Raw genomic sequence first — 227,302 nt, 5'->3', positions numbered from 1 at the left:
ACCGCGAGCGCATCCTCGAAGCGGCCCGCGAGGTGTTCGCGACCGAGGGGCTGAACGTGCCGATGCGGGAGATCGCCCGGCGCGCCGGAGTCGGCCCCGCCACCCTCTACCGCCGCTTCCCGACCAAGGAGACGCTGGTCACCGAGGCGTTCACCGGTCAGTTGCGGGCCTGCCACGACATCGTGGACGAAGGGCTCGCCGACCCGGATCCCTGGCGCGGCCTCTGCCTGGTGATCGAGAGGATCTGCGAGCTGCACGCCCGCGACCGCGGCTTCACCGCGGCCTTCATGTCGACGTTCCCGCACGCCGTCGACTTCGACGCGGGCCGCGAGTACGCGCTGAAGGCGGTCGCGGAACTGGCCGCCCGCGCCAAGTCCACCGGCCGCCTGCGCCCCGACTTCGTGCTGGACGACCTGATCCTCGTCCTCATGGCCAACAGCGGCATCCACGCGCCGTCACCCGCGGCCCGCGTCGCGGCCTCCCGGCGCTTCGCCGCCTTCGCGATCCAGGCGTTCCGGGCGTCCCCGCAGCACGCGCCGCTCCCGCCCGCGGCGCGGCTGTCACCCGTACCGCCGGTCATCCCCGTGGCGCCCGCCCGTACGCCGACCGCCGCGCCCCGCCGCTAGAAGGTCCGTCCCGCCAGAAGCTCCGGCCCGCGTACGTCAGCCGGTAGCTGTCAGTCGGTCGCGGTCGGCCGGTGTACGCGGTGGCGGCCGATCGGGAGGATCAGCGGGGTCCGCGAGACCTCGTCGGTGACGATGCGGCACTCCATGCCGAAGATGTCGCGGACGGTGTCCTCGGTGACGACCTCCAAGGGCGGGCCCTCGGCGGCGATCCGGCCGTCCTTCATCGCGATGAGGTGATCGCCGTACCGGCAGGCGAGGTTGAGGTCGTGGAGGACCGTGACGACGGTGGCGCCGCGCTGCCGGTTGAGGTCGGTGACCAGGTCGAGGACCTCGACCTGGTGGGGGAGGTCGAGGTACGTGGTCGGCTCGTCGAGGAGCAGGACGCCCGTGCGCTGGGCGAGGGCGACGGCGATCCACACGCGCTGCCGCTGGCCGCCGGACAGTTCGTCCACCGAGCGCTCGGCCAGGTCGAGGGTGTCGGTGGCGGTCAGGGCCTCGGCGACGGCCTCGTCGTCGGTGGCCGTCCAGCGCCGGAACCAGCCCTGGTGCGGATAGCGTCCGCGCCCGACCAGGTCGATGACGCGGATGCCGTCCGGCGCGACCGGGGTCTGCGGAAGGATGCCGAGCCGGGCGGCGACCTGACGGGTGGGCAGGCGGTGGATGTCCTGTCCGTCGAGCAGGACCTCGCCCGAGGTCGGCGCGAGCAGCCGGGCGAGGCCGCGCAGCAGGGTGGACTTGCCGCAGGCGTTGGGGCCGACGATCATCGTCACCCGCCCGGCGGGGATGTCGGCGGTGATGCCGGTGACCACGGGCCGCTGGTCGTAGCCGAGTCGCAGGCCACGGGCGGCGAGCGTGCTGGGCGCGTCCACCGCGCCCTTTCCGTACGTCTCGGCCCGCGTGTCGACTGCCCTCTTCCCGTTCGTCTCGGCCTCCCGCTTCCCGTAGGTGTCGCCCCCGCTGCCGTACGCCTCCGCCGCGCCGGATACGCCGTCCGTCGCGGCGGCCGGCCGCGCGGGCGCGCCCTGCTCTGTCGTGTCCGTCATCGCGGTGTCCTCATCCTCCCTGCCCGACCCGGTTGGCCCGGGCCAGCAGCCACAGCAGACCCGGGGCGCCGAGCACCCCGGTGATCACACCGACCGGGAATTCGGTCGGGCCCAGCAGGTGCTGCCCGGCGAAGTCGCAGCCGAGCATGATGACCGCGCCGGTCAGCGCGGACAGTGTCAGCGCGGGACCCCGGCCGTGCACCAGACGGCGGGCGACGGGACCGGAGAGAAAGGCGACGAAGGCGACCGGCCCGGTCGCCGCCGTGGCGACCGCGGCCAGACAGACCGCGAGGCCGATCAGCACCAGGCGGCTGCGCTCGACGCGTACCCCGAGGCCGGTCGCGCTGTCGTCGCCGAGCCCGAGCACCGGCAGCGAACGCACCGCCAGACAGACCGCGGGCAGCAGCGGCAGCAGGCACAGCAACAGGGCGCGGGCGAGCGGCCAGTCCGCGCCGTTGAGGCTGCCGGTGAGCCAGAGCAGGGCCTGCTGCGCGGTGTAGATGTCGGCCCTGGTCAGCAGGAAGGACACGATGCTGGAGAGCCCCGCGGCCACACCGATGCCGACCAGCACGAGCCGGTAGCCGGTCACCCCGCGCCGCCAGGCCAGCAGATAGATCGCCAGCGCGGTGGCCAGCGCGCCCGCCACGGCGAGTCCCGACACCGTCGCGCCGCCGAGTCCGAACACGACGATCGCCACCACGGCCGCCGCGCTCGCCCCGGAGGTGATCCCGATGACGTCGGGGCTGGCCAGCGGATTGCGGATCAGCGTCTGGAACACCGCGCCCGACAGGCCGAACGCGGCGCCCGCCGCGACGGCGGTGACGGCCCGCGGCAGCCGCACCTTCAGCACGATGAAGTCGGTGGCCGCGTCGCCCCGCCCGGCCAGCGAGCGCAGCACGTCGGACAGCGGGACGGAGTAGCTGCCGACGCACAGCGAGGCGCACAGCAGAGCGACGGCGCACAGCACGAGGACGAGTGCGACGGCGCTGGTACGCGCCCTCGGCCGACGCCGCGCGGCCCGTATCGCGCGCAGGGTGTCGGCAGGCACCGTCGTCCGGATCGCACTGTCCGAAGCGGCGGTGTCCCAAACGGCGCTGTCCGCAACGGCGCCGTCCGAAGCGGCGCTGTCCGATCCGGCGCGGCCGGTCGGCGGTTCGGGGGTCCGCGGTCCGGGCGGCACGGACGTCTGCGGGTGGGAGGTCGGTCTCACTAGAGCCCCGCCTGCCTTCCGCGCCGGACCAGCACGATGAGCACCGGCGCACCGAGCACCGCGGTGACGATGCCGACCTGGATCTCGCCGGGCCTGGCCACGATGCGGCCGAGGACGTCGGAGACCAGCAGCAGAGCCGGGGCGATGAACAGCGAGTACGGCAGGATCCAGCGGTGGTCGGGGCCGGTGAAGGAGCGGACGACGTGCGGAACGGTCAGTCCGACGAAGCCGATGGGACCGGCGAGCGCGGTCGCGGCGCCGCACAGCAGCACCACGGACACCGCGCAGAAGATCCGGGCGGCGGCGATGTTCGCGCCGAGCCCGCGGGCGGTGTCGTCGCCGAGGCTCAGGGTGTTGAGCAGCCGTCCCGATCCCAGCGCGCACACCGCGCCGACCAGGAGGAACGGTCCCGCCTGGTAGGCCACCGGGAGATCGCGCCCGGCCAGCGAGCCGACCTCCCAGAACCGGAACCGGTCGAACGTCGCGGTGTCGGTGAGCAGGACGGCGGTGGTGAGGGAGGTCAGCCCCGCGCTGACGGCGGCGCCCGACAACGCCAGCTTGACCGGTGTCGCGCCCTCCCGGCCGAGCGAGCCGACCGAGTAGACCAGCAGGGCCGCCGCCGCGGCGCCCACGAAGCCGAACCACACGTAGCCGGTGAAGGAGGTGATCCCGAAGACGCTGATCGCGGTGACGACAGCGAGCGAGGCCCCGGCGTTGACGCCCAGCAGGCCGGGATCGGCCAGCGGGTTGCGGGTCAGACCCTGCATCACCGTCCCCGCCAGGCCCAGCGCCGCACCGGCCATCAGACCGACGACCGTACGCGGCAGCCGCAGCGAGGTGACGATGGTCTGGTCGTCGTTGCCGGAGTCGTGGTGGAAGACGGTGTCCAGGACCGTGCCCAGGGGGACGGACTTGGCGCCGATCGCCAGGCTCGCGCCGACCGCGAGGGCGAGCACGACCGCGGCGACGATCAGCCCGGCGCCGAGCGCGGCCGTACGATCACGGCGGGGTGAACCGTGCGCGTTCGCGGGGGAGCCGGTCGCGGCCGGGACGGGAGGAGTCCCGTCGGCCGGTACCGGGGCGGGCCCGCTGCGGGCTCGCAAGACGTTCATGGGCCAACTCCTCGGCGGACTCACCCGGGCGGAAAGTAAGGGCAGGCTAACTTAAGCCGTGCGGTCGTTCTGCCGCCCCTTGGGGGGAATCGAGCCGCCCGGCGGCGGCGGACAGGCCGTAGGAAGACATCTTGTGTCGCCGAACGGACACTCCTGAGCGGTCCTGCCCGATCGGGCCGATGCTCCGTGCGGCCGTTCCGTCGTCGCACCGGAGTGCGGAATTCCGTGCCGCGCGGGGGAGTTGGCGAGATCGCGTCCGTACGGCGGCGGGAGCGGCCGGAGGCCGCGGGTGACCTTCTGCCGACACCGACTGGCCGAGGCCAGAATCCACCCCGGAAAGCCGCGCTTAGGGTAACCAAAGTTAGGTAAACCTAAGTTCTGCTCGGAGGTCCTCATGTCGTCCCTGCCGCCCGGCCCCTCCTCGTCGCGCCTCGCGCGTCCGACCCGCCGCACCCTGCTCGGCGCGGGCGCGGCGGGCGCCGCGCTCCTCGGCCTCGCCGCCTGCGGATCCGGCGGATCCGGCTCCTCGGACAGCGCTTCGGCCGGAACCAAGGGCGGCGGCAAGAGCGGCGGAAAGGCGACCCGTACCGTCGACTCCGCCAAGGGCCCGCTGGAGATCCCGGACAAGCCCCAGCGCGTCGTCGCGATCAACGACTTCCCGATGTCCGCGATCTTCGACCTCGGCCTGACCCCCGCGGGCCTGTTCAACGCGGGGGAGGAGTACGTCCCGCAGCGCGACCTGGAGCGCTGGAGAAAGATCCCCAAGGTCTCCAACGGCGTCGGCGGCGCCATCGAGGTGGAGAAGGTCGCAGCCCTGCGCCCCGACCTGATCATCGGCATCGACGTCCAGGCCAACCTGCCGTACAGCCAGCTCAGCGAGCTCGCGCCGACCGTCCTGCTGCCCTTCTCCAAGTCCAAGGCGCCCTGGCGGGACATGTCCGACCAGACGGCGGCGGTCCTCGGCGTACCGACCGCTCTCGACAAGCTCAAGGGCCGCTACACCCAGCGCGTCGCCGAGATCAAGCAGAAGCACGCGGACGTCCTCGGCCGCGTCCACTGGGATCTGCTCCAGGGCGGATTCGACGAGGGCCAGTGGTGGCTGTACGGCGCGGGGTCGCCGATCGGCGGCATCCTCAAGGAGGCGGGCGCGCAGTTCGCCACCGCCACCCAGCGGCTGGCCGAACAGCAGCCCGTCTCCTACGAGTTGATCACCGCCAAGCTCTCCGACGCGGACGCGATCTTCTACTACACGACCAACGACGGGAAGCCCGCCAACCTCGGTCCCAAGCTCTTCGCCCAGAAGTCCTTCAAGCAGCTCGCCGCCGCCAAGGCCCACCACCTCTACGGCAGCGACTACTTCCTGCCCGGCGGCTACGAGGACGCGCTCGGCGTGCTCGACGACTTCGAGAAGGCGCTGACCTCGCTGTGACGGCGCTGCCGCGGGACCGGTCTCAGCGGGGCGAAGCGGAGAAGTACGCGCCCGGTGTGCGGCCGGTCTCCTGGCGGAAGGCCGCGATGAACGAACTGGGCGTGGAGTACCCGACCTGGAGCGCCACCGCCGCCAGCGGCCGGTTGCCCGCCATGTGCTCCAGCCCGGCGCGCAGCCGCGCCCTGGTGCGCCAGCGGCCGAACGACATCCCGGTCTCGGAGCTGAACAGCCGCGCGAGCGTACGGGCGCTGGCCCCGACCTCGCGCCCCCAGTCCTCCAGCGGCCGGTGGTCGGCGGGCAGCGCCAGCAGCGCCTCGGCCACCTTGCGGGCCCGGCCGTCCACCGGCATCGGGAGGTCGATCGTCGTCACCCCCACCGGCCGCAGCAGGTCGAACATCACCGCCTCCGCCCGCGCCCTCGGCTCCGGCTCCAGATCCGGGTCCGCCAGGTGCGTGATCAGCTCGCGCAGCAGCGGCCCCACCGCCACCACCGTCGGCTGCGACCACGCCAGCGGGCAGCTCTCGGGATGCACGTACACACTGCGCATCCGGGCGGTGCGGCTCGCGCTCGTCGTGTGCGGCACCCACGCCGGTATCCACAGCGCCAAGGTCGGCGGCAGCACCCACGAGTGCGCGCCGATGTCCACGGCCAGGACACCGGTCGGCGCCCACACGAGCTGGTGCACGTCGTGCTCGTGCTCGCCGAAGCGCTGGCCGCGCGCCATGTCGAAGTTCACGACGCGCAGCGCCTCGGCGCGGGCGGGCGGCGTCGAACCCTCGGCGACGGCATGGCTGTTCAGCGACATAAGTCAGCAGCGTAGCTCATTTACGACAGTCCGGACCGACCCGTAACCTCGCGGTGGCCGCCGCACGTACCACCGTCCGGCGGCCGTACGCACAACGCACCACCCACCGGCCAAGGTCCCCGCGGGCCTGGAAAGAGCGCACACCTCCCCATGCCCCAGACACCGCCCACCGCCGTCCTCACCCCCGCCGCCGACCCCGGCCCGCTGCGCGCCGCGGCGCTCCACGTACGCGGCAGCCTCACCGCCGCGGTGCTGCTGCGCAGCGGACATCTGGCCGGTGAGGCGCTGGTGCCGGTGGTGGTCGGCGTCGTGATCGACCGGGCGGTGGACGGCGGCTCCGGCCGGGAGCTGGCGGCCTGGCTCGCCGTGCTCGCCGCCGACTTCCTCGCGCTGTCGCTGTGCTTCCGCTTCGGCTCCCGCGCCACCGTCGCCGCCGCCGAACGCTCCGCGCACGCCGTCCGCGTACGGCTCACCGACCGGATGCTCGCGCCGGAGGGGACGGCCGTACGGGACCGGATGCCCGGCGACCTGATGTCGGTCGCCGTCTCGGACGCGCAGAACGTCGGCAGATTCACCACGTCCGTCGTCCAGGCGATCGCGTGCGTGGTCGCGCTCGTCCTCGGCGCGGCCCTGCTGCTGCGCATGTCCGTCACGCTCGGCCTGCTGGTGCTGCTCGGCACGCCCGCCGTCCTCGTCGCGGTGCATCTGCTCGGCCGCCCCCTGGAGCGCCGCGGCGCGGCGGAACAGGCCGCCGCCGCCCGCGCGTCGGGCACCGCGGTCGACTTCGTCGCGGGACTGCGGGTCCTCAAGGGCCTGCGCGCGGAGGGCCCCGCGTACGCCCGCTACGTCGAGGCCAACCGGACCAGCCTGCGCGCCACGATCTCCGCCGCCCGCTTCGAGGCGCTGATGGACGCCGCCGCCGTGCTGCTCGGCGGAGTCCTGGTCACCGCGGTCGCCCTGGTCGGCGGGCGGCTCGCCCTCCAGGGCCGGATCAGCCTCGGCGACCTCATCGCCTGCACCGGCCTGTGCCAGTTCCTGCTCGGACCGACCCAGGGCCTCATCGCCGTCGGCCCCGACCTCGCCCGCGCCCGCGCCTCCGCAGGACGCGTCACGGCGGTGCTCGACACGGCGGGCGCGCCCGGCGCTCCCGCCGCGGCCAAGGACGCCCCGGAGGCCGACTCCCCGGCGAACCCGAGTGGCGCGCTCGAACTGCGCGCCCTCACCTACGGGCGGCTGCGCGGGGTCGAACTGAGCGTCGCGGCCGGGGAGCACGTGGGGCTGGTCGTGCCGGACCCAGCCGCCGTCGCCGACCTGATGGCGTGCCTGCGCGGACAGGCGGAGCCCGAGAGCGGCGCCGTCCTGCTGGACGGCACGGCGGCCACCGACCTCACCGGGGCCGCGATACGCGAACGCGTCCTCGTCGCACCGCACCACCCGTTCCTCTTCGACGGCACGATCCTCGACAACCTCGGCTCCGGGCCCGAGGGAACCCTTCCCCGGCCCGCCCCCGACGGCCTGCTGCCCGCCGCGGGGGACACCCGCGTCGGCGAGCGCGGCGCCTTCCTCTCCGGCGGCCAGCGCCAACGCGTCGCCCTCGCAAGGGCGTTGGCGGCCGACCCGCCGATCCTCGTGCTCGACGACCCGACCACCGCGATCGACTCGGTCACCGAGGCCAGGATCGCCCGCACGGTCACCGACGAGCGGGCGGGCCGTACGACACTGATCGTGACCACGTCCCCCGCGCTGCTCGCGGCCTGCGCGCGTACCGTCCTGATCACCGAAGGCGCGGTGGTGGCCAGCGCGCGGCACGCCGACCTCACGGCGGCCGAACCGGCCTACCGGGCGGCGGTGTTCGCATGAGCGCGCAGACCGAGCGGACCGGGGAAGCGACCACCGTCGCCGACCTGCTGCCCGTCGCGACCCCGGCGCGAACCGGCCGCGCGGTGCTCGAACTCGTCCGCCCGCAAAGGGCGTTCGCCCTCCTGACCGCCGCGGTCTTCGTCGCCGAGGCACTGGTCGGCCTGGTCGGGCCGCTGGCGCTCGGCCGGATCGTGGACGTGGTGCAGCAGCGGCGCGGCGAGGGACCGGTCTACGTGGCCGCGGGTGTGCTGCTGGCCGCGGTGCTGGCCCAGGCCGTACTGACCGCGATGGGACTGCGGCTGACCGCGCGGGTCGGCGAGACCGCCCTGGCCCGGCTGCGCGAACGCGTCATCGAGAGCGCCTTCGCCCTGCCCGCGCAGCGCGTCGAACAGGTCGGCGCGGGCGACCTCGCCGCGCGGATCGGCGACGACGCCTCCCTGGTGGCGGGCGCGCTGCGCGGCGTGCTGGCCAGTGTCGCGGGCGCCGCGCTGACCATCGGCTTCACCGTCATCGGACTGACCGCCCTCGACTGGCGGTTCGCCCTGGCGGGGCTGTGCGCCATGCCGATCCAGACAGCCACCATGCGCTGGTACTTGCGCCACTCGGGTCCCCTCTACGCGGCCCAGCGCGTCGCGGGCGGCGAGCGGACCCGGCAGATCCTCGAATCGGTGTCGGGCGTCGAGACCGTACGGGCCTTCCGGCTCACCGAACGGCACACCAAGCGCGTCGCGGACCGCTCGGCCGCCGCGATGGGCTACGCCCTGCGCGCGGTCACCCTGCGCTCGCGCTTCTACGGCCGCCTCAACGCGGCCGAGTTCACCGGCCTCGGGCTGATCCTGTGCACCGGCTACTGGCTGGTGCACACCGGCCACGCGGGCGTCGGCGAGGCCACCGCCGCCGCGCTGCTGTTCGTCCGGCTCTTCGACCCCGTCAATGTGCTGCTGGGGCTCGCGGCGACCGCGCAGGAGGCGGCGGCGGGACTCGCCCGGCTGGTCGGAGCGGCCGACCTCGCACCGGAGCCCGCCGCCGAGCCGGGCGGGACGGCCGTACCCGCGCCGCGGGAGCCCGACGCCGACGCCGCACAGGGCCCGGCGTATCTCCTCGACGCGCGGGACATCCACCACGCCTACCTGCCGGGACGGCCCGTGCTGCACGGCGTCTCGCTGCGGCTGGCCCCCGGCGAGCAGGTGACGCTGGTCGGCACGACCGGCGCGGGCAAGAGCACCCTGGCGAGGATCGTCGCGGGCGTCCATCCGCCGACGTCGGGTCACGTGTCGGTCGGGGCCACCGGGCGGGCGGGGCGGCCCGCCGTGCTGCTGCTCGACCAGGACACCCACGTCTTCGCCGGTACGGTCGCCGACAATCTGCTGCTGGCCCGGCCGGACGCGGACGAGGCGGCGCTGACAGCGGCTCTCGACGTGGCGGGCGCCCTGGCGTGGGTCCGCGCGCTGCCCCAGGAGACGGCGACGCGGGTCGGGTCGGGCGGCATGGCGCTCACCGCCGTGCAGTCCCAGCAACTGGCGCTGGCCCGGCTGGCGTTGGCCGATCCGCCGATCGCCGTGCTGGACGAGTCGGCGGCCGAGGCGGGCAGCGAGGGCGCCCGCACGCTGGAGGCCGCCGCGCGCGAAGTGCTCGCCGGACGCACGGCGTTGGTGGTGGCGCACCGGCTCACGCAGGCCGCCACCGCGGACCGGGTCGTGGTGATGGACGACGGCCGCATCGTCGAGGAGGGCCCGCACGACGAACTGGTCGCCGCGGGCGACCGGTACGCCGAGCTGTGGTCGGCCTGGTCGTCGCGGGCGACCGCGCCCGCCACGCCTCCGGTGTCCTGAGCCGCGACACCCGGAGTCCGGCACCAGCCATGAGGCACAAAGCATGAGGTATCAGCCATGAGGTATCAGCCATCAGGCATGAGGCATCGGGCACTCGGCGTCCGCCGCGCGGTCAGCCGGAGCCGCGTACGTCCCGTCCCGCGGCGGCCCAGTTCGAGCTCAACTGGTCGAGATAGGACTGGGCTTGTGACCCGGGGGTGACGCCTCGGGCGAAGGCCAGCATGTTGCCCGCGCCGGTGTTGTAGCCGAGCGCGATCAGCTGATTCACCGTCAGTGAGGTGGAGCGGTGGGCGGGGAGCTGGGCGGCCAGGTCGTGCAGATACCAGGCCGCCGACTCGATGGCCAAGCCGGTGTCGTCGGGCAGCTCGTCCCAGTCGCGGCCGGCGAAGTCGCGGCCCCGCCTGGTCTCGTCGAAGGTGGCCTTGTGCATGTTCGCGATGCCGAAGGCGGCGTCCGGCTTGAGCTTCTGCCAGGCCCGTTGGAAGGCCGGGTCGTGCGGCTTGTAGTCCTCGTTGTAGAGGATCGCCATCAGCACCTGCGGGTCGACCCCGGCGCGGGCCGCGTACCGCTTGACCTGCGGCGCGTACCGCCCGAGACCGTCGCTCGCGGAGACCGAGGGTTCGGCGGACGCGCTCGGCGCGCTGCTGCTCGGCCGGGCGGAGCCGCCGGCCGCCGACCGGTCGGCGGCGTCGGGACTGTGCCCGCGGCCGCCCGCGGCCCATCCGGCGACCACCAGGGTCGCCAGGACGACCCAGGGCCACCGCTTCCGGGGCTTGTCGACCGCCACTGTCCCGCCGCCTTCCGTCACCGCACGGTGCCACCGTACGGACTCGCCCCGCGACACGCGCGTCCGCCGCGTCGCGAGGGGGTACCGACCTCCGCCGCAGGTCCGGGCCTGGACCTGTGAGCACTTCAAAGATTGCGCAATCAAGGAACCGCGTCGCGCGGATCCTCGTTCTTCTCAGTAGAGGACGCGAAAACAAGCGGGAAGGTGGAGAGAGCTCGTGGGTGTGACTCTGTCCAAGGGCGGCAATGTCTCTCTGAGCAAGGAAGCCCCCGGACTGACGGCCGTCACGGTCGGCCTGGGGTGGGACGTACGGACCACGACGGGTTCCGACTACGACCTAGACGCGTCCGCGCTGCTGTGCGACGCGGGCGGGAAGGTGCTGAGCGACCGGCACTTCGTGTTCTTCAACAATCTGGAGAGCCCGGACGGCTCCGTCACGCACAGCGGCGACAATCTGACCGGCGGCGGTGACGGGGACGACGAGCAGATCAGGGTGAGCCTCGCGACGGTCCCGCTCCAGGTCGACAAGGTGGTCTTTCCCGTGTCGATCTACGAGGCCGAGAAGCGCGGCCAGAGCTTCGGCCAGGTCCGCAACGCGTTCATCCGTATCGTCAATCAGGCCGACGGGCGCGAGCTCGCCCGCTACGACCTGACCGAGGACGCCTCCACCGAGACGGCGATGGTCTTCGGCGAGCTGTACCGCAACGGAGCGGAGTGGAAATTCCGCGCCATCGGCCAGGGGTACGCCTCGGGCCTGGCGGGCATCGCCACCGACTTCGGCGTCAACGTCTGAGGTCCACCGAGCCGGGGCCGCCCCTTCCACCCCCCTGGGGGCGGTCCCACCCCCCGTCGCCTGAATCCCGCCACGTCCGCACCCGCGACAGTTCCCCAATTGCGTAATCGATAAAGTGTCGCGCATGGAGAGAGCAGGGAACGGCGCCGACGGCTGGGAAGCCGCGGTCCTTGACGGCGGTCCGGCGGACGGCGTGCGGATACGGGTGGCCGGACGGCCGCGAGTGGTGCAGGTGAGCTGTCCGTGCCCCCTCGACGACGAAGCGGGCACGACGGGCGTACGGGTGGACGCGCTGCACATCTATCGACGCACGTCCCGCGCCGGGGACACCCCGTTGCGCTACGGCTTCGACGCCGCCAGTCCCTGACGGGCGGCGGTCCGCGCCTCGTACCGCGTCTTCGCCATCACCAGCGCCGTCCCGTACGACATGAGGACCGCGGCGAGCAGCGCGTAATAGAAGAGCGGGAGCGCGGTGAAGCCGAGGGCGGGGGCGAGGGGGGAGAGGGGGACGAGGATGCCGATGGCCGCCAGCGCGCTGGTGGTCAGCCGGATCGGGCCGGGCGCGCGGCCCTCCGCGGCGGTGCGGCCGGTGCGCAGCAGCAGCATCACCAGGGCCTGCGTGAGCAGATTCTCGGTGAACCAGCCCGACTGGAACGCCTCTTGGCTGGCGCTGGTGCCGAATCCCCTGATGGACAGGGCGAGGATGCCGAAGGTCGCCACGTCGGCGATGGCGTTGAGGATGCCGAAACCGGTGACGAAGCGCAGGATGGCGCGGGGTTCGAGGGCCGAGGGCCGCGCCATGTCGGCGGCCGGCGGCCGGTCGTAGGCGAAGGCGAGCTGCGCGCCGTCGAAGCAGAGATTCTGCACGAGGACCTGCATCGGCAGCATCGGCAGGAAGGGCAGCAGCAGCCCGGCGGTGAGCATCGCGATGACGTTGCCCAGATTCGAGGACAGCGCGATCCGCAGATAGGTGGCGATGTTGCCGCTGCTGCGGCGCCCGGCGACGATCGCGTGGCAGATCGCGGTGAGGTCCTTCGCCGCGAGCACCACGTCGGCCGCCTCGCGCGCCACGGCGGTGGCGTCACGCGGGCTGATCCCCACGTCGGCGGCGTGCAGCGCGGGCAGGTCGTTGACACCGTCGCCGAGGAAACCGGTGACGTGGCCGCCCGCGCGCAGCGCCCGCACCACGCGGGCCTTATGCGCGGGGGTGCAGCGGGCGAAGACCGTGGTGGTCTCGGCGAGTTCGGCCAGAGCGTCGTCGTCCAGGCCGTCGATCGTGTCGCCGGTGACCACCCGGCCGGGGTCGAGTCCGATCTCGTCGCAGGCCCGCGCGGCGGTGCCCGGATGGTCGCCGGTGAGCACCTTCACGGTGACACCGCGCCCGCTGAGCGCCGTCAGGGCGTCGGCCGCGGTGTCCGCCGCCGCGTCCCGCAGCCCGACGACGCCCAGGAACGTCAGCCCGTACTCGTCCGACGCCGTGACGGACGAGGCGCCGGACTTCGCGGGCCGCTCCGCCGCGGCCACGGCGAGCACCCGCAGACCTCCCTCGGCCCGCTGCGCGCACATGGACAGCAGTCGCGCGCGGGCCTCGTCGTCCAGGTCGGTGTCCCGGCCGTCCACGCGCTGCCGCACGCACCGGGCGATCACCGCCTCCGCCGCGCCCTTCACGACCAGCGCGTGCGTGCCGGGACTGCCCGGTGTCCGCAGCACCACCGTGGCCAGGCGGCGTACGGGATCGAAGGGGAGCGCCGCCACCGCGTCGTGGTCGAGGTCGTCGCCGCGCTCCTCCGCCGCGTCCAGCAGCGCCTCGTCGAGCGCGTCGGGCGAGGGCAGCTCGGCGAGTTGGAGGGTCCACAGACTGTTGACGGCCGCCCAGTGCAGGACGTCGGGACTGTCGTGCCCCTCGCCGTCGACATGGCAGGCGACGACGGGCCGGTCCTGGGTCAGGGTGCCCGTCTTGTCCGTGCACAGGACGTCCATCGCGCCCAGGTCGTGCAGCGCGGGCAGCCGCTTGACGATCACGTCGCTGCCACGGGCGAGCAGGGACGCCCCCCTGGCCAGCGTCGTGGTCACCACGACCGGCAGCATCTCCGGCGTCAGGCCGACCGCCACCGCGACCGCGAACGGCAGCGTCTCCAGACCGCGCCCGCGCAGACCCGCGTCGGCCATGAGCACCAGCGGCGGCGTCAGCAGCATGAACCGGATGAGCGACCAGGAGATGCCGTGCACGGAACGGTCGAAGGCGCTCTCCCGCCGCCGCGTCGACATACCGCGAAAGCCCCGCGCGAACCGGGTGTGCTCGCCGGTCGCCGTCACGACCCCCGTCGCGCTGCCCGAGGCGACGCTGCTGCCCTGGAGGCACAGGTGCGGCGCCTCCTGCGCGGACGACGAACCGTGCCGGTGCCGGCGGTCGCCGGTCGCCCCGTCCCCCGGCTCCTGGTCGGAGGCGGGCGACGCGTCGCCCGTCGGGGCGGGACTCTCCACCGGATACTTGGCGACGGGCGCGGACTCCCCGGTCAGCGCGGCCTGGTGCACGGTGAGCCCGGTGGCGCGCAGCAGCCGCAGATCGGCCGGGACCAGATCCCCCGGGCCGAGCAGGACGACATCCCCGGGCACCAGTTGGTCGACGGGGATCTCGCGGGTCTCCGGCGCGCTGTTCGCGTCCGCTCGACGGCGTACGGTCGCGGTCGCGGCGACCAGTTCCCGCAGCGCCGACGCCGACTGGTCGGCGCGGTACTCGCCGCTGGAGCGCAGCACACAGCTGACCGTGACCAGTGCCATGATCACGCACGCGGTGTTCCAGGCGGCGACGGCGGCGGACACCAGGGCGAGGCAGAACAGCACGGTGGTGAAGGGATCGCGCAGGCTGCGCAGGAAGCGGCGCGGCCAGGAGACGGAGCGCAGCGCGGGAAGGACGTTCTCGCCGTACCGGGCGAGCCGGTCGTCGGCCTGCGACTCCAGCAGCCCGCGCGGACCGCTGCCGACCACGCGCAGGAACTCCAGCGTGGGCAGATCCGCCGTGTCGGGGGCGGTGAGGTGACCGGGCGGCGCGCCCTGCTCCAGGCCGTCGACCGGCTCGGGCGCCGCCCAGGCGGTGGGACGTGGTCCGCTGTCAGGCGCCCAGGTCACGGACGCGCCCAGGCGTTGTCGTGTACCCACCGCGTTCCGCGAGCTGCCGCAGCATCCACCGCACCATGGTCTCCACGTCCGGGTCGTCCACCAGGTACACCACGTGCCGTCCCTCACGGCGCGACCGCACCAGGCCGGCGAGCTTGAGCTTCGTCAGGTGCTGGCTGACCGCGGGCAGCGCGCCGCCGACCCGCTCGGCGAGCGCGGTCACATCGCTCTCGCCCTGCATCAGCGTCCACACCAGGTGGAGCCGCGCGGGCGAGGCCAGCAGGCCGAAGGCCGCGGCGGCCTGTGTCAGCACCTCAGCGGGCAACTCCTCGAAGTCGCCCCCGCCCCTCGCCACCACCGCTCTCCCTCCGGACCGCGCCTGCGCGCCGACCGCGCGAGCGCTCAGTCTAGAGCGTGTCCGTGAACGCCGGACCTCTCCCGTGACCTGCGCTTCACGGGCGCCGGACACCGACCCTCCGGCGCGGCCGGGCACCGGCGCGTGAGGCCGCGGGGTAGGGCAACAGCCGTCGGCTCAGAGGGACGTGACCCACTCGTCGGTGGTCATGACCTGGGCCTGCTTGGGGAAGACCTTCTCGATGAGGATGCGGTGGACGTCGGGCTCGTTGTCGGCGCAGGCGTCGGACAGGACGGTCAGGCGGTAGTCGAGGTCGGCCGCCTGGCGGATGGTGGACAGGACGACGCCGCTGGTGGACAGGCCGGTGAGGACGAGCGAGTCCGCACCGGCGCCGCGCAGCAGGACCTCCAGGTCGCTGCCGGTGAAGGCGCTGACCCGGCGCTTGACGGCCACCGGCTCGTCGGCGCGCGGGGCGAGCGCGTCGACCACCTGGGTGGCCGGGTTGTCCTGGGTGAAGGCGTCCCCTGCCTGGCTGAGGGCGCTGAAGGAGAGGTTCGAGGCGGCGGTCTCCGGATAGCCGGGCCGGAAGGCGACCCGTACGAAGATCACCGGAATCTCGGCGGCGCGGGCGGCCTCGACCGCGCGGGCCGCCGCGGCCACGACGGAGTCGTCGGCGATGCGCTGCACGATGCCGTTCTGGAAGTCCATGACCAGCAGGGCGGTACGGGATGCGGACATGAGGGGCGGGTCCTCTCGGCGGAAAGTAGACAGTCTTAACTGAACAGTGAGAATTAAACAGTGTAGACTGACGATATGCAAAGTGAAGCGAAGCCGGTCGCTCCCGGCATGCTCCAGGCGTCCCTGGACGTCCGCGTGGTGGTGGGCAGACTGCGCCGCCGCATCCTCCAGGTGACGGACGGGGAGGATCTGACCCCGTCGCAGTCGTCCGTGCTGATGCGCGTCAGCCGGGGCGACGCCGTCACCGCCGCCGCGCTGGCCGACGCCGAGCACGTACGGCAGCAGTCAATGGCCGCGACGCTGTCCTCACTCGAGCGGCTGGGACTGATCCACCGCACCCCCGACCCCGCCGACGGCCGCCGCCAGATCGTCGAGCTGACCCCCGCGGGCCGCGAGCGCGCGGAGGGCGCTCGGCAGGCGGGCGTGGAGTGGCTGGCGCGCGCCTTGGAGGAGCAGTACGACGACGCGGAGCGGCACACGATCAGTGAGGCGATGCGCCTGTTGGGCAGGCTGACGAACTGATGGCCGCGATACCGCAGGGACAGCCCGGGCAGTCGGGGCCGTCCGGGCCGTCTGAGCAGCCCGAGGCGTCCGCCGTGGCCGCCGTACGAACGGAGCAGGCCGCCGTACGGCCGGAACGGACCGCCGCGTCGGGTGCGCCAGCCGCCGTACAACCTGCCGTACAACCCGCCGCGCAGGACGCCGGACCGGCCGCTCCAGGCCGGCCCGAGCGGCCCCAGCGGTCCGAGCGGTCGGAACCCTCCTCCGCACCGGCCGAAGGCGCCTTCGACCGGCGGCTGCTCGCGCCGATGATGATCGGCTCGATCCTCAACCCCATCAACTCCTCCATCATCGCCGTCGCCCTGGCGCCGATCGGCGCCGCCCTCGGCGCCGACGCCGCCCGGACGGCCTGGCTCATCTCCGCGCTCTACCTGGCCACCTCCATCGGGCAACCGCTCGTCGGACGGCTGGTCGACACGTACGGCCCCAAGCGGCTGTTCCTCGCCGGGGCCGCGCTGACCGGCGTCGCCGGGGTGATCGGCACCCTCGCCCCGAACCTCACCGTCCTCGTCGCCGCGCGCGTCATCCTCGGCTTCGGCACCTGCGCCGGTTATCCGGCCGCCATGTACCTGATCCGCAGCGAGGCCGAACGCACCGGGATGAAGAGCCCCGCGGGCGTGCTCACCACGCTCGCCGTGACCGGCCAGACCGTCGCCGTCATCGGCCCGACCCTCGGCGGCCTGCTCATCGGACTCGGCGGCTGGCGGAGCACCTTCGCCATCAACATCCCGCTCGCGATCGCCTGCCTCGTCCTCGGTTGGATCCACCTGCCGGGCAGGACCGCGATCGCGCCGTCGGGCGCCGCCGACGGCGCCCCGCTCCCCGACGGCGCCCCGCTCCCCGTCGGCGGGCCGCGCCCGCGCAACCGCCTCGACTGGGCGGGCGTCCTGCTCTTCGCCGCCACCCTCGTGTCGCTGCTGCTGTTCCTCATGGACGCCCGCACCGACCGGGCCTGGCTCATCGCGCTCACCCTGCTCGCGGGCACCGGATTCGCCCTGCGCGAGCGGCGCGCCGCCGACCCGTTCATCGACGTCGGCGTCTTCGCGGGCAACATCCCGCTGCTGGCGACCTACGCCCGCACCTTCGTCGCGTACACCGTCTCGTACTCCTTCATCTACGGCTTCACGCAGTGGCTGGAGGACGGCAGGGGGCTGAGCGCCTCCGCGGCCGGGCTGCTCCTGCTGCCCACCTTCGCGGTCGGCATCGTCGTGTCCACCCTCACCGGGCGCAAGGCCGTCGTGCGCGGCAAGCTGGTCGTCGGCGCCGTGGCCCAACTCGTCGCCTGCGCCATGCTGTTGGCCGTGGGCGACCACGCCGCGGTGTGGCTGCTGGTCGCGGTCGCCGTCGTCCTCGGACTGCCGCAGGGCCTGGTCAGCCTCGCCAACCAGAACGCGCTCTACTTCCAGGCCGACCCCGCGCGCATGGGCGCGTCGTCCGGGCTGCTGCGGACGTTCATGTATCTGGGCGCCATGGTCGCCTCCTCCGCGACCGGCGCCTTCTTCGGCCGCCGCGCGACCACCTCGGGACTGCACGGCCTCGCCCTGTTCATGCTCGCCGCCGCGGCCGTCTTCCTCGTCCTCACCCTCGTCGACCGCTCGCTCGGCCGGATCGCCGCGCCGCAGGAGACGAAGCAGGCCGCGCCCGCGCGGTGAGGGGCACGGTGGTCAGCCGTGTCCCGTCGCCCCCAGCAGGCGTGACACCGCCGGCAGCCGCAGAATCCTCGGCAGGAGCAGGCCGAAGAGATACGCGAGGGCCACGCCCGCGACCGTGGCCCACAGACGCTCGTCGGCCCGGGCGCGGGCCTGGTCGGGCTCCGCGTGCAGCAGCAGGAGCAGCACGAGGACCGTCGAGTAGGCGGGGGTCAGATACCAGCGGCTGCCCTGGGTCGCCGCGGCGAGCGCGAGCGTGGCCGCGGCGGTCACCGCGTACGCCCAGTCCGGCGCGTCGTTACGGAGCAGCAGGAGCGCGACCGCGCCACCGGCCAGCACCGACAGCACCCGGCCGAAGGACCGCAGCCGTTGCATCTGGGGCCGCGGACGCATGACCATCAGCGCGGCCACCACCGGCCAGCCCGGATGCGTCGGCGCCAGCGCCAGACCGCAGCCCGCCGCGGCGGCCCCGGCCGCGCCGAGCCGCAGACCGTACATCCTGGCCTGCTCGGCGGAGTGCGGCGGGCCCGGCGGCCTGGGGGGCGGCGCGGTCGACGGCCACAGCAGCGACACCAGCCAGGCGTACGCGGAGCCCGCGACGATCAGCCCGGTGATGCCGAGCGCCTGGGACACGTCGTCATAGCTCAGCCCTGCGCCCACCATGGGCAGGCTGAGCACGAGCAGCACCATCCCTGCCGGGCGCCGTGCGGCGACGACGGCGGACGCGTATGCCAGCAGGAACACGCCGGGCACCGCGACCCACCGCACCTGCACCAGCAGCGACCCCAGCACCATCGGCAGGCCGGTGCACAGGCCGACCACGACGGTCATGAACCGGGCCCGCCGCCGGGCGGGCATGCGCATGACGGCGGCGGGGAGCACGCCCACCGCCAGCGCCATGCCCGCGCCCGGATCGTGCAGCGCCACCGCGGCGCCCGGCAGCGCGTACAGCAGACCGCGCGCGAAGCCGGGCCACGCCCAGGCGACCCGCGGCGGCGACCCGGCGGCCGGTGTCGCGGTGTCCTCCTCGCTCACGGCCGGTGTCGCGGTGTCCTCCCCGGTCACGACCGGTGTACGTCCGCCGGTACGGAGCGGGCGGGCGACGGGTGCAGGGACCGCATGTGCGCAAACCTCCGGTACGGAGCCCCCGCCCGGCGCGGCGCCCTGAACCTCCCACCCTTCGCCGTAACACCCGGCCGCGCACGTCACGGCACGCATCGGGGTGACGGTATGTCACGGGACCCGCCGCCCGTTCCCGCCGTCGGGCGGGTGCGCGGGCCGCGCGGAGGCGGGTGGCGTCCCGGCCGGAACGGCTGCGTCGAGCGTCACGATCCCCGCCGCTGCCACCCCGTCCGTCCGATCCCGGATGTGGCAGGTGTGAAAAGGGTGTCGACCGTATGCTGTTGGCCGCTGGTGGTGCGCCGGCCGGGGCGAACAAGGGCAGTTCGGCGCATCGCGCGGCTCCCGCACATCGCAAGAGGGGAAGCGCTCACGTGACCGATCCGACCGAGCAGGAACTTCCGGACAACTGGGGCCGCTGGGGTTCCGACGACGAACTCGGCACGCTCAATCTGATCACCGACGCCGTACGCGCACAGGCCGCCGCCGAGGTGCGGACCGGCCGGTGGGTGTCGTTGGCGCAGCCGATCACGCCGACCCCCATCGTCAGCAGCCCGTTCGCGCCGACGACGGTGGACGTCTCCCCGGTCCAGCAGATGATGTCCTACACCGGCGTTCCCGTGGCGGCCGATCTGACGCTGACGCAGAACCACCACGCGGGCTCGACCCACATCGACGCGCTGGCGCACTGGTCGACCGACGGTCAGGTCTACCCCGGACGTCCGAGGGACCAGGTCGTGACCGCCGCGGGCGTGACCTTCGCTTCGACGGGGGCCTTCGCCGCGGGCATCGTCACACGCGGGGTGCTGCTCGACCTGGCCGTGGACGGCCCGCTGGCGCCCGGTCACGCGGTGACCTCGCACGACCTGGAGGAGGCCGAGAAGCGGCAGAACGTCGAGGTGCGCTCGGGCGACGCCCTCGCGATCCGGCTCGGCTGGCCCGCCACGCCCGTCCCCGGCACACCGACACCGGGCATCAGCCTCGACGCGGTGCGCTGGATACACCACCGCCAGGTCGCCGTCTACACCGGTGACCGGGGCGACGCCTTCCCACCGCTCGATCCGAACGCGCCGTCGCCGCTGCACGGCGTGGCACTCGGCCGGATGGCCATGCCCCTGATCGACGCCTCACAGCTCGACGATCTCGCCGCGCTGTGCGCGGAGTTGGGGCGCTACAGCTTCCTGCTCTCCGTCGCGCCGCCGCGTATCCACGGCATGACCGGTGTCCCGGTCAACCCGATCGCCCTCTTCTGAGCGGCCGGTTCCGCACCGTGGGGACCGGCTCGCGGGCGTCAACCGGCCAGCAGCAGGGTGCCTGTCGTGATCAGGGCCGCGACCTTGGCGGCTTCCAGGCCGATGTAGGCGTAGTGGGCGTGGGAGCGCGGCGGGTCCTGCCCGGCCAGGACCGCGTTCGAACGGCGGGTCAGGCGGGGCCGTACCACGGCTAGTTGGAGGACGAGCAGAGCCACGGCGGCGGTCAGCGCGACCGTCGCGCGGGCGGAAAGGGGCCCGCTGGCCGCGACGGTCAGCAGGGTCACCGCGAAGACCCCTTCGACGGAGTTGAGCGCGCGGAACACCAGGCGGCCGATGCCGAGACCGATACGGACGGTGACGTCCGGGGCGCGGAATTTCAGCGGCGTCTCCAGGAAGGAGATGGCGAGGACCATCCCGAGCCAGGTGAACACCAGGGCCACCGAGGCCGCCGCCGACGCGCTCAACGCCCCTTCCCTTCCACGGGGCGTGCCGCCCGGCCGAGGTGGACCACGCAGAGGTCGGGTTCCACGAACGGCTCCAGCCGCTCGGCGGTCAGCGGCGCCTCCATCGCGGCCAACGCGCCCTGGATCAGGCCCAGATGGATCGGGCAGACGATCTTCGACCGCTCCTGCGCCAGGTCGAGGAAGGGGCAGTGCCGCAAGCCGATCCGGTCGACGGCGCCGCGCGGCGGGCGCTCCGGGGCGAAGCCGAGGTCGTCGAGCAGGCGGATGAGACCTTCGACCGCGCGCGCCTCGGTGACCGTCGTGCGCGCCTCGGTGACCGTGCCCGACGGGGCCGCCGCGTCCGGTGCCTCGGTCAACTCCCCGCCCCAGGCGCGCCCGGCCGCCACCGCCGCCTGCGTGGGACGGGGCCTGTGCGACAGCTCCTCGACGAGGATCGACGCGAGCAGCCGGTAATTGCGCGGCCCCGTCCGGTCCATGCCAGGGCTGGCGCGGAACAGCAGCGGCGGCCTTCCGGGCCCGGTGCGCGCGGCCGTGACCTGCTCCGCCTGCCCGTGCCCCACCAATGTGTCGAGGTGGAACCGGGCCGTGTTCGGGTGCACTTCGAGGCGGCGGGCGATGTCGGCGATGCTCAGCGGCGCCGCCGATCGCCGGAGCAGGTCGAGGACGGCCCGCCGACGGCCGGCGGGCGCGTCGGTCACGGCGTCGGCGGGATCGGAGGGAGGCGTCATGCGCTAGAGTTTACACAATTGCCACTTGTAGAAATAGAGGGAGGCGCGGCCCGTGCCAGGACCCGAACTCGACGTACGTCCGCTGCCCAAGCCCGGCAGGCACCCCGCCGTCTTCGCCGCGTACGACGCCCTCGCAGTAGGGGATTCGCTGGTCCTGGTCAACGACCACGACCCCCGCCACCTGCGCGAGGAGTTCGACACGGAGCACCCGGGCGGCCACGACTGGCAGTACGAGGACAAGGCGCCGGGGGAGTGGCGGATCCGCATCCGCAAACTCGCGTCGACCTCGCTGCCCCGCGTCCTGACTGGCGCGCGGCCACCGGACTCCCCGGTGGTTTCGGACTCCCTGGTGGTTTCGGACTCCCTGGTGGTTTCGGACTCCGCGGTGGTTTCGGCGGCCCCGGCCTTCCCGGATTCCGCGGACGGTCCGGGCGCCCCGGCCGTCGCATCGCCGGGCGTGCCCGACGCCTCCGGCGCGGTGTGGAAACTGCGCATGCGTGACCGCGACTTGGACTCCAACATCATCCAACTCCCGCCGCACGCGGGCATCGCACCGCACCTCGGTCCCGACCTCGACGTGCTCGTCCACATCCTCGACGGCGACGGCCGCCTCACCACCGAACTCGACCAAGTCCCCCTCGTCCCCGGCGATCTGGTGTGGCTCCCGCGCCGCTCGCTGCGCGCGTTCACCGCGGGTCCGCACGGGCTGCGCTACCTGACCGTCCATCAGCGCCGCCAGGCCCTCGTCCTCGCGCCGCCGAGCCCCCGCGTCTGAGGGACCGCGTGTGAGCGGCCGCATGGCGCGCGGCCGGCGGTGATTCCCGTTGCCGTCGAGGTCTGCCCGGACCGGGCGGTGCGGAGGACACCGGGCGCGGACCGGACCGCGACAGGAGGGCAGCGGGCACGGCATGGCGTGTCGTCGTCCATAAAACGCTGTAGTAGCATGCTGGTCCGAGATCGACTCCTTTGCGCTGACGCACGCCTAAATGGGGCCAGTTCCCACGGCCGGCCCGTCTCCCGTCTCTCTGCCGTGAACGGAGATCCACCCCATGGCCACTGATGCCGCGCAGCCGTCCTTGCCCCTGCCCGAGGTCGGAGGGCGACTGCTGGCCGCCCTGGACATCGGCGGGACGAAGATCGCCGGAGCGCTGGTGGACGCCGAGGGCCGCGTACGCCACCGGGCCCGGCGTCCGACGCCCGCGGGCGCCGACTCGGCGGTTCTCGGCGCCGTCCTCGAGGTGCTGGCCGAGCTGACCGAGCATCAGGACTGGCGCGCGGTCACGGCGTTGGGCATCGGCAGCGCGGGTCCTGTCGACATCGCGGCGGGCACGGTGAGCCCGGTGAACATCCCCGCCTGGCGCGGCTTCCCGATCGTCGAGCGCGTACGGGCGCACCCCGCCGTGGCGGGAAAGCCGGTGGTGCTGTGCGGCGACGCCGTGGCGATGACGGCGGCGGAGCACTGGATCGGCGCCGCGCGCGGATACCGGAACGCGCTGTGCATGGTGGTCTCGACCGGTGTCGGCGCCGGACTCATTCTTGACAACGCTGTCCGCAGCGGGCCGACCGGCAACGCCGGGCATCTGGGGCACATCACCGTCGACCTGCTCGGCGAGCCGTGCGTCTGCGGATCGCGGGGCTGCGTCGAGCAGTTGGCGAGCGGCACGTCCATCACGCGCCGCGCGCTGGAGCAGGGCTGGCGGCCCGAGGAGGGACCGGCCGACGCGGCGGCGGTGGCCGTCGGTGCCCGGCGGGGCCACCCGGTCGCGCTGGCGGCCTTCGACTCCGCCGCGCGGGCCCTGGCCGCGGGCATCGCGGCGGTCGCCACCCTGGTGGAGATCGAGGCGGCCGTCATCGGCGGGGGCGTCGCCGAGGCCGCCGACGTGCTGTTCCCGCCGCTGCGCCGCCACTTGGAGTCGTACGCCGCGCTGCCGTTCGCAGCCGGGGTACTCGTGGAGCGGGCCGCGCTGCGGGGGGACGCCGGACTGGTCGGTGCGGCGGCCATCGCGGGAGCGGCCACGGCCGGAGCGCGCTGAGCCACGGGCCCGCGTCGCGGCGTACGGCCGGGGCGTGGGCCTGTCGACCGGCTCCGGGGCTCCCTGGGCCGCTGACCGTCGCCGACCGGCGCCGACCGGCGCATATGCAACGTTTGAGTGTACGCTGAGCCGACGAGGCGGCTCGCACGGTCCACCCCTCGGCCGGGACTCCCCGCGACCCGCGACTTCCGGCCCCGGTGCGGCGCGTCTCGGCACGGCCCGACCACGAGACGAAGGCGGACATCCGGGTGAGCCAGACGGCAGCAGCGGGCGGCGGGCGCAAGGCCACGATCAAGGACGTCGCCCGGCGTGCGGGAGTCTCGCCGTCCGCTGTGACCATCGCCGTGCACAACAAGCCGGGCGTGTCGTCCAGTACGAAGGAACGCATCCTCCAGGCCGCCCGTGACCTGGGCTGGAGCCCGAACCAGGCGGCGCAGTCGCTGTCCGGCCGGGCGCTGCACACCGTGGGACTCGCCATCGCCAGACCCGCGCGGATGCTCGGCCTCGAACCGTTCTACATGGAGTTCATCTCCGGTATCGAGAGCGTGCTCGGCCGCCACTCCTGCTCGCTCCTGCTGCGGCTGGTCGAGGCCGACGACGAGATCGAGGTCCACCGCGAGTGGTGGCAGGGCAACCGGGTCAACGGCAGCATCCTGGTCGACCTGAGGGTGGACGACCCGCGCATCCCGGCGCTGTCCGCGATCGGCCTGCCCGCCGTGGCCGTCGGACACCCCTCGCTCGCCGGTCCGTTCACCTCCGTGTGGACCGACGACGCCGCCGCGACCGTCGAGGCGGTCCGCTACCTGGCGGCGCTCGGGCACCGCAGGGTGGCCCGGGTGAGCGGACCCGCCGAGCTGGGGCACAGCGCCATCAGGACCCGCGCGTTCACCGAGACGGCGGCCGAGTTGGGCCTGTCGGCGCAGACCGTCGTCGCCGACTTCTCCGCCGACCAGGGCAGCCGCGCCTGCCGTACGCTCCTGCTCTCCGCCGAGCGCCCCACGGCGATCGTCTTCGACAACGACATCATGGCCGTCACCGCGCTGGGCGTGGCCGCCGAATTCGGCCTGTCCGTACCGCAGGACCTGTCCTTGCTCGCCTGGGACGACTCGCAGTTGTGCCAGCTCACCCGGCCCATGCTCTCGGCGATGCGGCACGACATCTTCTCCTTCGGCGCCGACGTCACCGAGACGCTCTTCGATGTGATGACGCATCAGAAGCCCGCGTCCCACGCGGCCCAGATCCCCGGCCTCGTCCCGAGGGGTTCGACGGCGCCGCCGCCCAGGCCGTAACACCGCGCTGTCGTCGGGCTGTTGAGGTCGGATCGCCGGTGACGGCGCGCCGCGCCACCGCTGTCGGCCCCGTGTTCCTCGTCCGTACGAGTACGTCTCCCCGCGCTGTGGGCCGCCCGCGCTCTCTCGCGTGCCCGGCCGTGCCCCGTAATCCATCCCTGGTTACTGATGAGTCACTGGCACGTTTTAGAACCTGTGCCGGACTCATTGACATGGCCTAGACCAGAGTTCTAGCTTCCAGGCGTTGGTCTTTCCGCTGTTTTCCCGTGGCCGCGATGACGCGACATCTCGCTGCCACGGACGCGCGGCATGCAACGTTCCACCCCCATGGGATACATGAGAGGGTCCGATGAGAGCGAAGATCTTCACCCGCAGGCGGGCCGCCTTGCTCGCCGCGCTGCCGCTGGTGGCCGGGGCGTGGCTGGCGACCTCGCCGCCGCAGGCGTCGGCGACCGGTGCCTCGACGCCCGACGCGGTGATCGGCTACCTGCACCAGATCAGCGGGAACCATGTGATCAGTGGCGTCCACAACAAGGAACCGCTCAGCCAGCCCTCGGCCTACACGGCCCAGGCCCACTCGATCACCGGGAAGTGGGCCGGGCTGTGGGGCGGGGAGTTCGGCTTCCGGCCGGACGACATCGCCAATCGTCAGACGATGATCGACCAGGCGAAGACCGAGTGGGCCAACGGCTCACTGGTCAACCTGACCTGGCACATGTGCCGGCCCGACGTGGCGACCTGCGACTTCGACACCGGCCCCAACCCCATCAAGGGCAGCCACCTGTCGGACCCGGAGTGGAGCCAACTCGTCACGGACGGCTCGACGCTGAACACCGACTACAAGCGCAAGCTCGACCAAGTGGTGCCGTACGTCCAGCAGTTGAAGGACGCGGGCATCCCCGTGCTGTTCCGTCCGCTGCACGAGATGAACGAGGGCTGGGCCTGGTGGGGCGGCAAGACCGGCGCGGCCGGGAGCGCCCGGCTGTTCCAGATCACCCACGACTACCTGGAGTCCAAGGGCCTGGACAACATCATCTGGGTCTGGAACGTCAAGGACATCGACGGCGGAGCGGCCCACGTGGCCGACTACTACCCGGGTGACGCGTACGTGGACGTCGCCAGCCTCGACCCGTGGGTGCACGGCTCGGCCAGCACCGAGTGGTACCAGGCGATCGTCAACCAGGCCCACGGCAAGCCGGTTTCGCTCGCCGAGGTCGGCACGGTCCCCACGCCCGCGCAGTTGGCGGCCCAGCCGCTGTGGACCTGGTTCATGATCTGGTCCGACTACCTCACCTCGGCCAACACCACCGCCGGTCTCCAGACCACCTTCACCACCTCCCGTGTCCTCAGCCAGGGCCAGTTCACCGTCCCCACCGGCACCCCGCCCACCTCTCCTCCGACCTCGCCGTCCGCTCGTACGGGACCCATCACGGGTGTCGGCGGCAAGTGTGTGGATGTGGCGTCGGCGAGCAGCGCGGACGGCACTCCCGTGCAGCTTTACGACTGCAATGGCACCAACGCGCAGTCGTGGACGGTCGGTTCGGACGGTACGGTCCGGGCGCTGGGCAAGTGCCTGGACGTGACGGGCCAGGGGACGGCGAACGGGACGAAGATCCAGCTCTGGACGTGCAACGGTTCGGGTGCGCAGCAGTGGCAGGCCCAGGCGTCGGGCCAGCTCAGGAATCCTCAGTCGGGCCGTTTCCTCGATGATCCGGGCGGCAGCACGGCCAACGGCACCCAGTTGCAGATCTGGGACTCCAACGCCAACGCCTGGCAGAAGTGGAACCTCCCCGGCGGGGGAGGGACGGCGCCGGATCAGTGCGTGCCCGCGCTTGGCAGCGGGCAGTACAACACGCCGGTGTCGTTCGGCGGCGCGACCTACCAGGTCCTCGTCCATATCCCGGCTCGCGCCCAAGGCGCGCTGCTGCCTCTGGTGCTGGATCTGCACGGCAGCCAGGGCACGGGCGCCGGGCAGCTCGCGTACAGCGACATGGCGCCGACCGCCGACGCGAACGGCTTCGTCGTCGCCGCGCCCACCGGGGTGGTGCCCAGCGGCGGCGGCTTCATCTGGAACGTTCCCTCCGTCACCCCGCAGGGCACCCGCGACGACGTCGGATTCCTGCGCCAGGTGATCGACACGGTCACGGCCTCCGCCTGCGTTGACCCGGCGCGGGTGTACGCGACCGGCTACTCCGGCGGCGGCCGGATGACCTCCGCGCTGGCGTGCGCGCTGGCCGACAAGGTCGCCGCGATCGCCCCGGTGGCGGGCATCCGCGCCGGGCGCCCCGACCCCGCCGACGGCAGCCGGCCCGATGCCGCGTCCTGCGCGCCCGGCAGAGCCGTACCGGTGATCGCCTTCCACGGGCAGCAGGACAACACCAACCCGTACTACGGCGGCGGCGACAGCGCCGCCTGGCACTACTCGGTACCCGTCGCCCAGCAGCGCTGGGCCTCCCTCAACGGCTGCACGACGGGACCGGCCACCACCCAGACCACCGCACACGTCCAGCGGACCGTCTACGGAGGCTGCCGCGACGGCGGGGACGTCGAGCTGTACTCGGTGTCGGACGGCGGTCACACCTGGCCGGGATCACCTCAGGACTCCGCGGGCAACGGTACGACGACGCGGGAGATCAGCGCCGACGCCCTGATGTGGCAGTTCTTCCGCCGGCACCCCATGCCCCTCACGCCGTCAGTTCTCTGACGAGCGCGGCCACTTGATCCGTCTCGATGAGGAATCCGTCGTGCCCGTACGGCGATTCGACGATCCGCAGCCGGTCGGAGTGCGGGATGCCCGCCGCCAACTCGGCCTGCTGGGGGAGGGGGTAGAGGCGGTCGGAGTCGACTCCGGCGACCAGGGTCGTGGCGGTCACGCGGCGCAGGGCCGCCGCCGTACCGCCGCGGGATCTGCCGATGTCGTGCGCGTTCATCGCCTCGGTGAGCACGACGTAGCTGGCCGCGTCGAACCGCCGCACCAGCTTGGCGGCGTGGTGGTCGAGATACGACTCGACGGCGTACCGTCCGCCGCGCCAGGGCTCCTCGCCGTCCTGCGCGGAGCGGCCGAAGCGGGACCGCAGTTCGCCCTCGCTGCGGTAGGTGATGTGGGCCAGCCGCCGCGCGAGGCCGAGCCCCGCGTGCGGTCCTCGGCCCGGACCCGCGTCGTGGTAGTCGCCGCCGCGCCAGTGCGGGTCCGAGCGGATGGCGTGCGACTGGACGGCGGCCCAGGCGATCTGCTCGGCGCTCGCCGCGGCGGGGGAGGCGAGCAGCAGCAGGGCGCGGGTGCGGTCGGGGCGACCGACCGCCCACTCCAGGGCGCGCATCCCGCCCATCGACCCGCCGACCACCAGCGCCCAGCTCCCGATGCCCAGCGCGTCGGCCAACTCCGCCTCGGCGGCGACCTGGTCACGCTGCGTCAGAAACGGGAAGGTGCCGCCCCAGCGACGACCGTCGGGACCGTACGAGGACGGACCCGTACTGCCCTGGCAGCCGCCGAGGACGTTCGGCGCGACCACGAACCACCGGTCGGTGTCCAGCGCGCGGCCCGGTCCGATCAGGGCGTCCCACCACCCGGCGGTCGGATGCCCGGGACCCGCCGGGCCCGCCGCATGGCTGTCGCCGGTCAGGGCGTGCAGCACCAGGACCGCGTTGGACGCGTCCGGCGCGAGCCGCCCCCAGGTCTCGAACGCCAGCCGCACGCCGGGCAGTTCGCCGCCCGCCTCCAGGGCCAGCGGCCGGTCGAGGGCGTGCCAGTTCCGGCGCCCCGGCGGGTCCCCCGGCTGCCAGGCGCCCGTGGCGGGCAGCAGGGGGACCCCGGTGGTGGCAGCGGTGTTCAGGACGCGCCCTTCGCCGCGCGGAAGCCCGCCTCCAGGTCGGCCTTGAGGTCGTCGATGTGCTCGATGCCGACCGACAGCCGCACCAGGCCCGGCGAGGTGCCGGTGGCGGCGAGCTGCTCCTCGTCCAACTGGCTGTGCGTGGTGGACGCCGGGTGGATGATCAGGCTCCGCACGTCACCGATGTTGGCGAGGTGGCTGAAGAGCGACACCGCGTCCACGAACCGCTTTCCGGCCTCCGCGCCGTCCCGCAGCTCGAAGGCGAGCACCGCGCCCGCCCCGCGCGGCAGATAGCGCTGGGCCGCGTCGTGCCAGCGGCTGGACGGCAGTCCCGGATAGTGGACGACCGCGACCTCGTCACGCGCCTCCAGCCACTCCGCGAGCGCCTGCGCGTTGGTCGAGTGCCGCTCCAGCCGCAGCGACAGCGTCTCGACGCCCTGGAGCAGCAGGAAGGACGAGTGCGGCGACAGCGCCGGGCCGAGGTCGCGCAGGAGCTGCACGCGCAGCTTCGCCGCGAAGGCGCCGGGGCCGAGCGCGGGCCAGTACTGGAGACCGTGGTAGCTGGGGTCGGGCTCGGTGAAGTCGGGGAACCGCTCGGCGTGCGCCCCGAAGTCGAAGGTCCCGCCGTCCACGACCACGCCCGCGATCGTCGTGCCGTGCCCGCCGAGGAACTTGGTCGCCGAGTGCACCACGATGTCCGCGCCGTGCTCGATCGGCCGCAGCAGGAACGGCGTCGGCACCGTGTTGTCCACGATCAGCGGCAGACCCGCCGCGTGCGCGACGTCGGCGACCGCCCGCACGTCCAGCACATTGCCGCGCGGATTGCCCAGCGTCTCGGCGAACAGCGCCTTCGTCTCCGGCCGGATCGCCGCCCGCCACGCGTCCGCGTCGTCGGGGTCCTCCACGAAGGACACCTCGATGCCGAACTTCGGCAGTGTGTGACGGAAGAGGTTGTACGTGCCGCCGTACAGCGACGCGCTGGAGACGATGTGGTCACCGGAGCGCGCCAGCGTGAGGATCGCCAGCGTCTCCGCGGCCTGCCCCGACGCCAGCGCCACCGCCGCGACACCGCCCTCCAGCGCGGCGACCCGCTGCTCGAAGGCGTCCTGCGTCGGATTGTGGATGCGCGTGTAGATGTTGCCAGGCTCCGCCAGCGAGAACAGGTCGGCGGCGTGCTGCGTGTCGCGGAACACGAACGACGTCGTCTGGTAGATCGGCACCGCCCGCGCGCCGGTCGTCGGGTCGGGCGCGGTGCCCGCGTGCACCTGCTGGGTCTCGAACGACCACCCCGGCAGGTCCCGCGCCGCGGTGTCCTCCGCGGTGGTGCCCGCGGTCACGGAGTCGATGGGCTGGGTCATGGCTCTCCCCTGGGAAATGGCGTACGGCCCTCGGCTCGCGCGGAGCGCGCCGTACGGATGTGCGGATGTGTCCGGCGCGCGGACCGCCGCCGCGACGACCCGTACGGCGGGCGGCGAGGACGGCACCCGGCGGTGGCACGGCGCGGCACGGGAACGCGCCTTGCGTGGTGAAAGGGGCTGATCAGCGGCCGTTGCGGGCGGCAGGACGTCGAGAGCGCGACGTCAGCGCACGGCGGGACAGGCCATGTTCGTGACACGCCCGTAGTCCACGTGGCGGCGCATCACGAGCAGCGGGGTCATGACGCCAGGGAACCACAGCGGCGGCCGGTGTGTCAGCGGACCGGCGCCCTCGACCGGCCGGTGTGACACGTTGTTCATCTTTCTGTCCGCGTTCACCTCTCTGTCCGCCTTTCGACCCGTCCTCCCGAGCCCCTCCGGGACCGTGTCCGTCCGCTTCCGCGCCACCGCCGCGACCGACGGCGTACCGGCCGGGTCCCCAGAGGCGGGCCGGGGCGTCGCGGGAGATGATGGGCGGGTCAGGAGGTCCCATATGGATTACCCGGAGATCTACGAGCTGGTGTTCCAGGCCCCCGCGGTGGAGGACGACGTCGTCGTCGTACGCAGGACCGAGAAATCCGGCGCGGGCGGCTACCCGGTCTACGAGGACGAGACGGGGATCGTCCGCGCCGAGATCAGCGCGGACGGCGAGGTGCGGATGATCGCCAGCGGCGGCCACCAGGCCCCCGGCGTCCCCCGCGCGGTCCGCTCCCTCCACCCCTGAGACCCCGGAGCGCGCGAGCCCCCGCGGACGCGGCGGCGTAGGCCCCGTCCAGGGGTCCCCTACGCCTCCGCCCCGCCCTGCTCCACCAGCGCCCGCTCACGCGCCGAGATCACCGCCGCGGACAGGCTGTCGATGTCGTACGCGCCATGGTGGCGGCGGCCGTTGATGAAGAAGGTCGGGGTGCCCGACACCCCGCTCAGGTCGGCGGACTCCACGTCCTTCGCGATCCGCCGCGCGCCGTGCCGCTTGTGCAGCGACTCCTTGAACAGCGCCACGTCGAGTCCGATCTCCCGCGCGTGGTCCAGCAGATCGCGCACCTTGAGCGCGTCCTGCCGCTCGAAGAGCAGGTCCCGCATCTCCCAGAAGCGGCCCTGCTCGGCGGCGGCCTCCGACGCCTCCGCGGCGAGCTGGGCGTGCGGGTGCACGTCGTTGAGCGGCAGGTGCCGCCACACGTAGCGGACGCTGTCGCCGAAGTCGGCGAGCAGCTCGCGTACGACGGTCTCCGCCTGGCCGCAGAAGGGGCACTCGAAGTCGCCGTACTCCACGATCGTCACCGGCGCGTCCACCGGCCCGCGGACATGGTCGCGGGCCGGGTCGACGGGCTCGACGAGGTCCACGACGGACTCCGCGGTGCCCAGCAGGGCACGCGCCCTGCGCGTCTCCGGCAGCCGCCCGGCGACCAGCGCGACCACCGTCGTGCTGAGCATGGCGAAGACGACCGCGCTGAGCACGCCGATCTTCGCCTGCGCGAGCTGGTCCCCGTCGAAGGCCAGCGTCGCGATCAGCAGCGACACCGTGAAGCCGATACCCGCGATGGAACCGCCGCCCAGCACCGCCGCCCAGCCGACCGACGGCCGCATCCGGCCCCGGCTCAGCTTGGTGGCCAGCGCGGACGCGCCCACGATGCCGATCGGCTTGCCGAGCCCGTACGCCAGCAGGATGCCGAGCGTGATCGGCGAGGTGAAGGCGTCGGCCAGCAGCGAGCCGTTGATCTCGATCCCCGCGTTGGCCAGCGCGAACAGCGGCACGATCACGTAGCTGCTCCACGGGTGCCACAGCCGCTGGAGCCGGTCGTTGGGGGAGACCGCGGAGGCCAGGCCCAGCCGCGCCTCGCGCTCCAGCTCCGCGGTCGGCTGCTCGCGGAAGGACCGGAACAGGCCCGTCGCCCGCTCCAGCGCGTCCCGCGACGCCGGGTAGGCGAAGGAGAGCAGGCCCATGATCAGACCGACGACCAGCGGGTCCACCCCGGAATGCAGGAACGCCACCCAGGCGATCACCCCCAGCACCCCGTAGACCGCGCCGCGCCGCACACCGGCGCTGCGGACCGCGTACACCACCAGCAGGACGCCGATCCCGACGATCAGCGGCGTCCACGAGATGTGGTCGCTGTACGCCACCGCGATCACGCCGAGCGCCAGGAAGTCGTCCACGACGGCGACGGTCAGGATGAAGGTGTGCAGCCGTTCGGGGAACCGCGAGCCGAGCAGCGCCAGCATGCCCAGCGCGAAAGCCGTGTCGGTGGACATCGCGGTGCCCCAGCCGTGCACCGAGGACCGGCCCGCGTTCACCATGAGGTAGATCGCGATCGGTACGGCCATGCCGCTGATCCCGGCCAGCATGGGCAGCGGGATACGGCGCCGGTCGCGCAGCTCGCCCATGTCGAACTCGCGCCGCGCCTCCAGGCCGACGACCAGGAAGAACAGCGTCATCAGCCCGCTGTTCACCCATTCCCGCAGGTCCAGGTCGAGCCCGTGGTCCCCGAAGCGGAAGGACAGGTGCGTCGCCCACGCCGACTCGTAGCCGCCGGGCGCGACATTCGCCCAGACCAGCGCCACCAGGGTGGCCGCGAGCAGCACGGCCGCGCTACCCGTCTCGGTACGGATGTACGCCAACGCGGAGGCGGCCGTCGTACGGTCGCGCTCGGTCCTGCCTGACAAGGGCGCGGTGAAGCCCCGGAACATCCAGCCTCCCAGCAGAGGAACGGTCTTCCCACACCCTGGCACGAGCGGGACCCCGGTGGCGCGTCCAATCGCCATCCACGGATGAGCGGTACGGTGCGGCGTTCCGTATTTGGTACGGACCGGTGACGGACCGGAAGAGGCCGCTGGTGGGAGGATGAATGAGACGGAGATTCCAGGACCGGAACGGACACGAGAAGTGAGGGGCGGCCGGGAATGGCGCAGGACGAAGCCGTGATCGGTTGTACGGGGGAGCTGCTCATCGGCACGCGCGGCCTCGCCGGACCCGGTGAGGTCTACGTGCGGGTCAGAGGAGGCAGCGAGACCTTCCTCGCCTGGTCCGAGGAACCCCTGCCTAAGGGGGCGACCGTGCTGGTGGTGGACTCGCGTGGCACACGCCAGGTGGACGTCATCGAGTGGGCCGACCCGTTGGACGCGCTGGCCGACTGAGCCGGCGCACATGAAGGAGACAAAGGATGTTCGGTTACCGCGTTCCCGCGCCGGACGAGGCGATGTTGATCTCGGGCGGTCGGCGTGGACTGGGGGGTGCGCCGTTCCGTGTGGTCACCGGCCACGGAAAGTTCGTTCTGCCGGTCTTCCGCAAGACCCGGTTCATCACGCTCGCGATGTGCGAGGCGGAAGTCGCCGAGACCTGTGTGACCCGGCAGGGCATCGCGCTGACGGTGAAGGCCGTCATCGCGTTCAAGGTCGGCAACGACCACGAGAGCATTGTCAACGCCGGACAGCGTTTCCTGTCCGACCAGGACCAGATGTCGATTCTGACCGGCCGGATCTTCGCCGGTCACCTGCGGTCGATCATCGGCTCGATGACGGTCGAGGAGATCGTCACCGAGCGGCAGAAGCTGGCCTCCGAGGTGCTGGAGACCTCCAAGACGGAGATGGCGAAGATCGGCCTGAGCGTCGACTCGTTGCAGATCCAGTCCATCGACGACGGCGAGACCGGCTACATCGACGCCATGTCGGCGCCGCACAAGGCCGCCATCCAGCGGCAGGCGCAGATCGCGCAGGCCCAGGCCACGCAGGCGTCGGTGGAGGCGCAGCAGATCGCCGCCAGGAACCAGGCGGAGTACGCCCGGCAGACCGCCGTCGTTCAGGCCGAGTACTCCGCGCAGGTCGACCGCGCGCAGGCCGAGGCCGCGCAGGCGGGCCCGCTCGCCCAGGCGCACGCGCAGCAGGAAGTGCTCGCCGCGCAGACCGAGCTGGCGCTGCGCGCGGCCGAGTTGCGCCAGCAGCAGCTCGTGGCGGAGATCGTCAAGCCCGCTGAGGCGGAGGCCGAGCGGATCAGGGTGCTCGCCGTCGCCGACGCCGAGCGGATGCGCATCCAGGCCGCCGCGGCGGCCTCGCACGACCGGGTGGCGCTCGACCGCATGCTGATCGACCAGCTCCCGCTGATCGTGAAGGAGGCGGCCGGCGGTCTGGCCGGAGCCAATGTCAACGTGCTCAACGGCGCCGACGGGCTCAGCGAGATCGCGGCGGGCCTGGTCAGCCAGGGGCTGACGATCCTCGACTCGGTCCGCAACAACCTCAACGGCGGCGAGGGCGGCTCCGGTTCGGACTCGGACAGCTCGGACCACCTGCCCGCGCTGCGCGGTCTGACGCACCCGGGCGACGGCCGCAACGGCAAGGGGAAGGGCGGCAAGGGCACGTCGTCCGACGGCCCGATCGACATCGAGTAGGACGCGTACGGCCGCTCCGCCGGGGCGGCCGTACGGCGTGTGCGCACAGCACAGACGGGCGGACCTCCCGTACGGAGGTCCGCCCGCCGCTTTTACGGGTGCGGCGCGGGCCGGGGCTGGGGCTGGGGCCCGCACCCTCAACCGTTCGTCCTCAGCCCTTCGTACACAGTCCTTCGTCCGCAGCCCTTCGCGCTCGGCCCTTCGCCCTCATTCTTTCGCCCGCAGGTCCTTGACCCGCTGGATCTTGCCGACCGAGCGCTCCAGCGTCTCCGGGTCCACGACCCGCACCTCGACGCTCACGCCCACACCGTCCTTGACGCCCTGCGCGATGGCCGCCGCGCCCGCGTCCCGCAGCTCCGTACCGGCCTCGGCCCTGGCCTCGGCGTAGACGGTCATGTGGTCCATCCTGCCGCGCCGGGTCAGCTCGATCCTGAAGTGCGGCGCGACACCGGGCGTCCGCAGCACGATCTCCTCGATCTGGCTCGGGAAGACATTCACCCCGCGCAGGATGATCATGTCGTCGCTGCGGCCGGTGACCTTCTCCATCCGGCGGAAGGCGGGCAGCGCGGTACCGGGCAGCAGCCGCGTCAGGTCGCGGGTGCGGTACCGGATCACCGGCAGCGCCTCCTTGGTGAGCGAGGTGAAGACCAGCTCACCGCTCTCGCCCTGCGGCATGACGTCGTCGGTCAGCGGGTCGACCACCTCCGGATAGAAGTGGTCCTCCCAGATGTGCAGACCGTCCTTGGTCTCCACGCACTCCTGCGCCACGCCGGGGCCGATCACCTCCGACAGACCGTAGATGTCGACGGCGTCGATGGCGAAGCGCTCCTCGATCTCGCGGCGCATCTGCTCCGTCCACGGCTCCGCGCCGAAGATCCCCACCCGCAGCGAGGTGCCGCGCGGGTCGACGCCCTGCCGCTCGAACTCGTCGAGCAGCGTGAGCATGTACGACGGGGTGACCATGATGATCTCGGGCTCGAAGTCCTGGATGATCTGCACCTGACGGGCCGTCATGCCGCCCGACGCGGGGATGACCGTACAGCCCGCACGCTCCGCGCCGTAGTGCGCGCCCAGGCCCCCGGTGAACAGGCCGTATCCGTAGGCGACATGGACCTTGTCGCCGGGACGGCCGCCCGCCGCGCGGATCGAACGGGCCACCACGTCGGCCCACATCGACAGATCGCCCTCGGTGTAACCGACCACCGTGGGACGACCGGTGGTGCCGCTCGACGCGTGCACCCGGCGCACCTCGGACATCGGCACGGCGAACATCCCGAAGGGGTACGTGTCGCGCAGATCGGCCTTGGTGGTGAAGGGGAAGCGCGCCAGATCCTCCAGCGTCCGGCAGTCGGCGGGTACGACACCCGCCTCGTCGAACTTCCGCCGGTACAGCTCCACATGGGCATACGCGTGACGCAACGTCGCCTGAAGTCGCGTGAGCTGAAGGTCCGTCAGCTCCGCGCGGGTCATCCGCTCCGCCGCGTCCGGGGTCTCCCGCGGGGTCGTCCCGCCCAGGTGGCTCACGAGGTCTCCTTCGCGTCGGCGCCGCGCAGCGTACGGCTCCGGCCGCGGAATTCGGCGATCAGCTCGTCGCCGCGCCGCACCTGTACGTCGTAGATCCCGCTGCGGCCGAACCGCGCCCGCTCGCGGGCGGTGGCCAGCAGCGCGTCGCCCTCATGGGCCGGGGCGACGAAGTCGATGTCCGCCGCCGCGGCGACGGTCGCCGCCCCGTCGGTGTTGCAGGCACAGGCGAAGGCGGTGTCGGCCAGCAGGAAGAGATAGCCGCCGTGGGCGGTGCCGTGCCCGTTGACCATCGCGGCGGTGACGACCATCCGCACGACGGCGACGCCCTCACCGAGGTGCAGCAGCTCGATGCCGAGCCCCTTCGACGCCCGGTCGGCCGAGAACATCGCCTGCGCCGCCGCGATCCCGGCCCCGTTTTCGGCCCCGTCCGTGGTCCCTCGCGCGGCCGCTCGCACCGCGTCCGGGGGCGGACCCGGTGCCGGTCCCGTGTCGAGCCTGGCGTCGCTGCCCTGAGTCACCGCTGCCCACCACCTTGTGGATGCACCGACCGACCATTCGGTTCGGGCGTATGACAGCTAAAAAATCAGCATCGGGAGTGCCTGTCAAGCACAAGGCGGGACGAGCGGCCGGCCGCGGGGGAGAGGCGGCACCGGACGGCCGGGCGCCCGGTCCGCCCGGCCGCCGCGGTCGTCGCGATCACCACGGCCGCCACGGTTCGCCGGGAAAACCGGTACGCCGATCGCCGACCGGCTGCCTACGATCCGGGGATGAGTACACGCACCTTCCGGATCACCGTCCGCGGCGCCTTCGACGCGCTCACCGCGGACCAGCGGACCGCACTCCTCGCGCGGGCGGCGGAGCACGACATCCTGCATGCCGCCTTCACCGCCGAGGGCACCCTGACCTACGACCTCGCGGCCCGCCCCTTCTTCACCTTCCGCTACCTGGACTCGGGCGAGGCGGAGGAGGACATCCTGGAGGCCACGGAGCGCGCCGAGGCCGCCGCCCGCGGCTGGCTGACCGAGCGCGGCTACGGCTGGAAGAACCTCACCTCGAACGCCGAGGACCTGTCGCAGGCCGCCCTCGGCAAGCGCCGCCGCCAGGCCGCGGCCCGCGGCGAGGGCTGACCGCCCGGGCGGGGTCGGCACCGCGACTGCGGGGACTCACCGCGCGGCGACGGACGGGCGGCGCCGGTCGCCCAGGGCCGGTACGAGCGCGACGAGCATCAGGCCCGCGGTGAGCGCGAAGGCGAGCGGATAGCCCGTGGCGGCGGCCAGCGCGCCGTATCCGAGGGCGCCGAAACCCATCCCGGCGTCGTACGCGGAGTTCCACAGCGCGCTGACCGTGCCGTAGCCGGACTCCGGGACGCGCGCGTACATCAGGGCCAGCGTCGCGTTCTGGGCCATGCCGAAGCCGACGCCGAAGAGGGCGACCCCGGTGAGGACCGCGACCGCGCTGCCGGTGAGAGCGGTGAGCAGCAGCCCGGAAGCCGACAGCAGCAGGGCGGGCAGCACGAGGCGCTGCGAGCCGTGCCGGTCGCCGCTGCGTCCGGCGAACCAGTTGGCCGCGGTGGACGCGGCGGGCTGTACGAAGAGGGCCGCGGCGACCAGGCCGGTCGCGTCGGAGGGCACGGCGAGCGGCAGGAAGGTCACGATGATCCCCACGCCGAGCGCGGTGGTCGCGAAGACCGCGGTGGGCCTGGCCAGCGCGCCGGTACGGAATCCGGCCAGCACACCCACCGACGCCTTGTGCCCGTCCCCGGCCGGCGCGTGTCCCGGCAGGGCGGGAACGACCGCGACGGCGGCGAGCGCCAGCAGCCCACCGGCCACGCAGACGGCGGTGTATCCGACGTGCGCGGCGAACCACACTCCGAGCGGCAGCGCGATGAACGAGGGCACCCCCTCCATGGCGCCCGCGAGCGCGAGGCCCTCGCCCCGCCGCTCGGCGGGGATGAGCGTCGCGGTCAGCGCGCCGCCCGCGACGATGGTCAGGGCGAAGCCCACGCCCCGGACGAAGCAGACCGCCGCGATCCACGCCATGCCGTCCGACGCGGTCAGCACCAGGGCGGGCGCGCCGAGCAGCACGAGACCGGCCGCCAGCGCCCGCCGGTACCCGTACCGGGCGACGAGCCGAGGCGTGGCCAGCTCGCCGCAGACAGTGGCCAGCATCAGCGTCCCCGACGCCAGCCCCGCCCCGCCACTCGCGCCGGACCGCTCCGCGTACAGCGGCACCACCGACAACAGCAGAAAGAAGCTCGCCGACGCGCCGACGATCGTGGCGCAGCGCAACAGCAACTCCCGCGTCACCAGCGTCGGCCGCACGCCGCCCGCCCCGGCCCCTGCCCCCGAGCCGGTCGCCGCCGGACCGCGAGCGGCCGACGAGCAGTCCCGAGCCTGCCCCGAGCCGCCCCCCTGGGCGGGACCCGAGTCCGCCCCTGCCTCCCGGCCTGAAGCGGGCTCCTGGGCGGAGCCCGAAGCCGGATTCGCCTCATTGCCGGAGCCGGGCTCCGGTCCTTGGCCCGTGGCGAGAGCCGTCTCCTCGCCCGAGCCGGGCCTCTCGGCGGGAGCCGAGGTCAGGCCCGGATCCCGGCCCGAGCCGGGCCCCTGGGCAGGACCCGAGTCCAGGCGCGGATCTCGGTCCGAGGCCGAGGCGGGTTCCGGGGCCGGGGTCGGCTCACGGCAGGTGGCGGGCTCCGAGGGGTCGTCGGCATCTGGTTGCGCGGCGGGGTCGGCGGCGTCGGAGGCGCGCGTCGTGGTCGTCATGGCATTGACGCTAGGGGTGCGGCCGGTACCCGGGTAAGCTCCATTTTCATGCCGCTGGAGTGGTCCGGTTTGTCGCCGGAGCTGTTGCTTGTGATCGACCGGGACAGTACGGAACCGCTGCGGTCGCAGCTCGAACGCGGGGTGCGGGACACGATCAGATCCGGCCGGCTCCAGGTCGGCGAGCGACTGCCCTCCTCCCGGGAACTGGCCTCGGCCCTGGGCGTCTCGCGCGGCCTCGTCCAGGACTGCTACGCCCAGCTCCAGTCCGAGGGCTATCTGGTCACGCGGGTCGGCTCCGCGACCCGCGTCGCCGCCGGGGCCTGCGCGCCGCCCGCGCCGCAGCCGAGGAGGCCGCCCGCACCGCGCCTGCTCGCCGACTTCCAGGCGGGCGTCCCCGACCTGGCCGCGTTCCCCGTCGCCGACTGGCTGTGGGCGATGCGCGAGGCGGTCCGCGCCATGCCCGCCTCGGCCCTCGACTACGGCGACCCGCGCGGCCACGCGCTGCTGCGCGAGGTGGTGGCCGGATATCTGCGCCGGGTACGGGCCGCCGCGGCCGACCCGGAGCGGACCGTGATCTGCTCCGGGTACGCCCAGGGCCTCGCCCTGACCCTGCGCGCGCTCGCCCGGTCCGGCGTCCGCACCGTGGCGTACGAGGACCCCGGCTCCCACGCCGTGATCGGGCCGGCGGCCGCGGCGGCGGGCCTGACCGCCGTCCCCGTACCCGTCGACGAGCACGGCGTCGACGTGACCGCGCTGGAAGCGACCGGCGCCCGCGCGGTCGTCGTGACCCCGGCCCACCAGTGGCCGACCGGCGTGGTGCTGGCGCCCGAGCGGCGCCTGGCGCTGATCGAGTGGGCGGTGCGCAGGGACGCCGTGGTCGTCGAGGACGACTACGACGCCGAGTTCCGCTACGACCGCGAGCCGGTCGGCGCGCTCCAGGGCCTGGCCGCCGACCGGGTCGTCGCCATCGGCACCGTCAGCAAATCCCTGGTGCCCGCGCTGCGGATCGGCTGGCTGCTCTGCCCGCCCGCGCTCGTCGACGCGATCGTGGCCGACAAGCATCTCAGCGACCGCGGCTCACCCACCCTCGACCAACTGGCCCTGGCCCGGCTGATCGAATCGGGCCGCTTCGACCGCCATCTGCGGCGGATGCGCGGGATCTACGGGGCCCGGTGCGAAGCACTCAAGGCGGCGCTCGCCGCGCACGCGCCCGCCATCCGGCTCAGCGGCCTGGCCGCCGGTTTCCACGCCGTGGCGCACCTCGACGCCGCTGCGCGGCCCGGCGTCACCGAACACTCCGTCATCGCCGCCGCCCGTGGCCGCGCGGTCGGCCTCTACGGCATGAGCGCGTTCCGTTCGACGGGCGCGCAGTCCCCGGCCCAACTCGTCCTGGGATTCGGCAATGTGAACGAGCGCGCCGTCACGGAAGGGATCGCCGCGGTCGCCGACCTGCTCGCATGAGCCGGTGCCGGGCCGGTCGGCCGGGCCGAAGTCCGCGACGGCGTCACGTACCTGAATCCCGGTCAGGTCAAGGTCCGCGCGCGACCCCTTGACGCGCCGCGTCCGGAGCAACACTCTTACTCCTCAAGCAGGTTAGGAACCTTTCCTAACTATCGCGACGACCCTCTCCTGCCCGGTGCGCGCTCCCGTGCCCGGCGCCGTACCCCACAACCGACGAGGAGTTGGAAGATGCCACGACCCGTGAAGACGAGGACGAGGAGGCTGGCGGCCTGTACGGTCGCCGCCTGCGCGTCCTTCGGCCTGCTGGCGACCGCGGGCGGCGGAACGGCCGACGCCGCCACCGCCCCGGCGCACCCGTTCCCCGCGCACACCGCGTACAAGGTGGGCGTGCTGCCCTCCGCGACGCAGACCACCCGCGACGCGGCGGTGAAGAAGGCGTACGACTCCTGGAAGAGCGCCTACCTGGTCAAGGGCTGCGCCTCCAACGAGTACTACGTCTCGACCAAGGGCGACGACGACGCCCCGCACAACGGCACGGTCTCCGAGGCCCAGGGCTACGGCATGAACATCGTGCCCCTGATGGCCGGTTACGACAGCGACGCCAAGGCCGAGTTCGACGGCCTGTGGCAGCTCGTCAAGGACCACAAGGACGCCGACGGTCTCATGCAGTGGCAACTCGACGGCAAGACCTGCGAGTACACCGACAGCGGCACCCCGGACTCGGCCACCGACGGCGACCTCGACATCGGCTACGGCCTGATCCTCGCCGACAAGCAGTGGGGCGGCTACACAGCGGACGCCAAGGCGTGGCTCGCCTCCTTCTACGCCCACGACGTCGCGCCCGACGGCCACCTCAAGTGCGAGGACGACGGCCCCACCACGGACACCCGTCCGTCCGACATGATGCTCGACCACCTGCGCGCCTTCGCCGCCTACGACACCGCGCACGACTGGAACAAGGTCGTCACCCGCACCGAGGCCGTGATCAGCGAGTTCACCGCGGGCTACTCCTCGTCCGCCGGACTGCTCTCCGACTTCGTCGTCAACGCCAACACCACCAGCCCCAAGCCCGCCCCCGCCGACTACCAGGAGGACCAGCCGGACAACATCGTCGGCTACAACTCCCTGCGCGTGCCCTGGCACTTGGGCACCGACGCCCTGGTCAACGGCTCCTCGACCGCCGCCGTGGCCTACGGCGCGGCGAAGAAGGAGTCCGCCTGCCTGAAGTCGCTGTCCGGCGGCAACCCGGCCAAGGTCCAGCCGCACATCAAGCTCAACTGCGCCAACGGCAACGTCTCGGGCGACACCGAGGCGGAGGAGGCCGGGGACTCGGCCGGTCCCGCCGCCATGGCCTCCGGCGACCAGGCGTGGACCGACGCGATCTGGAAGCAGCTCGCCTCCAACCCCTTCGAGGACGCCTACTACGGCGAGACCATCAAGATGCTCGTGTACATCGTGATGGCGGGCGACTACTGGAGCCCGGCCGCATGAGCCGCCTGCGTACCCCGCGCGGCGCGGCCGTCCTGTGCGCCCTCGTCCTGGCCGTCATGGCCGCGCTCGTCGGCGCGACCCCGTACGCCTCGGCCGCCTCGAAGTCCCCCGCGGCGGCGGCCGCCACCGACCGGCAGGCGTTCCTCACCTTCTACGGCTGGTACGACAACACCCCGCCCGGCGGCGACATCTCCTACCCCGGCCTGCACGACACGGCCGGCGGCACCGGGACCTACGCCGACCCGATCACCTTCGCCTCGTCCACCAAGGAGATACCGGCGGGCACGCGGATCTGGGTGCCAAGGGTCGGCAAGTACTTCGTGATGGAGGACTCCTGCGAGGAGTGCGGCGCCGACTGGAGCGGCCACGGCCCCAACGGCGGCCCGAATCTGTACCACTTCGACCTCTGGCTCGGCGGCCAGGGCGGCAACGCCTTCGACGCCATCGACTGCGAGGACGCGCTGACCCACTACAACGACGACAGCACTCCGGTGCTCGAATCCGTCGTCGTGGACCCGCCATCCAACGAGCCGTACGACGCCACGCCCGTCTTCAACACCAAGACCGGCGCCTGTTACGGCGGAGCCCGGCCGACCACCACCGTCGGCCAGTACAAGAACGTCTCCACCGGGCAGTGCCTGGACAATCCGGGGAACAGCTCGGCCAGCGGCACCAAGCTGGACACGGCGGCCTGCACCGGCTCCGCAGCGCAGGCGTTCACCTTCCACGGCGCCTTCCTGATCAGCAACAATCTCTGCGCGACCCTGTCCGGCTCGTCGATCACACTCAGAGCCTGCGACGGCGGCCCGAACCAGCAGTGGTCGGTCAACCCGAATCTCACCGTCTCCGACATCCAGACCGGGCAGAAGTGCTTCCGGGCGAGCGGCTCGACGCTCACCGCCGGAAGCTGCTCCGGGGCCGCGAGCCAGTGGAACTTCACCCCCTCCGGCGGCACGGGACCGCCACCGGGCGGCGGTGACACCCTGCTCTCGCAGGGCAGGTCCGCCACCGCCTCCTCCACCGAATCCACCGCCTACCCCGCGAGCAAGGCGGTCGACGGCGACCTCACCTCCACCCGCTGGGCCAGCAAGGAAGGCTCCGACCCGCAGTGGATCCGGGTCGACCTGGGCACGAGCGCGCACATCAGCCGGGTGAAGCTGAGCTGGGAGGCCGCCTACGCCAAGAGCTACACCGTCCAGACCTCCCCGGACGGCGCCGCCTGGACCACGGTCTACTCCACCACCGCGGGCAAGGGCGGCACCGAGGACCTGACGGGCCTCACCGGCACCGGCCGCTACGTCCGCGTCAACGGCACGGCGCGCGGTACGGCGTACGGCTACTCGCTCTACGAGGTCCAGGTGTACGGCGCCACGCCCTGACCCCCGGTCACGGCGCCACCTCCTGATCCTGCTCGTCTCGACGGCCCCGCCGGCGGCCGGCGGCCATCGCGCCGTCGGCCGCTGCCGTGTCCGCCACCTCCTCGCCGACCGCCGTGTCTGCCGTCCCTGCCGTGTCCTCAGCGTTCCTGGTGTCCTCCGGGCGCTCGTCCTGGTCGATCGAGCGGATGCCGGGCACCGGCGACGGCAGTAGCCACAGCACGGACAGCGCCCCGCCGACCGCCGCGACCAGCAGGGTCGTACGCAGCCCGAGGAAGGTCGCGAGCACGCCGCCGACGACTGCGCCGAGCGGACGGATGCCGTAGTTGACCGTGGCGTACGCGCCGGAGACCCGGCTGCGCATCCCGTCGGGGATCACGGACGCCTGAAGGGAGTTGAGGTTGACGTCGAAGAGCATGACACCGAGGCCGGAAAGGAACTCGGTGCCGGTCAGCGCCACGGCGCCGACCCACGGCGGCCCGTCGGCGACCGCCACCAGCGCGATCGGCGCGGGGAAGAGCACCGCGCCGATCGCGATGCTGCGCCCCATCCCGATCCACCGCGAGATCCGCGGCGCCAGGACCGCGCCGAGCAGCGCGCCCGTGGAACCGATGCCGAAGGCCAGGCCGATGAAGCCCGCCGACAGACCGAGGCTCCTGGTGGCGAAGAGCACCATCAGACCGCTGCCGGAGACGAAGGTGAAGAAGTTGACGGTGGTCGAGGTGCCGAGCCCGGCCCGCAGCACCGGGTGCCGTACGACGAACGCCAGCCCCTCCTTCGCCCGCCGCAGCAGCGGCGCGTCCCGCGCGCCCGCGGCGACCGGCGGCTCGTCGATCCTGATCCGCCCGATCAGCACGGCCGAGGCGAGGAAGGACAGCGCGTCGACCACGACGGCCACCGGCGCGGTCAGCGCCTGCACGAGCGCGCCGCCCACGGCAGGACCCGCGACATACGACGCGGACCGGCTCGCGCTGAGCTTGCTGTTCGCGTCCACATACGACGAGCGCGGCACGAGGTGCGCGAAGAACGGGGGATAGGAGGTGTTGAACAGCACCTCGGCGGCGCCGATCAGCAGCGCCACCGCGTAGAGCTGACCGAGCGTCACCGCCCCCGCCAGGTACGCGACGGGCAGCGACAGCAGCACCCCGGCGCGGATCAGATCCGCGGCCACCATCAGGCCGCGCTTGCGGGCCTGGTGGTCGACCCACGCGCCCAGGACGATCGCCAGCAGATTCGGTGTCCAGATCAGCGCGGTCAGCCACGCCACCTGGTTGGCGGAGGCGTGCAGCGCGCTCACCGCGATCAGCGGCAGGGCCAGTTCGCTGATCCGGTCGCCGAACTGCGAGACGCTCTGGCCGGCCCAGAAGCGGACGAAGCGGCGGTCGCGTGCCACGGATATCGGGGGCGGCCGCGTCGCTGCGGCGGTCACCGGGTGCCGCCGCCGTCGCCGCCGTCGCCGTCGTCGTCCTTACGCGCGGCCGTACGCGTACCGGTATCCGTATACGAGTCCGGGCCCGGTGCGCGGCCCTGTGCCTCAACCTCAGCCGGAACTTCACCCTCACCTTGAGGTTCACCTTCAGGGAGCGTGTAGCGCAGCAGGCGTACGGAGCGGGCGGCGGCCGGGCGGTCCGCCGCGTCCCGCGTCACATAGGGCGCGAGCACGCGCTCGATCCCGTCCTCGATGGCGGCGGCCTCCTCGGGCGTCACCATGACGCGCGTGTTGGCGAGTCCCGAGAGCCGCCGCCACGCGGGATCGAGGCCGGGCTCCACGGTGGCCGCCCAGCGGGCCGGCAGATCGGCGGAGCGCAGGAACATCTCACGCGAGAGCAGCCGCGCCGCCGAGCGGCCCTCCTCGTCCCCGTCGTCCTCCGGCACCTCGAAGCGGAAGCCGCGCGCGACCGCCTGCCACCGCCGCTCACGCCGGTCCCGTCGCCCGTCGCCCCCGGCGTCCGGATCGGGGTCCGCGTCCCGGACGAGCCCGAAGCCCGCGAGATGCCGCAGATGCCAGCTCGTCACCGAAGGCGTCGCCCCGACGCGGGGTGCGAGCACGGTGGCCGTCGCGGGCCCGTTGCGTTGCAGGTGCTCCAGGATCGCCAACCGCACCGGATGCGCGAGCGCGCGCATCGCCTTGGGGTCGGTGATCTCGATGTCTCCCAAACGGTTACCCAGTTCCATGGCGTGAGAGTGTCCTCTCACAATGTATGAGAGTCAACTCTCACGCTTTTCGCGCTGCTTGTGGCGGCGCGCGGCGAGGTCCGCCGCGCGAGGAGACATGCCGGGTCAGGGGGATGCCGAATCAGGGCACCGCCGGGGCGTCGCGTACGGCGGTGGCGACCGTGCTCGTCGCCGTATCGGTCGGACCGGTCGCCCGACCCCGGGCTCAGCCGCCGCCCTTGACCGCCCAGGCGGGGTGCCCTTCCGTGGCCGCGTCGGTGCTGAGCCGCCGTTCGCCGGTGCCGTCGGCGCGGACCGCCCAGATCTCGGGAGTGGCGAGCGGGCCGCGGACGAAGGCCACCCACGCGCCGTCGGGAGACCAGTCGGGGTCCATCTCGTGGGCCGGGGTGGCGGCCAGCGGCCGGTCGCCGGTGCCGTCGGTGCCGACGAGGCGGATGTCGCCCTGCGTGCCCTTGCCGTAGTCGCCCGAGGTGTAGGCGAAGACCTTGCCGTCGGGGGACCAGACCGGGTCGAGGGCGGGCCGGGGCAGGTCGGTGATCCGCTGCGGGGCGGCGCCCGGCGTCGTCGGATCGACCATGTTGATCTGCCAGTTGCCCGGCCCCTTCTCGACGCAGATCGCGATACGGGTGCCGTCCGGTGACCAGGAAGGGTCCTCGATACGCGTGCTGCCGGTGGTCATCTGCTGGGCGGAGCCGTCCGCGACGTCCACGACGTAGAGCTGCTGGACGCCGCCGGTCTTGCGCAGCACGGCCAGTTTGCCGCCGTCGGGAGACCAGGAGACCCGGCCGCCCGAGGTCTCGGCGATTCGCTTGGTGCCGGTGCCGTCGGCGCCGACCGTCCACACCGAGGTGTCCTGGGCGGTCCTGCGGGTGAAGGCGACGGTCTTGCGGTCGGGCGACCACTTGGGGAGGAAGTCGCACGGGCTGCCCGACGCGAGCCGCTTGAGGCGGTCGGTCGTGCTGTCGCGCAGCGCGATGTAGGAGTGGCAGGTGGCGGGCCAGCCGGGGGCGGTGTCCACCCGGACCAGCAGCGGCACATCGGGGAACGGCGCCGGGGTCGGCGGCGCCGACGAGGCGGTCGTGGTGTGCCCGCCCGAGGGAGCGCCCGCGTTGTCGTCCTTCGCGGAGCCGGACGTCCACGGATGCCAGACCAGCGCCCCCGCGACGGCGGCGGCCACCACGACAAGACCCACGGCCGCGGTCCCCTTGCGCCGGTCGCGCGGCGGCCCCGACGGCGGACCGAAACCGGGCGTCGGGGTGGGCGTCGGCGGGCCGCCGTACCCCTGCCCCGGACCGTACGGGGACGCGAGCGGCGACGGCGAATTCCCCGCCGGGGGACCCGCGTAGGAGGCGGTCGGCTCGGACGCGGCGGCGGGCCCGGTGGCGTGGGGCGGGGGCGGGGGCGTCGAGACCGCGGGCGGTACGGCCTGCGGCACCACCTGCGTCAGCAGCGCCGTCGCCTCGGCGGGCAGCCAGTCGCCGTCCTCCGGGTGACGTACCGTCAGCCTGCTCAGGAACTCCGAAGGGGTGGGCCGCGCGGCGGCCTCCTTCGACAGACACGCCGCCACCAGCGCGCGCAGTTCGTCAGGTACCGCCCTGAGGTCCGGCGCCTCGTGAACGACCCGGTAGTGCCGGGCCGCTGACGGACCGTCACCGAAGGGCGCGCCTCCCGCCGCCTGGCTGAGCACCACGCCCATCGCGAACATGTCGACCGCCGCGGTGACCTGACCGCCGGTCAGCTGCTCGGGCGCGAGAAAGCCGGGGGTGCCGATCTGGAGCCCGGTCTGGGTGAGCGCCGTGCCGTCGAGGGCGCGGGCGATGCCGAAGTCGATGACGCGCGGGCCGTCCTCGGCCACGATGATGTTCGCGGGCTTGAAGTCGCGGTGGATCACCCCCGCCCGGTGGATCGCCTCCAGCGCCTCCGCCAGCCCGGCCGCCAGCACCGTGAGGGTGTCCGTCGGCAGCGCGCCGACATCGGCGAGCACGTCCGCCAGCGTGGGCCCCGGCACGAACGCTGTGACCAGCCAGGCCGGTTCGCCGTGCGGATCGGCGTCCACCACGGGCGCGGTGTGGAAGCCGCCGACCCGGCGCGCCGCCGCCACCTCGTCGGCGAAGCGGCGCCGGAATCCCGGCTCGGTGCTCAACTCGGGGCGTACGACCTTGACCGCCACCGCCCGGCCGGACCGCGACCGGCCGAAGTACACCACACCCATACCGCCTTGGCCGAGCCGGCCGGCCAGCCGGTATCTGCCGTCGCCCACGGAAGTGGGATCACCCGCTTCGAGCGGCTTCATGGTTCCCCCCATTCGCACCGTCCGCGCGGTGACGGGATCTCCCTACCGCCCCGCACGGGACCAGTCAAGCACCGCCCGGCGCGGGTCCGCCCACTCCTTCACTCCGGTCCTTCACCCGCCCTTCCCCGTGCGTACGCCGGGGGCTGCTTCCCTGGGCACATGGACCACATCACATTCCTTGTGGCACTGGTCATCGTCACGGCCCTGGCCTTCGACTTCACCAACGGTTTCCACGACACCGCCAACGCGATGGCCACGTCCATCGCCACGGGAGCGCTGCGGCCGAAGGTCGCCGTCCTGCTCAGCGGCGCGCTGAACCTGGCGGGCGCCTTCCTGTCGACGGAAGTCGCGAAGACGATCTCCGGCGGCATCGTCGACGACGCGCTGGTGACCCCCGGCATGATCTTCGCGGGCCTGGTGGGCGCCGTCCTCTGGAATCTCATGACCTGGCTGCTCGGACTGCCGTCCAGTTCCTCGCACGCGCTCTTCGGCGGCCTGATCGGCGCCGTGTGGGTCGGTGCGGGCCGGCACGGCGTCCACTTCGGCAAGGTCGTCGAGAAGATCCTCATCCCCGCCGTGGCCTCGCCTGTCGTGGCCGGGCTCGCGGCGCTCGCCGCGACGTACCTCGCCTACCGGCTCACCGGCCGGGCCCGTAAGGACACCGTCTCCAAGGGCTTCAGGATCGGCCAGATCGCCTCCGCCTCGCTGGTCTCGCTGGCGCACGGCACCAACGACGCGCAGAAGACGATGGGCGTCATCACCCTCGCGCTGATCTCCTGCGGAGCGCTCGGCCACGACGCCGGTCCGCCGGTCTGGGTGATCCTCGCCGCCGGCCTTGCCATCGCGCTCGGCACGTACCTGGGCGGCTGGCGGATCATCCGCACCATGGGCAAGGGCCTGGTCGACATCGAGTCGCCGCAGGGCTTCGCCGCGGAGTCGGCGTCCACCGCGGTCATCCTGTCCTCCGCGAATCTGGGCTTCGCCCTGTCCACCACGCAGGTCTGCTCCGGCGGCATCCTCGGCGCGGGCATGGGACGCAAGCTCGCCGAGGTCCGCTGGGGCACCGCGGGCCGGATGGCGCTCGCCTGGCTGGTGACGCTGCCCTCGGCCGCGGCGGTCGGCGCGGTGGCCGCGAGCGTCGTCGTGCACGGCGGCACGCCGGGCGTCGTGGTGATCGCGCTGATCGCCGTCGCGGTGGCGGGCGGCATCGTCGTCCTCTCGCGCCGCAACCCGGTCCACGCCGACAATGTGAACCACGGCCACACCACCTCCGTCCGTCCCCCCGCGCCCGCCGGCGCGGGCGTCTGAGCGGCGACGCCACCGGAATCACCGGCATCATCGGGGAAAAGGGGAACAGCAGTATGAGTGTGGACTGGAACGCGCTGGGCGAGGTGGCCGCGGTGAGCTTCGGCGTCACCGTCGGCGTGGTCGTGGTCTTCGCGGTCGGGGTGCTCGCGCTCTCCGCCCGCGACACCGTACGGGCGTCGGGCGGCAGCGGCACGGGACAGTTCGCGGGCGCAGGGGCGTGTTTCCTGGCGTGCGCGTGCGCGGTGCTCTACGGGCTGTATCTGATCATTCCGCAGTTCCACTGAGGCCACCCGCGGTGGCTGAGGACCACCGGGTCCACTGACGGTTCCACCGGCGAAGGGCGGGCGAGCGATGAGCGCAGGCACCGACGGCTCCGCACTCCTTGCGGGCATGCATGTCGACTACACCGACCAGGACGACCCGGTCCTGGTCAGGGCGGACGGCAGCGTCGTCGACACCTGGCGGGAGAACTACCCGTACGACACGCGGATGGAGCGGCCCGAGTACGAACTGCACAAGCGGCTCCAGCAGATCGAACTGCTGAAACTCCAGAGCTGGGTGAAGGAGACCGGCCAGCGGCTGGTCATCGTCTTCGAGGGCCGGGACGCCGCGGGCAAGGGCGGCACCATCAAACGGTTCATCGAGCACCTGAACCCGCGCGGCGCACGGGTGATAGCCCTGGAGAAGCCGACCGAGCGCGAGAGCGGGCAGTGGTACTTCCAGCGGTACGTCGCCCACCTGCCGACCGCGGGCGAGATCGTGATGTTCGACCGCTCCTGGTACAACCGGGCGGGCGTCGAGCGGGTCATGGGTTTCTGCTCGGACGACGAGTACCACCGCTTCATGCGGCAGGCCCCGGCCTTCGAACGGATGCTGGTGGACGACGGCATCCACCTGGTGAAGTTCTGGTTCTCGGTCTCGCGCGACGAGCAGCGCACCCGGTTCACCATCCGGCAGGTCGACCCGGTGCGGCAGTGGAAGCTCAGCCCGATGGACCTCGCCTCACTCGACCGCTGGGACGACTACACCGCCGCCAAGGTGGCGATGTTCCGTGAGACGGACACCGCCTACGCGCCGTGGACGGTGGTCAAGAGCAACGACAAGAAGCGGGCGCGCGTCGAGGCCATGCGCAGCGTCCTCGCCCGCTTCGACTACGCGGACAGGGACGACGAGGTGGTCGGTACGCCCGACCCGCGCATCGTCGGCTCCGCGGCCACGCTGCTGGAGCGCGGTGAGGACACGCTCTGAAGCGCGGTGAGGAGACCGTCTGGATGACGGAGCTGGCCGCGACCCGGGAGGAGCGGCTGGGGCTGCTCAAGCGGACGGCGGAGGCCGGTCCGCGGGGTGAAGCGGGCGCGGGTGCGGGTCCGGGGGCGGGCACGGACGCACGTACTGGCACTGGCACCGGCACGGCTGCGGACGCGGGTCCGGAGCCCGGCGGTTCCTGACCGGAATCCCGTGCCCGCCCCGGCGCGTCACTCTCCGGTGAAGTGGCGACAGGCTCCTACGATGTGACGAAATGTCAGATTTCACCCCGTAGGAGCCTTCATGCTTCGCTTCTCGCGAGCCTGTGCCACCGGTCTCACCGCCCTCACGCTGTTGACCGCCCCCGTGGCCCAGGCCGTCGCGGCGGACAGCGTCGCCATGGCGCCCGCCGTCGCCCGACCCGCCATCACCGCCAAGGCGACGGTCAGCGCGATCAACGCATGGCAGCAGTTCCGGATCTACGGCGCGACCAAGAACATCAAGGTCGGCACGCGGGTGACGCTCCAGCAGATGCAGGGCAAGCGCTGGGTCTCGCTGCCCGCCTCGATGAACACCAACCACGACGCCACGTACAACCTGCGGGTCAAGCTGGGCATCAAGGGCCTCAACAACCTGCGCATCGTCGGCGGTGGCGGGATCTCCAACGTCGTCAAGGTCACGATCCGCTGACGCGGCGAACAGCGCGAACAGCGCGCAAGCCGCTCACGGCGCTCACGGCGTCAACAGCGCGAGCACCGCGTCAGCCGCGAGGACCGCGACAGCCGTAAGGCGTCGCGAGGCGTTCGGCCGCGGGTACGGAAGATGCGCTCCGGGCCCGCGGCCGTGCTCCCGCCGATCCCGCCGTTCCCGTCGCACGCGCCGCTCTCCTCACCGAGGTCACGCGGCGGTCGGCGGCAGCGACACCAGCGGTTCGTGGGCGATCACGGTCGCCTCGACGGGTGTCGGCAGCAAGGTCACCATCCGCACACGGGGGTTGTGGGCGGGGGAGGAGACCAGGGTGCGTACGCGGTACGGGGCACGGCCGCCCGGCGGGATCAGCAGCCGGACCTGACCGTCGTTGTGCAGCGCCATCCGTCCGCCCCGGCCGACCGTCTGCCACAACACGCCCAGCTCCGGATCGAGTTGCAGCTCCGCGACGATACGCCGCAGCTCCGGCTCTTCGCTGATCCCCGCCTCCAGCCTGAGCTGCCGCAGGTACGGCACCGCCCAACTCGCCTGCCAGTCCCCGCACAGGCGGCGCGCGTAGGGCGAGAAGAGGATGAAGCGCAGCAGATTCGCCGGTGGCCGCTGGCCCTCGGGCTCGAACAGGCCGCGCCAGGCCGCGTTGTCCTCGTGGATCCGCCACGTGCTGTCGAGAACGAGCGCGGGCACCTGGAGCGCGCGCAGGTACAGCCGCCAGCCGCTCATCGCCTCCAGGTCCGGCTGGGCCGGGCCGGTCGGCGCGAAGCCGCCGGTCACGATGAACCACAACTCGTCGCGCTGGTACGGGTCGAGGCCGAGGGTGCTCGCGAGGCTGTCCAGCCGGTGGACCGGCACCGGCCGGCCGCCGCCCTCCCAGTCCTGGTACAGCCGCGGCGAGATGTCCATCCGGTGCGCCACCGCCTGCTGGCTCAGCCCGGCGGGGCGGTGTCCCGTGTGCCCGCTGCCCGGCTCCGGCGGCCCCGCGTAATCCTTGCGGGCCTGCCGCAGAAACCCGCGGATGAGCGGGGTGGTGCTGTTCGAGCCGCGCGTCATGACCGTTCCCCCCGGATGCTCGGCCCGCGCCCGGACTGACCAGTGGCGTGCCCAGCCGCAGAATGCGCTTACCAGTCGATCGTGTTCGCTGGACGCATGGGGTGTCAACCGACTTGGCCGGCCCCCACCACCTGCGCAAACCCGTCCTCAGCGGTCGAATCCCGCCCTGCGTCAGTGGTCGGTCGCCGTCCGTGGCAACGCCGTTGACCTGCGACGACGTACCGACCAGTGGCAGTCGGCAAGCGCGCTCGCTACGCCGCCGCCACCATTGTCCAGTTGGGTCGCTGTCTCCTTTTGGACACCTCAGGTGGCCTGCGCGAAGCCGTTCACCGGGCATTACGTACTCGGGGGTTCGTAGCCAGCGGTTGTCGGGTGGGTAAAGATCGAGGTGTGGTCGGGTACGGCGCCGAAGGTGACTTCGGCCGGTGCGCGGCCTCGGGGGGAACGGCATGCCGTCGGCTCCGGGAGGGCTCGTGAACGTTCAGGCGTAGCGAGGGAGTTGTCGGCAGGCCGATCACCATCACGCGGAGGTCCCGCGTGCGCACCACCCGCCGCGGGCGACGGCCGGACCGCCGCGGCGACACGACTTCCGGCCCGTGGATCCCCCGAATGTCCGCGGGCCGGGGCTGCCGGAGGCGCACTCCACCTGGTGTGGAGGCCGCCGACGGCAGTCGGCGGGGGCACCACCTGGGCCTGGTGGCGCCCCCGCTGGTACGTCACGGCCGTCAGCGGGTCACCCCGGCCGGTCAGTTCAGCGGGTAGACCTTCATCAGGGCCGGGTCGCGGGCGAGTTTGAGACCCGCCTCGAAGCGGCTTGAGGCATTGAGGCGGTCCATCAGTTTGGCGACCGCGCGCTGGACCGTGCGGCGGTGCACGCCCATCTTCCGGGCGATCTGGTCGTCGCTCAGCCCGCTCGCCATCAGCCGGATGACCGTGCGCTCCTGGTCGTTGACCTCCGGGCCCTCGGCGGGTGCGGGCGGCGCGGCGAGGACGACGGGGGAGGCGCGCAGCCAGTAGTCCTCGTACAGCGCGGTGTAGCCCTTCAGGAGGGCGGAGCCGCGGATCAACAGCATGGACTCGCCCGGCCGTTCGGGGTCGCCGGGCACGCACGCGGTGTGCCGGTCGAAGAGCAGGATGTCGAAGGGGGAGTGCTCCAGGAGCCGCACCTCGACGCCGATGTCGAGCAACCGGTGCAGATACCAGGTGTACTTGGGGGAGCGCAGCAGCGACTCGGGGTAGATCACCCGGACCCGGATGCCGCGCGCGGTCAGCTTCGCGTCCTCGTCGAGCGACGCCTCCAGCGCCTCGGCCGGGGGCATCGGACCGGGGTGCATCGAGTCGCAGGCGTCCAGGACGGCGGCGTTGAGGTCCCGCACCGTACGCGTCCTGCGCTTGCGGTCGCCGAGCCGCTCCACCGCGACATCGGCCGAGTCACGGGCCACGGCCGGGCGGAAGACGGTCATCAGGGACTCGGTGACCCGGCGCAACGAGTGCGCGTCCCGCAGTTGCCTGGCGGTGTTCTCGTTGTAGGTGTCCATCGCGTGCGCCATGGCCGCGTCCGGGTCGACCGGTTCGACGACCGCGCCCACGATCCGGATCAGGCCCAGCTCGTCCAGCCGCCGCCAGCCGCCCGCGGATTCCGCGGCGTCCAGACCGGCCGCCTCCGCGACCTCCGCGATCCGTCCCTCGCCCATGTCGCGCAGGGTCCGGTAGAGCGTGAGCGCCGCCGCCTCGTCGCGCTGGAGGTGCGCCGCGGACACGGCCGGGTGGTCCGGCGGGACCGGTCCGCCTCTGGACGCGCGCAGCGTCACCGGGATCTCCTCCAACCGCGATCGGCAAACGGTGCGTGCCTCCGCCCGCGTGTACGGCTCGACACTCTATGACGCGACACCGGTGTTCGCAGGGGTGTTCGGGTGGGGCCGGTCGCTCATTGCGGACAACCCGTCACGGACCGCACGGCGAGGCATCCGCACATTGCGAACCCTTTACCCGCGCCGGTGCCGTCCGGGCCTTCAGGCGCCGTCGAAGGCGGCGAACGCCGGTCCGGGGTCGCGGAAGCGCAGCAGCAGCATCGCCGCGTCGTCGTGCAGCGGCCCCTCCGTGTGCTGCACCAGATCGGTCCGCAGCGCCTCCAACGCGGCTTCCGGATCCGGGTCCTTGAGGAAGTGCGCGCGCTGCCCCAGCGGATAGAAGGCGCCGGTGTGGTCGCGGGCCTCGGTGACACCGTCGGTGTAGAGCAGCATCTGGTCGCCGGGTCCGAAGGGGACGGCGAACGGCTCGGGAGCGTCACCGCCGTGCACGCCGAGCCCCAGCGGCATCGCGTACTGCGGCGGCTCGGGGAAGCACGCGCCGCCGTCCTGGCGCAGCACCATCGGCGCGGGATGGCCGAAGTTGAGGAGGGTCGCGCCGCGCTCCTCGCTGATCTCGGCGATGATCGCGGTGACGAATTTCTCGCCGCTCAGCGCCCGGTCGGCGGCCCGCTGCACCCGCTCGCCGACGCCCGTCAGGTCCCGTTCGTCGTGCGCGGCCTCACGGAAGGCGCCGAGCACCACGGCGGCGGTCTCCACCGCTTCGAGGCCCTTGCCCTGCACATCGCCGATGATCACTCGCACGCCGACCGGCGACGCGACGACCTCGTACAGATCGCCGCCTATGCGCGCCTCGGCGACGGCGGAGGTGTACGACACGGCCGTGCGCAGATGGCCCGCGCTGCGCGGTACGGGGCGCAGCAGGACGCGCTGGGCGACCTCCGCGATCGACCGTACGTTGGCGAATTCGGTCTCGCGGCGCTGGCGCATCACGGCGGCGATCACTCCGGCGACCGTCACGCCGATCACCGAGGCGAGGGCGCTGAAACCGCGCCGCTCCTCGAACAGGCCGTCGTAGACGCCCAGGGCGCACACGAGCGCGACGGCCAGGGCCCCGACCAGGGCGGTCCGCCGCCAGCCGCCGACCAGACCGGAGAAGGCGGGGCCGAGCGAGACCAGCGGCAGCAGGCCGACACTGGTCCCGACGCTCACGTCCACCACGGCGACCACGGCCATGAACACGTACGGCAGCGCGGTGAGCACCGGCGGTGTCCGCCCGGCGACCGACACCTGCGGCGAGAGGTCGGGGTGGGGCGTCGGGAGGCGGCGGCCGAAGGATATTCGTCGTGTCACGGCCACCTCCCTCTCCCCGGCTCAGGCTAGGCAGATGATCCGGGGCCGGAGGAACACACCCTACTCATTGTCACCTGTTCAGGGGACAACTCGCACCTGTGAACACCCTGAGATCTCCCGTCCCTCCCTTCCGGCGCGTCGCAGGTCTGTGCGGGTCCGGGGCGGCACCCACGGGCTGAGCGGAGGGCTCCCCGGCTCAGGCGGAGGTCTCCAGCAGCCGCCGCAGATCCTCGGCCATCCGCAGCGCCGCCGCGCGCCCGTCACCGCCGAGCGAGCCGCTGTCGGCGGGCCGCGCGCGGTCCACGACCACCCGCAGCGCCGCCGCCGCGTGCCGGGCGAAGAGCGCCAGCAGATCCAGTTCGTCCAGGCTCGACCTGGACTGCGGCACGGGATCGAGGACTTCCAGCACCCCCAGCACCCGGTCACCGTGCGTCAGCGGCGCGGCCATCAGCGAATCGGGCACGTACTCCGTGGACTCCGCGAAGTCCCGGTCGAAGGACGCGCTGTGCGACAGGTCGTCCACCACCATCGGCTCACCCGAGGAGACCACCCATCCCGCGATCCCGCTCTCGGCCGGGAAACGCCGCCCCACCAGGAAGCTCTCGCCCTGGCCCGAGACGGCCTGGAAGACCAGCTCGTGGCTCGACTCGTCCAGCAGGAACACCGAACTGGCCTGGGCGCCGAAGATGGCCCGTGCCGTGTCGACCACCGACTGCATCAACTCCTGCGACAGCGGATCCGTCGCTGTGTTGCTCTGTGTCACGAAGCACCCCTGATGCCCAGTTGGACGTTGGCCGCGGAAAGGTAGAGCGCGTTCTTGAGCTGGAAGGTCGTCATCCGGCGGTGCCGGGACAGAATGCGGGCGCAGAGCCCGGCGATGTACGGCGTGGCGAAGCTGTTGCCCGTCGTCCTGATCGTCGCCCCGCCGAGCCAGGCCACCTGGACGTTCTGGCCCGGTGCGAAGAACTCGACCGGCGGGCTCGGGTTGTACAGGTGCAGATCGGGATCGTCCTCCTGGTGGCTGCCCACCGAGATCACCGAGGCGAAGCGCCACGGGTAGCTCTCCACCGGAGTGTTGTGCGCGGAGGCGACGATCGCCGTCCCCCGGAAGTACGCCTCGTCGGCGAGGACCCGCAACTCCTCGGCGAACTGCGGCCTCGTCGTGGACAGGCTGAGATTGATCACGTCGAAGCCCTGCCGGATCGCCCAGCGCAGTCCCGCGAGCAGGACGTCGCCGGTCCCGCCGAACCCCTTGCCGAGCACCTGCACGCTGTACAGCTCGCAATCCGGCGCGGTCCTGCGGATGATGCCCGCGCAGGCCGTGCCGTGCCCGCAGGTGTCGGTCGCCGTCGTCTCGACCACGCTGGTGCCCGTCTCGTCCTTGCGCACCGTCCACGCGCCGTCGACCGGGCCGATCAGCGGATGGCCGTCCTCGACACCCGAGTCCACCACGCACACCCGCACCCCGGCGCCGCGCGCGTCGTCCCAGCTCCGGTCGAGCGCGGGCAGCTCGCCGTCGGCGGTGATCAGCACGTCCTCGGGGCGCTTGCCGCGCAGCGTCCAGGTGAGTCCGGGGCCGGCGCCGTGTTCGGCGGTTTTCATCAGCAGCCTTTCGCGTTCTGGCGTTGTCGCCTTCCGATGCGGTGGTGGCCCGAGAGGCCGGGGCGGGAGCGGACGGGCGCCGGTCGGCGCCCGCGGCTCCGGTGCCCCTGGTCCTGGCGCCTCACGGCGGACCCTCCCGCCATCGCACGGCGCGGCGCGCCCCCGGCACATGACCTTTGGCGCCGAAGTGCCGGGCGGCCTGCGCGGCGGCGCTCGCGGACTCCTCGGTACGGCCCGCCAGGCGCAGCACGTCGGCCCGGTCGAGCCAGGCCACCGCCAGGACGACGGGCGAGTCGGTGCCGGACGCGGTCCGCACCGCCCGCTCCGCCAGCGGTGCGGCCTCCTCGGCCGCGCCGCGCGCCGCGGCGATCCTGGCCAGCAGCCCGTCGAGGTCGGCGGCGTCCGAGGCGGCGAGTGCCGTGTGTCCGGGGTCCGGCGCGGTGGCCAGCCTGGCCGCGGCCTCGTCGTGACGGCCCGCGTCCACCAGCAGTCGCGCCGCGTCCCTGGCCACCGCGTCCCGCAGGGCCTCGGCCTGCAACTCCCGTGCTGCGCCGTCCGCTTCGTCCAGCAGACCGAGCGCCCGGCTCCCGTCGCCCGCCAGCGTCGCCACCGCCGCGGCGAACAGCGGCAGCACCACCCGGCCCTCGGCGTAACCGAGTTCACCGGCCAGCCGCTCCGCCCCGGCGAGACAGGCGTGCGCGTCGTCCCAGCGCTCCTGGAGCGCGAACAGCACGGCCAGCGGGCAGTTGAGGGTCAGCCGTACGGTGGGGCGACGGTCGCCGTGCTCCGCCAGCAGGCGGCGACTGCGCGAGACCGCCGAGGGCACCGGCTCGGGCCCGCGCCACAGCGAGACGCCGATCGCGCCCAGCGCCAGGGCCCGTTCGGGCTCGGCGCCCGAGCGGCGCGCGTGGTCCAGAGCGCGGGAGAGCAGGACATCGGCCTCGCCGTGCCTGCCGTGCAACTGCCGCTCCTGCGCCAGCCGGATGCACGCCCGTGCCTGCCCGAGGTCGTCGCCCGCACTCTCGAAGACCGGCAGCGTCCGCTGGGCGACGCTCCCCGCGCTGCTCCCGTCGGGGGCCGCCGACACCGCGGCCAGGGCGAGGTCGGCGTGCGCGGCCTCCACCGGCCGCACCGCGTCCCCCGGCGTGGCGTCCGCGGCGGCGAGCACGCGCAGCAGCAGCGCCCGGCCCTCGTCCGTCCGCCCGGTCGCCAGCAGCACGTCACCGAACCGCCGGGCCGCCGCGGCCCACTCCGGCTCGCCCTCGACGGTCAGCTCCACCGCCCGCTCCAGCAGCCCGCCCGCCCATGCCAGATCCGAGCGCGCGAGCGCCCTGGAACCGCCCTCGATCAGCAACGCGGCGGCCCGCAGGCGCAGTTCGTCCGTCTGCGGACCGAGCGTGCCCAACTCGGCGCGGTAGCGGTAGGCGCGCTCCAGGTGACCCGCCACGGCGGCGGCATCCTCGGCGCCGCGCGTACCGGGAGCCCCACCGCCGAACAGGACACCGCCGTACGGGGCGGCGCCTTCCCCCGCGCTCCCCGCCGCCGTGCCGCCGCCCGCCAGCCGCGCGGACAGCGCCGCCGCGGCCCGCTCGTGCCGCTCCGCCCTCGTCCGCTTGGCCATCGACTGATATGTGACCTCGTGCACGAGACCGCTGCTGAAGCGCAGCCGGTACGGGGAAGGCCCCTGCCGGTCCGCGGGCCGCAGCAGGCGGTGACTGCTGAGCATGCCGAGTGCCGCGCCGACCGCGCCGTCCAGCGCCGGGACGCCGGACCCGGTCTCCGCCGAGGGCGGGTCCGCGTCGTGCAGCGCGCCGCCGGGCGCGCCTTCCCGGTCCCCGCCCACCAGTTCGGCCACCTCGTCGGCGCTGAACTCCCGTCCCACCACGGCCGCGATGTCCAGCGCCGCGCGCTCCGCCCGGCCGAGCGCCCCGATCCGGGCGCCGAGCAGCGCCTGCAAGGTGGTCGGCACATCGCCTCCGCCGTCGGGGCGGTAGCCGGACTCGGGCTGCGCGAGAGCGGCGATGAGCTGTTCCAGATAGAACGGATTGCCGCCCGCGGACTCCAGCACCTGCGGCGGCACGCCCGTACCCCCCTCTTGGGACGGCGCCCCGCCGTCCCAGTGCGCCCCGACCTCGGTCAGCGCCTCGGCCACCGCCTCGGCCTCCGTCGCCGTCAGACCGGGCAGCGTCAAGGAGAGCGAGCGCGGGCCGCCCTCGCCCCAGCCTGCGCCGCGGTCGAGCAGATCGGGGCGGGCCGCGCAGACGAACAGCACAGCGGACGCGGTGAGTTCGGCGCTGAGCGCGCTGACCATCGTCAGCAGCGGGTCGCTCGCCCACTGGAGGTCGTCCAGCACCAGCACGACCGGCCGCCTGCGCGCGAGCGCGGCCAGCAGACCGGTCAGCGCCGCGCAGGTGTCGTCGGTCGACGGATTCGGTGTGCCGTCCTCCAGCAGCCCGGCCGACAGTACGGCCAGCGCCGCGTCGATCTCCTGGCGCTCGGGCGAGGGCTCTCCCGCGCGCGCCGGGGACTGGGCGATCTCCGGGAAGGCGTCCAGGAGTTGGCTCACGGCGTCGGCCAGCGGCGCCAGGCTGCCGCGTTCACCGTACGTGCGGCAGCGGCCCGAGCCGTAGCGGAAGGCGCGGCCCGACCGTTTGCGCCACTCGTGGATCAGCCGGGTCTTGCCCATGCCGGCCTCGCCGAGGACCGTCACCAGATTCGGGCCGCGCCCGGCGCGGTCCGCGACGGCGCGGAACGTCGCCCACAGAGCGTCCAGTTCACGGTCCCGGCCGACGAAGGGAACATCGAAGCGGCGGGTCAGCTCCGGCTCCTCCTCGACCACGTCCAGCAGCCGATAGGCGGTGACCGCGTCCTCCTTGCCCTTCAACCGCAAAGGGCCGACGCGCTCGGTGACCGCTGTCGCCCCCGCGGCCCTGCGGCTCTCGGGACCGATCAGGACCTCGCCCTCACCGGCGTTCTGCTCCAGCCGGGCCGCGACGTTCACCGTCTCGCCCGACACCAGCGCCTGACGGGACGACACATCCGAGGCCGTGACCACCGGGCCGGTGTTGATGCCGATCCGGACACCGATCCGAATGCCGAGCGTCGGCTCCAACTCCGTTTCGTTGAGCCGCTGTATGGCGTCGAGCATCGCCAGGCCCGCGGCCAGCGCCCGCGCCGCGTCGTCCTCGTGCGTCACCGGCACGCCGAAGACGGCCATCACCGCGTCGCCGATGAACTTCTCGACCGTGCCGCCGAACTGCTCCAGGCACTCGCGCATCAGGTCGAAATAGCGCAGCACCACCGTGCGCAGCGTCTCAGGGTCGAGCACACCGGACAGCGCCGTCGATCCGACGAGGTCGCAGAAGACGACGGAGACGACCTTGCGCTCCTCGACCGCCGTCACGGGTGCGGGGGAGTCGGCCGGTGTGCCGCAGGACGGGCAGAAGCGCGCGTCCTGCGGCAGGTCGCCGTCGCACGAGGCGCAGCGCGTGGTCATCTCGTCTCCCCGTCCCTTCCCCGTGTCTTCCCGATGGTGTGGACCCCGGTCTCTTCCCGATGGTGTGGACCCCGGTCGCGGGGAGATGTCAGAAGAGCGCCCCGCCGGCGATCTCGCTGTGGGCCTGCACCTCGGGACCCACCTCGTCCAGCCGGGCCTTGATGTCGAGCATCATCGACAGCTCCTGACTGCTCAGCCCGCGCAGCACCTCGCGCTGTTCGTCGGTGAGTTCGCCGACGCCGAAGCCGTGCGACTCCAGCACCACCAGCGCGTCGTCGGCTCCGTCGCCTGCCCGCTCCGCGCTCTCCCCGCCCCGCGCCGCCGTGTCACTCATGAGGTGTACGTCCCTTCCCTGAGGTGTTCCGGCTCCGCTGTCCGGCCGATGCGCGCGAAAAGCTCCACAAGTCCGTCCACGGTGTGCAGCGCGCTCATCACGACCGCGCGTACCTGGGCCTGGTCCAACGGCAGCGCGTCGAGCAGCGCGAAGAGCGCGGCGGTGTGCCCGGTGTCCAGTTCGGCGTGGCCGCGTACCGTGCGCAGCGCCGCCTCCGGCACGCCCGCGGCGGCGATCCGGTCCGCCAGCCAGGGCGCGGGCGCGTTGCTCTCCAGCACCGCGATGTAGCCGAGCAGCGCTACCGGATGGTGGTGCTCGATCCAGTAGTACTGCGCGCCCGCCAGGCGCGCGACGGCGGATATGGGCTGCTCGGCGAGGACCGCCGCTGGTTCCCCGCCCAGCGCGGTGATGTCACCGAGCAGCCAGTCGTCGTGGCCGCGCTCCTCCTCGATGTGCTCCCGCAGATAGTCCGTGAGCGGCTCGCACAACGGGTCGCGCGGGCCGAATTCCGCCAGCCGCGCCACCGCCCGTTCCATCAGCGGCACCGAGGCGCGGACGACTCCGTGCATCACCGTCAGATACGTGGCGTAGCGCGCGGCGAGTCCGGGCGGTCGCCACACGGCCGCGGTCGTCGCCCGCACGGCGGGGGCCGTCAGCAGCAGCCGGACCCGCAGCGCGGCGCCCGCGCCCGCCGTACCGACCGTGGTCATCGCCGCGCTCCGGGCAGGTCGACCAGGTCCGCGTAGGGCGCGCAGCCGTGCCGCCGCACCAGCGTGGCCGCGCCCGCCTCGACCTGGCCGCGGGCCGCGTACCGGTCGAGCAGCGCCCCCACGGGCCCGCTGGCCGCCGCACTCGCCGCGGCCAGCGCCTCCGGATGGTCACCGAGCGCCCGGCAGCCCGCGCAGTAGTCGGGGCGCGCGGCCGCCTGCTCCGCGCTGCCGTACCGGTGCAGGAGGTGGGCCGGGCCGACCGTCCTGATCATCCGCAGGACCGGAGAGGTACGGGCCCGTACGGCGACCGACTGCCAGTCGTCGGTGGCGATGTGACCGAGCGTCAGGTGACGCGGGGCGGGCCTGCGGTCGACGACCCGCTGATTGCAGCAGGCGACCACCGTGCCGTCGGCGGCCACCACCGGCCACGCGGCCATCGAGCACGGCAGCGCCCGCTCGGGGTCGGGTGCCGCGGCACCGGGCAGCGCCGTGTTCGCGGCGGCCCAGGACGCGGCGCGTCCCACCCGGCGCAGGGAGTTGACGAGCATCGGGACGCGGTCGCCGAAGGTACGGCGGATGTCGGTGGTGACGTCCGCGAGGTAGGGGTCGTCGGGGCCGGCGCCGACCAGGTGGAAACTGGTGGCCACTCCGGCGTCCAACACCCGCCGGATCAGGCCGAACACGGACCTGCGGTCGACCTCGCGCTCATGGAAGGCGTCGAGGCTCACCGAGAAGTGGTCGACGGAGGTGACGGCCCGCCAGATCCGCTCGGGAACAGGCACGGACTCGGGTACGGGAGCGGGCAGCGGGCCGGCGCCGGAGGTGAGGTGTCCCGCGCCGTGGTCCGCCCGGCCGACGAAGAAGGCGCCGGTCAGCAGCGCCGTCCTGGTGCCCGCCGCGCGCGCCGTGGCGGCGAGGTCGGTGACCAACTCGGGCCGCAGCAAGGGCTCGCCGCCGGTCATCATCAGCACCGAAGGGTGCTCGGCCGGGGTGAAGGTGGAGACGAAGGCGCGCAGCCGGTCCGCGTCCGGCTCGTCCGCGGCCATCGTGGCGGCGGTCGAGCAGTGCGCGCAGTGCAGGGGGCAGCGGCCGGTGACGGTCAGGAGCAGCCCCGCGCCGGGTTCGGGGCGCAGCGTCATGAGTTCGGCGAGTTCCATCGCGTGCTCCCTTCCTCGTCCACCGAAGTCTCGGCGGGGCCGGTTCGAGGTCGGGGTCATGGACGGTTGGGAAACGGTAAATCCGCAGCTCACCGGCGTGCCTGGTGGCGCGTTCCGTCGCGTGTGCCCTGCGCCGAAGGCCCCTCAGGCGGTGGCCCGGGGGAGTGGCCGCATCCCCAGGAGGGATTGTTCACGCGCGTAGACTCTTGTCAGGCGCGGGAGTTCGTACCGCGCGGCGTGCGCGGTGACCTCGCTGTCCGGGGCGAGCAGCGCGCCCGCGTCGAGCAGGGACTCCAGCCGGCGCAGCGCGTCGTCCTGACCGCAGGTGAGCGCCGCCGCGGCCTGCCGCAGCGTGAAGGGCCCCTCCGGCAGGTGCCCCAGCAGGCACAGCGTGGTCCGGTCCGCCGCCGACAGGTCCCGCCACCCGCTCGCCAGCCGCGGCCGTACATCCGTGTCGCCCGCGACCAGTTCGTCCAGTACGGTCCTGCCGTCGGCCAGCCGCGCCGCGTACTCGCCGAGCGGCAGATGGCGTCGTACCGCGAGCTTCAGACCGCTGACCCGGACCGCGAGCGGCAGCATGCCGGTCGCGGTGACGATGCGCCGGGCCGCCTCCGGACAGGCCCGCAGCCGCTCGTGGCCCACGATCCGGCCGAGCAGTTCGAGGCTCTCGCCGAGATCGAAGGGCGCCAGTTCCAGCCGGTCGGCGGAGACCAGTCCGGCCAACTGCGCGCGGGAGGTCACCAGTACGGCGCTGCCGCCGGAGTGCGGCACGAGCGGCCGTACGGACGCCTCGTCGGCCGCGTCGTCCAGCACCAGCAGGATCCGGCGCGGCCCGAGCCAGTCGCGCCACGCGGCGGCGGCCTCCTCGGCGTCCTCCGACCCGTCGTCGACGGCCGCCGCCCGCTGCCCGGGGAGGTCCGCCATCCGGGCCAGCTCGGCGACCACCGAGGCGGCCGAGCGCGGACGCCCGGCCGCGTCGCGCATCCGGATCAGTACGCGGCCGTCGGGGAACTCCGCGGCGAGCCGGTGCGCGGTGTGCACCGCCAGCGCGGTCTTACCGGTGCCGACCGGCCCGGTGACGACCGCAAGATGCCGATTACTGCCCAACAGCTTGAGCAGAAAGCGCAGTTGGCGTTCACGGCCGGTGAAGTCGGCCAGGTCCTGGGGGAGCAGGGCGCCGAGGACTCCGCAGGAGCGCCGCGCCGCGGCCCGCGCGCCGGACGGAGCGAAGGGGCCGCCGGGCTCCTGCGGGCCGCCGTCGAGCATCGAGCGGTACAGCGTCTCCAGCGCGGGGCTCGGCTGGAGCCCGTACTCGACGGCGAGCAGCCGGCGCAGCCCCTCGTACGCCGCCAGGGCCTCCGTCTGCCGCCCCTGGTCGAACAGCGCGTTCATCTGGACGGCCCTGAGCCGTTCGCGCTCGGGGTGACGCTCCACCAGATCGGCGACGGTGTCGGCGACTTCGGTGGCCCGGCCCAGCCGCAACTCGGCCTCGGCCCAGTCCTCGTAGACCTGGAGGTAGCGGCTGTCGAGCCGCTCCGCCTCGGATCTGACGGTGGGTGAGAATCTCAGGTCGTGCAGCGGCGGTCCCTGCCGCAGTCCCATCGCCTCGCGCAGCATCCGGGACGCCGGGCCGAACGCGCCCTGCCCGGCGGCCTCGCGGGCTGATCTGGCCAGGCCCTGGAAGCGCAGCGAGTCCAACTCGTCGTCGCGCACCCGCAGCAGGTAGCCGCCCGGGTGGTGCTCGAGCCGGTCGCCCGCTCCCGCGCGGTCGAGGAGTTTGCGCAGCGCGGAGACGTACACCTGGATGTTCTTGCGCGCGGTGCGCGGCGGATTGCCGTCCCACAAGGTGTCCGTCAACAAGGCCAGCGAGACCGGGGTGTTGGGGCGGCACAGCAGCATGGCCAGGAGCAGCCGCTGTTTGAGCGGGCCGAGCGGGAAGGGGCCTTCGGCCGTGCCGACGGACAGCGGGCCGAGGACGGAGAGCCGCAGACTGACGTGCGCTGGTTCGGCCATATCCGGTTTCACCTTTCCCGCCCGTTGATCCGGAGATGGGATCGTGAGCTGAGATGAATGACATCAGGCAGACGACTTATATCAGATGATGTGCCTGTGGCGAACCGGCAATGCGGGGACTGCTGGTGAGAGTTCGGACCAACCCCGCATCACCTGGGACGATACCGCGCTTATACCGCGGCTTCACCGGTTCCGAAACGGCCGGTCCTAGCTTCTGAGGTGTTCCCACCACCTGCTCGTACCCCGCCCAGAAGAGGAGACGATCATGGCTGATTCCGTCGAGCCCACCAACGAGGACATCGCGGAGACCCCCGAGAACGAGGTCGAGGCGCACGCCGAATCCCCCCTGGACCTCCAGGAGATGGGCGTGAGCAAGCCCGACCAGGGCGAGGGTGTGCTGGGCGGCCTCCAGGCCCCGGGCAGCACGGTCAGCCTGGCCGCCTGCGCCTGACCGAGCTGGGTGGGTGGCGCGTCCCCGTGGACGCGCCACCCACACGTCTTTCCCGCTCGCGTTGTCCTCCGGGGCGGCCCTTCCGACACCTGAGAACCGACAGGAGACGACCATGAGTGATTCCGCCGAATCCGCCGCCGAGGAGAACGCGCCCGAAGGCGCGGACGCCGGCGAGGGCGAATTCGAGGTGGAGGCGCACGCCGAATCCCCCCTGAGCCTCCAGGAGATGGACCCCACGACGTCGGTGATCAGCAGCCCCGTCGCGTCGATGAGCGCGACCAGCGTCGTCGTCTGCTGCTGAGCCGCCGCCCCCTCGCGTCCCACATCGGAGAGGCCCATGATCCCCTTCCCGTTCGTCGTGGCGGACAGAGAGTTCTACGCGCCGCTGGAGACCACCCGTGACCGCGGTGAGATCTACCGGCCCGGGCCGGTACCGGACGGGTGGACCGAGACCCCGTCGGGGATCTGGACCATGTGGCACCGGGGCAAGCAGCTCCGCGGTGTCGAGGACGGCTGGAAGGTGCACGTGTCCGCGCGGCCCGACCGCCTGCCGTACGTCCTCGACACCGTCGCGGCCGTCTGCTTCGAGCAGGACGTCGCCTTCAAACACCTCGCCGGCAGGCTCTTCTACTGGTGGACCCACCACAAGCAGGCCGCCAGGCAGCAGAGCGGGAAGTTCATCGCCGCGTATCCCACCAGCGTCGCCGCGGCCCGTGACCTCATGGAACGGCTGCGCACCGAACTGGCCGACGAGGAAGGCCCGTTCATCCTCACCGACAGGCGGTACCGGGACTCGCGCACGGTCCACTACCGCTACGGGGCCTTCGCCCCGCGCGAGCGCGTCAACGCCGACGGCACCCACACCCTGCTCGTCCGCGGCACCGACGGCGAGTTGGAGGAGGACCGCAGGGGCTTCTCCTTCTACCTCCCGGCGGGCATGACCGACCCCTTCGTCGAGACGCGCCCGGCGCCGAAGTCCTCGGCCGAGCCCGCCGCCGCGTCCGCCGACAGAGCCGTCGCGAAGGCCGGGGCGGAGGCGGGCGCCGATGCCGCCGCCGATCCCGTGGACGAGCCCGCCGCCGGTGGGGGCGGGCCGATCGTCTTCCACGGATTCGCCTTCGAAGACGCGCTCCAGTTCACCAACTCCGGCGGCGCCTACCTGGGACGGGAGACGGCCACCGGCCGCAAGGTCTTCATCAAGGAGGCGCGCGCACACACCGGCGTGGCGATGGGCGACACCACCGCACCCGACCAACTCCGCTCCGAATGGCAGACGTTGACCGCGCTGCACGAGACGGCGCCCGGCCTCGCCCCGGAGCCGCTCGCCTACTTCCGCGAGTGGGAGCACGACTTCCTCGTCACCGAGTTCATCGAGGGCACGACGCTCCAGCGCTGGATGGTCGCCAACCAGGTCATGCTCGGCGTCGACCGCGGACCCGAAGCGGCCGGGGACTACTACGGCCGGTGCGAGAAGCTGTTCGCGGCGATCGAGAGCACGCTGCACCGGCTGCACACGGCCGGCTACCTCTTCGTCGACGTCAGCCCCGGCAATGTGATGGTCACCGAGGACGACGGCATCCGACTGGTCGACTTCGAGGCCGCCCAGCGCCTGGACAGTGACGACACTCCGGTGATGGGCACGCCCGGCTACACCCCGCCCGCCGAACTCGTCGGCGACGATCCGCTGATCCACGACAAGTACGGCCTGGCCGGCCTCGCCCTGCTGCTCATCGGGCCCTTCCACCAGGTGGCGCAGCGCAATCCCGACACCCTCGCGCACCTGCGCCGCGAACTGCTGGAGCGGGCGCCGCTGCCGGAGCCGCTGTGGGAGCGGGCCGTCGCGTATCACCGGCCGCGGCCCGCGGCGCAGGGCGTCACCCCCATCCCGACGCCCGAGGAAGTCGCCGCGGACCCGCTGCGGCACCTGGCCGACCTGCGCGACCGTACCGCCGACGCCATGGTGGCCATGGCCGACCCGGCCCACCCCGACCGGGTGTTCCCCACCATCGCCGAGGGCTACCAGAGCAACACCCAGTGCCTGGCCTTCGGCACCGCGGGCGTCGTGCACGCCCTGACCCGGGCGGGCCGCGCACTGCCGGACGGCGTGCTGGAGCGGCTGCGGCACGACGCGCTCGGCGGCGTCGGGAAACTGCCCCCGGGGCTGTTCGCGGGCACCGCGGGCATCGCATGGGTGCTCGCCGACCAGGGGATGCTGGACGAGGCGAGGGATCTGCTCACCGCCGCCGACCGCCACCCCATCATCGCCTCCGGCGCGTCGGCGACCCTCTACGGCGGCACCTCGGGGGTCGCGCTCACCCACCTGGCCATGTACGGCCACACCCGCGACGAGCACCACATCGACCGGGCCCTGGAGCTGACGGCGGCGCTGCCGGCCGACGCCGACCTCACCCCGTACCTCGGCGCCAACGACGCCACCGGCCTCGTGCACGGCCGCACCGGGATCGCGCTGCTGCTCCAGCAGCTCGCCGCCGTGACCGGCGCGGACGACGAACTCGCGCGCGGCGTCCGGCTGTTGCACGCCGAGCTGGACCGTGCCACCGAGCCGGACTCGCCGGGTCTCGCCTTTCCCATCTCGGCCACCGACAACCGCAGCCTGCCCTACCTCTACTGCGGTTCCGCCTCGATGGCGCACACCGTCACCCGCTACACGCGGTCGGTGGACGACGAACGGCTCGCCGACGCGCTGCCCCGGCTGCTGACCTCGACGCGCACCACCTACACCGTGATGTCGGGGCTGTGGCAGGGACTGTCCGGCCTCGGCCTCGGTCTCGCGGAGTACGGGCGGCTGACCGGTGACGACCGGGGCCGGGACGACGCGATCCGTGCGGCGTGCGGGCTGTTCAAATTCGCGGTGCCGCACGAGACCGGTATCCGTTTCCTCGGCGACCAGCTCATGCGGTTCAGCGCCGATCTGTGGAGCGGTTCGGCCGGGGTGCTGCTGTTCCTGTCGCAACTCCTCGCCCCCGCGCCCGACCCGCTGTTCACCGTGGACGCACTCGCCGGCGCGTACTCCCGTTCCGTCGCGGCCCGTTGAGGTGAACTGATGAGCCACCAGGAAATCGCCGAGCCGGCGCAGGCGCCCGAGAGCGCCGGCCCGGGGGACCCGGGCAACGCCGTCGGACGTGACGTCAGTCTCTACTGGTGCGGGCAGACGGCCTCCGCCTTCGGCTCGACCTTCACCGCCATCGCGCTGCCCGTCGTGGCCGTCGTGCACCTCCACGCCTCGCCCGGCGCCATCGGCCTGATCAGCGCCGCCACGACCGCGCCGATCCTGCTGCTCGGCTTCCCCGCGGGCGCGCTCGCCGACCGCATCGCCCATCCTCGCCGCACGCTCGTCCTGCTGGACCTGATCTGCGCGGCGGCCATCGGCGTGGTCGCGCTGGGCCTGGCCGTCGGCGCCATCTCGCTGCTGTGGCTCGGCCTGCTCTGCGTGATCATGGGAGCCTCGTCCACCCTGTCCGCGGCCGTCTACTTCCTGCACCTGCGCCAACTCGTCGGCCCCGAAGGCATCGGCGGTGCGCGCGCCAGACTCCAGGCAGGACAGTACGGCGCCGCGCTCGTCGGACGCCTGCTGGCCGGTCCCGCCATCGCGGTGCTGGGCGCCGCCGCCGCGCTGTCGGTCGACGTGGCGAGCTATCTGCTCAGCGCGACCGCGCTGATGACGATGCGCTCACCCGACATCGTGCCCCGCGGGCCCGCACCGTCGGTCCTCACCATGATGCGCGGCGCCATGGCGGGCATGCGGGTCTTCACCGGTGACGCCTTCCACCGCGCGCTGGGCCTGTTCATCGTGGTGCCCGCCGCGACGATGGCGGGCGTGACCGCCCTCACCGGCCCGTTCCTGCTGCGGGTGATCCATCTGCCGACCGCCGCCTACGGTTCCCTGTTCGCGCTCTCGGGGCTGATGGGCCTGGGCGGTTCCGCCGTCGCCGCACGGCTGCTCGCCCCGGGCCGCGACCCCCGGCGGGTGATGCTGATGTCCTTCACCGGCGCGGTGGTGTGCAGCCTGCTGCTGCCGCTGGCGGCGGGACCGCTGCCCCTCGCCGCCTTCTGCGCCGCGATGGGCATCGGGCTGCCCGTCTTCTTCGGCGCCGTCGCCAATGTGGCCGTCAGTTCCGTGCTCGTCGCCGACATGTCGGAGGACACCCTCGGCCGCGCGATGGCCGCGCTCCAGGTGTGCCTGGCGGGGGCGGGCCTGATCGGGGCGGTGGGATGCGGTCTGCTCGGTGACCTGGTCGGGGTACGCGGCGCGCTGTGGGTCATGGGGCTGACAGCCCTCGGCTGCGTGGCCCTGAGTCTGCCGTCCGCGCTGCGCGCCGCACGGCGGTCCCATGACGCGGCGCAGCCGTCACCGGCCTCCGTTTGACCCAAGACCCCCGTCGCCGTCCGGCGGCGGACCACCGGAAGTCCCATGGACGAGAGACGAGGAAACACCCATGAACGAGGTGCTCAGGCTCCAGGCGCTGGGGAGCGAGAAGGACCAGGGCAAGGCGAATCTCCAGCCGATCAGCGTGGCCGGCAGCACGCTCAGCGTGGTGTGCGGATGGGACTGCGTCTGGGGCAGTTCCCTGCGCATCGCGCAGGAGCCGCAGGGCCCCGGCCTGCTGAACCCGGCCTGACCGACCCGCCCGACCGCACCGGTCGGGCGACAACTCCCTTGCCTCGTAGGCCAATCGGCGGCGGTGTCCGGCACGACGGACACCGCCGCCGCCGTATGGGCGCACGCAAGCGGACCATTCCGGCGGCTGTGTGTACCAGCTAGGATGAAGCCGGACACGGGACGAACCCATACTGGCTGCACCGACGAAGGGGAGGCGGGCGATGGGCGAGAACGAGTCGCGGGCCCCCTCCGCGTCGACGCTGGCCGACAAGATCGACGCGCTGTTCCGGGTCGTGCGACGGCCCAACCGTGAGCCGTACAGCCATGAAGAGGTCGCCCGCGCCTGCCGCGAGGCCACCGGCGAGAGCTTCTCCGCGACCTACCTGTGGCAGTTGCGCACGGGCCGTCGCGACAATCCCACCAAACGTCATCTCGAAGCCCTGGCACAGTTCTTCGACGTGCCGGTCGGATACTTCTTCGACGACGAGCAGGGCGCCGCCATCGCCAAGGAGCTTGAGCTGCTCGGCGCGCTGCGCGACGCGGGCGTCCGCAGCATGGCCCTGCGCGCGGTCAACCTCTCCCCTGAGGGCGCGGCCACGATCAGCGACATGATCGATGTGCTCGCCCGCAGGGAGCGTGGCTCTCCCAGCCGCGAACCCTGACAGCGCCTGAAGTGCACGCAGCGCTTGAAGTGCGCGAACTCTTCGGTGAGATCTCGCGGTTCCACCCGGCGGACAAGGGGACAGCGTGTGAGACGTGTGCGACGTGACCGGAGCCGAGCTCTGTGGCACAGATGTCAGCGGACGGTCGACGGGCTCGACCTGCCCAATCCGTTCGACGCGACGGTCTTCATCGGGATGCTCGCGGTCGCCCGCGGCCGTCCGATCGAACTCGTGCCCGTCTCCTCCCGGCCCCACACACCGTGCGGCCTGCTGGTGACCACCGACCACGGCGACTGCATCCTCTACGCCGCCGACACCAGCGCGCTGCACCAGCAGCACATCCTGCTGCACGAGGCGGCCCACCTGGTCTGCGGCCACCACGAGACCGCGCCCGCGGCGTCGGCCGCCGCCCAGGTCCTGTTACCGCACTTATCGTCGTCCCTGGTCCAGCGGGTACTCGGCCGCAGTGTGTACACCGAACCGCAGGAGCAGGAAGCCGAGTTGGTCGCTTCGCTGATCCTGACCCGTACCGCCCGCCCGTTGGGGAACACCGTCCCCGTGCCGCCGCCGCACCCGCAACGAACGCGTCTGGACAGGTTGTTCGGCATACCGGAGGACCGCGCGTCGGGCCGCCGTGATGGCTGATCTCCTGTCGTTCGTCTCCGCCGCGTTCTTCCTGGTCTTCGGTGTCCACCGGCTGGTGATCACCCGCCGGCCGTGGTCCGATTCCGCGCAGCGCTACGTCTACGGCTTCGCGCTGTGCCTGGGCTCGGGCATGCTGTTCAACACCCCCGCCCTCACGAAGGCGTTGTCCTCCGACACGACCTTCGACAACCTGGTCAACCTGGGCATCCACGACGTGAAGATGGTCGGTTTCGCCTTCCTCGTCCTGGTGGCGTACGCGCTCAAGTCCCCTGCGGCGGCGGCCCCGCGTGCGGTGCGCCTCCAGATGTGGGCGGCCGGTGCGGTACTGGCCGTCTCCACCGCGCTCTATCTGGTGGCCGACCCCGCCATCGCGGGCGACACGCTGACCGTCTCCTCCGGCCACCGGTGGGCCCTGGCGTCGTACAACGCGCTCTTCGCCCTCTACGGTTCGTGGTGTCTGGCCGTCCTGGCCAGGGAACTCGCCGACCACGCCGCTCGGACCGCCCCCGGGCTGCTGCGTACGGGACTGCGGCTGATGCTGCTCGCCGCCGCGGTCGGCGCGGTGTGGACGCTGTGGGTGCTGGACGACGTCATCGCGGACCTGCGCACCGGCAGCCAAGGCGTCGCCGAGGACGTGGTCTCCTCCGTGCTCGGCGCGGTCACCGCGGCGCTCGCCACCGGAGGGGCCACCACCACGCTGTGGGTCGGCGCGCTCGGCGCCCCCATGCGGTGGCTGCGCGCCTACCGCAGCCACCGGGCGCTGGAGCCGCTGTGGTCGGCGCTGCACAGCGAACTGCCCGAGATCGCCCTCGACCCGTCGGCCGCCGACCGCCGACCGGGCCTGCGGCAGGCCGAATTCGCCCTCTACCGCAGGGTGATCGAGATCCGCGACGGCCATCTCGCGCTGCGCCCGTACTTCGAGTCCGGCGTCACGGCCTGGACCGACGGGCGCGGGGGAGACGACGGCAGCGAGGGGACCGGCGGCGGCGACGCGATCGACTGGGCCGACGAGCGCGGCCGTGACCGGCGGGCCGTGCTCGAAGCGGCCACGATCGCGGCGGCGTTGGAGAACAAACGCGCCGGGCGGCTGTGCGAGGGCACCGCCGCTGAGCGGTTCGCGCCCCCCGGCCACACCCCGCCCACGGTCCCCGGCACGGTGGAGGCCGAGGCGGCCTGGCTGCTGGAGGTGACGGCCGCCTTCACCTCGTCCCCCACGGTCGCCGCCGTACGCCACCGCACCCGTACGACCGCCGCAGCCCATACGGCAGGGGTCCGCGCGCCCGAAGCCCGCAACGGCTGAGCCGACCCTCAGACGTCCTGTCCCGCGACCCCGTCGGCGTCCTCCGACAGCTCGAACCACACCGTCTTGCCCTCCGACTCCGGCCGTACGCTCCACTGCTCGGACAGGATGTCGAGCAGGACGAGGCCGCGGCCCGAGGACGCCATCTCGCCCGGGGTGCGCTGGTGGGGCAGTTCGTCACCGCTGTCGGAGACCTCGACGCGCAGCGTGCGGTTGCCGGGCTCGCCCGAGATCGAGGCCATCAGGGCCGCCGTCTGGTCGGTGTGCACCAGCACGTTGCCCAGCAGCTCCGACGCGAGGAGCACGGCGGTGTCCACCTGGTCGGGCTGCGCCCAGTCGTGCAGCAGCGCCCGCAGCTCGGAGCGCGCCTCGGCCAGGCCCTCGGCCTCGTCCTGCTCGATCGTGGTCAGGATGCGCCGAACGGGTCGCACGGGGCGCTGGACGCCGGTGTCGCGGCGCAGCATGAGCAGCGCGATGTCGTCCTCGTTGCGCGGGCTCAGCCGCTCCTCGCCGTTCTCGGTCACCGGGCCGACCACGCTCTGGATCAGCCGGTCGGCCATCCCCTCCAGGTCGGAGGTCGGGCCGGGCGACAGCGCGTCCCGCACCCGGTTCCAGCCGGTGTACATGTCGTGCCCGCCGGTCTCGATGAGCCCGTCCGTGCAGAGCATCATGATCTCCCCGGCCTGGAGCTCCAGTACGTTGACCGGGTAGTCGTCCTCGTCCGGCATCAGGCCGAGCGGCAGCCCGCCCCTGATGTGCTTGATCATGCAGGTGCCGTCCGGCATGCGCAGCACGGGGTGCGGATGCCCGGCCCGCGCCACGTGCAGCGTGCCCGCCGCCGGATCCGCCTCGATGTAGATGCAGGTCGCGAATCTGTCCCCGTCCAGCGAGGTCAGGAAGCGCGACGTCCGCGACAGCACCGCGTCCGGGCCGTGCCCCTCGGCGGCGTACGCGTGCACGGCGGTCCGCAGCTGGGCCATCAGGCTCGCCGCGTGCAGGTCGTGGCCCTGCACGTCGCCGATGACCAGCGCCAGACGGCCCGAGGGCAGGTCGATGATGTCGTACCAGTCGCCGCCCACCACCAGCCCGCCGCCGGTCGGCACGTACCGCGAGGTCACGGTCATCCCGCGGTACACCGACGCGCCCCGCCCCATGCTGCTGCGCAGCCCGCGCGACAGGGCCAGCTCCGCCTCGCCGGTGTGCGTCCGCTCCAGGGCGCGGGAGATCAGCCGGGCGAGCGTGACCAGCGTGCTGCGCGTGTCGCTGTCGAAGTCGACGTCGTCCAGGAACGCCACCAGCCACACCCCGGTGATCCGGCCCGTGCTCACCAGCGGCAGGAACGCCCACGACCTGCTGCCCTTGCGGGCCGCGAGCCGCCACGTCGTCGGAAAGCGGTCGCGGTACTCCTCGACCGTGGGCAGATACACCGGGCGGCCGGTGCGCAGCACCTCCGCCGCCGGATAGTCGGTGGTGATCGTCATACGGACGGTCCGGCTGCCGCTGGTCCGGTACCCGTACCGCCCGATCAGGTTCAGCGACCGCTCGGTGACGCCGAACAGGGCCGTGCCGTCCATCGGGAACTCGGGCGAGGTGAGCGACGCCAGAGCCATGAAGACCTCGTCCACGGAGGTCGCCTCGGCCAGGGCGCGGCCCGCCTCCAGCATCCGCACATCACGGTGCCTGCCCGCGTCGGTGGGCGCGCGGGCGGCGCCGTCCCGCTCACCGTCCTCGCCCGGCGCGGGCCTGCGGGTCCTCTCGTGCGGGCCGGTCTCGTTCAGGGCATCGATCTGACGCAGTTCGGCGGCCTGCTCGGCGGCGCGCCCCGCCGTCCGGTCGTCCGCCGGGGGTCCCTCGTCACGATCGTTCATCCACGGCCCCTTCGACTCATCCGCCGTCCCGTCGCTTCGTCGTTTTGTCCGCTTGTCGTCCGTACCATGCTCCGTCGAGTCGGCCGTCCGTGCAGCGCGGTGTACGCCGTGACCGGCCGTCCGGCTGGCGGGCCCGCTCGCGCCGTACTAAGACAGGAGGTGTGCCGGACCGCGTTCACGGGGCAGGGGAGCAGACGGACGCGAAGACCTGAGAAGGGACGGATGTCGTGGCACGACCCAGGATTCTCGTGGTGGGCGCCGGTTTCGCAGGAGTGGCGTGCGTACGCCGCCTGGAGCGGTCGCTCGCCGCCGACGAGGCGGACGTCTCACTGGTCACACCGTTTTCGTACCAGCTCTACCTGCCGTTGCTCCCCCAAGTGGCCTCCGGGGTGCTGACCCCGCAGTCCATCGCGGTGTCGCTGCGCCGCAGCAGCAGGCACCGGACCCGGATCATCCCCGGCGGGGCCGTGGGAGTGGACACCAAGGCCAAGGTCTGCGTGATCCGCAAGATAACGGGCGAGATTTTGAACGAGCCGTACGACTACATCGTGCTGGCGCCCGGCAGCGTCACCCGCACCTTCGACATCCCCGGACTGCTGGACAACGCGCGCGGCATGAAGACGCTCGCCGAGGCCGCGTACATCCGTGACCACGTCATAGCGCAGCTCGACCTCGCGGACGCCAGCCAGGACGAGGCCGAGCGGGCCTCCCGGCTCCAGTTCGTGGTGGTCGGCGGCGGCTACGCGGGCACCGAGACCGCCGCCTGCCTCCAGCGGCTGACCAGCAACGCGGCCAAGCGCTACCCGCGCCTCGACCCGAAGCTGATCAAGTGGCACCTGATCGACATCGCCCCGAAGCTGATGCCGGAACTCGGCGACAAGCTGGGCAGAAGCGCGCTGGAGATCCTCAGCAAGCGCGGCATCGAGGTCTCGCTCGGGGTGTCGATCGCGAAGGCGGGACCCGAGGAGGTCACCTTCACCGACGGCAGGGTGCTGCCCTGCCGCACCCTGATCTGGACCGCGGGCGTCGCCGCGAGCCCGCTGGTCGCCACGCTCGACGCCGAGACGGTACGCGGCAGGCTCGCGGTCACCCCCGAGATGACCGTGCCGGGGCTCGACGGCGTCTTCGCGCTGGGCGACGCGGGCGCGCTGCCCGACGTCACGAAGGGCGAGGACGGCGCGATCTGCCCGCCCACCGCGCAGCACGCCATGCGGCAGGGCCGCACGATGGCCGACAACATCCTGGCCACCCTGCGCCACCGGCCGCTCACGCCGTACGCGCACAAGGACCTCGGCCTGGTGGTCGACCTCGGCGGCAAGGACGCGGTCTCCAAGCCGCTCGGCATCGAACTGCGCGGCCTGCCCGCCCAGGCGGTCGCCCGCGGCTACCACTGGTCGGCGCTGCGCACCAACGTCGCCAAGACCCGCGTCATGACCAACTGGCTGCTCAACGCGGTGGCGGGCGACGACTTCGTCCGCACCAACTTCCAGTCCCGCAGCGCCGGCACCCTGCGCGACTTCGAGTACACCGACACGTATCTGACGCGCGAGGAGATCCTGGAGCACACCAGGGGCATGGTCGCGGGCGGCTGACGGCGGCGGTCGCCGGACGTTACGGTCGCCGTACACATCGGGCCGTCGCATACGGCGGGCCGCCGCGTCCGCCGGGAGGACGGAGAGCGTGAGCACGGGTACGGGTACGGAGCCGGTCACCGGCACGGGCGTCGTGGACGAGGCGGTACGCGGCAGGCCCGCGCCCGCCCTGCGCGGCCTGGTCGGCTGGTACTCCGGCTACCGGCAGCGCGGCGTGCCCCCGACCAGGCACCGGGGGCTGCCGTCCCCGTACCTGACGCTGATCCTCACGCTCGACGAACCGCTCACCGTCGCCGCCCACCCCGACCCGGCGGAACCGCCCGGCGACTTCTCGGCGCTCGTCGGCGGCCTGCACACCGCCCCCGCGCTGATCAGCGTGCCCGGCCGCCAGTCCGGCGTGCAGATCGCCCTCGACCCGCTGGGCGCCCGCGTCCTGCTCGGGCTGCCCGCGGGCGCGCTGGCCGGAGCGGATCTCGCCGCGCAGGACGTGCTCGGACCGTCGGTCGCCGACGTCCTGGACCGGCTGCGGGCCGCCCCGGACTGGGCGGGCCGCTTCGCCGTCGTCGACGCCTGGCTGCTGGACCGGGCACGCGCCGACCCGCGCGCGGGCGTACGGCTCCATCCGGAGGTACGGCACGCGTGGCGGCTGCTCGCGGCCACCGGCGGCACGATCGGCGTGGCGCGGCTGGCGGCCGAGGTCGGCTGGAGCGACCGGCGGCTGCGGGACCGCTTCGCGGCCGAGGTGGGGCTGAGCCCGAAGGCCGCCGCACGGGTGATCCGCTTCGACCGCACCCGCCGCGGCCTGGCCTCCTACGGCGCCGCCGAGGGGCGGCTGGCCAGGATCGCCGTCGACCGCGGCTATTTCGACCAGGCGCACATGGACCGCGAATTCCGGGCCCTGGCGGGCTGCCCGCCGACACTGTGGCTCGCCGAGGAGCGCCGAAACATCCAATCCGGGCACCACCCGTCCGAGTGAGGCTGGACGCGACAGCACACCGGCAGCACTGAGGAGGTCCGATCCCCATGACCGAGAGCACTGGCGACACCCCGGCGCAGGGCGCGAGCGGCGGCGGTTCCGCGCGAGCGAAGACCGCACCGCCGCCCCAGGTCTGGCCCACCCTGCGCGCCCGCGACGCCCGCGGGCTGATCCGCTTCCTCGTGGACGCGTTCGGCTTCGAGGAAACCGCGGTCTACGGCGAGGGCGACACCGTCGCGCACGCCGAACTGGCCTGGCCCGAGGGCGGCGGCATCATGCTCGGCTCGGTCCGCGAGGACCCGGACGGCACCTGGGCCAAGCGGCCCCCCGGCTCCTTCGGCGCCTACGTCGTCACCGCGGACCCCGACGCGCTGCACGCGCGCGCCAAGGCCGCGGGCGCCGAGATCACCGCCGAGCTGTTCGAGACGGACTACGGCTCCCGCGACTTCGCGGCCCGCGACATCGAGGGCAACCACTGGTACTTCGGCACCTATCCGGGCGAGCCGCGATAGGCCCGCGCGGCCTCAGTCGGCCAGTCGGAACTCCAGGTCCGTCTCCCACTTCGCGGTGTCGGGCTGCGAGCGCGGATCGGTGCGGTAGCTCTCCATCCGGCAGCCCCACCGGTCGCCCTCGGCCGTCGGCCTCATGTCCCAGCGCAGCCCCGCCGCCAACGCCCAGTCGAGCAGCAGCGCCGTGGCGCCGACGAGCCCGGCGGGGCTGCCGAGGTGCGTGTACGTCACGAAGCGGCCCGCGGGCAGCACGCCGGAGAACAGGTCGCCGTCGTGCACCACCGCCCCCGCGACGGGCACCCCCGCCTCGACCTCGAGCTGCCTCGCCATGTCGATGACGTTGTACTTGAGGAAGGGCGGCCCGGCGGGCTCCACGCCGAGCGCGGACAGCCGCCCGATGACTTCGGGGATGCGGTGGGCGATGGTGTCGACCGATTCCATGGTGACAAGGGCCCGGACGGCCGCGTACGGGCGAGCGGCGCGGTCGACGATCCGGGGCGGTACGTATCCGGTAGTGGTCATGCCCCGGTAGACCGGCCGCGGACCGCGAACTCATCGCGGGCGCCGCACGGGGTCCGCGAAAACCACTTGCGGGCCTTCGTAGCGTTGGCTCGTATGACGAACAGTGACGGCCTGCTCGCGGCCTATGACGAGCAGATGCGCGGCGCTCCGCCGAACCTCCCCGCCGGGGTCAGGTGCGAGTGGGACGGACCGGTCCTGCGGCTCAGCGGGCAGTACCGCGGCTTCGTGAGCACACCGCCCGACCTCGGCGTGGAGGGCACGGAGCTCGACCGGCTGATCGCCCGCCAGCGCGACTTCTTCGCGGCGCGCGGCGAGGCCGTGGAGTGGAAGACCCGCGCGCACGACCGGCCCGCCGACCTGCCCGAGCGGCTGCTCGCGGCCGGCTTCGTGCCCGAGGAGCGGGAGACCGTCGTGATCGGGCGGGCCGAGGAGATGACGGCCGACCCCGTACTGCCGGACGGCGTCGTCCTGCGCCAGGTCACCGCCGACGCCGACCTGCGGCGGATCGCCGCCATGGAGTCGGCCGTGTGGGGCCAGGACTGGGGGTGGCTGGCCGACGACCTGGCCGGCCGGATCGCCGCCGCGCCCACCGAGGTCGTCGTCCTGGTCGCGGAGGCCGACGGCCAGGTCGTCTCGGCGGCCTGGCTGGTGGTCAGGACCGGCACCGACTTCGCCGGGCTGTGGGGCGGCTCGACATTGGAGGCGTGGCGCGGCCGGGGCATCTACCGCGCGCTGGTCGCCGCCCGCGCCAATGTCGCCGCCGCCCGGGGCATCCGCTACCTCCAGGTCGACGCCTCGGACGACAGCGCGCCGATCCTGCGGCGCCTCGGCTTCCACGCGGTGACGACCACGACGCCCTACATCTGGTCGCCCCCGGTCCGGACCTGAGAGCGGGGACGTGCCCGCGGTACGGACTCCCGTGCCGCGCCCGGCCACCGGTCTCTTTACGGTAGGGGTATGGAAGAGAGCACCGAGGACATCTCGCGGACCGCGGTCCAAGCGGCCCACGACCTGCGGGTGACGGTCAGCCGTCTGCTGCGCAGGCTGCGGGAGATCGCCGACACACAGGACCTGACCCCCTCCCAGACCTCGGTGCTCAGCAGGCTGGGCAAGGGCGAGGAGTCCACCGCCAGCGCGCTGGCCGCCGCGGAGGGGGTCCGTCCGCAGTCGATGGCCGTCGCGCTCGGGGCGCTCGAACAACACGGGTTCATCGAGCGCCACCCCGATCCCCGCGACGGCCGCAGGCAGTTGATCGTGCTCACCGCCGCGGGCCGCGAGCGGGTCCAGGGCAACCGCGTGGCCCGCGAGGAGTGGCTGGCCCGCGCCTTCCAGGACCGCTACACGCCGCGGGAGCGCGAGACGGTCATCGAGGCGCTGGCCCTGATGGAACGCCTCACCCAGCCGTAGTCCGCGCGGCGGCCGTCCTCACGCGGGTCCTGATCCGGCGGGTCCTGTTCCGTCGGGCCCCGATCCGGCATTCCCCGACCCGGCGGGCCCTTCCGGCGGCTCCTCGCGCTCGACCGCCGCGAGGGTGCGGCCGGTCAGGACCGAGCGGGCCCTGCGCGGATCCGGAGTGGTCCCGCGGCCCGGCGTGCTGTGCGCGTCCTTCTTCTTGACCAGCAGCCACGCCGGGTCCGCCGCGTCCCCCTGACCGCCGTCGGCGGCCTGGTGGATCCGGGTCAGCGCGTACGCGCCGAGCAGTTTCGTACCGCGCAGCTCGAAGGAGGCGTGGCCGCGCTCCAGGGCCCGCGCGAACGCCTCGGGGCCGCCGTCCGTCAGCGGGTGGTAGGTGCCGTGGTCCCAGACGATGACGGGCCCCGCGCCGTACTGGCCGCCGGGGATCACGCCCTCGTACTCCCGGTACTCCAGCGGGTGGTCCTCGGTGGGCACCGCGAGCCGTTTGTCGCGCGGGTCGGTGGACGGCCCCTTCGGGACCGCCCAGGACTTCAGCACCCCGTCGACCTCCAGCCGGAAGTCGAAGTGCATTCGGGTCGCGTCATGGATCTGCACGACGAAGGACGGGTCGTCGCCGGGGGCCGCCGTACCGCCCTGGGGCTCGTCGGTGCGGTCGAAGCGCCGCATGCCGCGGTACTTCGCCAGCCGGTCCCGCTCCTGGCCCGTACCCCGGTCGGCGCCCTGGCCCGCTTCCTTGTCGTCGCCCGAGCCCGTGCCCGTCCTCGCGTTGCTGTTCGCGTCGGTGTCGGCGTCCGCCACGACGGCTCCTCTCCGTACGGCCCGCTCCTGCCATCATCGGGCAGCCGGAGCGACCCGGCCCGGCCGGAGCGGTCCGCACGGGTGGCTGTCGGCCGCCGGAAGAGGCAGGCTCGACAGTGGGGCCACGGGAAGCGCACGGCCCCGGCCACCGTTGCACGGCAGGAAGACGTACGCAGACGCACACCAACAAGTGTGGAGACATCGCATGAGCGGATCGGCGGACATCGGCGTCACCGGGCTGGCAGTGATGGGCAGCAATCTCGCCCGGAACTTCGCCCGCCACGGCTTCACCGTGGCCTTGCACAACCGCACCACCGCCAAGACGAACGCCCTGGTGGAGCAGTTCGGCGACGAGGGCACCTTCATCGCCGCGCAGTCCGCGCAGGAGTTCGTCGCGGCCCTGGAACGGCCGCGGCGGCTGGTCATCATGGTCAAGGCCGGTGAGGCCACCGACGCGGTGATCCAGGAATTCGCGCCGCTGCTGGAGTCGGGCGACGTGATCATCGACGGCGGCAACGCGCACTTCGCCGACACCCGCCGCCGCGAGAAGGAACTGCGCGAGCAGGGCATCCACTTCGTCGGCACCGGCATCTCCGGCGGCGAGGAGGGCGCGCTCAACGGCCCGTCGATCATGCCCGGCGGGTCCGCCGAGTCCTACGAGTCGCTCGGCCCGCTGCTGGAGCGGATCGCCGCCAAGGCCGAGGACGGCACGCCCTGCACGACGCACATCGGCCCCGACGGCGCCGGCCACTTCGTGAAGATGGTGCACAACGGCATCGAGTACGCCGACATGCAGCTCATCGCCGAGGCGTACCACCTGCTGCGCGAGGTCGCCGGTTACTCGCCCGAGCAGATCGCCGAGACCTTCAAGACCTGGAACACCGGGCGCCTGGACTCGTACCTGATCGAGATCACCGCGCAGGTGCTCGCGCACACCGACGCGGCCACCGGCAAGCCCTTCGTGGACGTCGTCGCCGACCAGGCGGAGCAGAAGGGCACCGGCCGCTGGACCGTACAGATCGCCCTCGACCTGGGCGTTCCCGTCTCCGGCATCGCCGAGGCGGTCTTCGCCCGCTCGCTGTCGGGCCACGGCGAGCTGCGGGCCGCCTCGCGCGACCTGCCGGGCCCCTCGGGTGCGGTACTCGGCGAGGCCGAGGCCGCCGCCTTCGCCGACCGCGTGGAGCAGGCGCTGTACGCGTCCAAGATCGTCTCGTACACCCAGGGCTTCCACCAGATCCAGGCGGGCAGCCAGACCTACGACTGGGACATCGACCTGGGCGCGGTCGCGTCGATCTGGCGCGGCGGCTGCATCATCAGGGCCGCCTTCCTCGACCGGATCAAGGAGGCGTACGACAGCCGCCCCGACCTGCCGAGCCTGCTGTCCGACAAGCAGTTCGCCGAGGAGATCGGCGCGGCGCAGGACGACTGGCGGTCGGTCGTGGCGACCGCGGTGGGCCACGGCGTGCCCACGCCCGGTTTCTCCGCGGCGCTGGCGTACTACGACGCGCTGCGCGCCGAGCGGCTGCCCGCGGCGCTCACGCAGGGTCAGCGCGACTTCTTCGGCGCGCACACCTACCGGCGCACCGACCGCGAGGGCTCTTTCCACACGTTGTGGGGCGGCGACCGCTCGGAGGTGAGCACGGATTGACCCGACTGCCACGTGCGTGTGGCGCGTGGACCGGGGCACAAGGAAAGTGAACGGGTACAGCACGTCACCAGGAGGACTCGTCATGATCAAGCCCGCTGATCTCCGCGAATGGCGCGACCACGACGTGGTCGACGCAGAGGGACACAAGATCGGCTCCCTCGAAGCGGTGTATGTGGACACCGGCACGGACGAGCCGCTGATGGTCACGGTCCAGATCGGCCTGCCCACCAGGCACCGGCTCACCTTCACGCCCGTCACGGACGTGATTGTGGGCCCCGGATGGGTGAAGGTCCCGTACGACAAGGCATTGGTGAAGTCGGCCCCCTCGATCGGCACGGACGACGTCCTGCCCGTCGAGGACGAGGAGGCGATCTTCCAGCACTACGGTCTGCCGTACAAGCCGACCGGCGACGGCGTGCGCCTGCTCGCCCGACGCTGACGGCGCGTTCGCTGACAGCGCGCGAGCACTGACGGGCACACCCGTTCCCGCACCATCGCCCGTGAGAGAACAACCGAGTGGGGTCCGGCCGCTGCCCAGCGGCCGGACCCCACTGCGTTCCCCGGACGGTCCTAGCCGGGCCGCTGATTGCGGCGGCGCGGCGCCCGGCCCGGGGGCTGCGAGGGCTGCGGGCGGTGCTCGATCTCCGGCAGGTCGCGGCTGACCGGGTGCTCCGCGGTCAGCATGAAGGACTTCTCGTAGTGCAGGACCTCGATCGGCTCGCCCTCCGCGAGGGTGTACGTGGCCTTGCTCCTGGTGACCTCGACGTGCAGTCGGCGCCCGCGGAAGGCCAGCCGGAAGGCGATCCGGCTGAGCGCGTCGGGCAGCCGGGGCGCGAAGCGGATCGGGTCGCCGTCGAAGAGCCGCATCCCGCCGAGCCCCGACACCAGCGCCGTCCACGTACCGGCGAGCGCCGCGATGTGCAGGCCGTCACGCGAGTTGTTCTCCAGGTCGCCGAGGTCGATCAGCGCCGACTCGCCGAGGTAGTCGTAGGCCAGTTGGAGATGGCCGACCTCGGCGGCGATGATCGACTGGCAGTACGCCGACAGCGAGGAGTCGCGGACGGTCAGCGGCTCGTAGTACGCGAAGTTCCGTACCTTCTGGGCGTGTTCGAAGGCGTCTCCGCGCAGGAACATCGCCAGCACCAGGTCGGCCTGCTTGACCACCTGCTTGCGGTACAGGTCGAAGTAGGCGTAGTTGAGCAGCAGCGGATAGTGCGCCGGATCGGTCTCGGCGAAGTTCCACACCTGGTGCCGGGTGAAGCCCTTGGACTGCTCGTGGACCCCCAGCTCCTCGTTGTACGGCAGGGACATCGCCGCCGCCGCGTCCCGCCAGGCCGCCGTCTCCTCGTCGGTGACGCCCAACTCGGCGGCCCGGCGCGGATGGCGCTCGGCGGCGTCCGCCGCCGCGACGAGATTCGCCTGCGCCATCAGGTTGGTGTACGCGTTGTCGTCGCTGATCGCGCTGTACTCGTCGGGCCCGGTCACGCCGTCGATGTGGAAGGCCCCCGCGTGGTCGTGATGACCCAGGGACCGCCACAACCTGGCGGTTTCCGCGAGGAGTTCGAGCCCGATGTTCTCCTCGAAGTCCCGGTCGCCGGTGGTCGTCACATAGCGCACCACCGCGTCGGCGATGTCGGCGTTGATGTGGAAGGCCGCCGTGCCCGCGGGCCAGTACCCCGACGCCTCGGCGCCGTTGATCGTCCGCCACGGGAACGCGGCACCGGCCAGGCCCAGTTGGTGGGCGCGCTCCTGAGCCGCAGGCAGCGTGTTGTGGCGCCAGCGCAGCACCTCCGAGGTCGCGCGCGGCGCGGTGAAGGTCAGCACCGGCAGCACGGCCGTCTCGGCGTCCCAGAAGGTGTGACCGTCGTAGCCGGAGCCGGTCAAGCCCTTGGCGGGGATCGCCCGTTCCTCGGCCCGCGCACCGGCCTGCAGCACGTGGAAGAGCCCGAAGCGCACCGCCTGCTGGATCTCGGTGTCGCCGTCGACCTCCACGTCCGCCCGGTCCCAGAAGTCGTCCAGGTAGGCGCGCTGCTGCTCCAGCAGGCCGTCCCACCCGGTGTCGCGGGCGCCGACCAGCGCCGCGTCCGCCTGGTCGCGCAGCGCGGGCAGCGACCGGGTCGCCGACCAGCCGTACGCGACGAATTTCTCCAGCCGCAGCCGCTGCCCGGACTCCAGTACGGAGGTGATGGTGAGCCTGCTGACGTCGTCGTCGGACTCCGAGGAGACCTTCGTGGTCGCCTCGGGGCCGTCCACGCGGTGATCGGCGGCGGCGGCCAGCCGCAGGCCGCTGCGGGCCGTGGAGTGCACCAGCCGCAGCCGGGTGCCGGACGCGAAGTTCTCCTCCGGCACCAGCGGGTTCTCCAGCGCGGCGGCCCGCCGCGGGTCGCCCTCGCTGCGCGGCACCTCCTCGTTGGCCACCAGTTCCGACTGCACGACCACCCGCAGGCTGCCGTCCAGCGGCTCCACCTCGTACGCGACGGCGGCCACCGCGCGCTGCGTGAAGGACACCATGCGCGTCGAACGCACCCGCACCACGCGGCCCGCGGGGGAGACCCACTCGCACACCCGGCGCAACACCCCGGCCCGCAGGTCCAGTTCACGCTCGTGCGAACGGATCGTGCCGTACCGCAGGTCGAACGGCTCGTCGTCCACCAGCAGCCGGATGATCTTGCCGTTGGTGACGTTGATGACGGTCTGCCCGGACTCCGGGTCGCCGTAGGCCGCTTCGGCGTACGGCAGCGGGTGCGTCTCGTGCAGCCCGTTGAGGTATGAGCCGGGCAGGCCGTTCGGCTCGCCCTCGTCGAGGTTGCCGCGCCAGCCGATGTGCCCGTTGGAGACGGCGAAGACGGACTCGCTCTGCGGCAGCACGTCCAGATTCAGTTCGGACTCGCGCAGGCTCCAGGGGGCGACCTCATAGGCGGGGTCGGTGATCACGCGGTCACTCCGATCAGGTCGGCGAGGTCCTTCACGACGGTGTCGGCGCCGTGCTCGCGCAGCGCGTCGGTCTGTCCGACCCGGTCCACGCCGACGACGAAGCCGAAGTGCCCGGAGCGGCCCGCGTCCATGCCGACCAGCGCGTCCTCGAAGACCGCCGCGCGGGCGGCGTCGAAGCCCAGTTCCTCGGCCGCGGCCAGGAAGGTGTCCGGGTGGGGCTTGCCCGGCAGATGCCGCTCCTTGGCGACAACACCGTCCACCCGTACGTCCAGCAGGTGCTCGATGCCCGCGGAGACCAGCACGTCACGGCAGTTGGCGCTGGACGACACCACCGCCGTGCGCAGGCCCGCCGCCCGTACCGCCTCCAGGTAGCGCACCGAGCCGGGGTAGGGGCGTACGCCTTCGGTGCGGATCTTCTCCAGCACGACGTCGTTCTTGCGGTTGCCGAGGCCGTTGACGGTCTGCCGGTCCGGTGGGTCGCCGTCCTCGCCCTCGGGCAGTTCGATGCCGCGGGCCTGGAGGAAGGTGCGCACGCCGTCGGCGCGCGGACGTCCGTCCACGTACGCGTCGTAGTCCGCCTTCGCGTCGAAGGGGCGGAAACCCTCGCCGTCCCTGTCCCGCAGGAAGTCGTCGAAGGTCTCCTTCCACGCGGCCGCGTGCACCAGCGCGGTCGGCGTCAGCACGCCGTCCAGGTCGAAGAGGCACGCTCGTACGCCATGGGGCAGTCCGATCTCCGTCATGCCGCACAGGTTCCCACTGATAGCCGACACCATGCCGACCAGGGGGTGAAGACCCCCCGTGTCGCCGAACGCCGGGCGGCCGGGAGGCGCGAGGTCCGCGACCCCGCCCGCGTCGCGCGTGTCGTGCGCCGGGTCCGGGTGCCGGGTCCGGGTGCCGCCCGGCGTGTCGTGCGCCGGGTCAGCCGGACACGGGGAGCCTGCGGACCTTCACGGCGTTGTCGGTACGCGTGGTCGGGCGCCCGTCGGGGTCGTTCTGGATCCGCTCGTGCTCCGCGCAGAGCAGCACCTCCCACGCGCCGTCCGGCAGTTCGAGGCAGGCCAGCACCTCCTGCGGCGAGGGCAGATGCACCTCGGGGTGCGGGTTCTTCTCCCAGGCGGGGAAGCCCGAGTGGCCGACGACGAGCAGGACGCCGCCGGGCGCGACGGCCGCCGCCGCTGTCCGCAGGATCTCCTCGCGCGGCATCTCGCCCGGGGTGTGCAGGAATTGGGCCGAGACGAGGTCGAACGCGCCCTCGGGGAAGGACACGCCGAGGTCGTGCCGCTGCCAGTCGATCCGGTCGCCGACGCCCGCCTCCTCGGCGTGCCGCGCCGCGCGGTCGAGCGCGACCCCCGAGATGTCGGTGGCGGTGACCCGCCAGCCCTGCCCGGCGAGCCAGATCGCGTCGCCGCCCTCGCCGGAGCCCAGGTCGAGCGCCCGGCCGGGTGGCAGCCCGGCCACCTCGCGGACCAGGACCGTATTGGGATCGCCGCTCCAGATCCGCTCGCTCCCGGAGTAGCGGGCGTTCCAGAACTCCTCGCCCTGGAGTTCCTCGGTCGCCGGAGTGTTGTCGGTCATCGGCCTGTCCTTGCCCTTCGTGAGTCTTGTGATCTTCGTGGCGCGCGCCCGCACGGGCGTGTCGCCGTCGTCCGCGCGGTGGCGTCGGCGCGCCGTTCCCGTACGGGTCGGTGCCGTCCTCGTACCGCTGGGAGCCGTCCTCGTACCGCTCGGTGCAGTCCCCGTACCGCTCGGTGCCGTCCTCGTACCGCTGGGAGCCGCGCGCCCTACGCGGTCGGCGCGGCGTCCGCCGAAGCGCGGCGCGCGGCCACCGCGGCCAGCGTCTCCTGCTCGGTCAGATCCGCGTTGATCGCCGCGGCGGCCCTGACACCCGCCGTGGCGCCGCCGATGAGGATCTCGACAGGTGAGGCCACATTGCCGGCGACCCAGACGCCCGGCACGGCGGTGGCGCCGGTCGGATCGGCCTCGACCCGGGTGCCGATCGGCACCCCGCCGATCTCCTGCTCGACCGTGGTCAGACCGAGGTCCGCCAGCAGATCCGTCCTGGCGTCCAGGCGGGTGGACACCACCAGCGCCTGGCAGGGGATCACCCGGCCACCGGCCAGAGTCATGCCGGTGAGCCGGTCGTCGGTCACCTCCACGGCGGCCACCTCGCCCTCGACCACGGCGATCCCGCGGGCGGCCAGCCGCTCGTACTGCTCGTCGTCCGGCTCGGGCGCGGTGTGCACGAAGAGGGTGACGTCCTGGCTCCACTGCCGCCACATCAGCGCCTGGGGCACCGCCAGCGGGCCGGTGCCCAGCACGCCGATCGCCTGGCCGCTCACCTCCCAGCCGTGGCAGTACGGGCAGTGCAGCACCTCGCGCCCCCACCGCCCGGCCAGCCCCCGCACCTCGGGCAGCCCGTCCACCAGGCCGGTCGCCAGCAGCAGCCGCTCGGCGCGGACCGCTGAGCCGTCGTCCAGCCCGACACGGAAACCGCCGCCGTCGAGCCGCGCGGCCGAGACGGCCCGGCCCTCGGCGGTCTCACCGCCGTAGCGGGCCACCTCCTCCCGGCCGGTGGCCAGCAGCTCCGCGGGCTTCGCGCCCTCGCGGCCCAGATAGTTGTGGATGCCGTCGGCGGGCGCGTTGCGCGGCTCGCCCGCGTCGATCACCAGCACCGAGCGGCGCGCCCGGCCCAGCGTCAGGGCCGCGCTCAGCCCGGCCGCCCCGCCGCCGACCACCACGACGTCGAAGCGCCGCTCCCCGGCCGCCTCCGTACGCGCCGCCGCCTGCCCGTTTCCGTTCCCGCTCACCTTGTCGGTCATGGTGACCACCTCCGAGCACGGAGCATCGGACACCTGGCGTGCGGGCGGCAAACATTGTTGCCGGAATAGCAATATTGATCCGGGTCGGCCGGGGTACCCGTGGACAAGGGGACCACGACGCGAGGAGACGGCATGGAGTACACCCGGCTGGGCACGACGGGCCTGAAGGTGTCACGGATCGCCCTGGGGATGATGAGCTACGGCGACCCGGCCAACCGGGCGTGGATGCTCGACGAGGAAGCGTCCGAGCCTCTGGTGCGGCGGGCCGTCGAGGGCGGTGTGACGTTCTTCGACACCGCCGACATGTACTCGCTCGGCCGCAGCGAGGAGATCACCGGACGGCTGCTGAGCAAGCTCTTCGCCCACCGCGACGACTACGTGCTCGCCACCAAGGTCTGCCTGCCGATGGGACCGGGCCCCAACGACGGAGGACTGTCCCGCAAGCACATCCTGGCGGGCATCGACGCCTCACTGCGCCGGCTCGGCACCGACCACGTGGACCTCTACCAGATCCACCGCTGGGACTACGAGACCCCCATCGAGGAGACGATGGAAGCGCTCGCCGACGTCGTCCGCTCGGGCAAGGCCCGCTACATCGGCGCGTCCAGCATGTTCGCGTACCAGTTCGCCACCGCCCAGTACACGGCGAAGGCGGCGGGACAGCCGCGCTTCGTGTCGATGCAGAACCACTACAACCTCGTCTACCGCGAGGAGGAGCGGGAGATGATCCCGCTCTGCCGGGAGCAGGGCGTCGGCGCCATCCCCTGGAGCCCGCTGGCCCGCGGCCTGCTCGCCGGATCACGCGGCAGGGACGGCGAGCGCAGGACCGTACGCTCCGGCAGCGACGCCTACGCCGACGAGCTGTACACCGAGGCCGACTTCGACGTGGTCGACGCCGTCCGCGCCGTCGCGGACGAACGCGGCGTGCCCATGGCCCGGATCGCGCTCGCCTGGCTGCTCAGCCGACCTGCCGTGACCGCCCCCATCGTCGGCGCCACCAAGCTCGCCCACGTGGACGACGCCGTCGGCGCGGTCGAGGTGACCCTCACCGACGACGAGATCGCCCGTCTCGAAGCGCCCTACGTCCCGCACACGATCCGCGGCCACCGGTGACGTCCGTCGGCCGTGCGCGGGCCCCGGCCACGGGACCGCACGCGGTCCCGGAGCAGGCCGGGGCCTGAGGTCAGCGCGCGGTCTCCGGCTGCGACGGCTCGGGGGAGACCCGCGCGGCCGGGGCGGGGCGACCGCCGGAGCGGCGGAAGAAGAAGTACAGCGTGGGCACGAGGTAGACGCCCCAGGCGCAGACCTGGAGCACCGTCGGGTCCGGCTGGAAGTTGAAGACGCCCTTGAGCAGGGTGCCGTACCAGCTGTCCGGCGGGATCGTGGAGCTGATGTCGAAGGCCAGGCTGTTCAGGCCACCGATCCAGCCCGCCTCCTGGAGGTCGTGCAGACCGTACGCGAGCACACCGGCCGCGACCACGACCAGCATGGCACCGGTCCAGGTGAAGAACTTCGCCAGATTGATCCGCACCGCGCCCCGGTAGAACAGCCAGCCCAGGATCACGGCGGTGACCAGGCCGAGCATCGCGCCGATCAGCGGACGGACGCCGTCGTCGCTCGACTGCACGGCCGTCCACACGAACAGCGCCGTCTCCAGGCCCTCGCGGCCGACGGACAGGAAGGCCGTGACGACCAGCGCGGTCGTGCCCATCGCGAGCGCGGCGTCCAGCTTGCCGTGCAGCTCGGCCTTCAGATGCCGCGCGGTGCGGCGCATCCAGAACACCATCCAGGTGACCAGCGCGACCGCGATGATGGACAGCGAACCGCCCAGCGCCTCCTGGGCCTTGAAGGTCAGCTCCGACGAACCGAACTGGAGCAGCGCGCCGAAGCCGAAGCTCAGCAGCACGGCGGCGCCGATGCCGGTCCAGACCGGCGGCAGGCTCTCGCGCCGCTCCGACTTGACCAGGTAGGCGATCAGGATGCAGACGATCAGGCTGGCTTCCAGGCCCTCTCGCAGGCCGATCAGATAGTTGGCGAACACGGCGGTACTCCAGGGGCCGGGACGGGTGGGACGCTGGTCGGGGGGAGGGGCGAGGTCAGCCGAGCAGGGACTGCCCCCACCATTCGCCGGATTTCCGAACGCCGGGCGGGCAGGCGAAGTGCGCGGAACCGACGTGCTGGATGTACTCGTTGAGCGCGTCGCTCGCGGCGAGCCGCCGCTGCAACGGGACGAACGCCTTACGGGTGTCGCGCTGGTACGCGAGGAAGAACAGCCCCGCGTCCAGCCGCCCCAGACCGTCCGAGCCGTCGGTGAAGGAGAAGCCGCGGCGCAGGATCATCTGCCCGGCGTTGCTGTCCGGATGGGCCAGGCGTACATGCGCGTCCTTCGGCATCAGCCCGAGGTCGGGCGTGTCGCGCTCGCGCTGCTTGCCGTACGGCGCGCCCTCGCCCTTGGTGCGGCCGAACACGTCCTCCTGCGCCTGGAGGCCCTCGCGGTCCCAGGTCTCGATGTGCATACGGATCCGGCGCGCGACCAGGTACGAGCCGCCGGTCATCCAGTCGGGACCGTCCCCCGGCCCCGCCCACACATGGCCGTCCAGCGTCGATGTGTCGGTGCCCGACACATTGTGCGTGCCGTCCTTGAAGCCCATCAGATTGCGCGGCGTCTGCGCGTCCGGCGTCGTCGAGGACGTCTTGCCGAAGCCGAGCTGCGACCAGCGCACCGACACCTTGCCCATGCCGATCCTGGCGAGATTGCGGATCGCGTGCACCGCGACCTGCGGATCGTCCGCGCATGCCTGGACGCACAGGTCGCCGCCGCTGCGGGCCGGGTCGAGATTGTCGCCGGGGAAATGCGGCAGGTCGATCAGCGCCGCAGGGCGCCGGGCACGCAGACCGAACCGGTCGGTGCGCGTGCCGTCCTCGGCGACCTGCTCGAACAGACTCGGGCCGAAGCCGACCGTGAGGGTCAGCCGGGAGGCGGGCAGGCCCAGCGCCTCACCGGTGTCGTCCGGCGGCGCCTCGGCCGGCCCGTCCACCGCGCCCGTGCCGACCTCGCGTCCTGCCGTCATCGCGGCGGCTGCGCTCGTCCACTCCTTGAGCAGCGCGGCCAGCTCAGCCTTGTCGTCGGTGAGGACGTCGAACGCCGCGAAGTGCAGCCGGTCCTGGACGGGGGTGGCGATGCCCGCCTGGTGCTCACCGTAGAAGGGGACGGAGCCGTCGGAGGACGCGGAGCCGCCGTTCGTACCGCTGGTCACCGCCGCCGCGACCGAGCCGCCGCCCGCCGCGCCGAGGGCGAGTCCGGCACCGGCCCAGCCCATGACCGCGCGGCGGCTGAGCGCCCGGTGGGTACGGTCGTCCGCGGATGTGTCGGTGCTCGTGCTCGTGTCGGTATCCGTGCTCGTGTCCGCGGTCGTGCCCTGTGGGGCGGTCGAGGCGGGCTCGGCGCCCTCGGGGTCTGCGGGGGTGGACTCGGTGCCGCCGGTACCGGCTGCTTCGTCCATGAACGGTGGCCCTTCTATCGGTTCTGCGTCGTGCGTACCGCAGCCGTGACCCTCCCTGTGCGGGAGTGCCACGGCTCGGTGAGCTGCGGTTTCGGCGCCCGGGCAGCCGGGCGCCGAGGGCTACTTGGCGGGTGCGACAGCCGCGGCGAGCTTGGACAGCGGCTCGGCGAGCGAGTTGACCGCGTCGGAGAACGCCTTGCGCTCCTTCTCGGTGACCTTGTCGTACGAGACGAAGCCGTCGCCCTGCCGGTACTTGTCCAGCAGCGTCTGGATGTCGGCGAATTCGGTGTCCAGGGTCTTGGACAGCGCCGGGTCCTTCTCGGCGGCGACCGGCTTCAGCAGCTCGTACGCCTTGCGGGCGCCCGCCACGTTCGCGTCGAAGTCCGACAGGTCGGTGTGGCTGTAGCGGTCCTCCTCACCGGTGACCTTGCCGGTGGCGACCTCGTCCAGCAGCTCCTTGGCGCCGTTGGCCATGCTGGTCGGCGTGATGTCGGCGGTGCCGACCCGCTTCTGCCAGTCCTTGAGGTCGGCCACCAGCGCGTCGGCGAGGGTGCTGTCCTCGGGGGTCAGCTTGCCGTCGGCCCAAAGCGCCTTCTCCAGCCGGTGCCAGCCGGTCCACTTCTGGCCGTCCTCCAGACCGTCCTCGCGGGTGTCGGTCTTCGGGTCGATGTCACCGAAGCTCTCGGCGACCGGCTCGGTGCGCTCCCAGCCGACCCGCGACGGGGCGAAGGCGGCCTTGGCCGCGGCCACGTCACCGGCCTTGATCGCGTCGGCGAACTTCTGCACCAGCGGGATCGTCAGGTCGGCCTGCTCCTGCGCGTACTTGCGGTACGAGGCGACGGCCTCGTCGAGCCGCGGGTCACCGGGCTTGGGCGCGTTGGCGCCGGTCACGGTGATCTTCTGCCGGATGCCGTCGCCTTTCATGCCCGGCTTGCAGGCCACCTCGTACGTGCCCGCCTTGATCTGCGCGGTGATGGTGGCGCTGGTGCCGGGGCCGATGTTCTCCCGCTCGGTGACGATGCGGTCGCCCGGCGCGTAGACGTAGACCTCGGTGACCTTGGAGCCCTTGTTGTGCACGTCCAGGCTGACGGAACCGGCGGGGAACTCCGTGCGCGAGACCTTGCAGGAGCTGTCGGCCGCGTCCACCCGTATCGCGCCGTCGGACGAGGCGTCGTTCTTCTTCGCGCAGCCGGTGACGGCGGCCGTGCCGAGGACGACCAGGGAGAGCAGGGCGACAGCGGAGGCTCTGGGCACGGCAGGCATGGGTCAACAACTCCACGGGCGGGAAAGGGGCGAAGACGACGACGGGTGCGCAGGCAGGTAAAAACACACGGTTTGCCTTAGGCAAGGCAAACCTTAGTGAAAAGCCTGTGACGTGTCCATGTGATCAGCATCGCTCCCCGACTGACCGACTGACCGACTGACCGACTGACCGACTGACCGACCGGCGGGCCGACCTGGCCGACGGGCCGGCCGACCGATCCGGGCCCGGTCCTCCGCGGCTCAGGCCCGGTATTCGGTCAGGTCGATCGCGTGCACCCGCACCGGGCGGCCGGACACCGGGTGGGTCGTCGTGCGGTCCGGGACCATGCCGAGCTTGCGCATCACGTTCTCGGAGGCGTCGTTGCCGAGCTGCGCGATGCTGATCACGCGGTCGAGGCCGCGGTCCTGGAGGGCGAACTCCAAGGTGGCGTGAGCGGCCTCCGACGCGTAACCCTGCCCCCAGAACTGGCGGCCGAGCCGCCAGCCGATCTCCACCGCGGGCAGTACCTCGGGCAGGAACGTGGGCACGGACAGCCCCGTGAACCCGGCCAGTTCGCCCGAGGCGAGGAGTTCGACGGCGAAGAGGCCGAAGCCCTCGTCGTCCCACTCCTCCTCCCACCGCTCGATGGACTCCGCGGTCTGCTCCAGGTCGCGGGGCAGCCCGTCGCCGATGTAGCGCATGACCTCCGGGTCGGCGTTGATCTCGGCCATCGGCGCGATGTCGTCCTCGCGCCAGCGGCGCAGGACCAGGCGGGGCGTGCGGATCTCGGTCATGGCCCCATCCTGTCGAAGTCCGCGGCCGGGTCACAATCGGCTTCCCCGGCGGACATGGCCGCGGCGCCCGCAGGGCTCAGGGCACCACCTGGATCTTCCGGCCCTTGCCTGCCTTGAACCGCTCGAGCGCCGACGCGTAGTCGACCAGCGGCAGCCGGTCGCTGATGAAGACCTCCGGGTCGAGCACCCCGCCCGCGAACAGCTCGGCGGCCCGCTCGTAGCTGTGCAGGACGGCCATCGAGCCGGTGATCGTGATCTCCTGGTTGTAGATGCGGTACGGCTCGATCGTCGCGCGCGCGGCGTAGTCGGCCACGCCGAACTGGAGGAAGGTGCCGCCCTTGCCGACCCGGTCCAGCGCGTCCTGGATGGCCTGCGCGTTGCCGGTCGCGTCGATCACGACGTCCCAGCCGCGCGGGCGGGCGATCTCGTCCGCGTTGGTCGCCACCTGCGAGCAGCCCAGCGCCGTGGCCGTGGTCAGCCGCTCCTCGTTGATGTCGACGACGTCGACGGTCGCGGCGCCGGTCCGCTTGGCCAGCTCCAGCATCATCAGGCCCATGGTGCCGGAGCCGTAGATCAGGACGTGGCTGGCCAGTTGGCTGCGCAGGATGTCGTAGCCGCGTACGGCGCAGGACAGCGGTTCGATGAGCGCCGCGTCCACCGTCCGTATGTGCTCGGGGAGTTTGACGCAGTTGGCGACCGGGGCGGCGGCGAATTCGGCGGCGCCGCCGGGGACGGTCACGCCGATCGCGGCCCACCGCTCGCACAGATTGCTCCGCCCGATCCGGCAGTAGTGGCACTCGTGGCAGTACAGCGACGGGTCGACCGCCACCTGGTCGCCCACGGCCAGCTCGCGGACCTCGGAGCCCACGGCGACGATCTCACCGGCGAACTCGTGCCCCGGCACGATCGGCAGGGTCGGGGCGAACTCGCCCTGGAGGATGTGCAGATCGGTGCCGCACAGACCGCAGGCCGCGACCTGGACCACGACGTCCCGGGGGCCGGGCGCCGGGTCGTCGACGGTCTCGATGCCGACGACACCGGGGGAGCTGATGACGGCTGCTTTCACTTGACGGCTCCAAGAGAGAGGCCCTGGACGAGCTTGTCCTGGGCGGCGAATCCGGCGGCCAGTACCGGCAGGGATATACAGACGGCGGCGGCGCACACCTTGGCGAGGAACAGGCCCTGGCTGGTGACGAATCCGGTGAGGAACACCGGCGCGGTACCGGCCACCACACCGGTCAGCACCCGCGCGAAGAGCAGTTCGTTCCAACTGAAGATGAACGAGATCAGCGCGGTCGCGGCGATCCCCGGGGTGACGACCGGGGCGATGATCCGTACCAGGATGGTCGGCAGGCCCGCGCCGTCGATCGAGGCGGCCTCCAGGATCTCCACCGGGACCTCGGCGAGGAACGAGCGCATCATCCACACCGCGATCGGCAGATTCATCGAGGTGTAGAGCAGGATCAGCAGCCAGATGTTGTCCAGCAGACCGGCGTTCTTCGCGATCAGATAGACCGGCAGCAGGCCCGCGACGGCGGGCAGCATCTTGGTCGACAGGAAGAAGAACATCACGTCGGTCCACTTGCGCACCGGCTTGATCGACAGCGCGTACGCGGCGGGGAAGGACAGCACCAGTACGAGGGCGGTGGAAACCGCCGCCGCTGTCAGGGAGTTGACCAGCGGTGGCCACGGGCTGACGCCGGTGCCGGAGCCGAAGAACTCCCGGTAGCCGTGGAGCGTCAGTGACGCCCCGAGCTTCGGCGGGTTGGTCGCCGCGTCCTGCTCGCTGTGGAAGGAGGTGAGCACCATCCACGCGAAGGGCAGGAAGAAGACGATCCCGCACAGCCAGGCCAGCAGGCCGAGCAGTGAGCGGTTGCGCCGCTCCTTGCGGGCGGCGGGCGCCGTACGGCGGCGGGCGGTGGTCACGGAGACGGTAGCCATCACCGGGTCTCCTCTCGGAACAGCGACGAGACGGTGCGCAGCGCGAAGGTGGCCACGATGATCGACAGGATGACCACGATGACGCCCGCGGCGGACGCCTGCCCGTAGTCGTGCGCCTGGTAGAAGGTCGTGTAGACGGTGTAGGGGAGGTTGGCGGTGCCGAGACCGCCGGAGGTGATGGTGAACACGGCGTCGAAGTTCTGCACCACGTACACCGACCCGAGCAGGGCCGCCAGTTCGAGATAGCGGCGCAGGTACGGGAAGGTCAGATAGCGGAAGATCTGCCAGGTGCCCGCGCCGTCCACCCGCGCCGCCTCGGCGATGTCCATCGGCCGGCTCTGGAGCCCGGCGAGCAGGATCAGCATCATGAACGGCGTCCACTGCCACACCAGCGACGCCTCGACGGCCAGCAGCGGGTGGGTGGACAGCCAGTCCGGCTGCGGCGCGTTGTCGCTGCCGAACAGCTTCCACAGCCAGTTGAGCGAGCCGTTGATCAGGCCGTACGACGCGTTGTACAGCGCGTGCTTCCACAGCAGCGCGGACGCCACCGGTACCACAAGGAACGGCGTGATGAGCATGGTGCGCACGATGCCCCGGCCGAGGAACTTCCGGTCGAGCAGCAGCGCGAGGCCGAGGCCGAGCAGCAGGCTGACCAGGACCACGGAGACGGTCAGCACGACCGTGGTGGTCAGGGCGTGGCGCAGTTGCGGGTCGGTGAACTCTTCCTTGTAGTTCTGGAGGCCGGCGAAACCGCGGTCACCGGGGTCGAGGGCGTTCCACCGCATGAACGAGATCACCAGGGTGCCGACGAACGGCAGTTGGGTGACCACGATCATGAAGACCAGGGCCGGCAGCAGCGGGGCCCGCCGGACCCAGGCGCCGGGGGACCGGCGCGCGGCGGGCGGCGCAGGCTCTTGCTCGGTCTGCGGCGCGCGGATGCGTCTGGTGAGGGAAGGGGTGCTCATGGTGTCAGTCGTCTCTCTCCGCTTCGCGCCCCGGGCCCGCCGCCCGGCCCCGTCGTGCGGGGGGCCGGGGGCGGCCGGGACCGTCGGGTGGGGCGGTGGCGGTCAGTTCCCCGCGTACTTGTCGGCGACCTTCTCTGCGAGCTTCTGGCTCGCGGACAAGGCGCTCTTCACGCTGGTCTGGCCCGCGATGGCGGAGCTGATCTGCTGCGAGACCTGGGTGCCCAGATCGGTGAACTCGGGGATGCCGACGAACTGGATGCCGGGCGCGGGCCGCGGCTGGATGCCCGGGTTCGTCGGGTTGGCCGCCTCGAGCGCGGTCTCGGTGGCCTTGGCGAACGCCGAGGCGGAGGCGACGTAGTCCGGATTCTGGTACGTGGAGGTGCGCTTGCCGGCCGGGACCCGCGACCAGCCCAGTTGCTTGCCGACCAGTTCCTCGTAGCCCTTGCCCGAGGCCCACGAGATGAACTTCCAGGCGTCGTCCTGGTGCTTGCTGGCCTTCTGCAGGCCCCAGGCCCAGGTGTAGAGCCAGCCGGAGCTCTTGGTCTGGTCGACCGGAGCGGGCGCGTAGCCGAGCTTGCCCGCCACCGGTGAGTCCTTGGCCTCCAGCGAACCGGCCGCCGACGTCGCGTCGTACCACATGGCGACCTTGCCCTGCTCCAGGTCGTTGAGGCACTCGGTGAACCCGGCCTGCGGGGCTCCGGCCTCACCGTGGGCGCGCACCAGGTCCACGTAGAACTGCGTCGCCTTGGTGAAGGCGGGGCTGTTGACCTGGGCCTTCCAGTCCTTGTCGAACCAGGTGCCGCCCATGGTGTTGACCACGGTCGTCAGCGGGGCGATGACCTCGCCCCAGCCGGGCTGGCCGCGCAGGCAGATGCCCTTCATGCCGGACCGCGCGCCGTCGACCTTCGCGGCGAGGTCCGCGACCTGCGCCCAGGTCGGGTTGGCGGGCATCGTCAGGTTCTTCGCCGCGAAGACGTCCTTGCGGTACATCAGGAACGACGACTCGCCGTAGAAGGGCTCGGCGTAGATGTCGTTCTTGTACGTCAGCGACTGCTCGAGCGCGGGCAGGATGTCGCTCTGCGCGAAGGCCGTGTCGGACTTGGTGTGCGCGGTGAGCGGGGCGAGCCAGCCGTTCTTGGCGTAGATCGGCGTCTCGTAGTTGCTGATGGTCGCGACGTCGTACTGGCCGGCCTGGCTGGAGAAGTCCTGGGTGATCTTGTCCCGGACGTCGTTCTCGGGCAGCACCGTGAAATTGACCTTGATACCGGTGGACTTGGTGAAGTTGGCGGCGGTGAGCTTTTGAAGGTCCTCCATCTGCGGGTTGTTGACCATCAGTACGTTGATGGAGTGACCGCCGGAGCTTCCGCCGGAGCCGCCGGCGCCGGAACAGGCCGCGAGCAGGGTGCCGCAGACGGCGAGGGCGAGCGGGGGCAGCAGGCGGGGAAGGCTTCTCGTTCTCGGTGTCATGATTCGTCCCTTTCATGACCGGGGATGAGGGTGGGTGGAGCGGGAGTCGTGGTGCGGGAGGGCAGGGGGTAGCCCGGATCGGCGTACCGGGAAGGTGCGGAAGGCGGGGGAGCGCCGGGACTGCGGGGGGGGGCGGGGCCTGCGGGGAGCTCGGAGATCGCGGGGGGGTGGGGGGAGGGGAAAGGGGGAGCGGCGCGGGGCGGGCCCGCGGGTCAGACTCTGAAGACGCGGGGTCCCAGAAGTGCGTAGCGGTGCGCCTCGGCGCTGGACAGACCGGTGTCGGTGACGATCGCCTCGAAGTCGCCGACCTGGGCGAAGCGGCAGAAGCTGCTCGCGCCGAATTTGCTGTGGTGGCCCATGAAGATCCGGCGCCGGGAGACCTCCAGCGCCTTGGCCTTGACGTCGGCGACCACGGGATCCGGTGTGGTCAGGCCGAGTTCGCGGGAGATGCCGTTCGACCCGACGAAGGCCAGGTCGATGACGAAGCCCGCGAGCATGTCGCAGGCCCAGGAGCCGACGGTGGCCAGCGTCCGGGCCCGGACACGGCCACCGAGCAGCAGCACAGTGGTGTTGGCGGAGTCCGCGACGGCCGCCGCGGTGGTCAACGACGCGGTGACCACCGTCAGCGGCCGGTCGCTGGGCAGCAGCGCGGCGAGCAGTTGAGGGGTGTAGCCCTCGTCCACGAAGACGGTCTCCGCCTCGCCGAGCAGCTTGACCGCCTCGGCCGCGATCCGTCGCTTGTCGGCGACGTGCAGCGTCACCCGCTGGGCGAGGTCGGTCTCGAACCCCGCGCCCTCGACGGGATAGGCGCCGCCGTACGTCCTGCGGACCAGACCGCGGCTCTCCAGTACGCCCAGATCGCGGCGGATGGTCTCCGGCGCCACCTTGAGATCGGCGGCCATCACGGTGACCTCGACCTGACCCTGGTGGCGCGCGAGCGCGAGGATCCGATGTTGGCGTTCTTGTGCTCTCACGGTCACCACCTGTCTCTTCGCCGGTCCGGGCAAGGCGTGCCCGGTTTTGCCCGTGGAAGAGTTATACCAACGCCACTTTGACAGGGACCGGCCCATAACGGACAACAAACTGCCCGGTGTTGCCCGGACCGGTCGGCAAGAGTGCCAGTTCAGAGGGTGTATTGGCGATCAGGTGGTGTGGTGGTTGGCCATACGGCCCGTGGAAGTGCCCGTTTCGGACGACGGGCAGGCAACGGGCGGCCCGCAGGGCACGCGGCGTGCGCCGGACGTGCGAGCGGCGGGCGGCCGACAGGTGGACCGCGGGCGGGCGGCGGCGCCCGGGACGGATCAGACGAGCGTGAGGACGCGCGGGCCCTGCTCGGTGATCGCGACGGTGTGCTCGATGTGCGCGGCGCGGCTCCCGTCGACCGTGCGCAGCGTCCAGCCGTCCGGGTCCGTACGGTATTCGTCGCGCCCGCCGGACATCAGCATCGGCTCGATCGCGAGGACGAGCCCGTGGCGGAGCGGGAAGCCGCGCCCCGGCCGCCCGCGGTTGGGCACGTGCGGATCCTCGTGCATCTGGCGGCCGATGCCGTGGCCGCCGAAGTCGGTGGGCATGCCGCAGCGCGCCGTGCGCGCCACCGCGCCGACCGCGTGGGAGATGTCGCCGAGGCGGTGGCCGACGACGGCCGCCGCGATGCCCGCGTCCAGGGCGCGCTGGGTGGCGGCGATCAGCTCCACGTCCTCGGGCCGGGGCGTGCCCACGATGAAGCTGACCGCGGCGTCGCCCGCCCAGCCGTCGAGCACCGCGCCGCAGTCGATGCTCACCAGGTCGCCGTCGCGCAGCCGGTAGTCGGTGGGGATGCCGTGCACGAGCGCGTCGTTCACCGACGCGCAGATCACCGCGGGGAAGGGGGAGGGGGCGAAGGACGGCTGGTAGCCGAGGAAGGGGGACGTGGCGCCCGCCTTGTCCAGGACGGCGTGGGCCGCCGCGTCCAGGTCCCGAAGCGATACGCCGACGGCCGCCGCCTCCCGTGCGGCGGCGAGCGCCTGCGCCACGACGCGCCCCGCCTCGCGCATCGCGTCGAGCGCCGCGTCGGTCTTGATCTCCACCATGTGCTGTGACTCCTCGTCGTGCGGGCGGCCGGACTCCTTCCGGCCGCGGCCTCGCCCAATACTTATACCGGTATTAGTATCACGGGCATGGTGAGAACACCCCTGACCCCCGAGGAGCGCGCCCGCGGCGAACGCTTCGGCGCACTGCTCCGCGACGCCCGCGGCGACCGCAGCATGGTGGACGTGGCGGCGGCGGCCGGGGTCTCCGCGGAGACCCTGCGCAAGATCGAGACCGGCCGGGCCCCGACCCCGGCCTTCTTCACCGTGGTCGCCCTGGCGGCGGCGCTCGGCCTGTCCCTGGACGTGCTGGCCACGGCCTGCGCCCCGGAGGAGATCGGGGAGGCGGTGCGGGCACTGTCGGCGTGAGGGCGCGGGAGGTGCCGTGGGCGGGCGGTACGACGGGTCCGGCCGGGTCGTACGGCCTCAGGTGCGGCGGGCGCGCCGCTCGCCGTGCCGAGCGGACACGCCCGGCGCCGCGGGGACCCGGCCGGACCGTGGCGCGACGGCCGTCAGGCCGGGGCCTCGGTGGGATCGGCCGGCGCGGTGGCCGCCGCCTGCGCCGCGTGCGCGAGCAGTTCGTCCACCGACCACTGGTCGTACGCGTGCTCGCCGTACTTCGCCGCGACGATCCGGCCGTCCGGGGCGATCAGGAAGTCGGCGGGCAGACCGAGGCTGCCGCCGGTCGGCACGACCGGGGCCATACGGTTGCGGCGCCGGACCGCGCCCCACATCGAGCTGCCGACCGCGCGCGCGATGGCCGGCCAGACCCGCGGATCGGCCACCGCGCGGATCGAGGTCTCGACCCCGAACTCGCGGTAGAGCGTCTTGTCCGGGTCGCCCACCACGGCGAACGGCAACTCGGCCTCGTACTTGAGCAGTTCCTCGTCGGGGGCGTGGAAGACCACGACCTCGTGGATTCCGGCGGCCCTGATCTCGTCGGCCCGCCGGACGAAGGAGCGCAGGTGCAGATTGCAGACCGGGCATCCAGCGAACCGCCGGAATTGCAGGTGCACCGGATATCCGGCCTCGGGGACGGCGACGGTCTCCCCGGTCATCGTGGTCAGGACGTGTGACGGGGCTAAATCCCCCGCGGTGAAGGTCGTTTCGGTCTTCCGCACCGGCTTGTCTCCTGTCGGTAAAGCGTCGAGAGGCGTCGAGAGGCATCGGGAGGCATCGGGAGGCGTCGATTCGGCGGAGGCGCCGCGAAGGTACGGCAGCGCTGTCGCGGACGGGCGCGATGAGCGGCGACGCTGCCGCTGTCGAGAATAGTCGGCCGAGCGGCGGCGCGTCCGGCCGAACGCTGGGGCCGATTGTCAGCCGAGATATTTGACGATGCCTGACACTATCTGAATCATCCCCTCCGACCTTTCGTGCCCGATACGGACGTTCAACGCGCCTTTCCTGGGCGCCATTCGGGAGAATTCCGGAGGAACCGTCAATCAGGTCTGGACCCTTGACGCACCATTGGATTCAGCAGTTGAATCGGCGCGTGCCCGATACCGCTTGTGCACGGAAGATCGGTGTGAAGGCGCGTGTCAAGGGACTGTGCGTGCCGGACCCCACCGCAAGTCAGCGTAATTCGAGCGGAATTCACCGGGCTGGCCGCGCGCGCCCCGCGCGGCCCACCACGGAACACTGAGTTCATCTGTTGAACAGGCCAACAGCATGAACCCCCACACTCAGTCCACCGATACGCCCGGCGGTCCCGCCGCGCGTCGCCGTTCGGAGTCATCCATGGCAGTGTCACGTCGCAAGTTCGTGAGCGTCACCGCGGCCGGTACGTCCGCCGCCGCCCTCGGCGCCCTGGGCCTGGCCGCGAGAGCCTCGGCGTCCGCCGTCTCCCCGTCCGCGTCGGCCGCCCCCGCCGCGAGCGGGCCGGGAGACGTGGTCGGGAAGGTCACGGTCGGCTATCAGGGCTGGTTCGCCTGCATCGGCGACGGCGCCCCGATCAACGCCTGGTGGCACTGGAGCCCCAACTCCAGCCAGCCCCCGTCGCCGTCCAACACCGGCATCGTCGCCTGGCCCGACATGCGCGACTACACCAAGACGTACCAGACCGCCTACGCGAATCTCGGCAACGGCCAGCCCGCCACGCTCTTCTCGTCCTACGACCAGCAGACCGTGGACACCCACTTCCAGTGGATGCAGCAGAACAACATCGACACCGCCGCGCTCCAGCGCTTCAACCCCGTCGGCGGCGAAGGCCCGACGCGCGACGCGATGGCCACCAAGGTACGCAGCGCGGCGGAGTCGCACGGCCGGAAGTTCTACATCATGTACGACGTCACCGACTGGACCAACATGCAGTCGGAGATCAAGACCGACTGGACCAACAAGATGAAGGCCCACACGGCCTCGTCCGCCTACGCCACCCAGAACGGCAAGCCGGTCGTCTGCATCTGGGGCTTCGGCTTCAACGACGACAAACGCCCGTGGGCGCCCGCGCCCTGCCTGGACGTCGTCAACTGGTTCAAGTCCCAGGGCTGTTACGTCATCGGCGGCGTACCCACCTGGTGGCGGACCGGCGACCGCGACTCCCGCGCCGGATTCAGCGACGTCTACCACGCGTTCAACATGATCTCGCCGTGGATGGTCGGCCGGATCGGCAACGTCTCGGACGCCGACAACTTCTACAACGTGGCGACCGTCCCCGACCTCGCCGAATGCGCCGCCCACGGCATCGACTACCAGCCGTGCGTCCTGCCCGGCGCCGTCACACTCCGCCAGCGCGCGCACGGCGACTTCATGTGGCGGCAGTTCTACAACATGTGCCGGGCCGGGGTGCAGGGCATCTACATCTCGATGTTCGACGAGTACAACGAGGGCAACCAGATCGCCAAGACCGCCGAGTCCCAGGCTTTCGTGCCGACCAACTCCGGGTTCCTGGCACTGGACGAGGACGGCACGGCCTGCTCGTCGGACTACTACCTGCGGCTGACCGGCGACGGCGGCAAGATGCTCAAGGGCCAGATCGCCCTCACCGCGACCCGCCCCACCCAGCCGACGACCACCACACCGGGCGGCGGCACCGGTACCGTGATCAGCCTGCGCGCCCGCGTGAACAACAACTACGTGACCGCCGAGAACGCCGGAGCCGCGGCCCTCATCGCCAACAGGACCGCCATCGGCGCCTGGGAGCAGTTCGACATGATCGACGCGGGCGGCGGCAACATCGCGCTGCGCGCCCACGCCAACAACCGCTACGTCAGCGCGGGTTCCGGCAATCTCATCGCCGACTCCACCACCGTCGGCGCCGCCCAGACCTTCACCCTTGTCCACAACTCCGACGGCAGCGTCAGCCTCCGCGCCCAGGCCACCAACCAGTACGTGACCGCCGAGAACGCGGGCGCCGCGCCGCTGGTCGCCAACCGGGCCGCCATCGGCGCCTGGGAGAAATTCGACCTGATCACCGGCTAGGCCCTAGCGGCAGCGGCTCGCGCACCTGGCGCCTTTCTGCCCGGCACCGCCATCCCCGGGCAGAAAGGCGCCCCGCCATGTCCGGGCCCCGGCGGCCCGCGCGGGCGGACGGTCCGATTCCGCCCGCCGCGGCCGCGGAGTCCGGCCGACCCGTCGGGAAACCCTCCCGGCGTGGCGCGCGAAACAGGGTGGCCGATCGCCGGAGCAGGTGATCTCATGGACGTCGGGGACTGCCGACGCGGGGGCGCGGCGGCACCGAAGAGCCGGTCGAGGACAGGGGCGGGTCGATGTCGCAGGGGGATCCTGCCGGAGCGGTGCCGGAGTTGGAACCGCGGTCGGGCGCGGGGACCGACGAAGAGCACAAGAGCCAGTTGCTCGTACGGGAAGCGCTCTCGGTCATCGGCGCGGTCGTCCAGACGCTGATGGGACTCGTCGCCGACCTCCAGGCGTGGTGCGCGGTCCTGGAGCGCCGGGCGAATGAGGCGGTCGGCATCGACGCCCCGCCGCGGCGCAGGGAACTGGCCGACCACCAGGACCGGTTGGTCGCCGCGGAGTCCCTGCTGGCCAGAGCCCGCAGGGAACGAGAGGCGGCGGAGGAGCTGGCCGTCGGCGTCCGGCGGTCGGCCGTGGAGCAGGGCCGGGCCCGTACGCGACCTGGCCCGTCCCGCACCCCGGTCGTGGACGACGGTCCCGGCTCCGGGGCCGACGAGGGCTCCCGGGTGGGCGCCGCGATCGCCCGGCTGCGGGAATTCGACCTCGCGCTGGAGAGCGCCGACGAACAGCTCGAGGCGTACGACGCCCGGGCCGCCGCCGTACGCGTACTCGTGGAGCCCGGCTCCGAACCGGGTCCGGCCGACGACACCGCCGACGCCGTGACCGGATCGGCCGCGACGCCGAAGACGGCGGACGGCCACGCGGACGGCTACTCGAAGGACGACCGGGAGACGGACGAGGCGGACCCGCCGGAGGACCGGAAGCCGCCGGCCCCGGTCTGGACGACCTGGTGCACCGTCCTGACCGGCTGCGGCCTGCTGCTCGCGGCCATACTGGCCGGCACCAGCTTCACCTACGCGCGCTGGGAGCACCCGGGCGCCGAGGCCGTGACCTGGTACGCGATCGGTGACCTGCTCGCCCTGTGCGTCGTCGTCTTCGTCGGCCTGATGGTGCTCGGCACCCTCGTGGAGCGCTACGAGCTGTCCACCCTGGGGGAGACCTCACTCGTCCTGGCGATCCTGCTGGTGGTGCCCGTGCTCGGGGTGGGGATGTGGCACCCCGAGGCGTTCGGCCATATGGGCATGTGGGGACGGTCGTTGGCGCGCTCGCTGGTGTGAGGCGCAGGCGAGCGCGTCGCGGGCCGCCGTGACGGTCAGTCGGTGCCGAGCGCTGAACGCAGCACGGTGACCGCCTGGTTGATCGCACCCTCCGCGGCCTGCGTGCCGCGCAGCGCGTTGAGCATCACGAAGTCGTGGATGATCGCGGGGTAGCGGGTCGCGGTGACGGCGACACCCGCCTGCCGGAGCTTGTCGGCGTACGCCTCGCCCTCGTCGCGCAGCACATCGGCCTCACCGGTGACGACCAGCGCGGGCGGCAGCCCGGTGAGCTGTTCCGTGGTGGCGCGCAGCGGGGACGCGGTGATCTCGGCGCGCTGCGCGGGGTCCTTCGTGTACTGGTCCCAGAACCACTGCATGCCGTCGCGGCGCAGGAAGTAACCGGTCGCGAACCGGTGGTACGAATCGGTGTCGAAGCTCGCGTCGGTGACCGGGTAGAACAGCACCTGCTGGACGAGCGGCACATCACCGCGCTCCTTGGCCATCAAGGTCAGTGCGGCGGCCATGTTGCCACCGACCGAGTCCCCGGCGACCGCGATACGGCTCGCGTCCAGACCCTTGGCCGCGCCGTCGGTGACGACCCAGCGGGCGACGGCGTAGTTCTGCTCGATCGCGACCGGGTAGCGGGCCTCGGGGGACAGGTCGTACTCGGGGAAGACCACCGCCGCGCCGACACCGGCCGCCAGTTCGCGCACCAGCCGGTCGTGGGTGTGGGCGTTGCCGAACACCCAGCCCGCGCCGTGGATGTAGAGGATCACCGGCAGCGTTCCGACGGCGCCCTTGGGACGGACGACGCGCACCCGTACGGACTCGGTCGGGCCGTCCTCGACGGTCACCCACTCCTCGTCCACCTCGGGCGCGTCGATCTCGCCGGACTGCACCTCGTCGACCGCCTTGCGGCCCGCCACGGGGCCGAGATCGAACAGATACGGCGGGTTGGCCGTGGCGGCGGCGAATTCCGCGGCGGCCGGTTCCAGGACGGGTGCTGCGGAAGTGGACTCGGACATGACGGGGGCTCCTCGTGGGACGGAAGGGGGACGGACGGTGTGGGCGTCGGCTCCGGGTGCGCTCCGGGCCGGCGCGTCGTGGTGGATCGTGCTCGGCCGTGCCCTGTCGTGCTCGGCAGGGCGAGCCGGCCACACCCCAGAAGACTAGGACACGATTAGCTCGTGTACAAGCTAATCGTGCGCGTTGAAATTGCCTCATGGTGAAGCTAGGCTGATCGGTCGACCCCGTCACCCGTCCCCGAGGAGGGCCGCCCCGCATGGACAGCACGGAAGCCGCCGACGCCGAGCCCGCGTTCACCCTGCTCCTGGACGACCAGCTCTGCTTCGCGCTGTACGCGGCCTCCCGTGCGGTCACCAGCCGCTACCGTCCGCTGCTGGACGAGCTCGGCCTCACCTATCCGCAGTACCTGGTGCTGCTGGTGCTCTGGCAGCACGGCGACGTCCCGATCAAGGACGTCGGCGCCGCCCTGCAACTCGACTACGGCACCCTCACCCCGCTGATCAAGCGGCTGGAGGCGGCCGGTCTGGTCCGCCGCGAGCGCAGCGCCGAGGACGAGCGCACCGTCCGCGTCATCCTCACCGAGCGGGGCGACGCGCTGCGCGACCGGGCCCGCGACGTACCCCCCGCGATAGGCGCGGCGATGGGTCTGTCGCCCCGGGAGACCGAGGCCGCCATGACTCTGTTGCGCCGTCTCGCGGACAACGTCTCGGCCGACCTCGCCCGCCGGTCGTAGACCTCGCGCACGCACTCGGAAGGCTTTCCGAAACATTCGGTATTTCATCCTCTTGGGGGTGATCTCGCGGGTGGGCGGTTTTGTGGGTCAACCAATTCCTCCGGCTATTGATGCGCGTCTGCCTGCGGAAACGACTGGTGCCGTACGCCTGACTGGTGGCGAAGCTTTCGTAATCGATGCCGAAAGTGTTGACACGTGACGTGCTCCGCTCAACACTGTCGCGGCAGACGGTCCTCACGAGACGAGGAGGAAGCACGCACATGAACGACGCACCCGCACCCGCACCCGACATGAGCCGCAGACGGCGCCCGTTAGGGCTGCTCAGCCGTTTCCGGCTGCTCATCAGCGGCGCCTGCGCGATAGCGCTGGTCGGCGTGGCCGCGCTCATCCTGCCCGGCACCGCCAACGCCGACACGATCATCACGTCGAACCAGACCGGCACCAACAACGGCTACTACTACTCGTTCTGGACCGACGGCGGCGGATCCGTCTCCATGAACCTGGGCTCCGGCGGCAACTACAGCACCTCGTGGAGCAATGCCGGCAACTTCGTCGCAGGCAAGGGCTGGGCCACCGGCGGACGCCGGAGCGTCGCCTACTCGGGCAGCTTCAACCCCTCGGGCAACGCCTACCTGTCGCTGTACGGATGGACGACGAATCCGCTCGTCGAGTACTACGTCGTCGACAACTACGGCACCTACCGGCCGACCGGCACGTACAAGGGCACGGTCACCAGCGACGGCGGCACGTACGACATCTACGAGACGACACGGGTCAACGCCCCGTCGATCGAGGGCACCCGGACCTTCAACCAGTACTGGAGCGTCCGGCAGTCGAAGCGGACCGGCGGCACCATCACCACGGGCAACCACTTCGACGCGTGGGCCAGCCACGGGATGAGCCTCGGCAGCTTCAACTACATGATCCTCGCCACCGAGGGCTACCAGAGCAGCGGCAACTCCAACATCACGCTGGGAAGCACCGGCGGCACCAACGGAGGGTCGACCACGGGTGGTTCGACCACCGGCGGGTCCACCACCGGGGGCTCCACCGGAGGCGGGGGAAGTTGCACGGCCGCGCTGTCCGCCGGCGAGCAGTGGAGCGACCGCTACAACCTCAACGTCTCGGTCTCGGGCTCCAGTTCGTGGACGGTGACGATGAACGTCCCGGCGCCGGAGAAGATCATCGCGACGTGGAACATCAACGCCACGTATCCCAGTGCCCAGGTCTTGACCGCCAAGCCCAACGGCAGCGGCAACAACTGGGGCGTGACGATCCAGACCAACGGCGCCTGGACCTGGCCGACGGTCTCGTGCAGTCCGAGCTGACGCCGTACGCCGGTACGCGCGTAGCCCGTACGCCCGTATCCCCGGACCGTGTTGCCCGGCACCGCCTTTCGCGGCACCGCGTGTACCGGTACCGCGTGGCCCCGTCATCCCTCCACGGAGTTCGCAACGCCACCACAAGGAGGCCCCCCACATGCGAACCAGACCGCACATGTCATTGCGTTCCCTGATCACGGGACTTGCCGTCGCCGCCACGGCGGTGGCGAGCGCCGTCACCTTCACCGTCGACGCCACCCCGTCGCACGCCGCCACCTGCAACGGGTACGTCGGACTCACCTTCGACGACGGTCCGTCCAACGACCACACCCCGAGCGTCCTCAACGCCCTTCGGCAGAACGGCCTGCGGGCCACGATGTTCAACGAGGGACAGTTCGCCGCGTCCTATCCGTCCCAGGTCCAGGCCGAGATCAACGCGGGGATGTGGGTCGGCAACCACAGCTACACCCACCCCCACCTGATTCAGGAGAGCCAGGCGCAGATCGACTCGGAGGTCTCCAGGACCCAGCAGGCCATCGCCGCGGCGGGCGGCGGCACACCGAAACTGTTCCGTCCGCCGTACGGCGAGACCAACACGACCTTGCAGTCGGTCGAGGCCAAGTACGGTCTGACCCAGATCATCTGGGACGTCGACTCGCAGGACTGGAACGGCGCGAGCACCGACGCGATCGTGCAGGCCAACGCCCGGCTCACCAACGGCCAGATCATCCTCATGCACGAGTGGCCCGCGAACACGCTCGCCGCGATCCCGCGGATCGCGCAGGGCCTGGCGAGCCGCGGCCTGTGCGCGGGCATGATTTCGCCGCAGACCGGCCGCGCCGTCGCCCCCGACAGCGGCGGTACGAGCGGCGGCGGGACCGGCGGCACCACCGGAGGCACGACCGGAGGCACGACCGGAGGCACCACCGGGGGCGGTGGCGGGGGCAGTTGCACCGCGACCCTCTCCGCCGGTCAGCAGTGGAGCGACCGGTACAACCTGAACGTGGCGGTTTCCGGGTCGAGTTCGTGGACGGTGACGATGAACGTTCCGGCGCCGGAGAAGATCATCGCGACGTGGAACATCAACGCCACGTATCCCAGTGCCCAGGTCTTGACCGCCAAGCCGAACGGCAGCGGCAACAACTGGGGTGTGACGATCCAGACCAACGGCGCCTGGACGTGGCCGACGGTGTCGTGCAGTCCGAGCTGACCTGAGCCAGCCCGCGACGAGCGGCGCCGGACCGCGCTGAGGCGCGGGCTCACGCGACCGGGGCGCGGCGGCCGACGGCCGTCGCGCCACCGGCGTTGTCAGTGGTGTGGTGCACGATCGGAGACGTCGGACATTCCACACTGGACGCGGAGCTGATCCAGGGCAGAAAGGGGAGGGCGTCGCCATGACGATCACCAACCAGCAGGTCAAGGAACGGGCGTTCCTCGAGGTGCTGTACGAGGACGAGTATTTTCCCGACCACGTCCTCGACAAGGGGAAGGCCATCCTGCTGGACCTGTGCGAGCGGATCGAGGCGGAGCGGCCCGCGGACCTGAAGGCGCTGTACGCGCTGACGGCGGTCGCGACGGAGCGGTTCAACGCTCTGGAGGCGGAGTTCGACGCCGCGGGCAGCGAGATCGAGACCGTCGCACGAGAGGAGATAGGCGGGGACATCTGGTTCGTGGCGACGGCCTACGGCTTCGAGGACGCGGACGTCGAGGAACTGATCGCCGCCCGCGAGTGGTGACGGCGCGAGTGGCGCCGCCGCCCGCCGCCCGGTGACGCCCGCCGATAACCGGTGGCACCCGCCGACGACCGGTGACGGCCGCGGGCCGCGCGGCTCAGGCCGCCGCGCCGCCGTCCACCCGCAGGACGGTGCCCGTCACGTAGGACGCGCGGTCGCTGAGCAGCCAGGCGGCGGCCTCCGCGATCTCGGCGGGGTCGGCGGCCCGGCGCAGCGGGGTGTGCGCCCTGATCCGGTCGAGCAGACCGGGGGATTTCGCCGCCCAGGCGTGGATCATCTCGGTCAGTGTGCCGCCGGGAGCGATGGCGTTGACGCGGATGCCCTCGGGACCGTACGTGACGGCGGCCGACTCGGTGAGGCTGTTGACCGCCCGCTTCATCGCGCCGTAGGCGGGCAGTTCGGGGTTGCCCCGCAGGCTGCCGACGCTGGAGTTGTTGACGATGGCGCCGGTCCCCGCGGTGGCCCGGATCGCGGCGACCTCGGCGGCCATCGCGAGCCACGGACCCCGGAGGTTCACGGCGTAGAGGCGGTCGAAGTCGGCCTCCGGTACCTGGTCCAGCGGGCCGGGTGACGCGTTCGTGGCGCCGTTGTTGAAGGCGACGTCGAGGCGGCCGAACCGCTCCACCGTACGGTCGACCGCCGCGCGTACGCTCGCCGCGTCGGCCAGGTCGCACACCACGTGGTCGGCAGTGCCGCCCGCCGCCCCGACCTGCTCGGTCACGGCCTTGAGCTGCGCCTCGGTACGGGCCGCGAGCATGACGCGGGCGCCCTCGCGGGCGAAGAGCAGGGCCGCGGCGGCGCCGATGCCGCGACCCGCGCCGGTGATGAGGGCGACCTTGTCCGCCAGCAGCCCGGTGGCGGCGCCGGTCGCGGTGGTGTCGGTGGTGGGTGTGTCGACGTTGGGTGTGGTGTTCATGGCATCGAGCGTGCGCCGGACTGCCGGGCGCAGCCAGGCACCGGCTGTACCTGGCTGCGCCCGGCGGCACACGAGCACACTGGAGAGGTGGACAGACGAGAACTGGCCGACTTCCTGCGCAGCAGACGCGAGCGGATCACCCCTGCCGAGGTGGGGCTGCCCGCCGGGACCCGGCGCCGCACGCCGGGGCTGCGCCGCGAGGAGGCGGCCCAGCTCGCCTTCATCTCGACCGAGTACTACACGCGGCTCGAACAGGCCCGCGGCCCCCGCCCGTCCCGCGAGGTCCTGGCGGGGCTGGCCCGTGCGCTGCGGCTGACGGACGTCGAGCGCGACCATCTCCACCACCTCGCGGGCGCCCCGCCGGGACCGCCCGCAGGACCCTCGCGCGAGGTGCGTCAGAGCATCCTCGACCTGCTGGACCGCCTGCCGCAGGCCGCGGCGACCGTGATGTCCGCGATCGGAGAGGTCATCGCCTGGAACGACCTGGCGGCGGCCCTCATGGAGGACTTCTCCGCCCTGCCGCGCCGCGACCGCAACTTCGTCCGCCGCGCCTTCCTCGGACCGCACCGGCAGGGGCAGCGCTTGTACGGGGTGTCGGACGTGGACCGTTTCGCGAGCAACGCCGCCCAGCGGCTGCGTACCGTCGCCGCCCGCTACCCCGACGACCCCGAGGTGACGGAGCTGGTGGCCGAGCTGCGGGCCGGGAGCGCGGAATTCCGCGAGCTGTGGGCCTCCCACGACGTGCGCAGCGAGCCCACCCTCCGCAAGACCTTCCAGCACCCGCTGGTCGGGCCGGTCACCGTCAACTGCGACGTCCTGGACATCACCGACCGGGACCAGCAGGTCGTGATCTACACCGCGACGCCCGGCTCGCCGTCCGAGGAGGCGCTGCGGCTGCTGTCCGTCATCGGCACCCAGCGCATGGACGTGACCGGCTGAAGCCACCGCCCGGCCGGGTGCGGGCCGGCGTGTCAGCCGAGCGGGTGCTCCTCAGCGGCCGATGCGGGGGTGTCACCCGCCGGGAGGTGGGACGCGGCCCACGAGGCGAGGAAGCGCAGGCCCTCGTGGGTACGGCTGCCCGGCTCCGCGGTCCAGACGATGAGCTGCTGGTCGGGGTCGGTACTCGCGGTCAGGGTGTCCCAGTCCAGACTGAGCTCCCCGGCGACGGGATGGCGCAGGGCCTTGGTGCCCACGCTGAGCGTGGCGACCTGATGGGTGGCCCACCACTGGCGGAACTGCTCGTCCTGCACGGACAGTTCACCGACCAGTTCGACGAGCCCCGGGTCGTCGGGGTACTTGGCGGCCTCCATCCGCAGCTGCGACACGCAGGTGCGCGCCACTTTCTCCCAGTCCGCGTAGAGCGATTTCATCGACGGATCGGTGAAGATGATCCGCACGTAATTCCGGTGCTTTTCCGGGATGGCCGAGAAATCGGTGATGAGCGCCGAGGCGAGCGAATTCCACGCGATGATATCCATGCAACGGCCCATGACAATGGCGGGTGTCGCACCGAGGTCGTCCAGAAGCCGTCGCAATTGCGGCTGGACTTTCTGCCGGGTGCGGCGGCGCGGTCGCACGAGTGTCTTCCCGGCCAGCCCGAAGAGGTAGTCGCGCTGGTCGTCGTCCAGCCGCAGCACCCGGGCCAGGGCGGCCAGCACGGACACCGAGGCATGGATACGGCCCTGCTCCAGGCGGGTGTAGTAGTCGGTGCTGATCGCGGCGAGCTGCGCCACTTCCTCCCGGCGCAGCCCGGGCACGCGCCGGGGTGTACCGGGGTCCGGCAGTCCCACGGTGCGCGGGCCGAGCTCGGCCCGCCGGGCCTTCAGGAACTCGCCCAGCTCATTCATGTGCGCGTCGCCGGTCATGCCAGCCATTGTCGCACCGGCGGCCCGCCGCGTGCGGGGGAGAGTTTCCTCCCCGGATGTCCTCCTCCCGTGAGCCGGCGCTCCCTTTTCGTATTCCCGTGAGGTATGTGACCACGGCCGTCGAACGGCCGCGGCGGTGAGACGGCCGATCTCCGGGGGCCGAAGGCCCTTTCTCCGGCCGACCGGGCCGCGCTGATCAACTCCCGCCTTCACCGCTCCCGCCTTCACCCGCTCCCGACTTCGCCACCCCCGTTCTCTCCGCTCACGCCCCCCGCTGATCCACTTCGAGCGCCGTGCGACGGCGCGGCCCGCTGACGACGACTGCCGACGTTTGTTTCTGTTTTCTTCGTTCGCCATATTGACCAAGAAGTGAACATGACAACACACTGAACGCCATCCCCCCACGGTGAAGGGTTCAGTCATGTTACGAACATGGAGATTTGCCCCGTTGTGGGTCATGGGGCTGCTCATCGCACTGCTGACCGTCGGCGTCGCCCCCGCGAACGCGGCCACCACCACGATCACGGTGGACGGGACACAGGGCGGCCGGACCTTCGACGGCATCGGCGCGATCAGCGGCGGAGGCGGCAACTCCCGGCTGCTGACCGACTACCCGGCCGCGCAACAGGCGCAGATCCTCGACTACCTGTTCAAGCCCGGCTACGGCGCGAACCTGCAACTGCTGAAACTGGAGATCGGCGGCGACGCCAACTCCACCGACGGCTCGGAACCGTCGATCGAACACGTCAAAGGCCAGATCAACTGCGACGCTGGATACGAATTCTGGCTCGCGGAACAGGCCAGGGCCCGCAATCCGAACATCGGTCTCTACGGCCTCGCCTGGGCCGCGCCCGGCTGGATCAACGGCGGCTTCTGGTCCACCGACACGATCAACTACCTGATCTCCTGGCTCGGCTGCGCTAAACAGCACGGCCTGACGATCAAGTACCTGGGCGGCTGGAACGAGCGCGGGCACGACGTCAACTGGTACGTCCAACTGCGAGCGGCGCTGAACACCGCCGGATACTCCGGTGTGCAACTCGTCGCCGACGACAGCGGCTGGGGCGTGGCCGACGACATGGCGAACAACGCCGCGTTCAACAACGCCGTCTCGATCATCGGCACGCACTACTCCTGCGCGGGCGGCGACGGCGGCAGCGCCGACACGTGCAGCAGCACCGCCGCCGCGCGGAACAACGGCAAGCCGCTGTGGGACAGCGAGAACGGCTCGCAGGACATGAACACCGGAGCCCCCGCCCTGATCAGGGCCATTACCCGCGGCTACACCGACGCCAAGATGGTCAGCTACTTCAACTGGCCGCTGCTCGCCGCGATCTACCCCAATCTGCCGTACAACACGGTGGGCCTGGCCACCGCCAACTCGCCCTGGTCGGGGAACTACACCATCGGCGCCAGCGCCTGGGCCACCGCCCAGGTCACCCAATTCACCCAGCCCGGCTGGAAGTTCATCGACTCCGCCTCCGGCTACCTCGGCGGCGCCGAGTCCAACGGCACCTACGTGACGATCAAGTCGAACACCACCTCCGACTACTCCACCGTGCTGGAGACCACGACCGCCACCGCCGCGCAGACCGTGAACCTCCACGTCCAGGGCGGCCTGTCCACCGGGGCCGTGCACGTCTGGGCCACCCAGGTGAACGCGCCGACCGCGGCCACCTCCTTCGTCCACACGCAGGACATCACCCCTTCGGGCGGCTCGTACTCCCTGACGCTGCAACCCGGTTACGTCTACACGGTCACCACGACCACCGGCCAGGGCAAGGGCACCGCCACCGGCCCGGCGGCGCACGCGCTGCCGCTGCCGTACTCCGACACCTTCGACGCCGTCGCCACCAACACCGAGGCCCGGTATCTCTCCGACATGCAGGGCTCCTTCGAGGCGCGGCCCTGCGCCGGCGGACGGACGGGGCAGTGCGTGCAGCAGGTGGCGCCGGTCAAGCCGATCGAATGGCAGGAGGACTCCGACGCGTTCACCCTCGTCGGCGACACGACCTGGTCGAATTACACGGCCGGAGTCGACGTCAACCTCCAACAGGCGGGCAGCGTGACCCTGTTGGGCCGGGCGGGTACCCAGTCGCGGCCCCAGAGCCACCAGGCTGCCTACCAGTTGCGGCTCTCCAACACCGGAGCCTGGTCGATCGCGAAGAGCACCAGCTCGGGCAACCTCAGCACGCTGACGTCCGGGAGCCACGCCGCGCTCGCGCTCAACACCTGGCACACCGTGTCGATCGGCTTCTCCGGCGACCAGATCACCGCGACCCTCGACGGCGCCACCCTGGGCACCGCCAACGACGGCTCGTACGCCAGCGGCCAGGTCGGTTTCGGTGTCGTCGGCTACCAGACCGACCAGTTCGACAACCTCGCGATCACCCCGAAGGCCGCGGGCAACGTCAGAGGCTTCCTCAAGGACCGGCACTCCGGGATCTGCGCCGACGTGCCCGCCCGCGGTCAGGCCAACGGCACCGTGGTCACCCTGTGGGACTGCAACGGGGACACCAACCAGACCTGGACCGCCACCCCCGCCAAGCAACTCATGGTCTACGGCACCAAGTGCCTGGAGGCGGCGGGCGGCGGCACCGCGGACGGCACGGCCGTCGACATCTCCGACTGCACCGGCGCCACAGGTCAGCAGTGGAACGTCAACGCGGACGGCAGCGTCGTCAACGTCGGCTCGGGCAAGTGCCTCGACGTGACCGGCGCCGGCACCGCGAACAGCACCCCGCTCGAACTGTGGACCTGCAACAACGGGGCCAACCAGAAGTGGGACCGCGGCGCCGTCGCGGCCTCCCTCACCGGCCAGGACTCCGGCCGCTGCGTGGACGTGCCCGCCGCGAGCCAGGCCGACGGCACGAAACCCGCGCTGTGGGACTGCAACCGCGGCAATCAGCAGACCTGGACGTCCACCGCCACCAACCAGTTGACCGTCTACGACACCAAGTGCCTGGGCACCATCGGCCACGCCACCGCGGACGGCACCGGCCTGGAGATCAACGCGTGCGACGGCAGCGCCGCCCAGCAGTGGCGGGTCCGCTCCGACGGCACGGTCGTCAACGTGGCCTCCGGCACCTGCCTGGACGCCGTCGGCACGGGTACGGCCAACAGCACGCCGTTGGACATCTGGACCTGCAACAACGGCGGCAATCAGAAGTGGGCGCGCAACTGAGCGATGCCGGAGGCCGGTTCTCGCCGGTCCGCCGCGCGTGAGGCCGTCCCGGCGTCCGACACCCGGACGCCGGGACGGCCCCTTTTCGCCCCTGTTCGAGTGCTGTGGAGATCAACTGGGCGTGCCCACAAGGCGACTTGGCGTGAGTTTTGCCGATCGTTTGATTCCGCCTGCACCTACGCGCCGTGCTTGTCAGCACACTGTCAAGCACCACTGGTGCCACGCACCCCTCAGGGGTCACACACCCCTCCGGTCGCGCCGGTGACACCTGTACCGCGAGACCCGCGAGAAGGAGCAGCATGTCGGCAACAACGCGCATCACCGCCGTATCCGCCGTGGCCGCAGCAGTCCTGTCCGCCCTCGCGACCGCGCCCTCCGCGGTCGCCTCGGCCGACTCATCGGTCCGCCTCACCCCCATGGGCAGCCACCGCCTGATCGGCCCGAACAGCCGCATCGTGCACAGCACCAGTTCCAACTGGGCCGGTTACGCGGCCACCGGCTCCACCTTCACCAGCGTCTCCGCGAGCTGGGTCCAGCCGTCGGTGACCTGCACCGGCGCCACCACGTACTCCTCGTTCTGGATAGGTCTCGACGGCGACGGCAGCAACTCCGTGGAGCAGACCGGGACCGAGGCGGACTGCTCCGGCGGTCGCGCCGTGTACTCCTCGTGGTACGAGATGTACCCGGCCTATCCCGTGAACTACTCCAACGCGGTGAGCCCCGGCGACCACTTCACCTCGACGGTCTCCACCAACGGCAGCGGCTCGTTCACGCTCACCCTCAGCGACACCACCAAGAACTGGACGAAGACCACCAAGAAGACGCTCCAGGGCGCCTCCTTGGCCTCCGCGGAGATCATCGCCGAGGCGCCGTCCAGCTCCACCGGCGTCCTGCCGCTCGCGCACTTCAGCACCGCGTCCTTCACCAACGCCACCGCCAACGGCCAGGCGATCGGCACCTACGGCCCCGACAAGATCAACATGGCCTCCGGCAGCACCACCAAGGCGACCACCTCCGCGCTCTCCGGCGGCAACGCCTTCAGCGTCACCTGGAACCACAGCTAGGACCTCCGGACGCCCACCGCGCAGGTGACCGCGCCGTACGGATTCCGGCACCGCGCACGGCTCCTCCGTCCGGATGACGTACCCACGTCAGCCGTACCGCGAGGTGCCCGACACGCCGCACGCCGGCGGACCGGGCACCTCGCGGGTGGGATGGCGGGCGGCGGAACGGGCAGACGTAACCCTCATGACCACCTATGTTGTGACCGTCCCCGGCACCTTCCTCGACGCGCCGACCGCCGAGGCCCGCTCGACGCTCGTCCGGGCCCTGCGCCCCGTCGACCCGCAGAGCACGGACTTCGGCGAGGACGAGGAGCTGGACATCCTGACGATGTACGGCGACTCCAGCGCCTTCAGCGTGCGTGTCGCGGTCGACGCCGACAATCCGCCCGCCGCCGAGGGGGCCGCGCGCGACCTCGTCAACGACGCGCTCGGCGTCGCGGGCTTCACCGAGGAGACCGCCCGGCTCGGCGACCCCGTCATCACTGGCATCGACGCGGAGTGAACGGGCCCGCGGGCGCGGCGGGCCGGTCCCCGACGGCGGTCCGCCGCCGCTGACCGCCGTGGCGGCGCTCGCGCTGACCGGCTGCGGCACGCGGACCGTGGACAGCGCGGGGGCCGAAGCGCCGTCCGGGCGGCCCACCGCGGCCGTCACCTCCGCCTCGGCCTCGTCGCCCTCGGCTACGCCCCCGACTCGGTCAGCGTCTCGGCCTACGGCTCCACCCATGTGGGCTTCGTCGTCGACCACACCCCGATCTGCCTCAAGGGCGCGCTGAACACGGCCGTCACCGAGGTCGACGCCTTCGCCGGTTACGCCGACGGCACCGGCTGCCAACAGCCGAAGGGCGGTCACTGAGCGCCGACGTGCCCTCCGCGGACCGTCCGCCGTCATGTCGCGGCGGCGATAAATCCGGTGCGGTGCGACGTTCCAGCGCGCTAGCCTCCGCCGCATGACCTGGCTGCCCGCTGACTTCGTCCACCCCGTCCGCGTCCCCGTGCCCGGCGGCCACCATCTGCGCCCGATCGCCGGATCCGACACCGCGCTGGACTACCCCGCGGTGATGGGCTCGCGCGACCGCCTCTGGTCGATCTTCGGCCCGGCCTGGGGCTGGCCGCCCGCCGACATGACGTACGAGGCCGATCTCGCCGATCTCGAACGGCACGCGACCGAGATCGCCGCGCACCAGTCCTTCAACTACGCGCTCTTCGACGACGCGAACACCGCTCTGCTCGGCTGTGTCTACATCGACCCGCCGGAGAAGGCGGGCGCCGACGCCGAGATCTCGTGGTGGGTGGTGGACGACCGGGTGGGCACCGACCTGGAGCGGGCGCTGGACGCCCTGGTGCCGCGCTGGATCGCGGAGGACTGGCCCTTCGAGCGCCCGCGCCACATCGGCCGCGACCTGTCGTGGAAGGAGTGGCTCGCCCTGCCGGACCACTCGCCCGAGCCGTAGCCCCGCCTCACCCCTGCCGGGGCGCCTCCTCGGGCCGGGGCCGTACGACCGTCCGCGGGCTGGCATGATCTCTGGCATGGCAGAACGCATCATCGCCGCGTGTGACGGGGCATCGAAGGGGAATCCGGGACCGGCCGCGTGGGCCTGGGTGATCGCCGACGGTACGGGGGAGCCCGACCGCTGGGAGGCGGGCCCGCTGGGCACGGCCACCAACAACGTCGCGGAACTCACCGCCCTGCTCCGGCTGTTGGAGACCGTCGACCCCGCCGTGCCGATGGAGATCCGGATGGACTCTCAGTACGCGATGAAGGCGGTCACCACCTGGCTGCCCGGCTGGAAGCGCAAGGGCTGGAAGACCGCCGCGGGCAAGCCCGTCGCCAACCAGGAACTCGTCGCGGGCATCGACGCGCTGCTCACCGGCCGTGACGTCGAGTTCACGTACGTCGCCGCCCACCAGGTCGACGGCGACCGGCTCAACGACTACGCCGACCGCGCCGCCAGCAACACCGCCATCACCCAGCAAGCCTCGGGCACCCGCTACGACTCCCCGCCGCCGCCCCGCAACCCCGACGCCCCCCGCGCCTCGTCCGCCCCCAAGCGCAAGCCCTCCGGAGGCGGAAGCGGCAACGGCGGCGGGACCAGGACAGCGAGCGCCGCCACCGGCACCACGTCCGCCTCCTCGCGCACCCTCAACGCCAAATTCCCCGGCCGCTGCCGCTGCGGCCGCTCCTACGCCGCGGGCGAGCCGATCGCCAAGAACCCCGACGGCTGGGGCCACCCGGAGTGCCGCGACCAGGACGGAACGCGGTAGCGCCGGATCAGGCGTACGAGGCGCCGTCCGCCGCTTCCCGCGGGTGGCGGACGAAGCCGGGGCTGAGGACGCGGTCGTCGTAGGTGCGGTGGAAGACCGGGGTGGTGGCCCCGGACATGGGCGGGACGATCCAGGCCCAGTCGGCCTGGACCTCGCGGCCCTTGCGCCGCTCGCGGTCGAGGTGCTGGAGGAAACGTTCCGCCTCGGTGTGGTGGTCGGCCAGGGTGACTCCGGCGCGGTCGAAGGAGTGCAGGACGGCGCGGTTGAGTTCGACCAGGGCGCGGTCCTTCCACAGGGAGCGGACGCTGCCGGTGTCGATGCCGAGACTGTCCGCGACGCGCGGCAGGAGGTCGTAGCGGTCGACGTCGGCCAGATTGCGGGCGCCGATCTCCGTCCCCATGTACCAGCCGTTGAAGGGCGCCGCCCCGTAGCAGACGCCGCCGATCTCCAGGCACATGTCGGAGACGGCGGGGACCGCGTGCCAGCGCAGTCCCCACTGGGCGCTCCAGGGGCGCTCGGGGTGGTCGAGCGGCACGTGCAGGACGGCGTCGGAGGGCAGGTCGAACAGCCGGGGCTTGTCGTCGACGCCCTCGACGATCAGCGGGAGCACGTCGAAGGCGGTACGCGGGCCGCCGGACCAGCCCAGCCGCGCCGCGAGACCGGTGATGTCCGCGGTGCGCGGATCACCGGTGACCGTGCCGTCGGCCGCCCGGTATCCGGCGTAGCGGATGAGCTGCTCGTTCCTGATCCGCGGGCCGCGCCGCTCGGGGGCGTCAGGGGCGAAGACCGAGATCAGCGGCCTGATCCGGCCGCCGTTGGTGGCGATCCGCAGATGCGTCGCGCACTCCTCGGCGATCTCCTCCGCCTCCGTGACGTGCCGCAGGTCGCGCACCTGCAAGGACCGCCAATAGAGCCGCCCGATACAGCGGTTGCTGTTGCGCCACGCGACCCGCGCGCCGAACGCCAGCTCCGCCGAGGTGTGTTGATACGTGCCTGTGTCGCCGATCTCCGCGCGCACTGCCGTGAGCCTGCTGTCCAGGTCGCCCGCGGCGGGCTCCTCGCCGTGATAGAGCCGCAGGAACTCCTCGGCCTTGCGCCCGAGTTCACGCGCCGCCCTGAGCTTCGCGCGCCCCGCCATCACATCGACGGGGGCCGCCGGTGGCAGCGGCTCGCGCCCCGCGTCGTCCTGCCCTGCCGTGTCGCGCTGCCGGAGTCCCGGTCTGTTCAGGATTCTGAGTATCACAGGCACCTCGGATCGACGAAGGGCTGACCTCGATCGACGGTCCCGGAATTCACCCCCCGGTGTGACACGACCGTCGGCAGTGATCACAGTTGGCCGGACTCCGTCCGAACCGCGTCGCCTTCTGCCCGCCGACACGTCCGGGTCCGACCGCCGCCGGACCGTACGGCGCCGGTCGCGTGCGCACTACGCTGGCAGACCGGTCGGGACGGGCCCGGCCCGAGAGGAGTCCCGTTGCCGCTCACCACCGAGGACCGCGTCGCCGTCGCCGAGTTGATCCACTTGCACGGCCACCTCTTCGACGGCGGCGAACTCGACCGGCTGGACGAGCTGTTCACCGCCGACGTGGTCTACGACATGAGCGACTACGGCGGCGGAGCGCTCGTCGGCATCGCGGCCGTCCGGGAGGCGGCGCTCACGCTCGGCGACCGCAATCCCGTCGCCCACCACGTCACCAACGTCGTCATCACCGAACTGCCCGACGGCGCCGTCCGCGTCCGGTCCAAGGGCTTCGGCGTCAACACCGACGGCACGTGCGGGAGTCTGACGTACGACGACCGGGTGACGCGCGGCGCGGACGGCTGGCGGATCAGCCACCGTACGCTGCTGGCCCGGCGGATCCCGCTGAACGGCGTCGGCCGGGAGCCGGGACCCAGCGCCTGAGCCGACCCCCCTTCACCTCGGCGTCAGTCGAGGCGACGGACCGGCGCGCCCGCCAGATACGCCCGGATGTCCTCGACCGCCTGCCCGTAGTACGTACGGTAGTTGGCCTCGGTGACATAGCCGAGGTGCGGCGTGGCCAGCAGCCGGGGCGTGGAACGCACGGGGTCGTCGGCCGGAAGCGGCTCGATGTCGAAGACGTCCAGGCCCGCTCCGGCGATCCGGCCCTCGCGCAGGGCGGCGAGCAGCGCCGCCTGGTCGACGATCGCCGAGCGCGAGGTGTTCACCAGATACGCGGTCGGCTTCAGCAGCGCCAGTTCCGCCGCGCCGATCAGGCCGCGACTGCGCTCGCCCAGGGCGAGGTGGACGGAGACGAAGTCGCTGGTGGCCAGCAGTTCCTCCTTGGTGGCCAGGCGCGCCGCACCGACCTCGGCCGCCCGCTCGTCGGTCAGATTCCCGCTCCAGGCCACCACGTCCATGCCGAAGGCGAGCCCGACGGCCGCCACCCGCCCGCCGATCCTGCCGAGCCCGAGCAGACCGAGCCGCGCGCCGTGCAGGTCGGCGCCGACCGTCGTCTGCCAGGGGCCGCCCGCGGCGAGGTTGGCGCTCTCCGGCACGATGCCCCGTGCCAGCCCCAGCAGCAGCGCCCACGTCAGCTCGACCGGCGGGGTGCCGGCGCTCTCCGTACCGCACACGGTCACGCCGTGCTCCCGCGCGGCGGCGTAGTCGATCACCGAATTGCGCATCCCGGAGGCGATCAGCAGCTTCAGCCGGGGGAGCGCGGCCAGTACCGAGGCGGGGAAGGGCACGCGCTCGCGCAGGGTCACGACGATGTCGAAGTCGGCCAGGGCCGCGACGAGTTCGGCCTCGTCCGCGACGTGACCGGGGAAGCCGACGACCTCGACCTCGTGGGTCAGCGAGGACCAGTCGGCGAGCGTCGTGGCGACGCCCTGGTAGTCGTCCAGCACGGCGCAGCGCAGTCGCATCTCGGTCTTCTCTCCGTCAGGGTGCGGGGGTCGAGGGCTTGGACGGTGTCCCGGCGCTACTCGGGCACGCGGCGTGCCAGCAGCCCGCTGGCCAGGATTTCCAGCGTCTCGCGGACCGTCGCGGCGAAGTCCAGCCGCAGCGCCTCGAGCGCCGGGTCGGCGTCATAGGCGGCCAGCATCGCCGCCGACGGGTGGGCGTGCGTCCACACGGCGCCCGTGACCATCACGGCCGCGCCCGCGTACCGCAGCGCGTCGCCCTCGCCCAGTTCCGGCACGTGCCGCCGTACGAGGTCGGCCAGCGCGTACACGTTCCGGACGGCGGTGCGCTTGTAGTCGGCGGCGACCTCGGGCGAGACATTGCGCTCCAGCACGGCGGCCTGGGCGCCGGTCAGGTCGCAGAACACCGGGCGGACCGCCAACGACCCGGCGAGGACGGCCGCCACCTGGTCGCCGCGATGCCGGGGCGGCGCGCCGGGGTCGACCTCGTCGTCCAGTTCGGGTCCGAGGTGCGCCAGCCACTCCCGGAAGGCGACGTCGAGCAGTTCGAGCAGCACGGCCTCGCGGGACTCGAAGTAGCGCAGCACATTCGACTTCGCCAGGCCGACGCGGCGGCTCAGCTCGTTGAGGCTGACCTCGGCCACCGGCATCTCGGCGAGCATCGCGGACGCGGTGTCCAGGATCGCCTGGCGGCGCTGGGCGCGCTGCTCCTCGCTGCGGGCGCGCTGGAAAGTCGTGGGCATGCCCACATTCTACGGACCTGCGGTCTGTTGTTATCGGACCGCCGGTCTGATAGCGTGAAACGTAACAGACCACCGGTCCTTTATTGAGGTGTCCCGGCACGGACGCCGAAGGAGTCACCATGTACGTCGTCCCCGACCAGACCGGCCGGAAGGCCGTCGTGACCGGCGCCAACAGCGGCACGGGCAAGGAGGCCGCCCGCCGCCTCGCCGCCGCGGGAGCGCAGGTGATCATGGCCGTACGCACCCCGGAGAAGGGGGAGCGGGCCCGCGCTGAGATCCTGGAGCGGCACCCGGACGCCCGCCTGGAAGTGCGCCGCGTCGACCTCGCCGACCTGGCGTCGGTCCGCGCGTTCGCCGACGGCGTGCTCGCCGATCCCACCCCGCTCGACCTGCTGGTCAACAACGCGGGCGTGATGGCCCCGCCGACCCGGATGACCACCGCCGACGGCTTCGAGCTGCAATTCGGCAGCAATTTCCTCGGCCCGTTCGCCCTGACCGTCCGGCTGCTGCCCGCCCTGCTCGCCGCCACCGCGCCGCGCGTGGCGACCATGAGCAGCGGCACGGCCGCCTACGGGCGGATCGGCTTCGACGACCTCCAGTGGGAGCGGCGCCGCTACCGCCCGAATCTCTCGTACGCCCAGTCCAAGCTCGCCGACCTCATCCTCACCCGGCAGTTGGCCGCCCTCGCCGCCAACCGCGGCTGGAATCTGCTGAGCACCGCCGCCCACCCCGGCTACACCACCACCAACCTGCAAACCGCGGGCGCGAGCCTGGGCGGCGAGCCGTCACGGCTGCACAGGCTCGGCAGGCGGCTGGACTTCCTGCCCCGCCAAGGGGTCGAGCAGGGCACGGAACCGCTGCTGTTCGCCGCGGCCGATCCCGGAGCCGTCGCGGGCGGCTACTACGGCCCGGGCCGACGCCTCGGCCTGGTCGGCCCGACCACGACCGCGCGCATCACCCGCAGAGCGCTCGACGCCACGACCAACGCCCGGCTGTGGGCGGCGGCCGAGCGCCTGACCGGTGTCACCGTGCCCGAGACCGCGCCGACCGGGACGACCGAGCCAGGGAGGACCATGCGCGAGACGACCGCGCCCGGGACGACCGCGCCCGCGACCCCGCCCGGACCCTGAGGTCCGCGCCGCCTCAGCCCGCCGCCAGCAGCGCGCTGAGCGCACTGGCCTGCGTACGCCAGTCGCGCACATTGAGATGGTCCGTGCTGCCCTGGCCCGACCAGCGCTCGCCGAGACGGTTGAGCGAATCGCGGTCCGCCGACCAGATCGAGTTGCCCTGGGTGATGGCGAAGCCGCGATAGGCGCCGCCGGTCGCGCCGTTGAGGTCCTGGAGGTAGCGCATGAAGACGCCCTTGAACTGCTTGGCGTTGTCGTCGCAGGTCGCGTTCAGCGCGTCGCACTGCTCGGTGAGCAGCCCCGAGGTGACCAGCGACGGTGCCGAGGCCGCGGCGTCGGCCAGTTGGCGCGCCTTCGCCAGCGCCGTACCGTCACCCGTGGCCCGCCAGATCTCCACCGCGGCCCCGATCGCCAGGCCCTGGTTGTAACTCCACACCGTCTGGCCGTTGTTGGCGCAGCCGCCGGTCAGCCCGTCGTTGACCAGCCCGGACCCGTTGATCAGACCGCTGTTCCTGAACCAGTTCCAGGACGTGGTCGCCCGGCCCAGCCAGGTCGTGTCCCCGCTGATCCGGTTGTGCAGCTCCGCGGTCAACCGCACGTACAGCCCGTTGGTCACCGCGTTCTTGTACGTCCGTTCGCGGTCCCACCACACCCCGCCCCCGCAGGTGCTGGTGTCCCACAGCCCGTTGACGTACGTGGCGATCGTGACGGCCTCGTTGAGATACGTGACGTTGCCGGTCAGGTCGTAGGCGTCGATCCAGGCCAGGGCCCACCACTCGGCGTCGTCGGTGGCCCGGCTGATGAAGTCGCCGTCGATCGGGTCGGAACTGCGGGCCCCGGCGGGGAAGGCGGCCTTGTTCACCTGGAAGGTGCGCGCCACCACCCACAGATAGCGAGTGTCGCCGGTCTGCCGCATGTAGTCGATCACCGTGCTGAGCGCCACCGCGGAATTCCACCAACTCGACGGCCAGTAGGCGGTGTTCGGGTCGTAGGAGTACATGAGGGCGTCGGCCGCCGCCGCGCTGCGGACCGTCGTCGGCCGCGCCCACGCGGTGCAGCTCCCGTTCTGGCCCTCGACGGCCCGGCCGCAGGCGCGCACCGCGCCGCCGTAGAGCTTGCCGAGCGGATCGGAGGTGTTGAACTCCGCTGTCCTGGTGCCCGACGCGCCGGACGGCACGGATGTCCGCCCCTTCGACGATCCGTCGGGCCAGCTCGCGCCGCCGTCCCACGAGCGGTCGAGCCAGATCTCGTCGCCCGCGGCGCCGCCGGAGACCGTGCCCCAGGCCATCCCCGAGTTGTCCATGTGCAGCGCGATGGTCCGCCCGTTGAGCGTCGCGTCCGCCACCGGCCGGGTGTCACCGGTGCCCGTGGACACATCGGCGCCGTCGCAGCGCGCGGCACACACGCTCAGCCGCGCCCAGCCCGTACAGCCGACGCCCTGCGCGTCACCGCACGCCCGCAGTACGGCGCGCCGGTGGTGGGTGGGGTCGTAGAGGTTGTACATCAGGGTGCGCGTGCCGGTCCAGGTCGACGGGATCGAGGCCCTGCCCAGCAGCCCGTCCCAGGTCGTCCCGCCGTCCCACGAGCGGTCCAGCCACACCGAGTCGTTGAGCTGTCCCGCGTCGATGGACGCCCAGGCCATGCCGTCGGCGTCCGAGACGTGCAGCGAGACCCGGCGGCCGTTGAGGGTCTTGTCCGCCACCGGGAAGGTCTCCTGCCCTGCCAGTGACGGGTCGCGGGTGTCGCAGTAGACCGCGCACACGGTCGTGGCGTCGTTCGGCGCGGCGAGCGCGACCGGCGACACCGTAAGCGACGGCTCCGCGGACGGCGGCTCCGTGGACGGCGGCTCCGTGGGCAAAGGCCCCGTGGACGACCGTCCCGTGTGCGACGACCCCGCAGCCGCGGAGGACGACGAGCCGCCCGCAGGCGAGGCCGACGCGATGCCCGGCTGCGCGGCCAGGACGAGCAAGGCGAGGAGAAGAACGCGCCACAACCACCGTCTGCTCACACGACACCCCTGTCCGGGACCGGGCGGAACGGGTCACGCCGCGCTCGACCGCGCGGCACGGCAACTCCGGTCGAAGCGCGGGCACTTCACCGTTTCTCACGTTGCAATTCCACATTGAGACAGCGTTGTCATGCACAGTCAACCCCTTGGGTCACCCGCGTCCCACGGCAACCGCCCGCCGCGGTCACCGTGGCCCGTTCGGCCCATTAACGGCTGCGCCTCACCCGGACAGTCGACAGAGTGCTCGAAAGGACCGTCATGGCCCTGTCCGCACCGGGGATTTCGGACGGCAGGGCGCGTCGGACCACGGAAGCGATCGCACGAGAGCGCGACCGCGCCACGGAGCGGTCGGAAGACAGAGAACTCGGGATGAGGAGCACGCCGGTATGGATCTCGCCGCCACCGTCGACAGTCTGATGGAACAGCTCACCGCCGACCTGGTGCGGCTCGCCGAGATTCCCTCGATCGCCTTCCCTGGCTACCCCGCCACGGAGGTGAACCGGGCGCACGACCTGCTGGTCGAGCTCCTGAGGGACGCCGGGGTCGAGCACATCGAGCGGATCGACCTGCCCGACACCTCACCGGTCATCTACGCCGAGATCCCGCCGCCGACCCCCGACGCGCCGACCGTACTGCTCTACGGGCACTACGACGTCCAGCCGTCCGGCGACGAGTCGGCCTGGCAGTCGCCGCCCTTCGAGCCCACGCCCATCGAGGGCGGCCTGCGGGCCCGCGGCATCGCCGACGACAAGTCGAACGTCATGGCCCACCTCGGCGTCCTGCGCGCGTACGGCGGCCGGCCGCCGACCGGCGTCAAGATCGTGCTGGAGGGTCAGGAGGAGTACGGCAGCGCCTTCGACGACTACCCGCCGACCGACCCCGAGCGCTTCGCCTGCGACGCCATGGTCATCGCCGACATGGGCAATCTGCGGCCCGGCACCCCCACCCTGACCACCGGTCTGCGCGGAGTCGCCGAGGTCGTCGTGGAGGTGCGGACGCTCGCCGAGGCCCGGCACAGCGGAGAATTCGGCGGCGCCGCGCCCGACGCGCTGCTGGCCCTCATCCAGGCGCTCGCCTCGCTGCACGACGCGGCCGGTGACGTCACGGTCGAAGGGCTGCGCCGCGAGCCGTGGGACGGGGCCTCGTACACCGAGGAGGAGTTCCGCGCGCTGGCGACCGTGCCCGACGGCACACCGCTGATCGGCACCGGCAGCCTCGGCGAGCGGCTGTGGAGCGGCCCTGCCGTCACCGTGATCGGCATGGACACCCCCACCGTGGACGGTGCCGCTTCGGCCGTGGTGCCGTACGCGCGCGCCAAGCTCAATCTGCGCGTGCACCCCTTGCAGGACCCGAAGGAGGCCACCGACGCGCTGGTCAGGCACCTGCGCGAGCACCGGCCCTTCGGCATCGAGCTGACCGTGACCCCCAGCGACGCGGGCCCCGGCTTCGAACCGGCCACCGACGGCCCCGCCTACCGCGCCGCCCGCACCGCGCTGCGCGAGGGCTGGGGCGAGGAGGCCCAGCTCGCCGCCAGCGGCGGCTCCATCCCGCTGGTCAACGGCCTCGCCAAGGCCGTACCCCACGCGGAGGTGCTGCTCTTCGGAGCCCAGGACAGCATGTGCAATCTGCACGCCCCCAATGAGCGGGTGCTCTTCTCCGAGCTGCGCGGCGCCGTCATCGCGGAGGCGGCCTTCCTCCGGGAGTACGCGGCGGACTTCCGCGCGGCGGGCGGGGCGCGGTGAGCGGCGATACGGCGCCGGGCGCCGACGCGGCCGATGCCAACGGATCCACCGCCTACCGGGACACCGGGACGGCGGGGACCGCGGACGGGGACTCCGCCGGCGGCTCCGGCACCGGCACCACGGGGGACGGCGACCCGGGCCGAAAGCCGCCCAAGAAGCACAAATTCACCTTCCCCAGCGCCCTGACCATCCTCGCCCTGGTCACCCTCGCGGTGTGGGCGCTGGCGTTCCTGATCCCGTCGGGCGAGTACAAGCGGAAGGACACGGGCGCGCCCATCCAGGGCACGTACCACCGTGTCTCGTCCGGGCTGAGCTTCGTCGACCACCTCAAGGACCTGTTCCTCTCGCCGGTCAACGGCCTGTACGGCATCCAGAACGCCAAGACCGGCTTCGTCGCGCCCGACAACTCCGGTGACCTGTACGGCAGCGCGGGCGTCTTCCTGTTCGTGCTCGCCATCGGCGCGTTCATCACCGTGGTCTTCGCCACCGGCGCCCTGGACCGCGGCATCGCCCGCCTCGCGCACGCCCTGCGCGACCGCGGCGCGCTGCTCATCGCGGGCATCATGGTGACCTTCTCCGTGCTCGGCACGGTCGAGGGCTTCGCCGAGGAGACCCTGGGCTTCTACGGCCTGATCGTGCCCCTGATGCTGGCGCTGGGCTACGACCGCATGGTCGCCACCGGCGCGATCATCCTCGGCGCGGGCGTCGGCGTGCTGTGTTCCACGGTCAACCCGTTCGCGACCGGCGTCGCCTCGTCGGCCGCCGACATCTCGCTCGGTGACGGCATCGTGCTGCGCTTCGTGATGTGGATCGTGCTGACGACCGTGACGGTCGCCTACGTCGTCCGCTACGGCAAGCGCGTGCAGAAGAACCCCGACCGCTCCCTCGTCGGCTTCCTGCCCGGCGACCGGGAGCAGGGCGTCGACCGCGACCAGGAGCCGCCCGAGCTGACCGGCCTGCACAAGGCCGTACTGATGGCCGTCGGCCTGGTCTTCGCCTTCATGATCTTCTCGGTGGTGCCCTGGTCGAGCGCGCTGACCGGCAAGGCCGACGCGACCCCGTACGCCTGGGAACTGGACTGGTCCTTCGCCGAACTGGCCGCGCTGTTCCTGGTCGCCGCGGTGATCATCGGACTGGTCGGCCGCATGGGGGAGCAGAAGCTCAGCGCCACGATCATCCAGGGCGCGGCGGACTTCATCTCTCCCGCGCTGGTCATCGTGCTGGCCCGCGGCGTCACTGTGATCATGAACAACTCCAAGGTCACCGACACCGTGCTGCACTCCATCGAGGGCGTCGTCTCCGGCACGTCCAACTCGGTGTTCGGGATCATCGTCTTCCTGGTCAACCTCCCGCTGGCCTTCCTCATCCCGTCCACCTCGGGGCACGCCACCCTCGCCATGCCGATCCTGGCCCCGCTGGCCGACTTCGCCGGGGTCTCGCGCTCGGTCGTCGTCACCGCCTGGCAGTCGGCCAGCGGCTGGATGAACCTCTGGGTGCCGACCACCGCCGTCACCATCGGCGGTGTGGCCCTGGCCAAGGTCCGCTACGACCAGTACCTGCGCTTCATCTGGCCGCTGCTGGCCATCCTCTTCGTCATGATCTGCGGCTTCGTCGCCGTCGGCGCGGTCGTCACCTGACGCCCGGCGGGACGCCGTTTTGCCGGAACGGCAACGGAATTGGCCTGCGCTCCGGCCAGGCCCGCACACTCGCGGCAACGGCTCACGGCGTACCGGGTCTCCCGACCCGTGCACGACGTACGCCGCAGGTCAGACCGCCGTGAGCGCGGCCCGAAGCTCCGGGAGGAAGCAATGGCGCAGCCCACCCGTCCACAGCCGACCCGTCCGCACTCCGCGGCCACCGAGGACCCCGCGGCCGACGCGCGGCACCGGCTGGTCGACGTGCCCGGCGGCCGCATCCATCTGGTCGAGCAGGGCGCGGGACCGCTGGTCCTGCTCGTGCACGGCTTCCCCGAGTCCTGGTACTCCTGGCGCCACCAGCTCCCGGCCCTCGCCGCGGCGGGCTACCGCGCCGTCGCCGTCGATGTGCGCGGCTACGGCCGTTCGTCGAAGCCCGCGGAGCCCGAGGCGTACCGCATGCTCCAGCTCGTCGCCGACAACGTGGCGGTCGTCCGCGCCCTCGGCGAGCGGACCGCGACGGTCGTCGGCCACGACTGGGGCTCGCCCGTCGCCGCCAACTCGGCGCTGCTGCGGCCGGACGTCTTCACCGCCGTCGGCCTGCTCAGCGTGCCCTACGCGCCGCGCGGCGGCCCCCGGCCCACCGAGGCGTTCGGCGCCATCGGCGGCGACGAGGAGTTCTACGTCAGCTACTTCCAGGAGCCGGGTCGGGCCGAGGCGGAGATCGAACAGGACGTGCGCGGCTGGCTCGCGGGCTTCTACGCGGCGCTGTCGGCCGACACGATGCCGGCGGCGGGGGAGAGCGACCCGCACTTCGTACCGCCCGCCGCCAAGCTCTCCGACCGCTTCCCCACCGGGCGGCTGCCCGGCTGGCTGACCGAGCGGGACCTGGACTTCTACGCGGGCGAGTTCGAGCGGACCGGACTGACCGGGGCGCTCAACCGCTACCGCAACGTCGACCGCGACTGGGCGGACCTCGCGCCCTGGGACGGCGCGCCGATCCGGCAGCCCTCGCTGTTCATCGGCGGCGACCTCGACGCCTCCACCACATGGATGGCCGGCGCCATCGACGCGTATCCGAGCACACTGCCCGGACTGGTCTCCTCGCACATCCTCAAGGGCTGCGGGCACTGGATCCAGCAGGAGCGCGCCGAGGAGGTCAGCGGCCTGCTGACCGACTGGCTGGCCGCGCTGCCCGCACCGCGCGAGGATTGAGGGGTACGCCGCACGGCCGCGGTGGGATGTCCACCGTTTCCGCCGCCGCACCACGGGCAGGCGACCGTCCGTGATGCCACCACCGGCATCGCGAATCCGCCGACCGACCAGGAAGAGGACACGATGTCCGACCGCATGACGGACGACGGCATGGGGGACGACGTCTACCAGCCGGACGGGAGCGAGATCCAGGAGGACGCGGGCCCGCTGGAGCCCGAGGACACCCTGGTCGACCGGGGCGTCGAGGATGTCCTGGACGAGGGGTACTCGCCGCCCGAGCGGCCCTTGGCCGTCGAGCAGAACGGCACCACGGCCGAGGAGCAGCACGACGGCGACTCGCTGGACCAGCGGCTGGCCAGGGAGCGCCCCGACACCCCGCAGTTCCCCGACGGGGACGGCCTCGGCGATGCCGCCGACACCGACGGGGAACTGCTCGACCCCGAGGCGGGCGACCTGCGCGCGGGCCGGCTGACCAGCCCGGAGCAGTGGGTGGACAGCCCGGTCCAGGACGGTGTGGCCGACGACGTCGGCATCGACGGCGGCGCCGCCTCCGCGGAGGAGGCCGCCGTGCACCTCCTGGACGACCCGGAGGCCCTGCCGGGCGACGACGCCTGACATCCCCCGGCGCCCGAACCCGGACTCCTGACCCCCGGCGCCTCCACCCTGCGACAGCCGAACCCCCTCGACACCCGAACCCATGCGACACCCCGAGCCCGACGCGGCTCGCGACAGCGACCTCCGGCCACCGCCGGAGGTCGCTGTCGTACGGTCCGCGACCGGTCCGCGCGGGCCTTCTGCGACCGTTCACTTCACGAACCCATGGCCTGAGATCAACGGGGTATGAGTGGGAGGACGTCGGATCGTCGCTCACGCAGGGTCGAGAGGGTCAGTGAATGCAGCAGTGGAACGGTCGTCCCTATCCGCTCGGAGCCACGTACGACGGCTCGGGCACCAACTTCGCCCTGTTCTCCGAGGTGGCGGAGAAGGTCGAGCTGTGCCTCGTCGATGACGCGGGACGGGAACAGCGCCTCACGCTGACCGAAGTGGACGGATTCGTCCGGCACGCGTATCTGCCGGGCGTCGGCCCCGGCCAGCGTTACGGCTACCGCGTGCACGGCCCGTACCGGCCGGACGAGGGGCATCGCTGCAATCCGGCGAAGTTGCTGCTCGACCCCTACGCCACGGCAGTGGAAGGCCAGGTCGACGGTGACGAGTCGGCGTTCGGCCACCGCTTCCACGCGCCCGAGGAGCAGAACACGATGGACAGCCTCGGCCACGCCATGCTGTCGGTGGTGACCGACCCGTCCTTCGACTGGGGGGACGACCGCGCGCCGGGTCACTCGTACCACGAGTCGGTGATCTACGAGGCGCACGTGAAGGGTCTGACGATGACCCACCCGGGCCTGCCGGAGCGAATACGCGGCACCTACGCGGGAGTCGGGCACCCGGCGGTCATCGAGCACCTGAAGGAACTGGGCGTGACGGCGATCGAGCTGATGCCGGTGCACCAGTTCGCGCAGGACGGCCATCTGCGCGACCGTGGCCTGTCGAACTACTGGGGCTACAACACCATCGGCTTCTTCGCGCCGCACAACGCGTACGCGTCGAGCGGGGTGCGCGGCCAACAGGTCACGGAATTCAAGGAGATGGTGAAGGCCCTGCACAAGGCGGGCATCGAGGTGATCCTCGACGTGGTCTACAACCACACCGCCGAAGGCAACCACATGGGGCCGACGCTCTCCTTCCGCGGCATCGACAACGCCTCGTACTACCGGCTGGTGGACGACGACCCGCGGCACTACTTCGACACCACCGGCACCGGCAACAGCCTGCTCATGCGGCATCCGCACGTCCTCCAGCTCATCATGGACTCGCTGCGGTACTGGGTCACCGAGATGCACGTGGACGGCTTCCGCTTCGACCTCGCGGCCACGCTGGCCCGGCAGTTCCACGAGGTGGACCGGCTCTCGTCCTTCTTCGACCTCGTGCAGCAGGACCCGGTGGTCAGCCGCGTCAAACTGATCGCCGAGCCGTGGGACCTGGGCGAGGGCGGCTACCAGGTGGGCAACTTCCCGTCCCTGTGGAGCGAGTGGAACGGCGAATACCGCGACACCGTCAGGGACTTCTGGCGCGGCGAGGACGGCACACTGCCCGCCCTCGCCTCCCGGCTCACCGGCTCCTCCGACCTCTACGAGGACGACAACCGCCGCCCGCGCGCCGGGATCAACTTCATCACCTGCCACGACGGCTTCACGCTGCGCGACCTGGTCTCGTACAACGACAAGCACAATGAGGCCAACGGCGAGGACGGCAACGACGGCGAGAGCCACAACCGTTCGTGGAACTGCGGAGCCGAGGGCGAGACCGACGACCCCGGTGTGCTCGCGCTGCGCGCCAGACAGCAGCGCAATCTGCTGACGACACTGCTGGTCTCGCAGGGTGTGCCGATGATCGCACACGGCGACGAGATGGGCCGCACCCAGCGCGGCAACAACAACGTCTACTGCCAGGACAACGAAACCGCCTGGGTGAACTGGACGTTGGACGCCGAGCAGCGCGAACTGTTCGACTTCACGCGCCGGTTGATCAAGCTGCGCGCCGAGCACCCGGTGCTGCGCCGCCGCCGGTTCTTCCGCGGCGACACCGGGGGATCGGCCGTCGCGGACGCCGTGTGGTTCCGGCCGGACGGCGGTGAGATGTGCGAGGAGAACTGGCACCGCGGCGACGCGCGCGCCGTCGCCCTGCTGCTGAACGGCGACGCCATCACCGAGTCCGACCCGAAGGGCGGCCGGATCTCCGACACGTCCTTCCTGATCCTGCTGAACAGCCACTACGAACCGCTCGACTTCGTGATCCCCGAACGCGAGTACGGCGGCCTGTGGCAGGTCGCCGTGGACACCGCGGCCGAGGCCGACGGCACCGACGAGTCCGAGGTGAAGGCCGGCGGCCGGATCCGGGTCCAGGACCGGGGCATGATCGTGCTGATCGCCGTGCAGCGGCCCACGGGCGGTCGCCTGCGGCGCGCCATCAAGGCGTCCCGCATGCCGAGACGGCGAGGAGCGCGCACCTGACACCGAGGCGGCAGTGACCGTCGATTTCACTCTTCGGTCAACTTGTTGCGTAAAAAACATTGAAGTTTACGTCGTTCTTCTGATGGGATACCCCTTGCTCCGGCGCGCCCTGACACGCGCCGGAGCACACCGACGTTCGGCCGCGGTCTCGTACGGTGAGGGGGCGGGCCGCGAGTACGCGGATGGCGCGGGCCCGCGTGATCGTGGCTACCTCACGGAGGACGACATGAGCGGCAGCGCACGGCCGGGTCCCGGCAACGGCCTCACCGACGTGGAGGGAGTGCGCGTCGGTCACGCCCAGCGGACCGGCGACGGCTGGCTCACCGGGACGACGGTGGTGCTGGCCCCCGAGGGCGGCGCGGTCACCGCGGTCGACGTACGCGGCGGCGGTCCCGGCACCCGCGAGACCGACGCCCTCGACCCGCGCAATCTCGTGCCGTACATCGACGCCGTGGTGCTCACCGGAGGCAGCGCCTTCGGGCTCGACGCGGCGGGCGGCGTGGTCGGCTGGCTGGAGGAGCGGGGCCGGGGCTTCCGGGTCGGCGGTCCCGGCCAGGTGGTGCCGGTGGTGCCCGCTGCCGCGCTGTTCGACCTCGGCCGCGGCGGCTCGTGGACGGCGCGACCGGGAGCGGAGACGGGCCTGGCGGCGGTACGCGCCGCGGCGGCGGCCCCGGAGGGCGCGCCGGTGCCGCAGGGCTGCGTCGGCGCGGGTACGGGCGCGGTGGCCGGCGGCCTCAAGGGCGGGGTGGGGACGGCCAGCACGGTCCTGGAGTCCGGCGTGACGGTGGCCGCGCTCGCGGTGCTCAACGCGGCCGGTTCCGTGGTCGACCCCGACACGGGCGCGCTCTGGGGCGCGAGACCGGGCCCCGCCGCCGCGGAATTCGCCCCGTACGGCCCGCCCGTCGCGGCCGACGCCCTGGAGCGGGCCCGACGCCGTACGGCCGCCGCTGCCGCCGCGAACGCCGAGCGGCGGACCCACCCGCTCATCACCACGCTGGCCGTGGTCGCGACGGACGCCGTCCTCACCCGCGCCCAGGCGCGGAAGCTGGCGGGCACCGCGCACGACGGACTCGCCCGCGCCGTCCGCCCCGCCCACTCCCTGTCCGACGGCGACACCGTCTTCGCCATGGCGACCGGCCGCCGCCCCCTCGTCCCGCCGGGGACGGCCGACGCCGCCGACCCCGCCTTCGGCGTGCACATCGAGGCGGGCGCGATGAACGCCGTCCTCGAGGCGGGCGCCGACGTGCTCACCCGGGCCCTCCTGCACGCCGTCCTCGCCGCCGAGACGGTGGACGGACCGGGCGGCCTCTTCCTCTCGTACCGGGACGCGTACTACGGCGCCTGACGGCTTCGGCGCGGCTTCGGTACGGCGCGGGGGAGCGGTGGGGCCCCCACCGCGCCGTACCGCGTACTCCGGCTTGCCGTCCCGGCGGGCTCAGGCTCCGTACGGGACCCCCGCGCGCGTCCTGGTCCTGCGACGGGCCGGGCGGACCGCGCGCACCGCGTCCTGGTGCACCCGCTCGATGAGCGCGCCGTAGGCGGTCACCATGCGGGTCTGGCTGAAGCGCTCGCGGCTGCGGGCCAGCGCCGGGGCGAAGTCGGCGGCCAGCGCCGCCGCCCGCGACCAGGCCGCGGCGATCGGCTCGGCCTCCGCCGGGGTGAGGAAGCCGTGCCCGGCGACCAGCTCCGCGCAGTCCCCGACATCGGTGGCCACCGGGACCGCGCCGCACATCATGCCCTCGATCAGGCACAGCGGCGCCGCCTCACCCGACGACGACGTCAGCGAGACGACGTCCGCGGCGGCGTACACCGTCTCCATGTCGTGCCGCACGCCCAGCAGCGACAGCCGCCGCAGCAGGCCGGGAGCGTCACCGAAGGCGGCCGTGATGTCCGCGGTCAGCTCCGGGTTCTCCGCGGTCATCCCGGCGCCGCACATCAGGACGTGCGCGCCGGGGTCCCGCCCGAGATGGATCCTGGCCGCCCGCAGGAACAGCGGCACGTTCTTCATCTCCGCGTAGCGGGCCGCGAAGACCGTGACGGGCGCGTCCGCCGCGATACCGAGCGAGGACCGCATCGCGGCCCTGCGGACCGCGTCGGGCCGGAACCGCAGCAGATCGACGCCGTTGGGGATGACGTGCATCAGCTCGGCAGGGATGCCCGCGGCCACGTACGCGGCCCTGGTCGACTCCGCGCAGCAGACGCAGGCCCGCACCCGGCCCGCCGCCACCGCGGCGCGCAGCGCGTCCAGCGCGGGGCCCTGATTCTCCGGATCGGACCTGTGCAGGCACACCACCACCGGCCGGTACGGCAGCCCGGCCTGATTGAGCAGCGCGAGCGGCTGTTCCTTGAGCGAAAGGAGTACGTCGGCCGCCGCCGTCGCCCTGGCGGTGGCCGCGAGCTCCGACCGGCTGAACACGCCGCCGCCGCTCTCGTGGCCGCCCTCACGGCTGCCCGCCTCGGCGTCCTCCCGGCCTTCGCCGCCGAAACGGTCGCGCAGGGCCGACACCGGTACACCCGCCGCCGTGAGCGCCCGGTAGCAGGCGTCGTCGGACATCGGCTGCCTGGTCGCCTCGCGGTGCATCTCACCCTCGATGCTCAGCACCGCGTGCCGCTGCGCGCCGCCGCTGAGACCGCGCACGACGTCGCTGTGCAGAATCCTCGCGCCGCCGGAAAAGAAGCCCTCGTAGATCGACAGCACACGCAGTTCGTTCATGACGCGCACCCATCGCAGGTCCCGCTCTGCGGGAAATCGACAAACCTGGTTGACCAGCGGATTAGCCGCGATGGGACCACCTAAAACTTGCGCGCGTGTGAATTCCAGATTTCACCGAGTGACGCTTTCTGTAACGTGCGGTGCGGATATGGAAATATGCACACCGAGGGGCGCCCGGCGGCCGGGCGATAACTGTGCCGTATTCCACACGGCCGGACCGGGCGGCGTGCCCCGACTCCGGTGCCCCCGCCCGGTGTTGACCCCCGCGCGGTGCGCACTCGTGTGTGTGACCCGCGGGCCGCAGGGCAGACGGCCCCTATGGGAATCATCAGTTGGGTCATCCTCGGTCTGCTCGCCGGGGCCGTCGCGAAGATTCTGCTGCCCGGTCGCGATCCGGGCGGCCTGATCGGAACCACCCTGATCGGCGTCGCAGGGGCGTTCGTCGGCGGCTGGCTGTCCGCCAAAATCCTCGACAAGCCGGTACAGCACCACTTCTTCGACGCCGCCACCTGGGGCGCGGCGATCGGCGGGGCGCTCGTGCTGCTCATCCTCTACCGCATCTTCTTCGGCGACTCGCGGGACGCGAGGCGCTGACCACCGGTCACCCGGGCGCACGGCCGGAGGGCGGCACCCCCGCGATGGGGGTGCCGCCCTCCGGCCGTGCGCCCGGTCCTGTCGTGAGCGGTATGACACATATCCGACCCGTGAAAGCGCATTGCCCCGAACGCCCGGCTTCGGATTCACATGTTGTAGGCGTTGCCTCATGAGGCGACGACAGGAGAGCCCAATATCGATTCAATGAATCGATCCGATGTTTACTTCTTGACGTACGGAGCGTCACGAGAGTTGACTCGCCTGCACCCGGGTCGCGGTGTTGCGGCCCAGTCAGGGAGGGGCAACCGCGCATGAAGGCAATGACGCGACGGCTCATCGTCGGAACCGCCGCCGTTTCGCTCGCGCTCACCACCGTGGCCGCCTGCGGCAAAACCCATGACAAGTCGTCAGGCGGCGGCAAGGACAAGACGATCGGCCTGCTGCTCCCGGACACCACGACCACCCGGTACGCCAAATTCGACCGTCCCCTGATCGAGGCCAAGATCAAGGAACTGTGCTCGGACTGCAAGGTCAGCTACGACAACGCCTCGGCCGACCCGGCGAAGCAGGCGCAGCAGGTCAGCAGCATGATCGCCAAGGGCGTCAAGGTGCTCATCCTGGACGCGCAGGACTCGGTGGGCATCCAGTCCTCGGTGCAGGCCGCGGTCGACAAGGGCATCAAGGTCGTCGCGTACGACCGCCTCGCGCAGGGCCCGGTGTCCGCCTACGTCTCCTACGACAACGAGAAGGTCGGCGAGTTGCAGGGGCAGGCGCTGCTGGACGCCATGGGTCCCAAGGCCGTTCCCACCTCGAAGATCGTGATGATCGACGGCGACCCGGCCGACCCGAACGCCGCCGCCTTCAAGGAAGGCGCGCACAAGATCCTCGACGGCAAGGTGAACATCGCCTACGAGCAGTCGGGTCTGTGGAAGGACACCGTCGCCAACCAGAAGGTCACCGCGGCGATCACCCAGCTCGGCAAAGCCGCCATCGCCGGTGTCTACTCCGCCAACGACGCCATGGCGGGCGGCATCGCCACCGCCCTCAAGGGTGCGGGCATCAACCCGCCGCTCACCGGTCAGGACGCCGAACTCACCGCGATCCAGCGGATTCTGGCGGGCACTCAGACCAGCACCGTCTACAAGGCGTACAAGCCGGAGGCGGACGCCACCGCGCAGATCGCGATCGACCTGCTGAACGGCAAGGACGTCAAGTCCGTGGCCGACGGCACCGCCAAGAGCGGTTCCGGCCAGGACGTCCCGGCGAAGCTGCTGGACGCCATATCGGTGACCAAGGAGAACATCAAGGACACGGTCATCAAGGACGGTCTCTACACCACCGCCCAGATCTGCACCGCCGAATTCGCCCAGGCGTGCAAGGACGCCGGCATTCAGTAGGAGACGCTTCGAGCGGGACGCGCATCCGACGGATGACGCGTCCGGCGAGAAACCTCCGGCAGCGGTTTCGACCGGCCGGGTCAGGGGCGCGTACCGCGTACGCCGTATCCCTCGGCCCGGCCGGTGGTCACACCGCCGAACCCTTCGGGGGCAGCGCGCCACCGCGCGGACCGTCGGACTCCCAGCTCACGAAGCGCCCCGACTCGCGGACCAGACCGGTCATGAACCACAGCACCACCGCCGAGTCGTCCGTCCACCCGAGAACCGGGATGACGTCCGGGATCGCGTCCAGCGGCGAGACCACGTAGATCGCCGCCAGGACCGTGAAGGCCAGCAGCTTGGCGCGCGACAGGCCCGGATAACGGCGGTGCAGTACCGCGCTGACCAGACGCGGTGTCGCCACCAGCCGCCGGAACAGGCCCGGTTCGCCCGGGCGGCGCGTCTCGCGGTACAGGCCCCACGCGGAGCGGCCGGTGCGCAGCGGCACGGGCGCCCTGCTCGGCTTGCGGTCGCTTCTGGCCATGGCGGCGGCTCCTTCGGCGTACGGACGGACATGGATACGGGGCGAGGCCGAGTGGAGACCTGACGGTTTCCGGTCGGGCGGGGACCTCCCGGCCTCCGGTCGGGCGGGGACCTCACGGCCTCACTGTCACCGCCTACCCCCGATCCGGCCGTGCGTGACGCCGCCACGCCCGACGGGCGGCGTCCGAGAGCGAATCGGGTCATCGGGTTGTCGGATGTCCGTAAGGCTTCGGGCGGCGCCGCCCTCACAAACTCCTCACGTTGAGCGCCGACCGCCTGGGCAGGCGAGTACCCATGGGCCCGGTACGTGGGCCCGACACTCCGCACCCGACGAAAGGCGGTGTCTCCGTGAGCTGGCAACACCAGGCCGCATGCCGCACCGAGGACCCCGAACTCTTCTTCCCCGTGGGCAACGCCGGACCGGCCAAACTCCAGGTGCAGAAGGCCCAACGGGTCTGCGCGGACTGCCCGGTCAGGGAGACCTGCCTGAGCTACGCCCTCGACATGGGCGAAAGCCTCGGCGTGTGGGGCGGCACCAGCGAGGAGGAACGCCGCACCCTGAAACGTCGGAGGTCTCGGCAGCAGGCCGCGGTGGCCCGCGCGTCGGCGGGCACCGCGGAGCCGCATGTCACGCACCGCGCCCCTTGACCGGCGTCAGCAGATCCCGCTCCAGGACGACGGACAGCGACAGGGTCCGGTATCCGGCGGATTCGAAGAGCACGGTGACCGTGTCGTCCGCGACGCCCATCACCTCGCCCTGACCCCATTTGTCGTGCAGGACCCGGACGCCGGGCGCGTACCGGCCGCGCGAAGCGGCCGCGGCCCCGGCGTCCGGCCGCCCGCGGTCGCGGCGCCAGATACGTGCCCGGCTCCCGCCCCGCGCGGCTGCCGCGGCTGACTCCCGGCCGCCGGAACCGGACTCCGCGTCCTGTCGGGAGTCGCCCCGCGAGCCCGTACCGCGCAGGACACCCGCGTGACGGTCCCTTTCGGGGGCCGGGGCGCCGGGTCCGGCCGCCGAACCGCACGTGTCGCAGTTGCCGCAGCCTCCGGGGAGCGCCTCGCCGAAGTAACCCAGCAGGAACGCCCGCCGACAGCCGTCGGTCTCCGCGAAGCCGCGCATCATGTCCACGCGGGACTGCTCCAACTGCCGGTGGCTGTCGGCGGTTTCCAGCGCCCGCTCCACAGCGGCCTTCCGCGCCGCGGCCGTCGCGCACTCCGGCGTCAGCGACACCTTCCCGTCCGCCGCCGTACGGACCGCGCCCGCCTGCCCCAGCAGATTGAGGACACCCGTCAACCGGGTCGCCGTCAGTCCGGTGTCGCCGCGCAACGCCGTCACGGAGACCGCGGCGGGCTCCTCGGCCGCCTTCTTCCCGGCCGCCTTGCCCGTCGTCCGCCCGGCCGACCGCTCGGCGAGCTGGTCCGCGACCAGGGTGAGGGCGTCGGCGTCCGGGCGGCCGGAGGAGAAGAACCGCCGCAGCCCCAAGTCCTGCGGCCGGTAGGCGATGTACGCCCGCGCCGGTTCCCCGTCGCGGCCCGCGCGGCCGATCTCCTGGTAGTACGCGTCGAGCGATCCCGGCACCGAGGCGTGCACCACGAACCGCACATCGGGCTTGTCTATGCCCATGCCGAACGCCGAGGTGGCCACGACGACCGCCAACTCCCCGCGCTGGAAACGGTCCTGGACGGACGACCGCTCCGCGGCGCGCAACCCCGCGTGGTACGCGGCGGCGGACACCCCCGCCTCCCGCAACTCCTCGGCGTACGACTCGGAATCGCGCCGGGTCGCCGTATAGACGATGCCGGAGCCGGTCTCGGCGCCGACGCGGTCGAGGACCGCGCGCCGCTTGGCCTTCTCCTCCTGGAAGTAGCCGACCGCCAGGTGGATGTTGGGCCGGTCGAACCCGGCGATGACCTCCTGGGCGCCGCGCATGCCCAGCAGTTGAAGGATCTCCGCGCGGACCGGCGCCGCCGCGCTCGCGGTGAGTGCCAGGACCGGCGGGCGGCCGATCCGTTCGCGTACGGCGCCCAACCGCAGGTAATCAGGGCGGAAGTCGTGGCCCCAGGAGGAGACGCAGTGCGCCTCGTCCACCACGAACAGCGCGGGACGGGCCTGCTTCAGCCGCAGGATGACGTCCTCCCTGGCCAGTTGCTCGGGCGCGAGGAAGATGAAGTCCAGGTCGCCGCTCTCCACCCGGTCCCAGGTCTGCGCGTTCTCCGCGTCGCGGTGCGTGGAATTGACCGATGCCGCGCCCGGTCCTTCGCGCTTGAGCAGCCCCTCGACCTGGTCGCGCTGGAGGGCGATCAGCGGGGACACCACGACCGTCGGGCCCTTCAGCAGGACGCCCGGCACCTGGTAGACCGCCGACTTCCCGGCACCGGTCGGCATCACGACGATGACGTCCTGGTGCCGCATCACCGCCTTCATCGCCTCCAGTTGCGGCGGGCGCAGGCTCGGCCAGCCGAACACGTCACGTGCGCAACGCCGTAGCCGACGGGCGGTCGATCCGAACATGCTGCTCCCTGCGGTCGTGGTGGTTGAGGCGGTCGGTCGATGAAGGCCGGCCGATGAAGGTCGGGCGTTGGAGGGGGAGGGCGCCGGGGCGGTGTCGTGGGTGCGGGTGACCGTCAGCGGCGCGATCGGGCAGACGGAAGGCGCCCTTCCCGGGGTCGGGTTCCATGCGGAACTCCTCGAGGAAAGGCGCCTGCGTTCATATCATCCAGATGCCGGGTGTGGCCGGGACCAGGACTCATGGATCACCGACGGCGCGGGCTCGACCTGTCGAGAGCGGCGATACCGACAGCGGCCAGACCGATCTGGATGAGCCACTCGATCCAGTCGACTCCGCTGGTGTCGTCGACGTTGAGACCGTGGGCGATGGCGGCTCCGATGATGGCCGCCACGATGCCGATCAGGATGGTCCAGATGACGCCGATGTGCTGACGGCCGGGGACCACGAGCCGACCGAGCACGCCAATGATAATGCCGATGATGATGGCGCTGATGATGCCGGAGATCTCCATGACGTCCCTTCTTGTCGTACGTGGCCACCCACGTGCGTTCTCGGGGGTCGTCTGCCCTTGAAGGACGCGAACACGCATTCGGCCCCGGGTGAGGGGGAGTTGGGCCCAAAGGGGTGCTTCACGCGGCCGGGTCCGAGGGGTTCGGGCCCGCGGCCTCCCGGCGTGAAGCGTTCTGGCGCGCGGTGTTCCGGCATGGAGCGTTCCGGCATGGAGCGTTCCGGCATGGAGCGTTCCGGCATGGAGCGTCCCGGCCGCCGGCCCTTGCGGGCGGCGACCGGGACGGGGTGCTCAGGAAGCGGTCCGACTACTTGCAGTCGTCCTTGGCCTCGGGGTGCCAGACGTGACCCTCGTGGCCCCAGTGGCCCATGCCGTCGTGGTTCGCGCCGTCCCAGCCGGCGCTCTCGTGGTGACCGCCGCCGTTGTAACAGGTGTTGCCGAAGGCGGGGTTCAGCGCGCCGATCAGGTTGATCGAGTTGCCGCAGGCGTTGATCGGCACGTCGATCGGGACCTGGATCAGGTTTCCCGACAGGACGCCGGGCGAGCCGATGGCCGCGCCGGTGGCGTCGGCGTCAGCGGCGGCGACGCCGCCACCGGCAAGCACGATCCCGCCGACGAGCGCGGCCAGGACGGCGCCGTTGCGCATGAGCTTCATGGGTACTCCTTTGGTGCTGGTGGTCTGCACTGAGCCCACCGGCATGCGGAGTGTGATCATCCGCCTTACCGGTGTCCGCACTCAGAGTTCGCCACCCGTCGTCGGCCCGGCGGCTGCCGCGCCCGCAAGTCACTCGTCCGGACGGCAGCGAACACCGCTCCCTGGGTGAGCCCGCGGCCCGACTGCGCCGGACGGCTCTGCCGAACGCCTCTGCCGAACCCCTCGGCCCGGGGCCTCGGCCGTATCGAACGGTCGGAACGCGGGCGGACGGCGACGGTTCAGGAGTCGTCGGGGTGAGGCGGTGTCAGCTGGGCAGACGAGCCGACAGGCCAACCACCGGAGGACATCATGCCGCTGACGTTCCGTAAGTCGTTCCACATATTTCCCGGCGTACGTATCAACGTGAACCGGAAGTCGCTGTCCCTCACGCTCGGACGCAGAGGCGGCGCGCACCGCACCTGGTCGACCACGGGACGACGGACGACCTCCGCGGACCTGCCGGGCCCCTTCGGCTACCGGCACACCGACCGGCGCAAGTGATCGGCGCGGGCGACCCGCCCCGCCCGTCTCGGAGACCCGTCTCAGAGATCGGAATCCCGCACGAGGGCTCGCGGCGCCTGGCATCGCCAGGCGCCGACGAGCAGCTCCCGCAGCTCGTCCTCGGCGACGGCCTTGAGCCGTACGAGCACGGCGGGGAATCCGTTGTAATGCGGCTCGGTGAAGAACTTCGCCGGGTCTGAGGCGAGGAGCGCCTCCTTCTCCTCCTGGCCCGCGACCCGGACGGCCACCACGTCGGTCCGCGGGACGCGGGCCTGCTTCGGGTCGGTCCGCTCCAGCCACACCCAGGCGAATTTCTTGTGCCTGCCGCCGTTCGGCACCGATACGGACATCCCGTCGTCCGCCGCCACCGCCTCCGGCAGGGTCAACGCGATCCGGCGCACATCGTGATGATCAGCCATCTCCGCATCCTCCATGGAATGCGGGTGCCCGCGCCCGTGGTGGCCATGCCCCGCCGGGAAATCCGCCGGGCGGCGTACCGGCGGCCGGTATGTGAGCGGCATGTGATCTGCGGGCGGGGGCACACGGAGCCTCAGAGGTCGAGGACCTGTCCGGTAGTACCGCCACCGGCCGCGTCCCGTCGTTCGGCGAAAAGAGACTCGATGCCCGACTCCTGCTGCCACGCGGTGACGGCGTCGATGCCGCTGCCCAGCGGCCACCGGCTGCGGATTCCGGCGTGGATGGCCTACGACCCGCAGGACTGCCTCGCCGTGCGGATGACCTTCGGCCTCGGCGGCCCCGAGACCGCCACCTGGATCTTCGCCTGGGACCTGCTGGCCAGGGGCCTGACCGGAGCCGTCGGCCTCGGCGACGTCCGGGTCACGCCCTCGGCCGGAACCGGCTCCCGGCTGCTGATCCGCCTCGGCCGTCCCGGCCAGGACGCCCGCGTCGAACTGGACGCCGCCCCCGTGCGCCGCTTCGTCTCCTTCGCCCGGGAACGCGCCCCGCTCGACGCCCGGACCGTCCGGTCCGCCCTGGACGCCGAGCTCTCCCGCATCGTCGAACGCGCCTAGGGCCTGTCCGGCGGTCAGGTCTGGCGCAGCGGCTCGTAGGCGTCGGCGGTCAGGCCGAACGTCCAGGCCACGCCCTCCTTCGCCGTGCTGGTGCCGGGCGGCACCCGCAGCCAGTACGTACGGCTCGTGCCGTCCGGCTCCGGCGTGGAGTTGACGACCTCGACCATCGTCACGTCCTCGTCCCCGGTCAGCGCGATCCGCCAGAGGATGCCGGTCTCGTCCCGGTGCACGGGGACCGCGCCCGACTCGGTCAGATAGCGGTCGTAGCCGTAGTGCTCCAGCATGACGCGGCGCAGCTCCGCGTTCTCCTCGCCGCGTATCCGCTCCGGCGTGAGGGTGCCCAGCTCACGCAGGAACTCGGCGGGGACCGGCATACCGCGCCAGGCGTGCAGCGCGAAGCCGTCGGGGAAGGCGAGCGCGGGACCGTCGGCCCGGTCGAGGCGGCCCGCCTCGTCGCGGTGCAGCTCGGCGGGGCGCTCGCAGACGATCGCGACCCGCTCGTACGGCCACCACCAGCCCGCCGAGCGGGCGACCGCCGCCAGCCCGTCCAGCGGGGAGCCCTCTTGCGTGTCGAACGCGCACAGCCAGGCCGCCTCGTGCTGACCGAGGACCGCGTCGAGCAGCAGCAGCCGGATCTCCGGCTCCTCCTTCCGCCCCCGCGCCAACTCCTCGACCACACCGGCCCTGATCCGGCCCGCCAGCGCCTGCGTCCCCTCCCACAGCCGCGCCCCGGTCGCGTTCCACCGCTCGCTCCAGCCCGCGGGGCCGAGCGCCGCGTGCAGCCGGGCCCGCTCCGCGGCCCACGGCCGCCCGCGCACCTCGTCCCGCACGCTGTGACCCTTGCCGCGCGTCCCCTGAAGCGCGGCCTCCGCGCGCAGCATCGCCACGGCCGCGCGCGGCGATCCGGCCCAACGGACGCGCTCCGGCTCCGCGAGCCCCGCGCGCCGGTACGCCAGCCGCACCCCCGCCTCGGCCGCCGCGCGGTCCGCGGATCCGGTGGCCACGGCGGCCTGCCTCCACTGCTCGACGGTCGACATGCCGTCCCCTCCCATGAGTTCTGCTCCCTGCCCTCGACGTGCTGTCCTGCCGTGCCCGCGCGCCCGGACCCCGGGCGCCACCGCGGGACGCTCAGTCGGCGACCACGCGGACCGAGCCCGGTACGTACTCCCGCTGCCGCACCACGCGGTACCAGCCCTTGGGCAGCGATATCGCCGCGTGCTCCTCGTGCACGACCCGTCCGCCGTCCGGCAGATGCAGCAGCATCGGCGCGAACGGGGCCGGCGGGCTGAAGAGCCGTCCCGGTCCCATGACGGCGTGCGCGTGACCCGTCACCTCGCCCAGCGCGAGGACGAGCCGGCCGCGCGCGTCCCGCGGCTCCTGCGGCGCGTCGTCCATGTGCGGCGGCAGCGCCGACTCCTCGGTCGGCGCGATGAGCACATCACCCTGCCGGTACATCGCTCTCCCTCCGCGCGGCGCTCCGTGCACCGCGTCGACACCGACCGTAGGCGCGGGGTCTGACAACGGCTCAGAGTCGGCCCGGCCGCAGCCGTTGTCAGTGCGGCTTGGTAGAACTTGCTCACACATCGGCCGGTGATCGCCGCGGCCGAATTCGTACGGCCGTCGAATGTCGAACGTCAGGAGCAGGCGGACATGACCATCGGGAACCACATGCGGGAGCTGCACGGCCTGCCCGCCTTCGACTTCCCCGGACCCGACGACAAGGGCACCGACCTGCCGGAAGCGGACGCCGCCGCCTGGCGGATCGGCGTCGACTCCTACGACAGCGAGGAGAAGTGGGAGGACGCCTTCGCCCGGTTCACCCAGGCCGTCGACATCACGCGGGTGCGCGCGCTGATCGTCGGTTCCTGGAGCGAAGCCTACGAGAGCGGACCGGAACCGCTGATCGCGGCCATCCTGTCCGTGAAGGACCGACTGCCCGCGCTGCGGGCCCTGTTCCTCGGCGACATCGTGGGCGAGGAGTGCGAGATCTCCTGGATCAACCAGGGCGATGTCACCCCGCTGCTCGACGGCTTCCCCGAACTGGAGTCGTTCGGGGTACGCGGCGGACAGGACCTGGCCTTCCCCGCCGTGACGCACGCCCGGCTGCGCTCGCTCACCGTCGAGACCGGCGGCATGCCCGCGCAGGCCGTCCGCGGCATCGCCGCCAGCGACCTGCCCGCGCTGGAACACCTCGACCTGTGGCTCGGCACCTCCGAGTACGGCGGGGACAGCGAGATCACCGACCTGGCGCCGTTCCTCACCGGCGCGCTGCTGCCCAAGCTCCGTTCGCTGGCCCTGCGCAACAGCGAGATGCAGGACGAGATCGCCGCAGCCCTCGCCTCCGCGCCCGTCGTGGCCCGGCTGGAGACCCTCGACCTGTCGATGGGCGTGCTGACCGACGAGGGCGCCACGGCGCTGCTCGCGGGCCAGCCCCTCACCCACCTCAAGACACTCGACCTGCACCACAACTACCTCACCTCGCCCGTCGCCCGGCGCCTGCGGGAAGCCCTCGAACCGTCGGGCGTCCACGTCGAACTGGACCGCGACGACGCCGACGAGGAGGTCGATGACGACGACGAGACCGTGTGGCGTTTCGTCGCCGTCGGCGAGTAGCCGGTCGTTCCGTCAGTCGTCCAGCCGGTCGCCGACCGGCTGATGACCACCGCCGGGCGGCGGACCGGTGACCGTCCATCAGCGCCGGGCACGTGGGCGACCAGGGGAGAGGGGGAAGGTGACGTGAGAGATGAACCGCGCTTCGCGGTCGTCGGCAACCCGGAGAACCGGCGGGTCGGTCTCTTCGCGCGCGCCGCGACCGAGGCCGGGCTGCCCGCGCCCCGCGTCGTGCCCTGGCGCGACGTCCTGCGCGAGGGCGGCGCGACCTTCGCGGCGGACGAGGTCGTACGGCTCGACTCGCCCGGTGAGGACGCCGAAGTGGACCGCGCGCTGCGGGACATGGACGACCCCACGCGGGTGGAGGGCAGCGCCCGCTGGTACGCCCGATTCACCGCCGCCGTCCGCACCCTGGACGGCGGCAGGCGGCTGGACGACCCGGACGAACTGGCGGTGCTGTTCGACAAGCGGCGCTGCCACCGGAGGCTGGCCGAGGCCGGGGTGCCCGTACCCGCCTCGCCCACCTCGGGTGCCGCCGCCCCCGCGGTGCGCGGCTGGGCCGACGTACGGGCGCTGATGCGCGAGCACGCCATGCCGCGCGCCTTCGTCAAACTCGCCCACGGATCGTCGGCCTCCGGGGTGCTCGCCGTGGAGACGGCGGGCGGCGGGCGCGTCCAGGCCACCACGTCCGTCGAGTCGGCGGACGGACGCCTGCACAATTCGCTGCGAGTGCGCCGTATCACCCGCGAGACCGAGATCGCCGCGCTGGTCGACGCGCTCGCACCGGACGGCCTGCACATCGAGCGCTGGCTGCCCAAGGCGTCGCTGCACGGGCGCGTCGCCGACCTGCGGATCGTGGTCGTCGACGGCCGCGCCACGCACGCCGTGGTGCGCACCAGCCGCTCGCCGCTCACCAACCTCCACCTGGGCGGCGCGCGCGGCGACCTCGGCGCCGCGATCGAGGCCGCGGGCGTCCGGTGGGAGCAGGCACTGGAGATCTGCGAGCGGGCCGCCGCCTGCTTCCCCGGCACGCTGTGCGTCGGCGTCGACCTGCTCCCCGCGATCGGCTGGCGGCGCTTCGCGGTCGGCGAAGTCAACGCCTTCGGCGACCTGCTGCCGAGGCTCACCGGACTGCCGGGCAGCGGAGCGGAGGGCCTGGACACCTACGCCGCCCAGATCGCCGCCGTACGCGCCCGCGCCGCGTCGCCGACCGGAGTCCGGCCACCGTACGCACCGGTCGCGTACGAACGGAGCGCGTACGAACCGGCCGCGTATGAACGGAGCGCGTACGAACCGGCCGCGTATGAACGGACCGCGTACGAACCGGCCGCCGATGAATCCGCCGCGCCCGTACCGGCGCCGCACGAACAAGCCCCGCCCGAACCGGCACCGCACGGCGCGGCACGTACCAGCAGGCCACGAACCGTCGCACCACCAAGCGCCGAGGACCCGACATGCGACCCACTGACGCGCTCGCGCCCGCCCTCCTGGACGGCGGAGGCCCGGACATGAACGAGGTCGTGGGCCGCGACGACCTCCTCCTGATCACCCTCGACACGCTCCGCCACGACGTCGCGGCCGAGTTGGCCGCGGCCGGCCGCATCCCGCATCTGGCGCGCCATCTGCCGGGCGGGCGCTGGGAGGAGCGGCACGCGCCCGGCAGCTTCACCTACGCCTCGCACCAGGCGATCTTCGCCGGATTCCTGCCGACCCCGGCGGCGCCCGGACCGCACCCCCGGCTGTTCGCCGCGCGCTTCGCCGGGAGCGAGACCACCGAGGCGGGCACGTACGTCTTCGACACGCCCGACCTGGTGTCCGGGCTCGCGGCGGCCGGATACCGCACCGTCTGCATCGGCGGCGTCGGCTTCTTCAACAAGCGCGGCGCGCTGGGCGACGTCCTGCCGGGACTGTTCCAGGAGAGTCACTGGGAGCCGGAGTTCGGCGTCGCCTCGCCCACCTCCTTCGAGGCGCAGGTCGCGCGCGCGGAGCAGGTCGTCGCCGAACTGCCCGCCGACCAGCGGCTGTTCCTCTTCCTCAACGCGTCCGCGCTGCACCAGCCCAACTGGTTCCACACACCGGGCGCCACCCGCGAGGCCGGTGACACCCGCGCCACGCACGCGGCGGCGCTGGAGTACATCGACCGGCACATCGGACGTCTCTTCCACGCCATGGCGGCCCGCCGCCGCTGCTTCGCCATCGTCTGCTCCGACCACGGCACCACCTACGGAGACGACGGCTACACAGGTCACCGCCTCGGCCACGAGGCGGTCTGGACGGTGCCCTACGCCCACTTCTTCCTGGAGCCGTCTTCATGAACGCGCCGATCACCACGACCACACCGATCACCACGACCACACCGATCTCCACGACGACACCGACCAGCACGACCACACCGGTCTCCACGGCCACGCCCGCCGACGCGCCGTCCCCTGACCAGCCCGCGTCCCCCGCCGACAGTCCCTACCAGAGCTACGTCTACGCGTATCCGCACAAGACCGCCTACCGCCCGCTGCCCGACCGGCCCGCGCTGAGCGGACTGTGGCAGGCGGAGCCCAAGGACGCGCTCTCGCTCTATCTGCACATCCCGTTCTGCGAGGTCCGCTGCGGATTCTGCAACCTCTTCACCCGCATCGGCGCGCCCGGCGAGCTCACCACCCGCTATCTCGACGCGCTCGACCGGCAGGCCACCGCCGTCCGGGACGCGCTCGGCGACACCGAGCCGCTACGGTTCGCCACCGCGGCCTTCGGCGGCGGCACCCCCACCTTCCTGACGGCCGCCGAACTGGAACGGCTCTGCGACATCGCCGAGCGCCGGATGGGCGCCGACCTGCGCGCGATCCCGCTCTCCGTCGAGGCGTCGCCCGCGACCGCCACCGCCGACCGGCTCGCCGTCCTCGCCGACCGCGGCGCCACCCGGCTCAGCCTCGGTGTCCAGAGCTTCGTGGACGACGAGGCGAAAGCCGCCGTACGGCCCCAGCGCCGCGCCGACGTCGAAGCCGCGCTCGCCCGCGTCCGCGACGCCGGTATCCCGGTCCTCAACATCGACCTCATCTACGGCATCGACGGCCAGACCCCGGCCAGTTGGCGCACCTCGCTGGAGGCCGCGCTGCGCTGGCGGCCGGAGGAGCTGTACCTCTACCCGCTGTACGTACGGCCGAAGACGGGCCTGGAGAGCCGCACCGCCGTCAGCGACCCGGCCTGGGACGAGCAGCGGCTGCGGCTGTACCGACAGGGCCGCGACCACCTCCTGACGCACGGCTACGAGCAGGTCTCCATGCGGATGTTCCGCCGGGCCGACGCCGCGCCCCAAGGGCCCGACGACCACGCCTGCCAGACCGACGGCATGATCGGCCTCGGCTGCGGCGCCCGCTCCTACACCTCCACGCTGCACTACTCCTTCGACTACGCCGTCGACATGCGCGAGATCCGCGCGATCATCGACGAGTACACCACCACCGACGACTTCACCCGCGCCGCCCACGGCCGCCGGGTCGACGCCGACGAGGCCCGCCGCCGACACCTGCTCCAGTCGCTGCTGCAAGCCGACGGCATGCCCCTGGCCGACTACCGCGACCGCTTCGGCACCGACGCCCACGCCGACTTCGCCGCCGAGATCGACCGCTTCGCGGCCCGCGGCTGGCTCGACGACGAGGCCCCCGCGACCGGCCGCATACGGCTGTCCCCCGAAGGACTCGCCCACTCCGACGCCCTCGGCCCCGAACTGTTCTCACCCCGGGTCCGGGCGGCGATGGCCGCGTACGAGCTGAAGTGAGGACGCCGCCATGGATCTGACGCTGCTCTATCGCGGCCCGCTCGCCTCCTGCGACTACGACTGCCCGTACTGCCCCTTCGCCAAGCGCCGCGACAGCCCCGCGCAACTGCGCGCCGACCGCGCCGCGCTCGCCCGCTTCGCGCACTGGGCGCGAGAGCAGCGGGGCGACCGGCTGTCCGTGCTGTTCACCCCGTGGGGCGAGGGCCTGGTCCGCTCCTGGTACCGGAACACCCTGGCCGAGCTGTCGCACGAGCCGCACATCGACCGGGTCGCCATCCAGACGAATCTGAGCTGCCGCACCGACTGGCTCGCGGACGCCGACCCCGGCACCCTCGCCCTGTGGTGCACCTACCACCCCGGCCAGACCCCGTACGACCGCTTCCTGCGCAAGACCCGCGAAGTGGCCGACCGCGGCGTCCGGTTCAGCGTCGGCGTCGTCGGGCTGCCGGAACACCTCGCGGACGCCGCCCGGCTGCGCGCCGCGCTGCCCGGCCACGTCTACCTGTGGGTGAACGCCGCCGAGGGCCACACCTACACCGACGCGGAAGCCGACGCCTGGACGGCCCTCGACCCGCTCTTCCCCTACAGCCGCCACCCGCACCGCTCGGCCGGCCTGCCCTGCCGCACCGGCGAGTCCGTCCTGTCGGTGGACGGCGACGGCACGGTCCGCCGCTGCCACTTCGTCCGCGCCGAACTGGGCAATCTCTACGACGGCTCCTACCGGACCGCCCTGGCCCCCCGCCCCTGCCCGCTGGCCGTCTGCGACTGCCACATCGGCTATGTCCACCTGGAGTCGCTGCCGCTCTACGACGTCTTCGCGGGCGGAGTCCTGGAGCGCGTCCCCGCGGACCGCACGGCCACCGCGCCGGAAGCGGGCGCCGCGGGCGGCAGGGCCCTGCTGCCGCTGGTCTGACCCGCCGTCACCCTCGGAGGCCGCGGGGGACGGCGGCGGACCCACGGGGAGAACGGGCAGGTGGGCCGCGCGCCGGATAGTCTTGGGCGGTGGGCAGCGAACCGAGACCGCAGGCCGGAACGGCCGCTGAGCTGATGAAGGCCATGACCCGGCTCCGGGCCCGGCTCCGGGCCGAGTCGGCGACGGACGACATGCGGTGGACCTGGTCGCAGATCACCACGCTGGGGCGCATCGTGGACGAGGGCCCCACCACGGCGAGTGATCTGGCCGCGGCCGAACACGTACGGCGGCAGTCGATGGCCGAGACGCTCGCGGCGCTGCGCGACGGCGGGCTGATCACCTCGGGCAAGGACCCCGCAGACGGCCGCAAGACGCTCCTGCACGCGACGGCCGAGGGCCGGGCGCTGGTCGAGACCATCCCCGCCGTCCGGGAAGCCTGGCTGGAGGCGGCGGTACGCGATCTGCTCCGGGCCGACGAGCGCAGGACGCTGCTGAAGGCGGCCGAGATCATGAACCGCCTGGCGGACAGCGACCGTTGACCCGCCGCCGGGGTCCGGCCCCTACAGCACGGCCCCCATGCGCCACGGCACGATCTCCTCGGCCCCGAAGCCGAGCGCCTCGGACTTGCTCGGCGCGCCGGAGGCCATGTCCACCAGCGTCTCGAAGAGCCGGGTGCCGTACCGCACGTGCTCGTCGCGGGACATCGCCGGGCCGGCGTCGAAGTCCATGTCGCCGCTCATGTGCTGGTAGAGCCGGCTGGTGGTGCTGATCTTCAGGCAGGGCACGGGCCGTGAGCCGAACAGCGAGCCGCGACCGGTGGTGAAGGCCAGCAGATTCGCCCCGCCCGCGACCATGCCGGTGGCCGACACAGGGTCGTATCCGGGCGTGTCCATGAATGTCAGACCGGGCGCCGTGACCGGCTCCGCGTAGCCGACGACTCCGTTGAGCGGGCTGCTCCCGCTCTTGAGTACCGCACCGAGCGACTTCTCCCAGATGGTGGTGATGCCCCCGGCCTTGTTGCCCTTGGAGGGATTGTTGTCCAGCGCGGCGCCGTGCCGGGTGACGTACCGCTGCCACCACGCGATCAACTCATCGAGCCGTTCGGCGATCGCGGGCGTGGCGGCGCGGTCGCGCAGCAGGTGCTCGGCGCCGTAGATCTCCGGGGTCTCGCCCAGGACGACCCGCCCGCCCGCGGCGGCCAGCAGATCGGCGGCGACGCCCAGCGTCGGATTGGCCGTCAGCCCCGAATAGGCGTCGCTGCCGCCGCACTGGAGTCCGAGGGTGAGTTCGTGCAGGCCGACCGGCTCGCGGGACAGCGTCGCCAGGCCGCCGACCATCTCGGCGACGCGGTCGAGGGCGGCGTTCACGGTCGCCGCGGTGCCGCCGAGCGCCTGGATGGTGAGCGTGCGCACGGCCGGATCGTCGCCGAAGACGTTCTCCGGCTGGTTCACCTCGCAGCCGAGACTGACCGTCAGCACACCGGCGATGTTCACATGGCGCGCGTAGCCGCGCAGGGTGCGCCGCAGCAGGTCGTCGCCCTCGGTGCCCTCGGCCATGCCGCAGCCGAGGTCGTGGGTCAGGGCGATGACGCCGTCCAGTCCCGGCGCCCCGGCGTGGCGGTCGTTGGCGGCCTGGGCGATCATCCGGGCCACGGTCGCCGAGCAGTTCACCGTCGGGAGCACGGCCAGGTAATTGCGGGTGGCGGCACGGCCGTCGGCGCGCCGGTAGCCGAGGAAGTGGTCGCGGGTGGCCCCGGCCGGGGGCCGCCAGGCCGGGGGAGCGGGCCGCGGCGCCCCGGCGCGGGCGGTGGCGTCGCCGAGGCCGAGATTGTGGACGTGTACGTGTTCGCCGGGCCGGATGTCGCGGGCGGCGACACCGATGACCTCTCCGTACTTGCGGACCTCGGCGCCCGCGGCGATGGGGGAGACGGCCACCTTGTGGCCCGCGGCGATGTCGTCGGCGGCGGGGACCACACCCCGCGCGACCCGTACGGGCGTGCCCGCCGCCACGTCCGTCCGCACCAGCCCGATGTTGTCAATGCCGGGCCGTGCGACCAGCGGGACGGCCGGTTCACCGGCCGTCCGCGCGGGCGCCGCCGCGCCGGTGTCCGTTCCGCGCACGTTCGTCATGCGCACACCGGCCGGACGGAGTTCGGAAGGAGACCCGCGCCGGATTCCGGCGGGAGATCCCCGAACACCGAGGGAAAGCTCACCCACTCATCCGCTGTGTGCGCTGATTCAGGGTCCCGTTCCGTGAATCCACCGCGGCGGATTTCCGGCAACTCTTCAATTGCGCACAGGGGACTGGAAAGTGGGATGTCCATACCTCAGGACGATACGTGCGCACCGCGGCGACAGTGAAGCGTGGATGTCGGAACAGCCCTATTCGGAAAGCGGATCGGCCCAGTTCAGAGCCGGGAGGTGGGGCACTGCCCGGACAACACCGCCGACCCGTATCGCATATGGGTCCGATCCGATTTCCGGATCCCGACTTCACGTCGGGAGCGGGGCTCAAGCCTGCTTGCCGAGCGCGGACAGATCATCGGTGGTGATGACGTCCGCCTGGCTCGGGAACACCTTCTCGGTCAGCACGCGGTGGACCTCCGGATCGGGGTCGCCGGTCGCGTCCTCGAGGACGTAGAGCCGGTAGTCCGCGTCGGCGGCGTGCCGCACGGTCGAGAGCACCACGCCCGAGGTGGAGAGCCCGGCGAGGACGAGGGTGTCGATCTCCTGGCCGAGCAGCGTCGGGTGGAGTCCGGTGGCGGCGGAGAACGCGCCGACCCTGACCTTGCGCACCACGATGTCGCCCTCCCGTACGTCGAGCGCGTCGTGCAGGTCCGCCTCCGGGCTGCCGTCGGCGAGGAACCCCTGCCGGGCGACGGGGGCGAAGGACTTGTTGCGGTCGGGCACGGCGGCGAAGTCCTCCGGTGCGAAGGCGACGCGGACGTGGACGACGCGGATGTCCAGCGAACGTGCCCAGGCCAGGGCCTGTTGGGCGCGGGCGAGCACGGCCTCGCCGTCGGGAACGGCGGCCAGGACCGCGGGCTGGAAGTCCATCAGCAACAGGGCGGTACGGGAGGCGACGACGGGCTGGGCGGGGGTGGTCATGTCGGTACTTTCTGAGAGGCGCGGATCACCTGAGCGGTGCGGTTCAGCGGTGTGGTCGTGTGGGGTGGGGGGATCGACCGCCGCCGCGGAGCCCTGTCGGACACCGGCCAGGTGGCGGTCGAAGACGGTCATGAGGAGGACGACGGCGCCGATGGCGACCAGCGACCACGAGATGCGGTGCAGGCCGGTGTCGTCGACGCGGCTGTGGAAGGCGATCCCGGTGATGGCCGCCGAGGCGATCGAGCCGATGTACCCGAAGGTGCGCAGCAGCCCCGAGGCCGTGCCGACGCTCTCGGGCGGGGACTCGCGGTAGAGGACCGTCTGGTTGGCCACGGTGCTCGCCCCCGAGGTGAGGCCGAACAGCGCGGTGACGGCGACGACGGCGGCGACCGGTGTGTGCGCCGTGAGCGGCAGGGCGGCCGCCGCGCCGAGCAGCAGCAGGACCGCGGAGCCGATCAGCACGCCCCGCACCGATGTGCGGCGCGAGGCGATCCGGGCCGTGACGGCCGACAGGGCGCCCATCGGGACGAGGACCAGGCCCGCCTGGTACGCGGACAGCCCGTGCGCGGCCTCCAGCCACTGGGTCAGACCGTAGAGGATCACATAGGTGCCCATCAGCGTCAGCCCGTTGCGCAGATACGTGCGGGTCAGCGCGGGCTTCGAGGCGAGCAGCCGCACATCGAGGAACGGACGGGCGGCCCGCAGTTCCCAGGCGACGAGTGCTCCCGCCAGGACGACCGCGGCCGCCAGCGCGGTCCAGTCCGGCGTGGGCAGCCCGGTCAGGAAGACCAGGAGCGAGGTGAGGGCGCCCGCGAAGCCCGCCATGCCGACGACGTCGATGCGTACGGCCAGCTCGCGCGGTGAGCGGCCCCCGGCGCGGGCGGGGTCCTTGTCGATCCACAGCAGCGCCATCGCGAAGGCGGCACCGGCGGCCGGGACGTTGACCAGGAACGCGGTCTGCCACCCGAGCCCGCCGACGAGCAACCCGCCCACGGCCGGGCCGATCGCCACGGTGGCCGCACCGGCGACCGCCAGACCGCCGAGGACGTTGCCCGGCGGATCCTGGAGACCGACCGCGGTCGCCCGGCGGCGGATCAGCAGCATCGCGGAGGGGTAGGCGGCGGACGTGCCCGCGCCGATCAGGACGCGGGAGAGCACCAGGACGGGCAGATTCCAGGCGATCGCGCCGATCACGCCCGCGGCGAGCACGATGAGCGTGCCGGTCAGGAACACCCGGCGCGGGCCGAACACCTCCGCCAGCCGTCCGGCCGCGGGCTGCGCTATCGCACTGGTCAGATAGAGGCTCGAAATCAGGATCGCGGTCCGCCCGACCGGTATGTCCAGCGAGGCGGCGATGGGGACCAGAGCCGTCGCGATCACCGAGCTGTTGACCGGATTGAGCGCGGCCCCCGTGTACAGCGGGGTCACGAAGCGCGCGCCGAAGGGCTTTCCCCGCCTGTCGCCGTGCGCCCCGCTGACGGGTACCGGTACGGCACCGCGTGCGATGACCTTCACCGCGTGACTCCTCTCGCTTCCCGCGCCCGCCGGTCCCCTGCCGCCCGCGTTCGGGCGTGGTCCAGGGCGGATCACAGCGGCCTCGAATAGGCAGGCTGCCTGTCGAATAGATTAGCAGGTTGCCTGCCTATCTGTGAGGGGTCTCCTTGCAGGGTCCTGCTCGGGGTCCCGTGCGAGGTCCCCGTGCGGGCTCAGGACATGGCGAGGGCCCTGGTGGCATTCCGAACGGCCGCTGGGCGCGGCGGCCCGCGCCTTCATCAGGGCGGTGCTGCACGCACCCCGGCCGGAGGGACTCCTTCCCACCGCTGTGAATTGGGCCGTGCGCGACCACGGGAAACGGCCCATTCGCAGCCCGGATCCCCGCCATCCGCTATCCGCCGTTGACAGTGGCCACGGCCGCGGGCGAGGTTGTCCGGCAGGGGCCGCCGCGACCGCCCGGAACAGCACGCAGAAGAGGCACGCGGCCGAAGAACACGCGGGAAAACGTGGACGTCACGCGGAAACGGAGTCGTCATGGGCAGTGTGCGGACCTACACCGATCTGGATGTCGCGGTGCGCAGCGACACCTCCGAGGTGGGGGAGGGCCCTGTCTTCGACCCTAGGACCGGCCGGCTGGTGTGGGTCGACATCTACGGCGGCACGGTCTACGAGGACGACCTGGCCACCGGGCGGCAGACCGTGACCGAGGTCGGTGTCATGGTGGGCGCGGTCGCGCCGCGGGCCCACGACGACGGGTTCGCCGCCGCCGTGGCCGGCGGATTCGGCTTCCTCGTCGACGGCGTGACCACCGTCGTCGACCCGGTCCTGCCGGAGCCGAACCTGCGGATGAACGACGGCAAGGTGGACGCCCGCGGACGGTTCTGGGCGGGCAGCAACGACATGCGGTTCGCCCCCGGCCAGGGACGGCTCCACCGCTGGGACGCAGACGCCCCGAGCGTCGTCGTCGCGGACGGGCTGGTCCTGCCGAACGGACTGGGCTGGAACGCCGACAACACCGTGATGTACCTGGCCGACAGCTACGCCCGACTGCTCTACCGCAGCGCGTTCGACGCCGACTCCGGGGAACTGGGCGGCCTTGAGGTCCTGACGAAGACCGAGGGCTCCGGGGTCCCCGACGGCCTGGCGGTCGACGTCGACGGCTGCTTCTGGACAGCCATGCACGGCGGCGCCGAGGTACGGCGCTACGACCCGGCGGGCCGCGTGATCGGACGCGTACCGGTGCCCGTCCCGCAGCCCACGAGCTGTGCCTTCGGCGCCGACGGCAGGCTGTACGTCACCTCGGCCCGCGAGGGCCTGTCCGCCGAGGATCTGGAGCGCTCCCCGCTGTCCGGCTCCGTCTTCGTCGTCGCCACGGACACGCGCGGCGTACCCGTGGCGGCCTTCCGCGGCTGAGACGGGAAGGCCGCTCCGGGCGCGTACGGCGGCGGCGTCCGGGCGACCGGCTCAGGCCGTCGGCGGAAGGGGCCGTACGCTCGCCGGGAGCGGCGTGCGGCCCTGCGCGTTGAGGAAGGCGCAGACGGCCGCGTTGCTCGAACGCCGGCGGGGCCAGAACAGCGCGACGTCCCGGTGGGCGGTGGGCGACTCGATACGGCGGACGGTGAGACCGTCCGTCGTCGTTGTCTCCACGGCCAGTTGGTTGATGATCCCGATGCCGAACGCCGACCGGACAAGGGCGATGAGCGTGGCGGGATGATCGGTGAGATAGGCGATGTCCGCCTTCGACTCGTACTCCCCGAGCATGTGCCGCAGGTCGTAGCCGCCGCCCTCCTCCTCGGAACCGGCCGGATTGCCGATGAGGGGCCGGGAGAGGATGTCGTCCACGCGGACGGTCGCCTTGGTCGCCAGCGGATCGTTGTCCCGCATGACCGCGACGATGTCCTCCCGCCAGATCGTGCGGTGGCACAGCGTGGGCTCGCGCATCTTCGGCAGCGTCGGCCGGAAGGCGATGTCGACCGTGCCCGTCGCGACGGCCTCCTCCAACGTGGCCGCGGTCCCTTCCCAGAGCTCGACGGTGAGACCGGGATGGTCGGCCTTGAGGACCTGGAGGAGCGTCGGGAGATAGGTGGAGCTGACCGACGGGTAGCTGGCCACGGTGAGGTGGGCGACGATCTGGTCCTGCGTACTGCGGGCGGCGTCGACACCGCGCTGGAGTTCCTGGAGCGCCGCCCGCGCGTGACCGTAGAAGAGGTCACCCGCCTGCGTGGTGCAGACCGGGCGGGCCTTGCGGTCGAAGAGCGTGACCCCCAGGGCGTGTTCCAGCGCCGCTATGTGCGCGCTGACCCGCGACTGCGAAAGGTGCAGAGTATGCGTGGCGGTGCCGAATCCGCCCCGGTCGGCGACCGCGAGGAAGCTGCGCAGCCACGCTGTCTGCAGAGACATCGCGTCGCGGGGAACCGTCGTCCCCTGCTCGGACGGGACGTCGTTGTCACCTGTGGACAGGGTCACTGACGGTTCCTTTCGTGTGCGGCCAAATTACCCGATCGCCCCCCGGGCCACTACGGGCGTGCGGGACATCAATGCCTGATCAGCGCGGTCCGGCCGGGTACCGGGGCCGCCTCTCTCGGACGGCGTCGTCCGCGAGAGGCGGCCCCGGCGGACCCCGGACCGTCACTCCCCGGCGTACGGCCGGTCCCCTTCCGAGGACGGCTCACGCCGCGGTCAGGCCGCCGTCGACGATCAGCGCCGCGCCATTGATGAAGCGGCCGTCCGGGCCCGCGACGAAGGCGATCGTGGCGGCGATCTCCTCGGGCGAGCCGAGCCGTCCGTCCAGTTGGCGGGCGGCCATCGCCTGCCGGGCCGCGAGCGGATCGGGGGCGTTCGCGACGATCTTGTCGATCCACTCGGTCGCGACGGTGCCGGGGCAGACCGCGACGCACCGGATGCCGTCCTTGGCGTGGTCCACCGCGATGGCCCGGGTCAGCCCGACCAGCCCCGCCTTGGAGGCGCAGTACGCGGCCCGCCGGGCGAGGCCGACCTGGCCCGCGACCGAGGCGACGTTGACGACCACGCCACCGCCGTTGTCGAGCATGAGCGGCAGCATCGCGCGGGTGGTGAGGAAGGGCCCGGTGAGATTGACCGACAGGACGCGGTCCCAGTCCTCGTCGCTGGTCTCCAGCACCGTCGCGGCGAGTCCGGTGCCCGCGACATTCACCAGCAGCGCGGGCGTCCCCAGCGTGACGGCGACTTCCCTGGTGACCGAGCCGACCGCGTCGGGATCGCGCAGGTCGACGGGGAAGGCGCGGCCCGTACCCCCCGCCTTCTCGATCTCCGCGCAGGTCCGCGCCAGGCCGTCGGCGTCGATGTCCAGCACCGCGAGGTCGTATCCGGTGTCCGCCAACCGGAGCGCCGTGGCCCGGCCGATGCCGGACGCCGCCCCGGTGACCACCGCGACTCGCTGCTCCCGGGCGCTCACGAGTACGCCAATCCGGGAAGCGCGCCGTCCATCGCGTACCCTCCGTCGACATCGAGACCGGCCCCGGTGGTGTAGCACGCCTCGTCGGACGCCAGGTAGCAGATGGCCGCCGCGATCCACTCGGGCGGCGCGATGCCCAGCGGCACGCGGGACTCCAGCGCCCGCTCGACGGCGGGTGTGTAGATCGGGTCGCTCATGCCGGTACGCACGGGCCCCGGCCGTACGCAGTTGACCGTGATGCCGTGCGGGGCGAGTTCGGACGCCATGGTCCGCGTCATCGCCTCGAGACCGCCCTTGGTCGCGGTGTACGGCGCGGCGCCCGGCTCGGAGACGACGGCGTGCACCGACGAGACGTTGACGACGCGTCCGGGAGTCTTGGTGTCGACCATCATCCGCGCCACCGCCTGGGCGAGGAAGAACGGCGCCGTCAGGTTCACCGCGAGGACGCGGTCCCAGTCGGCGCGGCTCACGTCGAGGAAGGGCGCGATGCGCAGGATGCCCGCCACATTGGCGAGCACGTCGACGCGCCCGAAGCGCGACCGCAGGGTATCGGTCAGGACGTCGGCGGCGTCCGCCGCCGCGACATCGAGGGTGAGCGTGCTCAGCCGGTCGCGGTCGGGCTCGGGCCACGGTGCGTCGTGGCGGAGGTCGACCGCGAGCACCTGGGCGCCTTCGGCCAGCAGCCGTACGGCGGTGGCCCGGCCGATACCGGAGTTGGCGCCAGTGACCACCGCGACTTTGTGGGTGAATCTCATTGATCGCCTGCTTCTTTGTCCATGGGTCGAGTTGTTGAGTGAGGTACGGCGACGGCGACGGCAGCGGTCAGGCGGTGGCCGATCGTGGGCGTACCCAGCGCACCAGACCGTCCCCGCAGGCGGCGACGAAGATGAGCGCGCCGGTCACCATCTGCTGGTCGTAGGAGGCCAGTCCGAGCAGGCTCATGCCGTTGGAGAGGAAGCCGAGGAACAGCACCCCTGTCGCGGTGCGCAGCAGGCTGCCCCGACCGCCGAACAGACTGGTGCCGCCGAGGACCACGCCGCCGACGACGTTGAGCAGCAGGGGGCTGCCCATGCTCGCTCCCGCCCCGGCCAGTTCCGAGGTCAGCACGACACCGGCCAGCGCCGAGAACAGACCGGCCACCGCGTACACGCTGGTCTTCATGAGGGGGACGTTGACCCCGTTGATCCGGGCGACCTCCTCGCTGGCTCCCAGCAGCAGGACCCGGCGGCCCCACGCCGTCCGCGTCAGGGCGACCTGTGCGACCACGTACAGCCCGACCGTCATCCACACGGCGTACGGCACACCGCCGGGCCCGTCGATGCTGAAGTCGACGAAACCGGTCGGGACGGGGGCGATCGTCCTGCCGTGGCTGAGCAGCGTCGTGGCGCCGCTGACGACGTACAGCGCCGCGAGCGTCACCGCGAACGGCACGACGGGCAGCCTGGCGACCAGCAGTCCGACCAGCACACCGATGGCCGCCCCGGTCAGCAGCGCGAACGTGATGCCCGCCGCGACGCTGTCGGTCGTGGTGATGACCCACGCCCCCGCGACGCCGCTGGCGCCGATCACGCTCCCGGTGGACAGGTCGATGCCGCCGGTGAGGATCACGAAGGTCGCGCCGATGGCGGCGATCGCGACGACGGCCGACTGGCTGAACACATTGGTGATGTTCGACGACGTCAGCAGGCCGTCAGTGGTCAGGCTCAGGACGGCGATCAGCACGGCGAGGGCCGGCAGCATCGACAGATCGCCGAACCAGGCGGGACGACGGGCCGGATCACGCAGCCACGACAGGCGGCCCGGACGCGATCCGGTGTCGGCGGTCTCAGGCACCGCAACCCCACACCTGGGAGCTGACGGCCGCGAAGTTGGCCTGGTTGAGAGTCACGCCCGCGCTCTGGACCGTCTTGGGGTTGACGGTCTGCTTGGCCAGCGCCGTGGCGATCGACGCGACGGCCTCCTTGCCGAACTGGTCGACACGGGTGGCTATGTCGGCGTCGAGGGTCTTGTCCTTGATGGCCTTGCAGCCGTTCTCGTCACCGTCGATCGTCACCAGGAACACATGCTTGGGGTCGCCGATCGGAGCCAGCCGCTTGGCGGTGGTGAGCGCCGACTGCACCGACGGCAGAAGGAAGTCCGACGGAACGAAGATCGCGTTGATGCCGGAGTCCTTCTGCAGCGCGTTGGAGGTGCCGTCCAGCGCCTGCGACGGGTCCCAGTTGGTGGGGACCCGGCTGACCACCGTGACATCGGGGTTGCCGTCCAGCGTGTGGTCGAAGCCGTCCCTGCGGCCGATCGCGTTCTGGTCGGTGAGCGCGCCCACCAGCTCCAGCACCTTCAACGGCTTGGACTTGGCCGCCGCGGCGAACTCGTCCGCCGCCAGCTTGCCGTCCGCCTTGGGGTCGCCGGTGATCTGGAACGTGATGTCCTGTACGTCGGCGACCGCCCGGTCGATGGTCACGAAGGGAACGCGACGGGCCTTGGCCAGGCTGATCGAGGAGGCGATCTGCTTCCCGTCCTGCGCGATGACGATGAGCGCGTCGACCTTGCGGGTCTGGATCAGATCCTGGATCTGCGACGCCTGCTTCTGCGCGTCCTGGTCCGCGACGGAGAAGACGACCTTGTAACCGGCCGCTGCCGCCGCCTTCTCGATGGAGACCTTCTCCGAGGTGCGGATCGCGTTGAGCAGATCGAAACTGACCCCGATCGTGCCGTGCTTGCCCCCGGACGTCGATCCCGCCCCGGATTTCGAGGACGAGCCACAGGCCGTCAGCGCCAGGCAGGCCACGGCCGCGACGGCCGTGCATCTTGTGATCAGGTTCGGCTTCATCTGAGCTCCTTCAGTTTCGTTGCGCCGGCCTCCGCGGGCACGGTCCGGGGGCCGTCCGACGGAGAGGTACGGGTCGGACCGAACAGCCGGACCGGATTGCGCCACCGGACGGCGGCGGCGAGAACAGCGACGAGCAGAACGGCGCCCCGGACGATGTCGAAGACATAGGGAGAGGCCCCGGAGAACACCAGTCCGGTCTGCGCGGTCGTGAGGACGAGGGCGCCCAGGACGGTGCCGGTGATGCTGCCGCGGCCACCGAACAGACTCGTCCCGCCGAGGACGACGGCCGTGATGACCGTCAGTTCGTAGCCCTGGCCGATGGACGGCTGAACGGCGCCGAGGCGGCCGGTCTGGGTGAGGGACGCGAGCGCGGCCAGCAGCCCGGCCAGCGCGTACGCCCCGACGGTCACCCACTTCACGGGCAGGCCCGCGTTGACGGCGGCGTCGCGGTGGGAACCCACCGCCTGGAGATACCGGCCGAACAGCGTGCGGCTGAACACCCAGCCCCCGCCGAGCGCCGCGGCCGCCGCCAGCCAGACCGGCGCGGGAACCCCCAGCACCGCCGATGTGCCGATGTCCCGCAGATTCGCCGGGAGGTTGATGTTCTGCTGGCCGGTGATATGACCCCCGGCGCCGCGGAACACCTGGAGAGTGGCGAGGGTGACGATGAGGGCGGGCACCCGGCTCGTCGCGACCGCGGCGCCGTTGAGCAGCCCCATGCACACCCCCGCCGCGGCGACGGCGAGGAACACCACGCCCGCGGGCCTGCCGATCAGGGCGTCGCTGGACTCGACGGCGGCGGCCAGGAACAGCATCGAGCCGACGGACAGGTCGATTCCCGACGTGATGACCACGTAGGTCGCGCCCACCGCGGCGATGGTCAGGGGACTCGCCTGTACGGCGATGTTGCGGAAGTTCGCCGTACCGGCGAAGCCGTCGTAGGACACCGACAGAACGATCAGCAGCACCGCCAGCACGGGCAGCAGCGGCTGTCGCCGCACCAGCGCGCGGGGGCCGTCGTACAGCCGCGAAGGGGTTCTCATCGGACGCCGCCCGTGGCGAGCCTGATCACCGTTTCCTGAGTGGCCTGGGACCTGTCGAGAATGTCAACCAATCTGCCGTCGTGCATGACCCCGACGCGGTGGCTGAGGCCGAGCACTTCCTCCATTTCCGAACTGATGAGCAGGATGGACGATCCGCTGTCGGCCAGATCGATGAGAAGACGGTAGATTTCCGCCTTGGCGCCGACGTCGATTCCCCGGGTCGGCTCGTCCAGAATGATCAGACGTGGTTTCCTGGCAAGCCACTTGCCGATGACGACTTTCTGCTGGTTTCCTCCACTGAGTGAATTCCCGCCGGATTCCAGGCCGCCGCGGGCGACGAGCCCGACCTTGGCGGCGAGTTCTTGGGCCAGACGCCGTTCGGCCCGGTGGTCGAGCCAGCCGCCCTTTCGCGCGGCGGAGACCGAGCCGAGGTCGACATGGGAGAGACTTTCCCGAATGGGCCGCTCCAGGAAGAGCCCTTCGTGCGCGCGGTCCTCGGTGACGAACGCGATTCCGGCCGCGATGGCCGCGCGGACGTCGCCGCGGCGCAGCGGCTGCCCCGCGATCTCGATCCGCCCGGTCCTGCCGCCGAGCCCGAAGACGGCCCTGGCGACCTCGGTGCGACCGGAGCCCATCAGCCCCGCGAGCCCGAAGATCTCGCCCTTGGCGATGTCGAACGAGACCCCGCTGACGCGTGCGTCGTCGTCGAGGTCCCGCACCGAGAGCATGGTCTCGGACCGCGGACGCGGCAGCGCCGGGTATCCCCGGGCGAGTTCGCGTCCCACCATGAGGGCTTCGAGCGCGCTGCGGTCCAGTTCGCTCGTCGGGCGGTCGCCGACGACCTGTCCGTCCCGCATCACCACGATGCGCTGGCTGAGCCGCGCGATCTCCTCCAGGTAGTGCGAGATGTAGAGAACCGCCACTCCGTCGGCGCGCAACTGCTCGATGATCCGCATGATCAGTTCGCGTTCCGCGAGGTTGAGCGAAGCGGTCGGCTCGTCGAAGACGATGGCCCGCGGTTCGGTGGCCAGCGCCTTGGCGATCTCCACCAACTGCCGCTGCCCGGCGGACAGGTCCCGTACGAGCGCCTCCGGGCCGAAGCGCGCGCCGACACGGTGCAGGACGGGCGCCGCGAGCCGCTTGAGGCGTCCTGGCCTGACGGTCAGCGAGCGGCCGTCGCGCAGCCGGCCGATGAGGATGTTCTCGGCGACCGTGAGATCCGGGAAGAGACTGGTCTCCTGGTGCACCGTGGCAACACCTGAGCGCTTTCTCGCAGCGCCCGTTCCGGCCGCCGCACCGCCCGCCGCACCCGCCTTGTCGGCGTCGGCGCCGGGCCCGCCGAAGTCGACCCGCCCGGTGTCGGGACGCAGGATTCCGCCGATGATGTTCTTCACCGTGGATTTCCCCGCGCCGTTTTCACCCGCCAATGCGACGACTTCGCCGCCCGATACGGTGAAGGACACATTCTGGACCGCCGCGACACCGCCGAACGACTTCGACACATTGCGCACCACGATCGCCGGCGCCCCGCCCGTCATCCTCGGCTCGCAATTCCGGCAGACACGTTTCCTCCGTGAAGTGATGGGGACGTCCCGGTACACCTGATCTGACGCCCCGGTACACCTGATCTCCGGACGCCGTATATCGGCCTGTCGGGATGCGGATGACGCTAAGGCCAAGAGTCGTGCGTGTGAAGTTCGTGTTTCGGGAGGCGTCAATCCGTTAAGCGAATGGTCCGGAGCGGCGGCTTCCGCCGCCTCCTGCGCGGTGCCGCCGCCCGCCGACTCGGCGAGCGCCGCCGGCCGCGGGGTGGAGTCTCCGCGACCGGCGGCGCATGTGCCCGGCAGGCGTCCTCGTCACAGGAGCTGCCATTTCTGGTTGGTGCCGTTCCCGCAGGACCAGAGCTGCACGTTCTGGGCGCTGTAGAGGTCGGCGTCCAGGCAGAGGTGCGAGTCGACGCCGCGGACCGTGCCGTCGGAGAAGAACAGCCACTGCTGGTTGGCGGTGCCCAGACAGTCATGGCTGATCACATGAGTGCCGTTGGTCTTGCCGAAGCCCTGGGCGTCCAGGCACTTCGTCCCGTTGTAGACGCTGATCGCGCCGTTGGACTGGCGCGTCCACTGCTGGTTGTCGCCGGCGCCGCAGCCCGCCACCTGGAGCTGGACGTCATTGACGTGGGACGCGCCGGGGACGTCGAGGCACGCGGTGTACCCGACATCGCGCAGCCGGGTCGTGCTCGCGCCGGACGCGCCCCAGGCGTATTCGAGGCGGTTGACGGCCGTCTGGTTCGGGACCCACAGCGGCAGATTCTGGGTGCCGCCGCCGTACGCGCTGTAGAGCCTGAGGATGTTCAGCGAGTCGTGGTCGGAACTGGTGGTCCTGCCGCCGATGCCGTGGCACCAGATCGTGCCCAGGTTGTACTGGCGGGCGACATCGGTGACGGCCCGCAGGAAGGCGACTTCCTTGGGCGTGGTGCTGCTGGGCGTGGCGTCGTAGTTGATGCCGTTGTCGGCGTCGGCGCCGAACTCCTCGATGACGGTGCGCGAGGAGCAGTTGCCCATGTAGGTCTTGATGTCGTTGACCCAGTCGCTGTACGACCGCGCGCCGTAGGGGAAGGCGTAGCGGTGCATCGCGAGGTAGACCCCGTTGAAACGGGAGTCGTTGCACAGCGGCCTGAGGTCGCTTCCCCAGCCGCCGCCGTCGGCCTGGGCGCCCTCGATGAACATCCGGCTCCTGGGCAGCCCGGCCGCGCTCGCCCGGGCGATCCAGTTGGCGGCGAAGTCGAGCCACTGGGGAGTGGTCATGCCGACGGGCTCGTTCATCGGGTCGAAGGAGATGAGCGGATTGCTGAGATACCGGGCGATCTCCGTGTCCCACATCTGATTCCAGGTGGGCAGGTAAGCGCTGGTTATCGTGTTGCTGCCGTCCTCCGACCAGTAACAGAGAATGACCTTGAAGCCCTTGGCCGTCGCCGCGTCGATCACGGCGTTGTAGGTGTTCCAGTTGACCGTGGCGGGATTCATCGGCAGCCGCACGGTGTTGGCGCCCAGAGTGCTCTGGAACGCGGCGAACATACCGTCGGCCTTGGTCCTGGCGGAGTTGTAGTCGTCGTTGGCCGACAGGCCCTGGAGCACGAGCCTGTCGAAGGTGAAGTTGTCCCCGAGGCGCGACCAGTGCACGCCGTGGAACTGGCTGGGGTTGAGGGGGGTTTCGGCGGCGGTGGCCGATGTCGCGGCGGTCACCGTCATCAGCGGGACCACGGTGAGCATGGCCAGGGCGGTCAGTACCCAGGTCAGCAGACGGCGGCTCATACGGGGTGGAGCGGGTGCGATCACCATGGGGTGGGGGGGTGACATGACGTCCTTTCCGGCGTGGCGCGAATTGCTGAACACGGCCCGACGTGGGCGGCAACGCGCCGTCGACAAGTTGGGGATGAACGTATCGACGCCTCCCATCTGCGTCGATCGCGTCTTTCGGAAGGCGGTCATCCGCGGGACGAATAGCGGGAGTTCTCGACGGTCGGGCCGCCGATAATCCGCACCCGTTATGCGAATGGCGGCCATTCGGAATGCGGAATGCCCGCTATTCGGCGCGACCGCGCCGCGTCACCGGGGCCGTACGGGACCCGGCGGAGGGGACGCGGCGGCCCCGCGCGCGGATCTGTCCGGCGGCCCGCCGACGACACCCCCCCTGGACACCCGTGCCGGGGCGCGGCGAGGATGGCCGTCGAAGATCCAGCAGCAGGAGGAAGCCCGATGACCGCTCACCCGCTGCCCGTCAGCAGCCCGGCCGCGCAAGGCGTCGACGCCCGCGGAGTCCAGGCGTTCCTCGACGCGATCGAGGCGGCGCCCGGTGTCGAACCGCACGGCCTGATGATCCTGCGGCACGGCCGCGTGGTCGCCTCCGGCTGGTGGGCTCCCTTCACCGCCGACCGGCCGCACCGGCTCTACTCGATCAGCAAGAGCTTCACCGGATCGGCCGTGGGCTTCGCCATCGAGGAGGGACTGCTGGACCTGGACGCCCGGGTCATCTCCTACTTCCCCGAATTCGACGCCGACATCACCGATCCCGGAAGCCGCGCCATGAAGGTGCGGCACATCGCCTCCATGGCCAGCGGTCACCTGTCCGAGACCGTGGTCCAGGCGCACGCGATCGACGCGGAAGAGCCCGTCCGCGGCTTCCTGCTGATCCCGCCGGACCGCGAGCCGGGCTCGGTGTTCGCGTACAACCAGCCCACCACGTACACCCTCGGCGCCATCATCCAGCGCGCCACCGGACAGACGCTGACCGAGTACCTGCGGCCCCGGCTGCTCGATCCGCTCGGCATCGGCGAGACGCTGTGGGAGCGCGACAGGGCGGGCCGCGAGCTGGGCTACAGCGGGCTGCACGCCGCCACCGACGCGGTCGCCCGGCTCGGCCAGCTCTACCTCGACAAGGGCGTGTGGGAGGGCGAGCAGCTCCTTCCGGCGTCCTGGGTCGCGCAGGCGACCCGCGCGCACGTCGACAACAGCGACGGCTCGCCCGAGGCGCGGAACTCGGACTGGGCGCAGGGATACGGCTTCCAGTTCTGGATGTCGCGCCACGGCTACCGCGGTGACGGGGCGGTCGGGCAGTTCTGCGTCGTGCTGCCCGAGCAGGACGTGGTGATCGCGATCACCGCGAACACCGATCTCATGCAGTCCGTGATGGACATGATCTGGGAGCACCTGCTGCCCGCCTTCGGGCCGGAGCCGGTGAGCGCCGCAGGGCAGGACGCGGCGGAGAGCGCCGAGGACGCGGCGCTGCGCGAGCGGCTGTCCCGGCTCGTCCTCCCGACGGTCGAGGGGGAGGCGGCGCCCGCCGGCACCGAGGCGTGGTCCGGGGTGCGGTTCGCGCCGCGCGACGGCGAGGCCGAGGCCCAACCGAGCCTGACGGCGGTGGAGTTGACGGCCGACGGCGACGGCTGGATCCTCACGCTCGACCAGGCGAAGAACGAGGACGAGCCGCCGTTCGCGCTGCGCTTCGCCGGGACCTGCTGGGCGGTCGCCGAGCGGCCCGCCGTCCCCGTACCGACCGCGGTCAGCGCGGGCTGGACCGACGCCGACACCTTCGTCGCCGAGCTGGGATTCCTGGAGACCCCGCATCACTTGACGCTCACGTGCTCGCTCGCCGCCCGCGACTTCACGGCGGCCTGGCAGGGGAAGCCGCTTCGTCCGACACCGCTCAGCTCGTTCGGCGTGCCCCGCTGACCGCGCCGCGTCCGGCCCGGCGGCGAGGCCGCGTCCTCACTCGCTGACGGCGGAGACCTTCGACGGAGGCGGGGCGGCGGGGACGGCGGGCGCGTCCGGGACGCCGCCGTCCCGCCGGTCCCACAGCGCCAGCAGCGGCGTGGCCATCACCGTGGTCACCAGCGCGACCAGGACGAGCACGGTGAACATCGACCGCGTCACCACGCCCTCCGCCAGCCCGACGTTGATGGCGATGAGCTGCATCAGCCCGCGCGCGTTCATCAGGGTGCCGACCCGCAGCGCCACGGGCCCGCTCTGCCCGGCGAGCCTGGCGGCCAGCCAGCACGCGCCGAACTTCCCGACCACGGCGGCCAGCGTGCAGCCCGCGGCGAACAGCAGCAGCGTCGGGTCGGTCAGCAGACCGGTGTCGGTGTTCAGCCCGGAGTACGTGAAGAACAGCGGCAGCAGCAGGACGCGGCTGACCGGCGCCGCGGCCTCCAGCGTACGGTCGATCCTCGGCGCCCTCGGATACGCGACGCCCAGGCTGAATGCGCCGAAGACCGCGTAGAGGCCGATCCGGTCGGTGTACCAGGCCGCCAGGCACAGCAACAGCAAGGTCACCAGCAGCAGTTGATCCGAGGGCAGCCGCTCCGCGATCCGGATCGCGGGACCGCGCAGCCGCACCAGTGCGAACAGCACCACCGCGAGACCGGCCGCGCCCGCCACCGCGAGCACGACGGGCCCGGAGGTGCCGCGCGACAGGCTGAGGACGCCCGCCAGCAGAATCCACGCGACGACGTCGTCCAGCGCGCCGGCCGCGAGCGAGATGGTGCCGAACGCCGTGTCGGTCAGGCCGCGTTCGGTGATGATCCTGGCCAGCATGGGGAACGCGGTGATCGACAGTGTGACGCCGACGAAGGGCGCGGCCACGTACATCGGCACACCGGCGGGAGCGGTGTGCACCGAATCGCGCACGGCCCACACCAGCGCGGTGCCCAGTGCCAGCGGTACGAGAATCCCGGCCGTCGAGATCAGCGCGGCGGGTCTGGCCACCGGTTTGATCCGGTCGACGCGGAATTCGTACCCCGCCTGGAACATGAAGAGCACCAGACCGAGTTGCCCGGCCACGTACAGCACGGGCCGCAGGTCGGCGGGGAAGACGGCGTGCTCCCACGAGGGTGCGACGAGGCCGAGTACGGAGGGACCGAGGAGCACGCCCGCGATCATCTCGGCCACCACGGGCGGCTGGGCGAGCGGGCGCAGCGCCCAGGCGGCGATCCGGCAGGTGAGGAGGATGACGACGACGGCGAGCAGGAAGGCGGGGCCGAGCGCGGTCGCGGACATGGCGGGCTGCCCTTCGGCGGGTGCGGATTCATGGGGGGAGGCAGTGCCTGTGACTGCCGGGGTCAGTGGGGGTGAGGACAGCGGTCCGCGGGCCCGCCGGACGCGTCGTCGTCCGGGCCGTGACCGCCCGGACGCGCGTCGGTCAGCGGGCGGCCCTGCGTGTCGTGCGCGGCGAACCACTGCTCTGTCGGCCGCTGCCGCCGCGCGTCCAGCACCATCCAGGTGCCGAAGGCCAGTTGGAGCAGACTGCGGCCGACGTCCTCCCAGCGGTCGCGGACCCGCAGGAACGCCCGGACGGCGAAGATCCGGTACCGCGGCAGCGGCCGGTCGCGGCGCACCAGCAGGCAGGGCGCGCGGTGCGGGATGGAGCGGGTGTGCGACACCGCGGTGTGCAGGGTGAAGCGGGCCAGCACCTCGCGGGTCGCGGCCCGCATGATCAGCGGGGCGAGCCGCCAGGCGGGGCAGGGCCGGTTCGCGGCCACCCCGAAGGGGATGTGGTGCGCGTGCTTGGCGGACGTCCCATTCCACCGCTCCGGGTCGAACGTGTCCGGATCGGCGTACCCCGTCGCGTGGTAGGCGGGATAGTCGAAGCACAGCACCGTGCCCGCCGGATAGCGCGCGCCGCCGCCGAGGTCGATCTCCTCGGCCGTGACGCGGTGCGCGATGCCGAACAGCGGGTACATCCGCAGCGTCTCGTTCATCACGTGGGACAGGTACCGGTCGTCCTCGGGGTGGTCCGCCAGCCGCTGCTGGACGTCGGATTCCGCGGCGAGCATCAGCAGCAGATGCGCCATCGCCTCCGACATCTGCACGACCGCGGTGTTGAAGAAGGTGCCCTGGAGGTAGTGCGCGCGGTCCTTCGGCGACGCCAACTCCGGCGGCAGCGCGTGCGGTACGTCGCCCGCGGCCAGCCTGCGCAGCAGGTAGCGGGTCAGCCGCTCGCGCCGCCGCATGTGCCGAAGGCGGGTGTTCTTCAGGGAGTTGATGACGTCCTCGGCATTGGCCACGATGAGCCGGCGCGCGTGCGGCGGGCACGGCTCGCGGAAGACCAGGCCGTAGAAGAACTCAGCCCAGACCGGCATCATCAGATCTCGCAGCCGCACCAACGCGGCGTCGCCCGGCACGAGTTCGTCCAGCACCCGCGCCGTCCGCCGGGCCGCGGCCGCGGCGAGTTCGGCGCTGGTCCCGGCGAGGATCGCGGCGGTGGTCCGGGCGACGGCGTCGTAGCGGGGCCCCGGCTCCAGATGCTCCTGGTGGACCTCGGGACCGGGGGAGAGCCAGTACCAGAACAGATCGGACAGTGCCGCGCCCTTGCTGCGACCGCTGGCGGCCGGATGCTCGTACAACTCGGTGAAGCGGTCAGCGGCCACCTCCGGGTTGGGGACGACCACGCCCTCCGGGCCGTTGATCCGGGCGAAGACCCTCACCCGCAGGGCGACGACGGTCCGCGGCAGCCAATAGGGGACGGACAGCGCGAGCGCCGCCGCCCCGGCGCGCCTCAGCACGCCCTCGCCCCCCGTGCCACGACCTGATCGCGTGCCGGACCGCGGCAGTTGGCGCTGCCGCAGAGCGTCAGCACATGCGCCAACTCGGCCCGCAACTCCTCCAGTACGGCGGTCACGCCCGCCTCGCCGTCCGCCGCGAGGCCCCACAGCACGGGCCTGCCGATGCCGACCGCCGCCGCGCCGAGCGCCAGCGCGACCACCACGTCGCAGCCGCCGCGCACTCCGCCGTCCAGCAGCACGGGGACGCGCCCGCCGACCGCGTCGGCCACCGCGGGCAGCGCCTCGACGGTGGCCGGTGCCGCGTCGAGCTGACGGCCGCCATGGTTGGAGACGATCAGCGCCTGTACGCCCTCGTCGACCGCGCGCCGGGCGTCGGCGGGGTGCAGAACGCCCTTCAGCACGACCGGCAGGCCGGTGACGTCCCGCAGGCGGCGCAGGTCGTCCCAGGACAGCGCCGGTGACATCGCGATGTCGCGGGTGCGGCCGGGCGGCGCGCCGGGCAGATCCCGCATGTTCTCGGCGGCCAGTCCCGGCGGCAAGTCGTGGAAGCCGTTGCGCTCGTCCCGGCCGCGGCGGCCGAAGACCGGCGAGTCCGCCGTGACCACCAGCGCCGTACAGCCCGCCTTCTCCGCGCGCCGGACGAGCGCGGCGGTGACCTCGGCCTCCGGCTGGAGATAGAGCTGGAACCACACCACGGCGTCGGACCGCACCGAGCGGGCGGCGGCGGTGACCTCGTCCACGGCGGTGGTGGCCGCCTGCGAGGTGATCAGTACGGTGTCGGCCGCCGCGGCAGCACGCGCCGTGGCGCGTTCGCCGTCCGGATGGGCCAGCCGGTGGAAGGCGGTGGGGGAGACCACCACCGGCATCGACGCCCGGCCGCCGGGCAGCGACACGTTGGTGTCCGGGTGGCCCGTGCCGGTCAGCACCCGGGGCAGCAAGGCCAGCCGGGCGAAGGCGCGTTCGTTCTCGGCCAGGGCGGTCTCGGTGCCCGCGCCGCCCTCGTAGAAGTCCCAGTGGACCGGGTCGAGTCGGGCGCGGGCCCTGTCCCGCAGCGCCGACAGCACCCCGTTCACGACGGGTCGGCGGCGGGGACGGGGGCGTCACCCGTGACGGGATGGTCCGTCAGAAAGCGGACGAGCGGGGCGCGGTGGACCTCCTCGCTGTCCCACTCGTTCTCCAGATTCTCCGTGATGTGGTGCTCCGCGACCGGCTTGCCGTTCTCGAACAGCCGCACCACCGGGTGGAGATAGCGGCCGTCGAGCCCGGCGGTCGCCTGCTGCGACACCCGGCCCACGGAGATGTCGAACGGATTCACCTTGTCGTGGTCGGCGCCGTATTCGAGGGTGACCGTCAGATAGCGGCCGACGTCTCCGAAGACGCCGTCGCCGACCGCCTGGTGGAGATGGTCGACCGGCACCTCCTCGTGATAGCCGACCGATTCGCCCGACGGTCCTCGGGAGGCGATGACCGCGTCGCCGAGGAAACCGAAGAGCTGCCACAGGGCGGAGCTGCGGTTCACCCGCTCGATCACCGCTTCGGCGATCGTCCCGGGGAGTCCGGCGGGGTCGGTGCGGTCGCCGGGACCGGCGGGATCGGCGGCCAGTTCCCGGCGCGGCCACGGCCGGTCGTGGTAACGCTGTTCCAGGATGCGGTGCAGCGCGCGGACACCGTAGCGGAAGCCGTGAATGAAACCGCTGGTGGACTTCTTGAAATCCCGCACCTGGGTGATCGTGCCGGCGAAATACAGATCGGGTACGTTCGGGGATTCCCAGGCGTCCGTCTGCGCCGGGAATCTGTCCTTGATGGTCAGTTCCGGGCGGCATTCCTCGGCGAAGACCGAGGCGTCGAAGCGGAAACCGGTGGCAAGGATAACCCGGTCGTAGGTGATCTCCTTGACCACCTCGTTCACCCGCGCGAATTTCACCGGGACCCGGTAGGGGCCGTCCTCGCCGTCCCTGCTGATGCGCATGATCTCCCCGTCGAGCAGGGCGTTTTGCGACTTGAGCTGATACGTGTCCAGGAAATTGTTGTTCACCGCCCGCAGATGCCCCACGAAATGGGTCTGCCAGGCGAGCCGCAGCGAGCCGGGTCCCGCCACATGGATGACCGAGGCCGTCTCGATGAGGTTGTCGGCGGTCTCGAAGGCCGAATTGCCCCGCCCGATGATCAGTACCCGCTGCCCGGTGAACCCGGCCGGGTCGACCGGCATCAGGTCGTACCCCTCGGCCAGTTCCACGCCCTCGATGGGCGGGATGTAGGGGCGGGACACGCCAGTCGCCATGATCAGCCGCCGGGCCCTGCGGACGGTGCCGTCCTGGTCCACGGTCTCGAAGTCCCCGCGCGGACCGCCGTCCTGCGCCGGTCGCCGGGAGATGCGGGTGATCCGCGTGCCGTAGCGGATCCGCAGGCGGTGGGTGCCGGCGAAGTCGGCGAGATAGCCGACCATGTCGTCGGCGTCGGGGAAGTACCGGGGCGTGACCGCGGTGAACAGCGGCGAGCCTTCGTCGGACAGCAGTGAGTTCCAGTCGGTGCGCAGATTCAGCTCGGGATCGTCCCAGCCGGTGTGCACCTTGTTGATGGATATGAGTTTCCTGTGTCTGGGAAACCTCGTGAAGAAGGTGCCGGGAGCCGCGCCCGCCTCGACGACCAGATAGTCGCGTCCCGCGCGTTCCAGGAAATATGCCGCCTGGATTCCCGCGGGTCCCGCACCGACGACAAGGTAATCGATCCGCTCTTCTCCGGACACTGGGCCTCCCGGCTCCTGAGATGGACGGAGTCACCGTAGTTGAGAGTTAAAGGAGACATCTATAGGCAGGGATGTGATCCATATCACACCACAGTCCTTGGTGTTCGGGCGGATAATTTCAGCTTCGGCGCAAGTGCCCGACGTGTGCCGTGCGAGCCGTGCGCACATATGCCCGCCGAGGTTTCCCTCCCGGCATTGCAGTTGTCCGCGGCCGAAACGCGACCCCCGTGACCGCCCCACCGGATCGGAGAGCGCCGTGAACAATCCGGCCGAATCGGTATTTCCCCAGCCACTCGTGGACGCTTTCCTGCGCGATCCGGGCACCCCGGCCTTCGAATTCCGGTCACATCCCGTCAGCCGCGGCGAGGTGCTCGACCTCGTACGCCGCTGCGTCGCGGGACTGCGGGCGGCCGGACTCGGCCCCGGCGGGGGAGTGGCCGTCACCACCGCCGTCACCCCGCGCGGCTTCGCCGCCCAGATCGCCGCCCACCTGCTGGGATGCCGCGTCACAGGGCTGCGCCCCGGACTGACGCCGAGCCAGCTCGCCCATGTGCTGTCCACCGGAATCGATGCGGTCGTCGCCGACGACTCGACCGCGACCCCCGCGCTTCTGGCGGCGGCGGGCACCCGCCCCGTACTCGACGTGGACCGCGACCTGTCGGCCGCGCCGGCGGACACATCGCCCGACGCCCTGACCGCGCACGGCCGCCCCGACGACATCGGCCTCATCACCCTGACCAGCGGCAGCACCGGCCACCCCAAGGGCTGCGCCCAGACCTACCGCGCGCTCAGCGAACACTGGTCGTGGCAGCCCGCGCGGTGGAGCGCGATTACCGCCCGGCTCGCCGCCGGATACCGCCGCTACCTCGTCTTCGGCACCCTCACCAGCGCCGTCATGCTCGAACACCTCTCCCTGTGTCTGCTGGACGGCGGCACCGCCGTGATCCCCGAAGCCCCGCTCACCTTCCCGGAGATCTGGCAGCGCCACCGCATCACCGCGTGCCTGTGCACCGTCCCCCGGCTCTACCAGATCCTCGACACCCTGCGCACCGAGGACATCGACACCAGCAGCCTGCGCGTCCTGCTCGTCGCGGGCTCACCGCTGCCGCCGCACCGGCTCGCCGAGGCCGCCGACCGGCTCGGCCCCGCCGTCCACCAGGGGTACGGGCAGACCGAGACGGGCATGCTCGCGCTCCTCACCCCCGAGGATTTGGCCGAGCGTCCGGAGCAAGTGACGGACTCGGTCGGCCGGCCGATGCCCGGCGTCGATGTCAGCGTGCGCGATCCCCAGGGGCGCCCCGTGCGGCCGGGCACACCCGGCGAGATCTGGGTCCGCAGCGCGGGCGCCATGTCGCGCTACTGGCAGGACGAGGAACAGACCCGCGAGGTGGTGAGCGATGGCTGGATCCGTACCCGCGACCTCGGCACCCTCGCGGACGACGGCTACCTGCGCCTGGTCGGCCGCGCCCGCGACGTCATCTTCGTCAACGCGATCCTGCACTACGCGGGAGCGATCGAGTCCGCGCTCGCCGCCCACCCGGACGTCGACCAGGCCTATGTGGTCGGGGCCCCCGACGAGACGACCGGTGAGGCCGCCCACGCCTTCGTCGTACCCGTCGTGGGGCGCACGCCGACCGCCGACGTCCTGCGCGGCGCCGTACGCGCCGAGTTGGGCGAGGCGGCCGTGCCCGCCACCGTCACCGTGCTGGACGCGATGCCGGTCGCACCCAGCGGCAAGCCCGACAAGCGGGCCCTGCTGGCACTCCTCCCCGGTGCGCACGGTGTCCCGGGTCCGCCCGGCGCCCCGGTGACGACGACCGGCTGAGCGGACTCGCGCCCGCCCGGCCGTCAGTTCACGCGGCCGTCAGTCCACCCGGCCGTCAGCCCGCCCGGCCGTCAGCCCGCCCGGCCGGCCGTCAGTCCACCGGGCCGGGCGTTCGGCTCGCCGCTCAGTCGGTTCAGTCGGTGCGCGGACGGATCAGTACGGTCATCGACCGCGCGTGCACCGGCACCACCGCGTTGGCCGGGATGCCCGGTCCGTCCGGGCCGCCCGTGTCGGACTCGACGGCGGTGTCCACGACGATCTGCCAGCCGTCGCCGAAGGCACCGGCCGGGATGGTGAAGTCCACTTGCTCGTCATGGCTGTTGACCAGGACGAGGAAGGAGTCGTCGGTGACGCGCTCGCCGTGCGGGCCGGGCTCGGGGATGCTGTCGCCGTTGAGGAAGGCGCCCACCGCGTGCGCGTCCTCACGCATCCAGTTGGCCTCCTCCATCTCGCGGCCGTCCGGGCGGAACCAGACCAGATCCGGCGTGCCCTTGCCGTCCCCGCCGCGGAAGAAGCGCCGTCGACGCAGCACCGGATGCCGGGAGCGCAGGGCGATGACGCGCTGGGTGAACGCCAGCAGATTGCGCCGGGGCTCGTCCAGGTCCCAGTCCACCCAGGCGATCTCGTTGTCCTGGCAGTAGACGTTGTTGTTGCCGAGCTGGGTGCGGCCCAACTCGTCGCCGTGGGCGAGCATCGGCACGCCCTGGGACACGAAGAGCGTGGCGAGGAAATTGCGCTGCTGCCGGGCCCGCAGGGCCAGGATCTCCTTGTCCTCCGTCCGGCCCTCGGCGCCGCAGTTCCACGAACGGTTGTTGCTGTCCCCGTCGTTGCCGTTCTCGCCGTTGGCCTCATTGTGCTTGTCGTTGTACGAGACCAGGTCGCGGAGGGTGAAACCGTCGTGGGCGGTGACGAAGTTGACGCTGGCGCGCGGGCGACGGCGGCTGCCCTCGTACAGGTCGGAGGAGCCGGTCAGCCGGGAGGCGAACTCCGGCAGGGTGGAAGGGGCGCCACGCCAGAAGTCCCGTACCGAGTCACGGTACTTGCCGTTCCACTCACTCCACAGAGCGGGGAAGTTGCCCACCTGGTACCCGCCGTCGCCGACGTCCCAGGGCTCGGCGATGAGCTTCACGCGGCTGATCACCGGGTCCTGCTGCACGAGGTCGAAGAAGGCGGACAGCCGGTCCACCTCGTGGAACTGCCGGGCCAGCGCGGACGCCAGGTCGAACCGGAAACCGTCGACATGCATCTCGGTCACCCAGTAGCGCAGTGAGTCCATGATGAGTTGCAGCACATTGGGGTGCCGCATCAGCAGGCTGTTGCCGGTGCCGGTGGTGTCGAAGCAGTGCCGCGGGTCGTCGTCCACGAGCCGGTAGTACGAGGCGTTGTCGATACCGCGGAAGGAGAGCGTCGGGCCGAGTTCGCTGCCCTCCGCGGTGTGGTTGTACACCACGTCGAGGATCACCTCGATGCCCGCCTGGTGCAGTGCCTTGACCATCTCCTTGAATTCGGTGACCTGTTGACCGCGCGTGCCACTGGAGGAGTACGCGTTGTGCGGCGCGAAGAAACCGATGGTGTTGTAGCCCCAGTAGTTCGACAGGCCACGGTCGCGCAGATGGCCGTCCTGCACGAATTGGTGCACCGGCATCAATTCGACGGCGGTGACGCCCAGTTCGGTCAGGTGCTCCACGATCGCCGGATGCGCCATTCCCGCGTAGGTGCCGCGCAGCTTCTCCGGCAGCGCCGGGTGACGTACCGTCAGGCCCTTGACGTGCGCCTCGTACAGCACCGACTCGTGGTACGGCCGCTTCGGCAGATGGTCCTCGCCCCAGTCGAACGCCGGGTCGGCGACCACCGAGAGCATGGTGTGGCCGAGGCTGTCGGCGGTGTCGGGCTCGTCCGAGCCGTCGTCGCGGTAACCGAGCAGCGACCGGTGGCTGTCGGGCTGGCCGTCGATGGCCTTCGCGTACGGGTCCACCAGCAGCTTCGCCGGATTGCACCGGTGCCCGCTGTCCGGCCGGTACGGGCCGTGCACGCGATATCCGTACGCCTGGCCGGGACCGACGCCCGGCAGATACGCGTGCCAGACCGATCCGTCCACCGACGCCAGCGGGGTGCGTTGTTCACGCCCGCGCGCGTCGATGACGGCCAGATCGACTTTCTCCGCCACTTCCGAGAAGAGGGCGAAATTGGTGCCTGAGCCGTCATAGGTCGCGCCCAGGGGATACGGAAGTCCGGACCATTTCTGCATTCGCCGAAGCTAACCGCTCCACGGCACGACGGCGCCGACGCACGCCGCGTCCGTACGGGTGACACCGCGCCCGCGCCCGCAACACCGCGCCCGCGCCCATAACGTCGAGCCCGCGCCTACAACGTCGTGCCCTTGACCGCCGGGCCCGGGCCCACCACGCCCGCGCTCACTTCTTCTGCGGCGTGATCACGGTGACGCCGCCGGCCGACCCGTCGCTGAGGGCGGCCAGCGCGCCCGGCGCCGCGTCCAGGCCGATGACCGAGCCGACCAGCAGATCGGGGCGGAGCGTCCCGGCCGCGACCAGCCGCATCATCTCCGGATACGCGTGCGCGGCCATGCCGTGGCTGCCCAGAATCTCCAGTTCGAGCGCGAGCACCCGGTCCATGGGGACGGCGACACCGCCCGACGGCAGCAGCCCGACCTGCACATGCCTGCCCCGCCGCCGCAGCCCCGCCACGGAGGCCGCACAGGTGGCGGGGGAGCCGAGCGCGTCGACCGAGACATGCGCCCCGCCGTCGGTCGCCGCGCGGACCGCCTCCGCCGTGTCGACATCGGACCGCGAGGCGTCGACCCCCACCGAGGCGCCGAACTTCCGCGCCAGGCCGAGGGCTTGGGCCGAGGTGTCCACCGCCACCACGCGTGCCCCGCAGGCCACCGCGATCATCACCGCCGACAGGCCGACCCCGCCGCAGCCGATCACCGCCACCCACTCGCCCGGCCGCGTACGGCCTTGCGCGACCACCGCGCGGTACGCGGTGGCGAAGCGGCAGCCGAGCGACGCGGCGGTCGCGTACGGCATGGCGTCGGGCAGCCCCACCAGGTTGACGTCCGCGTGCGGGACGGCGACGTACTCCGCGAAGGAGCCCCAGTAGGTGAAGCCCGGCTGCTCCTGCCGCTCGCACACCTGCTGGTCGCCGCGGGCGCAGGCGGCGCAGCTCCCGCAGGCGCAGACGAACGGCACGGTCACCCGGTCGCCGACCCGCCACCGGCTGACCCCGGGACCCACCTCCTCGATCCGGCCCGCGAATTCATGACCCGGCACATGCGGCAGCGTGATCCCGTCGTCATGCCCGAGCCACCCGTGCCAGTCGCTGCGGCACAGCCCGGTCGCCTCCACCCGTACGACCACCCCGTCGGGCGGACATCCCGGATCGGCCACCTCCCGAACCTCCGGCACCCGCCCGAATTCCTCGAACACCACAGCCCGCACGTCCGCCACCACCTTGCCGTCACATCAGTCGTCCCGCCCTGCCGTTGCGCCCCACCCTCGCGCACGGCCGCACCCCGCCGCACCCCGCCGCACCCCGTGGGCGTCAGGCCGCGCCCGTGACGGTGACCTCGGTGAGGTGGAAGGAGGTGTTGGCGGTGTTGCTGAGGCCGTCGACACGGATGTAGCGCGCCGCGGCGGTCAGGGAGAACGTGTCCCCGGCGTCCGTGGCGACCCCGGCGGTGTTCTTGCCGCCGAGGGCGAACCAGTGGACGCCGTCGAGACTGCCGGTCAACGTATAGGTGTAGGCGCGCCTGCCGTCCACGTAATTGCGGACGTTGACCGCCGACAGGTCGTGGGCCGCGCCGAGGTCGACCTGCCACCAGGTGTCGCCGCCGGCCATCGCGCTCGCCCAGTACGTCTTGTTGGTGCGGTCGCCGTCGACCGCCGCGGAGGGCGGGCTGCCCGCCTCGTAGGACAGGGCGGTCGTCGGCCTGCCGAGGCTCAGTACGGTGTCGCCCGAGGTGTCCCGCGCGGTGAACGGTGCCAACGTCAGCCCGTCGAACCGCGCGGCGCCCTGACGGTGGGTGGACGCGTTGACCGCGGAGAAGAGCAGACCGGCGTCCTCGGCGGGCGCGGCGCCGGGCAGCGGCGCCGACCCCACCCGGGTCCAGTCGGTGCCGTCCTGGCTGCACCAGCCGGTGAAGGTGTCGCCGTCGCGGCTGATCCGCAGGTGGACAGGACCGGTGAATCCGCCGCTCGACGCGGAGTGCTCAAGGGTTCCGTTGCCGTCGGCGTCCCACATGAACACGCAGCCGTGCTCCGGCGTGACGGCCAGATCGGCGTAACCGGGGCTTCCCGGCCGCGCGAGGTCCGCGCGCACGACGAGTCCGGCGCGCGCCCAGGGGCCGCTGTCGTCCTGCTCCAGCACCTCCGTGCCGACGGCCTGCCCGGAGGTCAGCCACCGCGGGCGGTAGACGGCGCCGTACTGGTCGGTGGACGCGCCGATGTCCGCGCCGCCCCCTGCCATGCCGAAGACGTCGCCGTGCTGGGCGAAGGCGATCGACGCGGGGGAAGCGGAGGACGCCGTGCGATACGGCTCGGCCACCGGTCCTGACACCAGGACGTCGGTCGTGTCGGCCGCGGTCGCCGACACCGCGTCGTCGGCTCCGTCCGACGACCAGCGCACGGTCGCCGTCAGACGCGCCAGGCCGGCGGGTGCGGCGCCGCTCGGAATCGTCACGTCCCAGGCGGCGGTGGCCGTCCCGCCCGCGGGCACCGACGGCGTGGCACCGCCGACCGGGCGGACGGTGTAGCCGCCCGGCGCGGTCAGCGCGAAGCTCGCGGCGCCGGTGGGCCACAGGGCGTTGTCGTTGGTGAAGACCGCGGTCAGCCGCACGGTCGCGCCGGGCGGCCCGGCCTTCGGGTCCGCGGCCAGGTCCACATGCCCCGCCGGATACGCGGCGACCTTCCGCGCCTGCTGATAGGCGTCATCGGTGGGCGTGCTCCGATAGCGCGCCACCTTGTGGACCCATGTCGAGGCGACCGCGCGCCAGTCGACGGCCCGCGGCGCACCGCCGGTGCTGAGCGCGGTGCGGAGCGAGTCGAAGAACGTCCGCCAGCGCGCCCCGTAGTAGTCCCCGACCAGGCCGTTCCACTCGCGCCCCGCGTAGTCCTGGATCGGATGGGTCTCCGTCCAGTCGCTGACCAGCGTGCGCAGGTCGTACTCGAGGCGCCTGGCCTCCGCGGGAGTCGGCGCCTGTGCGGCGGCCTCCTTCTGCCAGACGCCGAACAGCGACGTGCCGTCGGCGCCCAGCAGCGTGTCCAGCAGATTCAGCTTGGTCATCCACTGCCCGCTGAGCGCGTCGAAGGCGGCGGTGTCGCGGGCCGTGTACGCCTGGCGGATCCGCGGCAGCAGCGTCCGGGTGTCGTTGGACAGCACCTGACGGCCGAGGTCCACGAGGTCGTACGTGTACGCGGTGCTGCCGCGCGACGGCTGTCCCACCTGGAGGAGTTCGCCGAACGCCCGCTGGACGTCCTTCGGGTCGTACGGGACCGAACCGGCCGTCGCGGACAGACCGGGCTGGATCGAGAAGATGCTGCTGGTGTGCCTGGTCCCGGTGTCGCCCGGCCAGGAGTACGCCGTACGGCCCAGGATCTGCCAGGCCGCCACCGCGTGCGGGTCGGCGGCCCCGTAGCGCGCCGTGGCGTACGCGGCCATCCAGGTGTCCATGTCGACCGCCGACGACTCCCACGCCAGATCAGCGAAGAACTCCACGGCGACCGGATTGTTGTCGATCGCCTCCGGCATCAACGCGATACCGCTCAGGGCCGTGCGGGGCTTGGCGAGCCACGCATGGAACTTCGTGTTCCACAGCGCCATGCTCGCGCCCATGTTGGTGTTGCCGCCGAAGTTCCAGATCGTGCCGAAGGCGTACGGGGTCCCGAGGTAGTCCTGGTCGCGGTCGGTCGCGCCCGTGGTGTCGGAGTTGCCGTCGAGGACGAGCATGCGGGAGGTGTCGACGGCCCGGAGGGTCTCCTCGCGCGGGTTGCTCTCCCAGCCGAGGATGGCCCAGATCGCTCCGGGGTGGGCCCGGTCGAGGGCGTTCTGTACGGCCCGGGAGGCGTCGCCGACGTTGACGTCGCCCGCCTGGCCACCCTCGTGCAGCAGGTCCATCTTGTACATCGAGCTGTCGCCGAACAGCTTGCTCTGCTCGCCGTAGAACGCGTCGGCGACCTGGCCGAACAGCGCCGTCGTCGGGTCCAGCCAGTCGGACCGGGGAAAGCCGTTCCAGGTTCCCTGCGCGATCACATGGGCTTCCGCGTTCTTCGCGGCGAAGCCCGGCGGGACGGTGCCGAAGTAGCCGGGCAGCACCGGAGTGAGGCCGAGCTGCCGCAGATAGCCGGTCATCCGGCGGCCGAGCGTCACCCGCTGGTCGAGGAGTTGCGCGCTGATCGGGCCGTTCTCGCAGCACATGTTCTGGAGCAGCCACCACGGCTGGTGGCCGGGCTGCGGGATCCAGGCGCGCATCTCGGCGTCGGAGTAGCCGAAGTGCTGGAAGGTCTTGTCGTAGACGGCCTCCTGCCCCTCGTAGACCAGCATCTCGTTGATGCCGTCGAGCGCCAGCACGTCGATCCGCCGCTGCCACTGCTGCCAGGTCAGATACGCGCCCGCGTACCCCTCGTCGGTGTCGTTGAGGGCGAAACGGTGGGCGACGTTCGCGGACCGGCCGATGGGGGAGGACGGCAGGGGCAGCCGGTCGGGCAGCCGCAGTTGCTCCCCGTTGAGTGAGATGTCGGCGTGGGCGACGACGCGCAGGTACTGGCCGAGTCCCGCGAGGAGCGTGCCCGGTGTGGTGCCGCTGATCCGCACCCGCCCGCCGGCCGCCTCGATCAGATAGCGGTCCTGGCCCGACCCGGCGGCGATGCCCCGCAGGTCGATCTGGCGCGCGTGATCGGGGCCGAGCAGGCGCGTGACGGCGGCTTCGGCGACCGAGGTGTCGACGGCGGAGGGCGCGGCGAGGGTCGCCGTGCGGGCTTTCCCCGTCGTCGCGTCATTCCTGGCGGGAAGCTCCCTGGGCCCGCTCGGCCCGCTCGGCCCGCTCGGCCCGTTCGACCTGTTCGTCCCGGCGGACGCGGCGGGTCCTGCCACGACGGCGCCCGTCACGAGGGCCAGGAGGGTCGCCAGGACGGTGAGGAACGCCCTGACGCGTAAGGATCGGCCGCTGACGGCACGCGGGGCGAAGAGACGTGTGGACACGGATCTCTTTCCTGTCGAGGACCGGAACCGTAGGCAAACCGCTCGCAGAGTGAACTCCCCACCCGACCGTCCGTCAACAGGTACCACTCCCGTCACAGGGAGCTGATCTGACGCGCCGTAGGCGACGGCCACCACGGTGACCGGGATGTCCCGGCCAGGACCGCATCCGGCGGCGAGCCGCGCGGGCGCCGCACCACCGTGCGCGTGCCGGGCAGGGCCGTACGGTCACTCAGCGCTCCTGCCGCGACGGCGTCGGCGCGGTACGGGGGGCGGTCATGTCGAGCAGGAGCATCGCGTCGTGGTCCGGGGGTGCCGGGGGCGGCGGTGTAGATGCCCATGCGCTGGCCCGCGGTGCCTTCGAGGGCCATGCCCTTGAACGCGAGGGTGATCCTGCCGACCTGGGGGTGCTGGAAGGTTCTGGTGGCGGCCTTGCGACACAGCCGCGGATCTGGTCCGCCCAGTCGGGGAAGACCTCGCGGGCGGCCGGGTGTAGTAGTCGATGCTGACCCCGGAGAGCGTGGCCAGTTCCTCGCGGCGCAGGCCGGGCGTGCGGCGGACCCCGGGCCGGGGGTGAGGCCGGCGGACCGCGGGCTGGTCTGGGTACGACGGGCGCGCAGGAAAGAGGGGTTCGGCCTCGGGGCCGTCCAACGCCTAGCCGCGGCCGGTGCCCGACCGCCTGAAGCTCATGCACCCCAGGGTGATACGGCTGATCTTGAGTCCTGAGCTTCCCAGGTTGGTGTACTCCATGGGTCCATGGAATACGCGGAGCACGCGAAGAGGGAGGCCGTGACACGGCCTCCCTCCGTCCCTCACCGCGTCGGTCCCGCGGGGGAGCGGCTACGGAATGACGAGCGTTTTGAGCGCGGTGCGCTCGTCCATGGCCCGGTACCCCTCGGGTACGTCCTCCAGCGACACGGTCTGGTCGAAGACCCGGCCGGGGTCGACCGTGCCGTCCAGCACCCCGGGCAGCAGCTCCTCGATGTAGGCGCGCACGGGAGCCGGGCCACCGGTCAGGGTGACATTGGGGCCGAAGAGGCTGCCGAAACCGACCGGCGCGTTCGCGTACTGCGGGACGCCGACTCGGCTGATCACTCCGCCGGGGCGGACGACCCCGACGGCCGTCTCGTACGCGGGCATGTGGCCGACCGCCTCCAGGACGGCGCGGGTGCCGTGTCCTCCGGTCAGTTCGCGGACCTTGGCGATCCCTTCCTCGCCGCGCTCGGCGACGACGTCGGTGGCGCCGAATTCACGGCCCAGGTCGGTGCGGACCTTGTGGCGGCCCATGAGGATGACGCGCTCGGCGCCGAGCCGCCTGGCGGACAGCACCGCGAGCAGGCCCACGGCCCCGTCACCGATGACGGTGACGCTGTCGCCGGGATGTACCCGCGCCTGCTTGGCGGCGTGATGGCCGGTGCCGTACACGTCGGCCAGCGTCAGCAGCGACGGCAGCAGCGCGGTGTCGCCTCCGGTGGGCAGCTTCACCAGGGTGCCCTGGGCCTGCGGGACGCGGACCGCCTCGGCCTGGGCGCCGCCGACGCCGCCCGCCGCGAAGAAGCCGCCGTGCGGGCACGAGGTGTGCAGGCCCGCGCGGCAGAATTCGCAGGTGTTGTCGGCGAAGGCGAACGGGGAGACCACCAGGTCGCCCACGCTCAGTCCCGAGACCTCGGCGCCCAGGTCCTCGACGACACCTAGGAACTCGTGCCCCATGGGGACCGGGCCGTCCGTGGCGGACAGGCTGTGGAAGGGGTGCAGGTCACTGCCGCACACACAGGAACGGACGACGCGTACGACCGCGTCGGTGGGCTGCTCGATCGTCGGGTCCGGCGCGTCCTGCACGCGCACGTCCCCGGCCTTGTACATGAACGTTGCCCGCATGGGGGTACGTCTCGCTCTCTGCCTGGAAGGGTGCATTCGCAGACCTGCTGATCAGGTCTCTTTCAGCGTGGCACCCACGCGCGGACAGGCCCAGGGAGAGATCTCTCCCCCCTAGGGCCGGACGCGGTCATGGCCGGGGCGCGGGGGAGGACGGGAGCGAGAACTCGTGGCGTCCCGAGCCCACGCCGAAGGGCGCCCGGCCGTCGGGGAGGCGCACCTCGGCGCGGGTGTTCGGCGGGACCACGGCCGTGACGGTGAGGGTGCCGCCCTCGGTCCGCCAGCCGGCCTCCGCCCTGCCGTACGGCGTCTCGTGCGGGGGGCGGGCCCGGGTGAGACCGGCGCCGGGCACGGGCGCGACGCGGATGTGCCGCCAGCCGGGGGAGGCAGCGGCGAGCCCGGCGACCGTGCGGTGCAGCCAGTCGGCGACGGCGCCGAGCGCGTAGTGGTTGAACGACGTCCCCCCCCGCCCGGATTGACGGAGCCGTCCGGCGGCACGGAGTCCCAGCGCTCCCCCACCGTCGTGGCGCCCATGGTGACCGGATACGGCCAGGACGGGCAGTCGCGCTCCAGCAGCATGCGGTAGGCGAGTTCGGGCTCGCCCGCGCCCCGGCCGCGCTGCCGCGCTTACACAACGACGGGGCGGCGGCGGGCGGATGACCGGGGGGCGGGGACACCGAGCAGGTGGGCGGGCGGTGGGGAATCGGGTCCTCCTCGGCCGGCTCTGGCGCACGAGCCTGCCCGTCGGGGCGGCTCGCAGGGGCGCGCGCTCCCTGGTGACGGGAACACCCGCCCGCGGGCGGTGCGGAACGGGAAGCGGCGGCGGCCGGGTCCGGCAAGGGCACTCGCCGCCGACCGGCGCCGTCGCGCCGCGCTCGCGGATTCGCACGCCGGACGCGGTCAGGGGACACCGACCTGGAAAACGTGCGCGAGCCGCGGTGCGGAACGTAGTCTCGAACACGTGAGTCGGCTGACGGGTGTTGAGCAAGAAGAGTGCGTGCGGTGCGCGGAGCTGGAGGCCCGGTTCAGGGATCCGTCGACCGTCAACCCCGGTGCGTATCTTTACGGTTGGGCCACCCACCAGCTCGACGACCACGACGCCGAGCCGGAACCCCTGCCCGACTGCCCCGAATGCGGCAAGTACGCGGCGGGACCCGGCACCGTCCACGCGCGGGTCTGGCAGCGCTGGGCGCGGACGCACTACATGCAGTGCACGCTCGCCCCGTACTGGAAGCCGTAGCGGGAGTCCGGCGGAAACCGTTCGCACCGCCACTGAGCTGGGAAAACAGTGTGCTGGGAGTCGGCCGCCGCGGGATCCGGAACGGTCCCGAATGGCGCAATATGGACATATCGGATGTCATGGTACTAAGCGTGTGTCTCTCGTGACGCACAGCGACCGCCGGGGAAGTCTCACCCCTGGTAGTTCGGCAAAGGAATACGCACCATGTCATCTGATCCCAGCTCATCCCCCGACGAGCGATCCCCCATAGCCACGCGCGACGAGCCCAGGCACACCCTGCTCCGCACCGCGGCGACCACCCGCCCGCTGGTCGAAGTGGCCAGTCTGGTCAACCTCCTCAAGCAGAACGGCGAGTCGCCGAGTCCGGCCGACGAGGCACTGCGGCTGGCCGCCGTGTCCCGACCGGTCGACGAGGTACGGCAGTTGGTCGTCCTGCTCAACGAACCGCCGCACGCGGACGGCGAGGCCGGTACGACCCTGCGCGCGGCGGCGATGGGCCGTCCCATCGAGGACGTCGCCCACCTGGTCACCATCTTCGGCCCGGAGAGCGACGGCTCGCCGATCCGCGGCCCGGAGCCGACCGGCCCCGACACGTCAGGGCACGCCTGGCCGGAACAGCGACCCGAGGGGGAGGGGCGGGGCACCGACGAGCCGCCCGCCACGGGCGGCGGCGCGGGCCGCCTCGCCGGGCGCCGCCCCGGCTCGGGCCCCGCGCGGACCCGCCGCGCGGCGCCCGCCCTGGCCTCCGTCCTGCGCTGGCCCGCCGCCGTCGCGCTCCTCGCGGTCGCCGCGATCCACCTGCCCACCGACATCGCGGGCCTGCGCGCCGGCGACCTCGCGGCGGGTGTGTCCCTGGCCATCACCGTCCTCTGCCTGGTCCTGGCGGTCATGCTGACCGTGCAGGACACGGTCTGGACGTGGGCGGCCAGCGCGACCGCGGCCGTGGGCACGCTGGTGCTGCACTCGCTCGCCGCCGGCTTCGGGCCCGTGCACCTGCTCAGGGACAGCCTCGGCCGGTCCTTCGCCGGGTCCACCACAACGGTGCTGGCCTGCGCCGCGGTGGCGGCGGCCCTGGCGGGCTCCGCGCTGCTCCGCAGGCACAAGCCCGCGGTCGCCGCGACCGACGCCTGACGGCCCACAGGCGGTGCCAGCGGGCTGACGCTGACGGCCCACAGTCGGTGCCAGAGGGCTGACGCTGACGGCCCACAGGCGGTGCCAGAGGGCTGACGCTGACGGCCCACAGTCGGTGCCAGCGGGCTGACGCCCGGCCGGTGCCGCCACGAATGGCGGCGGTCATTCGCCCGTCGGCGTGCGTGCGGCCGCCACGTGTGCCAAGGTAGAAGAGGTCCCGCAGCCACCCCCCCCGGCTGCGGGACCTTCGCTTGTCCGTTCCGCGGGTCCCGCGACGCGACGCCACGGCCCTCGGCCGCGCCCTGTGCGGACGCACGTCCTCCGCATACGCGTACGAACCGACACCCCCTGCCCCGGCCCCCGCGCCGGGGCATCGTGCTGCCGCCCGGGCCCCCGCCGGACCCCGACACGCGCCCCCGCCGCGCCCCGTCCTCCCCTTCCCGCCCGTCCCTCCCGTGCCGCCTGGACGATTCGGGCGTTGCCGGGGCACGACAGGGCGTACGGTCACTGGTGCGCCGAGCGGGGCGGCGGCGACAATCTGCTGACCAGGCGATCGACGTGTGCAGCGCACGACGGGCCACACCAACGCGCACCGCCGGACGCACGACCGGGCGCACCGCGAGGAGCAGCCGTGATATCCGAGCCGGAACTGACGGGCGGACTCGACGAGCCCACGCCCGCGGACATGGTCTCCGACGGGGACCCCGCCCCCCGACCGGCCGCCTTCGGCCCGGGCGGCAGGCGCCTGTGGGCGGTCGGCCTCGGCGGCGCCCTCGTCGCGTCCGCCGCGTGGGCGGGCGGCCTGTACGCGTACGGCCCGCGGCACAGCGGCGCACCGGACATGCACGGCTACGTCCTGCACGGCAGCCCGTGCGCGGGACTCACCCTCAAGCCGCTCACCGACGCGCTCAAGGCCACCGACACCCAGACCGTCTCACCCGCGGTGGTCCACCTCGGCCCCGCGCTCGACCAGATCCGCTGCACGATCGAGACCACGTCACCGATCCCGCTGCGCGGCGGCACGGCGCGTTACGAGGTGGTCGTCGGCGTCGACCTGCACAAGGCGACCGACCCCGCCGCCGAATTCGAGGACCAGCGCGATCTCGACACCGCCGACCTCATCCCCGTCACGACCACCGAATCCGTCCCCGACCTCGGGGACAAGGCGTACTTCCTCACCATCAACGCGGGGTCGCAGCAGCTCAAAGTCCTCGACGGCGGCGCGGTGTTCACCCTCACCCTCAACGGCTACAACTACCTCGCCACCAGCGTGGACGGGCAGCAGGGCGACAGCACCTCCGAGACCGACCTGCGGGCGTACCAGCCCGCGCTGATCGCCACGGTGCGCAACGTGATGAAGGGGCAGAAGTAGCGGACACGGCGGCGGTGACGTCCCGGACGGACATGACAGTCGGGGCGGAGGCGGCGGCCACGCCGACCCGGGCCCTCGCCCCTATCGGGTGTCCTTGAGAGCCCCGCCGCCGGAGTACCCGCCGGGTCGCGGTCGCGTTGGGTAGTTTTGTGGCACGTCCTTCACAGCGGTCCAGGCCGGACCGCCTCCGGGCCGGCGACCGCCGTCCGGCGGCCCGGCCGCGCCGCCCACGATGCGGAGCAGCGCGATGACCACACCACGAGACCTGATCGTCGTCGCCATGGACGTGCCGCCCGACCTCCTCGTGGACCGCGGCGACCTCTCCCTCGCCCTGGCCGGGGCCGAGCTGATCGACCTCATCGCGGCGAAGGAGCTGACGCTGCGCGGCGACCGCGTGGTGCCCGTACCCCGGCCGGAAGGCGAGCGGCGCACCGCGGACCGGCTGCTGGGGGAGGCGCTGACGGCGTACGAGACGGCGACGCGCTCCGCGGAGGCCGCCGACCGCGACCCGGGCAGGGCGACGGACAAGGCGACGGAAAAAGCGGCGGGCGAGGCGGCGGACAGGCCGACGGGCAAGCGGGCGGAACCGGCCGCGGAGAGCGGCGCGGACGACAATCCGGGGGAGCGCGTCGAGGACTGGCTGTGGCGCCGGGGCCGGGACCTGCCGACCGCGTACATCGCCGCGCTCGAAGAGGACGGCACGCTGGTCCCCGAGCGGCACCGGCGCTGGGGCCTGCTCCCCACCAGCCGACGCGTCCTCGCCGACACGCCGGGTCGGCGCCGGGCGGCCCAGCACTGGGCGTCGGACGCGCCGGTCCTCAGGGCGCTCGCCACCCTCATCGGGGTCAAGGGCGACGAGCCGCCGCCGGACGAGGTCCCCACGGGCAGCCCCTCGCGGGTGGTGCTGCGCGCACTCCGGCACGCCGTCGAGGAGTTGGCCGAGGAGCGCCGTCTGCGCACCACCCGACTCGACCGCGCCAACGCCACCTACCGCAGCCGCGGTTACTGACGGTCTGACGGTCGGTCACCCGCTCCCGATCAATCACGATTTAGGGGAGTGGACGGCCTGTTACGGGGTAGGCGACTCTTGCCCCGTGACACGGGGTGAGCAATTTTCCACGAGAGGCTGTGACGATGTCGGCCCACCCTGCCGCGCTGCGTGAACTGGTCGAGCGGTACGAGCACTTGAATTCCCAGAGCCCCGAGGTCCGCTCCGAGCCGCGGATCCGCGACCTCCTGCGTGACACCGCCTACACACTGTGCGTGGCGACCGGCACCGGCGAGATCGGCGCCGCGCTGGCCGCCGCCCGCGCCCTGCTCGCCGAAGCCGGGGACGCCGAGGCGCTGGACGACGAGGCCGGAGACGCGACCACCGCCCTCGAAGCGGCGGCTTAGGGCCCCTCCCGAACCCCACGTCACCTCCAGAACCTCACGTCACCTCCCGCGCCCACGGGCGGCGGTACGCGGACCGGCACATATCAGCTCCAAACCCGTTGTGAACCGGCCCGACGGGGCACACTCACCGCATGGCTGATCTTGACGACGACCCGGTGATGGTCTGCGCCGAATGCGGGCGCACCAGCGACTGGAACCCCACGACCTTCTGCTCGTGGGCGTGCTTCGACACCGAGCCGCGGCCGGGCGCACCCGAGGCGATGGCGTACTTCACCGGCACGCCCCCCGAGGACCCGGCCGACAGCGAGGAGTGAAGGGCCGCCTGCGCGCTGCCCCTCTAGCGTCCCGGCGTGCCGACAAGTCGGTTTCAGGCCGCTGCCCGCGCGTCCCGGCATGCCGCGCGCCGATCGGGCCGCCGCCAGCCCGCCCCGCCATGCCGTCCTGCCCGCCGCGATACGAGCCCGGCCCGCCCCTGGCGTGACGCTCGCGGTCACCCCCCGACGCGACGGCCGCACCCGCCCCCCTGTCCGATCCCTTGACGCGCGGGAGAGCGCTCTCATATGTTCCCCACGCACCGTATGAATGAAACGATTCACTCGCGTCTGCCGTTGAGTCACCCCCACCTCGCACGGAGGCCGGAGCCATGTCCTTCCCCCATCCGCCGGGGCGACGATCGCCCTTATCCGCTTCCCGCCGCTTCAGGGTCGCGCTGTTCCTCGCGACCCTGTGCGCCGCCGTCGGCCTGTCGACCACGCCGCCCGCGTCCGCCGATGCCCGCACCTCCGAAGCCCGTACCGCCGCGGCCCCCGCGGTTCCGGCCGCCGCCCCCACCGGGCTCGCCGGCCGGTCGGCGGGCGACGCGTACATCTACGCCCCGCACAGCAGGACGCTCGCCCCGGTCGCGGTCAAGGGCACGTCCGGGTCCGTCACCTCACCGGGGAATGTGCTGTCGGGCGCCTCGACCCGCATCTCCGGGACGAACGCGTATCTGGTCCTCGACTTCGGCAAGGAGGTCGGCGGGCTGGTGACGCTGAGATTCGCCGGGGCGAGCGGCAGCGGGCAGCGGGTCGGCCTGGCCTTCAGCGAGTCGTCGCTGTACGTCGGCCCGGTCAGCGACTTGAGCAGCGGCACCGTGTACTCCGGTTCCGGCACCGACGGCGCGCTGACCGCGACCGTCGACGGCGCGGGCACGTACACCATGCCGACCGACAAACTGCGCGGCGGCTTCCGCTACTTGACGGTCTTCATGGGGACGTCCGGCTGGGTGGACCTCAACGGGGTCTCGCTGGCGTTCACCGGCGCGGCCGGGATGAGCGACCCCGCCGCGTACACCAACTACTTCTATTCGAGCGACCCGCTGCTGAACAAGATCTGGTACGCCGGGGCCTACACCGTCCAGATGGACACGATCGCGCCCGACACCGGCCGTGCCTATCCGCCGCCCGCCTCCGGGTGGGAGAACAACGCCGTGATCGGCACGGGAGCGGGCATCCTCAGCGACGGCGCCAAGCGCGACCGCGCCGTCTGGCCCGGCGACCTCGGTGTGTCGACGCCCACCGAATACGTCTCGACCCATGACATCGCGTCCACCAAGAACGCCCTCAACAGCCTCTACCAGCACCAGAATTCCTCGACCGGTGAGCTGGAGTACGGCGGTCCGGCCGTCAACTTCTACGGCTCCGACACCTATCACACGTGGACGCTCATCGGGTCGGCGTCGTACTACACCTACTCCGCCGACAAGGCGTGGCTGGACTCGGTGTGGAGCCGCTACCGGCTCGGCATGTCCTTCATCACCGCGAAGATCGACGGCAACGGCCTGCTGAACGTCACCGGGACCAACGACTGGGCGCGCGGCGGCCAGGGCGGCGAGAACATCGAGGCCAACGCGCTGCTCTACGCGGCCCTCACCAGCGGCGCGACGCTCGCGTCCGTCGAGGGGGACACGACGGACGCCACCGCCTGGCGTCAGCGCGCGGCCACCGTGAAGTCCGCCGTCAACCAGCGGCTCTGGAACGGCGCGGTCGGCCTCTACCGGGACAACCCGACCAGCACGCTCTATCCGCAGGACGGCAACTCGCTCGCGGTCTGGTACGGGCTGACCGACAGCGCGGACAAGGACACCGCCATCGCGCACGCGCTCGCCGCCCGGTGGAACGACCACGGCGCGGCCAGCCCCGAGAAGGACGGCGGCGCCATCGGCACCTTCCCCGGATCGATGGAGGTCCAGGCCCACTTCGCGGCCGACGACGACATCAACGCGCTGGCCCTGATCCGCCGCGAGTGGGGCTACATGCTGGGCAGCCCCACGGGCACGGGAAGTACGTTCTGGGAGGGGTTCCGCTCCGACGGGTCCTTCGACTACGGCGGCACGTACATGAGCCTGGCGCACGGCTGGGGGACCGGACCGACCTCCGCCCTCACCTTCTACCTGCTGGGCCTGTCCCCGACCGGCACCGCTGCCTACGACTTCGTGCCGCACCCCGGCGACCTCGCCCACACCGAGGGCACCATCACCATGCCGCAGGGCACGGTGACCGGCTCCTGGGACCGGGACACGGCCGCGGGCACCCTCACCGAGTCGCTGACGAGCCCGGCGGGGACCACCGGCCGGATCGGCGTACCCACCGACGGCTCCGCCGACGCCACCGTCACCGTCAACGGCGCCACCGTGTGGAGCGGCGGCGCCTTCCACCCGGGCGCGGGCATCAACGGCGGGTCGAGCGACGGCCGTTACGTCTACCTCACCGGCGTCCCCGCCGGGACGTACGCGGTGTCCGCCACCGGCCTCGGCGCCCCCGTGCCCTTCGCCACCTCGGTCTCGGGCACGACGCTGCCGACCGGCTACACCCTGTGCGCCGTCGAGGGCGGCACCTGCACCCCGTCCGGCAGCCAGGTCATGGCCTACGGCGCGGGCGCGTACGCCTACCGGTCCGTCAGCGGCGCGACGCTCTGCGCGGCCTCCGCCTTCGGCGGCGCCGACCCGGCCTACGGCGTACTGAAGTCCTGCTATCTCGCCCCGTCCGGCGGCCCCGCGGGCTACACCTCGTGCGCGGCGGAGAAGGGGACCTGCGCGGTCAGCGGCACCCGGGAAGTCGCCTACGGCGCGAACGGCGCCTTCCGCTTCCAGGTGGTCACCGGCAGCGTCGCCTGCACCAACGACGCCTTCGGCACCGACCCGTTGTACAACACGGCCAAGAGCTGCTGGGCCGCCCCGAACGGGCCGCCCGCGGGCAACTGGACGCAGTGCGCGGCCGAGAAGTCCGTCTGCGCGGCCACCGGATCGCAACCCGTCGCGTACGGCGCCGCGGGCGCGTTCTGGACCGGCCGCTCCAACGGCCCGACGACCTGCGGCAACGACACGATGGGGGTCGACCCGGTCTTCGGCGTGGCCAAGAGCTGCTCCACGTACGCGGGCGCCCCGCCCGGCTTTCCGGCGACCTGCTCGGCGGAGAACGGCAGTTGCGCCTTCACCGGCCGCAGGACCGTGGCGTACGGGGCGGCGGGCGACTACCTCTACGCGACGTTCACCGGGGGCACGCCCTGCACCACCGCGGCCTTCGGCGGCGGTGACCCGATCCCGAACGTCGCCAAATCCTGCTACCTGACGTCGTAGGGCGGACCCAAGCGGCGGACCGCGCAGGGGAGTTGCGAAACCACGCAAGTGGAATCCATGCATCCTGCGCGGTCATTTCTCGACCACGTCTTCCCCAAGGCGAACTGACGAAGGCAAAGCGGAGGTAGAGACTTCGCCCGGTCCCTGTATTGACGTGACCGCGTCACCCATAGTGGCGGTTCGGTGCCTCAGTCACCCCACCTGGCACCGCAGGCACCACTGCATCCGCAGGCCCCCAGGTAACCCACCACAGGAGGCAGTTCGTTGCGCATCACCCTGAATCCGGCGATACGTCGCGCCGGTCTACCCCTCACAGCGGTCGCCGCTCTGGCCGCTTCCGCGCTGGCCCTCACCCCGTCCGCCGTCGCGCAGACGCCGGCCGCCGCGCAGCCCGTCCACACCGCGCGGGCCTGTGCCACGCCCGCCAAGGCGGGCGACATGGCCTGTAAGGCGCTGCGCGTCACCAGCGGCACCGTGCACGCCGCGCGGACCACCACGGTCTCGCCGGACGCGGCCACCGCCGCCACGCCGTCCGGCTACGGTCCCACCGACCTGCGCGCCGCCTACGGCCTCACCTCGGCGGCGTCCACCAACGGCAGCGGCGAGACGGTCGCGATCGTCGACGCGTACGACGACCCCAACGCCGCCAGTGACCTGGCCGCCTACCGGTCGTACTACGGTCTGCCCGCCTGCACGGTGGCCAGCGGCTGCTTCAAGAAGGTGAGCCAGACCGGCTCCACCACGTCCCTGCCCAGCGCCGACTCGGGCTGGGCCGAGGAGATCTCCCTCGACCTGGACATGGCCAGCGCCATCTGCCCGAAGTGCAACATCCTCCTGGTCGAGGCCAGTTCCGCCTCCATGGCCAACCTCGGCAAGTCGGTCAACGAGGCCGTCGCCCTGGGCGCGAAGTTCGTCTCGAACAGCTACGGCGGTTCCGAGTCGTCCTCCGACACCAGCTACGACTCCTCGTACTTCAACCACCCCGGTGTCGCGATCACGGTCAGCGCCGGTGACTCCGGCTACGGTGCCGAGTACCCCGCGGCCTCGAAGTACGTGACCGCCGTCGGCGGCACCAACCTCAAGAAGTCGTCCACGACCCGCGGTTGGACGGAGACGGTCTGGTCCGGCTCCGGGTCCGGCTGCTCGGCCTACGACGCCAAGCAGTCCTGGCAGAAGGACACCGGCTGCTCCAAGCGGACCATCGCCGATGTCTCGGCGGTCGCCGACCCGGCCACCGGTGTCGCGGTCTACGACTCCTACGGCGTCACGGCCGGCTGGTACACCTTCGGCGGCACCAGCGTCTCCTCGCCGATCATCGCCTCGGTCTACGCGCTGGCGGGCAACCCGTCCTCCGGCTCGTACCCGACGTCCTTCCCGTACGCCCACACCACGGCGCTCAACGACGTGACCAGCGGCTCCAACGGAAGCTGCTCCGGCAGCTACCTGTGCACCGGCAAGGCCGGTTACGACGGTCCGACCGGTCTCGGCACCCCGGCCGGGACGACGGCCTTCGCGGGCTGACCTCCCGTTTCTCGCGGGCGGGGCGGACCGACACCGGTCCGCCCCGCCTCTGCGCCGTCTTCCGGCCCCGCCCGTCAGCCTTCTGACGGCCCGTCGGACCGCGCGGCGGCCTCCGGAGCCATCGCCCAGCGGATCGTCCTGGTCAGACCGTGCCCCGCGAGCCGGACGCCGGTCGCCTCGGTGATCGGCAGATACGGCAGCCGCAGCGGGCTGCGGGCCCACGAAGGAAGCAGCCCCACCGCGCCCGCGGCCAAGATCGCGTACGGGCCGCGGGCGGCCCACGGCAGCGGCGGGTCGAGCAGCAGGAAACGCGCCGCGTCCCGCGCCTCGGCCGTGGACCGCAACTCCGGCCGGTACGCGGCGAGCCGGGCGGTCAGCGCCGCCTGGTCGCGCGGCGGGTCGAGGACACCGAGGGCCTCCGCGACCCGCGCGGTGTCCGCCACGTAGGCGTCGCAGCCCGCGGCGTCCAACGGCCGCGCCCCGTACCGCTGATGAGCGCGCAGGAAGCTGTCCACCTCGGCGACGTGCACCCAGCCCAGCAGATGCGGATCCGAGGCCCGGTACGGCTCCCCCTCCGCGGTCGTGCCGCTGACGCGCGCGTGCACCGCCCGTACCTGCTCGACGGCCTGCCGCGCGTCCTCGGCGGTGCCGAAGGTCGTGACCGCGAGAAAGGTGCTGGTGCGCTGGAGCCGGCCCCACGGATCTCCCCGGTAGCCGGAGTGCGCGGCGACCGCGGCCATCGCCAGCGGATGCAGCGACTGCAACAGCAGCGCACGCAAGCCCCCGATGAACATCGACGCGTCACCGTGCACCACGCGGATCGGCCGCTCGGGACCGATCCATCGCGGCCCCCGCGCGTCCTGGATCCGCGCCCGGTTCTCCGGCCCCGAGGGCCCCGCCACCCGCGCCAGCAATTCCGCGCGCAACCGCTGCCGCACGGCTGCGACGCCGGGAATGTCCAGAATACTGACGGCCATGTCGCCACTGTACGACTCGGGCGTGAACGCGGTCGCGCGGGGAGGTGTCGGCGAGGTCCCGCCGGAGATGATGTGGGACGGAAACAGGCGGCCGGAACCCGGCGGTACCCGGGCGCGGCGGCCCACGGACGGAAGCACCTGCGCGGGAGAGGCGGAACGCGATGACGACGGCTGAGGCGGGCGCGCTCGGGGACGGGCTGCGCATCGAGCGGGCGCGAGCGCTGGACCCCGGAGCGGCGCACGCGCTGCTGGCCCCGCTGGTCCGGGGCGGCGCCCCGCTCGGCTGGCTGGAGCCGCCCGGCCCCGACGAGGTCACGGCCCTCCTCGACCGGGTCCTGACCGCGGTACGGGCCGGTGACGGGTCGCTGCGCGCCGCGTATCTCGGCGAGGACCTGGTCGGGTTCGGCTACTGGCTGCGGTACACCCGCCCCACCCACCGCCCCCACGCCGACCTGGAGCGGCTCGCCGTGGACGGCGCCGCCCACGGCCACGGCATCGGCCGCGCCCTGACCGCGGCGCTGGTCGCCGACGCCCGCCGGGCCGGGATCGAAGTGCTCACCCTCGACGCCCGTGGCGACAACACCCGCGCCATCGGCCTCTACGAATCACTGGGCTTTCGTGAGTACGGCCGCCTGCCGGACTTCGTGGCGGTCGGGCCGCGCCGCTACGACAAGGTGTTCCACATGCTCGACCTGCGCCCCGGCCGCCACGGCGGCGGCGCGGAGGACGCCGCTCAGGGCAGCCGCAGAGTCACGTAACGGATCGTGTCGCCCGGCAGCAGATACCGCTCGACCTCGACGAAGCCCTGCGTGAGCGCGAAGCGCAGCCCGTCCTCATTGGACTCCAGCACCACCGTCTCGACGGCGCCCGGCCGCAGCTCCCGCGCGTGCGCGAGCCCGCGCGCGTACAGCTCCCGGCCGAAGCCCCGCCCCCGGTGTGCGCTGAGGACCCGCGCGATGACCGTGACCACCGGCTCGTCGTCGGTCGGCGGCCGTACCGTCATGTTTCCGACCAGGACGTCGTCGAGGTAGGCGACCTCCAGGAGGTGGCGCCCGCTGCGCTCCCGGACGTCGTCCAGGGACAGCGGATGCGTGGGGATGACCGTGTTGTGGACGGCGCGCCAGTCCTGGACGAAGGCGTCGGGGCGTACGCGTTCGATGCGAAGTGTGCTCACCTGCACAGCGAAGCGGGCGCGCCCCGAGGCGTCAACCGTGATTCGGGGCGCGGCCCGCGGCTCAGGCGGTCGACGTCCAGCGGATCTGCGTGCTGCACAGGGACACGACCAGCGCCGAGGCGGCCACGGCGCCCAGGCCCCAGACCAGACCGGTCGCGTTGGCGATGAAGCCGATCACCGGCGGCCCCGCGAGCAGCCCCGTCGTACCCATCGTCGCGACCAGCGTCAGCGCGTCCGAACCCTGACCGGCCGCCGCCACGTACACGCACGGCGTCACGGCGGCGATGCCCAGGCCGACCGCGGCGAAGCCGATCAGCGCCGGGACCACGCCGCCGCTGAGCAGCGCGATGGCCAGGCCCGCCGCGGCCAGGGCGCTGCCCGCGCGGACGATCAGGCCGTCACCCCAGCGGCTGCGCCAGCCGTCGGCGAAGAGCCGGGCGAGCACCATCATGACCGAGACGACGGCGATGCCCATGGGCGCCAGTTCGGCCGAGGCCTTGGCGACGTCCTTCATGTAGATCGCCGACCAGTCGTTCATCGCACCCTCGGTGACCGTGCCGAAGGCCATCGCGCAGCCCATCCACAGGGTCATACGGGCGGGCAGTGTCCACTTGCCGCGGCTCTTGGCACCCCGTTCCTCCGCGACCGCGACCGCGTCCTCCTTCTGCTCCTGCGCCTCGGCCGCCTCGTCCTTGGCCGCGACCTGCTCCTGCGTCAGCAGCCCGCTCCTGGCGTACGCGGTCAGCAGGAGCAACAGGACGGCGGCGGCGCCGAAGTGCACCGCCATCGTCGAGGTGACGGTGTTCATTCCGGAGGCGAGCAGGGCCGCGCCGAGCGAGCCGCCGCTGAAGGTCGCGTGCAGCTTGGCCATGGCGTTGCGCCGATGGACGGCCTCCAGCGCCGCGCCCTGCGCGTTCATCGCCACATTCAGGCAGGCCACGAGCACCCCGTCACAGCCCATGACGAGCAGCGCGACCGGGTAGTTCGGCATGACGGACAGCGGGATGAGCAGCAGCGTCAGGCCGACGGCCGAGAGCAGCGACAGCAGCCGCGAGCCCAGCCGCCGCATCAGCATCGCCACCAGCGGGAAAGCGGCGGCGGCGCCGATGCCGGTGGCCATCAGCAGCAGCCCCACCTGCGCGGCGGTCAGGTCCAGATGCGCCTTGATCGCGGGCAGCCGCGACGCCCAGGTGGCGTATTGGAAGCCCAGCGAGAAGAAGAGCGCCCCGATCGCCAACTGCCCGCGCCGGAACGGATCGTGAACGTGCAACACAGGCGTTATCCCACTTCGTTTCGCGTTGGTGCCCCGCTCAGCAGGCCGCTGGTCGGCGTCGGACTCTCGAGGGTCGGCGCGGTCGGCAGCGCCATGGACATGTACACCGAACCGGCCCCGTAGCTCTCGGAGTTCACGACCTCCTTCTGGGCGGCGAAGCCGTTCGCCGCCCAGAAGGTGTGACTGCCGCCGACCGCGACGAGCGACATCTGCTCGTATCCCTGCCGGAGCGCCCGCCCGGTGAGGTGGTGCAGCAGGCGTTTGCCCAGGCCCCGGCCGCGCAGATCCTCGGCGATGACGAGGTCGTGCACATGCAGATTGCGCGAGCGGAAGACCACCTCCTCGCCGCGGGCGAGGTCGGGCGCCTGCGAGACCGGGTACGGCAGCGCCAACAGGTAACCGGCGAGCCGCTGTTCGACGTCGAGGACGAAGCACGTCGTCGGCGACGCCCACGCCTTCGACTCCAGCGCGGCCCTCCCCTCGGACAGACCGAGCGAGGTGTAGGCGGCGGCTTCGAGCGCGACGAGGTCCGCCCAGTCGCCGTCGCCGACAGGGCGGACGCGCGCGTGCTCCGTCACCGCGCGCCGGGGTGTCTCGCGGTCGCTCACCTGTCGTGCTCCTTCCGCGGGCGGCCCGGCCCGTCGCCCGCGCCGCGTACGCACACGTACGGCAGCGGGCTGAAGCCGTTGAACCCCTGGGTCATGTAACTGACGGCGTAGGCACCGCTGGACAGCACCCACACCGGGTCGCCCGACACGACCGACTCGGGTACCGGGACCAGGCTGTGCTCGCGCGAATAGGCGTCGTCGCTGTCACAGGTCGGACCGGCCACGGTGGCCTCGACGCGCGGGGTGTCGGGGTGGGTGGGGAAGACCAGCCGGAACTGCAACTCGTCCATCTCGTACAGGCCGTTGAACTTCCCGCAGCTCAGGTAGAGCCAGCGGTGGGCCGTGCCGTCCGCCGTGTGCCGGGTGGACAGCCGGGAGACGTGCGCCCGGACGGCCCCGTGGTCGGCGACCAGATGGCGGCCCGGCTCCATCACGAAGCCCAGGCCGTCGCCCGCCGCCTCCCGGCACCGCTGCATGCCCTCGCGGATGACGGCGAAGATCTTGTCGATCGGCGGGTCGAGCGGCCTGCCGCGCTTGTCGAGATAGCCGAGCGCGGGCAGGCCGCCGCCCAGATTGACGTACCGCGGCGGCATACCGCGCTCGCCGAGCACGGTCAGCGTGTCGACCAGTTGCTCGAACGCCCGCTGCCACGCCTCGGCCGTCATCTGCTGCGAACCGACGTGCACGGAGAGCCCGGTCGGCCGCAGCCCGGACTCCCGCGCCTTCTCCAGCACGGCCACGGCGTCCTCGGCCGAGCAGCCGAACTTGTTGCTCAGACCCCAGAGCGCTCCGTCACCGTCGGTCGCCAGCCGGCAGAACACCCGCGAGCCGGGGGCGTGCGCCGCGACGGCGGCGACGTCCTCCAGGCTGTCGGTGGCGAAGTCCCTGACACCGAGGCGATAGGCCGCCGCGATGTCCCGGTCCGACTTGACGGTGTTGCCGTAGTGAATTCTCCCGACCGCGACGCCGGAGCGTACGGCCTGCTCGATCTCGTTGATACTCGCCGCGTCGAATCCGCTGCCTTTCGCGACAAGACAGGCGAGCACTTCGTCCACGGGACAGGATTTCATGGCGAAGCGCACCGCGATTCCCGGCAGCTCGCGCAGCAGGGAATCGTAGCGTTCCTCGATACCGCTGAGATCGAAGACGATCCGGTCCTCGGCGCTGGCCGAAAGAGCGGCGAACAGTGAGGCGTTCTCGTGCGTCATGTGCGGCGTCAGCCAGGCAGCCGCTGGAGTGTGCCGAGACCCGTTTCTCTGCTCGCCCGAATCATCGCCGACCATGTTTCCGTCAACAGGGCGTAGTCCTCGATGTCCCCGCGGGCCTCGTCCAGCAACCGCTCGCGCCGCTCCGTGAGCGAGTCCGCGAATTCGGCGTACCTGCCGCCGAGCTTGCGGTAGGACCGGTCGAGGATGTCCAGCCGCTCCACATTCTCCGCACGGTCCAACAGGGCGCTGTCCCGCAGCAATTCGGCGACCGCGGCCACCCGTATCCGGTGGTCGTCGTCCAGCAGCGCGGAACCGGCCTCGGCCATCCGGTCGTACACGGCGTTGAGATACAGCATCGACAGGAAGAATTTGGCGAAGCGCAAGTGATACGCCATGAACCCGGCGTCCGTCTTCCGCTCACCGGTGTGGTAATTGACGATGTTCCGGTTGTGCAGGACACCGGGCAGCGTCGCGTCGTGGACGAGGTGGATCAGGAAGTAGTCACTGCCGATCGTGTCCGTCGCGGGCATCAGCGGGACCTGCTCGTGGACCCCGTGGAAGGCGATGTTGCACATGTCGACCCGCATCGGGTCGACCAGGGTGAGCGTCGAGTGGTCGCCCGCGAAGGGCTCGTGCCCCGCGCCCTTGAAGGACTCGTCGACCAGTTCGCGCTTCTTCCGCGACGACCAGTGGACCGGCGCCCACAGCCCGACCACGTCGTAGTAGGCGTCGCGGTCGAGCCGGTGCATCTCCTCGATGTCGACGGACATCTCGCCGATGAAGGAACTGCCCACCATGGAGACGGTCTTGCCGGTGTGCGCGTCCGCCAGATCGGTCTCGGTCACCCCGGCCGCCGCGTCGCCCGCCCGCTTGCCGAGCGACAACAGCTCATGGTGGACGGGGAAGACCGGCAGACCGTCCACGGACTGGTAGCGGCTGTCGGAGTCCCTGCGGTGCACAGACTCGCAGCCCAGCGCCGCGGCGATCAGGAACGCGCGGTTGGTGCAGGCGCCGTACGAGAGCCCGGCGGGCAGCATCAGATCGAGCATCAACTCGGGCTTGTCCGGCGCGGCCCGCTCGATGACCCGCCGCAGGAAGTCGCGCTGCTCCGCCTCGCCGAGGTGGTGCACGACGACGCCCGGTACGGCCGGCAGACCGCGCACGACCCGCGCGTGCTGCTCGCGGGCTCCGGCGTCGGAGGAGTCCAGGACCAGCAGACGCACCTCGACGTCGAAGTGCGTGGCGGCGTGGGCCGCCTCCTCGTGCACCGCCGATATCGTTGTCGCGCAGGGCCTGTTGGTGGGAAGCGTCAGGCAGATTCGGCGCATGTCCGCTCCCCGGTTCCCTGCTCCGCGGACGGCTGCTTCCAGGAGTCGCGGCCCAGCAGCTTGGCGCCCAGGTCGGTCAGCTCCGCGGGTCCGTACCGCAGGGACTCGTGCCGGGTGGCGTCGCCGACCAGCGTGCCGTTCCACTCCGGAGTGCTGAGCGTCCGCCAGGAGTTGACGCGCGAGTCCCGCAGCTCCTGGTGCGACTCCAGGGCGGGCATCATCGAGAGGTACTGGGCGGCGCGGACGCCGCTCTGCGAGGTGTTGGGCGCGACGCCGTGCGCGAGCAGCCCGTTCCAGATCAGCAGGTCACCGGCCTTGAGATCGGGCTGGATGACGGGGTATTCGGCGCGGTCGACGCTCGGCCGGATCGGGTCGCGGTCCTCCGGCTGGAGCGCCTTCCACTCCTCGAACCGGTGGAAGAGGTCGGGCGCGCACTGGAAGCCGCCCTGGTCGGGCTTGGTGTCGTTGAGCGCGATGATCCCCTGGACGCGCTGCGGGAGCACCTCCAGCGTGGTGTCGATGTCCCAGTGCAGCGTGATGTCGAAGCCGCGCTCGGTCGGCGCGATGTGGGCGCGGTCCCGGTTCTTGATGTTGGGCGGGTTGAGGTTGAGCCGGTCCAGCGTCACCCACAGCTCTTCGCAGTCCCATACGTCAACGAAGGCGTCGTAGACGCGCTGCGACTGCCGGCTGTCCCACATGAGCTGGTGCTGGTAAGCCTCGACGAAACCGTAGATGTGCAGTTCCCTGTCGAGATCCGAGCGGAACTCCCGCTCCTCGTACCAGGTGTCCGGGCGGGCCGGATCAAGTCCCTGGAAATTCCAGGCGAATTCCAGGAGCTCGTCGGCCGCGACGGCGGGTATCGCCTGCCGCACCACGACGTATCCGTAGGTCTGCCAGAAAGTGAAGTCCTCTTCCGACAGCACACGGAGTTTCTGTGTCTTGCGGAGGTTCCGCAGCGGAGTCGGTGTGAGGTAGGTCTCGCCGTCCGAGCTGAAGTACGGGCGTTCGGAAGAGGCTCGAAAGGAATGATCAGGCGCCGACAAAGCAGTCGCTCCAGGGTTCGGTTCTGTGATGCGGATCGCCCCCGGGCTTTCCTTCGGCCGGGACGGATCGGCCGTGTGGGGACAGGCAATCGCGTCCGGTGCCGAGAGTGGTTCTGGGCGACCGCCACTACATGTGCCTACGTCAAAGCACGGCGGAACCGTGCGTTGCCGTCGGTGGGCGAGTGGGTGCGTACGGCAACGGACGTTCGCAACTTGCCCATCATTCATGGCACTACGCCGCGCTTGTCGCTCGCTGAACTCGCGTCCCACTAAAATGGATTAGACCAACCGCCCATGTCAACCGTGGAGTTGACGTGTCGCGCCGCCCGAAGGCGGCGATTCGGCCACCTCGTCGCCGTGCGCGATCCGGGCCCTACCACGGGTGACGCGGCTTCCCCGGCGGCGACGGACCAGGTCAGGCGCGGTCTCCCGGACGCCCCGGCCGATGTGGCCGGTGTACGTGCGTCAGGCACTTGACACCCCAGATCACGCTGGGCGAGTATCCGGATGGTCTGTACCAATGTCCGCCGTGTCACAAATGCGTTGGCTCTACGTGGAAGGCCCAGTTGATGTCCTCCAGCACGCCCGACAAGGAGCTGCGACGACTCGCGCTCTCCGTTCTCCAGCCCGGCTTCGTGGGGACGGAGGCGCCGGAGTGGGTGCTGCGGGCCATCGGTGACGGCCTGGCCTCCGTCGTCCTCTTCTCGCGCAACATCGCCTCGCCCCAGCAGGTGGCCCGGCTGACCGCGCAACTGCGCGCCGAGAACCCCGCGTTGATCATCGCGATCGACGAGGAAGCCGGGGACGTCACCCGTATCGAGTCCTCGACCGGCTCCACCCGGCCCGGCAACTTCGCGCTCGGCGCCGTGGACGACCCCGACCTCACCGAGTCCGTCGCCCGCGACCTCGGCCGCCAACTGCACGCCGCCGGCGTCAGCCTCAACTACGCGCCCAGCGTGGACGTCAACTCCAACCCGGACAACCCGATCATCGGGGTGCGCTCCTTCGGCGTCGACGCCGGTCTGGTCGCCCGGCACGCGGGCGCCTGGATCCAGGGCCTCCAGTCGGCCGGAGTCGCCGCCTGCGCCAAGCACTTCCCCGGCCACGGGGACGTCGCCGTCGACTCCCACCACGGCCTGCCCAGCTACGACGCCGACCTCGCGACCATCGCCGCCCAGGCCCTGCCGCCCTTCGAGGCCGCCGTCCGCGCGGGCGTGCGCGCCGTGATGAGCGGTCACCTCCTCGTGCCCGCCTACGACCCGCACGTTCCGGCCACCCTCAGCAGCCGCATCCTCGACGGGCTGCTCCGCAAGGAACTCGGCTTCGACGGCCTGATCGTCACCGACGCCATCGAGATGGGCGCCGTCACCGACCGCTACGGCATCGACGGCGCCACGGTGAAGGCCGTCGTCGCGGGCTGCGACGCGGTCTGTGTCGGCGGCGAGAACTCCGGGGCCGACACCGTCGACCTGCTCACCGACGCGCTCGCCGACGCCGTACGGTCGGGCGACCTCACGCAGGCGCGGCTGGAGGAGGCGTCCGAGCGGGTCCGCGCCTTCGCCGAGTGGTCGACCGGCCTGGCGCGGGCGGTTCCGGTCAATCCGGTCAGCGGCGACATCGGTTACGTCGCCGCCCGCCGCGCCATACGCCTCGGCGGCTCCGCGGGCGACGTCCTCCCGCTGACCGCGCCCCCGCACGTGGTCGAACTGGTGCCGTCCACCAACCTGGCCATCGGCAAGGAGACCCCCTGGGGCGTCGCGGCCCCGCTGCGCGAGCGGCTGCCCGGCACCACCTTCGTCCGCGTCCACCACCAGGAACTCGCCGCCGACGCCGCCCTCCTGGAGTCGTACGCGCTCGCGCCCGCCGCCGGGCGCCCGCTGGTCGTCGTCGTCAGGGACGCCTCCCGCAACAAGTGGATGGGCCGCGCGCTCGCCGAACTCGCCGGGGCACGTCCCGACGCGATCGTCGTCGAAATGGGCCTGCCGGGCGACTCCGTCCAGGGCGCCGCGCAGATCTTCACGCATGGCGCGACGGCCGCCTCCGGTGTCGCCGCGGCGGAAGTCCTGGTGGGCGCGCGGTAGTCGGGCCGTGCCCCGGCGGGGTCCGCGCCTTGGGCGGGTCCGACGACCACCGGGGGATACTTGGCCCGAGGCGGTCCGCGGCCGGAGACTCCGGGACGCGGCCACCGCGGTCCGAGGGGGAGCCATGATGCGGACGATGTTCGATCGTGACGATCTGTCGCCGCCGGACCGGCTGGCGGCCCTCAACGAGCTGTTCGTCACCAGCGAGCACCCGATGAGCCTGTCCAGCCGGGAGGCGGAAGACTTCAGGGCGTCGGCCAGGACCGTCGACCTCGCGGCGGTGAACGTGGTCGAGCTGAGGGTCTCGCCCTCGCAGGTCGTCCGCACGCCGAAGATGGTCCGCCAGGCGGATCCGGAACTCCTCTGCCTGGCCATGGCGCCCTCGGGCAAGCTCGTCATGAGCCAGCTCGGCCGCGAGGCGGTCCTGGAGTCGACGGACATCGTCCTCTACGACAGCTCGCGCCCCTTCGGACTCCAACTCGGCGCGGGCGGCGAGCCCACCACACTCGTACGCGTCCACATCCCGCGCGCACAGCTCGGACAGCCCGCCGACCGGATCGAACGCCTGCTGGCCCGGCCCCTGCCGGGACAGGCCGGGTTCGCGGGCATGCTCGTGCACTTCCTCACCGGCCTGACCACGCAGGCGGCCTACCGCCCCGACGACCTCGGGCGGCTGGCCCGTATCTCCGAGGACCTGCTCACCGCCGTCGTCGCCCACCACCTCGACGCGGAAGCCGCCCTCCGCGAGGACTCACGCCGACGCACACTCCTGCTGAGCGTCGAAGCCTTCGTCCAGCAGCATCTGCACGACCCCGACCTCTCGCCGACCCACATCGCCGACGCCCTGCACGTCTCCGTCGGCTACCTCCACCGGCTCTTCACCACGCGCGAGACCACCCTCGCCGCCTGGATCCGCCGCCTCCGCCTGGAGCGCGCCCGCCGGGACCTGCGCGACCCCGCCCTCCGGGATCTCCCCATTCACCGCATAGCCGCCCGCTGGGGATTCAAGGACCACTCCACCTTCACCCGTTCCTTCCGCACCGCCTACCACCTCTCGCCCCGCGACTACCGCCACGCGACGGGGAGCAGCGAACCGTAAACGGCTGGGCTCAGCGGCACCATGTCGTGCCGCATGCCTGAGGACGCCATGGCTGAGTGCGCCATGCCTGAGCGCGCCATGCCTGAGCGCGCCTCTTACGCGTCAGGACCGCCCCCGTCGCCGTCGCCGTCGCCGTCCCCGTCCGCCGCGGCGATCTCGCCCAGCGGCACGGGGAAGGCCAGCGGGCGGGTGGCCAGGCCGCGGTGGTCGGCGGCGGTGGCGGGGCGGCCGGTGAGGGCGGCGCTGATCGCGGTGGTCGCGAAGCCGCACACACGGCCCTGGCACATGCCCATACCGGGGCGGGCGAGCTGCTTGAGGGTGCGCGGGTCGTCCGCGCCCAGCGTGCGGTGGGCCTCGTCGAGCGCCGCGAAGGTGACCTCCTCGCAGCGGCAGACGACCGTGTCGGGCGTGAGCCACGCCGTCCAGTGCGCCGGGACCGGATGGGCGGTGTGCATCGCCGCGGCGAAGCGGCGACCCCGCCGAATGCCCGACCGCAGACGGCGTACGGCGCCGCGGTCGTAGGACCTGCCTAGATCGGCGGCCACGGCGATCCCGCTCAACCGGCCCTCGCGCAGGGCGAGCGCGGCGCCCCCGACCCCGGTGCACTCCCCGGCGAGGTAGACGCCGGGCACGCTCGCGCGCTGCCACGCGTCCACCACCGCGACCAGTGAGCCGTCCACGTCCACCCGCGTCCGCGCGCCCAGCGCCAGCGGCAGTTCGAGAGCGGGGGTGAAACCCCAGCCGAGCGCCACCAGATCCGCCGCGACCTCGGTGGCGCGCGCGGTGACGGGGCGGCCGTCGCGGCCCAGCGGCGCCACCCGGACCGCGCGGACGCGCGTCCCGCCGAGGATGTGGGTGACGACGGTCCTCGTCCGGTACGGGATACGGTGGCGCGCAAGCAGCGCCGCGTACCGCGCCGCCTCCACCGCCTTGGCCGGTTCCCGCGCCGCGCCGCCGGCCTCGCGCAGCCAGCCGCGCAGCGTGTTCGCCTCGCAGACCAGGGGTACGTCCGCCCCGGCCGCGGCGAGGCCCGTCGCCACCGGGAGCAGGAAGGGGCCGGTCCCGGCCACCACCGCCCGCCGCCCGGCCAGGGTGCCGTCCGCCTTGAGCAGCGCCTGCACGCCGCCCGCCGCCATGACACCGGGCAAGTCCCAGCCGGGAATGGGCAGTTGGCGGTCGTATCCGCCCGGACAGAGCACCAGGGCGCGCACGGCCACCGTCACGGCCGGTGCGCGGGCCGTGTCGTGCGCGGGCCGGGTCCTGAGAATGAAGCCGTCGGCCCCGCGCTCGGCCCGCCAGACCTGCCGGCCGTACAGCGTCCGTACCCCGGCTCGGGACAGCCGCTCCGTCAAGTCCGCGTACGTGCCCAGGTGGTGGTGTCCCTCGTCGGCACGCGGTCCCCCCGGTCCGTGCCGCCAGAACTGGCCGCCGGGGCGCGCCGCCGCGTCGACCAGGATGACGCTCAGCCCCGCCTCGGCGGCGGTCACCGCCGCGGCCAGCCCCGCGGGACCCGCGCCGACCACCGCGACCTCGGCCCGTGCGACCTCGGCCTCCGCCGTCGTGGCGGCGCCCGTCATCGGTCGGCGCCTTCGTACGTGGCGGGCGCCGTCTCCAGCCGCATGCCGTCGGCCGCCGGCACCTGGCAGGCGCGCTGGTCGCGGTGGCCGTCCACGGTGATCAGGCAGTCGAAGCAGACGCCGATCCCGCAGAACAGGCCGCGCGGTCGGCCCTCGACGCGGGTCGACCGCCAGGCGACGATGCCCGCCGCCATCAGGGCGGAGCCGACGCTTTGGCCCTCGCGGGCAGGGACGGGCCGGCCGTCGAGGAGCACGGTGCAGGGCGCCGCGAGGTCGTCAGCGTGAGGGGGCACGGGGTTCCTCCTGCGGTTCCTCGGTGGGCGGGCTGGTGTCGAAGCGCTCGGGGGCGAAGGGCGCGAGGTCCAGCGGTACGGCCTGGCCGGTCAGCGCACCGACGAGCAGGCTGGCCGTGCCCGCCGACAGACCGATCCCGGCGCCCTCGTGCCCGCAGGCGTGCCACAGCCCCGGCGCCCGCGGGTCGGGGCCGATCACCGGCAGGTGGTCGGGGCAGTAGGGGCGGAAGCCGACGTAGGAGCGCAGCGCCGGGACCGAGGCCAGGAACGGGAAGAGCGCGATGGCCTTGCGGGCCAGCACCGCGGGGACGGCGGGGGACAGCCGCCGGTCGAAGCCGACGCGTTCGCGCGAGGAGCCGATCAGGACGGTGCCCGCGCGGGTGCCCTCCACCACGGGCGACGTCTGGAGTGCGGCGTCACCGCTGGCCACATCGGCGACGTACTCTGCGGCGTAGACCTTGTGCCGGATGACCAGGGGGAGCGGCCGGGTGACCATGACGGCGCCGCGCCGGGGGAGCACCGGCACCCGTACTCCGGCCAGCGCCGCCACGTCGCCCGCCCACGGGCCCGCCGCGTTGAGCACGGCCGGGGCGTGCACCGGACCGCGGTGGGTGTCGACGCCGGTGATCCGTTCCCCGGACGTGCGGAAACCGGTCACCTCCGTGCCGGTCCTGACCCGCGCGCCCGCCTCACGGGCCAGGCGCAGCAGGTGCGCGACGACGAGCACGGGCTGCACCTGGGCGTCCTGCGGGTAGAACGCGCCGGAGACCAGCTCCCGCGACAGCAGCGGTTCGTAGCCGGGCAGTTCGTCGCCGGACACCTCGACCGCCTCGACGCCGAGGGTGCGCTGATGCCGTACGAGCGTGGCCAGCGTCCCCGAACCCTGCGCGGTGGCGGCCACGACGAGACCGCCCTTGGGCTCGTACTCCCACAGGCCGGCGTGTTCCGCGAGGTCGTCACGCCACACGCGCAGCGAGAGCAGGGCCAGATCGAGCTCGGGGCCCGGCTCCTTGTCGGAGACCAGCAGATTGCCCTCGCCCGCGCTGGAAGTGCCGCCCGCCAGCGGACCGCGGTCCAGGACCGTGACGTCGAGACCGGCGCGCGCCGCGAAGTACGCGGCGGCGGCACCGATCACGCCCGCGCCGATGACGACGAGGTCAGCGGTGTCGGACGCCGTGGCCGGGCGCGGCGCCGTTCGCGACGCGGGCGGGTGCGGTGTGCGCATGGCGGCCTTCCCGGTCGCAGGTCAGGGGCGGGGGCGTGGGGTTCACGGGCGGGTGCGGACGCGGGGTCCACCGGCGGGTGCGGGCGTGGGGTCCACCGGCAGGGCACTACAGGAGGAATCCCGCGGGAAAGGGGTCGTCGGGGTCGAGCATGTACTGGGCGGTACCGGTGATCCATGCCCGCCCGGTGACGGTCGGTACCACCGCGGGGACGCCGCCGACCTCGGTCTCCGCCACCAGACGGCCGACGAAGCGGGTGCCGATGAACGACTCGTTCACGAAGTCGGTGTCCAGCGCGAGCTCCCCGCGGGCGTGCAACTGCGCCATCCGCGCGCTGGTCCCCGTACCGCACGGGGAGCGGTCGAACCAGCCGGGGTGGATGGCCATGGCGTGCCGGGAGTGGCGGGCGGTGGAGCCGGGCGCGGTGAGATAGACGTGGTGGCAGCCGCGGATGTCAGGGCGCTCCGGATGGACCGGCTCGTCGGCCTCGTTGATCGCCGCCATGACGGCCAGGCCCGCCTCCAGCAGCCGTCCGCCCTCGCGCCGGTCGAAGGGCAGGCCGATCCGCTCCAGGTCGACGACGGCGTAGAAGTTGCCGCCGAAGGCGAGATCGTAGCCCACCTCGCCGAGGCCGGGCACGGTGACGGTCCGGTCCAGCGCGTGCGCGTAGGAGGCGACATTGCGCAGCGTCACCGACCGGGCGGCGCCGTCCTCGACCGCCACCTCCACGGTGACCAGCCCCGCCGGGGTGTCCAGCCGGATCACGGTGACCGGCTCGCGGACCTCCACCATGCCGGTCTCGACCAGCACGGTCGCCACCCCGATGGTGCCGTGGCCGCACATGGGCAGCACCCCGGACACCTCGATGAACAGCACGCCCCAGTCGGCGTCGGGCCGGGTCGGGGGCTGGAGGATCGCACCGCTCATCGCGGCGTGCCCGCGCGGCTCGTACATCAGCAGGGTGCGCAGATCGTCCTTGTTGGCCATGAACCACGTACGCCGCTCGGCCATGGTGCCGCCCGGCAGGACGCCCACGCCGCCGGTGATCACACGGGTCGGCATGCCCTCGGTGTGGGAGTCGACGGCGTGGAAGACGCGCCGCGCCCTCATCGGCAGCCCTCCGCGACCGCGGCCTTCGTCAGCTCGGTGATCCGCGCGGCGACGTCGTCGGGCAGCGGGCCGCGCGGCGGACGGCAGGGGCCGCCGTACCGTCCGGCCACATCCATGGACAGCTTGATGGCCTGGACGAATTCCGTCTTGGAGTCCCAGCGCAGCAGCGCGTGCAGCGAGCGGTAGAGGGCGATTCCGGCCGGTACGTCGGCGGGGTCGTCCGACGTGATCAGGCGGAACATCTCGACGGTGGTGGCCGGGAAGGCGTTGGTGTAGCCCGCGATCCAGCCGACCGCGCCCGCGAGCCCCAGCTCCAGCACCATGTCGTCGGCGCCGACGATCAGGTCCAGGCCCGGCGCCGACTCGGCCAGCAGATAGGCGCGGCGCGGATCGCCGCTGAACTCCTTGACCGCCACGATCAGATTCTCGGCGTGCAGTTCGGCGAGCAGGCCGGGGGTGAGGTCGACCTTGGTGTCGATGGGGTTGTTGTACGCGACCACGGGCAGCCCGACCCGCGCGGCCTCGCGGTAGTGGGCGACGACGTCGGAGCGCGAGGCCCGGTAGGAGTTGGGCGGCAGCAGCAGGACGGAGGCGGCGCCGGCCTCCGCCGCCCGCTCGATCCACTCGCAGACCTCGCGCGACCCGTACGCGGCCACGCCGGGCATCACCCCGAAGCCCTCGGGGGCCGCCTCGATCGCGGTCCGCATCACGCGGGTGCGCTCGTCGATACTGAGGGTCTGGTACTCGCCGAGCGAACCGTTGGGGCACACGCCGTGGCAGCCGCCGTCGGCCAGGAACCGGACGTGCTCGCCGTACGCGTCGAGGTCGACCGAACCGTCGGGGCGGAACGGGAGCGCGGTGGCGACGTAGACCCCGTGCCAGGGCTGCGCCTGGGTGTCGGGCATGCGGTTCTCCTCACGGGAAGGGCGGACGCGCCGCCTCGGCGGTGCGAGGACGACGGGGGCCGGGCGGGCGAACGAGGGCTCGCGGGCCGCGCGTTGGGCGCCTGGACGCTGACGGGGGCGCCGCGACGGGAGCCCGGATCGGTGGTGCGCAACGGGCTACGGACCGGCCGCCGGGACCGTGGGCGCTGCGCTGTCACAGTAGCTGTGCAATGGCACTGACGCCAGACCCCGACGGATCTTCGAGTGAACAGCGCGGGGACGTGCGCCTTTGCCCCTTTCGTTCCCGGCTCGCGCGTCCGTGGATATCATTGCGCCGCACAATGAAACCTCATTGACCCTCCGCCCTGTCGCCGCCGTACCCCGCCCGGCTGTCATCCTGACCCCGGACAGGCGATGCGCCGGCCGAGCGGCGGGGGCGCGGGAGAGCCGAAGGGCGGGGCACGTGAGCGGTGGGCAGAGCGCCGACGGCCGGGAGACGCAGCGGGACCGGGTGCGCAACGAGCTGCGCGCCGCCGTGGTCTCCGGGGACCTGATCCCGGGCGCGGTCTACTCCGCTCCCAGCCTGGCGGCGCGCTTCGGCGTGTCCTCCACCCCGGTGCGGGAGGCCATGCTCGACCTGGTCAAGGAAGGGCTCGCGGTGGCCCAGCCCAACAAGGGCTTCCGGATCACCGAGGTCTCCGACCAGGACCTGGACCAGATCACCGCCGTCCGCCTGCTGATCGAACCGCCCGCCGTACGCGCCGTCGTCCCGCTGGTCCCCGCCGCCGACCTGCCCCTGCTGCGTACGCTCGCCGAGCACATCGTCGTCGCCGCGCGCGCCGGTGACCTGGTCGGATACGTCGAGGCCGACCGGATCTTCCACCTCACGCTGCTGGGCTACACCGGCAACCGGCACCTGGTGAACGTCGTCGCGGGTCTGCGCGCGCGGACCCGGCTGCTGGGCCTCGCGCCGCTGCTCGCCGACGGCAGCCTCGTCGAGTCGGCGATGGAGCACCACCAGCTCACGGACTTCGTGGAGTACGGCGACGCGGTGGGCGCCGAGCTGATGATGCACCGGCACATCGGGCATGTCCGGGGGCTCTGGGCGGCGCGCTGACGTCCCTTCCGTCCGCGTAACACAGGTTTTACCGGGCGGATCGGACGAAATTTTCCCCCCGCCCGGCGGCGCTCCGCGCGGGCTCGGCCCCGTGCGACCCGGGGGAGTCAACTCGCAGGTGGCGGGCGGGCGTTGAGCGCCCGGACGACGATTTCCCGACCCGCTCGCGAGCCCGGTCGGATGGCTTGAACGGTGCCCTGTGCGTCGTCGCCGATTCAAGAACTTGGTGATCGACCGTTGACCGCACCCTTGTCGCTCACTTAGCGTCCTGCTCACCCCAGTGGAAGCCAAGTTCCAATGAATGGAAGTTCAGGTGAACGCTGTGAACCCGGACGATCCGTCGGCCCTCGACGCCCGATTGACCAATGTCAGCAAGACCTACCCCGGCGGCGAGACCGCGGTGACCAGCATGAACCTCGGTGTCAGGCGAGGCGAGTTCTTCTCGCTCCTGGGACCGTCGGGATGCGGCAAGTCCACCACGCTGCGGATACTCGCCGGTCTCGAACAGCCCACGGAAGGCACCGTCGCCATCGCGGGCAAGGACATGACCGGAGTGCCGCCCAACAAGCGGCCGACCAACCTGATCTTCCAGAGACTGGCGCTCTTCCCGCACCTCACCGTGGCCGAAAACATCGCTTTCGGTCCGAAGATACGCCGCCAGTCACGGGCGGAGATCCGGTCGACCGTCACCGACATGCTGGACCTGGTCGACCTCGCGGGTTACGCCAACCGCAAGCCCGCCCAGTTGTCCGGCGGCCAGCAGCAGCGGGTGGCGATCGCCCGCGCCCTGGCCAACAAGCCCGCCGTACTGCTGCTCGACGAACCCCTGGGCGCGCTGGACCTGCGGCTGCGGGTGCAGATGCAGCGCGCCCTGAAGCAGATCCAGCAGGAGTCAGGGACCACCTTCGTCTTCGTCACCCACGACCAGACCGAGGCGTTCACCATCTCCGACCGGATCGCCCTGATGAACCAGGGCCGTGTGGAGCAGGTCGGGCGGCCCGACGAGCTCTACGACCGCCCCGCCACCGAATTCGTCGCCACGTTCCTCGGCGACACCAACATCATCCGCGGCGCCGTCGCCGACCGGGTGCTGCGCGCGGACGGCTTCACCTGCCGCACGCCGGGGCCCGGCACGGCGCTGTCGGTCCGGCCCGAGGCCATCGCCATGCGGCCCCGGCTGACCAGCGACTTCGACAACCGCTTCACCGCCCGCGTCACGGACCTGACCTTCCAGGGAGCCAGCATCCGCTTCCAGGTGGCCGTGGCCGACTCCAGGCAGGAACTGGTCGTACAACTCCCTGCCAAGGACGCACGGGGGATCGCCACGGGGGACGAGGTCGAGATCGGCTGGCCGTCCGACGCCGCCGTCATGCTCGGCGCCGACTCCTAGGACTCGTCCGCGCGACGGGCCACCGGGCCCGTCCGCGCGACAGTCCCGGCCGAGCGCGGGCCCACCACCAGAAGTGCTGTGACCACCCAGGGAGAGACCATGCACAGCAACACGGGCAGATCGAACGGGGACAAGGCGGCGGCGGCCGGAGCCGCGTCGCCCGCAGGGGAAGGCACCGGCCGTACCCCGGTGTCGCGGCGCTCGCTGCTGACCGGCGGCGGCGCGGTGGCGGCCGGACTGTTCCTGGCCGCCTGCGCCTCGAACAAGCAGCCCGGCACGTCGGCGAGTTCGGGCGCGGGCAAGGGAGCGGGCAAGAAGCTCACCATCACCATGACCCCCTTCGCGGGCGCCGATCTCGGCCTCATGCCCAGGGAGTTCGCCAAGGAGTACCAGGACAAGCACCCCAACGTGCAGATCAAGATCGACGACACGCTCAACCTCGCCAAGCAGACCGCCGCCTACCAGGCGAACCCGCACAAGCCGCTGAACAACCTGGTCTTCTCCAACGGCGGCGCGACGGCCACCGGCAAGGCCACCGGTATGTACCTCAAGCTGGACTACAGCAAGATCCCCAACACCTCGCAACTGCACGCCCAGTTCGTCGAGCGCGACCACTGTGGTGTGGTGTTCGGCGCCGACCAGATGGGGCTGGTCTACAACACCAAGACCTACCCCAAGGGCTTCGCGTCCTGGACCGACCTGTGGTCGCCCGACCAGCGCGGAAAGCTCTGTTTCTTCACCATCCCCTGGTGGGCCATCGGCATGGCCGCCAAGCTCAACGGCGGCGGCTGGGACAACATGGACCCCGGCTTCAAGCTGTGGATCGAGCACGCCAAGAACATCCGCACGATCGTGACGGCCAACCCACAGTTCCTCAACGTGCTCTCCACCAGCGAGGCCCCGTTGACCTCGCACTACCTGGGCACCTCGACGGCCTGGCACGCCCAGGGCGCGCCGCTGGGCTTCAGCCGCCCCACCGAGGGTGCCTTCTTCGACCCGGTCGGCGTCAACATCAACTCCGGTTCCTCCGACGACCAGCTCGAGGTCTGCTACGACATCGTCAACGAGATGCTCCAGCCCAAGTGGAACCAGCGCTGGGTGGACACCTCGGTCGAGATCCCCGCCTCCAGCACCTCCAAGCTGACCCCGAAGCTCCAGGCCATCCCGGCCATCGCCGCCGGCGCCGACCAGAAGTTCGTGGACGTCGACTGGGACACCGTCGGCAAGAACATGGCCGCCTGGACCGCGCGGTGGAACGAGGAAGTCGTCTCCAAGATCTGACGGCCCCGTTCGTACGACTCAGTTCCGACGGCTCCAGTTCTTACGGCTCAGCCCTCACGGACCGGTTCCGACAGCCCGGTTCTCACGGCTCAGCCCCGACGACGTCCACCCCACGACCGGAAGGACCTGCACGATGGCGGACAACCCTCCAGGCGGCATACGAGAAGCCGCCCCGGTGAGCGGGGCGGCGACGGCCACGGCGGAGCGCCCGGCCCCGGAGAAGCCGGGACCCCGCCGAGCGCAGCCCAAAGCCTTCACCGGCAAGGGCCGCGACCGGCGCACCGCACTGCTCCTGCTCGCGCCCAGCATCGTGCTGCTGCTCGCGGTGTTCGCCTTCGCCATGGAGTCGCTCGTCGAGTACTCCCTGCAGAAGTACCAACCCGGTGGCGTCAACACCACCAACACCCTGGCCACATGGACGAAAGTCCTCACCAGCTCCTACTACTGGTCGGTGATCTGGCAGACCGTACTCGTCGGTCTGCTGGTCACCGCGATCACCGCGGTCGTCGGCTACCTCACCGCCCTGGCACTGCACCACACCAAGCGGACCGGCTGGCGCAACGCCGGATACGCGGTGGTCTTCTCCTCGCTGGTCTTCTCCGGCATCGCCAGCGTTTACGCCTGGCAACTGCTGCTCGGCCAGGAGGGTTTCCTCAACTCCGCGCTCGGCCTGTTCGGCATCGGCCCCGTCCATCTGCTCTACGAGCGCAGCGCCGTCGTCATCGCCCTCGTGCACACCCTGCTGCCGCTGATGGTCCTGCCGATCAGCAGCACCTTCCGGCAGATCGACGGCACCCTCGCCGACGCGGCCGACGACTTCGGCGCCTCCCGCTGGCGCACCTTCCGCTCGATCACCCTGCCGCTGAGCGCGCCGGGCCTGATCGCCGGATGCCAGCTCACCTTCGCCCTGACCATCTCCAGCTTCACCGCCCCCAGCCTCCTGGGAGGCGGGCGGGTCGCGACCCTGTCCACCAGCATCTACTCCCTGGTCGGCACCACGGACTATCCGGGCGCCTCCGTCTGCGCCCTGGTGCTGCTGATCCTCGCGCTGGTCTCCACCGGAGCGTTCGTCCTCCTCCAGCGCCGGTTCGCCGAGGCCGACCAGGGCGGAGTCACCATCAGCCCCTCGCCGCCCCGCGGCATCCGCGGACTCGGCGTATGGATGGCCGTGCTGTACGCCTTCCAGCTCGTGCCCGCCGCGATCGTCGTGATCAGCTCGCTGTCGTCGGTCTCCTACGGGGTATGGCCGCCGCCCGGCTTCTCCACCCGCTGGTACACCAACCTCTACCACCAGGACGGCGTCATGGACGCCTTCGTCGGCAGCCTGTGGATCGGGGCGCTGGTCGCGGTGCTCGCCGTCCTGCTCGGCTCCGCCGGCGCGGTCGCCCTGGTCCGCTACCGCTTCCGGGGCAGCGGGGTGGTGCAGTCGGCGCTCTTCTCACCCGTCGTGGTGCCCAAGATCGCCTTCGGCTTCGCCGTGTTCATGCTGCTCGCCCGGGCTGGTCTGCCCTCCGGCAGGTGGGCGGTGGTCCTGGCCCACACCGTGGCGACCGTGCCGTTCGTGATCGTGCTGCTGTCCGCCGCCCTGACCCGGGCCGACCGCACCCTGGACTACGCGGCGATCGACCTCGGCGCCTCGCCGCTGCGCGCCTTCTTGCGCACGACGCTGCCGCAGATCGCGCCCGCCCTGCTCATCAGCGGCGTCTTCGCCTTCCTCGTCAGCTTCAACGAGATCGACCTGTCGATCTTCCTGCTCACCTCCGACCAGCAGACCCTGCCGGTGTGGATGTACGGCTACCTCAACAACTACCAGGACCCGACCCCCGCGGCCCTGTCCACGATCATGACCGCGCTGTCGGTGCTCGTCGTCGGACTCGGCGCCCTGCTCCTGCGGGTCGTCCAGCGCGGCCGACGACTGGAGCTGTGACCGACCGCCACCACCGCATCGGGCCACGCCGCACCCGCGTCCGCGTACCCGCACACCACCCGCCTTCGTACCACCAAGGAGACCCCCGATGGCTGAGCTGTTCCCACGGCTGCGCCACGTCTGCGACCTGGACGCCGCCTACCTGCGCGAATACTCAGGACTGCACGACGAGTACGACGGCACGATCGTCGACCTGTCGCCTGCCGGGGTGGCCTCGGCGCTGGCCGCGCTGGGCGGTCCCGCGCTGGACGACGCGCACGACGAAGCACAGCTCGCCGCCACCGAGAACGCGATGCGGACCCGGTTCGGCCGTATCCGCCAGCACCGCTGGGACCCCTGGGTCCACATCGAGGCGCTGGACCTGTCGCCGTACGACCGGCCCTACGACGACGACGCGGTACGCGTGCGGGCCAGGCGCCGCCACCTGCGGCTCTGGCCGGACGCCGTGGACAACGCGATCGAGGCACTGGACGAACTGTCGTCCTCCGTCGCGGGGATGTTCCTGCCCGCGGCGCGCGGAATGGCCGCCGAGGTCCGCGCCGACGACGGCGAGGACGGCGTACGCGCCCTGGCCGCGCTGGAACGGCTGACCGCCCACCTCGAACGCGCGGCGCGCGAGGCCGCTCCGGCAGCGGGACTCGGCAGGGCCGACCTCACCGCGCTCCTCGGCTGCGAGGACCGCGTCCCGGTGGACCTGGACGAACTGGCCGCCATGGCCGACAGCGAGTACGCGCGGATGAGCGACATCCTGGACGACGCCGCGGCCCGGCTCGACCCCGCGGGCGCCGACGACCCGGCCGCCAGGACCCGGCGGCTCAGCGCCCGGGTGCGCGCCGACCACGGCGACTTCCCGCGCATCCTCGCCGACACCCAGGCCCAGGTCGCGCTGGCCGCGCGCTTCGTGCGCGAGCGCGAACTGGTGCCCGTCGTCGACGAGGCGTGCGTCATCGAACCCAGCCCGCCCGCGCGGAGTTGGGCCGCGGGCCGGGTGAGCTGGACCGCGCCGTGGGAGACGCGCGGCCACTCGCTCTTCCACGTGACCGGACCGTCGCCGCACTGGTCGCTCGACGACCACCGCGCCTGGCTGTCCCGGTTCAACCGGCCCGCGATGGCCGTGATGGCCGTCCACGAGATCGGCCCCGGCCACTGCAGCCACGCCCTGATGATGGGCAAGGTCGACCGGCCGATCCGCAAGACGCTCTGGTCCGAGCTGTTCTTCGAGGGCTGGGCGCACTACGCCGAGGAGATGATGTGGGAGGAGGGCTACCAGGACGACAGCCCCCTCTACCAGTTCGGCATGGCGCAGGAAGCCATGATGCGGGTCGTCCGCGTCCAGGCCGCGCTCGGCATCCACACCGGCGCCCTCACCCTCGACGACGCCATCGCCCTCTTCGAACGCAAGGCGTTCCTGGCGGGACCGGCCGCGCGGGCCGAGGCGCTGCGCGGTGTGTGGGAGCCGACCTACATCCGCTACACCTGGGGCAAGGTCCTCATGCGGCGGCTGCGCGACCAGGCGAAGTCCGCGTGGGGCAGCGGCTTCACGCTGCCGCGCTTCCACCGTGAGCTGATGGCCTTCGGCTCCCCGCCGGTCGGCCTGGTGGCCTCCGCGATGGGCATCGGCCCGGCGCCGCTCCCGCAGCCGGGTCCGGGCGCACCGGCGGACCAGGGGAGCGGACCGGCATGACGGCGGGCCAGCGGCCGGTCGTGGACCGGGCACTCGAACAGGGGCGGAAGGACTCCGCCCACGGCGGCACCGCCATGGTCTCCGCCATGCACCCGGCCGTCGCCGACGCGATGCTCGACGTCCTGCGGCGCGGCGGCAACGCCATGGACGCGGTGCTCACGGCCGTCCCCCTGCAAGGCGTGGTCGAACCGCAGATGACCACCCTGGCCGGTGGCATGTCCGTGCTCTACTACGACGCCGCCCGGCGCGCTTACGACTACATCGACGGCGAACTCGACCACACCCGCGACAGCCCGCCGGTCTCCGCCACCTGGGACCACTACGTGACGGTGGACGGCGCCCTGGGCGCCTCCTCCGGCCGCCGCGTCGCGGTCCCCGGCGCGGTCGCGGGCATGCACCTGGCCATGGAACGCCACGGCAGCGTCCCCTGGGCCGACTACTTCGCACCCGCCGTCGAGGTCGCCGCCGCCGGCTTCCCGATGTACTCCTTCCTGTACGGCGAGGCATTCGAGGCCGCCGCGGGCCGGTTGGCGGCGCACCCTTCGGGCCGCGCCGAATTCCTGCCCGACGGCCACGTACCGCCCGTCGGGGAGCGGCTGGTCCGCCCGGCGCTGGCCGAGACGATGCGGCGGATCGCCGCCGACGGCCCCGACCACGTCTACCGCGGCGCGTGGGCGTCGCGCTTCGTGGCCGCGGTCCGCGAGACCGGCGGCACCGTGACCGCCCGCGACCTCGACGACTACACCGCCCGCGCGAGCCGCCCGGTGCGGCGCGCCTACCGGGACCACGAGATCGTCGGCGCCCCGCCCCCGTCGTCCGCGGGCGTCCTCATCGGCCTCGTGCTCGGCATCCTGGAACACTTCGACCTGCCCGCCCTGGGCCACTACACCCGCGACGCCGAAGCCCTCGAAGTGCTGCGACGCGCCATGGCGTTCGCCGAATTCTTCACCGAGCGCTTCGTCAAGGACCCGCTGTCCTTCGACATCCCGGTGGACGAACTCCTCTCGCCCGACTTCACGGCGTCGCTGGCCGCGCTGATCCGCGGCAACACCCGACGCGACCCGGCGCCGGCGAGCGGCGGTACGGTACGGCCGCCCGGCGCGCCGCACACCCACAACACCGACCACGTCGTGGCGGTGGACGGCGCGGGCAACATGGCGTCGCTCACCCACAGCGTCTACGGCACCACCTTCGGCACCGGCCTGGTCGTGGACGGCGTCCACGTCAACAGCGGGAACAGCTTCCCCGGCACCGGCGACGGCGATGGGCGGCGCGTCCTGTCGCCCTTCCCGCCCACCATGGTCGCCCGCGACGGAACCCCGCACCTGGCCCTCGGGTCACCGGGCCTGTCCGCGCGCGCCACCGCGATCGTCCTGGCCAACCATCTCGGATACGGCCTCGACCTGGCCGAGTCGATCGACGCGCCGCGCTTCCAGGGCGTCCAGACCGACCAGCCGTTCACCGTCGAGGCACGGGTCGACCCGCGCGTGCTCGACGCGCTCGCCACCCGCTACGGCGCCGACGTACGACTGACCACCCCCTACTTCTGGCACTTCGGATCCGTCCACGCGGTGGAAGTCGACGCGGACGGCCACCGCCACGGATACTGCGACCCGCGGCGCCCGGGACGGGCCACGGGATGGTGACCGACCTGCCCGAACAGCCGCCCAAAGCAACCGACTTGGGACGACAGGAGACGCACGTACCCATGGCAGAGGACACCGAAGTCCCCGTACCGGCCCCCAGCGAGAACACCAAGTCACCCAGCTACATGGGGCGCATCCTCAACTTGCTGGAGCAGTCCGTGGTCGCCGAGGGCGCACCGCTGACCCTCACCGAACTGGCGGCGGCGGCCGACGCGCCGCTGTCCACCGTGTCCCGGCTGACGGCCCAGCTCGTCACCTGGGGCTTCCTCAACGAGACCACCTCGCACCGCTTCGTGCCCGGCCGACGGCTCGCCGCCATGGCCGCGGCCGTCAGCGAACACCTCTACAGCAACGACCGCCTCCAGCAGGCCACCCGGCTGCTCACCGGCGTCACCGGCGAGAGCACCACCGCCGGACGCATCGTCGGGAACAGCATGTTCATCATCGCCCGCACCGAGTCCGAGCAGCCGCTGCGCGCGGTGAACCGCATCGGCGAGTTCATACCGCCCGACAACTCCGCGCTCGGCAAGGCCATCATGTCCCGGCTGCCCCGGGCCCGGCAGCTCGCGCTGCTGCGCGGCGCCGACGTGGCGGACCCCGAGGCCACGCTGGAGAAGATGCAGCCGGAGCTGGAGGAGGCCAGGCGGCGCGGCTACGCCGTGGACGAGGAGACCTACAGCGTGGGCCTGCGCTGCCGGGCCGCCGCCGTCGTCGGCCCCGACGGCGTCGCGGTCGCCGGACTCTCCATCAGCGGACCCGCCGCCCGCTTCACCCTCGACCTCGCCGAAGGAGCCGTTCCCGCGCTGCGCCAGGAGGCGTCCGCGATCGGCGACATGCGGTGACCCCCGCCGGGGCCGGGGACACCGTCCCCGGCCCCGGCGACGACAAGAACCCGAGCACCGATCCCCGTATCAGTACCCGTATCAGCAAGGAGACACAGCGGATGAGCGACACCACAGCCACCGGTACTCCGGCCGCGCAGCCCGGCCACACCGTCGAGACCGTCCCCGTCACCCGCGTGGACAACGGGCACGACCTCGCGCTCACCGTCCACCGCCTGACCGGCGCCCGGCCGGGGCCCACCCTCGTCGCCTTCGGCGGCGTCCACGGCGACGAGGCCATGGGACCCGAGGAGATCCGCAGGTTCGTCTCGTCGGTCGACCCCGCGGAACTGGCGGGCACGATCGTCGCCGTACCGGTGGCCAACCCGTACGCGTACGCGGCGATGTCCCGCTTCACCCCGCAGGACGGCCTCAACCTCAACCGCATCTTCCCCGGCGACCGCAACGGCTCGGTCACCGAGCAACTGGCCGCCGTACTCGCCGAGATCATGCTCCAGGCCGACTACTTCGTGGACTTCCACTCCAGCGGCCTGTACTCCACGGTCGAGTACTCCTACATCATGGACGACGGCCGGGAGATGGCCACGTCCTTCGGCGCCGCGCTGCTCTACCACCACGAGCCCTACGAGGGCACCTCCAACGCCTGGGCGATCAAGAACGGCATCTCCTCGACCGTCTGCGAACTGGGCGGCGGCGGGCAGCTCACCGACGCCTTCCTCGACAAGGCCGTACGCCAGGGCCGCAACATGCTCAAGGGCATCGGCATGCTGGAAGGCGCCCCCGAGGCGATCGTCGAGCAGCAGACGGTGATGACCGAACTCGTCACGCTGCGCCCGACCAAGGGCGGCACGATGATCTCCCACTTCACCCCTGACCGGCTCGGCGAGGTCATCAAGGGCGGCACGGTGCTGGGCGAGGTCGTGGACCCGTACACCTTCGAGACGCTGGAACAGCTCGTCGCGCCGTACGACTCCAACATCCTGGTGCTCAGCCGCGAGGGCTACTCCCGCACCGCGCCGGGCGACTACGGCTTCATGGTCGGCAACGCCGGCACCACGACCACCGTCGACGAGCTGTTCGGCGCCTGAGCGCAGGGGCGCGAGCCAGCGGGCGACGGGTGTAGCGGAGACGAGGAGCGGCGTACCGGCATGGACATCAGACACGTCCACGTGGTGGACCCCGAGAGCGAACAGATCCTCAGGGACCGGCGGATCACCCTGGAAGGAGACCGGATCACCGCCGTCACGGCCGACACCCCCGACCCACTCGCGCCCGGCGACGTGGACGGCACCGACCTGTACGCGGTCCCCGGCTTCATCGACTGCCACGTGCACGTCACCTCGGTGACCGCCGACGAGTGGGCCGACACCGGGATGGCGCCCAGCTACGTCACCGCCCACGCGCTACGGGAACTGCGCGCGATGCTCGAACGCGGCTTCACCACCGTCCGGGACGCGGGCGGCGCCGACGCCGGGCTGGCCGACGCCCTGGACGAGGGGCTGGCGCCAGGACCCCGGCTGTACGTGTGCGGCAAGGCGCTGTCGCAGACCGGGGGCCACGGCGACCTGCGCCCCCGTGGCCGCTACCACGCCGACGACCATCCGGCCGTGCCCGGCATCGGCCGGATCGTCGACGGACCCGACGCACTGCGCACCGCCGTACGCGAAGGCGTACGGTCCGGGGCGTCGTTCGTGAAACTCATGCTCTCCGGCGGGATCTCCAGCCCCACCGACCGGATCGACACCCCGCAGTACAGCGAGGACGAGATCCGCGCGGCGGTCGACGAGGCCGCGCGGACGGGCGTCTACTGCGCCGGGCACGCCTACACCCCGCAGGCGGTGGCCCGCGCGCTGCGCCTGGGCGTACGCACCATCGAGCACGGCAATCTGATCGGCCCGGACGAGGCCCGGCTGTTCGCCGAGCACGACGCGTACTACGTGCCGACGCTGGTGACGTACACGGTGCTGGCGCAGGAGGGTCCGCTCCACGGGCTCCCGCCCGCGAGCACCGCCAAGGTCGCGGCCGTCCGGGACAGCGGCCTCACCGCGCTGGCCCACGCCCACGCCGCCGACGCCCCGATCGCCTTCGGCACCGACCTGCTCGGCGCGATGCACGTCCACCAGTCGCGGGAGTTCGCGCTGCGGGCCAGGGTGCAGCCGGGCTGGGCGGTGCTGCGCAGCGCCACCACCACCGGCGCCCGGCTGCTCGGCGCGGCCGGTGAACTCGGTGTGCTCGCGCCCGGCGCCCGCGCCGACATCGTCCTGACCCGCCACAACCCCGCTGTCCACGTCGAGCGGCTGGCGGACCCGGAGGCCGAGGTCGCCGCCGTCTTCTCACGGGGCCGCCTCGCGGTACGCCGCTAGGCGCCGCCAGGGCCCCGGCGCCGCACGCGGCAGCACCATCACACGAGACAGGGAGCCGTATGCACCACCCACCGCACCTCACCAACCCGACCCGCGCGTGCGGGAGTTCGAAGGTCTTCCCGGTCGGCCTTGGCGGCATGCTGCTGTCCATCGAAGGGCGCCCGGACCGCGCCCGTGCCACGGCGACGATCCACACCGCGCTCGACGCCGGAGTGACCCTCATCGACTCCGCCTCCGCCTACCACACAGGTGCCGACGAAGTAGGGCACAACGAGACGCTGATCGCCGACGCGCTGGAGAGCTGGGACGGCGACGCCTCCGGAGTCACGGTGGTGACGAAGGCGGGCCGGGTCAGACCGGGCGACGGGCGGTGGCTCACCGACAGCAGCCCCGACCACCTCGTCCGCTCGGCCGCCGCGTCCCGCGACCGGCTCCGCCTGGACCGTATCGAGCTGTTCTTCCTGCACGCACCCGACCCGGTGGTGCCGATCGCCGACTCACTGACGGCGCTGCTCCGGCTGGTCGCCGACGGGACCGTCACCTCGGTCGGTGTCTCCAACGTCACCGTCGCCGAACTCGACCAGGCACACGAGCTGTTGGGTGACGCCCTCGTCGCCGTGCAGAACGAGTTCTCACCCAGCGCCGTACAGCACCGCGCGGTACTGCGCCGCGCGGAGGAACTCGGTCTGGCGTTCCTGGCCTGGCGGCCGTTGGGCACCATCGGCACGAAGGACGACGAACTCACCGCCGCCTTCACCGAGATCGGCCGCGCCCACGACGCCAGCCCGCAACGCACCGCGCTGTCCTGGCTGTTGTCCACCAGCCCGGCCCTCATCCCCATACCGGGCGCCCGCCGCCCCGAGACGATCCTCGACTCCGCCCGCGCCGCCGAACTGCACCTGGGGGAGGACGAAGTGAGCCGACTGGACGCGGCGGTCGCGAGCCGCGTGCCGTCCTAGGCGAGAGGCGTTCCGAAGGTCGCGCCTCAGGAGCGGGGCCGCGCCATCCGTACGACCGCGGTCCCGCGCTGGAGATCGACGGTCGTACGGTTCGCGGGCGCGCCGTCCTCCTCGTCGTCCCGCAGCACGAGGGCCGACTGCCGCTCCTTCAACTCGTTCTGCTTGCCCGGCGAGAAGCTCGCGTGCAGCATCTCGAAGCCGGTGGACGAGATCTGCCCCTGGCGGCCAGGGCCGCGCCACGGCAGGATTCCGGCCCGCCCGGCCCGCATGAGCATCTGATCGGCGAAGGCCACCAGGGTCAGCAGGATGACCAGACCGGGCAGGGTCATGAAAACGACGAACGTCATGCCCCCAGTATCGCCGTCCGGGCGCCGGTGATCCATGGGCCGACAGGGGCCGGTCCGGCCCGCGCGCCACCTCGTCGGCCGCGCGAGGCGCCCGGCGGGAGGCTCCCTCTGAGCATGGTGCTGGGCGGTCTCGTGACCGCGGGGATCGCTCACGCCGACGTGGCACCGGGGGTGTCGATCGACCTCGGCGGCGCGGGCGGCGGCGACTTCATCGCGGACACCGGCACCGGCGGCAGGCCCGACACCATTCCCGCGGGCGCTCCCAGCTTCCCGAACTGGGGACGGACCGTGGCCCACCCGATCCCCGCCGACATCTGGAACACCTCACGCGTCGGGGACTCCTCCTACAGCATCCCCGGTCTCACCCCGGGCGCCGACTACCAGGTCCGTCTCTACTTCATGGACTGGTACTACACCCACTCCGGTCAGCGTGAGTTCGACGTCACGATCGACGGCGCCAAGGTCCTGACCGACTTCGACATCATCGGCGCGGCCGTGGCGGCGGGCGCGGACGGCCAGGAAGCCTTCGGCGTCGAGAAGGACTTCCCCGTCACCGTGGACGCCTCCGGCACCCTCTCCCTCGACTTCACCCGCGGCTCCGCCAACCAGGCCCAGGTCAACGCCATCGTCGTGACGCCCGCGAGCTGACGACCCGCCTCCGGCACGCATCGTCCACGTGATCGCGGTCGGCCGGCCGGGCGGTGCCTCGATGGCGGGTCCGGCCCGACCGCGCTGCCGTACGGGGGACCGGGACCCCGGTCCGGCTACGGGCGGCGGGGCTTGCCGCGCTTCGCGCCGCCCGTACCGCCGCTCTTGCGGCCCTTGCCTCCGGCACCCCGGCCCGGCGCGGGCTTGCGGCGCGCCTGCGACACCTTGTCCGGGCGTTTGTCCTTCGCCTTGTCCTTGGCCTTGGCGGCCTGCGCCCCCGGTGCGGACCGCTCCGGGAGCGGCCGGCCGCGCGTGCTGTTGACGGTGCGACCGCGCACGATGCCGATGAGGTGTTCCACCAGATCCGTGGTCTCCTCCTGCGGCCAGGACAGGGCGACGCGGGACTCGGGCGCGTCCGGGACCGGCCGGTAGGTGAGGTCCCTGCGCTGGTGCAGCCGCGCGAGCGACTGGGGGACGATCAGCAGGCCCACACCCGCCGCGACCAGTTCCACGGCGTCCGCCGTGGTGGCGGGCCGCTCCTTCGCGGGCCGCCCCGGCGGCGTCTGCCAGGTGAGGGTGTCGTCCAGGGGACGCAGCACGATGTCGTCCGCGAGGTCGGCCAGCGACACCTCGTCGACCGCCGCGACCGCGTGGTCCTTGGGGACGACGACCACCGTCGTCTCCGTGTAGAGCGGGATCGCGCTGAGGTCCGCGCCGTCGACCGGCAGCCGTACGAATCCGGCGTCCGCGCCGGACCCGCCGCCGTCCCGCAGCGCGCCGAACGCCTCGGCGGCGGGCACCGGGACCAGGGTGAGCGGGACCTCCGGCAGTCGCTCGTTCCAGATCCGCACCCACTTGGTCGGCATCACGCCCGGAACGTATGCGAGCCGGAACGAAGGAGGTACTTCCGAACCTGTCACCCCAGCAGGTTATCCGCTGGTGGTCGGAGGTGGCGCACGCGCTCGTTACCCTTGACGGCATGACGTCGCAGCAGACCGCCCAGACCATGAAGCCCGCGACAGCGGCGAAGAAGCTGGGTGTGTACCTCCAGGCCACACCCGCCGAGTTCCAGGAGGGTGTCGTCTCGCGCACCGAGCTCAACGCGCTCCAGGCCGATCCCCCCGAGTGGCTGGTGGAACTGCGGCACAACGGACCGCACCCCCGCCCTGTCGTCGCGTCCAAACTCGGCGTGTCCATCGCGGGTCTCGCGCGCGGCGGCGTGACCGAGGCGCTCACCACCGAGGAGATCGAGGCGCTGAAGCGGGACCAGCCGCAGTGGCTGGTCGAGGAGCGTGCCGTGCAGGCGGAGGTCCGCAAGGAAGCGGTGCGGATCAAGGAGAAGAACGCGGAGCGCGCCGCCCGTACCCGCTGATCTTTTTTCCCGCTGACTCGTACCCGCTGACCTTTGTCCCCCGACCTTTGTCCGCTGACTCCGGCGCGGATTCGTTGACCACATATTGACCAGTGGTAAGAACGGGGTCCATCATCGGTGCGTCGCCGAACACCTCGGCGTCCGGACGCCGAGACACCGGCACCCGCCCCGCGCGGACAAGACTGGTGGGCCCATGGTCAGCAGCGAGAGCCGCTGGGAGAAGCGGCAGCGGATCCGTACGCACCTCCTCGACCTCGTCGAGGAGACCGCGACCGGACGACCGCTGCCCGGTGAGCGCCAGCTCTGCGAGACCCTGGAGGTCTCGCGCCCGACGCTGCGCTCGGTGATGGACGACCTGGTGCGCGACGGACTGCTGATCCGGGCCCACGGCCGCGGCGTCTTCGTCGCCGAGGACAAGGTCGCCCAGCGCCTGGGGCCAGCCGCGGGGCCGGGACCGAGCCTGGGCGTCGGCGGTGTGGACGGCGCGTGGACCAGCCGCACCGTGGAGTTCACCGCCACGGCCGCCGGACCCAGGATCGGCCGCCGCCTCGGCACCGCCCCGGCCGACCGGATCCTGCGGATCGCCCGGCTGCGGCTGGTCGACGGCGACCCGATGTGCGTCGAGACGCTGCACATACCGACGGCGCTGGTCCCCGGCCTCACCGCCCACGACCTGGAGACCGACTCCTTCTACCGCCTGCTCGGCAGCCGGTACGGCATCCTGCTCACCCGCGCCTCACAGCTCATCGAACCGACCGTGGTGGACGAGGCCGAGGCCGAACTGCTCGGCGTGCCCGTCCACACCCCGGCCCTGCTCTTCGAACGCGCCGCCAGGGACGCGGACGGGCGCGTCGTGGAGTTCACCCGCTCCGTCTACCGGGGCGACCGGTACCGCATCCTCACCGAACTGTCACTCGCCCCCGAGCCCGACAGCGGACGCGTCCTGGGCGGCTCCTGGTCGGCGGCCTCGCGCGTACCGGGCGCCGACACCCTGGTCCTCGACCCCTACTGGAACGACAACGGGTAGCCCCCGCGCCCACCCACGACTCCTCCGTCACCCCCCACCCCGCGCCGCCGCCCCCCCCGGCCGACGCGGCGCACCCCCACGCCCCGAAGGGACGGATCATGCTTCGTCGCAGGCTCATCCTCGCCACGGCCGCCGCCTGTTCGGCCGCCCTCGCCGGTGCCATGGCCGCGGGCGCCATGACGACCGACAGCGGTACGTCCGGACCCGGAACGTCGGCCGCCGCGTCGAGCGGCGCCGCCCACCGGCCGCCCGCCGCCCGTACCGCCGCCTCCGCCGTACAGATACAGACCTGGCTCTACCCCGGCTCCGCAGGCGACTCCACCTGCACCGCGCCGAGCGAATACGCCGACAACCGGGTCAAGAACGGCGCGCTCAAACCCGAGTACTGGAGCGTCACCGGCAAGGGCAAGGTCAGCCTGGAGACCACGGCCGCCGGGCTCTGCAACACCTACAGCGCCGCCAACGTCGCCGACCTCAAGGCGCACTCCGCCTACCAGTACCCGACCGTCTCCGGCATGACCACCGCCGACGTCCACGCCCTGGTCAGCAGCAGTGCCAACCGAAGCGACGCCGTCTCGCAGCTCACCTCCTTCGTGGTGACCAACCAACTCACCGGCGTGGACGTCGACATGGAGGACTACTGGTCCTGGAGCGCCGCCGACTTCACCAACTACAAGACCTTCCTCGGCCAGCTCGCGACCTCCCTGCACGCGCAGGGCAAGAAACTCGTGGTCGACGCGCCCGCGATGACCGAGGACGCCGCCTTCTACGACTACGCCGCCGTCAGCGCCAAGGGCGTCGACGAACTGGACATCATGGCGTACGACGAGGAGTTCGACACCGCGCCCGGCAGCCGCTGCCTGCCGATCACC

The 227,302-nt window shown here is 72.1% G+C and carries 199 protein-coding genes and 2 pseudogenes (2 of these 201 only partly in view); 103 read left to right on the top strand and 98 right to left on the bottom strand.

What is annotated here, in order from left to right; all coding sequences use genetic code 11:
- A protein-coding gene (locus tag ACIP4Z_RS28090) for a TetR family transcriptional regulator (protein WP_391044962.1) crosses the window boundary here: on the top strand, window positions 1-626 show its 3' portion. Its footprint begins 46 nt before the window's first position; only the last 626 of its 672 coding nucleotides appear in the window; its start codon lies beyond the left edge, outside the window; the stop codon is at window positions 624-626.
- A 50-nt stretch (window positions 627-676) separates the two neighbouring features.
- Here ACIP4Z_RS28090 and ACIP4Z_RS28085 read toward each other — a convergent pair whose 3' ends face one another.
- From ACIP4Z_RS28085 to ACIP4Z_RS28075, 3 genes are all read right to left on the bottom strand, one after another.
- The gene (locus ACIP4Z_RS28085) at window positions 677-1,669 is read right to left on the bottom strand and encodes an ABC transporter ATP-binding protein (protein ID WP_401312717.1); all 993 of its coding nucleotides are present in this window, start codon (window positions 1,667-1,669) and stop codon (window positions 677-679) included.
- A gap of 10 nt (window positions 1,670-1,679) precedes the next feature.
- Window positions 1,680-2,717, bottom strand: coding sequence for an iron chelate uptake ABC transporter family permease subunit (locus ACIP4Z_RS28080; protein WP_391044957.1), 1,038 nt, complete (start codon window positions 2,715-2,717; stop codon window positions 1,680-1,682).
- 161 nt (window positions 2,718-2,878) lie between these two features.
- Window positions 2,879-3,991, bottom strand: a complete 1,113-nt coding sequence (locus ACIP4Z_RS28075; RefSeq protein ID WP_391044954.1) for an iron chelate uptake ABC transporter family permease subunit — start codon at window positions 3,989-3,991, stop codon at window positions 2,879-2,881.
- Between the two features lie 394 nt (window positions 3,992-4,385).
- Here ACIP4Z_RS28075 and ACIP4Z_RS28070 point away from each other — a divergent pair, with 394 nt between their 5' ends.
- On the top strand, window positions 4,386-5,420 hold the full coding sequence (locus ACIP4Z_RS28070) for an ABC transporter substrate-binding protein (RefSeq protein ID WP_401312713.1): 1,035 nt from the start codon (window positions 4,386-4,388) through the stop codon (window positions 5,418-5,420).
- 22 nt (window positions 5,421-5,442) lie between these two features.
- Here ACIP4Z_RS28070 and ACIP4Z_RS28065 read toward each other — a convergent pair whose 3' ends face one another.
- Complete coding sequence (locus ACIP4Z_RS28065) at window positions 5,443-6,225, bottom strand: helix-turn-helix transcriptional regulator (protein ID WP_355340924.1); 783 nt, start codon at window positions 6,223-6,225, stop codon at window positions 5,443-5,445.
- Between the two features lie 150 nt (window positions 6,226-6,375).
- On the opposite strand from ACIP4Z_RS28065, the gene ACIP4Z_RS28060 reads away from it, so the two are divergent.
- Window positions 6,376-8,085, top strand: coding sequence for an ABC transporter transmembrane domain-containing protein (locus ACIP4Z_RS28060; RefSeq protein WP_401312710.1), 1,710 nt, complete (start codon window positions 6,376-6,378; stop codon window positions 8,083-8,085).
- Window positions 8,082-9,917, top strand: coding sequence for an ABC transporter ATP-binding protein (locus ACIP4Z_RS28055; RefSeq protein WP_401312707.1), 1,836 nt, complete (start codon window positions 8,082-8,084; stop codon window positions 9,915-9,917). Before ACIP4Z_RS28060 ends, ACIP4Z_RS28055 begins: the two co-directional genes overlap by 4 nt.
- A 112-nt stretch (window positions 9,918-10,029) precedes the next feature.
- Here ACIP4Z_RS28055 and ACIP4Z_RS28050 read toward each other — a convergent pair whose 3' ends face one another.
- Window positions 10,030-10,704, bottom strand: a complete 675-nt coding sequence (locus ACIP4Z_RS28050) for a lytic transglycosylase domain-containing protein (protein WP_401312704.1) — start codon at window positions 10,702-10,704, stop codon at window positions 10,030-10,032.
- A gap of 217 nt (window positions 10,705-10,921) precedes the next feature.
- On the opposite strand from ACIP4Z_RS28050, the gene ACIP4Z_RS28045 reads away from it, so the two are divergent.
- Together ACIP4Z_RS28045 and ACIP4Z_RS28040 are read left to right on the top strand one after the other, a co-directional pair.
- Complete coding sequence (locus ACIP4Z_RS28045; protein WP_391044947.1) at window positions 10,922-11,497, top strand: TerD family protein; 576 nt, start codon at window positions 10,922-10,924, stop codon at window positions 11,495-11,497.
- A gap of 124 nt (window positions 11,498-11,621) precedes the next feature.
- Window positions 11,622-11,864 (top strand): hypothetical protein, encoded by a 243-nt coding sequence (locus ACIP4Z_RS28040; protein WP_355340909.1) that lies wholly within the window; start codon window positions 11,622-11,624, stop codon window positions 11,862-11,864.
- Here ACIP4Z_RS28040 and mgtA read toward each other — a convergent pair.
- From mgtA to ACIP4Z_RS28025, 3 genes are all read right to left on the bottom strand, one after another.
- Window positions 11,837-14,626: a magnesium-translocating P-type ATPase gene (mgtA, locus tag ACIP4Z_RS28035; protein WP_401312701.1), complete on the bottom strand. Its 2,790-nt coding sequence runs from the start codon at window positions 14,624-14,626 to the stop codon at window positions 11,837-11,839. The genes ACIP4Z_RS28040 and mgtA overlap by 28 nt on opposite strands.
- A complete protein-coding gene (locus ACIP4Z_RS28030; protein ID WP_391161906.1) occupies window positions 14,610-14,969 on the bottom strand; it encodes a metalloregulator ArsR/SmtB family transcription factor in 360 nt (119 codons plus the stop codon). The genes mgtA and ACIP4Z_RS28030 overlap by 17 nt, the downstream gene beginning before the upstream one ends.
- A gap of 177 nt (window positions 14,970-15,146) precedes the next feature.
- Window positions 15,147-15,707, bottom strand: coding sequence for a cysteine hydrolase (locus ACIP4Z_RS28025; RefSeq protein WP_355340903.1), 561 nt, complete (start codon window positions 15,705-15,707; stop codon window positions 15,147-15,149).
- 75 nt (window positions 15,708-15,782) lie between these two features.
- Here ACIP4Z_RS28025 and ACIP4Z_RS28020 point away from each other — a divergent pair, with 75 nt between their 5' ends.
- Window positions 15,783-16,229 (top strand): MarR family transcriptional regulator, encoded by a 447-nt coding sequence (locus tag ACIP4Z_RS28020; RefSeq protein ID WP_355340900.1) that lies wholly within the window; start codon window positions 15,783-15,785, stop codon window positions 16,227-16,229.
- A 287-nt stretch (window positions 16,230-16,516) separates the two neighbouring features.
- Complete coding sequence (locus ACIP4Z_RS28015) at window positions 16,517-17,920, top strand: MFS transporter (protein ID WP_401312793.1); 1,404 nt, start codon at window positions 16,517-16,519, stop codon at window positions 17,918-17,920.
- Between the two features lie 12 nt (window positions 17,921-17,932).
- Here ACIP4Z_RS28015 and ACIP4Z_RS28010 read toward each other — a convergent pair whose 3' ends face one another.
- Window positions 17,933-18,982 carry an FUSC family protein gene (locus tag ACIP4Z_RS28010; RefSeq protein WP_401312696.1) on the bottom strand — a complete coding sequence of 350 codons (1,050 nt, stop codon included), beginning with the start codon at window positions 18,980-18,982 and terminating at the stop codon, window positions 17,933-17,935.
- A 428-nt stretch (window positions 18,983-19,410) separates the two neighbouring features.
- Here ACIP4Z_RS28010 and ACIP4Z_RS28005 point away from each other — a divergent pair, with 428 nt between their 5' ends.
- Window positions 19,411-20,289, top strand: a complete 879-nt coding sequence (locus ACIP4Z_RS28005; RefSeq protein WP_401312694.1) for a cyclase family protein — start codon at window positions 19,411-19,413, stop codon at window positions 20,287-20,289.
- Between the two features lie 38 nt (window positions 20,290-20,327).
- Here the strand turns inward: ACIP4Z_RS28005 and ACIP4Z_RS28000 are convergent, their stop codons facing one another.
- A complete protein-coding gene (locus ACIP4Z_RS28000; RefSeq protein WP_401312791.1) occupies window positions 20,328-20,702 on the bottom strand; it encodes a hypothetical protein in 375 nt (124 codons plus the stop codon).
- Window positions 20,703-20,749: 47 nt separating this feature from the next.
- Window positions 20,750-21,481 carry a helix-turn-helix transcriptional regulator gene (locus ACIP4Z_RS27995; RefSeq protein WP_401312691.1) on the bottom strand — a complete coding sequence of 244 codons (732 nt, stop codon included), beginning with the start codon at window positions 21,479-21,481 and terminating at the stop codon, window positions 20,750-20,752.
- A 52-nt stretch (window positions 21,482-21,533) separates the two neighbouring features.
- Here ACIP4Z_RS27995 and ACIP4Z_RS27990 point away from each other — a divergent pair, with 52 nt between their 5' ends.
- From ACIP4Z_RS27990 to ACIP4Z_RS27975, 4 genes are all read left to right on the top strand, one after another.
- Window positions 21,534-22,256, top strand: a complete 723-nt coding sequence (locus ACIP4Z_RS27990; protein WP_401312688.1) for a DUF2249 domain-containing protein — start codon at window positions 21,534-21,536, stop codon at window positions 22,254-22,256.
- 274 nt (window positions 22,257-22,530) lie between these two features.
- Complete coding sequence (locus ACIP4Z_RS27985; RefSeq protein WP_401312685.1) at window positions 22,531-23,514, top strand: ROK family protein; 984 nt, start codon at window positions 22,531-22,533, stop codon at window positions 23,512-23,514.
- A 248-nt stretch (window positions 23,515-23,762) separates the two neighbouring features.
- On the top strand, window positions 23,763-24,803 hold the full coding sequence (locus tag ACIP4Z_RS27980; RefSeq protein WP_391118126.1) for a substrate-binding domain-containing protein: 1,041 nt from the start codon (window positions 23,763-23,765) through the stop codon (window positions 24,801-24,803).
- 349 nt (window positions 24,804-25,152) lie between these two features.
- Window positions 25,153-27,507: a glycosyl hydrolase gene (locus ACIP4Z_RS27975; RefSeq protein WP_401312682.1), complete on the top strand. Its 2,355-nt coding sequence runs from the start codon at window positions 25,153-25,155 to the stop codon at window positions 27,505-27,507.
- Here ACIP4Z_RS27975 and ACIP4Z_RS27970 read toward each other — a convergent pair.
- The 3 genes from ACIP4Z_RS27970 to ACIP4Z_RS27960 all read right to left on the bottom strand — a co-directional run bounded on the left by ACIP4Z_RS27970 (window position 27,488) and on the right by ACIP4Z_RS27960 (window position 30,369).
- On the bottom strand, window positions 27,488-28,636 hold the full coding sequence (locus ACIP4Z_RS27970) for a homoserine O-acetyltransferase (protein WP_401312788.1): 1,149 nt from the start codon (window positions 28,634-28,636) through the stop codon (window positions 27,488-27,490). The two genes, ACIP4Z_RS27975 and ACIP4Z_RS27970, sit on opposite strands and share 20 nt — an antisense overlap.
- Window positions 28,633-29,991: a bifunctional o-acetylhomoserine/o-acetylserine sulfhydrylase gene (locus tag ACIP4Z_RS27965; protein WP_391118130.1), complete on the bottom strand. Its 1,359-nt coding sequence runs from the start codon at window positions 29,989-29,991 to the stop codon at window positions 28,633-28,635. The genes ACIP4Z_RS27970 and ACIP4Z_RS27965 overlap by 4 nt, the downstream gene beginning before the upstream one ends.
- Before the next feature lie 222 nt (window positions 29,992-30,213).
- A complete protein-coding gene (locus tag ACIP4Z_RS27960; RefSeq protein ID WP_355340870.1) occupies window positions 30,214-30,369 on the bottom strand; it encodes a hypothetical protein in 156 nt (51 codons plus the stop codon).
- A gap of 172 nt (window positions 30,370-30,541) precedes the next feature.
- Between ACIP4Z_RS27960 and ACIP4Z_RS27955 the strand changes: the two genes are divergently transcribed.
- A complete protein-coding gene (locus tag ACIP4Z_RS27955) occupies window positions 30,542-30,772 on the top strand; it encodes a DUF6296 family protein (RefSeq protein ID WP_355340867.1) in 231 nt (76 codons plus the stop codon).
- A 59-nt stretch (window positions 30,773-30,831) separates the two neighbouring features.
- Here the strand turns inward: ACIP4Z_RS27955 and nhaA are convergent, their stop codons facing one another.
- The gene (gene nhaA / locus ACIP4Z_RS27950; protein WP_401312677.1) at window positions 30,832-32,733 is read right to left on the bottom strand and encodes a Na+/H+ antiporter NhaA; all 1,902 of its coding nucleotides are present in this window, start codon (window positions 32,731-32,733) and stop codon (window positions 30,832-30,834) included.
- Window positions 32,734-32,946: 213 nt separating this feature from the next.
- On the opposite strand from nhaA, the gene ACIP4Z_RS27945 reads away from it, so the two are divergent.
- Both ACIP4Z_RS27945 and ACIP4Z_RS27940 read left to right on the top strand, forming a co-directional pair.
- Window positions 32,947-33,180 (top strand): hypothetical protein, encoded by a 234-nt coding sequence (locus ACIP4Z_RS27945; RefSeq protein WP_188285579.1) that lies wholly within the window; start codon window positions 32,947-32,949, stop codon window positions 33,178-33,180.
- A 26-nt stretch (window positions 33,181-33,206) separates the two neighbouring features.
- Window positions 33,207-34,427 carry an SPFH domain-containing protein gene (locus ACIP4Z_RS27940; RefSeq protein ID WP_355340860.1) on the top strand — a complete coding sequence of 407 codons (1,221 nt, stop codon included), beginning with the start codon at window positions 33,207-33,209 and terminating at the stop codon, window positions 34,425-34,427.
- A gap of 207 nt (window positions 34,428-34,634) precedes the next feature.
- On the opposite strand, the gene paaK is transcribed toward ACIP4Z_RS27940, so the two are convergent.
- Entirely contained in the window at window positions 34,635-35,897 is a 1,263-nt protein-coding gene (gene paaK / locus ACIP4Z_RS27935; protein WP_401312785.1) for a phenylacetate--CoA ligase PaaK, read from the bottom strand.
- 50 nt (window positions 35,898-35,947) lie between these two features.
- The gene (gene paaI / locus ACIP4Z_RS27930) at window positions 35,948-36,337 is read right to left on the bottom strand and encodes a hydroxyphenylacetyl-CoA thioesterase PaaI (RefSeq protein WP_401312777.1); all 390 of its coding nucleotides are present in this window, start codon (window positions 36,335-36,337) and stop codon (window positions 35,948-35,950) included.
- 381 nt (window positions 36,338-36,718) lie between these two features.
- Here paaI and ACIP4Z_RS27925 point away from each other — a divergent pair, with 381 nt between their 5' ends.
- A complete protein-coding gene (locus tag ACIP4Z_RS27925) occupies window positions 36,719-37,078 on the top strand; it encodes a DUF6204 family protein (protein WP_355340856.1) in 360 nt (119 codons plus the stop codon).
- A 36-nt stretch (window positions 37,079-37,114) separates the two neighbouring features.
- Here ACIP4Z_RS27925 and ACIP4Z_RS27920 read toward each other — a convergent pair whose 3' ends face one another.
- On the bottom strand, window positions 37,115-38,713 hold the full coding sequence (locus tag ACIP4Z_RS27920; protein ID WP_401312672.1) for an MFS transporter: 1,599 nt from the start codon (window positions 38,711-38,713) through the stop codon (window positions 37,115-37,117).
- 48 nt (window positions 38,714-38,761) lie between these two features.
- Here ACIP4Z_RS27920 and ACIP4Z_RS27915 point away from each other — a divergent pair, with 48 nt between their 5' ends.
- From ACIP4Z_RS27915 to ACIP4Z_RS27905, 3 genes are all read left to right on the top strand, one after another.
- Window positions 38,762-40,174: a PLP-dependent aminotransferase family protein gene (locus tag ACIP4Z_RS27915; protein WP_401312669.1), complete on the top strand. Its 1,413-nt coding sequence runs from the start codon at window positions 38,762-38,764 to the stop codon at window positions 40,172-40,174.
- 228 nt (window positions 40,175-40,402) lie between these two features.
- Window positions 40,403-41,665, top strand: a complete 1,263-nt coding sequence (locus tag ACIP4Z_RS27910) for a glycosyl hydrolase family 8 (RefSeq protein ID WP_401312666.1) — start codon at window positions 40,403-40,405, stop codon at window positions 41,663-41,665.
- Window positions 41,662-43,044: a discoidin domain-containing protein gene (locus tag ACIP4Z_RS27905; RefSeq protein WP_401312663.1), complete on the top strand. Its 1,383-nt coding sequence runs from the start codon at window positions 41,662-41,664 to the stop codon at window positions 43,042-43,044. Before ACIP4Z_RS27910 ends, ACIP4Z_RS27905 begins: the two co-directional genes overlap by 4 nt.
- A gap of 7 nt (window positions 43,045-43,051) precedes the next feature.
- Here ACIP4Z_RS27905 and ACIP4Z_RS27900 read toward each other — a convergent pair whose 3' ends face one another.
- The 3 genes from ACIP4Z_RS27900 to ACIP4Z_RS27890 form a co-directional block, all read right to left on the bottom strand.
- Window positions 43,052-44,434 (bottom strand): MFS transporter, encoded by a 1,383-nt coding sequence (locus ACIP4Z_RS27900; RefSeq protein ID WP_401312656.1) that lies wholly within the window; start codon window positions 44,432-44,434, stop codon window positions 43,052-43,054.
- Between the two features lie 32 nt (window positions 44,435-44,466).
- Window positions 44,467-45,216, bottom strand: a complete 750-nt coding sequence (locus ACIP4Z_RS27895) for an ArsR/SmtB family transcription factor (RefSeq protein ID WP_401312653.1) — start codon at window positions 45,214-45,216, stop codon at window positions 44,467-44,469.
- A 205-nt stretch (window positions 45,217-45,421) separates the two neighbouring features.
- The gene (locus ACIP4Z_RS27890; RefSeq protein WP_401312651.1) at window positions 45,422-47,509 is read right to left on the bottom strand and encodes a protein kinase; all 2,088 of its coding nucleotides are present in this window, start codon (window positions 47,507-47,509) and stop codon (window positions 45,422-45,424) included.
- 159 nt (window positions 47,510-47,668) lie between these two features.
- Here ACIP4Z_RS27890 and ACIP4Z_RS27885 point away from each other — a divergent pair, with 159 nt between their 5' ends.
- The 5 genes from ACIP4Z_RS27885 (at window position 47,669) to ACIP4Z_RS27865 (ending at window position 50,752) form a co-directional block, all read left to right on the top strand.
- A complete protein-coding gene (locus tag ACIP4Z_RS27885) occupies window positions 47,669-48,817 on the top strand; it encodes an anion permease (protein WP_401312648.1) in 1,149 nt (382 codons plus the stop codon).
- Window positions 48,818-48,870: 53 nt separating this feature from the next.
- Complete coding sequence (locus tag ACIP4Z_RS27880) at window positions 48,871-49,101, top strand: hypothetical protein (protein WP_355340829.1); 231 nt, start codon at window positions 48,871-48,873, stop codon at window positions 49,099-49,101.
- Between the two features lie 67 nt (window positions 49,102-49,168).
- Window positions 49,169-50,065: a polyphosphate kinase 2 gene (ppk2, locus tag ACIP4Z_RS27875; protein WP_355340826.1), complete on the top strand. Its 897-nt coding sequence runs from the start codon at window positions 49,169-49,171 to the stop codon at window positions 50,063-50,065.
- 23 nt (window positions 50,066-50,088) lie between these two features.
- A complete protein-coding gene (locus tag ACIP4Z_RS27870) occupies window positions 50,089-50,265 on the top strand; it encodes a hypothetical protein (protein ID WP_401312645.1) in 177 nt (58 codons plus the stop codon).
- A gap of 100 nt (window positions 50,266-50,365) precedes the next feature.
- Window positions 50,366-50,752, top strand: a complete 387-nt coding sequence (locus tag ACIP4Z_RS27865; protein ID WP_355340823.1) for a hypothetical protein — start codon at window positions 50,366-50,368, stop codon at window positions 50,750-50,752.
- A gap of 207 nt (window positions 50,753-50,959) precedes the next feature.
- On the opposite strand, the gene ACIP4Z_RS27860 is transcribed toward ACIP4Z_RS27865, so the two are convergent.
- From ACIP4Z_RS27860 to ACIP4Z_RS27815, 10 genes are all read right to left on the bottom strand, one after another.
- On the bottom strand, window positions 50,960-51,817 hold the full coding sequence (locus ACIP4Z_RS27860; protein WP_355340820.1) for a helix-turn-helix domain-containing protein: 858 nt from the start codon (window positions 51,815-51,817) through the stop codon (window positions 50,960-50,962).
- 746 nt (window positions 51,818-52,563) lie between these two features.
- Window positions 52,564-53,628, bottom strand: a complete 1,065-nt coding sequence (locus tag ACIP4Z_RS27855) for a LuxR C-terminal-related transcriptional regulator (protein WP_391044894.1) — start codon at window positions 53,626-53,628, stop codon at window positions 52,564-52,566.
- A gap of 201 nt (window positions 53,629-53,829) precedes the next feature.
- On the bottom strand, window positions 53,830-54,861 hold the full coding sequence (locus tag ACIP4Z_RS27850) for a PP2C family protein-serine/threonine phosphatase (RefSeq protein ID WP_355341317.1): 1,032 nt from the start codon (window positions 54,859-54,861) through the stop codon (window positions 53,830-53,832).
- 313 nt (window positions 54,862-55,174) lie between these two features.
- Entirely contained in the window at window positions 55,175-55,696 is a 522-nt protein-coding gene (locus tag ACIP4Z_RS27845) for a GAF domain-containing protein (RefSeq protein WP_188285584.1), read from the bottom strand.
- Between the two features lie 41 nt (window positions 55,697-55,737).
- Window positions 55,738-56,580, bottom strand: coding sequence for a S8 family serine peptidase (locus tag ACIP4Z_RS27840; protein ID WP_355340814.1), 843 nt, complete (start codon window positions 56,578-56,580; stop codon window positions 55,738-55,740).
- A gap of 121 nt (window positions 56,581-56,701) precedes the next feature.
- Window positions 56,702-60,076, bottom strand: a complete 3,375-nt coding sequence (locus ACIP4Z_RS27835) for an AAA family ATPase (RefSeq protein WP_401312640.1) — start codon at window positions 60,074-60,076, stop codon at window positions 56,702-56,704.
- A gap of 88 nt (window positions 60,077-60,164) precedes the next feature.
- The gene (locus ACIP4Z_RS27830) at window positions 60,165-60,410 is read right to left on the bottom strand and encodes an aroma-sacti cluster domain-containing protein (RefSeq protein WP_355340808.1); all 246 of its coding nucleotides are present in this window, start codon (window positions 60,408-60,410) and stop codon (window positions 60,165-60,167) included.
- Window positions 60,407-61,120: an iron-containing redox enzyme family protein gene (locus ACIP4Z_RS27825; RefSeq protein ID WP_391161885.1), complete on the bottom strand. Its 714-nt coding sequence runs from the start codon at window positions 61,118-61,120 to the stop codon at window positions 60,407-60,409. The genes ACIP4Z_RS27830 and ACIP4Z_RS27825 overlap by 4 nt, the downstream gene beginning before the upstream one ends.
- Entirely contained in the window at window positions 61,117-62,277 is a 1,161-nt protein-coding gene (locus tag ACIP4Z_RS27820) for a radical SAM protein (RefSeq protein ID WP_401312636.1), read from the bottom strand. The genes ACIP4Z_RS27825 and ACIP4Z_RS27820 overlap by 4 nt, the downstream gene beginning before the upstream one ends.
- Window positions 62,278-62,421: 144 nt before the next feature.
- Window positions 62,422-64,290: a BTAD domain-containing putative transcriptional regulator gene (locus ACIP4Z_RS27815; protein ID WP_401312633.1), complete on the bottom strand. Its 1,869-nt coding sequence runs from the start codon at window positions 64,288-64,290 to the stop codon at window positions 62,422-62,424.
- 265 nt (window positions 64,291-64,555) lie between these two features.
- Here ACIP4Z_RS27815 and ACIP4Z_RS27810 point away from each other — a divergent pair, with 265 nt between their 5' ends.
- The 8 genes from ACIP4Z_RS27810 (at window position 64,556) to ACIP4Z_RS27775 (ending at window position 71,969) form a co-directional block, all read left to right on the top strand.
- Complete coding sequence (locus tag ACIP4Z_RS27810) at window positions 64,556-64,741, top strand: hypothetical protein (RefSeq protein ID WP_188283862.1); 186 nt, start codon at window positions 64,556-64,558, stop codon at window positions 64,739-64,741.
- Between the two features lie 112 nt (window positions 64,742-64,853).
- Entirely contained in the window at window positions 64,854-65,042 is a 189-nt protein-coding gene (locus ACIP4Z_RS27805) for a hypothetical protein (protein WP_355340796.1), read from the top strand.
- A 36-nt stretch (window positions 65,043-65,078) separates the two neighbouring features.
- Window positions 65,079-67,796 (top strand): lanthionine synthetase LanC family protein, encoded by a 2,718-nt coding sequence (locus ACIP4Z_RS27800; RefSeq protein ID WP_401312630.1) that lies wholly within the window; start codon window positions 65,079-65,081, stop codon window positions 67,794-67,796.
- A gap of 9 nt (window positions 67,797-67,805) precedes the next feature.
- Entirely contained in the window at window positions 67,806-69,128 is a 1,323-nt protein-coding gene (locus tag ACIP4Z_RS27795) for an MFS transporter (RefSeq protein ID WP_355340790.1), read from the top strand.
- 70 nt (window positions 69,129-69,198) lie between these two features.
- A complete protein-coding gene (locus ACIP4Z_RS27790; RefSeq protein WP_355340787.1) occupies window positions 69,199-69,381 on the top strand; it encodes a hypothetical protein in 183 nt (60 codons plus the stop codon).
- 202 nt (window positions 69,382-69,583) lie between these two features.
- Window positions 69,584-70,024 carry an XRE family transcriptional regulator gene (locus tag ACIP4Z_RS27785; protein ID WP_355340784.1) on the top strand — a complete coding sequence of 147 codons (441 nt, stop codon included), beginning with the start codon at window positions 69,584-69,586 and terminating at the stop codon, window positions 70,022-70,024.
- 87 nt (window positions 70,025-70,111) lie between these two features.
- Window positions 70,112-70,669, top strand: a complete 558-nt coding sequence (locus tag ACIP4Z_RS27780) for a ParH-like protein (RefSeq protein WP_355340781.1) — start codon at window positions 70,112-70,114, stop codon at window positions 70,667-70,669.
- The gene (locus ACIP4Z_RS27775) at window positions 70,662-71,969 is read left to right on the top strand and encodes an MAB_1171c family putative transporter (protein WP_401312625.1); all 1,308 of its coding nucleotides are present in this window, start codon (window positions 70,662-70,664) and stop codon (window positions 71,967-71,969) included. The genes ACIP4Z_RS27780 and ACIP4Z_RS27775 overlap by 8 nt, the downstream gene beginning before the upstream one ends.
- An 8-nt stretch (window positions 71,970-71,977) precedes the next feature.
- On the opposite strand, the gene ACIP4Z_RS27770 is transcribed toward ACIP4Z_RS27775, so the two are convergent.
- A complete protein-coding gene (locus ACIP4Z_RS27770) occupies window positions 71,978-73,837 on the bottom strand; it encodes a SpoIIE family protein phosphatase (protein ID WP_355340775.1) in 1,860 nt (619 codons plus the stop codon).
- Between the two features lie 227 nt (window positions 73,838-74,064).
- On the opposite strand from ACIP4Z_RS27770, the gene ACIP4Z_RS27765 reads away from it, so the two are divergent.
- The 3 genes from ACIP4Z_RS27765 (at window position 74,065) to ACIP4Z_RS27755 (ending at window position 76,917) form a co-directional block, all read left to right on the top strand.
- Window positions 74,065-75,429 carry an FAD-dependent oxidoreductase gene (locus ACIP4Z_RS27765; protein WP_391161878.1) on the top strand — a complete coding sequence of 455 codons (1,365 nt, stop codon included), beginning with the start codon at window positions 74,065-74,067 and terminating at the stop codon, window positions 75,427-75,429.
- Between the two features lie 88 nt (window positions 75,430-75,517).
- The gene (locus ACIP4Z_RS27760) at window positions 75,518-76,405 is read left to right on the top strand and encodes a helix-turn-helix domain-containing protein (protein WP_401312621.1); all 888 of its coding nucleotides are present in this window, start codon (window positions 75,518-75,520) and stop codon (window positions 76,403-76,405) included.
- Between the two features lie 47 nt (window positions 76,406-76,452).
- Window positions 76,453-76,917: a VOC family protein gene (locus ACIP4Z_RS27755; RefSeq protein ID WP_401312618.1), complete on the top strand. Its 465-nt coding sequence runs from the start codon at window positions 76,453-76,455 to the stop codon at window positions 76,915-76,917.
- A gap of 12 nt (window positions 76,918-76,929) precedes the next feature.
- On the opposite strand, the gene ACIP4Z_RS27750 is transcribed toward ACIP4Z_RS27755, so the two are convergent.
- Window positions 76,930-77,436 carry a GyrI-like domain-containing protein gene (locus ACIP4Z_RS27750; RefSeq protein WP_401312615.1) on the bottom strand — a complete coding sequence of 169 codons (507 nt, stop codon included), beginning with the start codon at window positions 77,434-77,436 and terminating at the stop codon, window positions 76,930-76,932.
- 93 nt (window positions 77,437-77,529) lie between these two features.
- Here ACIP4Z_RS27750 and ACIP4Z_RS27745 point away from each other — a divergent pair, with 93 nt between their 5' ends.
- Window positions 77,530-78,324, top strand: a complete 795-nt coding sequence (locus ACIP4Z_RS27745; RefSeq protein WP_401312613.1) for a GNAT family N-acetyltransferase — start codon at window positions 77,530-77,532, stop codon at window positions 78,322-78,324.
- 69 nt (window positions 78,325-78,393) lie between these two features.
- Window positions 78,394-78,843 (top strand): MarR family winged helix-turn-helix transcriptional regulator, encoded by a 450-nt coding sequence (locus ACIP4Z_RS27740; RefSeq protein ID WP_401312610.1) that lies wholly within the window; start codon window positions 78,394-78,396, stop codon window positions 78,841-78,843.
- 18 nt (window positions 78,844-78,861) lie between these two features.
- Here ACIP4Z_RS27740 and ACIP4Z_RS27735 read toward each other — a convergent pair whose 3' ends face one another.
- Entirely contained in the window at window positions 78,862-79,536 is a 675-nt protein-coding gene (locus tag ACIP4Z_RS27735) for a DNA polymerase ligase N-terminal domain-containing protein (protein WP_401312773.1), read from the bottom strand.
- A 319-nt stretch (window positions 79,537-79,855) separates the two neighbouring features.
- On the opposite strand from ACIP4Z_RS27735, the gene gndA reads away from it, so the two are divergent.
- Complete coding sequence (gene gndA / locus ACIP4Z_RS27730) at window positions 79,856-81,298, top strand: NADP-dependent phosphogluconate dehydrogenase (protein ID WP_355340753.1); 1,443 nt, start codon at window positions 79,856-79,858, stop codon at window positions 81,296-81,298.
- Between the two features lie 82 nt (window positions 81,299-81,380).
- Entirely contained in the window at window positions 81,381-81,737 is a 357-nt protein-coding gene (locus ACIP4Z_RS27725) for a PRC-barrel domain-containing protein (RefSeq protein WP_355340750.1), read from the top strand.
- A gap of 131 nt (window positions 81,738-81,868) precedes the next feature.
- On the opposite strand, the gene ACIP4Z_RS27720 is transcribed toward ACIP4Z_RS27725, so the two are convergent.
- From ACIP4Z_RS27720 to ACIP4Z_RS27705, 4 genes are all read right to left on the bottom strand, one after another.
- Entirely contained in the window at window positions 81,869-84,232 is a 2,364-nt protein-coding gene (locus ACIP4Z_RS27720; protein WP_401312605.1) for a glycoside hydrolase family 65 protein, read from the bottom strand.
- Complete coding sequence (locus ACIP4Z_RS27715) at window positions 84,229-84,972, bottom strand: beta-phosphoglucomutase family hydrolase (protein ID WP_355349243.1); 744 nt, start codon at window positions 84,970-84,972, stop codon at window positions 84,229-84,231. Before ACIP4Z_RS27715 ends, ACIP4Z_RS27720 begins: the two co-directional genes overlap by 4 nt.
- A 178-nt stretch (window positions 84,973-85,150) precedes the next feature.
- Window positions 85,151-85,807, bottom strand: a complete 657-nt coding sequence (locus ACIP4Z_RS27710; protein ID WP_401312602.1) for an SAM-dependent methyltransferase — start codon at window positions 85,805-85,807, stop codon at window positions 85,151-85,153.
- Between the two features lie 206 nt (window positions 85,808-86,013).
- Window positions 86,014-87,051 (bottom strand): NAD(P)/FAD-dependent oxidoreductase, encoded by a 1,038-nt coding sequence (locus ACIP4Z_RS27705; protein ID WP_401312599.1) that lies wholly within the window; start codon window positions 87,049-87,051, stop codon window positions 86,014-86,016.
- A gap of 132 nt (window positions 87,052-87,183) precedes the next feature.
- Between ACIP4Z_RS27705 and ACIP4Z_RS27700 the strand changes: the two genes are divergently transcribed.
- Window positions 87,184-88,164 carry an aldo/keto reductase gene (locus ACIP4Z_RS27700; RefSeq protein WP_401312596.1) on the top strand — a complete coding sequence of 327 codons (981 nt, stop codon included), beginning with the start codon at window positions 87,184-87,186 and terminating at the stop codon, window positions 88,162-88,164.
- Window positions 88,165-88,234: 70 nt separating this feature from the next.
- Here the strand turns inward: ACIP4Z_RS27700 and efeU are convergent, their stop codons facing one another.
- From efeU to map, 10 genes are all read right to left on the bottom strand, one after another.
- Entirely contained in the window at window positions 88,235-89,092 is an 858-nt protein-coding gene (gene efeU, locus ACIP4Z_RS27695) for an iron uptake transporter permease EfeU (RefSeq protein ID WP_355349232.1), read from the bottom strand.
- 55 nt (window positions 89,093-89,147) lie between these two features.
- Entirely contained in the window at window positions 89,148-90,554 is a 1,407-nt protein-coding gene (gene efeB / locus ACIP4Z_RS27690) for an iron uptake transporter deferrochelatase/peroxidase subunit (RefSeq protein ID WP_355349230.1), read from the bottom strand.
- Between the two features lie 120 nt (window positions 90,555-90,674).
- Window positions 90,675-91,817: an iron uptake system protein EfeO gene (gene efeO, locus ACIP4Z_RS27685; RefSeq protein WP_355349227.1), complete on the bottom strand. Its 1,143-nt coding sequence runs from the start codon at window positions 91,815-91,817 to the stop codon at window positions 90,675-90,677.
- Between the two features lie 240 nt (window positions 91,818-92,057).
- Window positions 92,058-92,591: a GNAT family N-acetyltransferase gene (locus tag ACIP4Z_RS27680; RefSeq protein ID WP_355349224.1), complete on the bottom strand. Its 534-nt coding sequence runs from the start codon at window positions 92,589-92,591 to the stop codon at window positions 92,058-92,060.
- Between the two features lie 76 nt (window positions 92,592-92,667).
- The gene (locus ACIP4Z_RS27675; RefSeq protein WP_401312591.1) at window positions 92,668-93,657 is read right to left on the bottom strand and encodes a zinc-dependent alcohol dehydrogenase family protein; all 990 of its coding nucleotides are present in this window, start codon (window positions 93,655-93,657) and stop codon (window positions 92,668-92,670) included.
- On the bottom strand, window positions 93,654-94,532 hold the full coding sequence (locus tag ACIP4Z_RS27670) for an ABC transporter permease subunit (RefSeq protein ID WP_391049820.1): 879 nt from the start codon (window positions 94,530-94,532) through the stop codon (window positions 93,654-93,656). Before ACIP4Z_RS27670 ends, ACIP4Z_RS27675 begins: the two co-directional genes overlap by 4 nt.
- Window positions 94,532-95,497, bottom strand: coding sequence for a sugar ABC transporter permease (locus tag ACIP4Z_RS27665; protein WP_355349217.1), 966 nt, complete (start codon window positions 95,495-95,497; stop codon window positions 94,532-94,534). Before ACIP4Z_RS27665 ends, ACIP4Z_RS27670 begins: the two co-directional genes overlap by 1 nt.
- A gap of 102 nt (window positions 95,498-95,599) precedes the next feature.
- Window positions 95,600-96,964, bottom strand: a complete 1,365-nt coding sequence (locus ACIP4Z_RS27660) for an ABC transporter substrate-binding protein (RefSeq protein ID WP_401312586.1) — start codon at window positions 96,962-96,964, stop codon at window positions 95,600-95,602.
- Window positions 96,965-97,176: 212 nt separating this feature from the next.
- Window positions 97,177-97,938, bottom strand: a complete 762-nt coding sequence (locus tag ACIP4Z_RS27655) for a DeoR/GlpR family DNA-binding transcription regulator (RefSeq protein WP_188284604.1) — start codon at window positions 97,936-97,938, stop codon at window positions 97,177-97,179.
- A gap of 327 nt (window positions 97,939-98,265) precedes the next feature.
- Entirely contained in the window at window positions 98,266-99,033 is a 768-nt protein-coding gene (gene map, locus ACIP4Z_RS27650; RefSeq protein ID WP_355349210.1) for a type I methionyl aminopeptidase, read from the bottom strand.
- A gap of 87 nt (window positions 99,034-99,120) precedes the next feature.
- Between map and ACIP4Z_RS27645 the strand changes: the two genes are divergently transcribed.
- Complete coding sequence (locus ACIP4Z_RS27645; protein ID WP_355349207.1) at window positions 99,121-99,399, top strand: helix-turn-helix transcriptional regulator; 279 nt, start codon at window positions 99,121-99,123, stop codon at window positions 99,397-99,399.
- Between the two features lie 143 nt (window positions 99,400-99,542).
- Here the strand turns inward: ACIP4Z_RS27645 and ACIP4Z_RS27640 are convergent, their stop codons facing one another.
- Entirely contained in the window at window positions 99,543-100,151 is a 609-nt protein-coding gene (locus tag ACIP4Z_RS27640) for a peroxiredoxin-like family protein (protein WP_401312581.1), read from the bottom strand.
- A 616-nt stretch (window positions 100,152-100,767) separates the two neighbouring features.
- Between ACIP4Z_RS27640 and ACIP4Z_RS27635 the strand changes: the two genes are divergently transcribed.
- Both ACIP4Z_RS27635 and ACIP4Z_RS27630 read left to right on the top strand, forming a co-directional pair.
- Window positions 100,768-102,450 (top strand): xylosidase, encoded by a 1,683-nt coding sequence (locus ACIP4Z_RS27635; RefSeq protein ID WP_401312578.1) that lies wholly within the window; start codon window positions 100,768-100,770, stop codon window positions 102,448-102,450.
- Between the two features lie 287 nt (window positions 102,451-102,737).
- A complete protein-coding gene (locus ACIP4Z_RS27630; RefSeq protein ID WP_401312576.1) occupies window positions 102,738-103,781 on the top strand; it encodes a hypothetical protein in 1,044 nt (347 codons plus the stop codon).
- A 35-nt stretch (window positions 103,782-103,816) separates the two neighbouring features.
- Here ACIP4Z_RS27630 and ACIP4Z_RS27625 read toward each other — a convergent pair whose 3' ends face one another.
- A complete protein-coding gene (locus ACIP4Z_RS27625; RefSeq protein ID WP_401312573.1) occupies window positions 103,817-104,785 on the bottom strand; it encodes an alpha/beta hydrolase in 969 nt (322 codons plus the stop codon).
- 257 nt (window positions 104,786-105,042) lie between these two features.
- Here ACIP4Z_RS27625 and ACIP4Z_RS27620 point away from each other — a divergent pair, with 257 nt between their 5' ends.
- From ACIP4Z_RS27620 to ACIP4Z_RS27605, 4 genes are all read left to right on the top strand, one after another.
- A complete protein-coding gene (locus tag ACIP4Z_RS27620; protein ID WP_355349192.1) occupies window positions 105,043-105,519 on the top strand; it encodes a MarR family transcriptional regulator in 477 nt (158 codons plus the stop codon).
- Between the two features lie 290 nt (window positions 105,520-105,809).
- Window positions 105,810-106,847, top strand: coding sequence for a glycoside hydrolase family 11 protein (locus ACIP4Z_RS27615; protein WP_401312770.1), 1,038 nt, complete (start codon window positions 105,810-105,812; stop codon window positions 106,845-106,847).
- Between the two features lie 151 nt (window positions 106,848-106,998).
- Entirely contained in the window at window positions 106,999-108,051 is a 1,053-nt protein-coding gene (locus tag ACIP4Z_RS27610) for a polysaccharide deacetylase family protein (RefSeq protein ID WP_401312569.1), read from the top strand.
- A gap of 184 nt (window positions 108,052-108,235) precedes the next feature.
- Complete coding sequence (locus tag ACIP4Z_RS27605; RefSeq protein WP_355349186.1) at window positions 108,236-108,577, top strand: DUF5713 family protein; 342 nt, start codon at window positions 108,236-108,238, stop codon at window positions 108,575-108,577.
- A gap of 94 nt (window positions 108,578-108,671) precedes the next feature.
- Here ACIP4Z_RS27605 and ACIP4Z_RS27600 read toward each other — a convergent pair whose 3' ends face one another.
- Window positions 108,672-109,490 (bottom strand): SDR family NAD(P)-dependent oxidoreductase, encoded by an 819-nt coding sequence (locus tag ACIP4Z_RS27600; protein ID WP_401312565.1) that lies wholly within the window; start codon window positions 109,488-109,490, stop codon window positions 108,672-108,674.
- An 87-nt stretch (window positions 109,491-109,577) separates the two neighbouring features.
- On the opposite strand from ACIP4Z_RS27600, the gene ACIP4Z_RS27595 reads away from it, so the two are divergent.
- The gene (locus tag ACIP4Z_RS27595) at window positions 109,578-110,429 is read left to right on the top strand and encodes a helix-turn-helix transcriptional regulator (protein ID WP_401312562.1); all 852 of its coding nucleotides are present in this window, start codon (window positions 109,578-109,580) and stop codon (window positions 110,427-110,429) included.
- 32 nt (window positions 110,430-110,461) lie between these two features.
- On the opposite strand, the gene ACIP4Z_RS27590 is transcribed toward ACIP4Z_RS27595, so the two are convergent.
- Complete coding sequence (locus ACIP4Z_RS27590) at window positions 110,462-111,355, bottom strand: helix-turn-helix transcriptional regulator (protein WP_355349177.1); 894 nt, start codon at window positions 111,353-111,355, stop codon at window positions 110,462-110,464.
- A gap of 457 nt (window positions 111,356-111,812) precedes the next feature.
- Here ACIP4Z_RS27590 and ACIP4Z_RS27585 point away from each other — a divergent pair, with 457 nt between their 5' ends.
- The 6 genes from ACIP4Z_RS27585 (at window position 111,813) to ACIP4Z_RS27560 (ending at window position 117,865) form a co-directional block, all read left to right on the top strand.
- Window positions 111,813-114,539 (top strand): ricin-type beta-trefoil lectin domain protein, encoded by a 2,727-nt coding sequence (locus tag ACIP4Z_RS27585; RefSeq protein ID WP_401312559.1) that lies wholly within the window; start codon window positions 111,813-111,815, stop codon window positions 114,537-114,539.
- Between the two features lie 299 nt (window positions 114,540-114,838).
- Window positions 114,839-115,603, top strand: coding sequence for a G1 family glutamic endopeptidase (locus ACIP4Z_RS27580; RefSeq protein WP_355349171.1), 765 nt, complete (start codon window positions 114,839-114,841; stop codon window positions 115,601-115,603).
- Window positions 115,604-115,787: 184 nt separating this feature from the next.
- Window positions 115,788-116,105 carry a hypothetical protein gene (locus ACIP4Z_RS27575; RefSeq protein ID WP_355349168.1) on the top strand — a complete coding sequence of 106 codons (318 nt, stop codon included), beginning with the start codon at window positions 115,788-115,790 and terminating at the stop codon, window positions 116,103-116,105.
- A gap of 222 nt (window positions 116,106-116,327) precedes the next feature.
- Window positions 116,328-116,456, top strand: a complete 129-nt coding sequence (locus ACIP4Z_RS27570) for a hypothetical protein (protein WP_401312555.1) — start codon at window positions 116,328-116,330, stop codon at window positions 116,454-116,456.
- 94 nt (window positions 116,457-116,550) lie between these two features.
- Window positions 116,551-117,054 carry an N-acetyltransferase gene (locus tag ACIP4Z_RS27565; RefSeq protein ID WP_391049841.1) on the top strand — a complete coding sequence of 168 codons (504 nt, stop codon included), beginning with the start codon at window positions 116,551-116,553 and terminating at the stop codon, window positions 117,052-117,054.
- Between the two features lie 64 nt (window positions 117,055-117,118).
- Window positions 117,119-117,865, top strand: coding sequence for a ribonuclease H (locus ACIP4Z_RS27560; RefSeq protein ID WP_401312552.1), 747 nt, complete (start codon window positions 117,119-117,121; stop codon window positions 117,863-117,865).
- Window positions 117,866-117,872: 7 nt separating this feature from the next.
- Here ACIP4Z_RS27560 and ACIP4Z_RS27555 read toward each other — a convergent pair whose 3' ends face one another.
- Window positions 117,873-119,003: a nitric oxide synthase oxygenase gene (locus ACIP4Z_RS27555; RefSeq protein WP_401312767.1), complete on the bottom strand. Its 1,131-nt coding sequence runs from the start codon at window positions 119,001-119,003 to the stop codon at window positions 117,873-117,875.
- A gap of 336 nt (window positions 119,004-119,339) precedes the next feature.
- On the opposite strand from ACIP4Z_RS27555, the gene ACIP4Z_RS27550 reads away from it, so the two are divergent.
- Window positions 119,340-119,768, top strand: a complete 429-nt coding sequence (locus ACIP4Z_RS27550; protein WP_391049845.1) for a nuclear transport factor 2 family protein — start codon at window positions 119,340-119,342, stop codon at window positions 119,766-119,768.
- Window positions 119,769-119,791: 23 nt separating this feature from the next.
- Here ACIP4Z_RS27550 and ACIP4Z_RS27545 read toward each other — a convergent pair whose 3' ends face one another.
- The gene (locus tag ACIP4Z_RS27545; protein WP_401312549.1) at window positions 119,792-120,751 is read right to left on the bottom strand and encodes a D-2-hydroxyacid dehydrogenase family protein; all 960 of its coding nucleotides are present in this window, start codon (window positions 120,749-120,751) and stop codon (window positions 119,792-119,794) included.
- A gap of 56 nt (window positions 120,752-120,807) precedes the next feature.
- Window positions 120,808-121,491: a TetR/AcrR family transcriptional regulator gene (locus ACIP4Z_RS27540; protein WP_401312546.1), complete on the bottom strand. Its 684-nt coding sequence runs from the start codon at window positions 121,489-121,491 to the stop codon at window positions 120,808-120,810.
- Window positions 121,492-121,610: 119 nt separating this feature from the next.
- Here ACIP4Z_RS27540 and ACIP4Z_RS27535 point away from each other — a divergent pair, with 119 nt between their 5' ends.
- Complete coding sequence (locus ACIP4Z_RS27535) at window positions 121,611-122,621, top strand: SDR family oxidoreductase (protein ID WP_401312543.1); 1,011 nt, start codon at window positions 121,611-121,613, stop codon at window positions 122,619-122,621.
- Between the two features lie 13 nt (window positions 122,622-122,634).
- On the opposite strand, the gene ACIP4Z_RS27530 is transcribed toward ACIP4Z_RS27535, so the two are convergent.
- Window positions 122,635-124,626 carry a glycoside hydrolase family 76 protein gene (locus ACIP4Z_RS27530; RefSeq protein WP_401312540.1) on the bottom strand — a complete coding sequence of 664 codons (1,992 nt, stop codon included), beginning with the start codon at window positions 124,624-124,626 and terminating at the stop codon, window positions 122,635-122,637.
- A gap of 386 nt (window positions 124,627-125,012) precedes the next feature.
- Between ACIP4Z_RS27530 and ACIP4Z_RS27525 the strand changes: the two genes are divergently transcribed.
- The 6 genes from ACIP4Z_RS27525 (at window position 125,013) to ACIP4Z_RS27500 (ending at window position 133,633) form a co-directional block, all read left to right on the top strand.
- Window positions 125,013-126,368: a M20/M25/M40 family metallo-hydrolase gene (locus ACIP4Z_RS27525; protein ID WP_391049854.1), complete on the top strand. Its 1,356-nt coding sequence runs from the start codon at window positions 125,013-125,015 to the stop codon at window positions 126,366-126,368.
- 182 nt (window positions 126,369-126,550) lie between these two features.
- Window positions 126,551-128,005 (top strand): YfcC family protein, encoded by a 1,455-nt coding sequence (locus ACIP4Z_RS27520; protein WP_355349249.1) that lies wholly within the window; start codon window positions 126,551-126,553, stop codon window positions 128,003-128,005.
- A gap of 171 nt (window positions 128,006-128,176) precedes the next feature.
- A complete protein-coding gene (locus tag ACIP4Z_RS27515; RefSeq protein ID WP_355349141.1) occupies window positions 128,177-129,217 on the top strand; it encodes an alpha/beta hydrolase in 1,041 nt (346 codons plus the stop codon).
- 123 nt (window positions 129,218-129,340) lie between these two features.
- Window positions 129,341-129,832: a DUF5709 domain-containing protein gene (locus ACIP4Z_RS27510; protein WP_391161846.1), complete on the top strand. Its 492-nt coding sequence runs from the start codon at window positions 129,341-129,343 to the stop codon at window positions 129,830-129,832.
- 278 nt (window positions 129,833-130,110) lie between these two features.
- The gene (gene glgX, locus ACIP4Z_RS27505; RefSeq protein WP_391049858.1) at window positions 130,111-132,288 is read left to right on the top strand and encodes a glycogen debranching protein GlgX; all 2,178 of its coding nucleotides are present in this window, start codon (window positions 130,111-130,113) and stop codon (window positions 132,286-132,288) included.
- Window positions 132,289-132,514: 226 nt separating this feature from the next.
- The gene (locus ACIP4Z_RS27500; protein WP_401312535.1) at window positions 132,515-133,633 is read left to right on the top strand and encodes a P1 family peptidase; all 1,119 of its coding nucleotides are present in this window, start codon (window positions 132,515-132,517) and stop codon (window positions 133,631-133,633) included.
- Between the two features lie 90 nt (window positions 133,634-133,723).
- Here the strand turns inward: ACIP4Z_RS27500 and ACIP4Z_RS27495 are convergent, their stop codons facing one another.
- Window positions 133,724-135,001: a glycosyltransferase gene (locus ACIP4Z_RS27495; RefSeq protein ID WP_401312532.1), complete on the bottom strand. Its 1,278-nt coding sequence runs from the start codon at window positions 134,999-135,001 to the stop codon at window positions 133,724-133,726.
- A gap of 318 nt (window positions 135,002-135,319) precedes the next feature.
- Here ACIP4Z_RS27495 and ACIP4Z_RS27490 point away from each other — a divergent pair, with 318 nt between their 5' ends.
- Both ACIP4Z_RS27490 and ACIP4Z_RS27485 read left to right on the top strand, forming a co-directional pair.
- Entirely contained in the window at window positions 135,320-135,595 is a 276-nt protein-coding gene (locus ACIP4Z_RS27490; RefSeq protein ID WP_391049864.1) for a GlsB/YeaQ/YmgE family stress response membrane protein, read from the top strand.
- 311 nt (window positions 135,596-135,906) lie between these two features.
- Window positions 135,907-136,992, top strand: coding sequence for a substrate-binding domain-containing protein (locus ACIP4Z_RS27485; RefSeq protein WP_355348987.1), 1,086 nt, complete (start codon window positions 135,907-135,909; stop codon window positions 136,990-136,992).
- A 127-nt stretch (window positions 136,993-137,119) separates the two neighbouring features.
- On the opposite strand, the gene ACIP4Z_RS27480 is transcribed toward ACIP4Z_RS27485, so the two are convergent.
- Entirely contained in the window at window positions 137,120-137,515 is a 396-nt protein-coding gene (locus tag ACIP4Z_RS27480; RefSeq protein WP_355348990.1) for a YkvA family protein, read from the bottom strand.
- Window positions 137,516-137,862: 347 nt separating this feature from the next.
- On the opposite strand from ACIP4Z_RS27480, the gene ACIP4Z_RS27475 reads away from it, so the two are divergent.
- Window positions 137,863-138,162, top strand: coding sequence for a WhiB family transcriptional regulator (locus tag ACIP4Z_RS27475; protein WP_355348993.1), 300 nt, complete (start codon window positions 137,863-137,865; stop codon window positions 138,160-138,162).
- Here the strand turns inward: ACIP4Z_RS27475 and ACIP4Z_RS27470 are convergent.
- From ACIP4Z_RS27470 to ACIP4Z_RS27460, 3 genes are all read right to left on the bottom strand, one after another.
- A complete protein-coding gene (locus ACIP4Z_RS27470; RefSeq protein WP_401312527.1) occupies window positions 138,143-140,026 on the bottom strand; it encodes a RecQ family ATP-dependent DNA helicase in 1,884 nt (627 codons plus the stop codon). The genes ACIP4Z_RS27475 and ACIP4Z_RS27470 overlap by 20 nt on opposite strands.
- A 242-nt stretch (window positions 140,027-140,268) precedes the next feature.
- The gene (locus ACIP4Z_RS27465; RefSeq protein WP_355348999.1) at window positions 140,269-140,535 is read right to left on the bottom strand and encodes a GlsB/YeaQ/YmgE family stress response membrane protein; all 267 of its coding nucleotides are present in this window, start codon (window positions 140,533-140,535) and stop codon (window positions 140,269-140,271) included.
- Window positions 140,536-140,839: 304 nt separating this feature from the next.
- Window positions 140,840-141,187, bottom strand: coding sequence for a chaplin family protein (locus ACIP4Z_RS27460; protein WP_391049870.1), 348 nt, complete (start codon window positions 141,185-141,187; stop codon window positions 140,840-140,842).
- Between the two features lie 348 nt (window positions 141,188-141,535).
- Here ACIP4Z_RS27460 and ACIP4Z_RS27455 point away from each other — a divergent pair, with 348 nt between their 5' ends.
- Complete coding sequence (locus ACIP4Z_RS27455) at window positions 141,536-141,727, top strand: DUF4236 domain-containing protein (RefSeq protein ID WP_188283018.1); 192 nt, start codon at window positions 141,536-141,538, stop codon at window positions 141,725-141,727.
- 41 nt (window positions 141,728-141,768) lie between these two features.
- Here the strand turns inward: ACIP4Z_RS27455 and ACIP4Z_RS27450 are convergent, their stop codons facing one another.
- Window positions 141,769-142,146, bottom strand: coding sequence for an MmcQ/YjbR family DNA-binding protein (locus ACIP4Z_RS27450; RefSeq protein ID WP_401312523.1), 378 nt, complete (start codon window positions 142,144-142,146; stop codon window positions 141,769-141,771).
- 201 nt (window positions 142,147-142,347) lie between these two features.
- Between ACIP4Z_RS27450 and ACIP4Z_RS27445 the strand changes: the two genes are divergently transcribed.
- Window positions 142,348-142,758, top strand: a complete 411-nt coding sequence (locus ACIP4Z_RS27445; RefSeq protein WP_401312520.1) for an SsgA family sporulation/cell division regulator — start codon at window positions 142,348-142,350, stop codon at window positions 142,756-142,758.
- A 14-nt stretch (window positions 142,759-142,772) separates the two neighbouring features.
- Here ACIP4Z_RS27445 and ACIP4Z_RS27440 read toward each other — a convergent pair whose 3' ends face one another.
- A complete protein-coding gene (locus ACIP4Z_RS27440) occupies window positions 142,773-143,795 on the bottom strand; it encodes a DUF6745 domain-containing protein (RefSeq protein ID WP_401312764.1) in 1,023 nt (340 codons plus the stop codon).
- Between the two features lie 91 nt (window positions 143,796-143,886).
- Window positions 143,887-144,213, bottom strand: a complete 327-nt coding sequence (locus ACIP4Z_RS27435; RefSeq protein WP_188280697.1) for a hypothetical protein — start codon at window positions 144,211-144,213, stop codon at window positions 143,887-143,889.
- A gap of 195 nt (window positions 144,214-144,408) precedes the next feature.
- Here ACIP4Z_RS27435 and ACIP4Z_RS27430 point away from each other — a divergent pair, with 195 nt between their 5' ends.
- The 6 genes and pseudogenes from ACIP4Z_RS27430 to ACIP4Z_RS27405 all read left to right on the top strand — a co-directional run bounded on the left by ACIP4Z_RS27430 (window position 144,409) and on the right by ACIP4Z_RS27405 (window position 150,592).
- Window positions 144,409-145,371: an STM4015 family protein gene (locus tag ACIP4Z_RS27430; protein ID WP_391161836.1), complete on the top strand. Its 963-nt coding sequence runs from the start codon at window positions 144,409-144,411 to the stop codon at window positions 145,369-145,371.
- A 123-nt stretch (window positions 145,372-145,494) separates the two neighbouring features.
- Window positions 145,495-146,592: pseudogene (locus tag ACIP4Z_RS27425) on the top strand (STM4014 family protein); the annotation flags it as partial.
- Between the two features lie 284 nt (window positions 146,593-146,876).
- Window positions 146,877-147,683, top strand: coding sequence for an STM4013/SEN3800 family hydrolase (locus ACIP4Z_RS27420; RefSeq protein ID WP_401312761.1), 807 nt, complete (start codon window positions 146,877-146,879; stop codon window positions 147,681-147,683).
- Window positions 147,680-149,140 (top strand): STM4012 family radical SAM protein, encoded by a 1,461-nt coding sequence (locus tag ACIP4Z_RS27415; protein WP_401312516.1) that lies wholly within the window; start codon window positions 147,680-147,682, stop codon window positions 149,138-149,140. The genes ACIP4Z_RS27420 and ACIP4Z_RS27415 overlap by 4 nt, the downstream gene beginning before the upstream one ends.
- A 10-nt stretch (window positions 149,141-149,150) precedes the next feature.
- Window positions 149,151-150,053: an STM4011 family radical SAM protein gene (locus ACIP4Z_RS27410; protein WP_401312513.1), complete on the top strand. Its 903-nt coding sequence runs from the start codon at window positions 149,151-149,153 to the stop codon at window positions 150,051-150,053.
- An 89-nt stretch (window positions 150,054-150,142) separates the two neighbouring features.
- A complete protein-coding gene (locus ACIP4Z_RS27405; RefSeq protein WP_355349027.1) occupies window positions 150,143-150,592 on the top strand; it encodes a MarR family transcriptional regulator in 450 nt (149 codons plus the stop codon).
- A 21-nt stretch (window positions 150,593-150,613) separates the two neighbouring features.
- On the opposite strand, the gene ACIP4Z_RS27400 is transcribed toward ACIP4Z_RS27405, so the two are convergent.
- Both ACIP4Z_RS27400 and ACIP4Z_RS27395 read right to left on the bottom strand, forming a co-directional pair.
- Window positions 150,614-152,182 carry a UxaA family hydrolase gene (locus tag ACIP4Z_RS27400; RefSeq protein WP_401312510.1) on the bottom strand — a complete coding sequence of 523 codons (1,569 nt, stop codon included), beginning with the start codon at window positions 152,180-152,182 and terminating at the stop codon, window positions 150,614-150,616.
- A gap of 381 nt (window positions 152,183-152,563) precedes the next feature.
- Entirely contained in the window at window positions 152,564-154,675 is a 2,112-nt protein-coding gene (locus ACIP4Z_RS27395; protein WP_401312507.1) for an MFS transporter, read from the bottom strand.
- 513 nt (window positions 154,676-155,188) lie between these two features.
- On the opposite strand from ACIP4Z_RS27395, the gene ACIP4Z_RS27390 reads away from it, so the two are divergent.
- Window positions 155,189-156,067: an SMP-30/gluconolactonase/LRE family protein gene (locus ACIP4Z_RS27390; protein ID WP_391161829.1), complete on the top strand. Its 879-nt coding sequence runs from the start codon at window positions 155,189-155,191 to the stop codon at window positions 156,065-156,067.
- Between the two features lie 51 nt (window positions 156,068-156,118).
- Here ACIP4Z_RS27390 and ACIP4Z_RS27385 read toward each other — a convergent pair whose 3' ends face one another.
- The 7 genes from ACIP4Z_RS27385 to ACIP4Z_RS27355 form a co-directional block, all read right to left on the bottom strand.
- The gene (locus ACIP4Z_RS27385; protein WP_401312504.1) at window positions 156,119-157,054 is read right to left on the bottom strand and encodes a LysR family transcriptional regulator; all 936 of its coding nucleotides are present in this window, start codon (window positions 157,052-157,054) and stop codon (window positions 156,119-156,121) included.
- 268 nt (window positions 157,055-157,322) lie between these two features.
- Complete coding sequence (locus ACIP4Z_RS27380) at window positions 157,323-158,087, bottom strand: SDR family NAD(P)-dependent oxidoreductase (protein WP_401312501.1); 765 nt, start codon at window positions 158,085-158,087, stop codon at window positions 157,323-157,325.
- A complete protein-coding gene (locus ACIP4Z_RS27375; protein WP_355349045.1) occupies window positions 158,084-158,842 on the bottom strand; it encodes an SDR family oxidoreductase in 759 nt (252 codons plus the stop codon). Before ACIP4Z_RS27375 ends, ACIP4Z_RS27380 begins: the two co-directional genes overlap by 4 nt.
- A gap of 67 nt (window positions 158,843-158,909) precedes the next feature.
- A complete protein-coding gene (locus ACIP4Z_RS27370) occupies window positions 158,910-159,920 on the bottom strand; it encodes an ABC transporter permease (protein WP_391049893.1) in 1,011 nt (336 codons plus the stop codon).
- Window positions 159,913-160,917 (bottom strand): sugar ABC transporter substrate-binding protein, encoded by a 1,005-nt coding sequence (locus ACIP4Z_RS27365; RefSeq protein ID WP_401312497.1) that lies wholly within the window; start codon window positions 160,915-160,917, stop codon window positions 159,913-159,915. The genes ACIP4Z_RS27370 and ACIP4Z_RS27365 overlap by 8 nt, the downstream gene beginning before the upstream one ends.
- Window positions 160,914-161,960 (bottom strand): ABC transporter permease, encoded by a 1,047-nt coding sequence (locus ACIP4Z_RS27360; protein WP_401312494.1) that lies wholly within the window; start codon window positions 161,958-161,960, stop codon window positions 160,914-160,916. Before ACIP4Z_RS27360 ends, ACIP4Z_RS27365 begins: the two co-directional genes overlap by 4 nt.
- Entirely contained in the window at window positions 161,957-163,423 is a 1,467-nt protein-coding gene (locus ACIP4Z_RS27355) for an ATP-binding cassette domain-containing protein (RefSeq protein ID WP_391162207.1), read from the bottom strand. Before ACIP4Z_RS27355 ends, ACIP4Z_RS27360 begins: the two co-directional genes overlap by 4 nt.
- Between ACIP4Z_RS27355 and ACIP4Z_RS27350 the strand changes: the two genes are divergently transcribed.
- The gene (locus ACIP4Z_RS27350; protein ID WP_401312797.1) at window positions 163,341-163,565 is read left to right on the top strand and encodes a hypothetical protein; all 225 of its coding nucleotides are present in this window, start codon (window positions 163,341-163,343) and stop codon (window positions 163,563-163,565) included. The two genes, ACIP4Z_RS27355 and ACIP4Z_RS27350, sit on opposite strands and share 83 nt — an antisense overlap.
- 251 nt (window positions 163,566-163,816) lie before the next feature.
- Here the strand turns inward: ACIP4Z_RS27350 and ACIP4Z_RS27345 are convergent, their stop codons facing one another.
- Window positions 163,817-165,271 carry a ricin-type beta-trefoil lectin domain protein gene (locus tag ACIP4Z_RS27345; protein WP_391161825.1) on the bottom strand — a complete coding sequence of 485 codons (1,455 nt, stop codon included), beginning with the start codon at window positions 165,269-165,271 and terminating at the stop codon, window positions 163,817-163,819.
- Between the two features lie 444 nt (window positions 165,272-165,715).
- On the opposite strand from ACIP4Z_RS27345, the gene ACIP4Z_RS27340 reads away from it, so the two are divergent.
- A complete protein-coding gene (locus ACIP4Z_RS27340; protein WP_401312491.1) occupies window positions 165,716-167,188 on the top strand; it encodes a serine hydrolase domain-containing protein in 1,473 nt (490 codons plus the stop codon).
- A gap of 36 nt (window positions 167,189-167,224) precedes the next feature.
- On the opposite strand, the gene ACIP4Z_RS27335 is transcribed toward ACIP4Z_RS27340, so the two are convergent.
- The 4 genes from ACIP4Z_RS27335 to ACIP4Z_RS27320 form a co-directional block, all read right to left on the bottom strand.
- On the bottom strand, window positions 167,225-168,511 hold the full coding sequence (locus ACIP4Z_RS27335) for a cation:proton antiporter (RefSeq protein ID WP_355349063.1): 1,287 nt from the start codon (window positions 168,509-168,511) through the stop codon (window positions 167,225-167,227).
- 62 nt (window positions 168,512-168,573) lie between these two features.
- On the bottom strand, window positions 168,574-170,016 hold the full coding sequence (locus ACIP4Z_RS27330; RefSeq protein WP_401312487.1) for a cytochrome P450: 1,443 nt from the start codon (window positions 170,014-170,016) through the stop codon (window positions 168,574-168,576).
- A complete protein-coding gene (locus ACIP4Z_RS27325; RefSeq protein WP_401312484.1) occupies window positions 170,010-171,089 on the bottom strand; it encodes an alpha-hydroxy acid oxidase in 1,080 nt (359 codons plus the stop codon). Before ACIP4Z_RS27325 ends, ACIP4Z_RS27330 begins: the two co-directional genes overlap by 7 nt.
- On the bottom strand, window positions 171,086-172,762 hold the full coding sequence (locus tag ACIP4Z_RS27320) for an NAD(P)-binding domain-containing protein (protein ID WP_401312481.1): 1,677 nt from the start codon (window positions 172,760-172,762) through the stop codon (window positions 171,086-171,088). Before ACIP4Z_RS27320 ends, ACIP4Z_RS27325 begins: the two co-directional genes overlap by 4 nt.
- 295 nt (window positions 172,763-173,057) lie before the next feature.
- Here ACIP4Z_RS27320 and ACIP4Z_RS27315 point away from each other — a divergent pair, with 295 nt between their 5' ends.
- Window positions 173,058-174,587, top strand: a complete 1,530-nt coding sequence (locus tag ACIP4Z_RS27315) for a class I adenylate-forming enzyme family protein (protein WP_401312478.1) — start codon at window positions 173,058-173,060, stop codon at window positions 174,585-174,587.
- Window positions 174,588-174,720: 133 nt separating this feature from the next.
- Here the strand turns inward: ACIP4Z_RS27315 and glgX (ACIP4Z_RS27310) are convergent, their stop codons facing one another.
- The 6 genes and pseudogenes from glgX (ACIP4Z_RS27310) to ACIP4Z_RS27285 form a co-directional block, all read right to left on the bottom strand.
- Window positions 174,721-176,835, bottom strand: a complete 2,115-nt coding sequence (glgX, locus tag ACIP4Z_RS27310; RefSeq protein ID WP_401312475.1) for a glycogen debranching protein GlgX — start codon at window positions 176,833-176,835, stop codon at window positions 174,721-174,723.
- A gap of 166 nt (window positions 176,836-177,001) precedes the next feature.
- The gene (locus tag ACIP4Z_RS27305; RefSeq protein ID WP_401312472.1) at window positions 177,002-178,045 is read right to left on the bottom strand and encodes a zinc-dependent alcohol dehydrogenase family protein; all 1,044 of its coding nucleotides are present in this window, start codon (window positions 178,043-178,045) and stop codon (window positions 177,002-177,004) included.
- Window positions 178,046-178,148: 103 nt separating this feature from the next.
- On the bottom strand, window positions 178,149-181,802 hold the full coding sequence (locus ACIP4Z_RS27300) for an alpha-N-acetylglucosaminidase TIM-barrel domain-containing protein (RefSeq protein WP_401312469.1): 3,654 nt from the start codon (window positions 181,800-181,802) through the stop codon (window positions 178,149-178,151).
- 229 nt (window positions 181,803-182,031) lie between these two features.
- Window positions 182,032-182,419: pseudogene (locus ACIP4Z_RS27295) on the bottom strand (hypothetical protein).
- A gap of 220 nt (window positions 182,420-182,639) precedes the next feature.
- Window positions 182,640-183,677: an alcohol dehydrogenase catalytic domain-containing protein gene (locus ACIP4Z_RS27290; protein WP_401312466.1), complete on the bottom strand. Its 1,038-nt coding sequence runs from the start codon at window positions 183,675-183,677 to the stop codon at window positions 182,640-182,642.
- A 127-nt stretch (window positions 183,678-183,804) separates the two neighbouring features.
- Window positions 183,805-184,026 carry an alpha-L-rhamnosidase C-terminal domain-containing protein gene (locus ACIP4Z_RS27285; RefSeq protein WP_401312463.1) on the bottom strand — a complete coding sequence of 74 codons (222 nt, stop codon included), beginning with the start codon at window positions 184,024-184,026 and terminating at the stop codon, window positions 183,805-183,807.
- A gap of 609 nt (window positions 184,027-184,635) precedes the next feature.
- Between ACIP4Z_RS27285 and ACIP4Z_RS27280 the strand changes: the two genes are divergently transcribed.
- The 8 genes from ACIP4Z_RS27280 (at window position 184,636) to ACIP4Z_RS27245 (ending at window position 193,949) form a co-directional block, all read left to right on the top strand.
- Complete coding sequence (locus ACIP4Z_RS27280) at window positions 184,636-184,914, top strand: hypothetical protein (RefSeq protein WP_355349093.1); 279 nt, start codon at window positions 184,636-184,638, stop codon at window positions 184,912-184,914.
- A 204-nt stretch (window positions 184,915-185,118) separates the two neighbouring features.
- Window positions 185,119-186,045, top strand: coding sequence for a hypothetical protein (locus tag ACIP4Z_RS27275; protein WP_401312461.1), 927 nt, complete (start codon window positions 185,119-185,121; stop codon window positions 186,043-186,045).
- Between the two features lie 631 nt (window positions 186,046-186,676).
- On the top strand, window positions 186,677-187,417 hold the full coding sequence (locus ACIP4Z_RS27270; RefSeq protein WP_391161812.1) for a hypothetical protein: 741 nt from the start codon (window positions 186,677-186,679) through the stop codon (window positions 187,415-187,417).
- A 247-nt stretch (window positions 187,418-187,664) separates the two neighbouring features.
- Window positions 187,665-188,426 (top strand): GPP34 family phosphoprotein, encoded by a 762-nt coding sequence (locus ACIP4Z_RS27265; protein ID WP_401312457.1) that lies wholly within the window; start codon window positions 187,665-187,667, stop codon window positions 188,424-188,426.
- 125 nt (window positions 188,427-188,551) lie between these two features.
- Window positions 188,552-188,812: a DUF5133 domain-containing protein gene (locus ACIP4Z_RS27260; RefSeq protein ID WP_391161810.1), complete on the top strand. Its 261-nt coding sequence runs from the start codon at window positions 188,552-188,554 to the stop codon at window positions 188,810-188,812.
- A 131-nt stretch (window positions 188,813-188,943) separates the two neighbouring features.
- Window positions 188,944-189,126, top strand: coding sequence for a hypothetical protein (locus ACIP4Z_RS27255; protein ID WP_401312453.1), 183 nt, complete (start codon window positions 188,944-188,946; stop codon window positions 189,124-189,126).
- 329 nt (window positions 189,127-189,455) lie between these two features.
- Window positions 189,456-192,428, top strand: a complete 2,973-nt coding sequence (locus tag ACIP4Z_RS27250) for an MGH1-like glycoside hydrolase domain-containing protein (protein ID WP_401312450.1) — start codon at window positions 189,456-189,458, stop codon at window positions 192,426-192,428.
- 264 nt (window positions 192,429-192,692) lie between these two features.
- Window positions 192,693-193,949 (top strand): peptidase S8, encoded by a 1,257-nt coding sequence (locus tag ACIP4Z_RS27245; protein ID WP_391049934.1) that lies wholly within the window; start codon window positions 192,693-192,695, stop codon window positions 193,947-193,949.
- A 74-nt stretch (window positions 193,950-194,023) separates the two neighbouring features.
- On the opposite strand, the gene ACIP4Z_RS27240 is transcribed toward ACIP4Z_RS27245, so the two are convergent.
- The gene (locus ACIP4Z_RS27240; protein WP_401312446.1) at window positions 194,024-194,926 is read right to left on the bottom strand and encodes an oxygenase MpaB family protein; all 903 of its coding nucleotides are present in this window, start codon (window positions 194,924-194,926) and stop codon (window positions 194,024-194,026) included.
- 161 nt (window positions 194,927-195,087) lie between these two features.
- Between ACIP4Z_RS27240 and ACIP4Z_RS27235 the strand changes: the two genes are divergently transcribed.
- The gene (locus ACIP4Z_RS27235) at window positions 195,088-195,684 is read left to right on the top strand and encodes a GNAT family N-acetyltransferase (RefSeq protein WP_401312443.1); all 597 of its coding nucleotides are present in this window, start codon (window positions 195,088-195,090) and stop codon (window positions 195,682-195,684) included.
- On the opposite strand, the gene ACIP4Z_RS27230 is transcribed toward ACIP4Z_RS27235, so the two are convergent.
- The 6 genes from ACIP4Z_RS27230 to ACIP4Z_RS27205 form a co-directional block, all read right to left on the bottom strand.
- Window positions 195,660-196,100 (bottom strand): GNAT family N-acetyltransferase, encoded by a 441-nt coding sequence (locus tag ACIP4Z_RS27230; RefSeq protein ID WP_401312440.1) that lies wholly within the window; start codon window positions 196,098-196,100, stop codon window positions 195,660-195,662. The genes ACIP4Z_RS27235 and ACIP4Z_RS27230 overlap by 25 nt on opposite strands.
- 61 nt (window positions 196,101-196,161) lie before the next feature.
- Complete coding sequence (locus ACIP4Z_RS27225; protein ID WP_401312437.1) at window positions 196,162-197,373, bottom strand: MFS transporter; 1,212 nt, start codon at window positions 197,371-197,373, stop codon at window positions 196,162-196,164.
- A gap of 5 nt (window positions 197,374-197,378) precedes the next feature.
- Window positions 197,379-197,981: a GNAT family N-acetyltransferase gene (locus tag ACIP4Z_RS27220; RefSeq protein ID WP_401312435.1), complete on the bottom strand. Its 603-nt coding sequence runs from the start codon at window positions 197,979-197,981 to the stop codon at window positions 197,379-197,381.
- Complete coding sequence (locus ACIP4Z_RS27215; protein ID WP_401312432.1) at window positions 197,978-199,189, bottom strand: type III PLP-dependent enzyme; 1,212 nt, start codon at window positions 199,187-199,189, stop codon at window positions 197,978-197,980. Before ACIP4Z_RS27215 ends, ACIP4Z_RS27220 begins: the two co-directional genes overlap by 4 nt.
- An 8-nt stretch (window positions 199,190-199,197) precedes the next feature.
- Window positions 199,198-200,517, bottom strand: coding sequence for a DUF6271 family protein (locus ACIP4Z_RS27210; RefSeq protein WP_401312429.1), 1,320 nt, complete (start codon window positions 200,515-200,517; stop codon window positions 199,198-199,200).
- Entirely contained in the window at window positions 200,499-201,560 is a 1,062-nt protein-coding gene (locus ACIP4Z_RS27205) for a phytanoyl-CoA dioxygenase family protein (RefSeq protein ID WP_355348388.1), read from the bottom strand. Before ACIP4Z_RS27205 ends, ACIP4Z_RS27210 begins: the two co-directional genes overlap by 19 nt.
- A gap of 569 nt (window positions 201,561-202,129) precedes the next feature.
- On the opposite strand from ACIP4Z_RS27205, the gene ACIP4Z_RS27200 reads away from it, so the two are divergent.
- Together ACIP4Z_RS27200 and ACIP4Z_RS27195 are read left to right on the top strand one after the other, a co-directional pair.
- A complete protein-coding gene (locus ACIP4Z_RS27200; protein WP_391049952.1) occupies window positions 202,130-203,641 on the top strand; it encodes a glycoside hydrolase family 3 N-terminal domain-containing protein in 1,512 nt (503 codons plus the stop codon).
- 136 nt (window positions 203,642-203,777) lie between these two features.
- Window positions 203,778-204,740 carry a helix-turn-helix domain-containing protein gene (locus ACIP4Z_RS27195; RefSeq protein WP_401312425.1) on the top strand — a complete coding sequence of 321 codons (963 nt, stop codon included), beginning with the start codon at window positions 203,778-203,780 and terminating at the stop codon, window positions 204,738-204,740.
- Between the two features lie 95 nt (window positions 204,741-204,835).
- Here ACIP4Z_RS27195 and ACIP4Z_RS27190 read toward each other — a convergent pair whose 3' ends face one another.
- The 5 genes from ACIP4Z_RS27190 to ACIP4Z_RS27170 all read right to left on the bottom strand — a co-directional run bounded on the left by ACIP4Z_RS27190 (window position 204,836) and on the right by ACIP4Z_RS27170 (window position 209,848).
- Complete coding sequence (locus ACIP4Z_RS27190) at window positions 204,836-206,317, bottom strand: FAD-dependent oxidoreductase (protein WP_401312423.1); 1,482 nt, start codon at window positions 206,315-206,317, stop codon at window positions 204,836-204,838.
- Complete coding sequence (locus ACIP4Z_RS27185; protein ID WP_401312421.1) at window positions 206,314-206,610, bottom strand: (2Fe-2S)-binding protein; 297 nt, start codon at window positions 206,608-206,610, stop codon at window positions 206,314-206,316. The genes ACIP4Z_RS27190 and ACIP4Z_RS27185 overlap by 4 nt, the downstream gene beginning before the upstream one ends.
- Entirely contained in the window at window positions 206,594-207,835 is a 1,242-nt protein-coding gene (locus ACIP4Z_RS27180; protein WP_401312419.1) for an NAD(P)/FAD-dependent oxidoreductase, read from the bottom strand. The genes ACIP4Z_RS27185 and ACIP4Z_RS27180 overlap by 17 nt, the downstream gene beginning before the upstream one ends.
- A gap of 106 nt (window positions 207,836-207,941) precedes the next feature.
- The gene (locus ACIP4Z_RS27175; RefSeq protein ID WP_401312416.1) at window positions 207,942-208,943 is read right to left on the bottom strand and encodes a proline racemase family protein; all 1,002 of its coding nucleotides are present in this window, start codon (window positions 208,941-208,943) and stop codon (window positions 207,942-207,944) included.
- Window positions 208,940-209,848 carry a dihydrodipicolinate synthase family protein gene (locus ACIP4Z_RS27170; protein ID WP_401312413.1) on the bottom strand — a complete coding sequence of 303 codons (909 nt, stop codon included), beginning with the start codon at window positions 209,846-209,848 and terminating at the stop codon, window positions 208,940-208,942. The genes ACIP4Z_RS27175 and ACIP4Z_RS27170 overlap by 4 nt, the downstream gene beginning before the upstream one ends.
- A 442-nt stretch (window positions 209,849-210,290) precedes the next feature.
- Between ACIP4Z_RS27170 and ACIP4Z_RS27165 the strand changes: the two genes are divergently transcribed.
- From ACIP4Z_RS27165 to ACIP4Z_RS27120, 10 genes are all read left to right on the top strand, one after another.
- Window positions 210,291-210,944: a GntR family transcriptional regulator gene (locus tag ACIP4Z_RS27165; RefSeq protein WP_401312410.1), complete on the top strand. Its 654-nt coding sequence runs from the start codon at window positions 210,291-210,293 to the stop codon at window positions 210,942-210,944.
- Window positions 210,945-211,257: 313 nt separating this feature from the next.
- A complete protein-coding gene (locus ACIP4Z_RS27160) occupies window positions 211,258-212,334 on the top strand; it encodes an ABC transporter ATP-binding protein (protein WP_355348415.1) in 1,077 nt (358 codons plus the stop codon).
- A gap of 99 nt (window positions 212,335-212,433) precedes the next feature.
- On the top strand, window positions 212,434-213,615 hold the full coding sequence (locus ACIP4Z_RS27155) for a substrate-binding domain-containing protein (protein ID WP_355348418.1): 1,182 nt from the start codon (window positions 212,434-212,436) through the stop codon (window positions 213,613-213,615).
- Between the two features lie 133 nt (window positions 213,616-213,748).
- Window positions 213,749-215,542, top strand: a complete 1,794-nt coding sequence (locus ACIP4Z_RS27150; RefSeq protein WP_355348421.1) for an iron ABC transporter permease — start codon at window positions 213,749-213,751, stop codon at window positions 215,540-215,542.
- 88 nt (window positions 215,543-215,630) lie between these two features.
- Window positions 215,631-217,226, top strand: a complete 1,596-nt coding sequence (locus tag ACIP4Z_RS27145) for a DUF885 family protein (protein ID WP_401312405.1) — start codon at window positions 215,631-215,633, stop codon at window positions 217,224-217,226.
- Window positions 217,223-218,872 (top strand): gamma-glutamyltransferase family protein, encoded by a 1,650-nt coding sequence (locus tag ACIP4Z_RS27140; protein WP_401312402.1) that lies wholly within the window; start codon window positions 217,223-217,225, stop codon window positions 218,870-218,872. Before ACIP4Z_RS27145 ends, ACIP4Z_RS27140 begins: the two co-directional genes overlap by 4 nt.
- Window positions 218,873-218,934: 62 nt before the next feature.
- Window positions 218,935-219,714 (top strand): IclR family transcriptional regulator, encoded by a 780-nt coding sequence (locus ACIP4Z_RS27135; RefSeq protein ID WP_355348430.1) that lies wholly within the window; start codon window positions 218,935-218,937, stop codon window positions 219,712-219,714.
- 101 nt (window positions 219,715-219,815) lie between these two features.
- Window positions 219,816-220,802 carry a M14 family metallopeptidase gene (locus ACIP4Z_RS27130; RefSeq protein ID WP_355348433.1) on the top strand — a complete coding sequence of 329 codons (987 nt, stop codon included), beginning with the start codon at window positions 219,816-219,818 and terminating at the stop codon, window positions 220,800-220,802.
- A 60-nt stretch (window positions 220,803-220,862) separates the two neighbouring features.
- A complete protein-coding gene (locus ACIP4Z_RS27125; RefSeq protein ID WP_401312398.1) occupies window positions 220,863-222,077 on the top strand; it encodes an amidohydrolase family protein in 1,215 nt (404 codons plus the stop codon).
- A 59-nt stretch (window positions 222,078-222,136) separates the two neighbouring features.
- On the top strand, window positions 222,137-223,036 hold the full coding sequence (locus tag ACIP4Z_RS27120; protein ID WP_355348439.1) for an aldo/keto reductase: 900 nt from the start codon (window positions 222,137-222,139) through the stop codon (window positions 223,034-223,036).
- 26 nt (window positions 223,037-223,062) lie between these two features.
- On the opposite strand, the gene ACIP4Z_RS27115 is transcribed toward ACIP4Z_RS27120, so the two are convergent.
- Window positions 223,063-223,383: a DUF6191 domain-containing protein gene (locus ACIP4Z_RS27115; protein ID WP_355348442.1), complete on the bottom strand. Its 321-nt coding sequence runs from the start codon at window positions 223,381-223,383 to the stop codon at window positions 223,063-223,065.
- Between the two features lie 132 nt (window positions 223,384-223,515).
- Between ACIP4Z_RS27115 and ACIP4Z_RS27110 the strand changes: the two genes are divergently transcribed.
- Window positions 223,516-224,031 carry a malectin domain-containing carbohydrate-binding protein gene (locus ACIP4Z_RS27110; RefSeq protein ID WP_401312395.1) on the top strand — a complete coding sequence of 172 codons (516 nt, stop codon included), beginning with the start codon at window positions 223,516-223,518 and terminating at the stop codon, window positions 224,029-224,031.
- Window positions 224,032-224,147: 116 nt separating this feature from the next.
- Here the strand turns inward: ACIP4Z_RS27110 and ACIP4Z_RS27105 are convergent, their stop codons facing one another.
- Complete coding sequence (locus ACIP4Z_RS27105; RefSeq protein ID WP_401312392.1) at window positions 224,148-224,951, bottom strand: LysR substrate-binding domain-containing protein; 804 nt, start codon at window positions 224,949-224,951, stop codon at window positions 224,148-224,150.
- A gap of 59 nt (window positions 224,952-225,010) precedes the next feature.
- Between ACIP4Z_RS27105 and ACIP4Z_RS27100 the strand changes: the two genes are divergently transcribed.
- The 3 genes from ACIP4Z_RS27100 to ACIP4Z_RS27090 form a co-directional block, all read left to right on the top strand.
- Window positions 225,011-225,403 (top strand): DUF5997 family protein, encoded by a 393-nt coding sequence (locus tag ACIP4Z_RS27100; protein ID WP_391161785.1) that lies wholly within the window; start codon window positions 225,011-225,013, stop codon window positions 225,401-225,403.
- Window positions 225,404-225,596: 193 nt separating this feature from the next.
- Window positions 225,597-226,430: a GntR family transcriptional regulator gene (locus ACIP4Z_RS27095; protein WP_401312388.1), complete on the top strand. Its 834-nt coding sequence runs from the start codon at window positions 225,597-225,599 to the stop codon at window positions 226,428-226,430.
- Between the two features lie 98 nt (window positions 226,431-226,528).
- Window positions 226,529-227,302: the 5' portion of a glycosyl hydrolase family 18 protein gene (locus ACIP4Z_RS27090; protein ID WP_401312385.1), read on the top strand. The gene runs 366 nt beyond the window's last position; only the first 774 of its 1,140 coding nucleotides appear in the window; the start codon lies at window positions 226,529-226,531; the stop codon falls past the right edge of the window.

Source organism: Streptomyces sp. NPDC088910, from assembly GCF_044749865.1.
Lineage (GTDB): Bacteria > Actinomycetota > Actinomycetes > Streptomycetales > Streptomycetaceae > Actinacidiphila.
Note: the sequence above shows the minus strand (reverse complement) of the source record. Positions and strands in the feature narration are given on the sequence as shown.

Excerpts from the sequence above, each read along its gene's own strand:
- ppk2 (WP_355340826.1), top strand. The coding sequence starts at position 49,169 with ATGAGCGCAGGCACCGACGGCTCCGCACTCCTTGCGGGCATGCATGTC.
- ACIP4Z_RS27750 (WP_401312615.1), bottom strand. The coding sequence starts at position 77,436 with ATGACCACTACCGGATACGTACCGCCCCGGATCGTCGACCGCGCCGCT.
- paaK (WP_401312785.1), bottom strand. The coding sequence starts at position 35,897 with ATGACCCGCGCGGAGCTGACGGACCTTCAGCTCACGCGACTTCAGGCG.
- ACIP4Z_RS27345 (WP_391161825.1), bottom strand. The coding sequence starts at position 165,271 with ATGAGCCGCCGTCTGCTGACCTGGGTACTGACCGCCCTGGCCATGCTC.
- ACIP4Z_RS27940 (WP_355340860.1), top strand. The coding sequence starts at position 33,207 with ATGTTCGGTTACCGCGTTCCCGCGCCGGACGAGGCGATGTTGATCTCG.
- ACIP4Z_RS27215 (WP_401312432.1), bottom strand. The coding sequence starts at position 199,189 with ATGACGCACGAGAACGCCTCACTGTTCGCCGCTCTTTCGGCCAGCGCC.
- ACIP4Z_RS27195 (WP_401312425.1), top strand. The coding sequence starts at position 203,778 with ATGTTCGATCGTGACGATCTGTCGCCGCCGGACCGGCTGGCGGCCCTC.
- ACIP4Z_RS27810 (WP_188283862.1), top strand. The coding sequence starts at position 64,556 with ATGGCTGATTCCGTCGAGCCCACCAACGAGGACATCGCGGAGACCCCC.
- ACIP4Z_RS27435 (WP_188280697.1), bottom strand. The coding sequence starts at position 144,213 with ATGTACCGGCAGGGTGATGTGCTCATCGCGCCGACCGAGGAGTCGGCG.
- ACIP4Z_RS27210 (WP_401312429.1), bottom strand. The coding sequence starts at position 200,517 with ATGCGCCGAATCTGCCTGACGCTTCCCACCAACAGGCCCTGCGCGACA.
- ACIP4Z_RS28065 (WP_355340924.1), bottom strand. The coding sequence starts at position 6,225 with ATGTCGCTGAACAGCCATGCCGTCGCCGAGGGTTCGACGCCGCCCGCC.
- gndA (WP_355340753.1), top strand. The coding sequence starts at position 79,856 with ATGAGCGGATCGGCGGACATCGGCGTCACCGGGCTGGCAGTGATGGGC.
- ACIP4Z_RS27800 (WP_401312630.1), top strand. The coding sequence starts at position 65,079 with ATGATCCCCTTCCCGTTCGTCGTGGCGGACAGAGAGTTCTACGCGCCG.
- ACIP4Z_RS27470 (WP_401312527.1), bottom strand. The coding sequence starts at position 140,026 with ATGTTCGGATCGACCGCCCGTCGGCTACGGCGTTGCGCACGTGACGTG.
- ACIP4Z_RS27260 (WP_391161810.1), top strand. The coding sequence starts at position 188,552 with ATGTCGGCCCACCCTGCCGCGCTGCGTGAACTGGTCGAGCGGTACGAG.
- ACIP4Z_RS27865 (WP_355340823.1), top strand. The coding sequence starts at position 50,366 with ATGCTTCGCTTCTCGCGAGCCTGTGCCACCGGTCTCACCGCCCTCACG.
- ACIP4Z_RS27440 (WP_401312764.1), bottom strand. The coding sequence starts at position 143,795 with ATGTCGACCGTCGAGCAGTGGAGGCAGGCCGCCGTGGCCACCGGATCC.
- ACIP4Z_RS27920 (WP_401312672.1), bottom strand. The coding sequence starts at position 38,713 with ATGACGACCACGACGCGCGCCTCCGACGCCGCCGACCCCGCCGCGCAA.
- ACIP4Z_RS27540 (WP_401312546.1), bottom strand. The coding sequence starts at position 121,491 with ATGCCCACGACTTTCCAGCGCGCCCGCAGCGAGGAGCAGCGCGCCCAG.
- ACIP4Z_RS27680 (WP_355349224.1), bottom strand. The coding sequence starts at position 92,591 with ATGACCGAGATCCGCACGCCCCGCCTGGTCCTGCGCCGCTGGCGCGAG.
- ACIP4Z_RS27290 (WP_401312466.1), bottom strand. The coding sequence starts at position 183,677 with ATGCGGGCAACGTTCATGTACAAGGCCGGGGACGTGCGCGTGCAGGAC.
- ACIP4Z_RS27890 (WP_401312651.1), bottom strand. The coding sequence starts at position 47,509 with ATGAAGCCGCTCGAAGCGGGTGATCCCACTTCCGTGGGCGACGGCAGA.
- ACIP4Z_RS28025 (WP_355340903.1), bottom strand. The coding sequence starts at position 15,707 with ATGTCCGCATCCCGTACCGCCCTGCTGGTCATGGACTTCCAGAACGGC.
- ACIP4Z_RS27350 (WP_401312797.1), top strand. The coding sequence starts at position 163,341 with ATGATGTTCTTCACCGTGGATTTCCCCGCGCCGTTTTCACCCGCCAAT.
- ACIP4Z_RS27200 (WP_391049952.1), top strand. The coding sequence starts at position 202,130 with ATGTCCTCCAGCACGCCCGACAAGGAGCTGCGACGACTCGCGCTCTCC.
- ACIP4Z_RS27945 (WP_188285579.1), top strand. The coding sequence starts at position 32,947 with ATGGCGCAGGACGAAGCCGTGATCGGTTGTACGGGGGAGCTGCTCATC.
- ACIP4Z_RS27745 (WP_401312613.1), top strand. The coding sequence starts at position 77,530 with ATGACGAACAGTGACGGCCTGCTCGCGGCCTATGACGAGCAGATGCGC.
- ACIP4Z_RS28000 (WP_401312791.1), bottom strand. The coding sequence starts at position 20,702 with ATGGTCCTCGCCATCTCCTTCCTGGAGACGCCGCTGAAATTCCGCGCC.
- ACIP4Z_RS27410 (WP_401312513.1), top strand. The coding sequence starts at position 149,151 with ATGGATCTGACGCTGCTCTATCGCGGCCCGCTCGCCTCCTGCGACTAC.
- ACIP4Z_RS27385 (WP_401312504.1), bottom strand. The coding sequence starts at position 157,054 with ATGTCTCTGCAGACAGCGTGGCTGCGCAGCTTCCTCGCGGTCGCCGAC.
- ACIP4Z_RS27925 (WP_355340856.1), top strand. The coding sequence starts at position 36,719 with ATGAGTACACGCACCTTCCGGATCACCGTCCGCGGCGCCTTCGACGCG.
- ACIP4Z_RS27420 (WP_401312761.1), top strand. The coding sequence starts at position 146,877 with ATGAACGAGGTCGTGGGCCGCGACGACCTCCTCCTGATCACCCTCGAC.
- ACIP4Z_RS27575 (WP_355349168.1), top strand. The coding sequence starts at position 115,788 with ATGACCACCTATGTTGTGACCGTCCCCGGCACCTTCCTCGACGCGCCG.
- ACIP4Z_RS27795 (WP_355340790.1), top strand. The coding sequence starts at position 67,806 with ATGAGCCACCAGGAAATCGCCGAGCCGGCGCAGGCGCCCGAGAGCGCC.
- ACIP4Z_RS27150 (WP_355348421.1), top strand. The coding sequence starts at position 213,749 with ATGGCGGACAACCCTCCAGGCGGCATACGAGAAGCCGCCCCGGTGAGC.
- ACIP4Z_RS27580 (WP_355349171.1), top strand. The coding sequence starts at position 114,839 with ATGTCGGCAACAACGCGCATCACCGCCGTATCCGCCGTGGCCGCAGCA.
- ACIP4Z_RS27805 (WP_355340796.1), top strand. The coding sequence starts at position 64,854 with ATGAGTGATTCCGCCGAATCCGCCGCCGAGGAGAACGCGCCCGAAGGC.
- ACIP4Z_RS27850 (WP_355341317.1), bottom strand. The coding sequence starts at position 54,861 with ATGGCCGTGGTCGCCGTGGTGGACGTGAGCGTCGGGACCAGTGTCGGC.
- ACIP4Z_RS27910 (WP_401312666.1), top strand. The coding sequence starts at position 40,403 with ATGCCACGACCCGTGAAGACGAGGACGAGGAGGCTGGCGGCCTGTACG.
- ACIP4Z_RS27975 (WP_401312682.1), top strand. The coding sequence starts at position 25,153 with ATGAGAGCGAAGATCTTCACCCGCAGGCGGGCCGCCTTGCTCGCCGCG.
- ACIP4Z_RS27830 (WP_355340808.1), bottom strand. The coding sequence starts at position 60,410 with ATGAGTGACACGGCGGCGCGGGGCGGGGAGAGCGCGGAGCGGGCAGGC.
- ACIP4Z_RS27705 (WP_401312599.1), bottom strand. The coding sequence starts at position 87,051 with ATGACCGACAAGGTGAGCGGGAACGGAAACGGGCAGGCGGCGGCGCGT.
- ACIP4Z_RS27250 (WP_401312450.1), top strand. The coding sequence starts at position 189,456 with ATGTCCTTCCCCCATCCGCCGGGGCGACGATCGCCCTTATCCGCTTCC.
- ACIP4Z_RS27630 (WP_401312576.1), top strand. The coding sequence starts at position 102,738 with ATGTCGCAGGGGGATCCTGCCGGAGCGGTGCCGGAGTTGGAACCGCGG.
- ACIP4Z_RS27565 (WP_391049841.1), top strand. The coding sequence starts at position 116,551 with ATGACCTGGCTGCCCGCTGACTTCGTCCACCCCGTCCGCGTCCCCGTG.
- ACIP4Z_RS27965 (WP_391118130.1), bottom strand. The coding sequence starts at position 29,991 with ATGACCCAGCCCATCGACTCCGTGACCGCGGGCACCACCGCGGAGGAC.
- efeB (WP_355349230.1), bottom strand. The coding sequence starts at position 90,554 with ATGGACGAAGCAGCCGGTACCGGCGGCACCGAGTCCACCCCCGCAGAC.
- ACIP4Z_RS28055 (WP_401312707.1), top strand. The coding sequence starts at position 8,082 with ATGAGCGCGCAGACCGAGCGGACCGGGGAAGCGACCACCGTCGCCGAC.
- ACIP4Z_RS27390 (WP_391161829.1), top strand. The coding sequence starts at position 155,189 with ATGGGCAGTGTGCGGACCTACACCGATCTGGATGTCGCGGTGCGCAGC.
- ACIP4Z_RS27140 (WP_401312402.1), top strand. The coding sequence starts at position 217,223 with ATGACGGCGGGCCAGCGGCCGGTCGTGGACCGGGCACTCGAACAGGGG.
- ACIP4Z_RS27130 (WP_355348433.1), top strand. The coding sequence starts at position 219,816 with ATGAGCGACACCACAGCCACCGGTACTCCGGCCGCGCAGCCCGGCCAC.
- ACIP4Z_RS28085 (WP_401312717.1), bottom strand. The coding sequence starts at position 1,669 with ATGACGGACACGACAGAGCAGGGCGCGCCCGCGCGGCCGGCCGCCGCG.
- ACIP4Z_RS28075 (WP_391044954.1), bottom strand. The coding sequence starts at position 3,991 with ATGAACGTCTTGCGAGCCCGCAGCGGGCCCGCCCCGGTACCGGCCGAC.
- ACIP4Z_RS27665 (WP_355349217.1), bottom strand. The coding sequence starts at position 95,497 with ATGAGCACCCCTTCCCTCACCAGACGCATCCGCGCGCCGCAGACCGAG.
- ACIP4Z_RS27450 (WP_401312523.1), bottom strand. The coding sequence starts at position 142,146 with ATGGCTGATCATCACGATGTGCGCCGGATCGCGTTGACCCTGCCGGAG.
- ACIP4Z_RS27845 (WP_188285584.1), bottom strand. The coding sequence starts at position 55,696 with ATGCAGTCGGTGGTCGACACGGCACGGGCCATCTTCGGCGCCCAGGCC.
- ACIP4Z_RS27100 (WP_391161785.1), top strand. The coding sequence starts at position 225,011 with ATGACGTCGCAGCAGACCGCCCAGACCATGAAGCCCGCGACAGCGGCG.
- ACIP4Z_RS27755 (WP_401312618.1), top strand. The coding sequence starts at position 76,453 with ATGACCGAGAGCACTGGCGACACCCCGGCGCAGGGCGCGAGCGGCGGC.
- efeO (WP_355349227.1), bottom strand. The coding sequence starts at position 91,817 with ATGCCTGCCGTGCCCAGAGCCTCCGCTGTCGCCCTGCTCTCCCTGGTC.
- ACIP4Z_RS27960 (WP_355340870.1), bottom strand. The coding sequence starts at position 30,369 with ATGAACAACGTGTCACACCGGCCGGTCGAGGGCGCCGGTCCGCTGACA.
- ACIP4Z_RS27700 (WP_401312596.1), top strand. The coding sequence starts at position 87,184 with ATGGAGTACACCCGGCTGGGCACGACGGGCCTGAAGGTGTCACGGATC.
- ACIP4Z_RS27155 (WP_355348418.1), top strand. The coding sequence starts at position 212,434 with ATGCACAGCAACACGGGCAGATCGAACGGGGACAAGGCGGCGGCGGCC.
- ACIP4Z_RS27880 (WP_355340829.1), top strand. The coding sequence starts at position 48,871 with ATGAGTGTGGACTGGAACGCGCTGGGCGAGGTGGCCGCGGTGAGCTTC.
- ACIP4Z_RS27955 (WP_355340867.1), top strand. The coding sequence starts at position 30,542 with ATGGATTACCCGGAGATCTACGAGCTGGTGTTCCAGGCCCCCGCGGTG.
- ACIP4Z_RS28020 (WP_355340900.1), top strand. The coding sequence starts at position 15,783 with ATGCAAAGTGAAGCGAAGCCGGTCGCTCCCGGCATGCTCCAGGCGTCC.
- ACIP4Z_RS27985 (WP_401312685.1), top strand. The coding sequence starts at position 22,531 with ATGGCCACTGATGCCGCGCAGCCGTCCTTGCCCCTGCCCGAGGTCGGA.
- ACIP4Z_RS27120 (WP_355348439.1), top strand. The coding sequence starts at position 222,137 with ATGCACCACCCACCGCACCTCACCAACCCGACCCGCGCGTGCGGGAGT.
- ACIP4Z_RS27460 (WP_391049870.1), bottom strand. The coding sequence starts at position 141,187 with ATGAAGCTCATGCGCAACGGCGCCGTCCTGGCCGCGCTCGTCGGCGGG.
- ACIP4Z_RS27615 (WP_401312770.1), top strand. The coding sequence starts at position 105,810 with ATGAGCCGCAGACGGCGCCCGTTAGGGCTGCTCAGCCGTTTCCGGCTG.
- ACIP4Z_RS27885 (WP_401312648.1), top strand. The coding sequence starts at position 47,669 with ATGGACCACATCACATTCCTTGTGGCACTGGTCATCGTCACGGCCCTG.
- ACIP4Z_RS27670 (WP_391049820.1), bottom strand. The coding sequence starts at position 94,532 with ATGGCTACCGTCTCCGTGACCACCGCCCGCCGCCGTACGGCGCCCGCC.
- ACIP4Z_RS27515 (WP_355349141.1), top strand. The coding sequence starts at position 128,177 with ATGGCGCAGCCCACCCGTCCACAGCCGACCCGTCCGCACTCCGCGGCC.
- ACIP4Z_RS27115 (WP_355348442.1), bottom strand. The coding sequence starts at position 223,383 with ATGACGTTCGTCGTTTTCATGACCCTGCCCGGTCTGGTCATCCTGCTG.
- ACIP4Z_RS27610 (WP_401312569.1), top strand. The coding sequence starts at position 106,999 with ATGCGAACCAGACCGCACATGTCATTGCGTTCCCTGATCACGGGACTT.
- ACIP4Z_RS27495 (WP_401312532.1), bottom strand. The coding sequence starts at position 135,001 with ATGAACGAACTGCGTGTGCTGTCGATCTACGAGGGCTTCTTTTCCGGC.
- ACIP4Z_RS27915 (WP_401312669.1), top strand. The coding sequence starts at position 38,762 with ATGCCGCTGGAGTGGTCCGGTTTGTCGCCGGAGCTGTTGCTTGTGATC.
- ACIP4Z_RS27740 (WP_401312610.1), top strand. The coding sequence starts at position 78,394 with ATGGAAGAGAGCACCGAGGACATCTCGCGGACCGCGGTCCAAGCGGCC.
- ACIP4Z_RS27170 (WP_401312413.1), bottom strand. The coding sequence starts at position 209,848 with ATGCCCGACACCCAGGCGCAGCCCTGGCACGGGGTCTACGTCGCCACC.
- ACIP4Z_RS28015 (WP_401312793.1), top strand. The coding sequence starts at position 16,517 with ATGATGATCGGCTCGATCCTCAACCCCATCAACTCCTCCATCATCGCC.
- glgX (WP_391049858.1), top strand. The coding sequence starts at position 130,111 with ATGCAGCAGTGGAACGGTCGTCCCTATCCGCTCGGAGCCACGTACGAC.
- ACIP4Z_RS27360 (WP_401312494.1), bottom strand. The coding sequence starts at position 161,960 with ATGAGAACCCCTTCGCGGCTGTACGACGGCCCCCGCGCGCTGGTGCGG.
- ACIP4Z_RS27560 (WP_401312552.1), top strand. The coding sequence starts at position 117,119 with ATGATCTCTGGCATGGCAGAACGCATCATCGCCGCGTGTGACGGGGCA.
- ACIP4Z_RS27445 (WP_401312520.1), top strand. The coding sequence starts at position 142,348 with ATGCCCGACTCCTGCTGCCACGCGGTGACGGCGTCGATGCCGCTGCCC.
- ACIP4Z_RS27255 (WP_401312453.1), top strand. The coding sequence starts at position 188,944 with ATGGCTGATCTTGACGACGACCCGGTGATGGTCTGCGCCGAATGCGGG.
- ACIP4Z_RS28070 (WP_401312713.1), top strand. The coding sequence starts at position 4,386 with ATGTCGTCCCTGCCGCCCGGCCCCTCCTCGTCGCGCCTCGCGCGTCCG.
- ACIP4Z_RS27180 (WP_401312419.1), bottom strand. The coding sequence starts at position 207,835 with ATGCGCACACCGCACCCGCCCGCGTCGCGAACGGCGCCGCGCCCGGCC.
- ACIP4Z_RS27625 (WP_401312573.1), bottom strand. The coding sequence starts at position 104,785 with ATGTCCGAGTCCACTTCCGCAGCACCCGTCCTGGAACCGGCCGCCGCG.
- ACIP4Z_RS27365 (WP_401312497.1), bottom strand. The coding sequence starts at position 160,917 with ATGAAGCCGAACCTGATCACAAGATGCACGGCCGTCGCGGCCGTGGCC.
- ACIP4Z_RS27375 (WP_355349045.1), bottom strand. The coding sequence starts at position 158,842 with ATGAGATTCACCCACAAAGTCGCGGTGGTCACTGGCGCCAACTCCGGT.
- ACIP4Z_RS27790 (WP_355340787.1), top strand. The coding sequence starts at position 69,199 with ATGAACGAGGTGCTCAGGCTCCAGGCGCTGGGGAGCGAGAAGGACCAG.
- ACIP4Z_RS27635 (WP_401312578.1), top strand. The coding sequence starts at position 100,768 with ATGGCAGTGTCACGTCGCAAGTTCGTGAGCGTCACCGCGGCCGGTACG.
- ACIP4Z_RS27815 (WP_401312633.1), bottom strand. The coding sequence starts at position 64,290 with ATGGCCGAACCAGCGCACGTCAGTCTGCGGCTCTCCGTCCTCGGCCCG.
- ACIP4Z_RS27995 (WP_401312691.1), bottom strand. The coding sequence starts at position 21,481 with ATGACGCCTCCCTCCGATCCCGCCGACGCCGTGACCGACGCGCCCGCC.
- ACIP4Z_RS27500 (WP_401312535.1), top strand. The coding sequence starts at position 132,515 with ATGAGCGGCAGCGCACGGCCGGGTCCCGGCAACGGCCTCACCGACGTG.
- ACIP4Z_RS27715 (WP_355349243.1), bottom strand. The coding sequence starts at position 84,972 with ATGACGGAGATCGGACTGCCCCATGGCGTACGAGCGTGCCTCTTCGAC.
- ACIP4Z_RS27275 (WP_401312461.1), top strand. The coding sequence starts at position 185,119 with ATGTCATCTGATCCCAGCTCATCCCCCGACGAGCGATCCCCCATAGCC.
- ACIP4Z_RS27870 (WP_401312645.1), top strand. The coding sequence starts at position 50,089 with ATGACGGAGCTGGCCGCGACCCGGGAGGAGCGGCTGGGGCTGCTCAAG.
- ACIP4Z_RS27235 (WP_401312443.1), top strand. The coding sequence starts at position 195,088 with ATGACGACGGCTGAGGCGGGCGCGCTCGGGGACGGGCTGCGCATCGAG.
- ACIP4Z_RS27525 (WP_391049854.1), top strand. The coding sequence starts at position 125,013 with ATGGATCTCGCCGCCACCGTCGACAGTCTGATGGAACAGCTCACCGCC.
- ACIP4Z_RS27535 (WP_401312543.1), top strand. The coding sequence starts at position 121,611 with ATGTACGTCGTCCCCGACCAGACCGGCCGGAAGGCCGTCGTGACCGGC.
- ACIP4Z_RS27860 (WP_355340820.1), bottom strand. The coding sequence starts at position 51,817 with ATGACGCGCGGCTCGAACAGCACCACCCCGCTCATCCGCGGGTTTCTG.
- ACIP4Z_RS27620 (WP_355349192.1), top strand. The coding sequence starts at position 105,043 with ATGGACAGCACGGAAGCCGCCGACGCCGAGCCCGCGTTCACCCTGCTC.
- ACIP4Z_RS27590 (WP_355349177.1), bottom strand. The coding sequence starts at position 111,355 with ATGACCGGCGACGCGCACATGAATGAGCTGGGCGAGTTCCTGAAGGCC.
- ACIP4Z_RS28040 (WP_355340909.1), top strand. The coding sequence starts at position 11,622 with ATGGAGAGAGCAGGGAACGGCGCCGACGGCTGGGAAGCCGCGGTCCTT.
- ACIP4Z_RS27770 (WP_355340775.1), bottom strand. The coding sequence starts at position 73,837 with ATGAACGATCGTGACGAGGGACCCCCGGCGGACGACCGGACGGCGGGG.
- ACIP4Z_RS27600 (WP_401312565.1), bottom strand. The coding sequence starts at position 109,490 with ATGAACACCACACCCAACGTCGACACACCCACCACCGACACCACCGCG.
- ACIP4Z_RS27775 (WP_401312625.1), top strand. The coding sequence starts at position 70,662 with ATGGCTGATCTCCTGTCGTTCGTCTCCGCCGCGTTCTTCCTGGTCTTC.
- ACIP4Z_RS27240 (WP_401312446.1), bottom strand. The coding sequence starts at position 194,926 with ATGGCCGTCAGTATTCTGGACATTCCCGGCGTCGCAGCCGTGCGGCAG.
- ACIP4Z_RS27265 (WP_401312457.1), top strand. The coding sequence starts at position 187,665 with ATGACCACACCACGAGACCTGATCGTCGTCGCCATGGACGTGCCGCCC.
- paaI (WP_401312777.1), bottom strand. The coding sequence starts at position 36,337 with ATGTTCTCGGCCGACCGGGCGTCGAAGGGGCTCGGCATCGAGCTGCTG.
- ACIP4Z_RS27490 (WP_391049864.1), top strand. The coding sequence starts at position 135,320 with ATGGGAATCATCAGTTGGGTCATCCTCGGTCTGCTCGCCGGGGCCGTC.
- ACIP4Z_RS27605 (WP_355349186.1), top strand. The coding sequence starts at position 108,236 with ATGACGATCACCAACCAGCAGGTCAAGGAACGGGCGTTCCTCGAGGTG.
- ACIP4Z_RS27335 (WP_355349063.1), bottom strand. The coding sequence starts at position 168,511 with ATGTCCGCGACCGCGCTCGGCCCCGCCTTCCTGCTCGCCGTCGTCGTC.
- nhaA (WP_401312677.1), bottom strand. The coding sequence starts at position 32,733 with ATGTTCCGGGGCTTCACCGCGCCCTTGTCAGGCAGGACCGAGCGCGAC.
- ACIP4Z_RS27820 (WP_401312636.1), bottom strand. The coding sequence starts at position 62,277 with ATGGAACTCGCCGAACTCATGACGCTGCGCCCCGAACCCGGCGCGGGG.
- map (WP_355349210.1), bottom strand. The coding sequence starts at position 99,033 with ATGGTGGAGATCAAGACCGACGCGGCGCTCGACGCGATGCGCGAGGCG.
- ACIP4Z_RS27545 (WP_401312549.1), bottom strand. The coding sequence starts at position 120,751 with ATGCGACTGCGCTGCGCCGTGCTGGACGACTACCAGGGCGTCGCCACG.
- ACIP4Z_RS27510 (WP_391161846.1), top strand. The coding sequence starts at position 129,341 with ATGTCCGACCGCATGACGGACGACGGCATGGGGGACGACGTCTACCAG.
- ACIP4Z_RS27340 (WP_401312491.1), top strand. The coding sequence starts at position 165,716 with ATGACCGCTCACCCGCTGCCCGTCAGCAGCCCGGCCGCGCAAGGCGTC.
- ACIP4Z_RS27585 (WP_401312559.1), top strand. The coding sequence starts at position 111,813 with ATGGGGCTGCTCATCGCACTGCTGACCGTCGGCGTCGCCCCCGCGAAC.
- ACIP4Z_RS27145 (WP_401312405.1), top strand. The coding sequence starts at position 215,631 with ATGGCTGAGCTGTTCCCACGGCTGCGCCACGTCTGCGACCTGGACGCC.
- ACIP4Z_RS27645 (WP_355349207.1), top strand. The coding sequence starts at position 99,121 with ATGGTGAGAACACCCCTGACCCCCGAGGAGCGCGCCCGCGGCGAACGC.
- ACIP4Z_RS28060 (WP_401312710.1), top strand. The coding sequence starts at position 6,376 with ATGCCCCAGACACCGCCCACCGCCGTCCTCACCCCCGCCGCCGACCCC.
- ACIP4Z_RS27190 (WP_401312423.1), bottom strand. The coding sequence starts at position 206,317 with ATGACGGGCGCCGCCACGACGGCGGAGGCCGAGGTCGCACGGGCCGAG.
- ACIP4Z_RS27480 (WP_355348990.1), bottom strand. The coding sequence starts at position 137,515 with ATGGCCAGAAGCGACCGCAAGCCGAGCAGGGCGCCCGTGCCGCTGCGC.
- ACIP4Z_RS27660 (WP_401312586.1), bottom strand. The coding sequence starts at position 96,964 with ATGACACCGAGAACGAGAAGCCTTCCCCGCCTGCTGCCCCCGCTCGCC.
- ACIP4Z_RS27430 (WP_391161836.1), top strand. The coding sequence starts at position 144,409 with ATGACCATCGGGAACCACATGCGGGAGCTGCACGGCCTGCCCGCCTTC.
- ACIP4Z_RS27895 (WP_401312653.1), bottom strand. The coding sequence starts at position 45,216 with ATGGAACTGGGTAACCGTTTGGGAGACATCGAGATCACCGACCCCAAG.
- ACIP4Z_RS27710 (WP_401312602.1), bottom strand. The coding sequence starts at position 85,807 with ATGACCGACAACACTCCGGCGACCGAGGAACTCCAGGGCGAGGAGTTC.
- ACIP4Z_RS27400 (WP_401312510.1), bottom strand. The coding sequence starts at position 152,182 with ATGACGAACGTGCGCGGAACGGACACCGGCGCGGCGGCGCCCGCGCGG.
- ACIP4Z_RS27455 (WP_188283018.1), top strand. The coding sequence starts at position 141,536 with ATGCCGCTGACGTTCCGTAAGTCGTTCCACATATTTCCCGGCGTACGT.
- ACIP4Z_RS27725 (WP_355340750.1), top strand. The coding sequence starts at position 81,381 with ATGATCAAGCCCGCTGATCTCCGCGAATGGCGCGACCACGACGTGGTC.
- glgX (WP_401312475.1), bottom strand. The coding sequence starts at position 176,835 with ATGCAGAAATGGTCCGGACTTCCGTATCCCCTGGGCGCGACCTATGAC.
- ACIP4Z_RS27785 (WP_355340784.1), top strand. The coding sequence starts at position 69,584 with ATGGGCGAGAACGAGTCGCGGGCCCCCTCCGCGTCGACGCTGGCCGAC.
- ACIP4Z_RS27825 (WP_391161885.1), bottom strand. The coding sequence starts at position 61,120 with ATGACCACGGTCGGTACGGCGGGCGCGGGCGCCGCGCTGCGGGTCCGG.
- ACIP4Z_RS27125 (WP_401312398.1), top strand. The coding sequence starts at position 220,863 with ATGGACATCAGACACGTCCACGTGGTGGACCCCGAGAGCGAACAGATC.
- ACIP4Z_RS27135 (WP_355348430.1), top strand. The coding sequence starts at position 218,935 with ATGGCAGAGGACACCGAAGTCCCCGTACCGGCCCCCAGCGAGAACACC.
- ACIP4Z_RS27840 (WP_355340814.1), bottom strand. The coding sequence starts at position 56,580 with ATGAAAACCGCCGAACACGGCGCCGGCCCCGGACTCACCTGGACGCTG.
- ACIP4Z_RS27555 (WP_401312767.1), bottom strand. The coding sequence starts at position 119,003 with ATGGCGGGGCGCGCGAAGCTCAGGGCGGCGCGTGAACTCGGGCGCAAG.
- ACIP4Z_RS27175 (WP_401312416.1), bottom strand. The coding sequence starts at position 208,943 with ATGAGGGCGCGGCGCGTCTTCCACGCCGTCGACTCCCACACCGAGGGC.
- ACIP4Z_RS27465 (WP_355348999.1), bottom strand. The coding sequence starts at position 140,535 with ATGGAGATCTCCGGCATCATCAGCGCCATCATCATCGGCATTATCATT.
- ACIP4Z_RS27835 (WP_401312640.1), bottom strand. The coding sequence starts at position 60,076 with ATGACCACGCGCTGCGCCTCGTGCGACGGCGACCTGCCGCAGGACGCG.
- ACIP4Z_RS27485 (WP_355348987.1), top strand. The coding sequence starts at position 135,907 with ATGAAGGCAATGACGCGACGGCTCATCGTCGGAACCGCCGCCGTTTCG.
- ACIP4Z_RS27905 (WP_401312663.1), top strand. The coding sequence starts at position 41,662 with ATGAGCCGCCTGCGTACCCCGCGCGGCGCGGCCGTCCTGTGCGCCCTC.
- ACIP4Z_RS27095 (WP_401312388.1), top strand. The coding sequence starts at position 225,597 with ATGGTCAGCAGCGAGAGCCGCTGGGAGAAGCGGCAGCGGATCCGTACG.
- ACIP4Z_RS27415 (WP_401312516.1), top strand. The coding sequence starts at position 147,680 with ATGAACGCGCCGATCACCACGACCACACCGATCACCACGACCACACCG.